189 protein-coding genes, 1 tRNA gene and 4 pseudogenes (1 of these 194 cut by a window edge) are annotated in these 199,084 nt (G+C 70.5%); 84 read left to right on the top strand and 110 right to left on the bottom strand.

Going from position 1 to position 199,084, the window contains the following annotated elements:
* Positions 1 to 1,209: DUF4139 domain-containing protein (locus BG452_RS01445; protein WP_188302236.1), on the bottom strand; the 1,209-nt coding region annotated here is incomplete at its 3' end.
* 431 nt (positions 1,210 to 1,640) lie between these two features.
* On the opposite strand from BG452_RS01445, the gene BG452_RS01440 reads away from it, so the two are divergent.
* The 5 genes from BG452_RS01440 (at position 1,641) to der (ending at position 7,854) form a co-directional block, all read left to right on the top strand.
* Positions 1,641 to 2,726, top strand: coding sequence for a prephenate dehydrogenase (locus BG452_RS01440; RefSeq protein WP_188302235.1), 1,086 nt, complete (start codon positions 1,641 to 1,643; stop codon positions 2,724 to 2,726).
* A 54-nt stretch (positions 2,727 to 2,780) separates the two neighbouring features.
* Entirely contained in the window at positions 2,781 to 3,899 is a 1,119-nt protein-coding gene (locus BG452_RS01435; protein ID WP_317620852.1) for a DUF4419 domain-containing protein, read from the top strand.
* Positions 3,896 to 5,278 carry a DUF4419 domain-containing protein gene (locus tag BG452_RS01430; RefSeq protein ID WP_188302234.1) on the top strand — a complete coding sequence of 461 codons (1,383 nt, stop codon included), beginning with the start codon at positions 3,896 to 3,898 and terminating at the stop codon, positions 5,276 to 5,278. Before BG452_RS01435 ends, BG452_RS01430 begins: the two co-directional genes overlap by 4 nt.
* Before the next feature lie 236 nt (positions 5,279 to 5,514).
* Entirely contained in the window at positions 5,515 to 6,252 is a 738-nt protein-coding gene (gene cmk / locus BG452_RS01425) for a (d)CMP kinase (RefSeq protein ID WP_188302233.1), read from the top strand.
* Between the two features lie 147 nt (positions 6,253 to 6,399).
* Positions 6,400 to 7,854: a ribosome biogenesis GTPase Der gene (gene der, locus BG452_RS01420; protein WP_188302232.1), complete on the top strand. Its 1,455-nt coding sequence runs from the start codon at positions 6,400 to 6,402 to the stop codon at positions 7,852 to 7,854.
* A gap of 122 nt (positions 7,855 to 7,976) precedes the next feature.
* On the opposite strand, the gene BG452_RS01415 is transcribed toward der, so the two are convergent.
* Both BG452_RS01415 and BG452_RS01410 read right to left on the bottom strand, forming a co-directional pair.
* Positions 7,977 to 8,669 (bottom strand): hypothetical protein, encoded by a 693-nt coding sequence (locus BG452_RS01415; RefSeq protein ID WP_188302231.1) that lies wholly within the window; start codon positions 8,667 to 8,669, stop codon positions 7,977 to 7,979.
* 205 nt (positions 8,670 to 8,874) lie between these two features.
* Positions 8,875 to 9,729 (bottom strand): hypothetical protein, encoded by an 855-nt coding sequence (locus BG452_RS01410; protein WP_188302230.1) that lies wholly within the window; start codon positions 9,727 to 9,729, stop codon positions 8,875 to 8,877.
* Positions 9,730 to 10,324: 595 nt separating this feature from the next.
* Here BG452_RS01410 and BG452_RS01405 point away from each other — a divergent pair.
* The 8 genes from BG452_RS01405 (at position 10,325) to BG452_RS01370 (ending at position 17,255) form a co-directional block, all read left to right on the top strand.
* Complete coding sequence (locus BG452_RS01405; RefSeq protein ID WP_188302229.1) at positions 10,325 to 11,092, top strand: transglycosylase family protein; 768 nt, start codon at positions 10,325 to 10,327, stop codon at positions 11,090 to 11,092.
* A gap of 230 nt (positions 11,093 to 11,322) precedes the next feature.
* Positions 11,323 to 11,694 (top strand): transglycosylase family protein, encoded by a 372-nt coding sequence (locus tag BG452_RS01400; RefSeq protein WP_317620850.1) that lies wholly within the window; start codon positions 11,323 to 11,325, stop codon positions 11,692 to 11,694.
* A gap of 58 nt (positions 11,695 to 11,752) precedes the next feature.
* The gene (locus BG452_RS01395; protein WP_411292868.1) at positions 11,753 to 12,520 is read left to right on the top strand and encodes an alpha-ketoglutarate-dependent dioxygenase AlkB family protein; all 768 of its coding nucleotides are present in this window, start codon (positions 11,753 to 11,755) and stop codon (positions 12,518 to 12,520) included.
* 172 nt (positions 12,521 to 12,692) lie between these two features.
* A complete protein-coding gene (locus BG452_RS01390; RefSeq protein ID WP_188302228.1) occupies positions 12,693 to 13,553 on the top strand; it encodes an acyl-CoA thioesterase in 861 nt (286 codons plus the stop codon).
* A 190-nt stretch (positions 13,554 to 13,743) separates the two neighbouring features.
* Entirely contained in the window at positions 13,744 to 14,532 is a 789-nt protein-coding gene (locus tag BG452_RS01385; protein ID WP_188302227.1) for a DUF1684 domain-containing protein, read from the top strand.
* Between the two features lie 119 nt (positions 14,533 to 14,651).
* Positions 14,652 to 15,995 carry an MFS transporter gene (locus BG452_RS01380; RefSeq protein ID WP_411292866.1) on the top strand — a complete coding sequence of 448 codons (1,344 nt, stop codon included), beginning with the start codon at positions 14,652 to 14,654 and terminating at the stop codon, positions 15,993 to 15,995.
* A 146-nt stretch (positions 15,996 to 16,141) separates the two neighbouring features.
* A tRNA-Pro gene (locus BG452_RS01375) sits at positions 16,142 to 16,215 on the top strand.
* Between the two features lie 479 nt (positions 16,216 to 16,694).
* Positions 16,695 to 17,255 carry a hypothetical protein gene (locus BG452_RS01370; protein ID WP_317620848.1) on the top strand — a complete coding sequence of 187 codons (561 nt, stop codon included), beginning with the start codon at positions 16,695 to 16,697 and terminating at the stop codon, positions 17,253 to 17,255.
* 122 nt (positions 17,256 to 17,377) lie between these two features.
* Here the strand turns inward: BG452_RS01370 and BG452_RS01365 are convergent, their stop codons facing one another.
* Both BG452_RS01365 and BG452_RS01360 read right to left on the bottom strand, forming a co-directional pair.
* Positions 17,378 to 18,397 carry a hypothetical protein gene (locus BG452_RS01365; RefSeq protein ID WP_188302226.1) on the bottom strand — a complete coding sequence of 340 codons (1,020 nt, stop codon included), beginning with the start codon at positions 18,395 to 18,397 and terminating at the stop codon, positions 17,378 to 17,380.
* A gap of 103 nt (positions 18,398 to 18,500) precedes the next feature.
* A complete protein-coding gene (locus BG452_RS01360) occupies positions 18,501 to 18,887 on the bottom strand; it encodes a hypothetical protein (RefSeq protein WP_188302225.1) in 387 nt (128 codons plus the stop codon).
* Positions 18,888 to 19,353: 466 nt separating this feature from the next.
* Between BG452_RS01360 and BG452_RS01355 the strand changes: the two genes are divergently transcribed.
* Positions 19,354 to 19,824 (top strand): hypothetical protein, encoded by a 471-nt coding sequence (locus tag BG452_RS01355; protein WP_188302224.1) that lies wholly within the window; start codon positions 19,354 to 19,356, stop codon positions 19,822 to 19,824.
* Positions 19,825 to 19,856: 32 nt separating this feature from the next.
* On the opposite strand, the gene BG452_RS01350 is transcribed toward BG452_RS01355, so the two are convergent.
* A complete protein-coding gene (locus BG452_RS01350) occupies positions 19,857 to 20,384 on the bottom strand; it encodes a transposase (protein WP_262985961.1) in 528 nt (175 codons plus the stop codon).
* Complete coding sequence (locus tag BG452_RS01345; RefSeq protein ID WP_188302222.1) at positions 20,381 to 20,920, bottom strand: winged helix-turn-helix domain-containing protein; 540 nt, start codon at positions 20,918 to 20,920, stop codon at positions 20,381 to 20,383. Before BG452_RS01345 ends, BG452_RS01350 begins: the two co-directional genes overlap by 4 nt.
* A 223-nt stretch (positions 20,921 to 21,143) precedes the next feature.
* Between BG452_RS01345 and BG452_RS01340 the strand changes: the two genes are divergently transcribed.
* Entirely contained in the window at positions 21,144 to 22,019 is an 876-nt protein-coding gene (locus tag BG452_RS01340; RefSeq protein WP_188302221.1) for a hypothetical protein, read from the top strand.
* Positions 22,020 to 22,116: 97 nt separating this feature from the next.
* On the opposite strand, the gene BG452_RS01335 is transcribed toward BG452_RS01340, so the two are convergent.
* Together BG452_RS01335 and BG452_RS01330 are read right to left on the bottom strand one after the other, a co-directional pair.
* Positions 22,117 to 22,560 carry a hypothetical protein gene (locus BG452_RS01335; RefSeq protein ID WP_188302220.1) on the bottom strand — a complete coding sequence of 148 codons (444 nt, stop codon included), beginning with the start codon at positions 22,558 to 22,560 and terminating at the stop codon, positions 22,117 to 22,119.
* A 736-nt stretch (positions 22,561 to 23,296) separates the two neighbouring features.
* Positions 23,297 to 24,106, bottom strand: coding sequence for an SGNH/GDSL hydrolase family protein (locus BG452_RS01330; RefSeq protein WP_188302219.1), 810 nt, complete (start codon positions 24,104 to 24,106; stop codon positions 23,297 to 23,299).
* Positions 24,107 to 24,478: 372 nt separating this feature from the next.
* Here BG452_RS01330 and BG452_RS01325 point away from each other — a divergent pair.
* A pseudogene (locus BG452_RS01325) lies at positions 24,479 to 24,832 on the top strand (methyltransferase domain-containing protein); the annotation flags it as partial.
* Between the two features lie 300 nt (positions 24,833 to 25,132).
* A pseudogene (locus tag BG452_RS45195) lies at positions 25,133 to 25,564 on the top strand (DALR anticodon-binding domain-containing protein); the annotation flags it as partial.
* Positions 25,565 to 25,678: 114 nt separating this feature from the next.
* On the opposite strand, the gene BG452_RS01315 reads toward BG452_RS45195, so the two are convergent.
* Positions 25,679 to 26,986 carry a PQQ-binding-like beta-propeller repeat protein gene (locus tag BG452_RS01315; RefSeq protein WP_188302218.1) on the bottom strand — a complete coding sequence of 436 codons (1,308 nt, stop codon included), beginning with the start codon at positions 26,984 to 26,986 and terminating at the stop codon, positions 25,679 to 25,681.
* Between the two features lie 237 nt (positions 26,987 to 27,223).
* Here BG452_RS01315 and pglW point away from each other — a divergent pair, with 237 nt between their 5' ends.
* From pglW to BG452_RS01280, 7 genes are all read left to right on the top strand, one after another.
* Positions 27,224 to 31,660: a BREX system serine/threonine kinase PglW gene (pglW, locus tag BG452_RS01310; protein ID WP_188302217.1), complete on the top strand. Its 4,437-nt coding sequence runs from the start codon at positions 27,224 to 27,226 to the stop codon at positions 31,658 to 31,660.
* 140 nt (positions 31,661 to 31,800) lie between these two features.
* On the top strand, positions 31,801 to 35,478 hold the full coding sequence (gene pglX / locus BG452_RS01305) for a BREX-2 system adenine-specific DNA-methyltransferase PglX (protein ID WP_317620847.1): 3,678 nt from the start codon (positions 31,801 to 31,803) through the stop codon (positions 35,476 to 35,478).
* 61 nt (positions 35,479 to 35,539) lie between these two features.
* A complete protein-coding gene (locus tag BG452_RS01300; RefSeq protein WP_188302216.1) occupies positions 35,540 to 39,478 on the top strand; it encodes a DUF6079 family protein in 3,939 nt (1,312 codons plus the stop codon).
* Positions 39,478 to 42,252: a BREX-2 system phosphatase PglZ gene (pglZ, locus tag BG452_RS01295; RefSeq protein WP_188302215.1), complete on the top strand. Its 2,775-nt coding sequence runs from the start codon at positions 39,478 to 39,480 to the stop codon at positions 42,250 to 42,252. Before BG452_RS01300 ends, pglZ begins: the two co-directional genes overlap by 1 nt.
* The gene (brxD, locus tag BG452_RS01290; protein ID WP_223241566.1) at positions 42,252 to 43,598 is read left to right on the top strand and encodes a BREX system ATP-binding protein BrxD; all 1,347 of its coding nucleotides are present in this window, start codon (positions 42,252 to 42,254) and stop codon (positions 43,596 to 43,598) included. Before pglZ ends, brxD begins: the two co-directional genes overlap by 1 nt.
* Positions 43,595 to 45,763, top strand: a complete 2,169-nt coding sequence (locus BG452_RS01285) for a DEAD/DEAH box helicase (protein WP_188302214.1) — start codon at positions 43,595 to 43,597, stop codon at positions 45,761 to 45,763. The genes brxD and BG452_RS01285 overlap by 4 nt, the downstream gene beginning before the upstream one ends.
* A gap of 599 nt (positions 45,764 to 46,362) precedes the next feature.
* Positions 46,363 to 47,529 carry a hypothetical protein gene (locus BG452_RS01280; protein ID WP_188302213.1) on the top strand — a complete coding sequence of 389 codons (1,167 nt, stop codon included), beginning with the start codon at positions 46,363 to 46,365 and terminating at the stop codon, positions 47,527 to 47,529.
* Between the two features lie 113 nt (positions 47,530 to 47,642).
* Here the strand turns inward: BG452_RS01280 and xerC are convergent, their stop codons facing one another.
* From xerC to BG452_RS01265, 3 genes are all read right to left on the bottom strand, one after another.
* The gene (gene xerC, locus BG452_RS01275; RefSeq protein WP_188302212.1) at positions 47,643 to 48,887 is read right to left on the bottom strand and encodes a tyrosine recombinase XerC; all 1,245 of its coding nucleotides are present in this window, start codon (positions 48,885 to 48,887) and stop codon (positions 47,643 to 47,645) included.
* Entirely contained in the window at positions 48,887 to 49,165 is a 279-nt protein-coding gene (locus BG452_RS48005) for a helix-turn-helix domain-containing protein (protein ID WP_188302211.1), read from the bottom strand. The genes xerC and BG452_RS48005 overlap by 1 nt, the downstream gene beginning before the upstream one ends.
* A gap of 167 nt (positions 49,166 to 49,332) precedes the next feature.
* The gene (locus BG452_RS01265; protein ID WP_188302210.1) at positions 49,333 to 49,983 is read right to left on the bottom strand and encodes a helix-turn-helix domain-containing protein; all 651 of its coding nucleotides are present in this window, start codon (positions 49,981 to 49,983) and stop codon (positions 49,333 to 49,335) included.
* Between the two features lie 49 nt (positions 49,984 to 50,032).
* Here BG452_RS01265 and BG452_RS01260 point away from each other — a divergent pair, with 49 nt between their 5' ends.
* Both BG452_RS01260 and BG452_RS01255 read left to right on the top strand, forming a co-directional pair.
* Positions 50,033 to 50,317, top strand: a complete 285-nt coding sequence (locus BG452_RS01260) for a hypothetical protein (RefSeq protein WP_188302209.1) — start codon at positions 50,033 to 50,035, stop codon at positions 50,315 to 50,317.
* Positions 50,318 to 50,416: 99 nt separating this feature from the next.
* Positions 50,417 to 51,214, top strand: a complete 798-nt coding sequence (locus BG452_RS01255) for a class I SAM-dependent methyltransferase (RefSeq protein WP_188302208.1) — start codon at positions 50,417 to 50,419, stop codon at positions 51,212 to 51,214.
* 7 nt (positions 51,215 to 51,221) lie between these two features.
* Here the strand turns inward: BG452_RS01255 and BG452_RS01250 are convergent, their stop codons facing one another.
* The gene (locus BG452_RS01250; protein WP_188302207.1) at positions 51,222 to 51,950 is read right to left on the bottom strand and encodes a phytanoyl-CoA dioxygenase family protein; all 729 of its coding nucleotides are present in this window, start codon (positions 51,948 to 51,950) and stop codon (positions 51,222 to 51,224) included.
* Positions 51,951 to 52,133: 183 nt separating this feature from the next.
* On the opposite strand from BG452_RS01250, the gene BG452_RS01245 reads away from it, so the two are divergent.
* Positions 52,134 to 53,357, top strand: a complete 1,224-nt coding sequence (locus BG452_RS01245; protein ID WP_188302206.1) for an IS4 family transposase — start codon at positions 52,134 to 52,136, stop codon at positions 53,355 to 53,357.
* 193 nt (positions 53,358 to 53,550) lie between these two features.
* On the opposite strand, the gene BG452_RS01240 is transcribed toward BG452_RS01245, so the two are convergent.
* The 7 genes from BG452_RS01240 to BG452_RS01210 all read right to left on the bottom strand — a co-directional run bounded on the left by BG452_RS01240 (position 53,551) and on the right by BG452_RS01210 (position 60,950).
* Complete coding sequence (locus BG452_RS01240; RefSeq protein ID WP_188302205.1) at positions 53,551 to 54,423, bottom strand: hypothetical protein; 873 nt, start codon at positions 54,421 to 54,423, stop codon at positions 53,551 to 53,553.
* Between the two features lie 119 nt (positions 54,424 to 54,542).
* Positions 54,543 to 57,176, bottom strand: coding sequence for a hypothetical protein (locus tag BG452_RS01235; RefSeq protein WP_188302204.1), 2,634 nt, complete (start codon positions 57,174 to 57,176; stop codon positions 54,543 to 54,545).
* 82 nt (positions 57,177 to 57,258) lie between these two features.
* The gene (locus tag BG452_RS01230) at positions 57,259 to 58,077 is read right to left on the bottom strand and encodes a hypothetical protein (RefSeq protein ID WP_188302203.1); all 819 of its coding nucleotides are present in this window, start codon (positions 58,075 to 58,077) and stop codon (positions 57,259 to 57,261) included.
* 146 nt (positions 58,078 to 58,223) lie between these two features.
* Positions 58,224 to 58,997 (bottom strand): hypothetical protein, encoded by a 774-nt coding sequence (locus BG452_RS01225; protein WP_188302202.1) that lies wholly within the window; start codon positions 58,995 to 58,997, stop codon positions 58,224 to 58,226.
* Entirely contained in the window at positions 58,994 to 59,968 is a 975-nt protein-coding gene (locus tag BG452_RS47560; RefSeq protein WP_188302201.1) for an NUDIX domain-containing protein, read from the bottom strand. The genes BG452_RS01225 and BG452_RS47560 overlap by 4 nt, the downstream gene beginning before the upstream one ends.
* 77 nt (positions 59,969 to 60,045) lie before the next feature.
* Entirely contained in the window at positions 60,046 to 60,696 is a 651-nt protein-coding gene (locus tag BG452_RS01215; protein WP_188302200.1) for a 2'-5' RNA ligase family protein, read from the bottom strand.
* 2 nt (positions 60,697 to 60,698) lie between these two features.
* Entirely contained in the window at positions 60,699 to 60,950 is a 252-nt protein-coding gene (locus BG452_RS01210; RefSeq protein WP_188302199.1) for a hypothetical protein, read from the bottom strand.
* Positions 60,951 to 61,699: 749 nt separating this feature from the next.
* On the opposite strand from BG452_RS01210, the gene BG452_RS01205 reads away from it, so the two are divergent.
* Positions 61,700 to 62,263 carry a kinase gene (locus BG452_RS01205; protein WP_188302198.1) on the top strand — a complete coding sequence of 188 codons (564 nt, stop codon included), beginning with the start codon at positions 61,700 to 61,702 and terminating at the stop codon, positions 62,261 to 62,263.
* A 142-nt stretch (positions 62,264 to 62,405) separates the two neighbouring features.
* Here the strand turns inward: BG452_RS01205 and BG452_RS01200 are convergent, their stop codons facing one another.
* Entirely contained in the window at positions 62,406 to 62,636 is a 231-nt protein-coding gene (locus BG452_RS01200) for a DUF397 domain-containing protein (RefSeq protein WP_188302197.1), read from the bottom strand.
* Positions 62,633 to 63,505, bottom strand: a complete 873-nt coding sequence (locus BG452_RS01195; RefSeq protein ID WP_188302196.1) for a helix-turn-helix domain-containing protein — start codon at positions 63,503 to 63,505, stop codon at positions 62,633 to 62,635. Before BG452_RS01195 ends, BG452_RS01200 begins: the two co-directional genes overlap by 4 nt.
* Before the next feature lie 194 nt (positions 63,506 to 63,699).
* Here BG452_RS01195 and BG452_RS01190 point away from each other — a divergent pair, with 194 nt between their 5' ends.
* The 16 genes from BG452_RS01190 to BG452_RS01115 all read left to right on the top strand — a co-directional run bounded on the left by BG452_RS01190 (position 63,700) and on the right by BG452_RS01115 (position 79,206).
* Entirely contained in the window at positions 63,700 to 64,134 is a 435-nt protein-coding gene (locus BG452_RS01190; protein WP_188302195.1) for an ATP-binding protein, read from the top strand.
* Between the two features lie 76 nt (positions 64,135 to 64,210).
* Positions 64,211 to 64,675 carry a GNAT family N-acetyltransferase gene (locus BG452_RS01185; protein WP_188302194.1) on the top strand — a complete coding sequence of 155 codons (465 nt, stop codon included), beginning with the start codon at positions 64,211 to 64,213 and terminating at the stop codon, positions 64,673 to 64,675.
* A 212-nt stretch (positions 64,676 to 64,887) separates the two neighbouring features.
* Positions 64,888 to 66,309 carry a protoporphyrinogen/coproporphyrinogen oxidase gene (locus BG452_RS01180; RefSeq protein WP_317620846.1) on the top strand — a complete coding sequence of 474 codons (1,422 nt, stop codon included), beginning with the start codon at positions 64,888 to 64,890 and terminating at the stop codon, positions 66,307 to 66,309.
* Complete coding sequence (locus tag BG452_RS01175) at positions 66,299 to 66,775, top strand: hypothetical protein (protein WP_188302193.1); 477 nt, start codon at positions 66,299 to 66,301, stop codon at positions 66,773 to 66,775. The genes BG452_RS01180 and BG452_RS01175 overlap by 11 nt, the downstream gene beginning before the upstream one ends.
* On the top strand, positions 66,772 to 68,154 hold the full coding sequence (locus tag BG452_RS01170; protein ID WP_188302192.1) for a glycosyltransferase: 1,383 nt from the start codon (positions 66,772 to 66,774) through the stop codon (positions 68,152 to 68,154). Before BG452_RS01175 ends, BG452_RS01170 begins: the two co-directional genes overlap by 4 nt.
* Positions 68,155 to 68,175: 21 nt before the next feature.
* Complete coding sequence (locus BG452_RS01165) at positions 68,176 to 70,530, top strand: pyridoxal phosphate-dependent decarboxylase family protein (protein WP_188302191.1); 2,355 nt, start codon at positions 68,176 to 68,178, stop codon at positions 70,528 to 70,530.
* A complete protein-coding gene (locus BG452_RS01160; protein WP_188302190.1) occupies positions 70,527 to 71,396 on the top strand; it encodes a phosphotransferase family protein in 870 nt (289 codons plus the stop codon). Before BG452_RS01165 ends, BG452_RS01160 begins: the two co-directional genes overlap by 4 nt.
* A gap of 3 nt (positions 71,397 to 71,399) precedes the next feature.
* Positions 71,400 to 71,906, top strand: coding sequence for an NUDIX domain-containing protein (locus BG452_RS01155; protein WP_188302189.1), 507 nt, complete (start codon positions 71,400 to 71,402; stop codon positions 71,904 to 71,906).
* A gap of 41 nt (positions 71,907 to 71,947) precedes the next feature.
* A complete protein-coding gene (locus BG452_RS01150; protein WP_188302188.1) occupies positions 71,948 to 72,967 on the top strand; it encodes a monodechloroaminopyrrolnitrin synthase PrnB family protein in 1,020 nt (339 codons plus the stop codon).
* The gene (locus BG452_RS01145; protein WP_188302187.1) at positions 72,964 to 74,073 is read left to right on the top strand and encodes a hypothetical protein; all 1,110 of its coding nucleotides are present in this window, start codon (positions 72,964 to 72,966) and stop codon (positions 74,071 to 74,073) included. The genes BG452_RS01150 and BG452_RS01145 overlap by 4 nt, the downstream gene beginning before the upstream one ends.
* Positions 74,073 to 74,717 (top strand): class I SAM-dependent methyltransferase, encoded by a 645-nt coding sequence (locus BG452_RS01140; RefSeq protein ID WP_188302186.1) that lies wholly within the window; start codon positions 74,073 to 74,075, stop codon positions 74,715 to 74,717. The genes BG452_RS01145 and BG452_RS01140 overlap by 1 nt, the downstream gene beginning before the upstream one ends.
* A 19-nt stretch (positions 74,718 to 74,736) precedes the next feature.
* Entirely contained in the window at positions 74,737 to 75,777 is a 1,041-nt protein-coding gene (locus tag BG452_RS01135; protein WP_188302185.1) for a hypothetical protein, read from the top strand.
* Positions 75,764 to 76,978 (top strand): hypothetical protein, encoded by a 1,215-nt coding sequence (locus tag BG452_RS01130; RefSeq protein WP_188302184.1) that lies wholly within the window; start codon positions 75,764 to 75,766, stop codon positions 76,976 to 76,978. The genes BG452_RS01135 and BG452_RS01130 overlap by 14 nt, the downstream gene beginning before the upstream one ends.
* Positions 76,975 to 77,733: a phosphotransferase gene (locus tag BG452_RS01125; RefSeq protein WP_188302183.1), complete on the top strand. Its 759-nt coding sequence runs from the start codon at positions 76,975 to 76,977 to the stop codon at positions 77,731 to 77,733. Before BG452_RS01130 ends, BG452_RS01125 begins: the two co-directional genes overlap by 4 nt.
* Positions 77,734 to 77,754: 21 nt before the next feature.
* Entirely contained in the window at positions 77,755 to 78,483 is a 729-nt protein-coding gene (locus tag BG452_RS01120) for an HAD family hydrolase (RefSeq protein ID WP_188302182.1), read from the top strand.
* Between the two features lie 99 nt (positions 78,484 to 78,582).
* Positions 78,583 to 79,206, top strand: a complete 624-nt coding sequence (locus tag BG452_RS01115) for a 2'-5' RNA ligase family protein (RefSeq protein WP_188302181.1) — start codon at positions 78,583 to 78,585, stop codon at positions 79,204 to 79,206.
* Here BG452_RS01115 and BG452_RS01110 read toward each other — a convergent pair.
* Complete coding sequence (locus BG452_RS01110) at positions 79,155 to 79,400, bottom strand: hypothetical protein (protein ID WP_188302180.1); 246 nt, start codon at positions 79,398 to 79,400, stop codon at positions 79,155 to 79,157. The genes BG452_RS01115 and BG452_RS01110 overlap by 52 nt on opposite strands.
* A 130-nt stretch (positions 79,401 to 79,530) precedes the next feature.
* Between BG452_RS01110 and BG452_RS01105 the strand changes: the two genes are divergently transcribed.
* Complete coding sequence (locus BG452_RS01105; RefSeq protein WP_188302179.1) at positions 79,531 to 80,004, top strand: hypothetical protein; 474 nt, start codon at positions 79,531 to 79,533, stop codon at positions 80,002 to 80,004.
* Here BG452_RS01105 and BG452_RS01100 read toward each other — a convergent pair.
* From BG452_RS01100 to BG452_RS01020, 17 genes are all read right to left on the bottom strand, one after another.
* Positions 79,980 to 80,981 carry an endonuclease/exonuclease/phosphatase family protein gene (locus tag BG452_RS01100; RefSeq protein WP_188302178.1) on the bottom strand — a complete coding sequence of 334 codons (1,002 nt, stop codon included), beginning with the start codon at positions 80,979 to 80,981 and terminating at the stop codon, positions 79,980 to 79,982. The two genes, BG452_RS01105 and BG452_RS01100, sit on opposite strands and share 25 nt — an antisense overlap.
* A gap of 159 nt (positions 80,982 to 81,140) precedes the next feature.
* Positions 81,141 to 82,082 (bottom strand): NUDIX domain-containing protein, encoded by a 942-nt coding sequence (locus tag BG452_RS01095; protein WP_188302177.1) that lies wholly within the window; start codon positions 82,080 to 82,082, stop codon positions 81,141 to 81,143.
* A 37-nt stretch (positions 82,083 to 82,119) separates the two neighbouring features.
* Positions 82,120 to 83,004 (bottom strand): protein phosphatase 2C domain-containing protein, encoded by an 885-nt coding sequence (locus BG452_RS01090; RefSeq protein ID WP_188302176.1) that lies wholly within the window; start codon positions 83,002 to 83,004, stop codon positions 82,120 to 82,122.
* Between the two features lie 110 nt (positions 83,005 to 83,114).
* Complete coding sequence (locus tag BG452_RS01085) at positions 83,115 to 83,747, bottom strand: DUF5753 domain-containing protein (protein WP_188302175.1); 633 nt, start codon at positions 83,745 to 83,747, stop codon at positions 83,115 to 83,117.
* Positions 83,748 to 83,802: 55 nt separating this feature from the next.
* The gene (locus BG452_RS47555; protein ID WP_188302174.1) at positions 83,803 to 85,797 is read right to left on the bottom strand and encodes an ABC transporter ATP-binding protein; all 1,995 of its coding nucleotides are present in this window, start codon (positions 85,795 to 85,797) and stop codon (positions 83,803 to 83,805) included.
* A gap of 161 nt (positions 85,798 to 85,958) precedes the next feature.
* A complete protein-coding gene (locus BG452_RS01075) occupies positions 85,959 to 86,447 on the bottom strand; it encodes an NUDIX domain-containing protein (RefSeq protein WP_188302173.1) in 489 nt (162 codons plus the stop codon).
* Positions 86,448 to 86,512: 65 nt separating this feature from the next.
* Positions 86,513 to 87,097 (bottom strand): kinase, encoded by a 585-nt coding sequence (locus BG452_RS01070; protein ID WP_188302172.1) that lies wholly within the window; start codon positions 87,095 to 87,097, stop codon positions 86,513 to 86,515.
* Entirely contained in the window at positions 87,094 to 87,534 is a 441-nt protein-coding gene (locus BG452_RS01065) for an NUDIX hydrolase (protein ID WP_188302171.1), read from the bottom strand. The genes BG452_RS01070 and BG452_RS01065 overlap by 4 nt, the downstream gene beginning before the upstream one ends.
* 425 nt (positions 87,535 to 87,959) lie before the next feature.
* Complete coding sequence (locus BG452_RS01060; RefSeq protein WP_188302170.1) at positions 87,960 to 89,855, bottom strand: glycoside hydrolase family 15 protein; 1,896 nt, start codon at positions 89,853 to 89,855, stop codon at positions 87,960 to 87,962.
* A 31-nt stretch (positions 89,856 to 89,886) separates the two neighbouring features.
* Positions 89,887 to 90,366 carry a hypothetical protein gene (locus BG452_RS01055; RefSeq protein WP_188302169.1) on the bottom strand — a complete coding sequence of 160 codons (480 nt, stop codon included), beginning with the start codon at positions 90,364 to 90,366 and terminating at the stop codon, positions 89,887 to 89,889.
* Positions 90,367 to 90,486: 120 nt separating this feature from the next.
* The gene (locus BG452_RS01050; protein ID WP_188302168.1) at positions 90,487 to 90,693 is read right to left on the bottom strand and encodes a hypothetical protein; all 207 of its coding nucleotides are present in this window, start codon (positions 90,691 to 90,693) and stop codon (positions 90,487 to 90,489) included.
* Between the two features lie 35 nt (positions 90,694 to 90,728).
* Positions 90,729 to 91,247 carry a hypothetical protein gene (locus BG452_RS01045; RefSeq protein ID WP_188302167.1) on the bottom strand — a complete coding sequence of 173 codons (519 nt, stop codon included), beginning with the start codon at positions 91,245 to 91,247 and terminating at the stop codon, positions 90,729 to 90,731.
* Positions 91,248 to 91,279: 32 nt separating this feature from the next.
* Positions 91,280 to 92,800 carry a Mur ligase domain-containing protein gene (locus BG452_RS01040; protein WP_188302166.1) on the bottom strand — a complete coding sequence of 507 codons (1,521 nt, stop codon included), beginning with the start codon at positions 92,798 to 92,800 and terminating at the stop codon, positions 91,280 to 91,282.
* A gap of 93 nt (positions 92,801 to 92,893) precedes the next feature.
* Positions 92,894 to 94,282: a glutamine synthetase family protein gene (locus tag BG452_RS01035; protein WP_188302165.1), complete on the bottom strand. Its 1,389-nt coding sequence runs from the start codon at positions 94,280 to 94,282 to the stop codon at positions 92,894 to 92,896.
* A gap of 83 nt (positions 94,283 to 94,365) precedes the next feature.
* Positions 94,366 to 95,865 carry an amino acid permease gene (locus BG452_RS01030; RefSeq protein WP_188302164.1) on the bottom strand — a complete coding sequence of 500 codons (1,500 nt, stop codon included), beginning with the start codon at positions 95,863 to 95,865 and terminating at the stop codon, positions 94,366 to 94,368.
* 55 nt (positions 95,866 to 95,920) lie between these two features.
* Positions 95,921 to 96,829, bottom strand: coding sequence for a hypothetical protein (locus BG452_RS01025; protein WP_188302163.1), 909 nt, complete (start codon positions 96,827 to 96,829; stop codon positions 95,921 to 95,923).
* A gap of 762 nt (positions 96,830 to 97,591) precedes the next feature.
* Positions 97,592 to 98,503 (bottom strand): SAM-dependent methyltransferase, encoded by a 912-nt coding sequence (locus BG452_RS01020; protein WP_223241564.1) that lies wholly within the window; start codon positions 98,501 to 98,503, stop codon positions 97,592 to 97,594.
* Between the two features lie 374 nt (positions 98,504 to 98,877).
* Between BG452_RS01020 and BG452_RS01015 the strand changes: the two genes are divergently transcribed.
* Positions 98,878 to 100,218: a helix-turn-helix domain-containing protein gene (locus BG452_RS01015; protein ID WP_188302162.1), complete on the top strand. Its 1,341-nt coding sequence runs from the start codon at positions 98,878 to 98,880 to the stop codon at positions 100,216 to 100,218.
* On the opposite strand, the gene BG452_RS01010 is transcribed toward BG452_RS01015, so the two are convergent.
* The 3 genes from BG452_RS01010 to BG452_RS01000 all read right to left on the bottom strand — a co-directional run bounded on the left by BG452_RS01010 (position 100,193) and on the right by BG452_RS01000 (position 104,400).
* On the bottom strand, positions 100,193 to 101,992 hold the full coding sequence (locus tag BG452_RS01010; RefSeq protein ID WP_188302161.1) for a prolyl oligopeptidase family serine peptidase: 1,800 nt from the start codon (positions 101,990 to 101,992) through the stop codon (positions 100,193 to 100,195). The two genes, BG452_RS01015 and BG452_RS01010, sit on opposite strands and share 26 nt — an antisense overlap.
* 141 nt (positions 101,993 to 102,133) lie before the next feature.
* Complete coding sequence (locus tag BG452_RS01005; protein WP_188302160.1) at positions 102,134 to 103,018, bottom strand: phosphotransferase enzyme family protein; 885 nt, start codon at positions 103,016 to 103,018, stop codon at positions 102,134 to 102,136.
* Positions 103,015 to 104,400 (bottom strand): helix-turn-helix domain-containing protein, encoded by a 1,386-nt coding sequence (locus tag BG452_RS01000; RefSeq protein ID WP_188302159.1) that lies wholly within the window; start codon positions 104,398 to 104,400, stop codon positions 103,015 to 103,017. Before BG452_RS01000 ends, BG452_RS01005 begins: the two co-directional genes overlap by 4 nt.
* Before the next feature lie 488 nt (positions 104,401 to 104,888).
* On the opposite strand from BG452_RS01000, the gene BG452_RS00995 reads away from it, so the two are divergent.
* Genes BG452_RS00995 through BG452_RS00970 form a run of 6 tightly spaced genes read left to right on the top strand, consistent with a single transcriptional unit; the run spans position 104,889 to position 111,639 of the window.
* On the top strand, positions 104,889 to 105,743 hold the full coding sequence (locus BG452_RS00995; protein ID WP_223241563.1) for a glycosyltransferase family A protein: 855 nt from the start codon (positions 104,889 to 104,891) through the stop codon (positions 105,741 to 105,743).
* A complete protein-coding gene (locus BG452_RS00990; protein ID WP_188302158.1) occupies positions 105,743 to 108,841 on the top strand; it encodes a pyridoxal-dependent decarboxylase in 3,099 nt (1,032 codons plus the stop codon). Before BG452_RS00995 ends, BG452_RS00990 begins: the two co-directional genes overlap by 1 nt.
* On the top strand, positions 108,838 to 109,407 hold the full coding sequence (locus tag BG452_RS00985) for a nucleotidyltransferase domain-containing protein (protein WP_188302157.1): 570 nt from the start codon (positions 108,838 to 108,840) through the stop codon (positions 109,405 to 109,407). Before BG452_RS00990 ends, BG452_RS00985 begins: the two co-directional genes overlap by 4 nt.
* Positions 109,383 to 110,246 carry a histidinol-phosphatase HisJ family protein gene (locus BG452_RS00980; protein ID WP_317620845.1) on the top strand — a complete coding sequence of 288 codons (864 nt, stop codon included), beginning with the start codon at positions 109,383 to 109,385 and terminating at the stop codon, positions 110,244 to 110,246. The genes BG452_RS00985 and BG452_RS00980 overlap by 25 nt, the downstream gene beginning before the upstream one ends.
* A 32-nt stretch (positions 110,247 to 110,278) precedes the next feature.
* Positions 110,279 to 111,031 carry a sulfotransferase family protein gene (locus BG452_RS00975; RefSeq protein ID WP_188302156.1) on the top strand — a complete coding sequence of 251 codons (753 nt, stop codon included), beginning with the start codon at positions 110,279 to 110,281 and terminating at the stop codon, positions 111,029 to 111,031.
* Complete coding sequence (locus BG452_RS00970; RefSeq protein WP_188302155.1) at positions 111,028 to 111,639, top strand: hypothetical protein; 612 nt, start codon at positions 111,028 to 111,030, stop codon at positions 111,637 to 111,639. Before BG452_RS00975 ends, BG452_RS00970 begins: the two co-directional genes overlap by 4 nt.
* 17 nt (positions 111,640 to 111,656) lie before the next feature.
* Here BG452_RS00970 and argS read toward each other — a convergent pair whose 3' ends face one another.
* Positions 111,657 to 113,381, bottom strand: coding sequence for an arginine--tRNA ligase (gene argS, locus BG452_RS00965; protein ID WP_188302154.1), 1,725 nt, complete (start codon positions 113,379 to 113,381; stop codon positions 111,657 to 111,659).
* A gap of 274 nt (positions 113,382 to 113,655) precedes the next feature.
* Between argS and BG452_RS00960 the strand changes: the two genes are divergently transcribed.
* Genes BG452_RS00960 through BG452_RS00945 form a run of 4 tightly spaced genes read left to right on the top strand, consistent with a single transcriptional unit; the run spans position 113,656 to position 117,375 of the window.
* Positions 113,656 to 114,765: a glycosyltransferase family 4 protein gene (locus tag BG452_RS00960; protein ID WP_317620844.1), complete on the top strand. Its 1,110-nt coding sequence runs from the start codon at positions 113,656 to 113,658 to the stop codon at positions 114,763 to 114,765.
* Positions 114,762 to 116,432 (top strand): hypothetical protein, encoded by a 1,671-nt coding sequence (locus BG452_RS00955; protein WP_188302152.1) that lies wholly within the window; start codon positions 114,762 to 114,764, stop codon positions 116,430 to 116,432. Before BG452_RS00960 ends, BG452_RS00955 begins: the two co-directional genes overlap by 4 nt.
* A complete protein-coding gene (locus BG452_RS00950; RefSeq protein ID WP_188302151.1) occupies positions 116,432 to 116,653 on the top strand; it encodes a hypothetical protein in 222 nt (73 codons plus the stop codon). Before BG452_RS00955 ends, BG452_RS00950 begins: the two co-directional genes overlap by 1 nt.
* The gene (locus tag BG452_RS00945; RefSeq protein WP_188302150.1) at positions 116,650 to 117,375 is read left to right on the top strand and encodes a phytanoyl-CoA dioxygenase family protein; all 726 of its coding nucleotides are present in this window, start codon (positions 116,650 to 116,652) and stop codon (positions 117,373 to 117,375) included. The genes BG452_RS00950 and BG452_RS00945 overlap by 4 nt, the downstream gene beginning before the upstream one ends.
* Here BG452_RS00945 and BG452_RS47550 read toward each other — a convergent pair.
* Positions 117,372 to 117,794, bottom strand: a complete 423-nt coding sequence (locus BG452_RS47550; RefSeq protein ID WP_317620843.1) for a serine O-acetyltransferase — start codon at positions 117,792 to 117,794, stop codon at positions 117,372 to 117,374. The two genes, BG452_RS00945 and BG452_RS47550, sit on opposite strands and share 4 nt — an antisense overlap.
* Positions 117,795 to 118,406: 612 nt before the next feature.
* Between BG452_RS47550 and BG452_RS00935 the strand changes: the two genes are divergently transcribed.
* Entirely contained in the window at positions 118,407 to 119,168 is a 762-nt protein-coding gene (locus BG452_RS00935) for a methyltransferase domain-containing protein (RefSeq protein ID WP_188302149.1), read from the top strand.
* Positions 119,169 to 119,583: 415 nt separating this feature from the next.
* Here BG452_RS00935 and BG452_RS47545 read toward each other — a convergent pair.
* The 3 genes and pseudogenes from BG452_RS47545 to lysS form a co-directional block, all read right to left on the bottom strand.
* A pseudogene (locus BG452_RS47545) lies at positions 119,584 to 119,664 on the bottom strand (NUDIX hydrolase); the annotation flags it as partial.
* Between the two features lie 167 nt (positions 119,665 to 119,831).
* Entirely contained in the window at positions 119,832 to 120,488 is a 657-nt protein-coding gene (locus tag BG452_RS00925) for a phosphotransferase family protein (RefSeq protein WP_188302148.1), read from the bottom strand.
* Between the two features lie 7 nt (positions 120,489 to 120,495).
* On the bottom strand, positions 120,496 to 122,178 hold the full coding sequence (gene lysS / locus BG452_RS00920; protein WP_188302147.1) for a lysine--tRNA ligase: 1,683 nt from the start codon (positions 122,176 to 122,178) through the stop codon (positions 120,496 to 120,498).
* A gap of 493 nt (positions 122,179 to 122,671) precedes the next feature.
* On the opposite strand from lysS, the gene BG452_RS00915 reads away from it, so the two are divergent.
* From BG452_RS00915 to BG452_RS00895, 6 genes are all read left to right on the top strand, one after another.
* Complete coding sequence (locus BG452_RS00915; RefSeq protein WP_223241560.1) at positions 122,672 to 123,259, top strand: hypothetical protein; 588 nt, start codon at positions 122,672 to 122,674, stop codon at positions 123,257 to 123,259.
* A 6-nt stretch (positions 123,260 to 123,265) separates the two neighbouring features.
* Positions 123,266 to 124,096: a hypothetical protein gene (locus tag BG452_RS00910; RefSeq protein WP_188302146.1), complete on the top strand. Its 831-nt coding sequence runs from the start codon at positions 123,266 to 123,268 to the stop codon at positions 124,094 to 124,096.
* Positions 124,097 to 124,414: 318 nt separating this feature from the next.
* Positions 124,415 to 125,188 carry a class I SAM-dependent methyltransferase gene (locus BG452_RS00905; RefSeq protein ID WP_188302145.1) on the top strand — a complete coding sequence of 258 codons (774 nt, stop codon included), beginning with the start codon at positions 124,415 to 124,417 and terminating at the stop codon, positions 125,186 to 125,188.
* A complete protein-coding gene (locus BG452_RS45170) occupies positions 125,116 to 125,541 on the top strand; it encodes an AAA family ATPase (RefSeq protein WP_223241559.1) in 426 nt (141 codons plus the stop codon). The genes BG452_RS00905 and BG452_RS45170 overlap by 73 nt, the downstream gene beginning before the upstream one ends.
* A 30-nt stretch (positions 125,542 to 125,571) precedes the next feature.
* A complete protein-coding gene (locus tag BG452_RS45165) occupies positions 125,572 to 125,856 on the top strand; it encodes a hypothetical protein (RefSeq protein WP_223241558.1) in 285 nt (94 codons plus the stop codon).
* 67 nt (positions 125,857 to 125,923) lie between these two features.
* Complete coding sequence (locus BG452_RS00895; protein ID WP_188302144.1) at positions 125,924 to 126,451, top strand: GNAT family N-acetyltransferase; 528 nt, start codon at positions 125,924 to 125,926, stop codon at positions 126,449 to 126,451.
* A gap of 201 nt (positions 126,452 to 126,652) precedes the next feature.
* Here the strand turns inward: BG452_RS00895 and gltX are convergent, their stop codons facing one another.
* Positions 126,653 to 128,014: a glutamate--tRNA ligase gene (gene gltX, locus BG452_RS00890; protein WP_262985960.1), complete on the bottom strand. Its 1,362-nt coding sequence runs from the start codon at positions 128,012 to 128,014 to the stop codon at positions 126,653 to 126,655.
* A 251-nt stretch (positions 128,015 to 128,265) separates the two neighbouring features.
* Between gltX and BG452_RS48000 the strand changes: the two genes are divergently transcribed.
* The 6 genes from BG452_RS48000 (at position 128,266) to BG452_RS00860 (ending at position 133,558) form a co-directional block, all read left to right on the top strand.
* Positions 128,266 to 128,649: a GNAT family N-acetyltransferase gene (locus BG452_RS48000; protein ID WP_188302142.1), complete on the top strand. Its 384-nt coding sequence runs from the start codon at positions 128,266 to 128,268 to the stop codon at positions 128,647 to 128,649.
* Between the two features lie 382 nt (positions 128,650 to 129,031).
* Complete coding sequence (gene serS / locus BG452_RS00880) at positions 129,032 to 130,318, top strand: serine--tRNA ligase (protein WP_188302141.1); 1,287 nt, start codon at positions 129,032 to 129,034, stop codon at positions 130,316 to 130,318.
* 201 nt (positions 130,319 to 130,519) lie between these two features.
* On the top strand, positions 130,520 to 131,038 hold the full coding sequence (locus tag BG452_RS00875) for a GNAT family N-acetyltransferase (protein ID WP_188302140.1): 519 nt from the start codon (positions 130,520 to 130,522) through the stop codon (positions 131,036 to 131,038).
* Positions 131,039 to 131,268: 230 nt separating this feature from the next.
* Positions 131,269 to 131,721: an NUDIX hydrolase gene (locus BG452_RS00870; RefSeq protein WP_188302139.1), complete on the top strand. Its 453-nt coding sequence runs from the start codon at positions 131,269 to 131,271 to the stop codon at positions 131,719 to 131,721.
* 277 nt (positions 131,722 to 131,998) lie between these two features.
* Complete coding sequence (locus tag BG452_RS00865) at positions 131,999 to 132,364, top strand: HIT family protein (protein ID WP_317620842.1); 366 nt, start codon at positions 131,999 to 132,001, stop codon at positions 132,362 to 132,364.
* 246 nt (positions 132,365 to 132,610) lie between these two features.
* Entirely contained in the window at positions 132,611 to 133,558 is a 948-nt protein-coding gene (locus tag BG452_RS00860) for a phosphotransferase family protein (RefSeq protein WP_188302138.1), read from the top strand.
* Positions 133,559 to 133,608: 50 nt separating this feature from the next.
* Here the strand turns inward: BG452_RS00860 and BG452_RS00855 are convergent, their stop codons facing one another.
* Positions 133,609 to 134,784, bottom strand: coding sequence for a UDP-N-acetylglucosamine--N-acetylmuramyl-(pentapeptide) pyrophosphoryl-undecaprenol N-acetylglucosamine transferase (locus BG452_RS00855; RefSeq protein WP_317620841.1), 1,176 nt, complete (start codon positions 134,782 to 134,784; stop codon positions 133,609 to 133,611).
* Between the two features lie 512 nt (positions 134,785 to 135,296).
* Between BG452_RS00855 and BG452_RS00850 the strand changes: the two genes are divergently transcribed.
* Complete coding sequence (locus tag BG452_RS00850; RefSeq protein ID WP_223241556.1) at positions 135,297 to 136,133, top strand: hypothetical protein; 837 nt, start codon at positions 135,297 to 135,299, stop codon at positions 136,131 to 136,133.
* A gap of 207 nt (positions 136,134 to 136,340) precedes the next feature.
* Here the strand turns inward: BG452_RS00850 and BG452_RS00845 are convergent, their stop codons facing one another.
* The 4 genes from BG452_RS00845 to fabG form a co-directional block, all read right to left on the bottom strand.
* The gene (locus BG452_RS00845) at positions 136,341 to 137,528 is read right to left on the bottom strand and encodes a cytochrome P450 family protein (RefSeq protein WP_188302137.1); all 1,188 of its coding nucleotides are present in this window, start codon (positions 137,526 to 137,528) and stop codon (positions 136,341 to 136,343) included.
* A gap of 9 nt (positions 137,529 to 137,537) precedes the next feature.
* Positions 137,538 to 138,779 (bottom strand): MAB_1171c family putative transporter, encoded by a 1,242-nt coding sequence (locus BG452_RS00840; protein ID WP_188302136.1) that lies wholly within the window; start codon positions 138,777 to 138,779, stop codon positions 137,538 to 137,540.
* A gap of 18 nt (positions 138,780 to 138,797) precedes the next feature.
* Entirely contained in the window at positions 138,798 to 139,295 is a 498-nt protein-coding gene (locus BG452_RS00835) for an ImmA/IrrE family metallo-endopeptidase (RefSeq protein WP_188302135.1), read from the bottom strand.
* A 91-nt stretch (positions 139,296 to 139,386) separates the two neighbouring features.
* Complete coding sequence (gene fabG / locus BG452_RS00830) at positions 139,387 to 140,094, bottom strand: 3-oxoacyl-ACP reductase FabG (protein ID WP_188302134.1); 708 nt, start codon at positions 140,092 to 140,094, stop codon at positions 139,387 to 139,389.
* Positions 140,095 to 140,496: 402 nt separating this feature from the next.
* Between fabG and BG452_RS00825 the strand changes: the two genes are divergently transcribed.
* Positions 140,497 to 141,315 carry a helix-turn-helix transcriptional regulator gene (locus tag BG452_RS00825; protein ID WP_188302133.1) on the top strand — a complete coding sequence of 273 codons (819 nt, stop codon included), beginning with the start codon at positions 140,497 to 140,499 and terminating at the stop codon, positions 141,313 to 141,315.
* Positions 141,316 to 141,605: 290 nt separating this feature from the next.
* Here the strand turns inward: BG452_RS00825 and BG452_RS00820 are convergent, their stop codons facing one another.
* Entirely contained in the window at positions 141,606 to 142,031 is a 426-nt protein-coding gene (locus BG452_RS00820) for a helix-turn-helix domain-containing protein (RefSeq protein WP_188302132.1), read from the bottom strand.
* Between the two features lie 353 nt (positions 142,032 to 142,384).
* Between BG452_RS00820 and BG452_RS00815 the strand changes: the two genes are divergently transcribed.
* From BG452_RS00815 to BG452_RS00770, 10 genes are all read left to right on the top strand, one after another.
* Positions 142,385 to 142,726, top strand: coding sequence for a hypothetical protein (locus BG452_RS00815; protein ID WP_188302131.1), 342 nt, complete (start codon positions 142,385 to 142,387; stop codon positions 142,724 to 142,726).
* A 178-nt stretch (positions 142,727 to 142,904) separates the two neighbouring features.
* On the top strand, positions 142,905 to 144,266 hold the full coding sequence (locus BG452_RS00810) for a helix-turn-helix domain-containing protein (protein WP_188302130.1): 1,362 nt from the start codon (positions 142,905 to 142,907) through the stop codon (positions 144,264 to 144,266).
* A complete protein-coding gene (locus BG452_RS00805) occupies positions 144,266 to 144,685 on the top strand; it encodes a hypothetical protein (protein ID WP_188302129.1) in 420 nt (139 codons plus the stop codon). The genes BG452_RS00810 and BG452_RS00805 overlap by 1 nt, the downstream gene beginning before the upstream one ends.
* Positions 144,686 to 144,796: 111 nt before the next feature.
* On the top strand, positions 144,797 to 145,330 hold the full coding sequence (locus BG452_RS00800; protein WP_188302128.1) for a WhiB family transcriptional regulator: 534 nt from the start codon (positions 144,797 to 144,799) through the stop codon (positions 145,328 to 145,330).
* Positions 145,331 to 145,356: 26 nt separating this feature from the next.
* Entirely contained in the window at positions 145,357 to 146,763 is a 1,407-nt protein-coding gene (locus tag BG452_RS00795) for a DUF2637 domain-containing protein (protein ID WP_188302127.1), read from the top strand.
* Positions 146,760 to 146,984: a hypothetical protein gene (locus BG452_RS00790; protein ID WP_188302126.1), complete on the top strand. Its 225-nt coding sequence runs from the start codon at positions 146,760 to 146,762 to the stop codon at positions 146,982 to 146,984. Before BG452_RS00795 ends, BG452_RS00790 begins: the two co-directional genes overlap by 4 nt.
* Before the next feature lie 34 nt (positions 146,985 to 147,018).
* Positions 147,019 to 147,669 carry a plasmid mobilization protein gene (locus tag BG452_RS47995; RefSeq protein ID WP_411292865.1) on the top strand — a complete coding sequence of 217 codons (651 nt, stop codon included), beginning with the start codon at positions 147,019 to 147,021 and terminating at the stop codon, positions 147,667 to 147,669.
* Positions 147,659 to 149,392: a relaxase/mobilization nuclease domain-containing protein gene (locus BG452_RS00780; RefSeq protein ID WP_223241585.1), complete on the top strand. Its 1,734-nt coding sequence runs from the start codon at positions 147,659 to 147,661 to the stop codon at positions 149,390 to 149,392. Before BG452_RS47995 ends, BG452_RS00780 begins: the two co-directional genes overlap by 11 nt.
* Before the next feature lie 256 nt (positions 149,393 to 149,648).
* Positions 149,649 to 150,452, top strand: a complete 804-nt coding sequence (locus BG452_RS00775) for a hypothetical protein (RefSeq protein ID WP_188302124.1) — start codon at positions 149,649 to 149,651, stop codon at positions 150,450 to 150,452.
* Between the two features lie 85 nt (positions 150,453 to 150,537).
* The gene (locus BG452_RS00770; protein WP_188302123.1) at positions 150,538 to 151,863 is read left to right on the top strand and encodes an MFS transporter; all 1,326 of its coding nucleotides are present in this window, start codon (positions 150,538 to 150,540) and stop codon (positions 151,861 to 151,863) included.
* Between the two features lie 8 nt (positions 151,864 to 151,871).
* Here BG452_RS00770 and BG452_RS00765 read toward each other — a convergent pair whose 3' ends face one another.
* On the bottom strand, positions 151,872 to 153,068 hold the full coding sequence (locus BG452_RS00765; protein WP_188302122.1) for an IS110 family transposase: 1,197 nt from the start codon (positions 153,066 to 153,068) through the stop codon (positions 151,872 to 151,874).
* Positions 153,069 to 153,350: 282 nt separating this feature from the next.
* Here BG452_RS00765 and BG452_RS00760 point away from each other — a divergent pair, with 282 nt between their 5' ends.
* The 3 genes from BG452_RS00760 (at position 153,351) to BG452_RS00750 (ending at position 156,215) form a co-directional block, all read left to right on the top strand.
* On the top strand, positions 153,351 to 154,619 hold the full coding sequence (locus tag BG452_RS00760) for an acetyl-CoA carboxylase biotin carboxylase subunit family protein (RefSeq protein WP_223241555.1): 1,269 nt from the start codon (positions 153,351 to 153,353) through the stop codon (positions 154,617 to 154,619).
* Positions 154,620 to 154,741: 122 nt separating this feature from the next.
* Positions 154,742 to 155,446: a hypothetical protein gene (locus BG452_RS00755; protein ID WP_188302121.1), complete on the top strand. Its 705-nt coding sequence runs from the start codon at positions 154,742 to 154,744 to the stop codon at positions 155,444 to 155,446.
* A gap of 370 nt (positions 155,447 to 155,816) precedes the next feature.
* Complete coding sequence (locus tag BG452_RS00750; protein WP_223241554.1) at positions 155,817 to 156,215, top strand: hypothetical protein; 399 nt, start codon at positions 155,817 to 155,819, stop codon at positions 156,213 to 156,215.
* A gap of 467 nt (positions 156,216 to 156,682) precedes the next feature.
* Here BG452_RS00750 and BG452_RS00745 read toward each other — a convergent pair whose 3' ends face one another.
* From BG452_RS00745 to BG452_RS45145, 53 genes and pseudogenes are all read right to left on the bottom strand, one after another.
* The gene (locus tag BG452_RS00745) at positions 156,683 to 157,051 is read right to left on the bottom strand and encodes a hypothetical protein (protein ID WP_188302120.1); all 369 of its coding nucleotides are present in this window, start codon (positions 157,049 to 157,051) and stop codon (positions 156,683 to 156,685) included.
* Entirely contained in the window at positions 157,048 to 157,464 is a 417-nt protein-coding gene (locus BG452_RS00740) for a hypothetical protein (RefSeq protein ID WP_188302119.1), read from the bottom strand. Before BG452_RS00740 ends, BG452_RS00745 begins: the two co-directional genes overlap by 4 nt.
* 90 nt (positions 157,465 to 157,554) lie before the next feature.
* On the bottom strand, positions 157,555 to 157,737 hold the full coding sequence (locus tag BG452_RS00735) for a hypothetical protein (RefSeq protein WP_188302118.1): 183 nt from the start codon (positions 157,735 to 157,737) through the stop codon (positions 157,555 to 157,557).
* Positions 157,738 to 157,986: 249 nt separating this feature from the next.
* The gene (locus BG452_RS00730) at positions 157,987 to 158,592 is read right to left on the bottom strand and encodes a DUF317 domain-containing protein (protein ID WP_188302117.1); all 606 of its coding nucleotides are present in this window, start codon (positions 158,590 to 158,592) and stop codon (positions 157,987 to 157,989) included.
* Positions 158,593 to 158,936: 344 nt separating this feature from the next.
* Positions 158,937 to 160,736: a hypothetical protein gene (locus tag BG452_RS00725; RefSeq protein ID WP_188302116.1), complete on the bottom strand. Its 1,800-nt coding sequence runs from the start codon at positions 160,734 to 160,736 to the stop codon at positions 158,937 to 158,939.
* Positions 160,733 to 161,890 (bottom strand): AAA family ATPase, encoded by a 1,158-nt coding sequence (locus BG452_RS00720; protein ID WP_223241583.1) that lies wholly within the window; start codon positions 161,888 to 161,890, stop codon positions 160,733 to 160,735. The genes BG452_RS00725 and BG452_RS00720 overlap by 4 nt, the downstream gene beginning before the upstream one ends.
* Positions 161,891 to 162,361: 471 nt before the next feature.
* Complete coding sequence (locus BG452_RS00715) at positions 162,362 to 163,222, bottom strand: hypothetical protein (protein WP_188302114.1); 861 nt, start codon at positions 163,220 to 163,222, stop codon at positions 162,362 to 162,364.
* A 21-nt stretch (positions 163,223 to 163,243) separates the two neighbouring features.
* Positions 163,244 to 164,875 carry a DUF317 domain-containing protein gene (locus BG452_RS00710; protein ID WP_188302113.1) on the bottom strand — a complete coding sequence of 544 codons (1,632 nt, stop codon included), beginning with the start codon at positions 164,873 to 164,875 and terminating at the stop codon, positions 163,244 to 163,246.
* 64 nt (positions 164,876 to 164,939) lie between these two features.
* Entirely contained in the window at positions 164,940 to 165,902 is a 963-nt protein-coding gene (locus BG452_RS00705; RefSeq protein WP_188302112.1) for a hypothetical protein, read from the bottom strand.
* 2 nt (positions 165,903 to 165,904) lie between these two features.
* Entirely contained in the window at positions 165,905 to 166,690 is a 786-nt protein-coding gene (locus BG452_RS00700; protein WP_188302111.1) for a hypothetical protein, read from the bottom strand.
* 13 nt (positions 166,691 to 166,703) lie between these two features.
* Positions 166,704 to 167,279, bottom strand: coding sequence for a hypothetical protein (locus tag BG452_RS00695; protein WP_188302110.1), 576 nt, complete (start codon positions 167,277 to 167,279; stop codon positions 166,704 to 166,706).
* A gap of 139 nt (positions 167,280 to 167,418) precedes the next feature.
* Positions 167,419 to 168,186: a hypothetical protein gene (locus BG452_RS00690; protein ID WP_188302109.1), complete on the bottom strand. Its 768-nt coding sequence runs from the start codon at positions 168,184 to 168,186 to the stop codon at positions 167,419 to 167,421.
* 21 nt (positions 168,187 to 168,207) lie between these two features.
* Positions 168,208 to 169,092 (bottom strand): hypothetical protein, encoded by an 885-nt coding sequence (locus BG452_RS00685; protein ID WP_188302108.1) that lies wholly within the window; start codon positions 169,090 to 169,092, stop codon positions 168,208 to 168,210.
* Positions 169,089 to 169,739, bottom strand: coding sequence for a hypothetical protein (locus tag BG452_RS00680; RefSeq protein ID WP_188302107.1), 651 nt, complete (start codon positions 169,737 to 169,739; stop codon positions 169,089 to 169,091). The genes BG452_RS00685 and BG452_RS00680 overlap by 4 nt, the downstream gene beginning before the upstream one ends.
* A 212-nt stretch (positions 169,740 to 169,951) precedes the next feature.
* On the bottom strand, positions 169,952 to 170,275 hold the full coding sequence (locus BG452_RS00675; protein WP_188302106.1) for a hypothetical protein: 324 nt from the start codon (positions 170,273 to 170,275) through the stop codon (positions 169,952 to 169,954).
* 109 nt (positions 170,276 to 170,384) lie between these two features.
* The gene (locus BG452_RS00670; RefSeq protein WP_188302105.1) at positions 170,385 to 171,047 is read right to left on the bottom strand and encodes a hypothetical protein; all 663 of its coding nucleotides are present in this window, start codon (positions 171,045 to 171,047) and stop codon (positions 170,385 to 170,387) included.
* A 166-nt stretch (positions 171,048 to 171,213) separates the two neighbouring features.
* Positions 171,214 to 171,963: a hypothetical protein gene (locus BG452_RS00665; protein WP_188302104.1), complete on the bottom strand. Its 750-nt coding sequence runs from the start codon at positions 171,961 to 171,963 to the stop codon at positions 171,214 to 171,216.
* Positions 171,964 to 171,971: 8 nt separating this feature from the next.
* Entirely contained in the window at positions 171,972 to 172,973 is a 1,002-nt protein-coding gene (locus tag BG452_RS45160) for a DUF4259 domain-containing protein (protein ID WP_317620854.1), read from the bottom strand.
* A 65-nt stretch (positions 172,974 to 173,038) separates the two neighbouring features.
* Positions 173,039 to 173,803 (bottom strand): hypothetical protein, encoded by a 765-nt coding sequence (locus BG452_RS00655; RefSeq protein ID WP_188302103.1) that lies wholly within the window; start codon positions 173,801 to 173,803, stop codon positions 173,039 to 173,041.
* A 41-nt stretch (positions 173,804 to 173,844) separates the two neighbouring features.
* Positions 173,845 to 174,546, bottom strand: a complete 702-nt coding sequence (locus tag BG452_RS00650) for an HAD family hydrolase (protein WP_223241553.1) — start codon at positions 174,544 to 174,546, stop codon at positions 173,845 to 173,847.
* A 24-nt stretch (positions 174,547 to 174,570) separates the two neighbouring features.
* Positions 174,571 to 175,764, bottom strand: a complete 1,194-nt coding sequence (locus BG452_RS00645) for an MFS transporter (protein ID WP_188302102.1) — start codon at positions 175,762 to 175,764, stop codon at positions 174,571 to 174,573.
* Positions 175,758 to 176,216 (bottom strand): hypothetical protein, encoded by a 459-nt coding sequence (locus BG452_RS00640; protein WP_188302101.1) that lies wholly within the window; start codon positions 176,214 to 176,216, stop codon positions 175,758 to 175,760. The genes BG452_RS00645 and BG452_RS00640 overlap by 7 nt, the downstream gene beginning before the upstream one ends.
* Positions 176,217 to 176,276: 60 nt before the next feature.
* Positions 176,277 to 177,155, bottom strand: coding sequence for a winged helix-turn-helix transcriptional regulator (locus tag BG452_RS00635; RefSeq protein WP_188302100.1), 879 nt, complete (start codon positions 177,153 to 177,155; stop codon positions 176,277 to 176,279).
* 45 nt (positions 177,156 to 177,200) lie between these two features.
* A complete protein-coding gene (locus BG452_RS00630) occupies positions 177,201 to 177,689 on the bottom strand; it encodes a hypothetical protein (protein ID WP_188302099.1) in 489 nt (162 codons plus the stop codon).
* Complete coding sequence (locus BG452_RS00625) at positions 177,686 to 178,429, bottom strand: hypothetical protein (protein ID WP_188302098.1); 744 nt, start codon at positions 178,427 to 178,429, stop codon at positions 177,686 to 177,688. Before BG452_RS00625 ends, BG452_RS00630 begins: the two co-directional genes overlap by 4 nt.
* A gap of 12 nt (positions 178,430 to 178,441) precedes the next feature.
* Positions 178,442 to 179,020, bottom strand: a complete 579-nt coding sequence (locus BG452_RS00620) for a DUF4913 domain-containing protein (protein ID WP_188302097.1) — start codon at positions 179,018 to 179,020, stop codon at positions 178,442 to 178,444.
* A gap of 96 nt (positions 179,021 to 179,116) precedes the next feature.
* The gene (locus BG452_RS45155) at positions 179,117 to 179,281 is read right to left on the bottom strand and encodes a hypothetical protein (protein WP_223241552.1); all 165 of its coding nucleotides are present in this window, start codon (positions 179,279 to 179,281) and stop codon (positions 179,117 to 179,119) included.
* 113 nt (positions 179,282 to 179,394) lie between these two features.
* Positions 179,395 to 179,958 (bottom strand): hypothetical protein, encoded by a 564-nt coding sequence (locus tag BG452_RS46865; protein WP_262985957.1) that lies wholly within the window; start codon positions 179,956 to 179,958, stop codon positions 179,395 to 179,397.
* Positions 179,840 to 180,139 (bottom strand): annotated as a pseudogene (locus BG452_RS45150) (DNA cytosine methyltransferase); the annotation flags it as partial. The pseudogene BG452_RS45150 and the gene BG452_RS46865, both read right to left, overlap by 119 nt.
* Before the next feature lie 216 nt (positions 180,140 to 180,355).
* Positions 180,356 to 180,997: a hypothetical protein gene (locus BG452_RS00610; protein WP_188302096.1), complete on the bottom strand. Its 642-nt coding sequence runs from the start codon at positions 180,995 to 180,997 to the stop codon at positions 180,356 to 180,358.
* A gap of 63 nt (positions 180,998 to 181,060) precedes the next feature.
* Positions 181,061 to 181,504: a hypothetical protein gene (locus BG452_RS00605; protein ID WP_188302095.1), complete on the bottom strand. Its 444-nt coding sequence runs from the start codon at positions 181,502 to 181,504 to the stop codon at positions 181,061 to 181,063.
* Positions 181,505 to 181,704: 200 nt separating this feature from the next.
* A complete protein-coding gene (locus BG452_RS00600; protein ID WP_188302094.1) occupies positions 181,705 to 182,346 on the bottom strand; it encodes a hypothetical protein in 642 nt (213 codons plus the stop codon).
* Positions 182,343 to 182,930: a hypothetical protein gene (locus tag BG452_RS00595; protein WP_188302093.1), complete on the bottom strand. Its 588-nt coding sequence runs from the start codon at positions 182,928 to 182,930 to the stop codon at positions 182,343 to 182,345. Before BG452_RS00595 ends, BG452_RS00600 begins: the two co-directional genes overlap by 4 nt.
* On the bottom strand, positions 182,927 to 183,502 hold the full coding sequence (locus BG452_RS00590) for a hypothetical protein (RefSeq protein WP_188302092.1): 576 nt from the start codon (positions 183,500 to 183,502) through the stop codon (positions 182,927 to 182,929). Before BG452_RS00590 ends, BG452_RS00595 begins: the two co-directional genes overlap by 4 nt.
* 46 nt (positions 183,503 to 183,548) lie before the next feature.
* Positions 183,549 to 184,715, bottom strand: coding sequence for a DnaB-like helicase N-terminal domain-containing protein (locus BG452_RS00585; RefSeq protein WP_188302091.1), 1,167 nt, complete (start codon positions 184,713 to 184,715; stop codon positions 183,549 to 183,551).
* A complete protein-coding gene (locus tag BG452_RS00580) occupies positions 184,712 to 184,885 on the bottom strand; it encodes a hypothetical protein (protein ID WP_188302090.1) in 174 nt (57 codons plus the stop codon). The genes BG452_RS00585 and BG452_RS00580 overlap by 4 nt, the downstream gene beginning before the upstream one ends.
* 36 nt (positions 184,886 to 184,921) lie before the next feature.
* Positions 184,922 to 185,626 carry a hypothetical protein gene (locus tag BG452_RS00575; RefSeq protein WP_188302089.1) on the bottom strand — a complete coding sequence of 235 codons (705 nt, stop codon included), beginning with the start codon at positions 185,624 to 185,626 and terminating at the stop codon, positions 184,922 to 184,924.
* Positions 185,627 to 185,700: 74 nt separating this feature from the next.
* Positions 185,701 to 186,534, bottom strand: coding sequence for a hypothetical protein (locus tag BG452_RS00570; protein WP_188302246.1), 834 nt, complete (start codon positions 186,532 to 186,534; stop codon positions 185,701 to 185,703).
* A gap of 62 nt (positions 186,535 to 186,596) precedes the next feature.
* Positions 186,597 to 188,360 carry a type IV secretory system conjugative DNA transfer family protein gene (locus BG452_RS00565; RefSeq protein WP_188302245.1) on the bottom strand — a complete coding sequence of 588 codons (1,764 nt, stop codon included), beginning with the start codon at positions 188,358 to 188,360 and terminating at the stop codon, positions 186,597 to 186,599.
* Positions 188,361 to 188,637: 277 nt separating this feature from the next.
* A complete protein-coding gene (locus BG452_RS00560; RefSeq protein ID WP_188302088.1) occupies positions 188,638 to 189,261 on the bottom strand; it encodes a hypothetical protein in 624 nt (207 codons plus the stop codon).
* Positions 189,262 to 189,370: 109 nt separating this feature from the next.
* Complete coding sequence (locus tag BG452_RS00555; RefSeq protein WP_188302087.1) at positions 189,371 to 190,234, bottom strand: DUF317 domain-containing protein; 864 nt, start codon at positions 190,232 to 190,234, stop codon at positions 189,371 to 189,373.
* 12 nt (positions 190,235 to 190,246) lie between these two features.
* Positions 190,247 to 190,702: a hypothetical protein gene (locus BG452_RS00550; RefSeq protein WP_188302086.1), complete on the bottom strand. Its 456-nt coding sequence runs from the start codon at positions 190,700 to 190,702 to the stop codon at positions 190,247 to 190,249.
* A gap of 17 nt (positions 190,703 to 190,719) precedes the next feature.
* Positions 190,720 to 191,316 (bottom strand): hypothetical protein, encoded by a 597-nt coding sequence (locus tag BG452_RS00545; RefSeq protein WP_188302085.1) that lies wholly within the window; start codon positions 191,314 to 191,316, stop codon positions 190,720 to 190,722.
* Positions 191,317 to 191,385: 69 nt separating this feature from the next.
* A complete protein-coding gene (locus BG452_RS00540; protein ID WP_188302084.1) occupies positions 191,386 to 191,676 on the bottom strand; it encodes a hypothetical protein in 291 nt (96 codons plus the stop codon).
* A 169-nt stretch (positions 191,677 to 191,845) separates the two neighbouring features.
* A complete protein-coding gene (locus tag BG452_RS47540; protein WP_317620839.1) occupies positions 191,846 to 192,103 on the bottom strand; it encodes a hypothetical protein in 258 nt (85 codons plus the stop codon).
* A gap of 253 nt (positions 192,104 to 192,356) precedes the next feature.
* Positions 192,357 to 193,190, bottom strand: a complete 834-nt coding sequence (locus tag BG452_RS00530) for a hypothetical protein (RefSeq protein WP_188302083.1) — start codon at positions 193,188 to 193,190, stop codon at positions 192,357 to 192,359.
* Positions 193,191 to 193,557: 367 nt separating this feature from the next.
* Complete coding sequence (locus tag BG452_RS00525; protein WP_188302082.1) at positions 193,558 to 193,980, bottom strand: hypothetical protein; 423 nt, start codon at positions 193,978 to 193,980, stop codon at positions 193,558 to 193,560.
* Positions 193,981 to 193,996: 16 nt separating this feature from the next.
* The gene (locus tag BG452_RS00520; RefSeq protein WP_188302081.1) at positions 193,997 to 194,746 is read right to left on the bottom strand and encodes a hypothetical protein; all 750 of its coding nucleotides are present in this window, start codon (positions 194,744 to 194,746) and stop codon (positions 193,997 to 193,999) included.
* Positions 194,747 to 194,772: 26 nt separating this feature from the next.
* Entirely contained in the window at positions 194,773 to 195,186 is a 414-nt protein-coding gene (locus BG452_RS00515; protein WP_188302080.1) for a hypothetical protein, read from the bottom strand.
* A gap of 49 nt (positions 195,187 to 195,235) precedes the next feature.
* The gene (locus BG452_RS00510) at positions 195,236 to 195,919 is read right to left on the bottom strand and encodes a hypothetical protein (RefSeq protein WP_188302079.1); all 684 of its coding nucleotides are present in this window, start codon (positions 195,917 to 195,919) and stop codon (positions 195,236 to 195,238) included.
* 216 nt (positions 195,920 to 196,135) lie between these two features.
* Positions 196,136 to 197,644, bottom strand: a complete 1,509-nt coding sequence (locus BG452_RS00505; RefSeq protein WP_188302243.1) for an ATP-binding protein — start codon at positions 197,642 to 197,644, stop codon at positions 196,136 to 196,138.
* 15 nt (positions 197,645 to 197,659) lie between these two features.
* Entirely contained in the window at positions 197,660 to 198,103 is a 444-nt protein-coding gene (locus BG452_RS00500; protein WP_188302078.1) for a DUF6238 family protein, read from the bottom strand.
* Positions 198,104 to 198,117: 14 nt separating this feature from the next.
* Positions 198,118 to 199,084 carry the 3' portion of an SCO6880 family protein gene (locus BG452_RS45145; protein ID WP_223241580.1) on the bottom strand. It continues 488 nt past the right edge of the window, so only the last 967 of its 1,455 coding nucleotides appear in the window; the start codon falls outside the window, past its right edge — the gene reads right to left on this strand; it ends in the stop codon at positions 198,118 to 198,120.

Genomic DNA, 199,084 nt, shown 5'->3' with positions numbered 1-199,084 from the left:
GGGTGGGCGTGGCTGATCAGGCCGAGCGCGGGCGCCAGGATCGCGGCGGAGGCGACGCCGAGCAGGACCCGGGCGGCCAGGTAGACGGTGGCGCCGGGGGCGAGGGCGGCCAGGGCCTCGGCGGTGGGGGGCGGGGGGGGGGGGGGGGGGGGGGGGGGGGGGGGGGCGGGGGGGGGGGGGGGGGGGGGGGGGGGGGGGGGGGGGGGCGGGGCGGTCGGCGGCGGCCGCGTCGTAGCCGGTGAAGAGGTCGGACAGGCCGGCCGGGGGCTCGCGCCAGCCGGAGGGCGGCGGGGCGGGCTGGCTGCGGCCGATCCGCAGTGAGGCGAGTCTGGGCAGGTCGGTGCGGCGTTCCAGGTCGGCGGTGGAGAGGGCGAGCCGGACGCCCGTCCAGTCCTCGCCGGTGTACTGGGCGACGGCGGCGCGCAGGACCAGGTGGGCGGTGTCGTCGCCGGTGCGGTGGCTGAGGCGGTAGGTGGGCACCCAGCGGGCGGTGGGGACGCCGTACTCCAGTTCCAGCTCGACCGGTTCGGTGCCGGTGCTGGTGCCGGGGGTGCCGGGCGTGGTGGTCAGGGTGAGCAGGACGGTGTCGGTGGCCTGAACCGGTTCGGTCCGCTCGGCGGTGGACGCGCAGTCCAGCCGGTCGGCGGCCAACTGGCGCTCGTGGTCGGCGAGTTCGATCTCCCGGGTGAGCCGCTCGGCGCGCTCCTGGAGGCCGGCCAGCCGCTCGTCGACGAAGTCGGCGAGCTCCAGCCAGGCCTCGGCCGGGGTGCGGCGCAGTGGTTCGTCGGGGCGGCGCTGCGGTGGGACGGCGCGCAGGGCGGTGGTCTCGGCGATCGCGGCCTGGACCAGCCGGTGGCGCTCGTTCAGCGCGCCCTGGCGTTCCATGGCCTCGTCCAACTCGCGTCGCAGTACTGGGAGTTCGCCGGGCTCGTGGAGTTCGGCGAGGGTTTCCAGTCGGGCCTCGACGACCGCCGTGCCGGCCGGGCCGGCGAGCACCCGGGCGCGCAGCGAATCGGCGTGCAGCGAGTCGGGCAGGCCGGTCAACCGCAGCCGTCCGTCGGGCGGGACCGGGACGGTGGCCCGGCGCCGGCACACCGCGCCCTCGGCGTACACCACGACGGAGTCCAGGACGGACGGGTGGGCCGGTACGGCCGGCGGTTTCGACGGCCCGGTGTGACTGCTGTGCTGATCGTCCCGCTGGTCGTCCATGCGCAACCCCTTTGTTCGCGTCCGGTGTGCCGCGGCTCGCCCCGCCGTCCCCCTCGGGCGGCCAGTCTGCCCCGCGCGGGGCCGGGCGTCGCCGGATTTCCCGGGGCACGGCGTGTGCACTGTGTGGGACGGGGGGCGGGGCACCGCGGTTGCCGGAGGTGGGGGCCGTCGGCGCGGTTGCCGGGGACGAGTTGTCCGCGGGGTTGCCGGCGGCGTTGCCGACGGGGTGACTGCCGGGGTTGCCGGGGGCGGGGTTACCGGAGTTGTCGGCGGGGTTCTCGGGGTCGGGGGTTTCGGGGGACCGTCGGGTGGGAGGATGGGCCCGGGTGTTCCCGGCCGACTCCGGTACCTGTCGCGACACCGGCACCTGTTGAGAACCGCCAGTGACAAACCGTCCAGTCGAGAACCGTGATCGAGGAGAGCCACCCGCCATGCGCACTGCCGTCGTCGTCGGCACCGGCCTGATCGGCACCTCCGCAGCCCTGGCCCTGGCCGCCCGCGGGCTGACCGTCCATCTGGAGGACGCGGACCCGGACGCGGCCCGCACCGCCGAGTCGCTCGGCGCCGGCACCACCGAACCGGCCGAGGGCCCGGTCGACCTGGCGATCATCGCCGTCCCGCCGGCGCTGGTCGGCAAGGTGCTGGCGGACTGCCAGCGCCGCAACCTGGCGCACTGGTACACCGACGTGGCCAGTGTGAAGTCCGGTCCGGGCAGCGAGATCGCCGCGCTCGGCCTGGACACCGTCCACTACATCGGCAGTCACCCGATGGCCGGCCGCGAGCGCTCCGGGCCGCTGGCCGCCCGTGCCGACCTGTTCGAGGGCCGCCCCTGGGTGCTCACCCCGACCGCCGACACCGACACCGACACGCTCAACGCCGCGCTGGAGCTGGTCGCACTGTGCGGCGCGGTGCCGATCGTGATGGACGCGGACGCGCACGACCGGGCCGTGGCCCTGGTCTCGCACGCCCCGCAGCTGGTCTCCTCGCTGGTCGCGGCCCGGCTGGAGCACGCCGACGAGACGGCCATAAGGCTGTCCGGCCAGGGCGTACGCGACGTGACCCGGATCGCCGCCTCCAACCCCGGGATGTGGGTCGACATCCTGTCCGCCAACGCGGGCGCCGTCGCCGACGTGCTGGAGGACGTCGCCGGCGACCTCGGTGAGACCGTCAGCGCGCTGCGCGCCCTGGCGGCGGAGGAGGAGGGCATCCGCCGCTCCGGTGCCGAGGGCATCGAAGCGGTGATGCGGCGCGGCAACACCGGGCAGGCCCGCATCCCCGGCAAGCACGGCGCCCCGCCCACCCGGTACGAGACCGTCTCGGTGGTGCTCGGCGACCAGCCGGGCGAGCTGGGCCGGCTGTTCGGGGAGGTCGGCGAGGCCGGGGTGAACATCGAGGACGTCCTGATCGAGCACTCGGACGGGCAGCAGGTCGGCTTCGTCCAGCTGTCGGTGGCGCCGACGGCCGTCAAGCGGCTCACGGTGGCGCTGCGCGCGAGTGGGTGGAGCGTTCGGGACTGACCCACCCGTCGGGTGCGGTGGTCGGGCGGCGGGCCGGGTGGTGAGGGGGCGGGCGTGATCATCGAGTTGCCGCTGGGGGAGACCCGGTACGGGTTCGCCGGGGAACCGGTGGACCTCGGGAACGAGCGGTTCCTGCGGGCGGTGGTGGGCGGGGAGTTCCTGGTCCGCCACCGCAGCGTGTCGGCGATGGTCGAGCGGCCCCGGCCGCAGCCCGCCCGGCCGGAGTTCGTCGAGGCGTTCGCGGAGCCGGCGTTCGCGGAGCCCGAGCCGACCTGCAGCCTGCTGCTGCGCGCCGCCCACGCGGCCTTCGCGGAGCACCTGCCGCTCAGCCTGTCGCCGGACGTGCTCTGGTACGCGGTGGTGCACGAGGTCGCGGTGCACGTACGGATGTACCCGCCGCGCTACCGGGCGCTGTTCGGCGCGGCGGACCGGTCGCGGACGCTCGTCGTGCGGGACGACTCGCTGGCGGGGCCGGACGCCACCGGCCGGGACGCCGACTGGGCGCGGTCGGTGCGGCTGGTCCGGGAGCCGCTGGCGGCGGTACTGGGGGAGGAACTGGTCGAGCTGTTCCAGCCGTCCTTCTCCACCACCACGCCGGACGACGTCTCCTCGGCGCTGGTGGCGCTGATGGACGTGGTCAGCCCGTACTACGCCTTCCGCTGGGAGACCCGCTGCGGCATCCCGCGGATCCGGCTGGAGGGCACCGCTGAGGACTGGGCGCTGCTGGCGGCCCGGGTGGGCGCGCTGGCGGAGCGCTTCGACTGGCTGGCGCCGTGGTTCGCCGGGCTGCGCCCGGTGGTGGCGGAGATCGCGGCCACGGCGGCCGGCGGGCCGGTGGACGAGGGCTTCTGGCGCTCGCTGTACAAGTGGGAGTCGGTGTCCGGCGGGCCGCTGGTGACGGGCTGGCTCACCGCCTTCTTCGCCCACACCCAGTCCCCGGACGGGCCCAGGCTGCGGCAGACCTTCGACTGGCGGGCGGCGGCACGCTCGCCGTACCACCGGGACGCCTTCGCGGTGAACGACTTCCCCTCGCACCTGTCCACGGTGCCGTTCCTGTGGGATCGTCTGGGCGTCGAGCAGTCGATGATCTTCGTCGGCGGGGTGCTCGGGATCGAGCGGGACGGGGAGTACCTGCGGCCCCGGCTTGGGCACGCGGTGCTGGAGGTGCGGTGATCATCGAGGTTGCGCTCGGGGACGGGCGGGAGCCTGGGGATGTCGCGGAGCTGGAGGTCGTCGGGAACGACGGCTTCCTGGCGGCCGTGGTCGGTGGGTCGTTCAGCGTCCACCACCGCAGTACGGGGACGTTGCTGGCGGCGCCGAAGGAGTACGAGCCGGAGCTCGCCGAGCCGGAGCCGACCTGGAGCCTGCTCCTGCGCGCCGCGCACATCGCCTTCGCGGAGCACCTGCCGCTCAGCCTGTCGCCGGACGTGCTCTGGTACGCGGTGGTGCACGAGGTCGCGGTGCACGTCCGGCTGAACGCGGAGAAGTACGAGGGGCTGTTCAGCGCCACCCCCGGCGAGAAGCGGACCATCCAGGTCAGGGACGACAGCCTGCTGGACGCCGACCCGGACTGGGCGCGGTCGATCCGGCTGGTCCGGGAGCCGCTGGCGAAGGAGATCGGGCCGGAGCTGGTGGAGCTGTTCCAGCCCTCCTTCTCGACCACCACGCCGGACGACGTCTCCTCGGTGCTGGTCGCGCTGATGGACGTGGTCAGCCCGTACTACGAGTTCCGCTGGATCTCGATGTGCGGCATCCCGCGGATCCGGCTGGAGGGCACGGCCGAGGACTGGGCGCTGCTGGCGCGGCGGGCCGGGGAGCTGGCGGAGTGGTTCGAGCCGCTCGGGCCGTGGTTCGCCGGGCTGCGCCCGGTGCTGGCGGAGATCGCGGCCACGGCGGCCGGCGGGCCGGTGGACGAGGGCTTCTGGCGCTCGCTGTACAAGTGGGAGTCGGAGTCCGGCGGGGACTTCGTCTCCGGCTGGATCACCGCCTTCTTCGCCCACACCCTGACCGAGGCGGGGCCGGAGCCGCGCACGAGCTTTCAGTGGCGGGACGGGCGGGTGCGGTTCACCGAGAACGCCTTCCCCTCGCACGTCTCCAAGGTGCCGTTCGTGTGGGAGCGCCTGGGCGTCGAACGGTCGATGGCCTTCGTCGGCGGGGTGCTCGGGATCGAACGGGACGGCGTGTACGTACGGCCCCGGCTCGGGAACGCGGTGCTGGAGGTGCGGCGGGAGCCGGTGGACCCGGCGGCCGCGCAGGCGGCGCTGGCGGCGGCCCAGCTGCCGGAGGGGTGGACCATCGAGCGGGTGCGGGAGGTCAGCGGGTCGCAGTGGGCCAGGCTGGTGAGGACGGACGGCATCTCCGTCAAGGACGTGCGGGGCGAGCCCCTGGGCGGGGCGGTCGCCTTCATCCGCTTCTCGTTCTTCTGCCTGGTCCGGTGCGCGGACGACGACGATTGGCACCTCGGGCTTCAGACGTCGGACGGTGTGGTGCACCTGGAGGGCTCGTGCGGGCCGGACCTGGCGGGCGCGCTGGCGTCGGCGTCCTCGTGGTGACCGGGTGCTTGTGGTGACCGGGTGCTTGTGGTGACCGGGCGGTTGTGGTGACCGGGCCGCTTGTGGTGATCGGGCCGCTTGTGGTGACGGGGCCGCTTGTGGTGACGGGGCCGCTTGTGGTGACGGGGCCGCTTGTGGTGACCCGCCCGGGACGGGGTTCGGCGGCGGTCCATTAACCTTGAGGGAGACAATCCCCGGCCGTCCGCCCGCGCAGGCGTCGGCTTCCATGCCTCAGCATGCTCAGAGAGAGGTTCGCCCCCGTGGACACTGCCGACCGAGCGCACGCCCCGGTCGTCGTCGCCATCGACGGACCCTCCGGCTCCGGCAAGTCGACCGTCTCTCGGGCGGTCGCCGCCCGGCTGGGCCTGAGCTTCCTGGACACCGGCGCCATGTACCGGGCGATGACCTGGTGGATGCTGGCCAACGACGTGGACGTCGACGACCCGGAGGCGGTGGCCGTCGCGTGCGGCAAGCCCGTCATCGTGTCCGGTACGGACGCGGACGGGCCGACGATCACCGTCGACGGCCAGGACGTCTCCGGTCCGATCCGGGGCCCCGAGGTGACGGCGCAGGTCAGTGCCGTCTCCGCGGTGCCGGCGGTGCGGGCCCGGCTGGTGGAGCTGCAGCGCGGCTGCGCCGAGGTCGCGGAGCGCGGCATCGTCGCCGAGGGCCGGGACATGGGGACCGTGGTGTTCCCGCAGGCCACCGTCAAGGTGTTCCTGACCGCCTCCGAGGCGGCCCGCGCCGGGCGCCGGGCGGCCGAGCTGCGGGCCAAGGGCGTCGATGAGGCGACCATCACCGCGATGGCCGCCGACCTCGCCCGCCGCGACGCCGCCGACTCCTCGCGGGAGACGGCGCCGCTGGCCCAGGCCGCGGACGCGGTGCTGGTGGACACCAGCGAGCTCACCCTGGAGCAGGTGATCGGCCGGATCACCGCGCTGGTGGAGGAGCGGGCCGGACTGTCACCGGTCTGATCGGCCGATCGGTCTGACCATCTGATCTATTGAACGAACCGCGGGCCGTCGAGGCGCCGCGGAAGAAACCATCGCGCTGCCCCGACGGGGCAGGTACGCACGGCACGCCCCTGGGAAGGGCCGGGCCGGGAAACGGAACAGACGAACATGACCGCAGAGCACGCCGCCACCGGACCCGGTGACCTGGACGCCGCCGACTACGCCGAGTACATGGCCCTCGCCGCCGAAGAGGGCTTCGACCTCGACGGCTTCGACGGCATGGACGGCGCCGAGCACGTCCGGCTGCCGGTGCTGGCCGTCGTCGGCCGCCCGAATGTCGGCAAGTCGACCCTGGTGAACCGCATCATCGGCCGCCGTGAGGCCGTCGTCGAGGACAAGCCGGGCGTCACGCGCGACCGGGTCACCTACGAGGCCACCTGGAACGGCCGCCGTTTCAAGGTGGTCGACACCGGCGGCTGGGAGATCGACGTCCTCGGCTTGGACGCCATGGTGGCCGCCCAGGCCGAGCTGGGCATCGAGCAGGCCGACGCGGTGCTGTTCGTGGTGGACGCCAAGGTCGGCGCCACCGACACCGACGAAGCGCTGATCAAGCTCATCCGCCGGGCGGGCAAGCCGACCGTCCTGTGCGCCAACAAGGTCGACGGCCCGTCCACCGAGGCCGAGGCCGCCTACCTGTGGTCGCTGGGCCTGGGCGAGCCGTTCCCCGTCTCCGCCCTGCACGGCCGCGGCTCCGGCGACCTGCTGGACGCCGTCATGGACGCGCTGCCCGAGGCCCCGCCGCAGACCTTCGGCGACGCCGGCCCCGGCGGCCCGCGCCGGATCGCGCTGATCGGCCGGCCCAACGTCGGCAAGTCCAGCCTGCTGAACAAGGTCGCCGGGGAGGAGCGGGTGGTCGTCAACGAGCTGGCCGGCACCACCCGCGACCCGGTCGACGAGATGATCGAACTCGGCGGCAAGACCTGGAAGTTCGTGGACACCGCCGGTATCCGCCGCCGGGTCCACCTGACCGCCGGCGCCGACTTCTACGCCTCGCTGCGTACCTCCGCCGCGCTGGAGAAGGCCGAGGTCGCGGTCGTCCTGGTCGACGCCAGCGAGACCCTCGCCGAGCAGGACACCCGGATCATCTCGATGGCCGTCGAGGCCGGGCGCGCCGTCGTCATCGCCTACAACAAGTGGGACCAGCTCGACGAGGAGCGCCGCTTCTACCTGGAGCGCGAGATCGAGCGCGACCTCGTCCAGGTGCAGTGGGCCCCGCGCGTCAACGTCTCGGCCAAGACCGGCCGGCACATGGAGAAGCTCGTCCCGGCGATCGAGACCGCGCTGGCGGGCTGGGAGACCCGCGTCACCACCGCGCGCCTGAACGCCTTCCTCGGCGAGCTGGTTGCCGCCCACCCGCACCCGATCCGCGGCGGCAAGCAGCCGCGCGTCCTGTTCGGCACCCAGGCGGGCATCCGCCCGCCGCGCTTCGTGCTGTTCGCCTCGGGCTTCCTGGAGGCGGGCTACCGGCGCTTCATCGAGCGCCGGCTGCGCGAGGAGTTCGGCTTCGTGGGGACGCCGATCTCGATCTCGGTGCGGGTTCGGGAGAAGCGCAAGAAGAAGTAGGCAGAACGCACTTGAGGGCTCCGTCACCGGTGGTGGCGGGGCCCTCGGGCGTTTCTCGCGGGGGCGGGGTGTGACGGCGGCGGTCGGTGGTGGTCGCCCCTCGCGGGGTGTGACGGCGGCGGTCAGTGGTGGTCGCCGACGCGGCCCGGGGGGAGCGAGAGCATCTGGCGGTGGCGGCCGCCGGTGGGGGACGGGGCGGTGGCCAGGCCGGTGGCCGTGCCCAGCACCGGGGACGGCGGCGGCGGGGCGGGCACCGTGTGCGGGACCGCGCCGAGGTAGCCGGCGGCGACCCAGCCCTGGCCGTTGGTGAACTGGGGGGAGGGGGGGACGGCCTGGCCGTGGCCGTCGCTGGTGGCGGCGGTGGCAGCGACGGGCTCGGGGTGGGCGTGGCCGTGGCCGTGGGGTGGGGCGTACGGGCGGGACTGGCCGTGATTCTGACCGTGACTCTGACCGTGACTCTGGGCGTGATTCTGGCCGTGGGAGTGCTGCGACTGCGTCGGCATGAACTGGGGGAGGCCGGACGGCTGGCCCGCGTGGGTGTGGAAGGTCTGGTGCTGCGGGGGCGGGTACGGGCGCTGCTCGCCGAGCAGTGGGTAGCCGTCGCGGATCGCGAAGCCGGTGAACCTCAGGTCCTCCTCGCCCGAGCGGTCGCCGGGCAGGGCGCGGAACAGCCGTCGGTACTCGGAGTACAGCTCGTCGTAGATCGGGGTCGTCGAGTGCGGGTGCTCCGCGTCGTACGACGGGCGCATGCTCGGGATCGAGCGGGGGGCGGTGGCCGACCGTCCGGCGGGTGCGGAGACGTCGTAGCTGTACACGTAGGGGCCAACGAGTGAGAGGCGGCGGGGATGCGGGGGCGTTCGGCGTACGGAACGGGGGTGGGGGCGCGGCGGGGGTGCGGTCGTCGGGGCGCGGTGGGTGCGGGTGGGCGGGGTGGCGCGGGGCCGGGGATGGCGGGCGTCGGACGGGTGGCCGCTGCCGGGTCGTGCAGCGGCCACCCGTCCGACGCGCCGGAGCGGAGGATCAGGTGCCGGCCAGCGGGAGGGAGGCGGCGACCACCTGGCCCAGCGCCACCGCCCGCTCCAGCGCCTGGCGCAGCAGGTCCTCGCGGGGCTGACGGCCGACCATGCCGGCCGGGACGGCGTACATGGTGACCTCGGAGAGCTGGCTGGCAGCCATCCGCCAGGCGTCGGTGACCTGGAGCGGCTGGTGCGCCTGCCACCAGCCGGTGCTGCCGCCGGCCGCGGCGGGCTGCAGGATCGCGTGCAGCTTGCCCATGGCGACCAGGACCGACCAGCCGGGCAGCTGATCCGGGGTCTCGTCGAGGTCGGTGACCGACTGGAAGCCCGCGTCCTGGAGCAGGTCGAGGAACTCGTCCTCACCGGAGGTGCTGCCCGGGCGGCCGACCGGGCCGGTGGGCTCGACCACGAGGGAGGCGTGGCCGACCTTGCCGTGCAGGACGAGGCCGCAGGTGATGCCGAGGATGGCGGCCTGGCCGGGGGCGGTCGGCTGGGCCGGGGACCCGACGGGGGTGGTGGGGGCGGTGGGTGCGGGGATGGTGAGGTTCGGGCCGGGGACGGCGAGGTCCGGGGCCGCGGGCTGGGACTGGTTGATGCTGCGGACGGCGCCGACCAGTTGTTCCTCGGCCACCGGTACCACCTGGGAGGGGATGCAGCGGGCGTGGGCGAAGGCCAGGACGGCGGTCTCGTCGCCGACGAACAGCACCGTGCTGGTGGGCTCCACGTGGGTGTCGCCGGGGGTGCGGCAGGAGGTGCATTCGTAGCCGTCGGGGGCGCGGTCGCCGCCGAGCAGGCGGTCGGCCTCGTCGTCGCCGATCTCGGACCGGACCTCGTCGCTGACGTCGAGCATGCGCGGCACAGGGTCTCCTCGGATGGGTGCGGATGGGGTCATGGGGGCGGACTCGGGGAGGTCGCCATGCCCAACGGGCCCCTGTGTCAGGCGTCACGGGTGCCCGGCGAGGGTGACGGGAATTGCCCCGGATCCGACCGCGCCGCGTGTTCTCGTGGTCGCAATCTGTCGATGTCGGTGACGGGACTGCCGGAATGAAGCGGTGAGGTGAGTCACGCTGCTTCGACGTTTGATCTAGGAATCAATGGCTAAAGCGGACAATTCGGGCATGAATGTGCGGCCCTTACCGCCGGTAACCCTTCGCTGAGCTGGGCAGACCGGTGGAGTTTTGGTTTCCCCGCCGACCGGCTCGTAGCTTCTTGGACGGCGCAACGAGCGCCACCCGGGCTCACCCCCGACGCACCGCCCCCCGGCCCCGGCCGGGCGCGGCAGGTGCCCGCCGACGCGATCGCTCGAACGGATCGTCCCGGCGAGCGGCTGGGTGGCCAGGGCGGCAGCGGCACGTCCGACACGTGCACGGCCGTCCGACGGACGCGGCAAGCGAACGCGGCCCTCCCCAGGGTCTGGTTCCGCATGCCCGCCCGGGGCTGTCGAGAGGAACCTCATGACCTTCCGTAACGAGAACGCCGCTGCCACCACCACCGCCGCCACCAAGCGCAACCGCGTTCGGATGGCCGTCGTGGCGGGCGCCGCTGTCGCGGCCCTGCCGGTGGCCGGCCTCGTCACGGCCACCTCGGCCTCCGCCGCCCCCGTCTCCACCTGGGACTCCGTCGCCCAGTGCGAGAGCGGCGGCAACTGGGCCATCAGCACTGGCAACGGCTTCTACGGCGGCCTGCAGTTCACCTCCAGCACCTGGGCTGCCTACGGCGGCACCGCCTACGCCGCGCAGGCCAACCAGGCCACCAAGGCGCAGCAGATCGCCGTCGCCGAGAAGGTCCTCGCCTCGCAGGGCCCCGGCGCCTGGCCGGTCTGCTCCGTCAAGGCGGGCCTGACCAAGGGCGGAGCCCCGGCCGCCGTCGACACCTCGGCCGGCTCCACCGCCGCCAAGCCGGCGCAGACCCCCGCGCCGAAGACCGCCACCCCGAAGGCCGCCGCTGCCCCGAAGGCTGACGCCGCGCCGAAGACCGCTGCGCCGAAGGCTGACGCCGCGCCGAAGACCGACGCCTCGTCGAAGAAGGACGCCGCCAAGTCCTGGAACGGCTCCAACGACGCCAAGCCGGCCAAGGGCGACTACACCGTCAAGTCCGGTGACACCCTGAGCTCCATCGCCGCTGCGCAGGGCCTGGACTGGCACGACCTGTACAAGAACAACGCCAAGGTCATCGGTGGCAACCCGGACCTGATCCTCCCGGGTCAGACCCTGAGCATCTGAGCATCTGGGTGTCTCGGCGTCTGGGCAACTGAGTATCTGGGCAACTGGGCGTCTGGGCTCTGCTGAGCTGACCGCCCGTCTGGTCACCGATGCTCGTTCGTCACGGCCGTTCCTCCGCCACGCGGGGGAGCGGCCGTCGACGTTTCCGGCGTGTCGGGGCGGGGTGGTGTCCGGGGTCTCTAGGGTCGGCTGCCGTGCCGCATTCATGTGATGAACGGACAAGCCGGACCGTGATCCGGCTGGGCGCCGTCGTGGCAGTGGTGATGGCTGTGGTCTCGGGCGGCGTACGGGCCGGCGCGGCGGTGCGGGTCGCGGACCTCGTCTGGGACGAGCTCGCCGACTGTGAGAGCGGCGGCGACTGGCGGGCCGACACCGGGAACGGCTACTACGGCGGCCTGCAGATCCGACCGACCACCTGGGCGGAGACCGGCGGGCTGCGCCTCGCCGACCGGCCCGACCACGCGAGCCGGCGGGAGCAGACCACGGTCGGGGAGGAGATCCTGCGGCAGCAGGGGTGGGAGGCCTGGCCGTCCTGCGCGCGGGAGCTGGGGATGATCGCGCCCGGGCCCGTGGCGGGGGCGCGGGTGCTTCCCGGGGCTTGAAGGCCTGCTGTTCGGGCTGGCGGTGGGCGTGGGCGCGGTGCGGGAGGATGGTGGGGTGATCCAGGGTGAGCTGTTCGACGACCTGCCCGGGGAGCGCCCGACCGGGCAGGCCGCCCGGCTGCGGTCCGAGCCCGCCCCGGGGGCCGTGCTGCTCCCCGACTGGCTGGACCGGGCCGCACAGCTGCGGCTGGTCGCCGCCTGCCGGGAGTGGGCCCGCCCGCCGGCCGGACTGCACAGCGTGCGGATGCCCACCGGCGGCGTGATGTCGGTGCGGATGGTGAGCCTGGGCTGGCACTGGTACCCCTACGGGTACGCGCGGACCGCCGAGGACGGCACGCCCGTCAAGCCGTTCCCGCCCCTGCTCGGGGAACTCGCCCGGCGGGCGGTGGCGGAGGCGTACGGGGAGCGGGTCGGGGAGATCGCGGGCGCGGCGGCGTACGAGCCGGACACCGCGATCGTCAACCACTACCCGCACGGCGCCAAGATGGGCCTGCACCAGGACCGGGACGAGCGGGTGGACGCGCCGGTGGTCTCGCTCTCCCTGGGCGACACCTGCGTCTTCCGGCTCGGGAACACCGAGACCAGGAACCGGCCGTGGACCGATCTGGAGCTGCGCAGCGGGGACCTGCTGGTGTTCGGCGGGCCGGCCCGGTTCGCGTACCACGGGGTGGTGCGGACACTGCCGGGGGACGTCGGGGTGGGGGACGACGGGGCGGGGGACGTGGAGGCGGGGGACGACGGGGCGGGGCAGGCGGATCCGGGGTCGGGGCTGGGGTTGGTCGGGCGGCTCAACATCACGGTGCGGCAGTCGGGGCTGGGGGCGTAGTGGCGGGGCGCCCCGTCCCGCGTTCCCGATTCGTTTACTCGTTCGAGTGAACCGGCCGCTCGGGGCCGGTGAGCGGGAATGTCCTGGGTCGCCGGAGAATTGTCGCCGGAGCAGTCGAGTGAGCTGAGGAGCTCGATCGGCATCGACCGGAACCACGAGAGGGAGCGCGCGCATGGGTACCCCCGTCGACGACCTCGTCGATCTGCTCGACCTGGAGCAGATCGAACTGAACATCTTCCGCGGGCGCAGCCCCGAGGAGGCACTGCAGCGCACCTTCGGCGGCCAGGTCGCCGGACAGGCGCTGGTCGCGGCAGGGCGCACGATCGATGACGCGCGCCCCGTCCATTCGCTGCACGCGTACTTCCTACGCCCCGGGGTGCCCGGCGTCCCGATCGTCTACCAGGTCGACCGGCTCCGCGACGGCCGCTCCTTCAGTACCCGCCGGGTGCTCGCCATCCAGGGCGGCCGGTCGATCTTCTCGCTCACCGCCGACTTCCACAGACCGGAGGAAGGCAGTATCGAGCACCAGTACCCGATGCCGGACGTCCCGGCACCCGAGGAACTGCCCAGCGCCCTGGACGAAGTCGGCTCCCGGCTCGGCGAGCTGCCCCCGTTCATCAGCCGCCGCCAGCCCTTCGACATCCGCTACGTCGAGCGGCTGCGCTGGAACAAGGAGGATCTGGTCGGCGTCGAGGCGCGCAGCGGCGTGTGGCTGCGCACCAACGGCCCGCTGCCGGACGACCCGCTGATACACGTCTGCGCCCTCACCTACGCCAGCGACATGACGCTGCTGGACGCCGTCCGCGCCCCCGTCGAGCCGCTCTGGGGCACCCGGCACTTCGACATGGCCTCGCTCGACCACGCGATGTGGTTCCACCGGCCGTTCCGGACCGACGACTGGCTGCTCTACCAGCAGGAGTCCCCGATCGCCCACGGCGCGCGCGGCCTGGCCCGCGGGCAGCTCTACGACCGAAACGGGCAACTGGTGGTGTCGGTGGTGCAGGAGGGCTTGTTCCGGCCGCTGAAGGGCTGATCGCGGATCTCTGCCCCCCCTGTTGCCGCCGCATTGCGGTCCTTTGCGCTCCCTTGCGGTCTCCTTACGGGTGCGACGGCTTGCCGGGGACGGGGAATGATCCGTACCGGCATGCGGTGTTGTGCAGGATGACCGATACGGACGGCCCGAACAGCGGGCCGTCCGCGGACCGGACCGGGAGGGTTGACCGATGACGGCGACGGCCGCGGAGGACTGGAAGCACTGGAGTGACGGGCGGGCGGCGTCGGTGAGCGCACCGCACGGCCAGCTCGCACTCACCGGCACGCACTGGCTGGAACCCGAGCCGGCCGAGGTGCCGGGCCTGCCCGGGCGCTGGTGGGCCGACGCCGAGGGCGTCCGGGTCCGGGCCACGGCCGCCGACGGCATCACCGTCGAGGGCGCTGACGGGCCGGTCGACGGGGAGGTGCTGCTGCGCCCGGACACCGACCCGGCCGCCGACACCGCCACCCTGGGCGACCTGCTGCTCGTCCCGATCGAGCGGGAGGGCGAACTCGCCCTGCGGGTCTTCGATCCGTCCTCGCCCCGCCGGACCGGCTTCGCCGGCATCTCCGCCTATCCCTACAAGCCCGAGTGGGCCGTGTCCGCCGTCTACACCCCCTTCGAGGACGAGGGGCAGTCGGTGGTCGTCCCGAACGCCGACGGCAAGGACCGGCCGCTGGCCGTCACCGGCCGGATCGAGTTCACGGTCGCCGGTGAGCACCGCACCCTGACCGTCAGCCGCTCCGGCCCGCGCCTCACCGGCGTCATCGCCGATGCCACCAGCGGTGTCGACACCTACCGCTTCCGCTTCATCACCCTGCCGGCGCCCGACGCGCAGGGCCGGACCGTCCTGGACCTCAACCGGGCCTACCTGCCGCCCTGCGCCTTCGCGGACCACTTCATCTGCCCGTTCCCGCCACCGGGCAACCGGCTGGACTTCGCGGTGGAGGCGGGCGAGAGGCAGGTGCTCAGCCGGTAGGGCCCGGGGCCGGGGCTTGGGACTTGGGGGCCGGGGATGGTCGGTCGGTCGGGCGGGGGTGTGGGCGGGACGGGCCCCGGTGTCGGGCGCGGCGGGGGTCGGGACAACCATGGACCGTTGTGACGACCAACCAACCCCCTGATACCCCGACCGACGCCCCCGCCGCCTCCGCTCCCCTCGCCCCGCTGCCCGCCCCGCTGTCCGCCCCGCCGCCCGTCCCACCGTCCGCCCCCTGGTACCGGCGGGCCTTCGCCGACCTCAGCCCCCTGCGCGACCACCCCGACTACCGGCGGGTCTGGACCGGGCAGGCGGTGTCCTCCATAGGCCAGCAGATGACCTCCGTGGCCGTCTCCGTCCAGGTCTACGACCTGACCGGCTCCGCCTTCGCGACCGGCCTGGTGGGCCTGTTCTCGCTCGTCCCGCTGGTCGCCTTCGGCCTGTACGGCGGTGCGATCGCCGACACCGTCGACCGGCGCAAGCTCGGCCTGACCGGCTCGGCGGGCCTGGCCGCCGTCTCCGCCCTGCTCGCCGCGCAGGCCCTCGCCGGGCTCGGCCTGGTGGCCGTCCTCTACGCCGCCGTCGCCGTCCAGGCCAGCTTCTTCGCGCTCAGCTCGCCCGCCCGATCCGCGATGGTCCCCCGGCTGGTCCCCGCCCACCAGCTCCCGGCGGCGAACGCCCTGAGCACCGTCAGCATGAACCTCGGCCTCACCATCGGCCCGATGCTCGGCGGCGTCCTGATCGGCGCCTTCGGCGCCCAGGCCGCCTACCTCGTCGACACCGTCGCCTTCACCGGCACCCTCTACGCCATGTGGCGCCTGCCCGCGATGCGGCCACAGGGCCCGCGCAAGGGCCGCGCCTCCGTCCTCGACGGCCTGCGCTTCCTGCGCGAGCAGCCCAACCTGCGCACCAGCTTCCTCGCCGACCTGGCCGCGATGATCTTCGGCATGCCGCGCGCCCTCTTCCCGGCGATCGCCGCCACCTTCTACGCCGGCGACGCCCGCACCGTCGGCCTCCTCGTCTCCGCCCCGGCCGTCGGCGCCCTGATCGGCGCGCTCTTCTCCGGCTGGGTCAGCCGGATCCACCGCCAGGGCGCCGCGATCCTCGCCGCCGTCTCCGCCTGGGGCCTCGCCATCGCCGCCTTCGGCGCCCTCCACAACCTCTGGCTCGGCCTCCTCCTGCTCGCCGTGGCCGGCTGCGCGGACACCGTCAGCATGATCTTCCGCAGCACGATGATGCAGGTCGCGGCTCCCGACGAGATGCGCGGCCGCCTCCAGGGCATCTTCATCGTCGTCGTCGCCGGCGGCCCCCGCCTCGGTGACTTCGAATCCGGCACCGTCGCCGCCCTCAGCAACCCCGCCACCTCCGTCATCACCGGCGGCCTCGCCTGCGTCGCCTGCGTCCTCCTCCTCGCCGCCCGCCGCCCGGCCTTCCTCACCTACGACGCCCGCCACCCGACCCCCTGACCCACCGCCCCACCCCACCCCCGAAACCTGGCAGCGAGCACCCCCCGACGTGCTGTATTGTTTTCCACGTCGCCGGGACACCGGCGACAAGGTCGAGAAGCCAACCGGCAAGGCCCCCCAGGCCCCACCGCAAGGCACCGAGACCACGGGACGTGGCGCAGCTTGGTAGCGCACTTGACTGGGGGTCAAGGGGTCGCAGGTTCAAATCCTGTCGTCCCGACGTGAGTCGGAAAGGCCGTTGGCCGGGAGAAATCCCAGGTCAGCGGCCTTTTGCGTGACGAACCGTCAGGGACCAGCAAAACTGGTTCGCATACTGTTTGGGACCGTTTTGGGACCAAGGGGTCCGGATGCCTCCTTGATTGGCAGCGAGGGGGCCCGAAATGCCCGTTTCTCTGGTTGCTGTAAGTGACCGTTACCAAGTCGTAATGGTCGATTTTCGGTCACATGTGTGGCGGAAATCGGGCTTGTGTGGCGAGAGTTGGCCACGGCTGACCACCCGCCAGGTGGCGTGATTGCGTCTGAATCGACATATCCCCGTCCGCCTGACTGCCGCGAGAGACCCCTATGGTGCGTCGCGGACAGGAAGCCGGTAGCTCTGTGCAACTAACACGCCCCGTGAAACGGGCGTGGTGTGGAGGGCAGGGCAGCGCAGGTGGCGCTGCCCGGAGGCGTCGCACGGTCGGGCATACGCTGTTGCGCGTGAGGAACACGAAGGCATTCAAAGAGGCCGCCGCCGAGACGTTGACCGAGCTGGCTCACCGCGGCATCACTCTCCGGCCCGGCGCCGTGGAGGACATCATCGAGGAGAGGGTGACGGCGGTCGCGCAGCAGTTGCGCATCCAGGTGCGCTCGGCCTGGACGTACTTCAACGCCGCCGCGCTCGCGGACTCGATCGCCAAGCAGTTGAGCGAGGCGCAAGAAGACGGAGAGGACGACGAAGCGGGCCAGGCGCCGATGCCCCCGGTCGGCAACCCCGAGCTGGCCGTCATCCTCGCGGGCGTGCCCGACGCGCTCGTCGAGTCGGGCGGCGACCTCTACAGCGTGATCGTCAACGTTGCGGTGAACGCCTGGATGGCCGGCCACATCCACGGAGAGGACGGCTGCGCGGGATGTGAGGGCTCCCGCGGTGACGCTGGCCACGATTGGGACGCCCGGATGGCAGCCATTACCTCGCTCAAGCCGGACATCACGAAGTGGTTCGACCGGACGGTGTGGACTGCTGCGCTCCACGACAGCGGGTTCAGCGTCGAACGCCGCTGATCGGCGGCCAGCCCAGTCACTGTCCCGGACGAGGGGCGACGGTGCACAGGACCCTGCTCTGGTCCGTGTCGGGCGGCGTTCGGTAAGTGCCCTCGGCGGGGCCCGGAAAGAGCATCCGGTCCTCAACCAGCGGGATCGGTGACGCGCCGCCCGAGCTGCCACCGGCCGCGCTCGACTTCACAAAAGGCCGGATACCGGGTCAGGACGTTGAGGACTTCGGCCATCCGGGCCTTGTGCCCGCTGTCGCCGGTGCCGATCTCCTCCACGATCCGGGTGCGGTTCATCGGCTCGGGCGCTTCGGCGAGCAGGCGGGCGACGCGGTGCAGCAGGCTCGCACCAGGGGTGCCGCGTTCCGCCTCCCGCCACAGTCGCTCGCCCTGACCGTGCCGGTCGAAGGCTTCGGCCAGCTTGGGTTCGAGGTCGCTCCAAAGCAGCCGCCAGAATCCCGGCCGACTTGCTTCTTGGGGCTTCTTCGGACGCCGCCTCAGGTAGAGCGTTGCGGCGATGGCCCCGGCCGTGACCGTGCCGGCCGCGAGTGCCGGGGCCTTCGCGGCGATGCGGGCGATGCCGGCGACTCCGTGTCCGGTCAAGGTCAGAAGCATGGCGGCCGTCTCGGTGTAGTCGCGCGACTTGCCCTCCACGATGCCGACCTTGCCCAATGCAGTACGGAGCTTGCGCCAGTCCTCGTGCGCGAGGTTGCTGCGCAGCAGGTCCTTGTCCTCGGCGATGATCACGACGGGGGCTATGACGCCGGCGAGCAGGAGCATGCCCGTGTCGGACGGGTCCTCCCGTTCGAGGACTGCGGCTTCGGGAGTCATAGGTAGACCGTCGGTCGCCACCACGTACAGGTGCGGAAGATAGCGCTCGCGCCAGATCCGCAAGGCCAGCTCAAGGTCGAACTTCCCGCCCTCGGCGCGCCGGTCCCCCAGGACCCGGGGGACTTCGACGAGGACGTGTTCGGGTATGTAGGCGCGGATGGTGCCCTTCGCGGCAGCTGCTTCGAGGGACGACGGCTGCCCGCGCTTGATGGCGGCGATCACGTCCGACGTCAGCGCCGAGGTGTCGAACAGCGCGCGCCGCAGAGGGTAGGGACTGATCGGTGTGCGCAGGGTCGGAACGCCGGAGAGCGGGGCTGGGTCCATGTCCGCTGATCGTAGGGGCAACCCGGTGCGGCTCGGGGTCTTCACGTCGAAGGGGCAGGCGGCGACGCGGTGGACTGGTAACGGGCGTGCGATCCGGTGCAGGTCACGGCGTGGCGGGATCCGCCGACGACTCTGCGGCTTCCCATGGCAGGACGACCCGCTGGGGCATCCTCGACAGTGTCTGCACCAGGTCGGGGCGGTGCAGGGAGTGGCCGGACGCCAGAAGCAGCCGGACGTAGGTGTCCAGCGCCCGCAGCAGCTCCTCCGGGACCTCTCGCTGGGCCGGAACCGCCCAGACGTCGGCGAGCAGTCTGTCCGCCTCCTCTCCGGTCACGCGGAAGTACGAGTGCCGGTCCCAAGGGGGCATGCGCTGCAGGGCGCCTCGGTCGCTTCGGCTGTGCCGGCTCATCAGGCGGTTGCCCACCAGCTCCAGGACCCGGACCACCGCCATCTCGGACACCGCCACAACCGCCGCCGTCGGCTGAACCATCGTTTCTCCCTCGACTGTGCACTCTTCGAGCCCGGCCGTGATTCCACGATCCGAGGCGGCGAGCTGCCAAAGCGCCCTGTGACCTCCCCGGAGAAGAAGGGGCGGATTTGTCTGACAGCATGTCAAATGGTCGGCAATCCAGGAAAATGCAAAGAACTCGTGCGATCTCGACCGCTACGCTGTGCCGGTTATCAGCTGGACCGCGACGCGGGCGCCCATGCTTCCGTCCGGGGGCCGGACAGCGTTCGGAAAGCCCTCGGAGAGGGAGTCATGACCATGATCGACAGCGCGACACTGGCCGCCCTCAATGCGGCGTCCCAGGGCTTCGTCTCCTACCCCGACATCTCCGACAGGCTGGGCGCCACACCGAAGGACGCCACCACCGAACTGGACGAAGAGCACATCGAGGCGCTCAGGGCCGGGTTCCTGTTCTCCCTGCGCCCAGACGGCGCCTTCGTCGGCTGGTATGCAGGCGCCGGCCCGCAGCCGTGGCCCCGGCGAGCTGTCCGGAATCAGCGGGCGGACGATCGAGATCTGGGCCGGGTACGCCGCAGTGGCCGACCACCCCGGTGCCCGCGCCCGCCTTCACGACCTCCTGCACGCCGTCAGCTCCGGCCGCCCCAAGATCGAACACCTTCGCGCGGCAGTGGATTCCTACGTCGAGTCGGCGGACTGGTTCGAGGCGGCCCCCCAGGTCTCGAGCGGCAGGCTACGCGCGGCGGACTCGCTGGTGCGCGCATTCGAACTCGCCCTCTCGGTGAGCCTGCCCGCCGTCGCGACCATCGCCGCGACGATGGTCGCCCGGGCCAACGCGGAGATGGACCGGGACGACGAGGGCCCCGGTGTCGTGGGAGCCCTGCTCGACCCGCTCGTGGAGCGGCCCAAGTGGCATGCCCACGCTCAGCCTGTCGCGCAACGGGCGGCCGAGCGCTACTGAAATTGAATGCGTGATGTCGGGTCGGGCGCCGGTCAGCCGTCCATGATCAGTCCGGCCTGGGTGAGACATCCGTCGATCAGGTGTGGTCGGTACTGGATCTTCTTCAGGCTCCGCTTGACGGTCTTGGTCAGGTGGTCGAGATTGGCCACGGCGAGGTTGCCGATCGTCCGCTTGACCAGCGACCAGATACCTTCCTGCGGGTTGAGGTCCGGGGCGTACGAGGGCAGTTGGAAGACCGTCAACCAGTTCTCGTTCGCCGCGATGAACTCCTTCATCGGCGGCACGAGGTGGACGGACAGGTTGTCCCAGACGAGCACGATCGGACCGCCGAGCTGGATGTGCGCCCGCACAATGAGGTCGCGGTAGTCCTGCCACGTGAAGCTCTTCCGTTCGCCCTTGCGTCCCCGGTGCAGACGGACTCGGTAGATCAGCCGGGAGCGTTCGCCCTTCTTGTAGCAGCTCATCCCGGCCATGGATATCCGCCCAGAGCCCCCGCCCCTCACCCGCACCACGGGCGTGCACCCGACACGGCCCCAGGTCCTGGCGCGCGGCGGTCTCAGCGACTGCCCGGCCTCGTCTTCGAAGACCAGCCAGGCTCCCCGAGCCGCCGCGGCGCTTTTACCTGGAGCCACACCTCCTCCCTCCACAACTCGACGGCGGCGTCGTCACGTTCGATCGCCCGCCGGGCCGGCTGCTGCCACGACCAGCCGTGGCGCCGCAGCAGGCGCCAGGTCCCCTCCACGGTGTAGCCGACGTGGAACATCCGGCCGATCAACGTCTTCACCCGGACCAACGTCCACCGCTGGTCCTCCCAGCCATGAGCCAGCGGACCGCGCTCCAACTCCCGCTCAAGTCGCGCGATCTGTTCACCGCTCAACCTCGGCCGCCCAGGCGACCCCTTCGACTGGACCCCGTCCTGTCCTCGCTCTCGCCACTGCCGGCGCCAGCGTTCAACGGACCGCTCGCTCACCCGCAACGCGGCGGCGATATCCCTGTTCTTCTCCCCGCCCTCGAAGCGGACGACGGCCTGCAGCCGGATCCGCTCGCGCGCGGCCCTCTCGGCGTCGGTCAAACCGCCGCCCTGCGCGTATCTCACGAGCCAGAACTACCGAAGCCGTCCGGCACCTGTCAGGCGAACGGCCCCGACATCACTCGATCAAGTTAAGTATCGGCGCGACCCGCATTCCCGGGTCTCCTTCCTCCGCGACCTCGCGACGGCCACCAAGGGCGACCCCGGCGGTGTCGAGCAGATCCACCGGGCCATCACCGCCACCTACACCGATGCGGCCGACCAGCTCACCGGCGTCGCGAGGCTGACGATGCTCACCGAGGCCGCCACGCATGCCCGGGACAAGGGCCTTACCGACCTGCACACGGACATTCGCATGCAGCAACAGGCGTTGACGCGCGAGGACCTGGAGCTCCAGAAGGTGCGCTTCGACGCCGGCATGCCGGAGGAACTCTTCAACGCCGCCCGTGCGTATATCGGCGCGGCGAAAGACCTGGAGGACGCGCTCCAGCGAATCGCCAGCCACCCGGCTCTGCAGGCCGAATCGACGGCTGAGGGCGACGAACAGGGGTTGCAGCCCTCCTTCCTCCGCCTCGACACGAACCGGATCAACACGGCCGGACCCGTGCTCGTCCACAGCACGGGACAGCAGGAGGACCTCGGGCAGGACCGGCGCATCATCCACCTTGAACTGACCGGCGTCCTGATCAGCTACCAGCTGGATGTGCTGTGGGAGCGCTTCGAGCCCAGCATTCGGGAGATGACGACGGCGCTCGCCGACCCTGTCGTTCTTCCCGCCGAGCGCGCCAGACTGCTGGCCCGCGCCTTCCGGCTGTACTGGGAGCACGACGAGATCGCCCCGTACGTCGCCATCTCCCTGGTCGAGGGCATCCTGCGGCGCTATCTCAAGCAGCACACGCCAGTGATCAACCTGGCCAAGGGTGAATCGGCCGGCGGTGTCGCCCAACTGGGGGGACTCCTACGCTCCCTGGCCGATACGCCGGACCTGGCCGGAAGCGAGTGGGCAACGAGCTTCCTGCTGCTGCTTGCCGACCCAGCCGCCGGACCTAACCTTCGAAACAACATCGCGCACGACCTGTGGGAAACGCTCCCTCCGTGCCACCAAACGGCGCTGGTGCTGCTGGCCGCGCTGGCTTTCCTTCGCGCGGCGGCAGGCGAGGCCTGAGCAACGCGGTGACCGGCCAGCACGGCTTCGACCATGAAGTTCAGCCCCAATGCGGCTGGAACTGCTGCTCATACGGTGCCGCGCGAGCCGGGCCCGGTCATGATTCGTCGGCAGCTGCGTATGCTGCTCGGAACTCCTGGGCGGTCACGAACACCGAGCCGCGGGATGCGTGGGGGGTTCCGGTGGCGATCCTCTTCGAGACCGCCTCGGCGGCATCCCGCATCTGGGCCATCTTGTAGCGCTCGACGGCCGCTGCGAACTCCTCGGGGACTTCTCGCTGGTCTAGGACGCCGGCCAGCGCCACGGTCGCGCTGACGGAGCCGTATGTCTGCAGCTTCGACCAGCCGAGTTCTCGCGCCGCCTTGCGCATCGCCGACCGGATGAGCGGGAGACCGCCCAGGTCCTCGGCCTCACTCGGCAGAAGACGCAGCTCGTAGGCCCCTCCATAGCCGCCCGCGTCGGGCGGGCAGGCACGGCGCAGCAGCGGGATCAGCACGCCGACCAGCTTCTGCTGGCGCGGGTCATTTGCGAGGGATGGCATGCGGCTGAGGATAGTTCGGACCTGCGGCCCGATCACCCCGAGCGGAGCCGGAAGGCAACAGCGGGGGTTGGGTTCCACCATTTCGTGGGAATCCAACCCCGCGCCGTTGCCGGTACTGATGACGTCAGGCCGAGAGGGCGAGCTGGCGGATCTGCTCGATCTCAACCTTCGGGCCGGGGAGGCCGCGTGAGGCGTTGATGTAGGCGGTGAGCTGGGCGCCGGCCAGGACGGTGAACGTGCCGGGGCGGCCGTCGTCCTTGGTGGGGGTGAGGCTGTCGATGTGCGGGGCACCGGGTGGCGCAGGTGTGGCGGCAGGGTGAGCGCCAGCTGCCCGACCTCCGGCGCCGGCATGGCGAGGTCCGGCCGCAGAAACGTGCGACCGGCATCGCCGATGCCGCTCTCCTCGTAGAGCGCGCGCAGATCGGCATCGTCGGCGAGGGCTGGCCACAGGAAGTACGGGTCGGTGTGGTCGGAGCTGGGCGGCGTGAGGGAAAGGTGATGAGCGAGCAGCGCGCACCATCGCCGGATCTGCTTTGTGGTGAGGATACCGGGCATGACGCAGTAGCCGCCAGGGCGAAATGCACTGACAACACGGGGAGTTGTCATCGCCAGGTCATGGAAGCGCCGGAGAGAGCGGCCCGGGCAACGGGATTTCAGCGCGGCCCAGCTTCCTGCCCCCGGAACCGCTCGTTTCTCAGGCGGTCTACTCGTGGCCGGTGTCTTGGCTGGCAAGTGGTCAGTCCAGGAGCTTCTCCACCGTCCGGTGCGCGGTAAGGAAGTACTCAGCCTGCCGCAGGAGCACCGTGTCACCGAGCTCACTCAGGTGGACGCCATCGCTCCACAGTCCGGCAATCTCGTGGTTGGCGGGCGCTGAGGCCAACTGCCGGGCGACCGCGATAAACGGCGCCCACACGTCGAGGAACAGCGCGCCGTGGTCAGCGGCGGCTTTGGCTGCGGCTTCGTTGTAGCGGGCCAGCTCGGCGTTCATCTTCCCGACGGTCTCCGGTTCCTCGATCGCACCGAACGGCGTCTCGGAGATCACGACGACCTGGCGGGAGTACCCACCGAGCTGCGCCAGCATCGCGTTGATGTGGCTGGTGTATTCCTCGATCCTGACCGCCTCGGCCGTGCGGCCCTGAAAGCGCCGCCAGACGTCATTGATGCCGCATCCCAGGAACACCAGGTCGTAGTCGACGCTATTCGTGGTGCGGTCGTCGGCGACGATCTTGGCGATATCCCGGCTGGTGGCTCCGCCTTCGCCGTGGTTGCGGATGTTGAAGGTCACGTGGGGGAAGCCGGCCCGGAGCCCGAGGGAGAGCCGGTGGACCCAGCCGCGCTGGTGCCAGCCCTCGACGGTCACCTTCGAGCCGACTTTGGGGAGGTTCGCCTGGTCGGTCAGCAGGGCGTTGTAGCCCTCCAAGTGCTCCATGATGCTCGTGCCGAAGAAGCCGACGGTCAGGGCACGCCTCTCCTCGCCGATTGTCATGGCGCGGCCGTGCTGGGTGCGCAGCTGGGCGGCGCTGGTGTCCTCGCTGATGCTGGTCATCTCGGTAAGTCCCCTTCGCTGGGTCCGGATGCTGGCCGGGGTCGGTGCCGAGGAACAACGTACTTGTCGTTAGCGAGTGATGTCGGACAGTCAGTTGGCCGTCCTTCTGACGAGGAACGGGCCGATCGCGAGCATGTCCAGCGGGCCGGGCCCTACGCTCGCACCCGGAAGATCGACCTCATCGCTGAGACCTTCGAACCCCATCGCCTCTGTGCCTACCTGCACAGTCTCGCGGCGGGGTCACCATGTTCTACGGGGCAGGTGCCGATGCCACCCGGAAGCGCGAAGGAGTGAGATGTCAGGGAGTGATGAACCGATCCGCATGCGGCTCGCCGACCTCGTTGCACCCTTTGGTCGTTCCGAGCCGTCGATCTCGGTTGCGGATCGGGCCCCACGCTTCGGGCTGTGAGCCGCGTTTCACCCGATGCGGTCCTCCTCGGCATCGACCGGTCGGACGAGGCTCTGCGGCAAGTGGCCGCCGCCCTCGAAGACCACCGGGGACCCGTCGCCGCGATTGCCGCAGACCTGCGGGATCCGCTGCCGATCGCTGATCGATGGGCAGACGTCATCCTGTCGTACAACACGCTGGAATGCGTGCCGACCCCAGAGACGTTGCTGGCGGAAGTCGCACGGGTACTGCGCCCTGGCGGGCGGGCAGTCATTGCGCACGTCGACTTCGACTCGCTCGTTATCGCAGGCGCGGACAGCGAGCTGGACCGAAGGATCTGCCACGCCTTCGCGGACGACGTTCAGAGCTGGATGGACCACGCCGACGGCCGGATTGGCCGAAAGCTCGGTCTACTGCTGGCCCGAAGCCCTCTGGAAGTTGTCCGCGTCGAGCCGTTCCTAGTGTGGTCGAGCGAGTTCACCGGGCACGCGCGGAGGCGCATCGAACTGATCCGAGATGTCCTGCTGTCGGCGGCTGACCATGGCCGCGGCGTAGTGGGCCCGGATGAGATCAAGGAGTGGTACGGGGCGGTTGTCAGGGTTGCTGGCCAGCATGGGTTCTTCTTCTCCGAACTGACACTCTCGACCTCCCGCACCCGCGACTACATCTTCGACGCCGACCGCATGGTCTCCCTCAACGGCGACACCGGCACCTACCTCCAGTACGCCTACGCCCGCATCCAGTCCATCCTGCGCAAGGCCCCCGACGGCGTCACCTCGACCGCCCACCAGGACCTCGCCCTGGAGCCGGCCGAACGCGCCCTCGGACTCCTCCTCGACGAATTCGGCACCACCATCGACCTCGTCGCCGAGACCTTCGAACCCCACCGCCTCTGCGCCTACCTGCACAGCCTCGCGGCGGCGTACACCACGTTCTACGAGCACTGCCCCGTCCTCAAGGCCCCCAGCCGCGAGCTCATGGAGACCCGGCTGCTGCTCTGCCAGCTCACCGGCCAGACCCTCCGCCAGGGCATGGACCTCCTCGGTATCGGAACGCCCGAGCGGCTGTAGCTGACGAAAGCCTCCGAGTGGGCCAGCCGTGATCGGCTCACTCGAAGGCTTTTCGTGTAGTGGCGGGCGCCGTCCGCTTGCATGGAGTCGGCGGCCTACTGGGACTGTGGACCGCTACCCCGTGGAGCGCATCAGGCTCATGCTGCGGCCTCGGTCCTCGATGCCGACGTAGGCGTTGACGAGGAAGGGAGCCAGCTTCGGGGTTGCCCGGTCGGCACCGGTGCGGGCGTCGAGGATGACATTGCCGTTGGGCGTCCGGCCGTACACCGCTCCGTGCCACACGGCGGTGACCACCGGCACCAGTCGTCCTCCCGGCGTCTCTGTGATCGACCAGAGCCATTTCATCGACGTCGCGTCCAAAGCCGCGATCGAGTGCGTCTGACCGAACAGCTGGTCGTTGCAGAGGATGACGGACGTTCCGTCGAAGTCACAGTGCCAGGGGTGCACATACGCCCCTGGCCCCGGGTGGGCGTGGACCGCTCCGGTACGGGCGTCAACGATGACGAACCCATCGGAGGCCGACATCGCGAGCAGGCCGGGGCCGGCGGAGGAGGCGACGGCGTGGCTTTCCGTATGGACGGCCGACCATCGGGGACTGCCGTCTGATGCGCCGTAGCCTGCGAGCTGACGCTCACCGTACGTCGGAGCCTCGGCACCAGCCACGATGCCATCGACAAGCTGCATCGCGTGGAAATCGGCCCGGGTCCATCGAAGCTGCCCGGATCCCGCGTCGACCACATAGGTCGTCTCGTCGTCGGACACGACCACGCTCTGGTCGTCCACGGCCACCACCTGCGCCGCCCTGATGCCGTCTGCGAGCAGCGAATCGTCGCGACTCAAAGCCTCCTTGTCCAGAGGCGTTATCACGAGGTCGACCTGAGCGGTCCAGACGGTCTTGCCCGTCGTGGAGTCGGCGGCCAGCACCTCGATCACGTTTCGGCCCCTGCCGGTCCCCGTGCCCGGGATGAAACGGGAGAACGCCACGAGCACGGCGTCAATGCCGTGGAAGTGGGCGGGCAGTGGCGCGGCCCTCTCGGACCCGAAGCCGCTCTTCGTAGCGGGGATGGTGCTGCTCGCACTCCAGAGCGTGTTCCTGGTGACGGCGTCGACGGCTTTCATGCCGTCCTCGGTGGTCACGAAGGCGGTTGTGTCCTTCAGCGAGATCGCCGGCCGTTGCCGGGTGGGGCTCGATGTCGAGGGCTGGACCCCCTCGTCGAGTGCATCCCCCGTGCCGTCGCCGTCGCCGAAGTCGAATGACGTCGGAGGGTCGAACGCCTGGAGATGCCGGGCTGCCGGAGGAACCCCGTCCGCAGACAGGGGAGTTGAACTGCTACAGCCCGACAGCGGGCCAACCAACGCCACCACCAGGGCGACAGCACCAGCCCAGCGCCGATGCCGATAGCGAGCCGCGAAGATCATCATTCCCCCTTTGCTTGATCACCGAAGCAGTGCAGACTGTACCTGACAGTGATCGGCTGGCTCCGGGATGCCGCCACCCTGGCAGGGTCCACGGCACGGCGCAGCGAAAACCTGGGTACCGATTGATCACGGGAAGGACTACACGCCTCCGCCTGTCGGCCCAGACCGATAGGGTCACGGCTGTAGAGAAGGCCATGGTTCGTCCGCGGCCGGGGAGTTAGGAACAGGGAGGGCGCAAGGGTGTCGGCAGCGGGCAAGGACGACAACTCGGGGGCGCGTCGGCCGAAGCCTGCACCGCCGCGCGTGCAGCGCTGGTTCCAGGAACGCCCCTCGCCGTTCCCGCACGAGCAGGAAGCGCTCGACCACGTCAAGGCGCTGATGCCGCAGGCGGAGCCGTTCCGGTCCTGGGCGACCTTCTCGTTCACGGCCTCCTCCGGGCGCGTCAACGAGTGCGACCTGTTCATCCTCGTGCCGCGCGGCCTCTTCCTCGTCGAGCTCAAAGCGCACCCCGGGCGCCTCGTCAACAACGGGAGCACCTGGAACTTCCACGGCCCCGACCGACTCCGCACGATTGACAACCCGCTGCACCTGACCGACCTCAAGTCCAAGGAATTGCGGAGCAAGCTCTCCTGGGCCGCCGGGAAGTTCCACACCGGCGTGCGCATCCCGTTTATCTCCCCGGCGGTGTTCCTGTCCGCCCCGAGCCTTCGATCCGAACTCGACGCCGGCCAGCAGACCAACGTCTACGGCCGTGACGACGGCGCCAGCGGCCTGCCCCGCATCTGGCAGGACTTCCTCGGCCTGCCGCCGCAGCGAGACTCAGAGGCCGCCCGGCGCGAGCGATTCGAGCTGGCGCGGGCCCTGCCCGATCTCATGAAGAGGATCGGCGTCAAGGCATCTACCGCCCACCTGAACTTCGGCGACGGCTGGAACCTTGCCGGGCGTCCCCTTGACGGAGGCCCCACCTGGGAGGACCGCCTTGCCATCCGCGAGCAGCCCATCCGTGAGGAAGGCCGCGTCCGCGTCTACCTGGTGAGCCTCCAGGCAACTGCGGAGACCCGAAACTCGGTCGAGCGAGCAGCCCGGCGCGAGTACCAGGTCCTCCAGGGCATCAGCCACCGCGGCATCGCCCAGGCCCGGGAGTTCCGCGACCACCAGGGCGGCCCGGCCATCCTCTTCAACCACCGCGCCGCCGACCTGCGCCTGGACGCCTACCTGGCCACCTACAGCGCCTCGTTGACCCACGAAACCCGGCTCGAGCTGGTACGACAGATCGCCGACGCGCTGCGCTACGCCCACCAGCGCTCGCTCTACCACCGCGCGCTCGCCGCCCGATCGGTGTACGTCTCCAGCAAGTCAGACGGGTCCAACCCGGTTGTGCGCATCATCGACTGGCAGGTCGCGGCCCGCGACTTCGACAGCACCTCGCACACCTCCCTCGGCACCCCCAGCGCCGGCGGCGATCACGTCGAGAACGCCGCACAGGTCTACCTGGCGCCGGAGTTCGAGATGGAGTTCGCCGACCCGGTCGACCTGGACATATTCGGCCTCGGCGCCCTCACCCACCTGATCCTGGCCGGTGAGCCGCCGGCCGAGCGGCGCAGCGCCATGATCGAGCGGCTGACCAACGACGGCGGACTGCGTCCGTCCGCCGTGTCGGACGCCGTGTCGGAAGAACTCGACGGCCTGGTGTTCCAGGCGACCCGGGCGGACGTGGCCGAACGGCTCGACTCGGTGGACCGGTTCCTGGACGAACTCGACCGGATCGAGCACGCAGCCGCCACGGAAGCGTCGGCACCGGTCGGCGTCGACCCGCTCGCGGCGATGGCAGGGCAGAGCGTCGATGCCGAGTGGACCGTCGAGAAGGTCCTCGGCACCGGCGCCACCGCCAGAGCCCTGCTCGTGCGGCGCGAGGCGGAAGATCTCGGGGGCGCGATCCGGGTCGATCGCCGTGTGCTCAAGGTTGCCCTGGACGAGACCCGCGACGACCGCCTGGAATCCGAGGCAGACGTCCTGGCCAAGGTCGGCGGTGGCGCCGTTGTGCGGCTGCTCGACGGTCCGCGCAAGATTCACAACCGGACTGTGCTGGACCTCGAGTACGCCGGCGAGCGCTCACTCGGTGCCCGACTGCGTGGGGACGGGCGCCTGACCTACCACGAGCTGGAGCGATTCAGCAGCGACCTCTTCACCGCCCTCGACCAGCTGGCCGGAAAGGGCGTGTTGCACCGCGACCTTAAGCCGGACAACTTCGGCGTGCTCCAGCGGGCCGACCGGTCCTGGCAGCTGGTGCTTTTCGACTTCTCCCTCGCCGAGGCATCGGAACGGGACGTGAAGGCCGGCACTCGCGGCTACCTCGACCCGTTCCTCGACACACCGCGTCGGCCGGTCTTCGACAACCACGCCGAGTACTACGCCGCCGCCGTCACCCTGCACGAGATGGCGTCCGGCGAGCGCCCCCGCTGGGGCGACGAGATGACCGATCCCCGCACCACCGACGACGAGTACCCGGTGATCGCGGAGGATGTCTTCGAGCCTGCACTGAAGGACGGGCTGAAGGCGTTCTTCCAGCGGGCACTCCACCGGGACGCCGATTGCCGCTTCGACACGCTGCGGCAGATGCACGAAGCCTGGCAGGCGGTGTTCGCCAAGGCCGATGCGGTGGCTCCGGACGACGAGGACGACGAGACGGAGGATCTGGAGGCCGCCCGCGACCGCGTCGCCGCGCAGGCCGAAGCGGACACCCTGCTCAAGGACGCTGGCCTCTCACCACGCGCACAGTCGGTGGCCAACTCCTTCGGTGCGACCACCGTCGGCGAGCTTCTCAACGTGCCGCTGCACCAGATCGCCCGTGCCCGAGGTGCCGGTGCGGTGATCCGCAAGGAACTCAACCGACGGCACAAGCAGTGGACGGCGAAGCTCCGAAAGGCCGTCGCCTCCGGCCCGAAGCCGACAGGAGGCTCAGGGACCGCGGCCGTGGAGCCGCAGGTGGACCTGGCAAATCTGCCGGCGGACATCGCCGCCCGCGCGAGCATCGACGAACTTGCCGCTCACCTCGACCCCGGGCCGGCCAACAAGGGGTCGCGCAGGCGCGACGTCATCCGGCTCACGCTCGGCCTGCCCGGCGCAGATGGCGAGCTCTCCACACTGCCGGTCTGGTGCTCGCAGACGGACATCGCCAAGGCACTGCCCACCTCGCAGGCGACCGTCTCGCGGAGCCATGTGGCTGCGATCCAGTCCTGGGCGGCAGATCCTGTGCTGGCGACGCTGCGGGAGGAAATCGTCGCCTTCGTCACCGGGGCAGGGCGCGTTGTCACCGCGCAGGAAGTGGCAACCGACCTGCGGATCCGCAAGGGCGTGCGGGAAGAGGACCCACAGCGTGCGGAGGTGCTCGCGCTCGCCGTGGTCCGCGCGGCTGTCGAGGCAGAAGCCTGGCCGCAGGACAAGGAGGATGACGGACAGCCGCGGCTCGCGGTGCTTCGGCGCAGCGGCCGGGTCTTCATCGCGTGCGAATCCCTGGCGGGGACCAACGACCCCAGCGCGCCTGAACTCGCCGACTACGCTCGGTCGCTCGGACAGCAGGCGGACCGGCTCGCGCTGACCGAGCCGCTGCCGGACCGTGCCGTCGTGATTCGCGACCTGCGATCTGTGCCGGTGCCGTCGGGCATGACCCCTCTGTCGGACGGTCGCATGGTGGCGCTCGCGTCGGCCGCCGCTCAGGACGCCCTGTACTCCCCGCGCCTGGAGCTCTACCCGAGGGGCCTCGGCCTCGCGCCGGCGATCCGAATCTCGCAGGCCGCCGCCGGCGTCCGGCGCGACCGGGGCGCGACCGCGGAGGAACTCCTCGCCAAGGTGCGGCTTCGCTTCCCCGATCTGGATCTGGGCGAGCCGACGGCGGTCGAGCTGGAAGAGGCCCTGAAGGAGGCACTCCAGAACGCCGGATTCGTCCTCGAATACGACAGGGAGACCAAGCGCTTCCGCGCCCCGGTCCCGGAGGGCGTTCGCTCAATGACCGCCTCGGCGACCGCGACCACACTGTTCCCGGGCGCGGCAGGCGTGGCTGCAGCATCGGCGGCGGCCGGACGAGACCCGAAGGTACTCCTCGGGGCCAAACTGGAGGACGCCCTGCGCCGCGGAGGCTTCCTCGCCCTGACCCTTCGAGGCAAACACCTGCCCGGGGCAGCAGACCTCATCGCCCAGGCATATGGCGTGGAGCCTGTCTCGCTGGGCGGGCTGTTCCTCCGGGAATTCCGTGCCCTCGCGGCCCAGCACGGCACCGAGTGGGAACGAGTCCTGACCATCGACACCAAGTTCACCGAGTCCGGTGAACTGCCGCGAGGGCTTGCGTCGTACGTCAAGGGCGCATGGTCCCGAGTGGGTGAGCACCTGCGTGAACGAGTCGAGACAGCTGGGTCGACGAACCTGCTCTTCCTCCACGACGCCGGTCTGGTTGCCCGGTACCAGGATGCCGGCGGGCGGGAATTGCTGGTCACCCTGCAGAACGCGGCCCGCCGGGAGACCGACGTCCCGCACGGGCTGTGGTTGCTCTGCCCGCAGGAGGCGCCGCACGAGACCCCGCAACTGGACGGGATGATCGTCGAGGTGCTCGGCGAGGCCGAGCGAGCAGTTCTGATCAAGGACTTCCTGGACGATCTCCGAGCGCGGAGTACCGCCGCCTGACGATATGCGCCTCCTCGGCGGGCTCGGTCTTGGAACGGCTGATCGTTCGGGTGCGCTGAAATGGCAAAATGGGGAACCGCACGGTCCGCCTGGACCGACGGATGGACGGACAAGGGACGGGCGCTGTGGCGGGTCGGGGAGTGGACCAGAACGAGCTGCTGAAAGACCTGCGTAAGCAGGTGGCGGCCCTGGAGGACGACCTGCGAGAGCGCAGCCAGGACGTGCCGGAGTTCGCAGAGAAGCTGGACGATGAGTACCAGCGCGCTCGGGCGGCTGAGCGCACGGCAGCCACGTACGAGAGCTGGCGCGAGGAGCGGATCACCCAGGCTGCCAGCGCCTGGGTGCTCGGCACGGTCTTCGTCCGCTTCTGTGAGGACAACGGGCTGATCGAATGGCCGTGGATCGCCGGCCCCGGGGAGCGGTTGGCGATCGCGGAGGAACGCCACGAGGCGTACTTCCGGGAAAACCCCGAGCAGAACGACCGCGACTGGCTCGTCGCCGCATTCGATCATCTCGCAGCGGCGAACGAGACGGCAGGCGGGCTCTTCGACCGCAACCACAACCCGCTGTGGGGGCTTACGCCGAGCTATGAGGCGGCGCGGGCGCTGCTGGCGTTCTGGCGGCGCAGGGACCAGGACGGTGAGGCTGTCCACCTATTCGGTAGCGAGGACTGGGACACCCGGTTCCTCGGCGACCTGTACCAGAACCTCAGCGAGCACGCGCGGAAGACGTACGCGCTGCTGCAGACGCCCGAGTTCGTGGAGGAGTTCATCCTCGACCTCACGCTGGAGCCAGCGGTGGAGGAATTCGGGCTCTGGCCCGAACTGATCATCCGCGAGAGTGAGTCGCGTCTCGTTGAGTGGCGGGGGCTGCGGACGATCGACCCGGCGTGCGGCAGCGGGCACTTCCTGCTGGGGATCTTCCAACGCCTGCTGGCGAAGCACCGGGAAGAAGCCGGGCCGGGCGTCGACGACTGGGCGAACGTGCGGGCCGCACTTGAGGCGGTGCACGGTTGCGACAAGAACCCGTTCGCGGTAAGCATCGCCCGCTTCCGATTGCTGGTTGCGGCCTTGAAGGAGGCCGGTGTCGGGCGTCTGGACCAGGCACCGAAGTTCCCGATCAACGTCGCGGTCGGCGACTCACTGCTGCACGGGCGAGGCGTCGGCAAGCGCAGGCAGAAGGGCAAGTCGGAGGACGACCTGTTCTCGGCCATGGGGCTGGCCGAGGGCGGGGACGAGGAGACGTCGGAAGGGGCGTTCGCGTACTCGACGGAGGACGTGAACGACTTCGTCCGTAGCTGTGACCTGCTGGGACAACACTCGTACCACGTCGTCGTCGGTAATCCGCCGTACATCACAGTCAAGGACAAGCAAGAGAACGAGAACTACCGGGGTATCTACGATGCTTGCGCGGGAACTTACGCATTGTCGGTGCCATTTGCTCAGCGAATCTTCGAGTTGGCCACGCGAGACGATCGAGGATTCACTGGTCAGATCACCGCAAATTCATTTATGAAGCGCGAGTTCGGGAAGAAGCTCATCGAGGACTTCTTTCGCACAGTGAAGCTGACCCATGTCATTGACACCTCGGGGGCATTTATTCCCGGACATGGAACCCCGACCGTGATCCTCATTGGCCGAAACACGGATCGGGGCTGGGCGGAACCGGTTCGATCGGTGATGGGCGTGCGTGGGGAGTCGGGGCAGCCGTTGGTAGCTGCGGAAGGCAAAGTTTGGCGTGCGATTGTGGAAAATACCCAAAATCTGCCGATTGAAACAGATTGGGTGATCACCGAGGACGTCTCGCGGATTCGTTTCACTGTCCACCCGTGGACGCTCGGCGGCGGCGTCGCGACTGATGTTATGCGGGCCATTGGGCGATCAAATAAGGCTCTCGCGAAGGTGATCGATCCACCTATCGGGCGCGCTGTTCGAATTGGGTCTGATGAGGCTTTTGGTCGGCCAAATCGATCAATGGTGGGTGCGCGGGCTTCACTTGAGGCGCTGCGGCCAATCGTGCGCGGCGAAAATGTTCGGGACTGGAATATCTCCGGTCTTGGGCTAATCTGGTATCCGTATGCCAAAGATGGCTCAGTTCGCGAGGATCTTCAGGATGAGCTCTGGTCACTTCGTACGCACCTAGCCGCGCGCAGAACCTTTCAGGGGGTGATGGAAGACGCAGGTCGGGCGTGGTGGGAGTATATGCAGCACACTCGATCGGCCTACGCAACCCCCCTTTCCATCGTGTTTTCGAATGTAGCCACTCACTTGCACTTTGCGCTTGATCGGGGAGGTAAGGTCTTCGATGCTCACGCACCAGTGATCAAGCTGCCCAAGGGGGCATCGGAGGAGGAGCACCTGGCGCTGCTTGGTCTACTGAACTCGTCGACGGCGTGTTTCTGGTTGAAGCAGGTCTGCCAAGGAAAGGGTAACCGGGGCGGGGAGCGCTCAACGGGCCGGTGGGAGTGGGAAGAGTATTATGAATTCACTGGAACAAAGCTCCAGGAACTCCCGCTCCCTGTGGCGCTCCCGGTTCAGCTGGGCGGCGCATTGGACTCGCTTGCCCAGCAGCTTGTAGACAATGAGGCCGCCGCCGTCGCCGCAGCCTCCGCAGTGCCGACTCGTGCCGATCTCGACAGCGCCCGCGCCGTGAACTCTGCGACTCGCCATCGCATGATCGCGCTTCAGGAGGAGCTGGACTGGCAGGTCTACAGGTCCTATGGGCTACTCACTGACGCCGAAGCCGAGTCTCTCACGGTCGCTGACATTGATGATGTCCCCGACGTTGCCCTGGGTGAGCGCGCCTTCGAGATCCTCCTCGCTCAGAGGGGGATCGACAGTGAAGCGGATTCTGCCTGGTTCGATCGGCACGGCTCCATGCCTATCTTGGAGATCCCTGCCCGGTGGCCGGAGTGGTACCGGGAGATCGTTCAGCGTCGGATTGACACCATCAAGAAGCGCCGCGATATTTCGCTCATCGAGCGGCCGGAGTGCAAGCGGCGCTGGTCGTCGCAGACCTGGGAGAAGAAGGAAGCCGACGCCCTTAAGACATGGCTGCTGGGCCGCTGTGAGCGCGAGGACCTGTGGTTCCATAACCGGGACGGCATGCGCCAGCCTAGAACGCTTACCCCAGCTCAGTTGGCGGACCTGCTCACCAGTGATGCCGACATTCACGCCGTTGCCGAGCTCTATGCAGCGGATCACCTCGGTAAGCCGGACCTTCGGCTTGCTGATGTGCTTCGCGAGATCGTCGCCGACGAGCACGTTCCTTACCTCTCCGCTTTGCGCTACAAGGACTCCGGCCTGCGTAAGCGTGAGCAGTGGGAGAAGGTGTGGGAGCGGCAGCGCGAGGAGGACCGGACGGGGAATCAGCTGGACATTGCCGTGCCGCCGAAGTACTCCGGTGCGGACTTCCTGAAGCAGTCGTACTGGTCGAACCGGGGCAAGCTCGACGTACCGAAGGAGCGGTTCATCTCCTACCCGGATGCCGGACCGGAGGCCGACCCCAAGCTGGTTCTCGGCTGGGCGGGTTGGGACAACCGGGACCAGGCGCAGGCCATCATTAACCTGGCGGCCGATCGCGTGGAGCGGGACAACTGGCAGGGTGACCAGCTGATCCCGCTTCTCGCGGGGATGCTGGAGCTGCTGCCGTGGCTGAAGCAGCGGCACGGCGAGTTCGATCCCGAGTGGGACGGCGTTCCCGCGACCGACTGCCTGGAGTGGCTGGAAGCCCAGCAGCGTGAGCACGGCGTCACGACGGATGCGTTGCTCTCCTGGCGTCCGTCCGCGCCCAAGCGCGGCAGGGCCGCGGCCAAGTAACGTGCAGCCATTGCACGATCGCACCGACATGAATTCCACGACGAAGGGACCGCGACCCGCGATGTCCAGCACTGAGCTCTTCCTCCGGGACGTCCTGGACATCCCCGACGCGGTCCTCGCCGGCAAGTTCAAGGTCGAGTTGTCCGGCGGGTTCGAGGAGACCCAGCGCCTGGTCGACGAGTACGTCGTCACCGATCAGCTGAAGGAAGCCTTCGGTAAGGCGCTCGCCCTCGTCCGCAGCTCGGTTCGCGACGGTTCGTCGAACGCCGCCTACCTGCACGGCTCGTTCGGTTCCGGTAAGAGCCACTTCATGTCGGTGCTCCATGCGGTGCTCAACAACGAGCCGGCCGCCCGTTCCAAGCCGCGTCTGCAGGAGGTCATCGCCGAGCACGACGACTGGCTGCGCGACCGCCGGTTCCTCATGGTGCCGTACCACCTCGTCGGCGCCGCCGACCTGGACTCCGCACTGCTCGGCGGCTACGTCCGTGCGATCCGCCGCATAGACCCGAACGCGCCGACGCCGCCGGTCTACCGCGCCGACGCGATGCTCGACGACGCCCGCGACAACCGCACCATCGAGGGCGACGAACTGTTCATCCGCAAGCTCGGGGACCGCGCTGTCAGCGGCGGCACAGGCCAGCCCAGTGCCGCGGACGAGGACGACCTGGTGCCGCTGGAGGAAGCCGCAGCACCCTCCACCGGCTGGACCAGCGCGGACCTGGACCGCGCGTTCGCGGCTCCGCACGGCGACCCGCTGCGCGAGGCGCTGGTCTCCGCGCTGCTCAGCGGACCGATGAAGTCCTACGCCCGCGGCGCCAGCGGTGACGCGAACGCCTTCATCCCTCTCGAGGACGGCCTGTCCGTCATCAGCCGACACGCCAAGTCGCTCGGCTACGACGGCATCGTGCTGTTCCTCGACGAGCTGGTCCTCTGGCTCCAGGCCAGGATGAGCGACCAGGACTTCGTGAAGACCGAGGTCGGCAAGCTCGTCAAGATCATCGAGTCGGGGGTGGCGGACCGGCCGGTGCCGATCGTCTCCTTCGTTTCGAGGCAGAGGAACCTCTCCCAGCTCGTCGGTGAGGACGTCACCGGCGCCGAGGTGAAGAACCTGGAGTCCCAGGTCGGGTACCTCGCCCAGCGCTTCGACGTGATCAACCTGGAGGACCGGAACCTCCCGGCGATCATCAAGGAGCGCGTGCTCAAGCCCCGCTCCCCGGAGGCACGGGCCGCCCTGGACACGGCCTTCGCCGACTTCGAGCAGGCGAACGCACGGGTCAAGGACGCGCTGCTCGACTCGCAGGGTGCGACACAGGCGGACTGGTCGGACTTCCGCGACGTGTACCCGCTGACACCGGCCCTGCTGAACGTCCTGGTCGCGCTGTCAGGTGCGCTCCAGCGCGAGCGGACCGGTCTGAAGCTGCTCCAGGACCTGCTGTGGCGGCGGCGCGAGGACATGAAGGTCGGCCAGATCATCCCGCTCGGCGACCTGTGGGACGTCCTCTCCGGCGGTATGGGCGATGCGTTCACCGAGAAGCTCCGCAAGGAGGGTGGGCAGGCCAACCGGTTCTACGAGAAGGTCCGCCCCTGGATGGTGGAGCGCTACCAGGGCGAGGAGAGCGCCGACTTCCGGGCCACCGACCGGCTCGTCAAGACGCTCCTGCTGGCCTACCTGACCCCCGAGGTCCCGGCTCTGGCCCGGCTGACCGCGCGCCGGCTCGCGGACCTCAACCACGGTTCCGTCAAGCGCACCCGGACGATCACCGACGACAAGGTGGCCCTGGCGCGCCTGGAGGAGCTGCAGGGCGAGTTCGGCGGGGAGCTGCGTTCGGACGGCGGCAACGACCCGGTGTTCGCCCTGCACCTGTCCGACCTCGACGTCGAGCCGCTGCTGGACGCCGTCGGCGAGGTCGACCGGGTGAGTGCACGGCGCGTCTGGATCAAGGAGGCCCTCTGGAACGCGCTGGACATCAAGGACACCGAGGGGTTCGTCTGCGAGCACGAGATTGTGTGGCGCGGCACCAAGCGCACCGCCGAGTTCGTGTTCGGCAACGTCCGTGACGCCCAGGAGATCCCGGACGACCACTTCATTCCCTCGGTGGACGGGCGGGTGCGCTTCGTCATCGACTACCCGTTCGACGTCGCCGGCCAGTACCCGAGCAACGACGCCGCGCGGGTCCGTCAACTGCTGCGGGACGAGCGGCACCACCGGCCCACCGTGGTGTGGCTTCCGGCTCACCTCTCGCGTCAGCGTGCCGGCCAGCTCGGGCGACTCCTGAAGATCAACTACGTGCTGGAGCGGGAGCGTCTCGACGACCTCGCGGTCAACTACTCCGCCGAGGACCGCATCCGCATGCGCCACCAGCTCCAGGCGCAGCGGGACAACCTCACCTCCCAGCTCACCATCACGCTGGGCCAGCTGTACGGCATCAGCCGCCTGGACGAGGCCAACGCCGGTGCACCGGTGGGGGAGGACGGCCACCTGCTGTCGATGCTGCCCGGCCACCAGCCCCGGTTGGAAGCCGCCGCCGGCTTCAAGGGCAACATGTTCCGGATCGCCGACGGTGTCTTCAAGGAGCTGTACCCCAAGCACCCCAACTTCGACCCCTCCGGCAACCGAAAGGCGATCACCCCGGCCGAGTTGAAGACCGTGCTCGGCTGGATCACCAAGGCCATGGAGGACGGCTCCGGGCGCGTGGAACTCGACCGCGGGCAGATGGCCGTCGTCAAGAAGATCGTGCATCCCCTGGAGCTCGGGGAGGTCCACGACGGTCCGCTGACCCTGAGCACCGAGTGGCGCCGCCGGATCGACCAGTACGCCGCCCAGCAGCAGATCACGGGCGAGTACAAGGTGGAGGACATCCGCCAGTGGATCGCCAAGCTCGGCTGGACCGGCCTGGACAAGCAGGTCAGCAGTCTGCTGATCGCCACCTACGCCCTGCTGGCCGACCGCTCCTGGGTCTACAACGGCAAGCCCGAGCCGGCGGCGCCGCCCCTGCAGTCGATCGGGGCCGGCCACGTCCTGAAGGCCCAGGAGAAGCCCAGCGAGGCCGAGTTCGCCGCCGCGCGGGAGCGTGCGGCAGCGCTGTTCGGCGTCTCCGGGGTGCCGCCCGTGCTGTTCGCCCGCAACGTCGCGAAGCTCGCGGCAGCGGTGCGCGCGAAGGCCGAGGCAGTGGAGCCGGCCGTCGAAGGGGTGCGCAGCTCCCTCGGAAAGCCGCAGCACGCTACCGCGCTGGGCCTTGCCGATTCGCGTGCGCCCCGTCTGCTGGCGGCTCGGCACGCCGCGGACCTTGTTCAGCGGCTGACGCGGCACCAGGAGGACACCCCGCTGGTCAAGGAACTCGCCGCAGTCGCGTACGACATCACCGATCAGGAGCTGGGTGCCGCTGTCGGCTCGGCGGAGACCGTTCTCAAGGCGCTCGACCGTACGCAGTGGGATCTGCTGGAGAGCGTGCGCGAGTACACGGGACGGACCGACGGGATCGGCGACCGCGCGCAGCGACTGATCGCCGAGGTGGAACGTGCCGCTCACGAGGACGAGTTCGCTCGCCAGCTCGCACCCGTCCTGGACAAGATCCAGCCGCAGTCTCTGGCGTTGATCAGGGACGCGGCCCGGCTGGCCGCTGTCGCCGCACCGGCGACACCCCCCGCAGCGCCGGTGTCGTCGCCGACGCAGGACGAGCCGCCGACCGAGGCCGGCCAGGTCAGCCTGACCTTCCACGGCCAGCCGCCCCTGCCCACCTCCCCCACCGAGCCGAGCACGCCTGCCGCTCCCGCCGGCACCACCGCTGCGGCTGGTCCTGCGGCAGCCGTGCCGCGCCGCTCCACCCGCAGGGTGGCAGCCCGCGCCGGGGAGACCGCGTTCGAACGAGCCCTGGCGGATCTGCTGGGCGAGATCCGGGAGTTCGCCGCCACCAACCCGGATACCGAGATCGAGATCGGGTGGAAGCCCGCGGACGAGCCCGGAACGGGCGGTAGCGTGAGCGAAGGGGCGGCGCAGTGATGTCGGCCCAGCCACCCCTGGTCAACCGCCGGGTCATCGAGGCCCTTCTGCGTCTGGAGCTTCCCAACGAGCCGGACCGCCGGCTCGTCCTGGTCCACGGCCGGTACGAGAGCGGCGCGGCTGCCGAGTTCACCGCCTCCCTGGCTGAGGACAAACGCCGGATCGAGGTCGTGGAGCAGCACTCCGTTCTCGGTATCTCCGACGCCTGGCACCGTCACCAGGAAGAAGCCACGGGCCCGGGTTCGGTGCTTGTGGTCACCACCACGGTCGAGGACGAGCAGCTCGGCTGGGACGTGCTCGGCCACGCCCTGCGCCGCCAGGTCCTCAGCGTCGACCGGGCGGAGATCGTCCGACTGCGATTCGGCGCCACCGGTCTCGACCCGCGCATCCGCGCGGAGTCCTGGCTGGTGAACGCCCTTCTCGAAGCAGAGCCCCACGGTGGTTGGCCGCGGCTCGGCTCCGTGCTCACGCTGGATGCGGCGATGCGCGCGCTCGTCGAGGCGAGGCTGTCGATCAGCCAGGCATCCCCCGACGCGGCCGGCACCCGCGGAGATGGTCGTCGCGACACCCCGCTGGACGCCGACACCCTGCTGGCCTGGTCCCGCAGCCCCTTCGGGCCCGCCGCCTACGCGGCACTGGCCAAGGACGAGCAGCAGGGTATCCGGGACTGGCTGACCAAGGTCGCCGGCAACGCGGCGTCGCTGCTGCTCGACCTGTGCGCCGCCGGTCGCGGCCAGGAAGCCATGGCCCTCGGCGTCGTTGGCTCCGTGGTGGCAGGCCCTGCTCCATCGACAGAGACCGGCCTCGCGCTCGGCGGGCTGTTCGGAACCATCCGGCCCAAGCCCGCCGACCTGCGTCCCTTCACCCTCGCGGTCGAGGGAACACTGATCCGCTGGCTGCTGCAGGCCGAGCAAGCGGGACCGGAGCAGCACGCGGCCCACAACCGGGCCCGGGAAGTTCTCGACCAGGCGGACCGGCAGGCCCAGGAAGCCGGCCTGACCGAAGCCCTCGCGGGCAACGCGTACCTGCCCTCCGGGTTCCAGGCTCGTCTCAACGCACTCGCGGCTGTCCTCGACACCTCCGGGCCCCGCACACGCGACCTCGCCGCGGCCGAGGCAGCCCTCGAGGAACTGCGGCGCCACCACCTTGCGGGCCTGCAGCGCCCGCGTGTCCGCACGGCCGAAGCCGCGGTGCGCCTGGCACGCTGGCTGGCCGGCCCGCAGCCGACCGTCACCTCCGTAGCGGACGCGGTCGAGCAGCACCTCGCCGACTGGGGCTGGGTGGATGCCGCCCTGACCGTCTTGTGGGCGGGCGACGCCGATGCCCAGGAACCGGTCAGTGCCGCCTACCACAGCGTCTACCACGCAGCTCGTGGGCGGCGCGCGGTGATCGACGAGATCTTCGCCCGGTACCTGCGTGAATGGACACGTACCGCGACCGGCCAAACGCCGGCCGGGGCGCTCCTGGTCGAGAACGTGCTCGACACCATCGCCGTCAAGCTCGCCGGCAAGTCGGGCCGGGCCCCGCTGATCCTGCTGGTCGACGGCATGAGCAGCGAAGTCGCGGTCGGCTTCGGCGAAGAACTCGCCCGCCGCGGCTGGCTGGAGACCGGCCCAGCCCGGGGCCGCCGCACGGCCGCAGTCGCCGCGATCCCCTCACTCACCCGCATCAGCCGGGCCTCCCTCCTCACCGGCAGCCTCACCCAGGGCGGCCAATCGGTGGAGAAGCCCGGCTTCGAGGAGTTCTGGTCCCGGCAGCGCCGATCGGCCGCCCTGTTCCACAAGGCGGACATAGGAGGTGCGGCCGGCCAGCGGCTCTCCGACACGCTGCAGCGCGAGCTGGCCGGCGAAGCGGTCGTCGGCGTCGTGCTGAACACGGTCGACGACTCACTCGATCACGCGGCCCAGGGCGACCGCACACGGTGGCGCATCGCCGACGTGACCTACCTGGACGAGCTCCTCGCCGCCGCACGGCTCTACAGCCGACCCGTCGTCATCGTCGCCGACCACGGCCACGTCCTCGAGCGGGGCGAAGGACTCGACGCCCCGGCAGCCGCCGGGAACGTGAGCGCCGCGCGCTGGCGCCTCGGCGAACCGGGATCCGGCGAAGTCCTGCTCACCGGACCGCGCGTCCTCGAAGGCGATGGCCGCATCGTCGCGCCGTGGCGCGAGGACATCCGCTACACGCCCCGCAAGGCGGGCTACCACGGCGGCGCCTCCCTCGCCGAGATGACCGTCCCGGTCCTGACGCTGCTGCCCGTCGACGCCGACCCGCCCAAGGACTGGCACCTCCTCGCACCGGAGGACGTCACCCCGTCCTGGTGGAACGCCGGCGGCCCCACCCGCGATGCGGCACGCGTCGCCGAGCAGACCGACGCGTCGTCGACCTCGGCCCAGCCCACGGACGGCCAGGAACCCATGGAGGAGACGCGCGAAGCCGCCGAGACGAGCACCCCGTCGGACGGCCCCTCCTTCGGGACAAAGCTGGTGGCGTCCGAAACCTTCCGTTTCCAGCGGAAGTTCGTCCGCAGGTCGCTCGAGCCCGCGGTCATGGCCGCCGTCGTCGACGCCCTTGTGGCAGCGGACGGCGTCCTGTCCCTGACCGCCGTGGCGGCGGCAGCGGGCAAGGCCGGCCGCAACGCAGACGGCTTCGCCGCCACACTGCAACGACTCATGAACGTAGAGGGCTACCCTGTGCTGGAATTCAGCGACAACGGAACCAGGCTGCGGCTCAACGTGCCGCTCGCCCGTGAACAGTTCCAGGTGGACAGCTGATGAGCACCGACCAGTCGGCATCCATGGGGCACGCGGGTTCCGTGAGCGCGGCCCGCCGCCGCGATGTGATCGATGCCCTGCGCCGCGGCACGGTGCCCCAGTTCGGGCTCGATCTCTTCGCAGTCGGCCTCGACCGCTTCGAGCGGGCCCTCGACGACGACCTGACCGTCGTCGCCCGAGGCGGCGCCGCGTTCCATGCTGTTCGCGGTGACTACGGCTCCGGCAAGACCTTCTTCGCCCGCTGGCTGGCCGAGCGGGCCAAGCGCATGGGCCTGGCCACGGCCGAGATCCAGATCTCCGAGACCGAGACCCCGCTGCACCGGCTGGAGACCGTCTACCGGCGCCTGACCGAACGCCTGTCCACCGCGAGCCACGCCCCGAGCGCCCTGCGCGCCATCGTCGACTCCTGGTTCTACACCCTGGAAGAGGAAGTCCTCGACGCCGGAGACGTACCGGAGGACGACACCGAAGCCCTCGGCAAAGCCGTCGATGCGCTCATGGAGTCCCGCCTCGCCGACGTCGCCCGCACCACCCCCGCCTTCGCCGCGGCCCTGCGCGGCTACCGCCACGCCAAGGCCGCAGGCGACGCCGCAACGGCCGAGGCGCTCATCGCCTGGCTCGGAGGCCAGAAGTCCGTCGCCGCCGGCGCCCGCCGGACCGCCGGCGTCCGCGGAGACCTCGACCACTTCGCAGCCCTCGGCTTCCTCCAGGGCCTGCTGACCGTCCTGCGCGACTGCGGACACCCCGGTCTGCTGCTCGTCCTCGACGAGATCGAGACCCTCCAGCGAGTGCGAGGCGACGTCCGGGAGAAGGGCCTCAACGCCCTGCGACAGCTCCTGGACGAGATCGACGCCGGCCGCTTCCCCGGCCTGTTCCTCGTGATCACCGGCACGCCCGCCTTCTACGACGGACAACAGGGCGTGCAGAGGCTTCCCCCGCTGGCACAACGCCTGGCCACCGACTTCACGACCGACCCGCGCTTCGACTCGCCCCGCGCGGTCCAACTGCGCCTCGCCGGCTTCGACCTGGAGCGGCTCGGCGAACTCGGCCGCAGCGTCCGGGACCTCTACGCCGGAGCGGCCCGCAACCCGGACCGGGTCGCCGAACTCGTCGACAACGCTTACATTGCCGAACTCGCCACCGCCGTCACCGGAGGACTCGGCGGCCAGGTCGGCATCGCCCCGCGCGTCTTCCTGCGCAAACTCGTCGCCGACGTCCTCGACCGGGTCGACGAGTTCGACGACTTCGACCCGCGCCGGCACTACGCCCTCACGCTCTCCTCGGCCGAGCTGAGCGAAGCCGAACGCAGCGCTGCTTCCGCAGGCGACATCGAGCTCGACCTATGAGCGACGCCCACACACCCTCCGGCTCAGGGGCCGGGACGGCCGCGCTGTCCCGGCTCCAGCCAGCGCTCGTCCACCACATCGTCAACTCCCTCGGCTGGCGCGAACTGCGTCCCCTCCAGCAGGAGGCCATCGCTCCGCTGCTCGACGGATCGGACGCGGTCCTGCTCGCCCCCACCGCCGGCGGCAAGACCGAAGCCGCGTCGTTCCCGCTGCTGTCTGCCATGGAACAGCACCGCTGGACCGGCCTGTCGGTGCTGTACGTGTGCCCGCTCAAGGCCCTGCTGAACAACCTCCTGCCCCGACTCGAAACGTACGCCGGATGGCTGGGACGCCGCGCGGCACTCTGGCACGGCGACATCCCCCAGACCGCACGCCGGCGCATCCTCACCGACCCGCCGGACATCCTGCTCACCACGCCCGAGTCGATCGAGGCCATGCTGGTGAGCACCAAGGTCGACCAGCACCGCCTCTTCGCCGACCTCCGCACCATCGTCGTCGACGAGGTCCACGCCTTCGCCGGCGACGACCGCGGCTGGCACCTGCTCGCCGTCCTCGAACGCCTCCAGCACCTGGCCGGACGGCCCATCCAACGCGTCGGCCTCTCCGCCACGGTCGGCAACCCGGCAGACCTCCTCCACTGGCTGCAAGGCTCAGGCCGAGACCAGCGCCCTGCCCAGGTCGTCGCCCCCGGTGTCGAACTCGCCCCGCGGGCCGTCGCCGACGCCACGACGGTCACGCCACCGGGAGACATCGAACTCGACTACGTCGGATCAACCGCCAACGCGGCCAAGGTCATCGCCGCCCTCCACCGAGGCGAGAAGCGGCTGGTCTTCTGCGACTCCCGGCAGCTCGTCGAAGAACTCGGCGCTGCACTCCGAGCCGCAGGCGTCACCACCTTCCTCTCCCACGCCTCGCTCTCCCTCGACGAACGACGCCGCGCCGAAGCCGCCTTCGCCGAGGCCCGCGACTGCGTCATCGTCTCCACCAGCACCCTCGAACTCGGCATCGACGTGGGCGACTTGGACCGTGTCATCCAGATCGACGCCCCCACCACCGTCGCCTCCTTCCTTCAACGCATCGGCCGCACCGGACGCCGCGCAGGCTCCAACCGCAACTGCCTCTTCCTCGCCCGCAGCCACGAGGCACTGCTGAGCGCCTCGGCACTGCTCGTTCTGTGGGGCCGCGGCTACATCGAACCGGTCACCGCCCCGCCCGAGCCCCGGCACATCGTCGCCCAGCAACTCCTGGCCCTCAGCCTGCAAGAGCACAAGATCGCCCAAGGACTCTGGAACCAGAGCTGGAACGGCCTCCCGCCGTTCGACCGCAGCGCCGAACCCATCCTGCGGCACCTGGTGAACGACGGCTTCCTCGACCAGGACGGCGAGCTGCTGTTCATCGGCCCGGCCGCCGAGGAGAAGTTCGGCCGCCGCCACTTCATGGGCATCACCGCTGTCTTCACCGCACCACCCGAATTCACCGTCCTCGCCGGCCGCCAGGAGATCGGCCGCACCGACCCCATGCTCCTCACCGAGAAGATCGACGGCCCCCGGGTCCTCCTGCTCGGCGGGCGAAGCTGGAAAGTCACCTGGATCGACTGGACCAGACGCCGCTGCTTCGTCGAACCCTCAGACCTTTCCGGCCGCGCACGCTGGTTCGGCACCGGCTACAGCGGCACCTCCTACGCCCTCAACCAGGCCGCCCGCGACGTCCTGCTCGGAACCGACCCGCCGGTCAAACTCACCCGCCGCGCCACCCAACAGCTCGCCCACGTCCGCGAGCAGAACGTCGACACCGTCCACCCCGGCGGCACCGTCATCACCCGAGCCGGCGACGACATCCGCTGGTGGACCTGGGCCGGCTACCGCGCCAACGCCACCCTCACCGCCACCCTCGCCGGCCTCACCGACGAGCGCCAGCGCTTCTCCGACGAATACGTGCGCCTACGCACCGACCTGACCTCGGAGATGTGGAAGGCCGGAACGGCGGACGCAGCGTCACGACTGTGCCTGCCTGATGTCGACGTGAAGGCTATGCGCGGGCTGAAGTTCCACGAGGCCCTCCCCGAACGCCTCGCCATGGCCACGCTCGCGAACAGACTCGCAGACCTCGAATCAGCGGAGGTCGTCCTGGCTAAACCGGTCCGGTTCTCAATCCAAGCGAGGTGAGCACGCCTGCTGGAGTACCCCGGCTTCGTCGCCGACAATCCCACCGCAGGCTGTCTCGCGTGAGCTTTCCGGCCCGGGCCGGGGGCTGCCGGAGATAGGCGCAGCCGAGCCTGTTCCCGTTCCGCTGCATGCCGCCAAGCAGCTCGACCTCGACCACGCGCAGTGCCAGTGCTTGGTGCCACCCCAAGAATTGCTGCAGCGGCGGGCGTTGGCCCGGCCGTGTCCTAGAGGATCGCGCGGATGCGGTCGACCAGAGCCTGGATGCGGCCTGGGCCTGGCCCAGGCAGGGGGGCGCGGTCGGATGGCGGGCGCGTTCCCCGCTCGCGCTCTGCGGCCGGTGGGCCTCAACCTGTAGGGCGGGCCCGGAGTTCTCCGCGGCGATGGTCAGAGCGCTTCACTCCGTGGACCGTATGTCCTTCATGCGGTTGCGCCAGCGGATCACACGCTTGCGTTCGGGCTCTGGCAGGGGGCCGGCCGGCAGCGCAGCCGGTCGGCCTCCCGAGTGCCGAGAGGCGGAGTGGCCCAGACCACAGTGCTGCTGGGACAGAGGTCGAGGCCCGACGGTGAGAGGTGTCGGCGGTGCAACGTACGCTCCGGGCATGAACTCCGTACGCGCCCGTCTCTGGCGGTTCATCGTCCAAACGAACCCGGATGGTACTTCGGACATCGTGGCCACCGAAGTCGGCCAGGGCCCGTTGCCCGTGGCACTCTCACGGCTGGTGCACATCAACGCCCTCGCCTGCGATGTACGGAAGATCATCGACCCGCGCGTGCGTGATCAGGAAGTCGCGCTCCTCACGAGCTACCTCGCCGGATCCACACCCGGAGGGCCACTGACCGTCGACTTCCCCGCGCTGCTGGCCAGTTCGGGCCATATAGGCCGGTTTGTCGCCGAGTGCGCGGGACTGGGAGTGATGACCGCAGCCAGCGAGGCCCTGTTCATGTGGAAGTCGGGCGATGGCCTGCACAGCTTCGACGTGCTGCCCGGTCATCTGGTCAAGCGCTACGGCGGTGGAGGCGTCCGTCCGGACTTGCTGTTCCAGATGTGCTGCGGGCCGCTCGCGGGTGAGGCCCGCGGCCGTCGTGTCAGAACCAAGGCGCTCTTCCCGGCGAAGGAAACGCCCCAGCAGCGACGCAGATTGCTCCAGCTCGCCGACTGGTCGGCCAAGCACACCGACCACGCCTACTTCATGAGCTGGGTGTGGATCGGCCCGAACGGCGTGAGCGTGGACATCTTCCTGCCCGCCGGGAACGACCAAGTAGAGAGCGATCTCATGCTCGGATGGATCGAGGAACCGGGCCATGCGGTCTGGGAGATCCGCGCGGAACGCCGCAGAGACGTCAGGCGGGAAGCACCAGCGGGTCCACTCATCGCCGACGACAGCGAGCCGCCCTTGAATAGCCTGACCATAGGCTACGACGACCCACCACTGAACGAGAGGGTTCAGAGCGCGGAGGAACACCTGGACGCCGCGCTATCCCGTCGCTTCGAGACAAGTTCCGACGTCGAGGGCAGCATTGCAGACGTCGCGGTGCGCGGGCGGTGGGTGCCAGCAGACGGGCTGGGCCCGGCAACCCATGAGGTCCTGCTCGGCGTCCTGGCCAGCCGCCTGCCCGAGCACATGACCCGTCGAGGTCGCGACGAGCGGGCAGAACAGAATCTGGACGCCTACTTGGACGGCAGACTGCTCACCGTGGTTCGCCGCATCGACGAGGACCGTCCGAGCTGGGAACAGATCACCGAGGGCCTGTTGGAAGTGCCGTAGCCTCCGCGGAGCTCGCGGGCACCTGGACGGTGTGGTGCCGTCGACCAGGTCGACGGCACCACACCGTGGCCTTCATGGTTGGTGGCAACGTCCAGGCGCGTGAGCCTGGACGGTCAGGAGGTCAGCGCGAGTTCCCGGATCTGCTCGACCTCGACCTTGGGGCCGGGGAGGCCGCGGGAGGCGTTGATGTAGGCGGTGAGCTGGGCGCCAGCGCGTTCGATGGAGCGCAGGTCGGGGTGGAGGTACCGCTGGGTCGTGGTCAGTTGGCCGTGTCCGGCGATTCGCATGAGGACATGGGGCGGGACGCCGGCGTCGGCGAACCAGGTGAGAGCGGTGTGGCGGAGGTCGTGGCGGCGCAGGTACTCGTAGCCAAGCCGGACGACGACGTCATCCCAATGGGTGGCGTCGCGCAACACCGCGGTGGTGATCCGGCCGCCGAGAGGGCCGGTGAACAGCCTGGCGTCGGAGCGGTTGCCCACCCGGGAGATCCGCCAGGCGATGTTGGGACGCAGCTCCGGGATGATCGGGACGAGGCGGGAACGCTTGCCCTTGGTGCCCTTGTCGATCAGTCCGCCAGGGGCGGTGGTGGTCTGTCGGCAGACCCGCCAAATCCACTTGTCGGTGTCGATGTCGCCCGCGCGAACGCCGGAGACCTCGCCGATGCGGGCGCCGGTGCCGCCGGCGAAGCGTACGACGTCGCCCCAGCCGTCGTACTGGTTGTACGAAGCGGCCACCAGGGCGTCGGCGAGGCGGTCGAGGGTGTCCCAGTCGCGCAGGGCGAGACCGCGGGGGTCGTGTTCCTCGTCTTCGGCGGTCTTGATCAGCTTCTGCCAGCCGTTCAGGCGGGCGGGGTTGATCTCGATGATGCCGTCGCGGATGGCCTGCTCCATGACCCTGACCCACACTGCGATGGTGTTCTTGAGGGTGGAGACGCCCGCGCCGTCGGCGATCCAGGAGTTGAGGGCGCGGTCGGCGATGCCGGCAGTGATGCCGACGACCTCAAGGTGGCCAACGGTGGGTTTGACGCGAAGGCGCCAGCCTGCCATGTAAGGGGCGTGGGTCTTGAGTTCGAGACCGCGCATTGCCAAGTCCATCACGGAGTCGCCGTACTCCCCGAGCGAGGTGGTGGCGAGATCGACGCTGACGCCTCGGCCAGCCGCCTTCATGATGCGGTCCAGCCAGTCCTGCGCGGAGTCCTCGGTCGGGAACATGGTGGACCGCGAAAGGCGCTTGCGACTGTCGGTCGGGTCGGTCCAACGAACCCTGGCACGGTACGGGTTGGGGTTGCCGGCCCGGTACTCGATGTCGGTGCGGAGCTTGACGCCGACCGGGGCGTCGATACGCTCGGGCGCCGTCATCAGGCCGCCACCTTCGGAAGTACGAGGCAGCTGGCCAGGTAGTCGGCGAGGTCCTGGTGCCGGTACCCGATCCGGCCTCCGACCCTGACGTAGGCCGGCCCCGTGCCCTCGCGTCGCCAGCGACGCAGAGTGGCGGGGCTGACCTTGAGTATCGCGGCGGCCTCGTCGGCGGTGTGCAGGAGTGCGGGAGCGTCCGAGGACGAGCAGACACAGCCCTGGGCGGATGGGAGGGATGGGGGAAGCGCACTGCGTGCGGCCCGTGTCCGGGCATACGGCATGATGGGGCAAGCCCTCTCTGGTCGATGGCCAAGGGGTGGCTGGGTCTCCGGGACGGGCGGAAGCTGGCAGGCGAAAGCCGTCTCGGAGACCGTCGGGTGTGACGTAGAGCAGGGAGTCCAGGGGGCGCGGTGGCGATCAGCATCGCGTCCCGAACGGGGAGTTGGATTCAGTCCAGCGACGGATTGCTGGGGGCGTCGACGAACTCAAGAGCGGCCGGCAGCGGTGGCGGCTGGAGCCCGTCGGCTCGCATCTGCTCTCGGACGGCCTTGAGCCGGGTGCAGTCCTCGTGGGCCATGCGCTCGAGTTCGTCCGCCTGCCGGGCCAGCTGCTCGTAGCGGGCCGATCCGAGGACCTGGCGTGCCTGGAGGCGGCGGCTGTGGGCTTCGCGGGTGGAGATCAGCGCGGTGCGGACATCGACGTCGTGTTCGCGGAAGACTGCGAGTACAGCTCGTGCCGAACCCGCCGGCGGTGCTTCACCGAGGTAGTCCTCGCCAGTGACCCATGCCGCTGCCTCCCAGACGGACAGGGGCACCTCGGGTAGGAGATCGACGTCGGTCTGGCCCTCCAGTGGGATGAGCAGCGCCACGAGTGGCAGATCGAGGGCGTGGGCGAGAACGAGGGCCTCCTCCACCTTGAGTGAGTCCCGCTGCCCCTTTTCGATCTTGGTGATGGTGTTCGCGGCGATCGGTACACCTCGTGCCGCGCACGCTGCCGAGAGGTCGCTGGTTGTCATGCCGCGCTGGACTCGATGCGTCTTGACTGTTTGGGCGATCCGCGCCGTCAGCGCAGCCGGCCACTGCTCCTTGGAATCTGTCACAAGGGAAGAATACATGAGCCATCTTCTTCGTCCAGGGCAGATGTGATAGATGTTTCTCGCACAGAGAACATCGCTTGGGAGGGAAGTTGCCGTGAACGCAGTCCGGACTGCCCGGTCGGGAAAGTACTCGCCGGAAGCTCTCGCTGCCCTCCCGCCGGCGATTCCGCTGTCGATGGCCAACGAGCTGCTCTCGCTCGGCCGGACGGTCGGATACCGCATGGTCAGGGAGGGTCGCTACCCAGTCACCGTCGTGGAGGTTGGCGGCAGCTACCGCGTGATTACCGCAGACCTCCTCCACTTCCTGCGCCCGCGTACATCGCGGAATGCGGCGTAGATGCCAGGAGGAGGACCCTTCGGCCGCCGCTCCGTTCCAAGGGGCGGAGCTCGACCGATGCGGCCTGGGCGGCGGTGGCAGGATGGCGGCGTGGCGGATATGAGTAATGAGCCAGCCGAGCTGTTCGACGGCACCGCGCCGTACTACGCGGCCTACCGGCCAGGCTACGACGAGCGGATGTTCACCCATGTCGCCGAGCGCCTCGGCCTCGACGGAACCGGGTGGGCACTGGACCTGGGCACCGGCACTGGAGCGGTGGCCCTCCCGCTGGCCCGCATGGTGAACTCGGTGATCGCCATCGATCCGCAACCGGGCATGCTCGCCGAGGCCCGAGTGCTCGCCGCCGCGGGCAGCGTCACCAACATCGAATGGCGCCTGGGCGAGGCGGCGCAACTGGCCAGCATGGACCTGCCGCCGCTCCGGCTGGTGACCGTAGGAGCCGCTTTCCACTGGATGGACCGCGCCGCCGTCGCCCAGGACCTGGATGCCCTCATCGACGACGAAGGGGCGATCGTGCTGGCCTCCGGTGGCGCTCCGGGCGACATCGCCCCGTCGCCCTGGTCGGACACGATTCGGGAAGTCCGGGTCCGGTACCTCGGCCCGGAGCGCCGGGCCGGGCGCGGCACCTACACCCACCCGGCCGAGCGCCACCAGGACGTGCTGGCCCGTTCCCCGTTCTCCCGAATCGAGACCGCGCACTGGGACCGGACGATCGCCCGAACCGCGGACGAGGTGGCTGGCCTGCAGCTCTCCTACAGCTACAGCAGCCCGCGCCAACTCGGCCCAGACGTGAAGGCGTTCGTGAACGACGTCCGCGACGCTCTGCTGGCCTTCGACCCGGCGGGTACCTTCGAGCAGAGGATCCGCACGGAGGTGATCATCGCCCGCCGTCCGTGACGGAGCCTCACGTCTGATCCGGCAGCGCGAACTCCAACAGCGGGTCCGTCACAACCTCGCGCCAGCGTTCGCGGTGGCCGACGGCGCGCAGCCGGAAGTACACGGTCTCGCGGCGCTCGTCGTCGGCGGTGCCGAAATGGCCGCCGATGTTGTGGGCGAGGAGGTAGTGGACGAGGACCAGGCTTCCGGCCGTGCCGGTCACCTGGAGCGGGGTGGGCAGGTCCACGGGCGGGTAGGGCGTGGCGTCGCGCAGTGCGTCCGCGCCGTGGTGGCGCAGCCACGCTGCCGTGCTCAGGTGTGTGCCTGGCCAGACCCAGAGGTTGCCGCGGTCGCGCTGGCGCTGGTCAGTGAGGAGGAGGCCGGCCAGGACGGTGAACGTGCCGGGGCGGCCGTCGTCCTCGGTGGGGGTGAGGCCGTCGATGTGAGGGGCACCGGGGTGGTGCAGGTGTGGAGGCAGGGTGAGCGCCAGCTGTGCGACCTCCGGGGCCGGCAAGGTGAGGTCGGAGCGCAGGAACGCGCGGACGGCGTCGCCGATGCCGCTTTCCTCGTAGAGGGCGCGCAGGTCGGCGTGGTCGGCGAGGGCCGGCCACAGGAAGTACGGGCCGGTTCGGCCGAGCTCGGGCGGCTGGGCCGTAACGTGCCGCGCGAGCGCCGAACGCCAGTGGCTCACCTGCTCGGCGGTGAGGACATCGGGCACAACGCAGTAGCCGTCACGGTGAAAGCTGCTGACAGCCAAGGGAGTTGTCGTCTCCATTTGGCCATGGAACCGTTAGCCGACCCGAGCAGGCAACGGAATTTCCACTGTCCGCCCGGGGGGCCAATGAGACGAGCCCCACCGGGTCGGGCAGAAGACCTGACGCCGGCATCCGGCTAACCCCAATGCCAGTGACTTTGTGGCCCGTGTCTCGTTGGGTGTGGTGTGGCGAGGGTGGGGCAGGTCAAGACACCTGCGAGTGAGCGGATATCGGACCGGATCGCGATCGGGGTGCTGACCCAGGCGTTTCCGCCGGGGCTGGTCGATGAGGTGATCGCCGAGACCGGGCGGGGTGAGAAACGCAGCCGTCTGCTGCCGGCACGGGTGGTCGTGTACTTCGTGCTGGCGATGTGCCTGTTCTTCGGACAGGGCTACGAGGAGGTCGCCCGGCTGCTGGGTGAGGGGCTCGGGGACGGACGACGGTCGTGGCGGGTGCCCACGACCGCCGCGATCGGCCGGGCCCGCCGACGACTGGGCCCGGAGCCCTTGCGGCTGCTGTTCGCGCGGGTGTGCCGCCCGCTGGCGGTGCCCGGGACAGTGGGTGCCTGGTACCGGCGCTGGCAACTGGTCGCGGTGGACGGCACCACGATGGACCTGGCCGACACCGAGGCCAACGACGAGTTCTTCGGCCGCCCGGGCTCAGGCCGTGGGAGCGGCGCGTTCCCGCAGGCCAGGCTGGTCGCTCTGGCGGAGTGCGGCACCCACACCGTGTTCGGCGCCGCGTTGGGGCCGCTGTCGGTCAGCGAGCAGACCCTGTCCCGGCAACTGTTCACCCACCTGCGGGCGGGGATGCTGCTGCTGGCCGACCGCGGCTTCTACGGGTTCGAGCTGTGGCAGCAGGCGCGGGCCACCGGCGCGGACCTGCTGTGGCGGGTCAAGAAGAACGCGGCGCTGCCGGTCATGCGGGTGCTCGACGACGGCTCCTACCTCAGCACGGTCCACGCCGAACCGGACCGCAAGACCCGCCGCAACCCCGTGACCGTCCGGGTCATCGAGTACACCCTGGCCCGCACCGGCGACGCGACCGTCTACCGCCTGATCACCACCCTCCTCGACCCGAAGGAGGCACCGGCCGCCGAACTCGCGGCACTCTACGCCCAGCGCTGGGAGATCGAGACCACCCTGGACGAGATCAAGACCCACCAGCGCGGCCCCAAACTCGTCCTGCGCTCCAAGTACCCCTGGGGAGTCGAGCAGGAGGTCTACGGCCTCCTGCTCGTCCACTACGCGATCCGACAGCTGATGCACCAGACAGCCCTGCACGAGGGCATCGACCCCGACCGGCTGTCCTTCACCCGCAGCCTGCGTGTCGTACGCCGCCAAGTACCCGCCCAGGCGGGACTTTCCCCCCGGCAGACTCGCCCGCGCACTCATCCGCACCCTGGCTGAGATCGCCGAACGCCTGCTGCCCGAACGCCGCCAACGGACCTGCCCCCGCGTCATCAAACGCAAGATGTCCAACTGGCCCCTCAAACGCGCCCGACACCGCAACTGGCCACCACCACAACCGGCAACAGTCACGATCACCCAGCCAGCAACAACCTAAAGTCACCGGCATTGCGGCTAACCCTGAGCTCGCCGACTACTTGCCGTTGCGCTTCTTCTTCGGCTGACGCTTGGGCTGGACCCGCTTGCCGACCGGGCGCACCATGGGCGCCTTCGGCTTTTCGACCGTGGCCACGGCGGCCTGCAGGATGGTCACGAGCTTGGCCTTGAGCGCCTGGGCCTGTTCGGGGGTGGTGGCGTCGGCGGGGGTCTCCAGCAGGTGGGTTTTGAGGACGGCCAGCATGTCCCACTCCCAGGGGCCGCGGTCACGGGGGCCAGGGATCAGCCGGACATAGTCCTCGTCGTACAAGGTGGCGAGCAGAGCAAGCGCGTCAGCGTCGCTGACGTCGTTGACCTGCTCGCGCTCCGGCGCGCCGGTGGCCACGCTCTCTGCGCGGCGGACCTCCTTCAACAGGGCCAGCCGCAGGTTCTGCTGCATCGCCACTCGCCCGCCCGCGCCGCCAGCAATCCACGCCGCCGCTGCCGCGGCGATGACGTAATCCACCGGCCCGACTTCATCGCCGCCGGAGAGGTCCAGCGGCTCCCTGCCGGAAGGGAAGGCCGCCAGCTTCTGCAGGGCGGCGTCGCGGAACTCCGCGGGCGCGAACGACTCGATCAGCGGCCGAGCGCCTTCCACCACCGCCTCGTTGAGGAGGGGGCCGTGCTCTTCGATAGCCGTGAAGCCGTTGTTGACGACGCGCAGCGCCTCGGTGACCGCGAACTTGTAGCGCGGCATTGGATACGGCGTGCGCCCCGGATCGTCGTCCCAGGTGCCGATCCGGTCCACCAGCGCGGCGAAGGTGTCCGGCTCCTCGTCGACCAGGGCGATGACGCCGCGCAGCGCCATGCCGCTCATCCGGCCCATCCGCTCAACCAGCGGACGGGGCAGCTGGCTCATTAGATCGTTCACCGAGTTTCCCTCCCGTAGCCTTCGGTGGCGCCGTGATGTCCGGCCGAGCTGCTGGGAGCTGACGACCTCGGAGAACGGCGTCCGGCGGGCCAGGTTGGGGCCAACGCCGAAGCCTGACCCTATCGCGCCGTCGGATCGGCGGCCGGGCCGTGAGGCGTGGCAGGCGGGGCGCCGGGCCGGCTGCGTCCGTCCGTGTGGCTAGCGAGCTGGCCGGTGTTGATCTCTGCCGCGTCGTCGAGGTCGTCGAGGTCGACGACGTATGCGGCGGGGGGCACCGCGATCTGCAAGGTCTCGCGGTCCAGCCTCCAGACGGGGCGCTGGATGAAGCCGGCGCGACCCTCGTACGGGCCGGCCGTGACGCGGATGCGCTGACGCTCGGTGAAACCGTCCTCCAGGACTGCGTGGACGGCGGCTGCGGCGCGAGGGACGCACGCCCTGATGATCGGGTCGGGTCGGCCGCTGCGGTGGCTGTCCCGTGCGTCGGGCACGGAATCGGGTCTGCGAGCGGGGCCGTCGTGAGGTCCGGCCGCAGGCGGGTCCTGGGGGCGGTTCAGCCGGTCCCACCGCCGGGCGATGGGGTCGGCTCTCCTCTGGTCGGGCGACCTGAAGCTGAGTCGTGGGATCACGTCGTGGCCGGTGTCCTGGAGCGTTTGCTCCACCAGGTCGATGACGTGCTGGTCGTCCTGGAGGTGGAACAGCACGGTCCACCACGACACTTCGGCAACCGGCTGTCGTGCGCGTAGGTGGAGGGCATAGAGGGTCATCGCGATGACGTCCCGGACCGCGGCAACGTCCGATCCCTCGTGGTGGGGAGCGGCGAGGGTGGTGGCCCGGCGAACGGCCTCGCGCCACTGCAGCATCCTCTGGCGGGCGGCCCACGGGTCAAGGGATGCGGTTGGCGGGTTGGGCTGCACGGCGGTGGTGATGGCGCCCAGGGTGGCCCAGTCGCAGACCGGGTTCGCCATGAGGTCAGCCAACCGGTGCACCTCCGGCGCGCCGACTGGGCTCAGCTCCAGTCGGTCCTGGAGGTCGTCGAGTTCTGCGTCGGTCAGCGCCACGCGGACGACGCTGCGGCGGGCCGAGATGAGCTGGCTGTCGTTGCGGAACGCGCTCCCGCGCAGGCGATCGGAGTCGAGGAAGAGGTTGAGCCCTTCCACGAGGAACGACCAGGCGCGGTCAGTGTTGCCTCCGCCGGCGCGCATGTTGTTGATGATGGTGGGAAGGCGCAGGAACTCGCGCGTTTTCCCCCGTGCGGCGGCGGGGCTGGGGAGGAGGACGACCTCGGTGTCCGTCCACGGCTCCCGTGGGTGGTAGACGACCACGCTCAGCAGGCCCGGGTGGGCAAGGACGGTCTCCTCGCTGCGAGAGCGGTCCTCGTGCCGGAGGCGGACGCGCAGGGCCCACCAAGAGATCGGCTCACTGGCGTCCTCCTCGCGGCACGCCCACTCCAACCGGGCTTCCTCCAGCACCGTGCCGGCCGTCAGCTGTTCCAGGTACCAGCCGCTGAACGCTGCGGAGCGCGCGATGAGAAGTGGCACCTTGCGATGCCCGGCGGCCCGTTGGTGTCCTCGGCCGATCCGTCTCAGCGCGGCCTCGATCGCCCCGGTGATCGTGGGCGCGACGGCGACGCGGTGGGTCCGGGCCCAGGAGGGTGCGTCTTCGGGGGCCGGCGTGCGTCCGGGGGCGGCTGCGAGGGTCAGGCGCGCAGGGTGATGGAGGGCGTCGGCCGGCTGGTCGGGCGCGAGCCGAGGCGGGGAGGAACGGTCGTCAGGTTCGACGGCGATGATCTCGTCAGCCCAGCCGGCCACCCAGGCAACCCACTGTTCTTCCTCGGCGCTGAGCGCCTGGCCGTGCCGCGGCCGGGCCAGCAGGACGACCATGCGTCCACCGCCCTGCCACCGTCGAAGGTGTTCCACGGCGTCGTCGTGCCAGTCTGCCGACGAACCGGCGGTGGCCAGAAGCACGGCGGCAGCCCACTCGGTAGGCAGCGGTTCGCCCGCGTGGACGACGACGAACCGGCGGTCCCACTCGGGCAGCCTTTCGATGTCGCCGGGGGCGACGTCGGCACTCTCGTGGCGGTCGTCGAAGTCGACCCGGAAGACCGCGGGGGCGTCGGTGCAGGTGCCCTGCTCGTCGTCGGCACCCCAAGCGATTGCGCGGAGGCGGCCGGTCCGTCCGGCATGCATGCCGCCGGTGACCTCGACGTGAGCCTGCAGGCTCAACGCTCCGCTGGCGGGCAGGAGAACCTGGTCGACTTGTGTGGTCAGCTCGCGCACGGCATGCTCGAAGACGGTCATCCCGCTCGACCGGTACCTGCCGTACACGTCCTCGGTGACCATGTCGGACGGCAGGGTGTCCTCCAGCGGCACGCCGTGCCGGGCGTTCAGCGCGTACCAGAGCCTCCAGACCGTCCCCTCCACGGGGGGCGGGCCGGTGAACGGGCCGTAGTCCTGGCCGTGCTCGACCAGCCGCGCCTGCGCCAGCTCAGCCAGGCCGGTCTCGACCGGCCTGGTCCAGTCCTCCTCACGTGCTGGGCCGGGCAGCAGTTCGGCGAGGTCTCGGTGCAGGCGCTGCGGATCGGCCAGGCGGTAACGGACGGACCGCAGGGACACCTGATCCATGGCGCCGCCGTCCTGAGCCACGATCAGGTAGTAGATCAGAGCGAGGACATCTCGGACGTCGCGATCTAGGCGCTGGAACTCGCGGGCCTTGGCCCGGGCGTCCTCCCACCTTCGCCCACTATTGCTGACCATGCGTCGATCCTAGGCGGTGCGCCGCCAAGGGCCGACCGACCACCTGTGGGGCAACGGACGGTGCGGCAGGTCACGGCCGGCGTCAGTAATCGACCTCGCCTGTGGCGCCCGCGGTCAGTACGACGTGGACGCTGCCGAGCGCCCCTCGAGCGTCATCGAGCACGGGCGGCATGCCGGACCAGGTCTTCCCGGGCTCCAGGTCGTCCATGATCAGTCGGGCGGCCGGTCGCAGCGCGGCGGCGCAGTCCGACAGGAACTGCCCGAGACGGCCATCGGTCGTCCTGCCCTGTTCCTCCAGCGCCTGGAGGTTTTCATGGACCCACTGGAGGTGGTCCTCGTCGGTCCGCTTCTGCTTCACCAGGGCCTCTAGTGCCTCGGGGCTCCAGTACGCCTGGCAGCCGGCCTGCGTCAGCAGGTCGGAGGCCACGGAGCACTCGTGGTCGCTGAACTGCCACTCCCGGCGGTTGAGGGCGCGGGAGGCGTCGGCGACGTACGGGTGGACGGCCTGCTGGAGCGGTGTAGGTGGTGTGGCGTCGTGGTCCGCCCGCATCCGCCGCAACGGCATGTCGGGACCGGGATTCGATGTGAGGGCCAGGCGCACGAGCTTCCGCAGTAGGTCCTCGGGTTCGAGGCAGGGCAGCCGGGGCGTCCAGGAGTGAGCGCACACACAGGTCAGCCGGGCGGGGCCGCCCCAGACCCCGGAGACGGTCAGGCCGCGGTCGGCCATACACACAGGGCAGCAGACGTCCAGCTCGGGCGTCCCGTCCGGCGGTGGCGGGGTGCGGAGCCAGAACACCCCGCCGAACCGGTTGCCGTAGTCCGCGCGACGGTGGCAGATCTCCAGCGTCAGCTGGCCAGCCCCGTCGTGGCCGATGTGGCTCGTGGTGAAATTCCAGGTCACGCCGTCCTACCTTTGGCTCGATCGGATAAGGCCACCGTGCTTCGGGGTTGTCCGCCGTGGTGCGAGGGTAGCTGACGGTGAATCGGACGCTGGGCCGTTGCGGCCTGCAAACTGGGGTGGTGGCGGGAGGACGGTTCCGGTGCCCATCACACCGGACCTTGGGGGCGGACCGGGGCGTGAGCGTCGACGGCATCCAGCAGGATGTGCAACGGCTGGTTGCCGCCCGCGAGGTGCGGTGCTTGTTCGGCGAGGAGGCGGTCCAGCTGCTCGTTATGGAAGCGGATGGCCGCGCTGATGCCCGCGCGGGTGTAGGGGATGGGGGCTGCGGCCAGGCGCTCCGCCCAGGTGTCCCAGACGGTGCCACCGTGGCGGTGGTGGGTCGTCCCGCTCTGGCGGTCACGCAAGATCATCGCTGCGACGAGTAGGTGACGTGCGAGCTGGAGGGCGAGGTGGGAGCCGATCAGAACGTCACCTCGGGCGGCCTTGACGGCGGCCAGGACCCCGTCGAAGCGGAACGCTTCGACCAGCTCTGCCAGCGGATCCGCCGCCGGTGCAGCCGCACCCGGATCACGGGAGTTGCTGTTGGCGAGGACGGTGACGTCGATGCGGCGCAGGTCGACGAGCACCAAGCGCAGCCCGTAGCCGTTGGCGGTGGCCTCTCGGCTGGCGGTGAACAGCGGCCCGAGCCGGGACAGCGCCGAGCCGGCGAACTCCTTGGCCACCTGGGCGGGGTGGTGGTCCGTGGTCAGGACCAGGTCGAGGTCGGACCACAGATCCACGTCGCTGCCGTCCGCGCTGGCCGAGCCGTGGACCCGCAGGTCGCGGATGCGCGGATCGCGCGCGGCGATCTCCCTGAGCGTCTTCGCGGCTGGCTGCTGCCAGCCCGGCTCGGGCAGTCCGTGGTGCGGTGTCCCGGTCACGGCAGCTGCACCGGCGGCAACTGGGGTTGGGCGAGCAGGATCGCCGCGAGACTACCCGCTTCCCGGATCCCGCCGGCGTGGGCCAGCCGAACCGCCTCCGCGGCGGGCACCCAGCGCATCGTCATCCCCGCCTCGGTGGGCTCCCGGTCGATCCGCCCTCGGACGAGGTCGGTGGCGAGCAGAAGGTGGGTGGTGGTGCGGGCCGTGCCCGGCAGCGGGTCGATGCGGCCGAGCACCTCAAGCCGTCCGGGCCGCCAGCCGGTCTCCTGCTCCAGCTCGCGCCCCGCTGCTACCTGCACGCCCTCGCCCTTCTCGACGCCACCGCCGGGGAGGTGGAGGACCGGGTGGACGGGTTGCAGATAGAAGTGGTCCTCCAACAGAGCGACTTCGCCGAGCGCGTTCAGCGCCACGATCCGCACTGTGTCGGCGACCTCGATGTACTCGTAGAAGTCCTCCTGCCCGTCGGGCCGGCGGACATCGTCGCGGCGTACGGTCAGGTACGGGCCCTGGTGGATCACCCGGCTGTCCAGGGTCGCCCAACCCCTGGGCACGGGCCCGGTCGAGCTGGAGCGGGCGAACGCGTCCAGGGCCAACCAGGCCATCTCCAAGGCCGGTTTCGCCTCGTCGAAGGCGGTGACGAGTTGGGCGTACAACGGCCACTGCCTCTCACCCTCGCCCACCGCGGCAGACCCCTGCTGCGCGCGCCAGCGCTCCAGCTCGCCGCCCAGGTCGAGCACGGGGCCAAGGCCGTCGCGGGCCCGGTCGACCACGGCGGCGACGCCGACGGGAAGCCCGTTGGCGGGGATGGCGGCCAGCGCTTGGCTGATGACGGTCGCGTCGTGCGCGACCTGCCCGGGGACGGCGGCCACCGGCGTCCGGGGCGCCAGCGGCGGGCGGGTGGTCAGCTCCACGCAGGCGTCCCAGGCGCGTTGCCGGGCCTCGTTGCTGCTGTCCGTGCTCACGGTCTCCACGGACTCCCTCCGTGTCGTCGGTCGGCTCCCGGTACGTTACCGGTGCCCCACCGCGGCGTGCGGGGCACCGGAGACGTTCACACCGCGTTGTCGAGCGGCAGCTCGGCCACCAACTCCCACGACAGCTCCCACGCGGTCTGCCCGTTCGGCCGGGAGTGCTGCCGGAACTGCACGTCAAGCAGCTGCACTCCGCTGACGTGGACAGGAGCGTGGCTGGGTGAGATCCGCCGCAGAGCGGTCTGCAACTCGTCCGAAGACGCCGTGGCCCAGGAGTAGCCGAGCGAGATGTGCGGCCGGCCGCCGTCGTGCAGTAGCGCGCCCGGCCCGCGGACCTCGCGGATGGCAGCGCGGACGCGCTCCCGCAGGTCGAGCAGGCCGTCGTCCGGCGACAGGTCCAGGAACGCCCCGACGCGGTTGGCCACCGGGGAGCCGGCCGTGATCTCCAACGGGCCGGCGTCCGCGAGGTGCTTGCGCAGGGCGCCAAGAAGAGCGCCGCGTTCCTCGGCCGTGATCTTGTCGGCGGTGGTGTCGGCCACCATCTCCAGCGTGCAGTGCAGCGTGCCGTCGCCGATCGGGGTGATCGGGAAGGGCAGCATCGCCTTGCGGCACTCGCCGACCAGCCGCGCCAGCTGGTGATCAACCTGCAGGTTCGGAACCGCGTACACGTGCAGTACGCGGGCGCCGTCCGGCCACGGCGAGCGCTGGAACTTGGGGACGAACTTCTCCACGATCACTTCTCCGTCTCGTAGGTGCCGCCGCCCGCACCGCGCGGTGCGGGGGCTTGCGGCTGGTGGGACCGGCCGAGGTACAGCTGGTGGACGCGCTCGAACGTGTAGGCGTTTTGGTCGGGGACCTGGCGCTCCCACGCCAGCCACACGCTGGAGACGGTGGCGCTGGTGCGGATGGCCGGTCGGATTCGGCGGCCGAGGTCGGAGGCGAGCCGGTCGGAACGGGCGGCCAACTCTGGCGTGTCGGTGTCCACCAGTAACGGTGGAGTCGGGAGTCGGGTATTGGAACTCTCGGAATGAGCCTCTGCCGGCCATGCTTGGCAGTCTGCCGTTGCTTCCGCCTTGGCGTTCGGCGTTCGCTCGACCTCGTCGATATTCGGCGGGTCTACGCGTCGGGAGCGGTGTCACTGATCACGGTGATGGCGCCGCCGGGCGGCTGTCCGCAGCAGCCCCCGTTCGGATCAGCGAGTCAGCGGGCCTTGCCTGGCCCGATTTAATGTCAGCGATCAAGGCTGAGCATGCGTATGGTCATGAACCTCCCAATAGGGAAAGGAGGTTCACCCGAGATGGGGTTGTTTAAGGACACGCCGCCTAGCGAGCACGCGGAGTTCACGCAACTGCGGTTCATGGCGGCCGGATCACCGTCATGGTGGAAGCAGAACCGGCACAAGGTCCTGGCGATCGCAGGTCTCCTCGCCGGCCTTTGGCTCGCCGGACACCACGACTCGACCCCCAAGACGTGCACCCCAGCCAGCACCTCCACCAGCGCGCGCTGATGCCAGTAGGAGGCCCGGCCCCACGATCCACACGGACACGGGGCCGGGTCTTCGGCCTGTCTCACCTCTTGGGCGTGGTGGGCCAGGTGTTCATCACGTCGCCTGTGCGGCGCTGCAGGACGTGCAGCTGCGGGTGCGGGACGACGACCGGTCAGAACCGGGGAGTGGTGTCGAGGATACCGACATGGTGCGCCACGATCGCCCGGTCCGGGCGTCCGCTCCACGGGATGGATCCGAGTGCCGGGTACCCTGACTCGGTGTTGGTGGGATCTGACAAGACGCGTCTGCTTGTTCTTCGTGGGAACTGCGGGTCGGGCAAGTCCACGGTGGCAAAGGAGCTCCGAGCCAGATACGGGCGGGGCATCGCAGTCGTGGGACAGGACAACATCCGGTGCACCATCCTCGATGACCACGACCTCCTCGACGCCCCCAACATCGGGCTCATTGACGCCGTCGCCCGCTATTCCCTCGACCACGGCTACCACGTGATCATCGAGGGCATCCTGTACGCCGACCACTACGGCCCCATGCTCCGAGATCTGGCCGCCGACCACCGTGGCAGCAGCTCATTCTTCTACCTCGACGTCCCTTTTCCCGAGACCGTGCGCCGGCACCAGAGCCGCAGCGAGCACACCGAGTTCGGCGAGAAGGAGATGCGCAAGTGGTTCCGGCCTGGAGACCTCCTCCCCGAAGTGGCTGAGGAGATCATCAACCACACGAGCACGCTGGATGCCACCGTGGGACGTCTTCTCATCGCCGCTGGCTTGGGCAGCTGTGCCCGTCGGCCCTGACTCCGAGTCCTCGGGCAGGCGTGTCCGCGGACGGGTACTCGGCCCGGCGGCAGCGGCAGCATCCCGCACGCGACGGAGCCTATCGGCCTGGCGCGGGACCATATCTGGTCGGCGTGCCAGGCCGATGGAACCTGGATGTGGATCAACGGCGTCGCAGTTCACCACGCATGATCCCGGCGATGAAGGCGTCATATTCCGCGTCGTCGAAGAGGTGCGGGGGTTTGTGGGGGTTCTTGGAATCGCGCAGGGCGACGAAGCCATGGTCGATGAAGGCCACCTCGACGCACGTGGTCCCGCCGCTGCTGGCGCTCTGCCACTGGGCGTTGGCGAGCTGGCTCTCGACCCAGACCGGGTCGAGGTCGTTCTTGTTCATGACATTTCCTTGGCGAGCGTGGTGAGGAAGGGCAGGGACGCCTTCGGCGAGAGGGCGTCAGACTTCAAGAGATCACTGGTCGTACGGTAGATCTCGACCGTCTCCGGCCGGTTGAGGTGCAAGGACGTGCGCATCGACTCGATGCACACGATGTCGCGCCCGGCGGGAAAGGACATGAGCATGAACGGGCCGTCCATGCCTGCGTGCGCGCCCGCCGTGTAGGGCAGGACCTGGATGGTGATGTTCGGGCTGGTGCGGGCCAGCTCGGCGAGGTGCTCTATCTGGGCGCGCATGACGCTGCGGTCGCCGACCTCCTGGCGGAGTAGGCCTTCGGTGAGGACGGCCCATATTTTCAGCGGGGGCGTGCGCTCGAGCATGTCCCTCTGGTGCTTCTCGCGCACGGTCATGAAACCGTCGATGTCGCTGGTGGTCTTCCAAGCCCGGCTCCCCTCGATGACGGCCCGCGCGTAGTCGGGGGTCTGAAGGAGGCCATGGACGGCCAGGGGGTTGAAGGTGAACAGGCTGTTGGCGGTCTCGATCTGGGAGAGGTAATCGCCGAGCGGGTCGTCGACGATGCCCTCGTACTGCTGCCACCAGTCGGGCTCGCCGGCCTTGCGTACCAGGTCCCGCAGTTCCTGACGCATGGCCTCGTCGTTGACGCCGAACACCTCGAAGAAGTGAGGCAGCTGCTGGATGGTCACCCCTTGGGTGCCCTTCTCGATCTTGCTGACTGTTGACAGTGCCCGGTATCCGAGGCGGGTGGCCGCCTCCTCCTGGGTCCATCCCAGCTCCTCGCGCAGACGCCTCAGCTCGGAACCCAGACGCCGGCGACGCGGTGTTGGCTCGACAGACATGACCACCTCCTTCATCGTCAGAAATCGTAGCGCTCAGGCCAGTTCTGGCATACGCCAGATGCCGGGCGGGAAAGATTTTCCTGTCCGATGGTATTGCCCAGCGACGCTGCGGAGGTCCATCATCGGAAGCTCCACACGCGGAGGGTGCTCCGGCACGTACGGAGCGCTACCTCGTTCGCTGTGCTTCACCCTGCCGATCGGAGGGGCCGATGCCTGCCATGGCGGTCCGCGCAATCCCGCAGTACCGGATGGTGCTGCCCGATGTTCGTCCTGAGGCGATGAGCCCTGTGCGTGAGATCGTCCGCGCGCATCTGCGGCTGTGGCGCAAGAGTGAGCTGAGCGATCTCGCGGTCTTGGGAGTGACCGAACTGCTGACCAACGTCCTGAAGCACGCCCCGGGAGACTGCGAGCTGATGATGCGCGAGACGCCGGACGGGGTCTTCGTCGGTGTCACCGACTACGCGGACAGCCTGCCGACGGTGCGGGAGCCGTCGGACGGCCAGACCGGTGGCTGGGGGCTGTTCCTGCTGGCTGACGTCGCCGCCGAATTGGACGTGAAGCCTCTGCCGCACGGAAAGCAGATCTGGTTCCGGCTCGGTGAGCCGGGTGCCGACGGCCGCAGAACGAGTGTCTCCGCGCGCTGATCGCTTCCCCCGCTCGGAGGCCCGGCTCGCAGCACGACCTCGATCACCGCCCCTTCGTCGACCAGGAGCCACGTAGATGCAGATCGTGACCGCCGTCCGTGCAGACATCCCGGCCTGGATGTCGCTCGCCGCCGAAGTCGAGGACCTGTTCGGTCCGCTGGTCGACGACCCGGGGTTCCAGGCCGCGCTGATGCGCAACATCGAACGCGGCACCGCTATGTGTGTGCGTGCGGCAGAAGGACGTCCCGGATCGGCGCTCGCCGGCGGCCTGCTGTTCTCCTCCCGTCACCCGCACTACGAGATCACCTGGCTGGCCGTCGAAGGAAAGTCCAGGGGGCAGGGCATGGGCCGGCTCCTGGTGGACTCCGCCCTGCGGGCCTTCACCTCACCCCCGTGCACGGTCGACGTGACGACCTTTGGGCCGGACCACCCCGGCTCCGGCGCCCGCCTCTTCTACGAGGAACTCGGCTTCCAGCCGACCGGGCAATTCTTCGAAGGCGGCTCGCGCCAGGTGTACCGGCTGCAGCTGCCGCGCACCTGAGTCCGATGCCGTAACGGTGCGGCAGTGCTCCCGGGGCCGGGTACACGCCAAGCCAGTACGGCCAAGGTCTGGCGCCCGGCTGGGTGGCCGAGACCCGGGGTCGGCATGCACCAAGACCATCACACCGTGTCATTGACGTATCGCGATCCGCTGATCCTGCGGGTGGACGGCACAGGCCGGCCCGGCAGAGTCCGCGGTTTGGGGAGGGTGTCGTGAGCAACACCAGATCTCGAGAACGTTCCGCATTACCCGTAGTGATCCTCGGCGGTGGTCCCTGCGGACTGGCGTGCGCGTACGAGTTCCAGCGGCTGGGCCACCGCGACTGGCTGCTGCTGGAGGCCGCCCCCGGAGTCGGCGGCCTGGGCTCCTCCGTGATCGACGAGGCCGGATTCACCTGGGACCTGGGCGGTCACGTCGTGTTCTCGAAGCTGCGGAGCTTCGACGAGCTGATGGCCGAGCTGTTCGCGCCGCAGGAGCTGCTGCACCACGACCGCTCCTCGTTCATCCGGCACGGCGAGCACTGGGTGCCGTACCCGTTCCAGCAGCACCTGCACCACCTGCCCGCAGCGCGGGCCCGAGAGTGCCTGGACGACCTCACCGCCGCCCAAGCCGACGGCCCCGCCGCGGCGGAGGCCGATTTCGCCTCCTGGCTGGAGGGGACCTACGGGCCCGGCCTGGTGGAGGAGTTCTTCTCCCCGTACAACCGCAAGATCTGGGCCACCGACCTGGCCGAGATGTCCGCCTCGTGGATCGCCGAGCGGATCGCCCCCTGCGACACGGACGCGCTTCGGCGCGCACTGGACGCCGGTCCCTCGCTCGTCCAACCGTGGGGCCCGAACGCCAAGTTCGCGTTCCCTGCCTCGGGTGGGACCGGCGCTATCTGGCGACGGCTCGCCGCCCGGCTGGACGGAGATGTCCGCACCGGCAAGGCCGTGGTCCACATCGACCCGGCCTCCCACACCCTGCTGACAGCCGACGGCACCCGAATCTCCTACGGACAGCTGGTCGCCACCGGGGGGCTCGACAGGCTGATCGCGATGACCGCCGGCGCACCCGAGGACGTGCGGCAGGCGGCGAGCGCCCTGCGCCACACCACCGTGGCCATGGTCGGCCTCGGCTACCGCTCCCCGACGACCGACCAGCGCTCGTGGCTCTACTTCCCGGGCAGCGAAGCGCCGTTCTACCGCGCGACGAACTTCTCCGCCTACGCGCCGGCCAACGTCCCGGGCGCCGATCCTGGTCGGTACTCGGCCTGGATGACGGAGACGTCCCTGCCCGCGGGCAGCCTGCTGGACCGGACGGGCCTGGTCGAGAAGTGCGACGCGGCCCTTCGCCGCTGCGGCCTGGTTCCCGAGGCGGCGGAGCGCGTCAGCGGGCACGTGGAACTCATCCCGTACGCGTACCCCGTGCCGACGGTCGGCAGGGACGCGGCGCTCGCGCTGATCCAGCCGTGGCTGGAGGAGCACCGGATCTACTCCCGCGGCCGGTTCGGCACCTGGCGCTACGAGATCGGCAACATGGACCACGCCGTCACCATGGGGCAGGACATCGCCCGACGGATCGTCAACGGCACGCCCGAGCGGATCTACACCGCACCCGCCCGCGCCACCGCAGGGGTTGGCCGTGCCCGGTGAACTCGTTCTGGACGCCCACACCGTGACCGGGCGCCTGCTGGTGGGCGCCGCGCCGGACAGCGCCGCCGCCGTCGGCGAGCTCCTCGCCCTGGGCGTCACTCACGTGCTGGACTGCCGGACTCCGCGCCCGGCGCCTCCGCCGGCCGCCACCTGCCGCGACCTGGTGTGGCACTCGGCGCCCACTGAGGACGACGGGGCCTCGCGCGGCGCCGCCTGGTATGCCGCCTGCCTGGCCTTCGCCGAGGTTGCCCTGCGCGAGGAGGGGGCCCGGCTGTACTGCCACTGCGCGGCCGGGGTCAACCGCTCCCCGGCCGCGGCCTACGCGATCCTGCGCGGGCAGGGCTGGGCACCAGCCACCGCACGGTCCCGCATTCTGACCCGCCGCCCGGAAGCACGCCCGCGCTATTTCGAGGACGCCGATCGGTGCCTGCGCGAACTGGGCATCGCAGAACAGGAGACATCGTGATCCGTGTCAGCCGACTGCTCGTCGCCGCCTACACCGCCCGATCCGCATACGTCACCGCGTCCATGGCCCTGTCCTGGCGCTCGATGCGGGCCGAGGCCGCCCGCGCCGAGCACACGCCAGCCGACCATGCACCCGCCCTGACCGTGGTCGTCCCCGCGCTGCGCGAGCAGACGGTGATGCCGCGCTCGCTCGCGCGCTTCGCCGATCTGGCCGCAGGGTGGCCCCAGTTGCGGGTCCTGGTCGTCACCGCCGCGCGGGAGGCCGCCGAGACCCCCGACGGGCAGCAGACCACCGAGGAACTGTGCCGGGACCTGGCGAAAACGCACAACGACCTGCTGGGACGCCAGGCGTTCCACGTCGTGTCCTACCCCGGCCAGGGACGGCGGGCTTCCCAGCTCAACCACGCCGTCGCCGCGCTGGACAAGCTGTTCCCGCCGACCGGGGACGACTACATCGCGGTCTTCGACGCCGACGCGGTCCCCGACGCGCGCCTGCGCGCCCACTTCGCCCAGGCCGCGACCGAGCGGCCCGCGATGATCCAGCAGCCGATGCTCCCCGCGTTCCCCGCCGGCTCCGGCGGTCGGCGCTCGGCCGTGATGTCCGGCCAGGACCTGGCGGCCTTCCGCCGCACCGTCGGCATCGAGTACCGCCGGATCAAGGTGGCTCGCTGGTGCGCGCCCGGCCGAGGCCCAGGCCTGGCCGCCGCCCTGGCGCGGCCGATGGTCTACGGGGTGGGCTCCGGACTGATCGTGCGCCGAGACAAGATCGAGGACATCGGGTTCTTCCAGGAACCGCACGACGACCTCGCTGTCGGCCACCGCCTGAGCATGGCCGGCGAGCCGATCGCCGTGCTGCCCTCGGTCAACATCGTCGAGCCGTACCAGAGCGTGGCGAGCATGGCCCGCGCGTTCAGCAGCGTGGCCTTCGCCAACGCCGCCACCCGCCACGACTACCGCTTCGCCGCCGCCCGGCCCACCCGCCTCTCGCGCACCGAACAGCGGCTGCTGGCCGCCCGCGCCCTGGCCGACGGCGCCGCCTGGGCGCTCGGGCCGGTCGTCATGACCGCCGCCGCCGCCCATCTGGCGGCCAGGCGCGAACACCGGCGGCTGGCCGCAGCCGCTCTACTCGCCGGGATCATCGAGCCGGTCGTCGCCTACCGACTGCGCGGCCGAGTCCTGGAGGACTTCCGATCACCAGGCAAGGCCGACAGCGCCTGGCAGCAGCCCGCACCCGCCCCGGCCGTCGCCACCAGCGTGCTGCAGCCCGCGGTCAGCGCGCTCGGCCCGTGGCTGCTGGCCCTTCGCGCGACTGTCGCCCGACTCACCGGCCGCGACCTGCGCTTCACCAAGACCGAGCACCTGGGCGAGATCGCCCACTGAGCTGTGAGGAGGACCCCTTCCATGGGCGATCTCGACACCGGCTGGGCCGTGCCCACCGGCTTCCCCGAAACCGGCTGGACCCCCGAGTCCATCGACGATCACCTCGCGCAGGCCCGCGCCGAGATACCGGCCTGGGACGACCCCCAGCAGACCCGGCTCGGCTTCGCCATGGCCGCCCCGCACCCGCAGGCGGTGCGCACGCTGGGCGACTGGTCGGCGCTCAACACCAACAACGTCGGCGTCCACACCCGCTTCGGCGAGGGCAAAGCCGGCACCCGCCGCCTGGAGAAGGAAGCCCTGGCCGCCCTCGCCGGCCTCTACCGAGCCGGAGCCCTGGACGGGCACCTGACCAGCGGCGCCAGCGAGGCCACCCTCGCCGCCCTGCGCATCGCCCGCAACCTGCTGCGAACCGCAGGCCACCGGGTGCGCGTGATCACCTCGGACCTGTGCCACGCCTCGGTCGCCAAGGCCGCCGAGATCCTCGACCTGGAACTCGTGCGCCTGCCCGCCGGACCCGCCTGGACCCTGACCCTCGACCAGGTCCGCCGGGCCGCCGACGACGCCATCACCGAAGGCGTCACCGGCATCATCGTGGTCGCGACCGCCGGGTACTACAACAGCGGCTTCGCCGACCCCATCGACGCCATCGCCGCCCACCTTCGCGACCTCGCCTTCCAGCACCCCGACCACGTCCGGTTCTTCCTACACGTGGACGCCGCCCACGGCGGCTTCGTCTTCCCGTTCACCGACCCCGACCTGCCTTTCGACTTCCGCAACCCCGGCGTGCACTCCATGGCCGTCGACCCGCACAAGGCCGGCCTGATGCCGTACGCCTGCGGCGCCCTCCTCCTGCGGAAGGGACTGCTCGAGCACGTCACCCGCATCGACCCGCACACCCGCATCCCGGACGAGACCGTCCTCGGCTCACGCCCCGGCGCCACCGCGGCAGCCCTGTGGGCCACCCTGCACGCCCTGGGCCGCACCGGCTACACCACCATTGCCGCCCGCTCCCTGGAGCGCCGCGACCAGCTCGCCGCCGCGATCCGCGCCGCCGACCCCGATGCCGTACTCGTGCCCGCCCCGAACGCGCCTGTCGTCTCGGCAGCCTTCAGCCACCCGGGTGGGCAACTGCCGGCCGAACTGTGCGAGCGCTACCGGCTCGTCCCCCTCACCCTGCCCGACCCCGACGAAGACGGTGAGCGGCGCCTCTTCTACCACTTCTACGCCTCCGCCTCTCTGACGGACCCGCAGATCACCGCCTTCGCCGCCCGCCTGGCCGAGGCCACCGCGGCGGCCCGCACGACGGGTCCCGCAGACGGGACGGGCCGGAGCATCACCTCCGATGTGGTCGCCGACACCCGCACCCACACCGACTGCTTCCGTCACTTCGTCGTCCACCCCGAAGGCCGGCGCGACCCTCAGGTTCCGGGGTACTCCTTCCACACCTTCACCCAACGCAGGGCCACGGACGAGCAGATCCAGGACGCGCCCGTCGGCCGGGCGCGGGCCGGCGGCCCCCTGTGGGTCTACGCCCCCGACCTGAAGGACCCGTTCGCCAACGAGCTCTTCGGGGTCCGCACCGACCACTACTTCCTCGAGGTCCTCGACCGTCACCAGCAGCAGCTGTCCCTGGTCGGCGCGATCCACGCCACGATCCTGCTGCCCGGCACCTTGCGCGTCCTGCTGAACTTCGAGCCCGACGGGACGTTCCGCTCCGCCGAGTACAAGGCCCTGGGCGAGCACGGCGCCGACGAACTGCAGGTCTTCCCCGACGCGATCACCGCCAAGATCGGCAAGCACGCGGCAGGGTTCCGCCGCCCCCGCAGCGACGACTACTCCTTCTCCATCGACACCTCCGCCGAGATCACCGTCCGCCTCACCGACGGCGACGGCCCGCCCACGGTGGTCACCGCCCGGCACAACGCCGATGTGCTGCTGCCGCGCCGCCCGCACCTGCGCCGCGAGCAGTTCCGCCGCTTCCCCAACCGGTTCTTCGACACCGAGGTGGACATCGAGGCCGGCCGGGCCTGGACCGGTGCCGCCTACCTTCCCGAACTCCTCGCCCCCACCCCCATCGGCACGGTGCTGGCGGCCCGCTCCGCCACCGCCGGACTGTGCACCGTCGACGGCCGCCTCACCGACACCGGCCTGCACCTGGCTCTCACCCCGCTGGCCGAGCCCCGCACCGACGCCCTCGAACTGGCCGCCCCCTGGAACCTCGGCCGGCGACTGCGCGAGAACCTGCCCCGGCTGGACGTCCAGGACCCGGCCCGGCTCGGCATCGAGCAGGTCGTCGACTTCGCCGAGAGCGTCCACGAGGTGTTCACTCGCGAGGGGCTGCCCGCCGACCTCGCCATCGCGGGAGCCCGCCAGTGACCACACCCGTCCTCGACCACGCCGCCGCCAGCCGTCTCATCCCCGGCACCGGCACCCTCAGCGCCCGGCCGCTGCCCCAGGGCCGCTTCAACACCTGCTGGCGCCTGGACGGCTCCGGCCGCTCCTACCTCCTCAAGCTCAACCACCGCGAGGGCGAACCGCACCTTCGGCGTATGGCCGACGCCATGACCGACGCCGCGGCGCGCGGCGTCGCCGTCCCGCGCGTCCTCGATGTCGGCCACGACCGGGACCTCGGCCCCTACCTGCTCCAGGAGTGGATCGAGGGCCGGACGTTCGCCGAAGCCCGCGGGGCCGGCGGCATCGACCCGAGCGTGTGGCCCGTCCTCGGCCGGCAGATCGCCCTCCTGCACACCGAGCCGATCCCCGGCGCGACGGCGACCCCGGCTTCGCGAACCCGCCAGCTGTCCGACCTCCTCGCCCGCCTCGGGCGGCACCAGCTGGTCCCAGACGACCTCCAAGAGGCGGCCCGCCGGCGCGGCACGCTGCTGGCCGAACAGCTATGCGACCACCCGGTGGTGAATACCCATCAGGATATTCACCCCGATAACATCCTCATCCGACCAGGCGGCCGGATCGCCCTGCTCGACTTCGACCACGCCACCGCGGCGGAGGACGCCAGCGACTTCGTCAAGATCGACCGCTGGTGCCTCACCTCATCCGAGGACCGCCGAACGCTGCTGGACGCCTACTGGCAGCAGCGCGCCCAGCCGGCCGACTCGAGGTTCGAGCAGCGCCTCGCCTTCCACCGCCTGGTCATCCACCTCTCGTACTTCCTGTACTGGCACGGCCGCGACCCCACTCAGATCCCCGGGTGTGTCAAAGCCCTGCGAGACGAACTGGAGTGAGCCATGACCGCAACCGAGTCCACCACCACCCCGGCCCCCGCACCGGTCGCCGGCCCCGGCGTCCAGGTCGTCGCAGCCCTGCTGCGGCGCGGCGACCAGATCGTCCTCGTCCAGGAACAGCGCGACGGCCAGGAGATGTGGTCCATCCCCGGCGGCGGGGTCGAGCGCGGCGAACTCCTCGGTGAGGCTCTCATCCGCGAGGTCCTCGAAGAGACCGGCCTGCGCCTGGCGACGGTCGGTCCGCTGGCCTACCTCGTCAACACCACGACCACCCGCTACCCCTCCACCGTGGTCTTCACCTTCGACTGCGCCGACTGGGACGGGGAGATCGCTGTCCACGACCCGGACGGCAAGGTCACCGGAGCCGTCCTGCTGCCGCTGGACGAAGCCAGGAAGGTCCTGGCCTCCTCCACCGCCTCCCGCCCCGAGATCGAACCGCTGCTGGACTACCTCGACGGCTCCGCTGCCGGCCGTGTGTGGTCCTACCGCGACGACCAGCCCGCCGACTGACCGCGCCCGGGGCAGCTCGCCCCGGGCCGCTGGGAGAACCCATGACGCTCACCCGCGACCTCGACTCGTCCATAGCCGCGCTCGACCCGCTCGGTGCCGACGCGGTGATGCGGGCCCTTCCCCAGGCCAACATCGCGGCCGACACCACGTGGCTCCGCACCCGAGCGATGCGGCTCTCCCAGCACGCCGCCCGGATCCGCGACGTCGCCCATGCCCGGGCGGCGTTGCGGGACCTGGGCATGCTCACCGCCTCCCTCGCCCGCCACACCGGCCGGCCCTGCCCGCCGCGCGACGTCGAGGCGGCCATGCTCCACCTCGGCGCCGTCGCCGACGAGGTGCCCCGTGAGAGCGTCTACTCCTACGCCACCCGCAACCCCCGCGGGCCCCGGCGGCGCTCCTTCACCGACACCTCCGGCGAGCACCTGTTCATCGACGAGGTCACCGCCGCCAGTCACGCCCTCGACACCGCGATCCTCCATGGCTCCCACCTGGCCGAGGCAGACGACCAGGACACGGCCGATACCCTCGCCGACCTCGTCCACCAGCGCCTCCAGGCTTTCGCCGCGCACCTTCTGACCGTCAAGCGCAGCCTGACGCCTCAGTACTTCACCGGTCAGCTGCGGCCGTACTACCCGCCACTGGAGATCGCCGGGCACACCTACTACGCGCCCGGCGGCGCCCAGATGCCGCTGCTCGTCCTCGACGTCATGCTGCTGAGCCAGGCGGCAACCGGCGAACTCGCCGCCTGGTACGAGCAGTACCTCGACGACAACACCCTCTACCTGCCCCCGCACCACCGCGCCCACATCGAAAAGGCGCGCCACGCGCCGGGACTCGCCCGCCTCGCCCAGCAGCACCCGCACCTGCGGCCCGCCGTCGCCCTGCTGATCGGCGACCTGCTGCGGTTCCGTCTCCCGCACCGACAACTCGCCCGCGCCAACATGGCCGTGCGCGACGACGGCGCGCTCGGCAGTGGCGGCTACACCGCCGACGCGCTCGACCAGCTGCTGGCCGTCACCGAAAGCGCCCGCGCCCTCCTCAACCCAGGGAGCCCCGTGTGAGCACCACCGCCTCCGGCATCGACACCGACTTCCCGCCGTTCCCCCTCGGCGCCCAACGCTCCGCGCTCGCCGACGCCCCGGCCGTGCCGCCCGAGCCCGTCACCACGCGGGTCCGGCTGGCCTACCCGAGCCGGATCAACGCCATGGCCCTGGACTCCAGCAAGATCGTCCCCAGCCAGGGTGCCTACCTCGCGGGCGAACTCCTCTTCGCCTGCGACCTCGTGCGCGACGTCGAGATCGACATCGTCGAGGACGGCCCCGCCGTGCAGACCGCCCCGGACTGCGACCACCCCGTCCTGGCCCGGCACGCAGCCCTGCTGATGCGCTCGGCGCTGGGCATCCGCGAACGCCTTCGCGTGCGGGTCACCGCCCCCGACCTGCCCGCTCACCTGGGCCTGGGATCCAGCAGCGGCCAGATCGCGGCCGTGGCCGCCGCCGTCAACGAGCTCTACGGGCGCCCCGTCACCGCCCGCCGGCTCGTCAAGTTCCTGGCCCTCAACCACGGCGAGGAGATCGACGGCGACGACCATCGCCTCCTGCCGGTCCAGTGCCTGGGCGGATCCGCCACCGCCGGCCTCATACCCGGCGCGGTCCAGGTCATCGCCGGAGCCCACGTGCCGCTCCTGCAAGCCGGCCTGCCCGAGGACATCGACATCGTGCTCGGCATGCCGAACGACCCGGTGATCTGGGACGCGCGGGCGAGCCTCGCCGCCGAAGCCGTCCACTTCGACGCCTTCACCGCTACCGGCCGCACCTTCGGCCCCGAGATCGCCTACCGGCTCCTGCACGACGCCTGGCCCGCCCTCACCGACGGCGACCTGCGACCGCTGGGCAGCCTGCTGTTCGACTACCGCTTCCGCATGGGAAGCCTCGCCAACTGTGCGTTCTCCCACCCGGACCTGCTGGCCACCGGAGAGAAGGTCGAGCACATCTTCACCGACCGCCTCGCCGACGTCCTCACCCTCTCCTCGGTCGGCCCCACCTTCGCCGCCCTCACCCGCACCCCAGAGGCGTGCGAGCAGGTGTTCGCCGACGCCGGCCTGAACACCCTGCGCTGCCGCCCCCACAACACCGGCTACACCCTCAGCGCCCGGGAGGAGCGGTGATGCGCGAACGCCCGGCCCGCACCGGCGCCTACTGGAACGACGAAGCCACCGTCGCCGCGTTCACCGCTCTCGCCCCGCCCGCCTACCTGACCGACCTTCTCGCAGAGCCGGCCCCCGAGGGCGCATGGGCGCTGGACGCGGGCTGCGGAGCCGGCCGCAACCTGCCCGCCCTCGCCGCCGCCGGATACCGGGTCCTGGCCGTCGACCTGCACCCCGGCATGCTGGAACAGGCCCGCCGCCGGCACAGCGGGCCCCGGATCACCTTCGCCGAAGCGAACGTCACCCGCATGCCGCTGGCCGACCGGCAGGCCCACCTCGTCCTGTGCCACGGCGTCCTGCACAACCTCCACCACCGCCAGGACCTCGCCGACGCTCTTGTCGAGCTGCACCGCGTCCTCGTGCCCGGCGGCACGCTCTCACTGAACACCTTCACCGCCGCCCACCTCGACCCGTGCCTGAGCGCGCTCGGCGACGACGTGTACGCCCTGCCCAACGGCCAGCACATGACGCTCCTGGACCCCGCCGACCTGCTCGTCCTGGTCCGCGCCGCGGGCCTGTCCATGCGCGGGCCGGCCGCGCAGTACCTCAGCCCGGGCGACCCCGGGCAGCGCTCCGTGTGGCGCGCCATCCTCAGCCGGCCATAGCCGCGCGGAAGGAATCACCATGCTCCTCGTCGCAGCCACCACCGACGCTCCCGCCGACCGGGACATCGCGTTCACCCAGCTCGCCGACCCCGCACCCGGCCCCGCTCTCGTCCTCGCCGAACACATGCTGCGCGGCCTCGTGTGGCACCAGGCCGACGGCAGCTCTCAGCCGAAGGCCGCAGAAGGATCGGTCCGCGTTCCGCTGTGGGCCTGCCACCTCGACCACGAGATGGGCGAGGCCACCTTCTTCGCCACGGTTCAGTGGCGCCCGGACGCCGCCGTCCTGGCACGCTTCGACCGCACCGCGCCGCCCGCCGTCGATCCCGCCGAACTCGCCTCGTGGGCCGCGGAGGTCGTCCAGCAGAACGCGCTGGTCAACTTCCCCGTCCCACGCCCCGGCCAGCGCTCTGCCGAAGGTCCGGAGGCGGAGGTGAAGATCACCCTCACCAGCCGGGTCAACCCGCTCGCCGTCGCCCGACTCCTGCGCGACCACCTGCCCGCCACCGGCGTGCCGGTCTTCGGCCCCACCGTCCACCGGCGGATCCTGCGCTCGGACATCTACCTGCCGCCCGGCGGCAGACGACGCGAGTACGCCGCCCTGACCCCTCGCCCCGACGGAACCTGGTGGGCCAAAGCCAAGGTCCTCAAGGACGGCCGGCTCCACAAGAGCATCCGCCCCGCCGCCACCCGTGACCAGGCCCTGACGCTGGTCACCGATGCCCTCGGTCCCCCGCGCCTGGTCCACGCGGGCCAGCTCCACCGCACCACCTGGGACATTTCCACACCGGCAGACCCGGACGGCCACTGGGCCACCGTCACCGTGGACACCACCACCCTCGCCCCCTGCCCCGGCACCCTCCAGCAGGTCGAGATCGAATACGGGGCCTGCTTCACCGCCGATAGCGCCACGGCCTCCGCCGCCCGGATCCAGCGGGCCGTGGCCGACGCAGCCGACACCGTCGCCGCCGTATTGACGGACCACCACATCCCGCACACCCTCAACGGCCAGAGCAAGATCGAACACTTCCTCGCAGCCGGAGACGCCGATGCCCGCCACTGACCAGGCCATACCCGCGCTCGACGCGCTCCTCGACGGCACTGTCGAGGCCGCTGCCCTCGACCCGTGGTGCGGCGAGAAGACCACAGTCCGACTCAGCGGCCTGACCGTCGACGTTCTCGCATCGACCAGCGCGGCAACCGCCTACGTACGACGCCTGTTCACTCCGGCCAGCCCGCTGTGGAACCCCAACCCCGCGACCACCGCCGACCCGGACGCGACGATGCGCTGCCTCGCCCTGCCACACGCCCAGGTCGCCGCACTCGCCGAGCGCGTCCGCCACCGCGCCACCGGCGCCCCGAGTCCCGTGCTGATGCACGTCCACGCCCCCGCGGCCTGGCACCAACTGCCCGCTGGCCCGACGCTGCTGACCGACCCGGACGCCGACATCGCACCGCAGATCGTCGTCCGCCACCCGGACGGCTACACCGTCATCACGTGTGACGACACCGACGCGACGATGAACGCCGCCCGGCACCTGAGGGAGATCGGATATCGCCGGGCCGAAGACGACGGCTGGGTGTGCCTGCACGCCTCGGCCGCCACCCTCGACGGCCGCGGCATCCTCATCGTCGGCGACTCCGGAGCCGGCAAGTCCAGCCTCGCCCTCGCCCTGTCCGCCGCCCAGGGCGGCGCATTCCTCTCCAACGACCGCACCATGGTCACCACAGAGGCGGACGCCGCGCCCCGGGCCGTCGCCATGCCCGGCCCCATCCGGCTCAACGGCGGCACCCTGCAAGCCCTCGGCTTCGAGAACGCCCGGCAGTGGAACCTCACCCGGCCCAAGCCTGCGACCGACACCGACTGGCAGACCTTCCACGGCGCCAGCAAACTGCACATCCTTCCCGTCGAATGGCACGAGCGCACCGGCACCCCGCTGACACCGGACGCGACCGTGGACCTCATCGTCTTCCCGCAGATCGTCCAGGACACCGAGGAACTCCAGCTCCAGCCGGCGCGATCCGGGCCGGCGCGGGAACTGCTGGCAGCCCAGTGCATGTCGCCGGGCGACGACGTCTACGTCCAGGACTGGCTCGGCATCCGCACCAGCACCACCGATCGCCTGGCCGGCCACGGAGCCCACGTCCTCGACACGCTGGCCGGCCGGCCCACCCTGCGCCTGCGCTTCGGCACCCGCACCCCGTACGCCGCCGTCACCGCGGCTGTGCGCGCGACCCTCGACGACCGGACGCCGCGGACGTGAGCGGCGCCGCGATCCCGCCGACCAACCGGCTTCTCCAACTGCCCGGCGCGGTGATCAAGATCTACCGCGAACCCTGGCGCGCACACACGGAGAAGGCCGCGCTGCAGCGGCTCGCCGAAGCACGGATACCCGCCCCGACCGTTCTCGGGGCCGGCCGCATCCGAGGCCGCCGCCTCCTGGTCCTGCGCCGTCTGCACGGCTCGCCGGCGGGAGTCGGCGAGGATGCGGCCCGGCACGTCATCACCTACCTGCAGGCCGTCCACCAGATCACCGGTCCCGGCTTCGGCCGACTCAACGACCCCTCCGCCGCGAGCTGGGGGGAGTACCTACGGGCGCGCCTGGTCTCCTACCATGACGCGCTCGCCCACCACGGTCTCCACGACGCCGCCGATGCCGCCGAGGCGCTTGCGCACTCGCCCTTGCCCGAACCTGCCGCACCTCACCTCCTGCACAACGATCCCGAGCCCGGCAACTTCCTGCTCAGGACCACCGGCACCGCCGGCCTCGACTGGGAGCTGGCGATCTACGGCGACCCCGGCCTCGACTACGCACGAACCGCCCACGCCCTCGGTATCCGCCCTGCCAACCTGAGTTGCATCCTCGCCGACCACGGCATCCCGCACTCCGAGGAGAACCTGGCCGCCTACCGGTCCGTTCATCTGCTCGGCCGCCTCATGTCCGCGGTCACCGCGACTCCACCCGATCCTGGCGCCGTCCAGCGCCACATGCGCGACCTGACCACCAACGCCACCTGACAAAGCGACAGTGAGGCCTACATGCAGGGACATCCCCGCCGCGAACGCACCAGCACACCAACCGACCGTCATCAGCCGACCGGAGACATCGCGCGCGAGGCACCTCCCATCACTGCGTCGCCGGACAGCGACTGTCCCTCACCGGGAACCTGCGACCACGGGAATCCGCCCGAAGACCTGCACCGCTACGAAGCCGTGTTCTTCGACTGGGACGGAACACTCGTCGACAGTCACCCGCTCAACTTCCGGGGCCTGTCAGCTGCCTGCGCCCACTGGGATCTCACCATGGACGAGTCGTTCTACAAGGCCCGCATAGGCACGTCCGGAGCGGAGCTGATCAACGAACTCGCCGCAGCGGCCGGTACCGCGGTGCCGGCCGACGAGGTCGTCGCCCTCTGCCTGGAGATCATCCTCGGCGAGATCGCGGGCTTGCGGACCTACGCGGCGGTGGTCCGGATCGCCGAGTCCCTGCACGGCCGTATTCCCCTGGCCATCGCCTCGGGCGGTGCCCGCCGAGCCGTCCACGCCGGCCTCGATGCCACAGGCCTTCGGCCCTTGTTCGAGGACATCGTTACCGGCGAGGACGCCCCGCGGGGAAAGCCCGACCCGGGCCTGTTTCTCCTGGCAGCGAACCGCCTCGGCGTCGAACCTGCCCGCTGCCTGGTCTACGAAGACTCTCCCGAAGGCATGCAAGCGGCGCACGCCGCTGGCATGCGCGCCGTGGACGTCCGCTGCTTCCGCAGCAGCTGAAGAACCATCGAGCCATCAAGAATCCGAGCAGTGCACTGCAGCACGGCACGGACGGCTACCGACAATGCCTCACCCACTCACAGAACCGGGAGCGAACCCGTGGACAACTTCTTCAACCCCAGCAGGATCTGGAAGAACGGAGGTCCCTACCCGCACTTCCTGGTCTTGTTCGACCAGCATCCCGAGTACCGCGAGTACGTCCGCGCCCACGCCGAACTCCTCTCCCAGTACCCGCACTTGGGCGTCATCCCGGAGCCGTGGCTCCACTCCACCGTGCAGGGCATCCACCATCACGTGACGCCTGAGCAGATGGAGCGGCTCGAGGACGCCGCGCGGCAGGAGCTGAGGACCATGCAGCCGTTCACGGTCCAGCTCGGCCCCACGTGGCCCGGGGTCACGGCGATCACCGTCGCCGTCTACCCCGAGGACGGCATGGCGGAGCTGAACAAGCGGGTCCGCGCTGCGGCCTCCTCGGTGGCGGGCATCAGCCTGCGTGCCCCGGAGTCCCGGTTCTGGGCGCATACCAGTCTCTGCTACGCGAGGGCGGACAGCGACCCCACGACCGACCGGAAACTCAACCGCGAACTGCGCGGGCTTCGCCCCGAGCGGGTCGAGATCACCATCGACCGGGTGCACCTCGTCTCCCAGCGTCAAGACCCGCAGCAGGGCATCTACACCTGGGACGACGACCCCGTCGAACTCGTCTTCGGGGTCTCCGCCTGACCATCTGTGGCCGCCCGGCCGGCTACGTCGGCGGCGTATGCCATCCAGTCGCCGGCGCTTGCTCGTTGCCACTGGATGGCCACCGCGATGTGCAGGCCGAGCATCTTGGCGAGGATCGCGGACGGGATCTCGGCGGCGAGGGTGAACAACGCGGTGTTGCGGCTCTGCCTCGGCTTGACACCGATGTCGCGCACTCGCCTGATCATCATGGATTCGCTCAGCGGCTGACCGGCGTGCCGGCCGGGGAAGAGCCACGTGCGGGTTCGCGCCCATCTGATGCAATACCCGAGGCTTGCCGTAGCCGCAGGACATGTGGGCCCAGAAGTGTTCCTCGGCAGGAGGGAGGTCGAGGCCGGCCGTGGTCAGCCCGGCGCGCACGCGCTGGTAGAGCTCCGCCGGTCCCTGCTCGGGCCAGATCTCGACGATCCCGGCGGAACCGGATGCCCGCGCCGGGCCGATCTCGATGGTGAACGGTTCCAGAGCGTCCAGTTCACGCTGGACCGCGACCGCGGCGGCCTTGAGCATCTCGCTGTCGACGCGCGAGCCATTGCCGGCCAGCGGGTTGATCTTCTGGACGGTCATGTGGAGATCTTCCTCGGTGATCGAGGAGATCACGTCCGGGTACAGGGAAGTGATCTCCCGCAACCTGGCGAAATACGCGCAGACCTGCGCCTGGTCCTGCGGCAGCCACAGGACGTGCGGCTTGATCCAGTCCTCGTCCGGCCCGTCCGGGTGACCCCATTGCCTGCTGAGCGACATGAACTTGCGCACGCCTATGCCTCCTTGGCCTCGTGGTGAATCTTGGACGGGTCTATGTTGACCACGATCAGCAGGTGATCGGAGGCCGCCTCGGCGGCCGGGCTTCGGTGGGTGTGGTAGCCGACCAGCGCCGGAGCCACGGGCCGGGTCGCGAGGGCGAGGTCGATCCGGCGCCGTCCCCACGGGTCCGGGTCGCCCTTGCCGTCCTCCCAGTGCCCCACGGTCGGCTGCCACGGCGCGCCGAGGTGCGCGGCGGCGTCGACCATGAAGCCCCGGCGCAGCAGCATCGCGGTGGCCCGGCGGTCGGCGAGGTTGGTGTCGCCGATCGTCTCGGGGACGCACTGGTACTCGAGGTCGTCGTGGTCCTGGTCGGTGTAGGGCTCTTCGTCGTAGGGCCGTTCCACTCCGGCGACGGTGATGGTGGCCGCGGAGATCGAGTTGAAGTCGCCCAGGGCGACGCCCGGCTTGGCGCCGCCGGTGCGGCGGAAGGCACCCTTGAGCCGCCGCGCCTCGTTGGCCCGGAAGTCGGGCCGGAACGGGTCGCCGTGGTAGCTGACGACGAGCAGCGGGTCCTGCGCGCCGACATCGAGCTGGATGGTGGTGCAGCCGTGCCAGTAGTCCGGCGACCCGTACGGACGGAACCCGCCAGGCACCGCGGGGACCTTGGCGGTGTTCCACAAGGTGGTTGTGTACCAGGGGCGGTGGGCGTTTCGGGCCATCGCGACCGGGCCGGTGCTGCCGCCGGTGCGGATCGTGGTGGCGGTGAGGCCGCAGTCCTGGGCCAGGCGCGTGATGACGCCGGCGGCCTGGGTGTCCCAGCGGCGAAGCCGCTTCGCTTCGTCGACGATGCCGTCCTCGTCGGCGTCCTCGGGCGCGTTTTCGTCGACGACGATTTCCTGCAGGCACAGGATGTCCGGGGCGACCTCGCGGATCGCGGTGACCCGGGCCTGCCATCCGGGCGTGTCGACGTCGTCCGGATGCAGCTTGTAGGCGTTGAGGTTCGCGAGGCGGATCACGGTGAGCCTCCTTGAGATGGGAAACGGGCAGCGGCGCCAGCGACGGCATGGGGCCGGGAGCGGCGGCAGCTGGGGCAGAGGGTGCGCGGTGGTGGCCGGGAGGGAAGCCGCCGTGGTTGGTGGGTTATGGGCGGGCTGCGCGGCTCAGGCGGTGCGCGGCTACGGGTTGTGGTCTCGGTCGAGGAGGCGGGCGGCGTGCAGGAGCGCGGCAACGCTGCCGGCTTCGCGGATCACGCCGTGCTCGACCATGGCGAGTGCTTGCTCCAGGGGCGCCCAGTGGGCGGTCATCCCGGCCTCGGTCGGATCGCGGCGCAGTTCACCGGGTTCGAGGCCGGTGGCGAGGACGAGGTGGGTGCGGGCGCGGGTGGAGCTGGGCAGCGGGTGGATCTGGGCGATCACCCGACAGGCGGTGGCGCGCCAGCCGGTCTCCTCCTCCAGCTCGCGCCCGGCTGCGGCTTCGACGGCCTCGCCGAGCTCGATGCCGCCGCCGGGCAGGTGGACGAGGCGGCCGTGGAGGTAGAAGGCGTCTTCGACGAGCGCGACCTGGCGGCGGTCGTCGAGCGCGACGACGCGCACGCCGTCGCGTACGTCGATGTGCTCGTAGATGTCGGGTTGGCCGTCCGGGCGCAGGATCTGGTCGCGGTGCAGCGTCAGGCGCGGCCCGTGGTGGAGGGCCTGGGTGCTGACCGTGGTCCACCCGGTCTCGGGTGCGGTGCGGGCCGCCGCGTCCAGCGCCTGGTAGGCCGCGAGCAGGGCGGGCGTGCAGGCATGGAAGGCGGCGGCGAGTTCGGCGTTCGCCGGCCACTGATCGGCGATCCGGCCGATGGCGTGCGTGGCGGGCAGCTGCCGGCGCCATTGCTCGAACTGCTCGGCCAGGGCGCGCACCGGGGCGAGCTGCTCCAGCGCCTGCGTCACCGTGCGGGCGAGCAGGGGCGCGGGGTGGGCGGCGAGCACGGCGTCCAGGCGCTCGGCGAGCACCGCCGCGTCGCGGCCGATCCGGTCGGCGCCGCCGTCGCGGGCGGTGGCGATCGGCGGGCGGGCTCGCATCTCCGTACAGGCGGCCCAGGCCGCCTCGCGCACGGGGTCGGTCGTCCAACTCATCTTTGCGCTCCGGTGGTTGATGTCTGGTGCTCGGACGCTACTGGCCGTCGCCGGGGGTTCGGTGCAGTGGCCACCAGACGAGTGCCTTGTCGTCGCCGGTCTTGTAGCGGGGCCAGAGCTGCCCGGCGGGGTCCTTGCGCTCGGCGAGGTCGATGGCGTCGGCGACCGCGTGCGGCCCGTCTCCCCGGCATGCGCGGGCGAGTTCCTCCCAGGAGTACAGCTCGTACTCCTCGACGGCGGCGGAGATGCCGTCGGTGGCGATCACGATCTCGGCCAGATCGTCGGCCGGCCACGACGCGGTGATCGCGTTGAGGCCCGCCTCGGGCACGGCCTCGGCGATCCAGTACCCGCCAGGGCGGTTGACCACGCTGCCCTGGAAGCCACGCAGCTCCTGGAGGATCTGACAGTGGCGCTCACCGAAGCCGTGGCCGGCGCGCAGAAGCTCACGGTACTCGCGGGCCTGCGGTTGAGCGTCCACGAGAACGGCGAGCCGGTCGTCGCGTAGCGGGTGCACTCCGCCGTCGCGGCCGATGGCGATGACGGGGCTGTCACCGAGGACCGCCGCTTCGATCTGCTCCGCCCGCTGCCGCACGATCGCCACGGTGGAGGCCGGGGCCGAGCCGGGGACGAGCGCGTGGTTGGTGGCCACGGCGGCGATTGCGGTGGCGAGCACCTGGCGCAGGTCCATGTCGGAATCCCGGGTGAGGAGTTCGGCGATGCCCGAGCCCAGGGTGTCGGCGTACCAGCCGCCGCGGGGGTGGTCGTCGGTGACGGTGGAGACGCCGTCCAGGACGATCACGGCTCGGTCGGTGGTGACCACCCGGTCTTCGCTGGGGCGAGCGGGCCCGGCGAGTTCGCCGATACGGACAGTGGAGCCGCCCACCAGGGCCGTACGAGAAGCAGCACTGGGATTGCTCTGCATGAAGAACTCCGGTCTGATCTGGACAGGTTCGGACGAATGTCAGTGCTGCGGCACGGTAGGGCCAGTGGGCCGGCAGCCCGAGGCACTCAACGGCCATGGCCAGGTGGGAATTACCAGCTGTGCAGAGCCTCGGTGATCAGTGCGCGGGCGCCGGGCCCATAGACGGCGGACTCCTGGAGGAGCCGGAACGCCCGGTGGAAGAGGGCGACGCGCTTGGGGTCGGTGATGGTCTCGCAGCCGCGGTAGCCCTCCACCTCCACGCGGGTGCTGTCGTGGATGCCGAAGCCGTCGCCGGGGTAGACGTGCAGGCGGGCTCGGGCCGGGATGATCCCCAGCTGCAGGCCCGGCGTGTCGAGGGCGGCCAGCAGGTGCTCGAGCTGGGCGCGCATCACCTCCGGTCCGCCGATGCCGGTCAGCAGGGCCTGCTCCCCGAGCAGCACGTGGTAGGTACGGCCGTCCTGCCCGAGGTAGCGGGCGCGGGCGGTGCGTTCGGCCGCGCCGGCGTGCGAGTCGTCGGGGAGCTGGTGCAGTTGGGCGACCATGCGCAGGACTTCCTGCGCGTACTCGGGGGTCTGCAGGTTTCCCCAGATGAGGTCGGGGCTGTGCCCGGCGTAGTCGCTGGTGGCGGCGACGAGTTCGTGGAAAGCTCGCTGGATGTGCTCGGTGCCGCGGGCCAGCAGGTCGTCCCACGAGGTGGCGGGGGCTGACGGCTGCGGTGTCTCGGACGGGGTCGGTGCACTCACTGGCTGCTCCCTGCTGGTCGGATCGGCTCGGATCGGGGACGACTGAGCGAACGGGTCAGGCGCTGGCGGTCGTCGGCGCGCTCTGGTGGGGCAGGCGGTCGCCGAGGTCGTACTGGGCGGCCTGGAGGAGATAGCTCTCGCGGTAGCGCGTGGCCGGTTCCTGGGCCATCAGCTCGGAGTGGCTCCCCTGTTCCACGAGGCGGCCGTGGTCGAGGACGAAGATGCGGTCGGCCTTGGCGGTGGCGCCGAGTCGGTGGGTGATGAGGATGACGGTGACACCGAGGGAGGTGAGCTGGCGGATCTGCTCGAACGCCTCGACCTCGGTTTCCGGGTCCATTGCGGACGTCGGCTCGTCGACCACCACGAGGGCGGGAAGCCGGCCGTGGGCGTCGGGCGTGGTCAGGCGCAGGTGGGTGCGGGCGAGGGCCACCTTCTGCCACTGGCCGCCCGAGAGACCCACTCCGCCTTCGAAGCCCTTGGCGATGAGGGTGTCCCAGCTGCGGGGAAGCTCTTCGATCACGGGGTGGAGGTCGGCGTAGTCGGCGGCAGTCTCCAGTTGCTGCTGGTGGCAGGCGACTTCGGGGCGGCCGAGGAGCAGGTTGGCGCGCAGGGTGAAGGACCAGCGCTGGAAGTTCTGCGCGAGCAGGGCGACGCTGCTGAAGAGCTGGTCGCGGTCGGCGGTCGCGGTGTCGATGCCGTCCCAGCGGACGCGGCCCTGGTGCGGCTGGTAGACCCCGCACAGGATGTTGGCCAGGGTGGACTTGCCCGAACCGTTGGCTCCCACCAGCGCGATGACCTTGCCCCGGGGGATCGTGAGGGTGACCTTGTCCAGCGCGGGGGTGTCGCGGCCGTCGTAGGTGAAGGAGACGTCCTCGACGGTGATCGTCTCGGGGCGCTCGGGCAGCGGTGCGCCGCCGGCGGGGATGGCCCGGCGGTGGCCCTCGCGGCGCAGCTGGTCGAGGTCGCGGACGAACAGGCTCTCCTCGTACAGGCCGTTGATCTGGGAGACGAGGCCGCCGATGCTCGCGGAGCCGGTGCGGATGGCGACCACGGCGGTGCCAGCGGCGGCGAGCGGGATCGTACCGTTCATGACGAGCGAGCCGAGGAGGGCGAACGCGCCGAGGGTGGCGGCGCCGGCCAGGGCGGCGGAGAGCAGGTCGGTGCGGGCCTTCGCTCCGGCGAGGCGAGCCTGTTCCTGTTCGGCGGCACGGGCCATCTGCTCGTAGTGGTGGAGGATGAACGGCCCGGCGGCGTGCACCCGCTGCTCGGCCGCGGAGTAGGGGCGGATCAGCATGTCCGCCAGCAGGGTGCTGGCCCGGTTGTGCTGGAGCCAGGCCCGGGTGGAGGCGTAGTGGCGCCGGGCGGTGCGTACCGCGCCCCATCCCCGCGGGGCGGCGATCAGCACCAGCATGGGCAGCAGGGCGGGGTGGAGGACGGACAGGACGCCGGCCGCCGAGACGAGGCCGAAGGTGGCGGTGAGGACGGAGGTGGCCTGGCCGATGATGCTCTGCAGGGACATCGCGCCCCAGCGGGCGCTGTCGACCTCGGCGAGGAAGGCCGGGTCTTCGATGGCCTCCAGCTCGGAGCGGCTGACGATGCCGAGGAACTCGATGGTGGCCCGGCGGAAGACCGCCGGCTTGAGGCGCTCGCCCGCCCAGCCCGATCCTGCGGACAGCACCGAGGACAGGCCCGCGATCACCCCGACCGCCACGATCGCCGGCGTCGCGGCCCGCAGCACGTCGGCGACCTCGCCGGGAGCGAGCAGCGCGGTCAGCGCGTGGTTGGTCGCGATCAGCGCGACGGCCGCCGCCAGACCGCGCAGCAGCTCGGCGCCGACCAGGGTCACCAGCGCCACGCGGTCGGCGTCCCAGGCCATCCGCCCGGCCAGGCGCAGGAAACCCGGCATCTGCCGCGCCACCGCCCAGAACGTCACCTTGCCGCTGGCCATCTCATGCTTGGCCCAGCCGTAGTCGTAGCGCATCGGCCCGCCGAACAACAGCTGCTCGCTGTCCGGTACTGGATCCGTCGAGGTCTCGGGTGCGCTGGTCACATACTCCCTTTCGCCGAGGGGGAATCGCGGTGGTCGGGCGCCGATGCCGTCAGGGACCGGCGTAGCCGCAGGGCTGCCGGTACGGACCGGGCAGGGTCGAACCGGCCGGCACCGTGCCGGGCGGGCGCCACTCGCCCGGCATGGTGTCGGCCGGGCGCCGGTCACGTCTCGACGAGCTGGCGCCCGCCGGAGGCGGGGTCGAATCCGTGGGTGGAGAACGCGGGCCCGCCGGCCAGGTATGCCTCCACCGCGGCCTTGGAGGTCGGGAACATCGGGCTGGGCAGGACGGCGGCGGCGGGGTGCCAGCGCACCTCCAGGTGCTTGTCCGGTTCGACGTTGGCCAGCTCGCCCGTGAACTCGCTGGTGGCGAAGACGAACAGCACGAACCCGCCGCGCCCGTCCCAGCCCTCCTTGGCCTGGATGGTGTGCACCAGACGCAGGTCGCACGGCCGGGCGATGAGTCCGGCTTCCTCACGCAGTTCCCGGGCGGCAGCATGGGCGATTTCCTCCCCGGGGTCGACCTTCCCGCCGGGGATCGTCCAAGCCGGGCCCGGGGTCCAACTGCGCTTCGCGTAGTGGACCGTGGCGATCCGATCAGTCGCCACGTCGTGGACGATGACGCCGACCGACAGCCTGCTCGTCTCGTGCATCAGAGGTGCTCCTGGGTGAAGGTTGAGGGGAAAATGGAGGGGACACGGCGGTCGAGCAACTGCTTCTAGGTGTCGCGCGGAGGCAACTCCGAGAGCGCGGTCTCGCGCATGATGCGCTCAACCGTGTCGCGGAGGGTGCTGTCGCAGCCGATGACGGTCTCGATCCCGCCGGGCAGAACGTCGTGCTCGCGGTACCAGTCGCGCAGTTCCCGCTCGGTGACGGCCGCCAGTAGCGCGGGATCGGCCTTCGAGGCGTGCCGGACCAGCGTCTCGTCGATCGGGATGTCGAGGTAGTAGCAGCGGGTGACACCGCGGTGGTCGCCCACCAGGCGCGTGAGCATCTCGCCGTAGTGATCGGCGTACAGGATGCCTTCGATGACGACGTGGTAGCCGGCGCCCAGCGCGTACCGGGCCACGGTGTCGATCAGGCCGATGTTCGCACCGCCGGGCCGGTCCCGCTCGCGCAGCACGATGCGGCGCAGGTTGTCCTGCGCGACCACGGCCAGGCCCCGACCGAACCGGTCCCGGACGCCCGCCGCCACCGACGACTTGCCCGACGCCGAGTTCCCCCGAACGACCACGAGCCGGGTCTCCGCGCTCCCCACAGGCGTCCCGGTGACCGGGAGCCCCGGGTGGCTCGTGGTGCTCATGCCGACCAGCCGACGACGGACAGCGGGCGGCCGGCGGTGATCTGCGCGAGCGCGTCGGCGGTGTAGCCGACGATCGGCTTCGGAAGCCCGTCCAGCGGCCAGAAGCGCAGGGCGGTGCACTTGTCCGGTTCGCGGTTGGTGATCTTGCCGGTGTACGTGCGGGGGGTGAAGAACAGCTGGAGGCGTCCGGCACCGTCGTCGGCGTCGAGGTGGTGGAGGGTGTGCACCAGGTCGAGGTCCTCCTCCCGGATGGTGATGCCGAGTTCCTCGTCGGCCTCGCGGACCATGCCGGCCAGGACGGACTCCTCCGCTTCGAGGTGGCCGGCTGGAGCGTGCCAGTGCTGATCGGCGAACGTGGTGTTGGTGCGCTGTCCGAGCAGTACCCGGCCGTTCTCGATCAGGACCAGGTGGACTCCCACAACCAGCGTGTGCGGCACGGGGCGTCTCCTTCCGGGGCGGGAGGGAACCGGAGCGCGGAGCGCCGCCGGTTCAGGGCATGGCGATGCTGCGATCAAACTGGTGATCGTTAGTCGTACGTGAGTGCGTTGGCAGGTGTCCCACCGTAGGCGGCCCGGCGGGGCCGCGTCGGCGTGTCGCGGCAGATGCCACACGATCCGGTGAACAGCCCCAACTCGTCATACCGGTACGGCCGTTGTGGTTCGAACAGGGCAGTGTGCCACGGGGTACTGACAGTCGCGTCATGCTCGTCGGGGGGCGGGCGTTCACGCTTCCCAGGGCGGTGATCCGCTTCTGGAGGCGCTCGGTGTCGCGGGTGCCCCCGAGGTTCCCGTACTGCTGGCGGCCTGGACGGCGATTCGCACCTTCGACCGGCTGACGGTGTTTCGCACCTCGCTGCCGCCCACTACGCCACCACGGCGGCGGGAAGCGCCCGGTCGACGGCGGCACGCGGCCCGGGCGGTGCCGTGAGCCGAGGCTGCGGGCAGTCGGCGAGGCGGACGGCCGCGTCCGCCATGCTCCAGTGGGAGAACCCCTGCGGGTAGTTGCCGAGCTGGCGGCGGGCGAGGGGGTCGTACTCCTCGGCGAGGAGCCCGAGATCGCTGCGCAGGGCGAGCAGCCGGTCGAACAGCGCGCGGGCTTCGGCGTGGCGGCCGATGACGGCGAGACTCTCGGCCAGCCAGAACGAGCAGGCCAGGAAGGCGCCCTCGTGGCCGGCGAGCCCGTCGACGTTGCCGCCGGCTTCCTCGCGGGTTGAGTAGCGCAGCACCAGCCCGTGCTCGGTGAGATCGCGCTGGACGGCTTCGACGGTGCGGATGACGCGCTTGTCGTCCGACGGCAGGAAGCCGATCAGGGACAGGAGCAGCAGGGAGGCATCGAGGGCCCGGCCACCGTAGGACTGGGTGAAGGTGCCCGTCTCGGGGTTGAAGCCGCGCGTGCAGACGTCGGTGTGGATCTCCTCGCGCAGGCGGGCGAGACGGACGAGGACGGCAGGGTCGGTGGCGCTCCGGCGTTCCAGCAGCCGCAGGGTCCGGTCCACGGCGACCCAGCACATCACCTTGGAATGGGTGAAATGCCGTGCTGGGCCTCGGATTTCCCAGATGCCCTCGTCAGGCTCCCGCCAGCGCTGCTCCAGCTGCTCGGCGAGCGCCAAGAGCAGGGCGTCGCACTGCGGGGACGGGGGGAGGCCGGCGTCCTCGGCGAGCAGCAGAGTGTCGGCGAGTTCGCCGTAGACGTCGAGCTGGAGCTGGTCGGCAGCGCCGTTGCCGATGCGCACCGGCCGGGAGCCGTCGTAGCCGGGAAGGTGGTCCAGGACCTCCTCGTCGAGCTCGGCGTCGCCGTTGACGCGGTAGATCGGCTGGAGGCGTTGGGGGTTGACGGTGTCGACCAGCCATCTGCGCCACTGCCGGGCCTCGTCGAGGAAGCCGAGCCGCAGCAGAGCGGCGATGGTCAGCGCGCTGTCGCGCAGCCAGACGTAGCGGTAGTCCCAATTCCGTTCGCCGCCGAGCTGCTCGGGCAGGGAGGTGGTGGGCGCGGCGACGACGCCGCCGCCCGGGTGGCAGAGTGCCTTGAGGGTGAGGGCGGAGCGTACCGCGGCCTCGCGGTCCGGGCCGGGATAGGTGCAGCCGGCCGCCCACTGCTCCCAGAACTCGGTGGTGGCGTCGAGCTCGGCGAAAGCGTCGGGTGGGATGGGGGCGGGGCGGTGGGAGGGCACCCAGGTGAGGGTGAGTACGACGCTCTGGCCGGCGCGGACGGTGAAGTCGGCCCGGCACACGCCCCGCCCGTTGGCGGTGTGCTGGGGGCCATCGAGCCAGTACGAGTCCGGGTGGGCGACCACCCAAAGCCGCTGGGCTCCGCGGGAGAGCCGCTCGATGTGCGGCCTGGTGGTGCCGTAGCGGGGACGGGGCCGGAAGACGCTGGCGACGCGGACCTCGCCGCTGATGCCTTCGACGATCCGGATGATCCGGGGCTCCGCGTGGTCGCTGACCGTGGGCGCCGGCATGAAGTCGGTGACCGCAACCGTGCCGGCCGGGGTGTCCCACTCCTGGCGCAGGACGAGGGAGTTGCCCACGTAGTGGCGGCGGTCGGCAGCCGGGGGCGGTGCGCCGTCGTAGACGGCCGGGCCGACGCGCCACAGGCCATGGTCGGCGGTGCCGAGCAGCGAGGCGAACACCGCCGGCGAGTCGAAGCCGGGCAGGCAGGCCCAGTTGATGGAACCGTCCGGGCGGACCAGGGCGGCGGACGCGGTGTTGCCGAGGAGCGCGTGGTCCTCGATCCGGGAAGGGGTGGTGGGGGTGCGCATGGGGTCCTGACGTGGGTGGGACGGTGGGTGGTCAGCGGCGAGCGGGGGCGGGGGTCGCGAGCGCAGCGAGGGCGGCGGCGACGGTGTGGGCGAGCGTGTTGGCTACCGGCAACCAGGGCATGAGGCTCGCGAGTAGCACGCGGTTGGCGCGCTGGACGGGGTCGGCCGGGTCGCAGCCGACGACCACCGTCCCGCCGTGCAGGGTGAACAGGCCGGCCTCGTAGCAGTCGTGCACGCGCACGTGGCCGAGCGGGTTCCAGAACATGACGACGTCGGTGCGCCGAATGTTGCGGTCCTGCCAGCCGAATGGGTGCCACGCGAGGTAGGGGTCGGTGGCCGAGTTGCGCGACGGTCGGGGGTTGAGCACCGTGCCGTCGAAGCCCGTGGTCGCGAACAGGTCGACCGCTTCGCTCTGCCAGTCCGGGCAGCCAACGGTTGCCCCGGCGAGGAACACCGCCGGGCGGCCGTCCGGCTCGTACGGCTCGGGTACCTCGACGTATCGAAGGTTCACCGGGCGCCGCCGGAGGGAGTAGGTCCGTGGAGGACGGTGAGGGTGATCATCTGCTCTCTGAGATCGAAAGGGGTGCGGCCCTGGCCCGAACGGCCGCCATGGGTTACTGCGGGTAGCTGTTCAGCCGGACCGGCGGCGGTCGCCAGGATGGTCCGGGTCTTTCGAAGGCGGCGCGCGGTGGCCCACTACGCGATCGGCCACGCCGAGAGTGCACAGGGCGACGACGGCGAAGGTGCCCAAGTAGAGCGGCTGACCGAGGGTGGCGCGGTGCTCCAGCAGGTAGATGGCGCAGCCGCCGACGAGAACGCCAATCAGGAAGCAGAACACGGCAAGCCCGATGCTCCTGATACTTCGTTGACCGCTCACGGTGCCACGGCCCGAGGCACGGCGGCCGGGGCGAGTGGTTCAGCCGGCCAAGCGCGGTCGATGCTGTTCAGCGGTACCAGCTGGGCGAGGACGCCGACGACGACGGCCTGCGGCTGGGAGTCGACGTTCAACTGGCTGAGCAGGCCCTTGGAGTAGCCGCGCATCGTGCTCGGCGCGATGCCGAAGTCTGCGGTCAGCTCGGGCGTGCTCCGCCCGCTCGCCCAGCCGCACAGGATCTGCGTCAGCCGCGGGGCCAGCTGGGGCTTGATGGTCAGTGCCCCGCTGGGGTGCACCGACTGGGTGACGATCCGGTGAGCGGTGGCCCAGGCGGCGAGGTGCAGCACGGTGCGGGTACCGGTCGTGACGAGGACCGCGTCGATCGCGCTGCGGACGTCGTCCCGTTGCAGCTTCGTGTCGGGGTCGGCGGCAATCTGGTCATGGCTGGCGCCAGCGGCGACCAGGACGATCATCCGGCGTTGCGAGGCAGTGAGGTTGGGCAGGGGGCCGATGGCCACGGCGTAGTCTCCAGCGGGGTGGTTCGGGCGGGTCACAGCTGCTGAGGGATCGGCATGCCGGGGGCGGCGAGATGGAACAGCAGCCTCGGCCCGAGCCGCTCGGCCTGGCCGGTGCCGACGACCAGGACGAGGTCGCCCTCGGCGGTCATCTCGAAGATCCGCTGCTCCGGGGCGGGTTCGCACGGTCCGAAGCGGACCCGGTGGACCGCGCCCACTCCGAGCTTCTGAACGGCAGCCCGCTCGACGGCATCCAGCGGGTCGGGCACGGCGCCCTCGGTCAGCGGGGTGCTGACCGGCAGCAGCACCGCGTGATCGGCATCGCCGAGGGCGGCGCCGAGTTCGGCGGCGTGAGCGCTGGTGCGGGCGATGCCGTCCGGTTCCAGAACGATGACAAGCGAGCCCTCGGTGAGCATCCGGGCAGCCATGACGTCCTGGGCGATCTCGCGCGGGTGCCGGGCGCGGGAGTCCACGACGGTGACGCCGGACTGGGTGCCGAGCACGGTCAGCGAACGATCCACCCCGCGGAAGCCGCCGGCGCGCCGGGAGACGGCCTGCGGGTCCTCGCCGATGACCAGGGCGGTGGCGATGGCGGCGCACACGGCCAGGGCGTGGTGGCGACCGGCGACCGGGAGAATGAAGGCGTGGTCCGTCTCCTCGTAGCGCAAGGTGACGCGGAAGTCCTCGCCGGTCCAACGGGGTGCCATGATCCACACGGTGTCGGCCGGGTCGAGGCCGACGGTGACCACGCGCGGTCCGGGCCGGCCAGCCAGGCGCTCGCACAGGATCTTCACGCTGCTGTCCCAGGTTGGCAGCACGACGGTGGCAGCGCGGCGGGCGAGGAGCTCGGCGGCATTGAGGCCCTCGATGTTGTCCTCGAAGTACGGGACGTTCGCGCCGGTGGTCAGGATCAGCGCGGCGGTGAACTTGGGCTCGTGGGCGAGGAAAAGAGGTGAGGGGCGGTGCTGCTGGGCACCCGGCGTGGCGGCCTCGTGGGTGGCGGTGTCCGGGCAGAAGTCGACCACGATTCGGCTGTTGCCGGCGTGCCCGGCGCCGCCCGCTCGTGCCGGGGCGTTCAGCACCCAGCCTGTCGCGCCGTCATCCAGCACGGCCGCCAGGGCGGCTGCCGCGGTAGTGGTGCTGTGGCTGCCCGCCACCGCCACCGATCCGCCTTCGGCCTGGGCGCACAGGGCCCTGAGCGCGACGGCCCGGCTGAGGATCGGCAGCTGCAGATCCTGGGCGCGGTCGAGTTCCGGATGCGCGTCGGCAAGGACACCCGGCCACACCACCGCCGTGCGGTCCGTGCGTACGTGCTCGGGCGCGAAGCCGACCTCCACTTCGATGCCGGCTGCCCTCAGCGCGGCCACGACCGGGCTGTCCCGGTCGGTCTCGGGAACGCTCCCGATGACGTCGGCTCCAGCTCCGGCCAGCCACAGGGCCAGCCCCTCCATGCCGGCGGTGGCGACATCGACCAGATGAGCGGCCCTCAGCACCTCGGGCAGGACCGGACGAGGATCGGTGACGGTGCGGCTGTCGGGGCAGGTGGTGGTGTCCATGAGGATCTCCAACAGGGAAGCGGACTGAGAGGGACTGGACCGGACCGGACCGGTCGCGGGCCCGGGGGTGTGGCGCCGCGACCGGCCCGGGGCTCAGGACTGGGCGAACCCGCGTGCCAGCTCCGCGTCGGTGACGCGGGCGGCGTGGTGGTCGACCTCCAGCCATGCCAGTGTGGCCAGATGGGCGACAACCCGCTCGCCCAGCAACTCCCTGGACACGCGACCGGCCTCGAACTTCTCGATGGCATCCCAGGGGTGACGGGAAACCACCCGCAGATCCTCGTCCCAGTTGGCGTCGCCGGTGATGGGCTCGTCGGGCTTGAGGCCGTTGGTGATGCCGTGGCGGACCGCGGCGACGGCGGCGGCCAGGGCGAGGTAGGGGTTGGCGTCCGCGCCGGGCAGGCGGACCTCCAGGTGAAGGCCGCGCCCGTGGCCGACCACCCGCACTGCGGCCGAGCGGTTGTCCCATCCCCACACGAGCTTCGACGGCGCAAATGGCCCCCGCAGGCGCTTGTAGCTGTTCACGTACGGCGCCCACATCGGACCGGTCTGGTGCAGCACATCCAGCAGCCCGGCAACCGCGTGCTCGCCCACCGCCGACAGAGCGCCCGCGTCCTGGTCGGAGACCAGCAGGGGCCGGTCGCCGTCCCACAGCGACAGGTGCAGATGCATCCCGGAACCCACCCCATCCGCCGGGGCCGCCATGAACGTCGCAGCTAGCTGCTGCTGCTCCGCAACCGCCTTGGCCGCGTGCTTGAACAGCACGTGCTGCTCGCAGGCATCCCGGGCCGGGCCGTAAGGGAATGTCACCTCGATCTGGCCGGGCGCGCCTTCCAGTTTGACCGCCTCGACGGGCAGTTCGGCTCCGGCCAGGGCCTGGCGCAGCAACCGGGAGTAGTTGGCCGCTGGCCTCGGCCGGTCGAGGGCGTAGTCGCGATTGTCCCAGGTCACCGGACGCAGCCCGCGCCAGCCAGCTGCCGCTGCGTCGGTGCCGGTGCTTGCGTAGAGGACGAACTCGGTCTCGATGCCGACCCGCACCTCGTAGCCCAGGCCCTGGAGCTGGTCGAGCTGCTCGTCGAGGATGGTGGCAGGGGAGAGCGGGTGCGGCCGACCGCCATCCAGAGGCCGGGCAAGCACGATGGCGCTGTTCGGTTCCCACGGGAGGACGCGGGCGTGGTCGAAGTCGGGCTGCACTGCGACATCCCCGAAACCGCCCTCCCAGGAGAACTCGCCACCCCGTAGGGGCGTCATGTCCAGATCCGTGCCGAGCACGTATCCGCACATCTCCGGAGTGACCGGCCCGGAGCCCAACCGCTGCAGCAATGTGCGGGCGTCGTACTCCTTGCCCTTGAATCGTCCCTGCGGATCGATGACGGCCAGCAGCACGGTGTCGATCCCGAGCCTGTCCACCAGCTGGTGCAGCGGCCCGACCGGCGAGGTCAGCGTCGAATTGCCGCTCGCGTCGGAGCGCGCCGCCCGCATCACTGACCTCGTACCATCCGCGCTCTGGCCTTGGCCGCGTGCGGCTCCTCGGCCACCGTCCGGTCGGGCTGTTCGGCGGCTGGTCACACGACCTCCTCAGTCAGCGCGACCAGCTCGGTCGACTGTTGGACCGGCGGTGAGTACGAGCGCCCGGCCTTGAGCCACCACCCCCAGGCCAGCAGCAGCACCACCGCCAAGGCCACGGGCGCGTAGTTGAAGGTGTCGACCGTCACCGGCGAGGACTGCGGCAAGCACACCAACACGCTCACCACGGCCACCCAGCCCACCGCGATCGAGCCGATCGCCGGGCCCCGGCGGCCCAGGCTCCACGGCCCCGCCTTGAACCGGCGGCCCTTGCGCAGCCGGAGGTAGATCGGCACCGCGTACGCTGGCGTCATCCCCACCACATTGACGGCGGTCACCGCGCCATACGCGGTCGCGCTGTACAGCGACGGCAGTGCGAGCACCAGCGCAGCCCCGAGCGACAGCCACACCCCGGCGACCGGCGTCCCAGTGCGCTCCGACACCCGGCACCAGAGTCCGGATCCGGGGAGCGCGCCGTCCCGGGAGAACGCGAAGACCATCCTTGACGCCGCCGCCGTCTCCGCGTTGCCGCAGAACAACTGCGCCACGATCACCACCACCAAGAGCACCTTCGCCCCGGTCGTCCCGAGCGCGTCGATGAAGATCTGCGCCGGCGGCACGCCAGTGGGCGAGTTGAGGACGCCGTCATAGTCCTGGATGGCGAACAGCATGCCGGCCAGCAGGACGGCGCCGGCGATCCAGCTCACCCAGATCGAGCGGACGATTCCGCGGGGCGCCGACACCGATGCCCTGGTGGTCTCCTCGCTCATGTGCGCGCTGGCGTCGTAGCCCGAGAAGGTGTACTGGGCCAGCAGCAAACCGACCGCGCTCACGTAGATCGGGTTGCTCCAGCCGCTGTTGTTGACGAAGTGTCCGACCACCCAGCTGAGGTCCCGGTGCTGGGTGGGCACGATCGCGAGCGCCCCGACGATCAGCACGACACCACCGATGTGCCACCACACCGAGACGCCGTTGAGCAACGACACCAGCCGCACGCCGCGCAGGTTCAGCACCGCGTGGAGCAGCAGGATCGCAACGAAGATCCCGAACAGGCCGCCCGGCGTTGGCGAGTATCCGAACTGCATGTTGAGGAACGCGCCGACGAACTGCGACGCGCCGTAGTCGATGCCGCAGATGCCGCCCACCAGTCCGAGGAGGTTGAGCCAGCCGGTCATCCAGCCCCACCGGGGGCCGCCCAGCTGGTGGGCCATGAAGTAGAGCGCACCGGACGTCGGATAGGCCGAGGTCACCTCGGCGAGCGCCAGGCCGACGAACATGACCAGGCCCCCGACGCCGATCCAGCCCCAAAAGATCACCGCCGGCCCGCCCGTGTTCAGACCGAACGCGAGCATCGTCATACAGCCGGACAGGATGCTGATGACGGAGAAGGAGCTGGCGAAGTTGCCGAACTCACCCATTCTCCGCCGTAGCTTGGGCTGGTAGCCGAGCTGGCGGAGCCGTTCCTCGTCGGTCGGTGGTGCTGCCTGGGCGGGGGACATCGGGACAACCTCCGTGCGGGAAGAAGACGGATGATGGAAAGGGGACGGCCGAGAATCAGGCCAAAGCGGTCGCGCGGCCAGCGAGGGCCTGTTCCCGGGCGATGAGCAGCAGAGCCTCCGCCTTCTCCGGCGAGTCGGCGACATGGGTCCACGGCGCCTTGGACGCGAACTGACCGAGTGCGCTGAACACTTCGACGGCGGCGGCCATCTGGGCCGATGCCCACAACGCGTGGGCGAGGTAGCTGAGATCGACGACCGGCCACGCTCCCGGCTCCGCCACGGACCAGCCCTCGTACGCGCGCTGAGCACGGGAGAAGTGAGGCTCCCGGAGCCACTGCCGGAGCACGACCGCGTTGCGCCTCGGCTCGTTGCGGTAGTAGTCGACCGACAAGTACAGCGGCAGGGCGGAGAGCGGTGATCCGGCCGGAGCCATCGACATGACGACGTTCACGAAGTCGGCCGCCGCCGGCCGGTAGACCTGGTGCCAGTAGCGGAGCATGCGGTGGTGGGCCTCTCGGTTGCCTGGATCGCGCCTGAGGGCCTCATCGAGCAGCCCCCATGGTCCGGGCGGAAGCATCGGGTCCGACGAGCGCTGCTGGTGTTCGGGCCGCTGCCTGGCGCGGTCCAGCGCGGCCAGGGCGATCAAGCACACCCACGGCACAGGGTCCGAGCGCACTGCCTGAGCGGCGGCCTGGCACGACTCGCGGGCTTCCTGCTCCAAGCGCTCGGCCTCCGGCGAGCCGGCCTCGGCTGCGGCCAGGGCATGCTCGACCATCACCCGTGTCCGCACGATGGCGAGCCCCGGATCGTCGGGGTCCTCGCGGGCCCAGTCGGTGAGCACAGTCGACCGGGCCGCGACCAGTGCCAGCACCTGCGTCCGAGAAGTCCGTAGGCCAGCGTTCTGCGCCGTGGCGGCCAGCAGCCGCTGCGTCGACAGCCAGCGCCCGGCCCGCAGGTCATCCACCGCAGTCCGGAGCGCACTGTCGAACCCAGCGGGGTGGTACAACGGCCGAGCCGGAGACACGGCGATCACGGATCACCCTTTCAGTCATAGACATGCCATACATGGAGGGCCAGGCCCCACGGTTGATCAAGCGGGACGTCCATCGGCTCCTGTCTGGGATGGATGAACACTCCACGACCGACCGCAGCACCTCGTCGAGACCAGCGGGATGGAACACCACCCGCGCGGTACCCGCTGCCTCACAGGCGCGCATCTCGCCCACCTCCAGCCGCCGGACGCCTCTGCGGGCCGGCTTGGACACAGCAGGGGGCACGACCGTCAGCGGTTTGCCCACTCCCGCACCCGGCACTCCACGCCGGCACCTCACCGCGGGCGGCTGCCATCACGGCCGACACAAGATCCGTGACCAACTCGTCCACCCGCCGGCGCTCCGCAGCCAAGGCCGTAGCCGACTGCAGCACCAGGTGCTGAAGCGAGCCCGGCTCCGCTCCGGCCGCCAACGCCACCAGGTACTGAGCCAGCTCGGCGCCCGCCGCGGGCGGCAGCGCGGTCGCCGCGACCAATGCCTTCTCCAACTCCAAGGCCCTGCGGCGTGCCACCGTCGCGATCCACTGCGAGTAGGCCGCCACGAGCAGCGCGACCAGCGAGCAGGCGACCATGCCGCCCACGGCTGCGCTTTCTGCATGAGATGCCATCAGATCCTCGCTGAGGTGGCAGGAATGGAGGATGAACTGCCGGTCGGCCAGCTGGGTAGCCCTCCGATCAGGACTTGCGGCAGAGGACGCCATAGCAGGAGACCGCGGCGTCGGTCAGCGCCGGGTCGACCGGGCCGTCTGGCCGCCACCGGGAGACCACCTGCAGTCCCGGCGGCATGATCTGCAGGCCGGCGGTGATGGCCTCGATCTCGGATCGGGACCGGGCCTGGGCTGGGATGTGGGCCTTGCGGTAGAGGGCCACGACGTTCTCCCAGGCGCCGGGGTCGAAGTCGCCGGTGACGTGGGACAGCATCACGCAGCTGCCGTGCGGAAGGGCCTCCACCAGCTCGGCGACCAGGCCGCGCGGATCGTCCGAATCCTCGATGAAGTGCAGGACCGCTATCAGCATCAGAGCGATGGGCCGTTGGAAGTCCAGCACTGCGCGGGCACCGGCGAGAATCTGCTGCGGGTCGCGAAGATCGGCCTTGAGAACCGCGGTCCGCCCCTCCGGCTGGCTGGTGAGCAGGGCGCGTGCGTGGGCCAGCACCATCGGGTCGTTGTCGACGTAGACGACACGGGAGGCCGGGTCCTCGGCCTGGGCAATCTCGTGGGTGTTGGGGCTGGTGGGGATCCCGGTGCCAATGTCCAGGAATTGGCTGATCCCCAGTCGTGCGAGATGCCGGACCGCGCGCTCCAGGAAGCGCCGGTTCTCGCGGGCCGTGGTCGGCAGCGTGGGTGCCACCTTCAGCAGCGCATCAGCCGCTGCCCGATCGGCCGCGAAATTGTCCTTGCCGTTGAGGTAGTAGTCGTACAGCCGGGCCGGGCGCGGCCGGTCGGCCAGCAGATCACCGGACGGCGCACCAGAGGAGTAGGACTCGGGATCGCCGCCGACGGCTGTAGAGATCATCTGGGTCGGAAACGTGCCGACGCCGAGCGGCGCGCTGTCCGACTCCGGGCGGTGGTCCTGGGTCGTGGTCATGTCTCCTCAGTCGGTCAAGGCTCAAGCGCGCATCGCGCATTGTTAGTTGGTGCCCGCTCGGTACGGAGGGGGATGCCGTATCGAGCGGGCGGTCGGGAGTCCGGGCGCGCGGGCCCGGTCGGGGGCACGTCTGGGGCGTCTCCGTGCGCCGGCGCCGGACGGGCAGCGATTCCAGATTGGCTGGCCGATTACCGGAGTACGAGTGGCTGGATGCGGACATGATGGGTGTCCGCATCCGAGCTGCGGGAACTCGTCGTCCGTCCACATGACCAGCTGACGCCGGATCGCCTACACAAATGGCAGTGAGTGGAACAGAATGTGACGACACGTCGTGGAGCCGGGTCGTGGGTGAGTAGGGAAGCAGCGGGGGTGTGATGGCCGCCAAGGCACGGGAGCTTGTCTCGGCTGGCTCGGCGCTGGCCAAACTCGGGGCAACGCTGCGCGAACTTCGGACCGCCAGAGGGTTAAGTCAAGCCAAGTTGGGCGCCGCAGTCCATAGCAGTGCCGATTTGGTCCGCCGGGTCGAGGCGAGCGAGCGGTTCCCATCGCGTCAGTTCATCGCGGCCTGCGATCAGGCCCTTGAGGCCGGTGGTGCGCTCGTTGACCTCTGGCCGGCAGCCGAGGAAGAGCGTCGTCGCACGCCATCACTCGGCTCTGCGCGCAAGAGCGAGCCGTCTGCCAGATTCGACCCGAAGGCATCTGAGCTGGTGGTCGCGGAGTGGGTCGCAGCGGACCCGGGACAGGCTGCGGCCAATGAAGGCAGCCGACTCTGGGTTACCGAGGACGATGTTGAAGTGGCGGGCGGGATGCTCGCGATGTTTCGGCAGTTGGATCACGCCCACGGCGCAGGGCAATTCGCAACCCAACTCCGCACCTACGTCGACACGGAGCTGAGCTCGCTGCTCTCCCGCTCCGCGGCAAGCGCTGACGTCGATCGCTCGCGGGCCCGGATCGCAGCGGGCTTCCTCGAACTGGCCGGCTACCAGGCGGTGGACGCTGGGCGGCCAGGGTGGGCGCAGACGTACTACAAGCAGGCGCTGGGCCTCACCCACGGAGTGGCTGACGACGCCTACGGCGCCTACCTTGTTGCGGTCAACCTCGGGCATCTGGCGCTGCACTGCGATCACCCTCAGGTCGCGCTCCGCTGGGCCCAGGCGGCAAGCGTGAGGGCAGGGACCTCCGCGAGCGCAGCCACCCGGGCCGCGATCGCCGCCGTCGGCGCGCGCGCTCACGCTCGGCTGGGTGACGAGCGCGAGGCGACAGCCATGCTCCTTCAGGCCGAGAAGCTGCTAGACACCTCGACGTCCGGCAACGAGCCACCGTGGATCGCGTACTTCACCCGGGCCTACCTTGCGGACGAGATGGCACACTGCTTCCACGACCTCGGCAGGGCCCCGCAGGCCCGCGCCCAGGTAGCTGACGCACTGCTCGGAGTTGGGCGTGATCGCGTACGCCGTCGTGCCATTGACGCGACCCTGATGGCCTCAACCTGGCTTCGGTCAGGCGACATCGAACAAGCCTGCACCGTAGGTTTCGAAGCCGTCGGGTACGCCGCGCGCACCTCCTCTGGACGCTGTGTCGACCGCGTTGCCCGTTTGCTTACCGACCTCGCGCCGTATGCAGAGCAGCGGGCGGTCGCGGACCTCGACGAGTTCGTTCGCCAGGTTCTGCCAGCCGCGGCCAAACGTGCTACGGCAACACCCCTACCGGCGTGATCCTCTGGAAGAAGCGCAGCTCTGCTTCCAGTACGGCTCGGCGGCTTTCCGGCACCGACAGGTAGTGGTCACCCCCCTCAAGGAAGAGCGTCTCGTGATCGGCACCACGTGCTTGCAGCTCGGCGGCAAGACGCCGGGCGTCGGCCACTGTGGCGATGTCGTCGCTGGTTCCGTGGACCAGCAGCACCGGGACACGGATGGCCTCGGCGCGCACCGCACCCACCGGCCCGGCGAGGACTGCGGCGTGCGGTCGCTGGAACCGGGGTGCTGTGATTGTCCAGCGCTTCGGGTCGATGATTGCGGATGCGGCTGTGGCACCGGTGAACGGGCCGGTCAGACAGGCGGCTTGGAGCGCGGTGTATCCGCCCGCACTGGCCCCGCTGATGAACACCGCGCCCCGGAGGGCTGTGCCGTCGGCCAGGAGCTGCTGTGCGACGGCCGCGCAGTCTTCGACATCGAACTCCCCCCAGTGACCGTGGAGGGCTTGCCGGAACTGGCGCCCCTGCCCCGTGCTACCTCGGTAGGCGACGTCGGCAACGGCGAAACCGCGAGCAACGAAGTACTGCACGGTCCAGTCGAGGCGCATCGGCACATCGTCGGTTGGTCCCGGGTGCGCGCGGACGAGCAGCGGCACAGGCCCGTTCATGGGTGGACGGTGCAGCAGGTAGCGGATGGTGGTACTGCTGGAGCGTACTTCGCGGATGATCGGAGCCGCGCAGGAGTACTGCGGCTGCTCGTGCATGGGGGTTGGAAAATTCCAGCGCCAGGCGGGAATCGGGCTGGCAAGGTCGAAGACCCGAATCGACGGGGTACTGGTCGGTGTGGAGGCAATCAGCGCTACCTGTTGGCCGAGCACCGCGACGTAGGGCTTCACCGAGGTCACATCAGCTTCCTGTTCGCGGCAGTGGCCGTCCCCGCCTACGGTGATCAGGCGTGTGCAGAACCCGTCGGAGACCGTGAGCACGATCTCGCCTCCCGGCAGGAAACCGAACGACTGGTATCCGCCTTCCCACGGCGCTGGCGCGCAGTCGGCATCCATGGGAGCTACCGCGTGGACACGCAGGCCGTCCCAGCGGTACAGATTCCACCATCCTGTGCGATCGGAGAGGAAGTACAGCATTCCGTCTGGCCCCCATGCTGGCTGGACCACGGATTCTTCTTCCCCGCCGGCAACAAGCTTGGGCGAGGGCGCCGGCCCGTGCTCCGGAAGGTCTGTCACCTGGAGCCGGGTGGAGTCCCACGGCATCCGGTCGCCGTCCCACTCGAGGTAGGCGAGTAGGCCGCTGCGGCAGCGCGCCGCTGCGAGGAACCCCGATGAACTCACCAGCACCCGCATGCTCTGGCCGTCGGTGCCGACCTTGACGATCTCGTCGCCGTGGTCGTTCCCCCGTACGGCCAGCAGGTTGCCGTCCGCGAGGTGCAGGTCGCCGTAGAGGAAGCGGTCATCCGCCGGGACGATCGGGCGGGGAGCGCCGACATCGGCCAGTTCGTAGATCTTGCTGTCCTCAGCGCTGATGATCCACTGGCGGTCAGTGGTGACGGCGTACGCCCCGCCGCCGTACGCGTGCAGCCAGCCTCCCAGGGACAGTTCCGGCGGAGTCTGCGGATGGGCCTTCTCCTGCGGCCTCGCGCGCATCAGGCGGCGAGTTCCCCCTAGGTCAGGGTCCGACTGGATCCACCACAGTTCGCCGTCCGCAGAGGTGAGTTCGTCGTATGTCGTGTGCTTGCGGGCCACCCATTCGGCGTCGAGTGGTTCGTTGTTCTTGCCGGTCATCCGATCCTCTCGACCCTGGAGGGGTGTTATCGATCACCGACGGTACCGGGCGTGCCGGCCTTCCTGCTCTGCACGGTCCACCGCTTGCCACAGCGCCTTCTCAACCGCACCCGGCACCTGCTCGGTCGGAAACTCGTGCCGCTACTCGACGGCTGCCCATCCCCACGGCCGCGAGCCGTGGTCGCCTTGGAGACAGGCCAGTCGGTAGTGGGCTTGGTCGCGGTAACGCTCGGGGTCGCGTGCCGCCGCTTGGAGAGCGAAGCAGGTCACTCGAAGTTCACGGATGTCGCGGAGGACGGGGTAGCCCGCCCAGGCGGTCACGTCTGTGCCGTAGGAATCGCAGAACGCCGCGTACTGGTCGTCCGACACGGTGCCGAATGTGCCGTGACCGACGGCCGTAGAGGTGAGGTCCCACTCGGGCGGGCCGAGAGAGGAACGCTCAAAGTCCAGGAGATACGAGGTGGTTGCTGTGACAGCAACATTGCCGCCCCAGGCATCGCCGTGGATGACGCTCTCGGGACTACCTATAGGCAGGTCGGCCCACGCGCTCCGGAGACTGACGAGGCGGGCCCAGAGCCATCGCCGCTGTTCATCATCAAGGGTCGTCGCCTCACCAATCCGGGCGGCGAGGCGGACGAACGGGTCCAGCCGTCCCAGGTGGAAGGCAGGGACAGGGAGCTGGTGGAGGCGCCGAAGGAGCGGGGCCATGTCAGCTGCGGTGCCGGCCCGGTGAACCGGCAGCTCATGCCAGAAGGTGACCGGGTGGCCGTAGACCTCGACAGGATCCGCCAAGTCCTCGAGCGGCCGCACTGCAGGGACCTCGCAGTCGTGCAGCCAGCGGGCGACCGCGAGCTCACGGACCGCGGCGGCCCACTGACCGGGGCGAGCGATGCGAGCTACGACCTGTTGCGGAAGCCTCCACAAGGCGTTCTCGCCGATGCGCAGAGGCTCGGCCCCGTCAGCAGCGAGTCCGGCTTCTGCGCACGCCTTGAGCAGCACAGCATGGGAAAGATCCACTGTGGTCATGCCGTCACCATCGAACTGATCTGCTCTCGCAGGTCCCGGGCGTCCGGAAGCTCGGGATGGCGTTGCGTGAGACCTCGGAGCTCATCCAGTTCGTGCTTGGCTCGCAGCGAGCGGAGCTGAGCTGCTTCGGCAAGCGCGATACGACCATCGGCAACAGCCTCGGCCGGGTCACCGGTGGCCATCCGGAGAGAGGCCAACTTCGTACGGGAGAAGGTCCGGGACCGCGCGTAGTCGGCAGTGTGGGTGTCGACGGCGGTCTGCAGGCGCATAAGCGCCGAGCGCGGGGGATGGCCTAGGAGGGCAAGGTCGAACAGGGCGTGTCCTGTGTCGCCGTGGTGCTGGGCGCTGTCGTAATAGGCCATCCAGGGCCCCTCGTTGGCCGGCACCATCCCGGCAAAGGAATCGTCAGACTCTCCGACCGCGGCGAGTGCCTGCTGCGTCTTGCCCATCTTGGCGAGTGCCCGGGCACGGGCGTTGTGGAGCATCGAGCGCTCAGCAGGGGAGAGACGGTCCGCGCGAATGAGCCCGAGCTCGGCGAGGGTGAGTCCGGTATCGGGGTCACCGCGCCACGTGGCGTGCCGCGAGCGCAGGTTGTAGGAGACGGCACGCGATGGCCAGTTGTCTGCTTCCTCGGCACACAGGGTGGCGAAGACGAAGTAGCGCTGCGCGTCCTCATGGGCGAACGCGTCAAATGCCGAGGAGCCGACAGCGGCGGCCAGGCCGCTAACGGCCGTGAACAGGCCGCCCCTGAGTGGAGACGGGCAGTCGGCGCTCAGGAGGTTTGCGGCCCACTGGACTTGGGCGCGTGCGGTGTCTCGGACGACACCAGCGCCACCGTAGAGGTTGTCCCAGCTGCGCAAGGTGGTGGCCGCGGTGTTGATCTGGTCGATATCAGCGGAGCGAACTGTCGCCGGTACCGCGGTGGCCGAGCTGGCGTTCGCAAGAGGGAGTAGTGCGCCGGTGGCAGCGCTTGCTGCGGCGAGGAAGTTGCGTCGGAGCATGGTGCTGAACTCGTTCCAGTCGGAGGTAGACCGGGGCTCCTCCAGAGTGCCCCCCAACCAGGCTCCGAGGGGAGTGCTCGCGTTCCAGATCGGAGAGTTGTCCACATCCCGGGCGCGGTTGTCCACATCAGCTTGAGCCGGCTCCAAGAGCCGAGCGATAGCGCCCCCGGTTTCCAGGGCCGTGTCCATGTCCGCGGCATATCGCGCCTTGCAGGTGCGTTGGCCCTTCTCTAACTTGCTGACCAGGTCACCGCTGATGTGCACCAGGGCGCCAAGTTGATCCTGGCTCAGTCCTCGCAAGACCCGCCAGTGCCTGATCTCGGCCCCCAGCCGTTCACGGGCAGAGCGTGATGGTTGAAGATCCTTCGGTCGCTGCGGCATCAGATCCCCCCTCAGCGAGCTGATGTGGACAACATGGCTCCCGCTTGTCGGCGCGACCCCGCGAGATCACCCAACGGGCAGATCGTTTCACACTGTTGCGCGCTCAGTACACAACGCGATCAGGCTCGTCGCGTGGCTGCTTCGGTGCGCGAACTCGACGTACATCGCTCAGAGTCTCGGGCCGTGACTTCGGCGACCGAGACCGTATTAGGTCGCATCCATACGGACAGACTCCGTGTCCGCATACGCGGTCTGGCATCTGACTCTCCGTAGATCCACCCTTGACGGACGGATTGCCGCGGGAGACGCACGACCGCCGATGGTTACGGAACGTCCGCAGGTGTCTGCGGAACGTCCCGGAACGCGGTCGCCATCCGTTCGGCGGCGGCCAGCATCGCTGGACCATGAGAGAGGAGAGCTCCACGGACGATCTCACCGCATTCTCAGCCATACGCAAGGAAAACCCTATAGCCAGTAGGAGAGACCTCGTGGCCCACATCTCCGCCCATCCAGCTTCGTCCGCCGGCGCTTTGGCACCCACGGATCCGACGTTCCGGATCGTGTTCCTCTTCCACAGCAACCTGGACCTGCTGGAGACGACGCTGCCGCGCTGCCTTGAAGCGCTCACCGACTCGACCAAGGAGTCGTTCGAGGTCATGCTGCACTGCGACGGTACTTCTCCCGAGGTTGCTTCCAAACTCCCGGCGCTTTTGGCTGGCTGGGGTGTTGACGAACTGAGGGTTCGCCGGCGCCATCGATTTGTCGCCTCGGGTGATGGCTCAAACAACGGGCACCGCCAACTCTTCGCCCTCCGCTCGCCCTACCTGATCGTGATCGAGGACGACGTGGTGATGTATCGCACCGATCCGTCCTTCGACGTGCTGGCAGCCTGCCGACGACTCTTCGAGAGCTGTCCCGACGTACCAGCTTTGAGCAAGGTTGACGACTACCACCAATGGTCCTGGGCGTTGAAGGACGAAGGCGCCGAGATTGAGCCGGGTGTGCGCTCAGTGAACCGGCTGTCGACCCACTTCATCGCCTACGACGTCCAACGCTTCACCGCGGTGGCGGCCCGGCTCGGTGGGTTCGACCTCGATGTGTTCATCGACAGGGATGACCTCAGCTACAACTGGGAAGATCTCGTGTCACACGTCGGGACCACCGGCGGACGCCGGATCGCCTTCCCTGAGGGCTGGCCGCTGAAGGTCTTCCACTGCGACCGCAAGGTGGTCGCCGGCTCGATGTACCACACCCAGGACCCGCGGCTGAAGGCCCAGATCCTCGCCGAGCTGGAGCAGCAGTTCCGGGCTCAGCCCTCATCGGATACGAGGGTGACCGCGTGATGCCCACGACCCCGCGCGCCCTCGAAACGGCCGACCACGAGCAGAGGGTGACGAGTTGGTTCGAGCTGGTTGCGCAGAGCGGCTCGCTGTCGGAGCGATTCCGACGCCGGTACGCCATCGTGCTCGCTCAGCTTGAGTCTCGGGCCGCAGCAGACGATGTTCTGGCGGCGCGAGCTGTTGCGGAGAGGAACCCTCACGGGGCGGCAGTGATCCTCGTCCACGGGCTCCAGCCACAGCTCCAGCCGAGCGCTTCGTCTGACAAGCCGACAGTCGAAGGTATCGGGCCGGCTGCACGGACGGTACGGGATCTACTCGCCACGGTCTCGGACTTCGGGTCATTCATGGCCTCTCAGCCGCCACTGGCGCAGACTGCCGTCCCGATCCATCCGTCGCGCCGAGCGCGCCTGGTCCAGTCGGCGGACAGGAGCTCCGGCGGGCTGGTGGCGTTGGTCTGGTCGGCCGAATCCGTTGAGGCTCGGCTGCGCAACGAGGAGCGCATTGGGGAGCTGTTGAGGCAGTTCACGTCGCCCTCTGGCCTCCGGTTCGAGGTCCAGGGCGACTACGCCTTGGTGCGAGTCGATCCCTCGTCCGACCCGTGGGCCTTCACGCCGAACCTCGGGCAGACCCTGGAGGACCTGCTGCGCTCGGACGCCCTCGGTTCTGCTGTACGAGGGCGTGTCGTGGTGTCGCTGCGGGCGATGCGCAAGGCGATGCTCACCGCGGGCGTGATCTGGCAGGGCTTCGCGCCGCGCAACATGTTCCTGCGCGGCGAGGTGATCGTGCTCATCGACTTCGAGGAGGTCGTGGATGCAGCGGTCGATCCGGTGCGGGCAGCCGAGTGCCTGCTGTGGCACCGGATCTTCTTCGCCGATTGCCTCGATCCTGTCGAGGCAGAAGAGCTGTTCGCTGGGGACGAGGGTGGCGCGCCGCTGATAGAGGACGGTCACCCGCTGGCCGCGGACTCCTTCGAGCGTGCACTGCTCAACGTCCAGACAATCTCCTGGCAGCAGAGGAGGGATCTGCTGTGGCAAAGTCTCCGGCTGGAGGGGCGCCACGCTCGCCCCGAAAAGGTTCGAGACCGCGGACTGCTCCATGGGCACGAACTGGGCCATTTCTGGGGCGACTTCCTTCCGGCTGCTCAAGAGGCGCGTCTGTTCTCGCACCTGGCGTCGGTCAGTGATCCGGCCATGCTCGTTGCGTGCCTGGAGGTGTTCGAAGCCGCGATGGAGGCGGACATCTGCCGGGCCATCACGGTCAACTGCCGCGGTGAGGCCGACGGAGCACCTCTGCGCACCGAGGCGGTGATCGACGCCCTGGACGCGGTCGAGGTTGGTGACCTTGCTGCCGAGCGGTCCCGCATCGTGCATTGGTACGACCGGCTCGTGACGGACCCCGCGCAGCTAGTGGACGAGCTGCTTCTTGCCGTTGGTACTGCGGTCGGCGGGGTGGATCGTTCGGTGCTGGACATGTACCTGGTGGGCGGAAGTGCTAGCCGTGCCAGCCATGAGGCAGACCTCACCTCCGCAGTCCGCGTCGGGTTGGACTTTCTGCACGGCTCCGGGTCGGAGACTCCCTTCTTACGCCATGCCGATCCGACTGCGTTGCAGAAGACCATCGCCGGCCCGCTCCCCGAGGCCGGATCCTGCTTCGACCACGTTCTAGCCGAGATCGAGGAGGTGATCGCCCGTCACTCCATCCGGCAAGGACACCCTCGCTACCTGGCATTCCCGGACTCGGGGAACGCGCTGGCAGCGCTGGCCGGCAGCATCCTCAGCCCGCTGCTCAACCAGAACCTGATCGCGGTCGACCGCAGCGCCCCGTCCGCCACGTTCGTGGAGGTTCAGGTCATCGAGTGGCTGCGGGCATTGGTCGGCTACGAGGACTCTCCGCTGACCGAGCTGCGCGGGGTGAAGGACGTGGGCGGGCTGTGGACGACAGGCGGCCACTTGTCCAATCACGTTGCCATGCTGGCGGCGCTAGGCCGGGCCTATCCCCAAGTTCGCAAGCTGGGACTGCGGGCGCTCGACACCCAACCTTCCGTGGTGATGGCCGGCCCTATCGCCCACTACTCGCACAGCGATGCTGCCTTCCACCTGGGGCTGGGTTGGGACTCCGTGCTGTCGGTGGGCACCGAGCGGGGTTTCACCACCGATCCGGCTGCGGTGGACCGCCTTCTGGCGGACCCACCGGCAGGTCGTACTCCTTTCATGGTCGTGGGGGTGGCCGGGAACTGCCGCACGACCGGCTTGGACGACCTCGAGGCGCTGGGGGAGGTCTGCCGTCGACACGGGGTCTGGTTTCACGTGGACGCCTGCCACGGCGGCAGCCTGATCTTCAGCGAACGGCTCCGCAGCCAGCACCTGGCCGGGATCGAACTCGCGGACTCCGTGTCCCTGGACCCGCACAAGGGCCTATTCACCCCTTACCCGTCCTCGTATGTCCTCTTCCGAGACCGGGCGGTGCTCACCCAGTTCAGCCGTCATGAGGCCGCCGTCATGGCTGACGACTGCTGGGACCTCGGGCTCATCACTCCGTTCCTCGGCTCCCGCGGCTTCCAGAGCCTGGCCACCTGGATGCTGCTACGCCACGTCGGCACCCGCACGCTCGGCGCGATGGTGGAGTCCCGGCAGGCGATCGTCCGCTATCTGGAACGCCGAGTCGACGACAGCGGGCTGTTCGTCCGGCTCAACGATGTGGACTTCTACCGGCTGGCCTTCGTGTTCTGCCCGCCAGCCTTCCGTAGGGCGATGGCGGAGCTTGACCCTGCTGGCCGGCTGCGGGCGGCCAAGGTGATCAGCTCGTATACCTCGCGGCTGAACACTGCGCTGTACCAGTCAGGTGAGGTCTGCTTCGACGAGCACACTCTCGGGGACCTCGACGACCGGATCGGAGCGGGGGCCGGCACCAGCTACACGATCATGGCGGCCTGCCCGGGCAACCCGCTGGTCACCCGCGAAGACTTGGACGCTGCCATGAAGAAGTTGGTCTCCGAAGCGCTCGCGCTGGTGGAACCGATGCTCGCTGAGCTTCGCGGCAACCTGCCGCAGCAGACGCGTCGGCGAGCTGGCGGGCCGGCGGGATGGAGCGACGTCGAGTGAGCAGCGAACTCGTCTCCCAGGTCTCCCGGTTCCTCGAGCAGTATGCCCCTGGTCTGGTGGCCGCGTTCGTGTATGGCTCGGTGGCCACCGGGCACGCTGGGCCTGGGAGCGACATCGACTGCTTTGTCATGCTGGACAACTTGCCGGACCCGGGTACCCGAGAGCAGCTGCGAGTCGGCTTCGGCAGGCTGCAGACGGCGCTGGGCTACACCCCCGATCTGACCTATCCGATCGAGGTGTTCAGCGTGGAGCAGTGCCTGGCAGCGCTGTCGAGCGCAACAACGCACCGTGCACTCGGCCAGGCATGCTCGCAGGCGGCGCTCTGCGAGGACCTGGCCGAGACGGACGCGGTGGAAGTGCTTCGGGCGCTGCTTGGCACCCGCCTGACCGTACGCTCAGCCCCGCAGCTGGACGATCTGACCCGGTTGGCGCAGGAGCTCTTGGCTGAGGCAAGCGGCCATACCGTACTGGCCCCCGACCACGATGTGCTGCGGGCCCTCGGCGTTCGCAGTGATTCACCCACCAGTGAGAGGACCACGAAGTGGACAGTAACGAGCAGCAGATAGTCCCGGACCGTCGGCTACTGCCGGCGGACAATCACGTGCATACCGAATGGTCCTGGGACGCCTCCACAGCCGTGATGGAGCAGGCGTGCGAGCGGGCGCTGGCGATCGGCTTACCTGCGATTGCCTTCACCGACCACGCCGACTTCACCGCGTGGGCCTTCCCAGGCCAGCAGGCCGAGACACCGGTGGTGCGAGTGATCGACACTCACGCCCGCAGCGGCCTGCTGGATGTCGACGGGTACTGGGAATGCCTGGAGCACTGCCGTGCCCGCTTCCCCGACCTGAAGATCCTGGCCGGAGTCGAACTGGGTGAGCCCCACTTGTTCGCGGCCGAGACCAGCTCGCTGGTCCAACGGCGGGACTTCCAAAGGGTTCTCGGCTCGTTGCACTCCCTGGAGGTGGACGGGCAACTGCACTACGCCCCGACCGTGTTCACTGCGGACACGGCGATGGAGACCATGCGCACGTATCTCGCTGAGACCCTGCGCATGGTGGAGAGCAGCAGCATCTTCGGAATCCTGGCCCACATCGACTACCCCATGCGGGCCTGGCCGAAGACAGCGAAGCCCTTCGACTCGGCGGACTACCAAGAGGAGTACCGGGCTGTCCTTCGTGCCTTGGCCAGCTCCGGCCGGGCGCTAGAGGTCAATACCGGGGGCCCGTGGCCGGCGGACAATGTGCTCCGCTGGTGGCGTGAGGAAGGCGGGGAGGCGGTGTCGTTCGGGAGCGACTCCCACGAGCCGTCCACGGTCGGGAAGAACTTCGCCCTCGCCGCGGCGATGGTGGAGAGCGTCGGGTTCCGTCCTGGCAAGCACCCCATCGACTTCTGGCGCCGGTGATCCCTGTGCATGAACCACGAGGAGATGACGCCATGTCTGTCGCACTCTCACGCAGCCGTCTTGTCGCGTCGCCGGTCTTCATCCTCAGCTCGATCCGCTCCGGTTCGACGCTGCTGCGGTGCATCCTGGACACGCATAGCCGGATCAGGGCTCCGCACGAGCTGCACTTGGCCGATCTGGAGGTCAAACTCACAAGCAAGTACGTCGAGTTGGCCATGGGGGTATCCGGCCTGCCCCAGGAGGAGATCGAGCATCTGCTGTGGGACAGGCTGCTGCACCGGGAGCTCGCTCTGAGCGGGAAGGAGATCGTCGTCGATAAGACACCGGGCAACTTGCTGCTGTGGCGCAGGCTGTCCGATTGCTGGCCCGATGCGCGCTTCATCTTCCTCCTCCGTCACCCGCTGCATATCCTCCAGTCCGCGATCGCGGGGCGTCCCGACAAGGACCTTGACGACTCGGTGTACCTGGTGACCACGTATCTGCGGGAGTTGGACAAGGCCCGGCAGGAGCTGCCTGGCCTGACGGTTCGCTACGAGGACCTCACCGCCGCGCCGGAACGGGTAACGCGAGAGGTGTGCGCGCATCTGGGGGTGGCCTGGGAGGCGGGCATGCTGGACTACGGGGCCGCGGATCACGGGCCGATGCTGTGGGGCATCGGGGATTTCACCGAGAACATCAAGACTGGATCGGTGCAACCGAGCCGCGATCTGCCAGCCGATTCCGAGGTCCCCGAGTACCTGCGTGAGGCGTGCGCGGCTTTGGGCTACGGCCCAGCCACCGCGTGAACCTCGCCGAGGACGGCGACGCCTGTCGGCTTCTTCAGCGGCAGGCGTCCCGGCAGGAGGCAGCTCGGCAGGTGCTCGATGTGCTCCAGCCCCTTAAGCGGTGGCAGCGATTCGGGGAGCCGAGATTGTGCGGGGCGGCTGCGTACGGGCTGCTGGTCGTCCCGGACATCGACATCGAAATCTACGGCGACCTTCGCGTCGAATCCGGCTTTGCTCTGCTCGCCGCTTGGGCCAAGGACCCTGCCGTGCGAAGAGCACTGTTCATCAACGCTGTTGGCGAGGCGGACGCGGGGCTCGGCTGGGAACTCCGATATCACCACCAGGGGGTGCCATGGACTGTACAGATGTGGTTGCTGGCCGGCGACTACGACGGCCCCAGATCCGCCGATCTTGTCGGGCCGATGCGTTCGGCCTTGGACGATGTGACGCGGGCCGCCATCCTGCGCCTCAAGGAGGCACTGGTGGAGCGGGGCGCGGCCTACCGGTCGATCGACGTCTACCGTGCGGTGCTCGACCACGGGGTGGAAAGCGTCGAGGAGTACGACCGGTGGTGCCGGTCGTACTCCTCGACGGGGTTGATCAACTGGCGGCCTGCCCCATCGCGCTAGTCGGTGGGGCAGCTGCGTCACATCTGGTTGGGGGCGTCGATCCCGAGCAGTTCGAGGCCGAGCGCCAGGGTCCGTGCGGTGAGGTCGCACAGAGCCAGTCGGCTCTGCCGGACATCTCCTTCGGCGCGGAGCACGTGGCACTTCTCGTAGAAGGACGTGAAGGCGCTGGCCAATCCGTAGAGGTAGTGCGCGAGCCGGTGGAACTCCAGGTTCTCAGCGACCTCGGAGATCAGAGTGCCGAAGCCAAGCAGCTCCAGTGCCAGGGCACGCTCGGCCGGCTCCGCGATGACCAGCGTGTCAATGGTACGGGTGGGCTCTACCCCGGCGCGCCGGAAGATCGAGCAGATCCGGGCCCGGGCGTACTGCAGGTAGGGAGCGGTGTTGCCCTCGAACGAGAGCATCCGGTCGTAGTCGAAGACGTAGTCCTTGAGACGGTCGGTCGACAGATCGGAGTACTTGACCGCGCCGATCCCCACAGCCCGCGCAACGGCGGCACGGGTCTCCTCGTCCAGCTCTGGGTTCTTCTCCGCGATGACGGCAGAGGCCCGGATGATCGCCTCCTCCAGGAGGTCGACGAGCTTGACGGAGACGCCGGCACGGGTGCGCAGCATCTTGCCGTCACTGCCGAGGATCGAGCCGTGGCCGATGTGCTCGGCACGGGCCGGCGGGGCGAGCCAGCCGGCATCGCGGGCGGTCTCGTAGACCATCTCGAGGTGCTGGTGCTGGGGCAGGCCAACGACGTAGAGCAGCCGGGTGGCGTGCAGATTCCTCAGACGGTGCCGGATGGTAGCGAGGTCTGTGGCCCCGTAGCCGAACCCGCCGTCGCCCTTCTGGACGATGATCGGCAGCGGGTCACCGTTGCGGTTGAGGTAGTCGCCGGGGAAGACGCACTTGGCGCCTTCACTGTCACGGAGCAGCCCCAGCTCGTCCAGCTCGTCCAGAACCGACTGGAGCTGGTCGTTGTAATAGCTCTCCCCGAAGAAGTCATCCTCGTTCAGGCGCACACCCAAGGTGCTGTAGACGGTGAGGAAGTACTTCTTCGACTCGTCGACCAGGGTGCGCCACAGGCGCAGCGTGGTCTCGTCCCCACCCTGCAGAAGAACCACGCGCTTGCGGGCCCGGTCCTTGAAAGCCTCGTCGGCGTCGAACTTCGCGCGAGCGGCCCGGTAGAAGCCGTTGAGGTCACCTACGGACAGCTCGTGGGCGGCCTCGGACTCGCCGATGTCCAGGAGGTGTTCGACGAGCATGCCGAACGGCGTGCCCCATTCTCCGATGTGGTTCTGACGGATCACCGTGTGACCCTGCCATTCGAGCAGGCGCACGGCGGCGTCACCGATGATCGTCGAGCGGAGGTGCCCGACGTGCATCTCCTTGGCGGCGTTCGGGGCCGAGTAGTCGATGGTGATCGTCTCGGGGCCCTCGACCTGCGGAACGCCCAGCCGGTCGTCATTGAGCGTGTCGGCCAGCATCTGGCCGAGGACGTCGTCGGAGATGGTCAGGTTGATGAAACCCGGCCCGGAGATCTCCACGGACGAGCACAGGTCGTCGAGCTTGGCCTTTGCGACCACCTGAGCGGCGATCTCGCGCGGGTTACCGCCGATCTGGCGGACGAGGGGCAGAGCGGCGTCGGACTGGAAGTGCGCGTGCTGGGATCGTCGGACGAGGGGGTCCACGGAAGTTCCCGCCACTGCCTCGAACGCCGATTTGAGCCGCTGACGCAGCAGCTCTTCCAGGTTAGCCATTTCAAAAATCTAGCCGAGCCGAAAGAGACGTGTCCAATCCCGGCCGCAGCTCTGACGAGGAGTCAGGCCATGCCTCTTCAAACGATCATGAAGCCCCGGCGTCGGAGGTGCCAGCTGCGCTCGAGATCAAGATCGGATAATCGCGCCGCTGATCGGAGAGGAGCACGGCTGGCTCCGCTGGCCAGAGCTGTCGCGTTACGAGTCCAAGGCAGTAGCCGCAACCATAGGGAGCGATGTGTCGAGGCGACTGTGCATTCTTCTGCCGGAGATCGGCGTGACCAGCGAGACCTTCCTCCAGTGGGACGTTCAGAGACTGTCGCCCAGCGACACAGTCGTCGTCAGCGACCCGCCCCCGCGTGGCGAGACCGTCGTCGGCCGCGCGGCTTGGGACACAGCGGGCGCGCCGAGCCTCACCTTCGACCCGTTGCCGGGCGATCCCGCCCCGTCCCTGGAGCGGCAGCAGGCTGTTCGCGAATTCCTGGCGAAGCACGGCGTGGAGGTGGTGCTGGTCGAGTACTTCGACTTCGCTGACCGGTGGTTCGACTTGTTGCGCTCGGTCGGCGTGCGGGTGTGGGTTCGCGGACACGGGGTCGATCTCTCCGCTAGGCTCCGCGACTCCTACTGGCGGGAGGTCTATCTGCGCTACGCGGCCGCAGACGGGCTGATCGTGCCCAGCGCGAGGGCGGCCGAGCGCCTGATCGACCTTGGGTTACCAAGGGAACGGCTAAGGGTGGTCCGCTGTTGTGTCGAGATCCCCCCGACTCGGCCGGCGACACCAGTCCACCCGCGCAGCCGGCAAGTTCGGTGCGTAGCGGTCGGGAGGCTGGTTCCCAAGAAGGCTCCGCTTCTCCTATTGGAGTCGTTCGCTGATGCCTGCCGTGCGGACTCGCGACTCAGACTCGATCTTGTTGGGGACGGGCCCCTGATGCCCGACGTCCAACGTTTCATCGACGCGCACGGGCTCACCAATCACGTCTCCGTCCATGGACGGCTACCGCACGAACAGGCCCTGGCTCTCATCCGCGGAGCCGACATCATGCTGCACCACGCGGTCACCTCATCGGTCGACGGCGACGCGGAGGGACTGCCGGTGTCCATCCTCGAAGCCATGGGCGCGGAGGCCGCCGTCATTGGCACCCGGCATGAGGGCATCCCCGAAGTGATCAACGACGGCGTCAACGGCCTGCTAGTCGGCGAAGGGGACGTGCACGGCATGGGCCGCGCGATCGTCGACTTGGCCGACGACGCCCGCAGGCGCCGGCGACTCGGGACCGCAGCCAGGCAGTCCATCATCCACGGCTACACCGAGGCGCGGGCCCGAGGCACTTTGTTGTCGCTGCTGAGGCTCCCCGCGCCAGCCCGTACACCAGGAGGAGATTGGTGAAGACGATAGTCCTGCTCGTAAAGAACGGCATCGGGTTCGGCCACATCCGACGCGCCATCTTGATCGCCGAGGCGATCCGCAAGGAGGGCCGACTTCGACCGGTCATCGTCAGCCAAGCGAGCTCGCTGAGCCTGTTCCGCGACACGGCCGTCGAGGTCGTCAACTTCCCTCTGCTGCATCGGGTGTCCTCGGCCGTTGCCGAGGACAGCTACACCGCGGTCCTGGACCGGCTCCTTCACCGGCTGGACCCTGCGGTGGTGATCGAGGACACCTACCCTGATCCTCGCTACCTCTCACTTCCAGCCCTCGCCCACCGGCCGCGGCTGCTCGTCATGCGTCGCCTCGACGGGACCTCCTTCGACCTACTCCGCAGCCAAGGCCGGTTCGGCGCCTACGACGCGATCCTCATTGCCCAGAGCCCCGAGGACTTTGGACGGGAAGGGCACAGCGGGCAATCCGTGGCGGCTGTTCAAGGAAGTGGCCGCTTCACCTTCGTCGGCAACCTCTGCTACTGCCCCAGCCCTGCGGAGATCGGGCAGATGCGGCAGCGATACGCCCCCGCAGGCGAGCGTCTCGTGGTGGTCAACGGCGGTGCCGGCGGCGACCAGATGCCGGATGGCTACGGCGACCGGCTGTTCCACGCCTGTGCGCACGTCGCGGCCCAGCTGCGGGAGGAGAGTAGCTCGGTCCGCTTCGTCTTCGTCACCGGCCCCTACTACGCCGGCAGAGCACTGCAAGTGACTCCCAACGTCACGGTTCGACGATTCGAGCCCCAGCTCGCGGCTCTACTCGCGGCTGCACACGTTGCGGTCATTAAGCCAGGAAACAATGCGTTGTCCGAAGCCCTGCTCGGGCAGGCCCAGCTCGTCCTGGTGCCGGACGTCTCCTTCATGGAGGGGCTGGACGAGCACGCAGCGAGGATCGCCGAACAGTACGGCGGAGCAACTGCGTCGACTGATCCGGTAGTTCTCGCCAGTCAGATCCGAGCATCCCTGGCCCGTCCCCTCCGCACGACGCGCCCGGCGCCCAACCACGGCGGGCTGGCCACGGTCATCCGTGCGATCGATGCGTTGGCCCAGCCGAGTCGGATCGGGATTCCGCTGCGCCGCCTGATGCTCATCTTGATACCCGGCGCCGGCCAGAGCCCAGTTGCTCTGCGCGGTTCCCTCCCCCGCGCCCTTCGAGGAGCGCTGATAATCGACGAGACTTCGGAAGCTGACATGACCGCCGTGGCCCAGATCGATACTGAAGCCAGTAAGCCTCCGCGGTCTCGGGCAGTACTGCTCGGCAGTGACGCCCCCAGGCATCCTCCCCAGATGATCGCGGACCAAGGAGTGCAACTACTCATCTCGCGGAGCCGGACCGCGCCTGGGTGGATTGAGCGCTGGCAGCGGCTCGCCCCATCTGTGCCTACACCCGTAGTCATCGGGAGTTGGTCGATCAAGGCCGTCGCTGACGGCGAGCAGCTGTTCTACAGGGCCTTGGCACGGCTGTTCGACACGGCCGATCCGGCCTGCGCGGTGCTTGACCTCGCCTCTCTGCCCAGCACAAGCGCGATCGAGGATTACCTCACTCGGATCAGCGGATGGCTGGAGTCCCAGCCCGTGGAGCTCGTTCCGCCCGAGTCGTTGACCGAGCGCTACACCCGCCACTCACTGGAGCTGTGATGACCCGAGATGCCAACCGCGACCAGGACGACGTCGAGCCCAGCTTGGAGCTCATCTCCACCTTCGACGTCCGTCACGCCAACAGCGACGTCGACAACTTGGTCGACCAGATCACCGAACTGCTCTCCGCCGGCACCAGGCTCGTCGACCTGTCGCACCACGACAGGTTCGGCACCATCATCGAGCTCCGAGCCCAAACGACAGGACACGTTGACCGATGACAACTCCCGCCCCTTCACGTCGACTTGCTGCCGACGTCCGTGCCCACGGGCATGCGGCCTGGCCGGCCTTCCTCGGTCCGGCAGCCTGCGCCGAACTGCGAGTCCTGAGCGAGGCGCTCGCAGTTGGTCAGCATGCCCACCACTACCCGAAGTCGACCCGAGTCTGGGACCTCTTCAAGCACGGGGACCCGTTCATCGAACTGCTCAACAACGCGCTGCTCACCACGACGTTGAAAGACCTGCTCGGCGAGAACTTCCTGCTCTCCGACTACAGCCTCAACATGGTGCAGCCGGGCCAGCCTGTCGACGACTGGCACATCGACTACCCGTACAACGAGATGCCCACCATGGTGAGCGGCTCACTTCTCGGGCTCCAATGTGTCTTACCCTTGGACCCCTTCCACGAAGCGAACGGTGCCACGCAGCTGCTGAGCGGGTCCCACGCAGCACCGCACCGCGCGGGTCCAGTTGGCGACCACGAACCGACCATCTTCGAGGCCGAGCCGGGGACACTTCTTGTGATGGCCGCCGCGACGTGGCACCGCTCCGGGTTCAACGCCTCTGGCTCCCCGCGGTCAGCCATCCTCCTCAGCTTCGTCGAACGGTGGGTGCGGCCGATGAGTGACCCGCCGGGCCCCGGGCCCTGGGGACGCACCGAAACGCTGCGGATCCTGCTGGGCATGCAACGGCAGCCTGAGACGATCAACGGCGTGGCAATCTAGCTGGCACCCTCGCGGATGACTCGGGCGGGGACTCCGACGACAGTCGCGCCAGCGGGGACATCACCGGTCACTACGGCGCCGGCACCGACCTTTGCGCCCCGCCCGATCCGCACGCTCTGGAGATGAGGGGTGATGACCACGGCGTTCGCGCCGATCACCACGTTGTCCTCGATGATGATCCGGTGCGGCGACCCTGCGGGAGCGCGAACGGCGAGCGTGACGTTCTGCCAGATCCGGACGTGACTGCCGACGGTCACGTTGTCGTGGACCACGGTTCCCATCCCGTGGTGCCCGAGGTAGACGTCAGGGCTGACATCGCAGCCGGCGGCCAGCGAGTTGTGATAGATCAACGAGTTCAACTGCTTGACGCGCTTGGCAAGTCGACGATATCCGCGCTTGCGTAATGCGATCGCCGTCATCCACAGTCGCTCCGGAGTCACGATTGAAGCCCCTCCCACCTGCACCAGCTGTCACTTCGCCAGCAATACCTACCCAGCGCAGGGCGGTTGGTTACCCAAGATGGGCAAGACTTTGCGCATCGTGACAGCGGCAAGCGCCTCGCGAACCCGGGAATGGCGCCTTCGTGGCCCTTGCCCGACTAGATCTCTGCATCTCGCGCGACCAGCTCAGCCGAGCCCCTGGACCGGTTCATCCCGATCGTCAATCATGCCGGTTTTGCGGGCAATGATTTCACGTCGACCGCAAAGTCTCAGCCCTGGCCATCGTCATCTACTGCCACACAGCCCGACTGCCAACCGACTGTCGGGCTCGCTGCTGCGAAATCACCCGAATAGGCCACAGCAAGCGTCATTGATTAATCGGCAGGGACATGTAGCTTTCCTTATGAATCACCGCAGGTCAGAGTAGCCAGAGTTGTCATGGCCGGTAACACCATCCGCTCATCCAGAACATCGGTGGTGTCACTGGCAGGCGAGCAGCCCCTACTTCCGGCTTCACGCAGCCGGTCACCGTTCTCTCGTGCGCAGGGTGGTCAGTTGTCCGCAGGTCGCAGCATTGATGGAGAAGTCGGGATGTCCGAAGAGGATGGGCTAATTCACCATCACCTGGTTGACTCAGTGGAACCACCACTCCACGGGCGAGTAGTCGATCTCGGCTGTGGAAGGGGACCGACGCTGGCGGCCTTCGCCCGTCGCTTCCCGATAGTGCATCTGACTGGGGTCGACCGCTCTACAGCAAGTGTCGAAGCAGCCCGGGAACTGCTTGCTGATCACGCTGGCGGAAGCGACGTCCTGGTGACAGACCTCCGAGAGCCAGTCCCTCTGCCAGATAGCTGTGCTGATGCGGTCGTCTCGTACAACGTGCTCGAGTGCCTTCCGGACGCGCCCGCGTTCCTGGCGGAGATCTGGCGGCTACTCAAACCTGGTGGCCGCGCCGTCGTAGCGCACGTTGACTTCGACTCGATCATGGTAGCGGGGGTGGACCGCGACCTGGACAGACGGATCTGCCATGCCTTCACTGATGATCAACAGCAGTGGATGGACCATGCGGATGGACGAATCGGCCGGAAGCTGCCCGGGCTGGTTCAGGCATCGCCGCTGATCTCGGAGCGGGTCGCCACGTGGGTCACGTCCTCAACTGAGCTGGTCGGCCAAGCAGCCCGGCGCATTGAGAACATAAGGCAAGCGCTGACCCTCACAGCCTCTCGGAGGAAGGGCCTTGTAGATGTCGACGAGGTCGAGGCATGGCACGCAGCGGTGCAGGAGGCGGCTGCTGGCGCGCGGTTCTTCTTCGCTGAGACGGCAGTAGTCGTAACTGCCAAGCGGCTGGCGTAGCGTGAGGCACGCCCAAAGGCGACAAGCATCCGCTGCCCGTACGGCTGATCGGGGTGCAACCGCTCCGACGATCGAGCAGGCGGGTCTACGAGACTCCACGATCGGGCAGGCCAAGCGGTATAGGTGAGAGGTGTCCGCCTGGGCGCGCATGATCACAGAAAGGGGACTCGCTGATTGCCTGCCCCCAATGATGGGTGCACTCGCACGAGGACCAGGCGCTAGTGGAGGCCTTGATCTACTCCGACATGAGCCGCGACCCCGGATGGCGAGAGGATGAGCTTGGAGGAACGGGTCGGGGAACCACCGGCCGGTGCGGAGCCAACAGATTAGTGGGGCGCTTCACCCAGCGTGCCGAGGTTGAGATCGACGCCGCCGTGGCCCATACGGAGGAGCGCGTGGACGCCACAGCGCGGGTTCAGCCCAGGTAGGGGTCTTGACCGCTGAGGTAGTCGCCGATCTGCTGGCGCATGCTCGGGTGGATGTCGTAGTCGTCCAGGCGGCCGTCAAGCCCCACACCGCGTCCGTGATCAGTGCACAGGGTGGACCCCGGTGAGTCTGTGCGCGGCCTCAGCGAGGTGGAGGGGCAGTTCCGTTCCGGGCAGTACCCCCGGTCAACGGCCTGGAGTATCTCCATGAGGGCGGCTAGTTGGCCGACACGTCCCGTCAGACCTGCCAGTGGCGCCGCTCCGTCAGCCAGCGCAGCATGACTTCTCCGCACCATGCCTGGTGCTGCCGCAGTGCTGGGCTGCCAGGCGGCGGGGGCTGCGCGCCCGAGCGCAAGAAGTGCCCAGTGAGCGCCGCGAGTACGGCATCCAACTGCTCGGGGTCGACGTCTTGGGCGGTTGGGTGCTCGGCGAACAGTTGAGACGCATCGTGGCCGTCGGCGTGGGCGGTGGCCAATAGCAGCGTGAGGTCGAACCAGCTCGGTCCGAGGCATGGCCAGTTCCAGTCACAGATCCATGCTCGGCCGCCGGGGCCGAGGACCACGTTGTCCCGCCGCAGGTCGAGATGGAGCACGGAATTGCCGGCTGCGGCCGCGGCGCAGTTGCTCTCGAGGTCGGCGAGCGGGTCGATCAGCTCCCGGGGAAACCACTCCGGCAGCTCGTCCATCCTGGTCATACCGGCGGTGAGTAGGCGCCAGTTCTCGAACGTCGAGTCGTCGGCAACGGGTTTCAGGCCCAGCTCGAGGAGGGATCGCGTCGGGCGCACCAGCGCTTGCGCGCTCGCCGCACAAGCGTCGAGGACCGCGACCAGCTCTGCCGGACGCCAGGGATCTGCGGGCATCCGCGCGCCTTCAACGGCGTCGAGCCCCAGGACCACCCAGCCTTCAGCCTCCTCGATCCAGCGAACGCGGGGCGCTGGCACAGCTGCTGGTAGCGCCTGGTTGATCAGAGCTTCCCGCCGGTAGCAGTCTGCGACGTACGGGGCGGTGGAGCTGTTGGCGGCTTTCACGAATTGCGGCCCATCGGGCCCGAGTACTTCGGCGGCGAAACCGGAGGTGAACCCGCTCCCCGCGCTCGGCCGCGGAACGACCGCGCCGCCAAGCCGACCCTCGACCAGCTCCTTGATACGGGCAGGCAGTTCGGCCCAACTGGGGCGGACCGCTGTGGCGCTGTAGTTCGGCTTCGGCGAGATGGTGGTCGGCATGGCACCATGCTGCCGGTCTAACAGGCCATCTCGCCAACGAGATTTCACTTCCGTGTAAGCGATTTGAGTTGCCATCAGGCCGAGGCTGAGCCTCGTCCAGGCTCGCGAGCGGCTCCTCGACGGTGAAGTCCTGCAGGATGCGCAGCGTCTGCTCAGGGTCGCCGGCCGCCACGTCCGCCACCGAGGCCAGCGTGCGGAACGGCAGCGGCTTGGGCGTGGCTGGCAGCGGCCCAGCCGCCGGACCGATTGAGCGGGCCCGGACGGCCACCTCAAGGTCCGTCGCCGTCCCAACGGCCGCCTTTCGTCCGAGCGCGTCCCACTCGTCGTAGAGCCGCAGGATCTCCTGGTCCAGCGTGATCTGGAACGACTGCCTCGGCTGGCGCCGGTTATAGAGCCATCGCAGCACCGCGGGCTCCAGAACCTCCAAGATGTCGATCGGGGTGGGGACACCACCCTTCGACGAAGACATCTTCGCCATGCCGCTGATCCCCACGAAGCTGTACCCGAGGTACGACGGCGGGAACCCGTCGAAGACCTCGCGCACCAGCTGCGACCCGACGGTGAACGACGAGCCCGGAGAGGAGTGGTCGACGCCGCCGGCCTCGAAGGTCACACCCTCGAAAGCCCAGCGCATCGGCCAGTCCACCTTCCAGACCAGCTTCCCGCTATCCGTCTCGGACAACGCGAAACCGCCCTCGTGGCTGCAGTCGCACCGGTACCGCATCTGCGTACTGGCTTCGTCGAAGCTGATGACCACGGTGGAGTCCCGCTCGCAGACCTCGCAGTACGGCCGATATGGGTAGTAACCCCCCGCGCTGGCGGAGGCCAGGTCCTCCTCGTCCTGCTCCACCTCCACCTCGACCTTCTTCGTCCGGTACCGGCCGAGGACACCGTCGATTTGCTGCCGATGACGCATCGCGTGCACGATCTGCTCACGGTAGGCCCCCGACGTATACATCTGCGTCTGGCTGATCTCGTCAACCTCGACACCCAGTTGAGCCAAGGCCGAACGGAGCGGCACCTTGAAATGCTCCGCCCAGTTCTCGTGCTCACCGCAGGGATCGGGCACCGCAGTCAGCGGTCGGCCGATGTGCTCGGAGAAGCTGGCCGGGACGCCGGCCGGCACCTTCCGGAGCCGGTCATAGTCGTCCCAGGACAGTAGGTGGCGGCACTCCAGACCTCGGCGGCGAATCTCGTCCGCGACGAAGTGCGGCACCATGATCTCGCGCAGGTTCCCAAGATGGATCGGGCCGGACGGGCTGACCCCGGATGCGCACACCAGCGGAGCCCCGCCACGGCGCTTTCCCTCGGCGATCACCTGGTCCGCAGCTGCGGCCACCCAATCGCTCTGCTTCACGACCACGTCAAGACCCTCCAGCGGATGGTTATTCAGATACTTTTAGGGTAGAGGTGGTTGGACCTGGCTGGGACCGCGCCGCGGCAGGCAGTGAAAGCCTCGGGCATGCATCGGCTGCAAGGCGACAGCAGGGGGACGAGTTCGCGCAACACCTCGACCAGTAGCCACGCGCACTGGGACGATGCCGCGACAGCTCTCGGCCGCTCGATTTCAGAAGACCGACTCAAGAAGGTGCTCGATGTCCTCTCGGCCGGATGGCGAAACCCGGCGCCGCTTGGAGTACGCGCACGCCAAGGCCGCTGGCTTCCTCGGTCTCGTCTGTTCCGGGTCGTCCGTCTTCGGTACCTCCGGTTCGACCGTCGGCCGCCGGGCTGAGGGCCTCTGGCTCCGCGTCTCCTGTCACAGCCGCCGTCGCGCTCCCCGGCCGTCCAGTCAAGGACCGCTTGGAGCGCAGCAGCTCATCCCGGAGCCCGTTCCGCGTCCACGGCTGCACGACACCGTGGACTGGACCACGGATGACTGGTTCTACCAGGCAGACGTCTTCGACTTCACTGGCCCCGCGGTGTCCTCGACACCCGGCCTCCACGCAGACCCGGGCCTGAAGGACAACTGGTGGAGCGATCTGAAGAATGCACTGGCTGGCATCGCCACGGCCTCGGGCACAAAGATCACCCTGCGCCCAACTTGGATCGATCAGGTCTTCCCGACGTACCTCGGCATCCCGGCCCCTGGGAACATCGAACGGGTCACCGGCCACGGAGATCTGCAGTGGGCAAACCTGACCGCTGAGCCGCTCATGATCTTGGACTGGGAACGCTGGGGACTTGTCCCGGTCGGCTACGACCCCGCAGTCCTGTGGGTCAGCAGCCTCCTCGTACCGGCGGTCGCGGACCGCATCCGTGCGGAGTTCTCCGACATCCTCGACACCCCGGCCGGACGCATCGGTCAACTGGTCGCCCTTGCGGAGATGCTCCAGGCCGTGGACCGCGGGTACTACCCGCAACTGGCGCCCCACCTCGCCGACCAGGCACGTGAGCTGACCGGAGTCACCCCGCCGCAGGGCCCCGCCCCCGGACTCGTCCGGTAGAAGACCATGGACCTTCGGCAGGAACCCGTCGATCACGTGCTGGACGAGGTGGAGCAGCGCCTCGGCACAGGGCTGGACCGGACCAGCGTGGTGTGCAAGCGCCGGACGGTAGGAGCCCGTACTGACCGCGGCAGCTGGGTCCGGGTTGAACGACGGCCGTGGGCGCGGGCTCGGGAACAGGGCTGGGGCGGAGTCGAAGCCGCAGTGGTGCTGACCGGCGTGGCGATGCCACGCTGGTCTGGGTCGGCAACATGGCAAGACCCGGGCGACCAGGCGATCTGGCAGGCGGACGAGACCTCGCTGCTGCCGGGCCGCCCCGTCGGTACGGCGGTGCTGGCCGTCGGCCTGGAGCTGCCGGGTACGTGGTGGCGCTCACTGAACGCCTCGCTGACAGCTCTCGCCGATCAGCGCACGGTCCGGGTGGCGACCCCGGACACCGATCAGATCACGCAAAAGCTGGTCGGCGACACGATCGGGGCCGCCTTTCCGGAGGCTCAGGACATCAGGGTGGAACGGTGGTGTCCTGCGCACGCAGACTTGAACTGGGCGAATGTCACCGGCCCTGGCGAGTTCTGCATGTTCGATTGGGAGGACTGGGGGATGGCGCCGCGCGGACTGGATTCGGCGTCGCTGTACGCCGCCTCCCTCGCGGTATTGGCGCTCGCTGACCGGGTGCGGAGGGAGCGCCAGGCGGACCTTGAGAGCCGGGACGGGATGGTGATGCGGTTGTTCGTGCTGGCGAAGATCGTCGGACCGCACGCCAACCCGAAGGATCCGCGGGCGGAGCCGGCACGGGGGGAGGCTGCACAGCTGATCCATGCGCTTCAATCGGGCTGAGGGTCAGCCTGGTTGCGAAGGAACGACGCTAGCGGGGGAGAGCGGAGCGCCCTGCTGGCGGCGATCGTCTCGACCGCCGCCACTCTGTCCGGATACTGGGTGCACAGCTCCGGCTTCACGACCTCTCCCGGCGCCCCTACGTATGTGGCTACTTGACCGAGATGGAGGTGGGCCGGCCAGCGGTGGATTGCGTACCGAACCGGCTAGGTCTGACCACGTCCGACGCTGCGAACACCCAGGATGGCGGCCGCGGCCCCAGCTCGGGGTCGCGGCCAGCCCCGCCACCAAAGTCGTACAGCGAACAGAGACGGAGTACGCATGGACCCCACCGCACGGCCTCATGGCGCCCACGACGCGGAGGACATCGCGAGCGCGAAGGAAAGAGGCTGGCGCGATCTGGCCCCCATCGACGACGCCTACCAAACAGGAGAGATCACGGCCGACGAGTGGCACGCTGCTGTCCTGAACGTCATCGAACCGGCCTACCTCAGCGGCGACAACCCCCGGGCCCAGTCGGGCCATAGCGGCGACGAGACACGCTGGCGAGAGGCCCGCAGCCTGCTGGTCGACGTTCTCCCGCCCCACGGCGGCACGTTCCTCGACGTCGGATGCGCCAACGGACACCTGATGGAGAGCCTGACCGACTGGGCCGCCGAAGCAGGGATCACCATCGAACCCTACGGAGTGGAGATCTCCATCGCCCTCGCCGACCTCGCCCGAACCCGCTGCCCACAATGGGCCGATCGGATCTGGACCGCCAACGCGATGGGCTGGAAGCCCCCGTACCGCTTCGACGCCGTCCGCACCGGCCTGGACTACGTACCCGCGGACCTATGCGGCACATACGTGGCCCATCTGCTGAACCACGTCGTCGCCCCGGGCGGCCGACTGATCATCGGTGTCTACAACGAGGAACGTGACCAGAGCACAATGCAGGACCTGCTGCGATCCTGCGGCTACACCCCAGCTGGCACCACCAGCGCAAACCACCGACACCCCGCGATCCACTACAAGGGGCTATGGCTGACCAAGGGTCTGACCGAAGACCGTACAGACCCGGAACCCGAGCACCGCCTCGCCGATCTGCGCTGAGCATCACCGGCGAGGTCGGCGCCGGCAAGACCGTCGCCGTCCGCGCGGCCCTCTCGGGCCTGGACCACCCCCGCCACACCGTGATCTACCTACCCAACCCGGCCGTCGGCGTCGCCGGCATCCATCACGCCATCGTCACCTCCCTCGGCGGCGTCCCCAGACCGCACAAGTCCACCCTGATTCCGCAGGCCGCCGACGCCCTCGCCACCGAACACGCCGAACGCGGCCGCATCCCCGTCCTGATCATCGACGAGGCCCACCTCCTCGACCACGAACAGCTCGAAGCGGTGCGGATGCTGACCAACCACGACATGGACGCCACCAGCCCGCTCGCCTGCCTGCTGATCGGCTAGCCCACCCTCCGCCGCAAGATCAAGCTCGGCATGCTCGCCGCCCTCGACCAGCGCATCGCCATCCGCTACAACATGCCGCCCATGACCAGCGAGGAAACCCCCTCCTACCTCGCCCACCACCTCGCCCTCGCCGGCCGCAGCGACACCCTCTTCTCCGACGACGCGATCACCCTCATCCACGACACCTCCCGCGGCTACCCCCGCGCCGTCAACAACCTCGCCGTCCAAGCCCTCCTCTCGGCCTACGCCGACGGCAAGTCCATCGTCGACGAGTCCAGCGCCAGAGCAGCCGTCGCCGAAGTCACCGCCGAATGACCGCCTGCAGGTCTGCACGGCAAAATCACGCGAGACACATCAGACGCACCCGTCAAGAATGACCCCCATGGCCCATCAGATCGAAGTACCCCACCCCGACGATGCTGCCCTCGTAGGCCACGTGCAGTTGAGGGCCTGGCTCCAGACCTACCCCAACGAAGGAGCGGGGATCGACGAAACGTGGATCCGCGAGCACCGAGGGTCCGCTGTCACCGCGGAGGGCATTGCCCAGTGGCGAGAGTTCATTGAGGAGGCCATGCGGCACCCGGACCTGTTGTTCTGTCGTGTCGTCCGCTCCGGAGCGGAGATCGTCGGCTTCCTCTGCGGACGCCGAGACGATGTGGTCACCCTCGGGCCGATGTATCTGCTGCACGAAGCCCAAGGCCAAGGTGCCGGCGGCCGACTGATGGACGAGTTCCTGGCGTGGGCGCAGGACGATCCCATGCTCTTGTGGGTGACCGAATACAACGAGAGGGCCATCCGCTTCTACGAGCGGTACGGATTCAGGACCACCGGTGAGCGCGAACTCTGGCGAGGCAAGCTGCCCAATGTGCGCATGGCTCGTGAGTCCATGCTGAGCGACAAGATCACCTGACACCCACGTGCGCGGCACCATGCACATCCCAGTAGCACCGTGAACACCAAATGCCCTGCCGGAACCCCTCCGGCAGGGCATCCTCATCGCTCCACGTACTCAACGTGAGTGGCACACGGATGCTCATCTTGAGTGGCACTCAACAAGCCGGAAGAGGCACAGGGCCCGCACACCCAAGCAGGGCGTGCGGGCCCTCGGGCATCACGCCAGTTCGGCCAGAGCCTTGTCCAGGCGCACCAGGGTCCGCTCGCGGCCCAGGACCTCCAACGACTCGAACAGCGGCAGTCCCACCGTCCGGCCGGTCAATGCCACCCGGACCGGAGCCTGGGCTTTGCCCAGCTTCAACCCGAAGACGGCCGCCGTCTCCTCCAGAACCGCCTTGAGCGGGGCCGTCTCCCACACGGTCTCGGCCAGCCGCCGGCGCGCTTCCCGAAGCAGGTCCGCCGACCCCTCCTTCATCGCCTTCGCCCACGAGACCTCGTCGCGCACCGGCTCGTCCAGGAACAGGAAGTCGACGTACGCGGTGATCTCCGACAGCACCGAGATCCGCGTCTGCGCCAGGCCGGCCACGGCGGCGAACTGCGCCGGATCGAACGCCTCCGCCGACCACGGAGCCCGCGGCGAGGAAATCCACGGCGCGCACGCCGCCACGAACTCGTCTACCGGAAGAGCCCGAATGTATTCACCGTTGAACGAGGCCAGCTTCTTGATGTCGAAGAACGCCGAGGAGCCGTTCACGTCCTCCACGCGGAACAGCTGTTCCAGCTCGGCGTACGGACGGATCTCGACGTCGTCCTTCGGGCCCCAGCCCAGCAGCATCAGGTAGTTGACCACCGCCTCCGGCAGGTAGCCCTCGGCCAGGTAGTCCTCCAGAGCCACCTTGTCACGCCGCTTGGACAGCTTCTGCCGCTTCTCGTTCACGATGACCGGCAGGTGCGCCCACACAGGGGGCTCGGCGCCCAGGGCGCGCCACAGCAGCTGCTGCTTGGGGGTGTTCGAGAGGTGCTCCTCGCCGCGGATCACCTGGGTGATCCCCTCGTCGAGGTCGTCGACCACGTTGGCCAGCAGGAAGACCGGGCTGCCGTTGCCCCTGGCGATCGCGAAGTCCTCGATGGCGGCGTTGGGGAACTGGGGGTTACCGCGGATCAGGTCGACCACCACGGTGACCCCCTCGTCCGGGGTGCGGAAGCGCAGGGCCCGGCCCGCTTCGAAGCCCAGGCCCCGTTCGCGGCAGAACCCGTCGTAGCCGAGCTGCTGGGAACCGGTGTGCTCGGTCACCTGCTCGCGCGTGCAGTCGCAGTAGTACGCGAGGCCGGCCGCGTACAGTCCGGCGGCGGCCTCGCGGTGCCGGGTCTCGTTCTGGGACTGGAAGGAGGGGCCTTCGAACGCCGGGTCCGCCTTCGAGATGCCGATGGACGCGAGTGCGCTGATGATCCCCTCGGTCCACTCCTCACGGTTACGAGCCGCGTCAGTGTCCTCGATCCGCAGGACGAACGTGCCGCCGCGCTGTCGTGCGGTCGCCCAGTTGTAGAGCGCCGAGCGGGCGCCACCGACGTGGAACATGCCCGTGGGGCTCGGGGCGAAGCGGACGCGGACAGGCGACGGGGCAACGGTCATGCGAACACGGTAGCGGCGCCGGTGGGTTCGAGTTGCCGTTCACCGTGATCGATGTTGACCTGTTGGTGGACAGGGGGCCGCGCCCCCGGGCGTCCAGAGGCGTATCGCGAGGTCGCCCGATCGAAGGACGAGCCGATGTGGATGTACGGAGAGCGACGGGCACAGATGCGCTGTCGATAGCCCGCCTCCGCGCGGAGATGATCAAGGCGCCGCCCGTAGGCCGGTGGTTCGAGGACCTCACCGCCTACCTGGCGGCTGGACTCGCTCGCGCCGTGGACATGGCGGGTTTCGTCGTCGACGATTCCGCTGGTGACCTCGTCTCCGCCGCACTCGGGAGCATCTACCAGGCGCCACCCGGGCCCACCTACTCCGGGCGAACTGGGTACGTGCACATGGTCCTGACGAAACCGGGCCACCGCCACCAAGGACACGGTAGAGCCGTCACGGCCTGCCTGCTCGCTTGGTTCTGGGGCCAGGGCTGTGGATTGGTCAACCTCACTGCCAGCGCGGACGGGGAGCGGTTGTACCGATCGCTCGGCTTCAAGGAGAACGCCCGCTCCATGAGGCTCTTCCGGGAGTGAGCAGCTTCGACGACCGTCCCTCGTCGTGGCATCGCTTAGGGTGATCGGCTGAATCGGGACAGCGATTCTGCGTTGCTCGTGGCACCCGGGCGTTCTATCCTCTCGGCAACGCGCTGACGGAGACAAGTAGCCGCAGGGCACGCGAGCCGAGAGAGCTGTCGGCAGCTGGGAAGGCAGCCTCGCGTCCTGGGGTGAATCCCCTCCCGAGTGCGGGGAGGAACGGCCCGCTGTGGCCCAATGCCCCGCCGGTTCGCTCCCGTTATCGAGCCGTCGAGGCCGTCATCTCCGGGTGACGGCGAAGGCGTGGTGGCACCGCGAGTTCCCTTCTCGCCCACGCCCCCAAGGGATCACGTCGCACGCCGACTGATCGATGGGACCCGAAATGCTGGACATCACCGTGATCCGCGAGCACCCCCGGCGCGTCGAGCGCGCGCTGGCGAAGCGAGCCGTTCACGTCGACCTCACCGCCTTCCTCGCTCTGGACGAGAAGTACCGGCATGGCACTGCCGAGGTCGAGACGCTACGCGCCGAGCGCAAGCAGATCTCCCGCGAGATCGCGCGGCTCGAGCCGGCGGACCCAGCCGCCGTCGCCAAGCGAACCGAGGCAACCGAACTCGGTACCCGCCTCGCCGCGCTCGAAGAGCAGCTCACCGCCCTGGCCGGCGAGCGCCAGGCGTTCCTCGACCAGCTGCCCAACCTGCCCGACGACGACGTGCCGACCGGCGGCAAGGAACAGAACCAGGTCGTCCGCGAGCACGGCACTCGTCCGGACTTCGACTTCGAGCCGCACAACCACGTCGAGCTGGCCCGTCGGCTCGGGTTGATCGACTACGAGCGCGGCGTCAAGCTCGGCGGCACCGGCAACTGGGTCTACCGCGGCAACGGCGCCCTCCTCGAATGGGCACTGCTCAACTTCTTCGTCGAGACCCACGTGCAGGACGGCTACGAGCTGATCCTGCCGCCCCACGTGCTGACCTATCAGGCCGGCTACACAGCAGGCCAGTTCCCGAAGTTCACCGAGGACGTCTTCGCGCTCGAACAGGGCCCGGCCGGGCCGCAGCGGTTCCTGCTGCCGACCTCGGAGACCGCCCTGGTCAACCTCCATCGCGACGAGGTCCTTCCGGAGGACGAACTGCCGCGCAAGTACGTCGCCTATTCGCCCTGCTACCGGCGCGAGGCCGGCAGCTACCGCGCTGCCGACCGTGGGACCCTTCGTGGCCACCAGTTCAACAAGGTCGAGATGTTCCAGTTCGCGCACCCCGACGCCTCCGACACCGCTCACGAGGAACTCCTGACCAAAGCAGCCAACTTGGTCGAGGCGCTCGGCCTGCACCACCGAATCACCCGGCTGGCCGCCGAGGACACCAGCGCCTCGATGGCCAAGACCTTCGACGTCGAGGTCTGGCTGCCCAGCATCGACGGCTACGTCGAGGTGAGCTCGGTATCGAACGCCCGGGACTACCAGGCCCGGCGCGGCAACATCCGCTACCGCCCCGCAACAGGAAAGCCCGGCTTCGTGCACACCCTGAACGGCTCCGGGCTGGCCACCAGCCGCCTGGTGCCGGCCCTGCTGGAACAGCACCAGCAGCCGGACGGCACCGTCGCGGTGCCGGCGGTGCTGCAGCGCTGGCTCGGCCGCAAGTCCTTGACCCCAGCAGAACCCTGGTAGCCATACCGGCGGCAGGCACGGAGCCACGGGCGTGCCCAGCGTTGACCAGCTATGAGACGCTGGGTACCCACGTAGTCCTGACTGATCTGACGGACACGGACCCGGTGACTGATCACCACTTCCAACTGATGGCAGCAAGGCCCTGCCGAGGGGCGTCGTCCGCCTGCCGAGGCTCTGGATCCAGGTGGGAAGGACTTCAACATGCTGATCCGAGAAGCAGTCGCCGACGACGGTCCAGCGCTGGCCCGGGTGCACCTTGATGCTTGGCTTGTCGGGTACGCCGGCCTCATGCCGCAGGGTCTGCTCGATGCGACGACGCTGGAGCGTCGCAGGGCAATGTGGCAACTGACCCTGAGTAGGAAACGCGACCCGAGGGAGAGCGTCTTGGTCGCTGAGGTGCGCGGAACTCCACTGGGCTTCGCGCACGTCGGCCCTGGACGCGACGCGGATGCGGACGGGGCGGGGGAGCTTTGGGCGCTGAACGTGGCACCGCAACAGTGGGGAAGCGGCCTGGCATCCAAGCTTGTCCGAGCAGCTCACGACGTCTTACACCGCGGAGGGTTCGACAAGGCGACTCTGTGGGTGCTTACTGGCAATGCCCGCGCCCGTAGGTTCTACGAACGGCACGGCTGGTGTACCGACGGCGCCGCCCGCGAAGAAACCATCAGGGGCTTCACCGTTCCCGAGTTGCGGTACACACTCGACCTTCGTCCCAAGTGACTTGTCACATTGCAGGTAGTGGATGCCGAGTGCTGCCGGCACCGAAGTACGCGCCCCCGGCGCCCTGATGCGAGGGGTTCGTTCCAGCCAGCTGAGGCCATAGGCGAGGCCCCAACCAGTGCAGCGCTACGGCGGGGCAGCGATCGTAACGTCACGTCGTACGTCAGCCGTCCTGCTGATCTCTCGGCGGAGTTCGCCGTCCGGGTCGCAACCATGAGGAGTCCACAGGCATGACCCAGATCGTGAGGCGCAGCGCCCGGGCGATCCTTCTCGATGGGGAGGAGCTGGTGCTGATCGTGCGGACGAAGCCCGGCCGCGAACCGTACTGGGTGACGGTCGGTGGGGGCGTCGAACCCAACGACGCCAGCGTGGAGGCGGCGCTGCACCGGGAGGTGTTCGAGGAACTGGGCGGGGCGCTCCATGTGCCGCGGCTCGTCCACCTGATCACCGACGAGCTGGAGCAGGGCCTGGGGGTTCAGCACATCTTCGTCGCCAGGCTGAAGGAGATGGATATCCAGGCGCGCACCGGCACCGAGTTCGCCAAGCCCGAGCGCGGCGGCTACGAGGTCGTCCGGGTGCCGTTCACAGCGGAGGACCTCCGTGGGATCCAGCTCATGCCGCCGCAACTGGCGGACTTCATCACCGCCAACATCGATGCGATCCGAGCGGTGAGCGAGTGGTGAGCCCCACGACGGTGCCGTCTGGCCTGAGCCCGAACAGGCCGGACAACGTCGGCAAGACTACTCAGATGCCAGTAGCCTGGCCGGTCCGCCACGTGATGGTAGTTGTTCGCAGGCTCACCTGTCGGATTGGTCCGATTGTCGTGGCATTCGAAAGCAGTGAGTGTACGTCAGAATGCGCAGTAGCCTGGACCGCTGGTGGTCAACTTCGACGACTGCGGTGACTTCCGGCACTTCCCCGACCGGGCCGCCGCCGCAGAGCCATAGGGGCAGATGCACTGTGACGACTCCGACCGCGCCGACAATGGTTCCGGACTTCTACTGCAACGAGGCGCTGAACGGCCGCGCGCCGGTGAAGGTGGTGGAGGAAACCGACACGGTGCTCGCGTTCAAGCACACCAAGCCGAGCTATCCGGTGCACATCGTGGTCGTCCCGAAGCAGCACATCCCGTCGCTGGTCGACCTCGGCGACGGCACCGAAGAGTTGCTCGCGGACGTTCTCCGGGTGGTACGGAAGGTCGCGACGAAGGTGCGGGAGGAGTACGGCGCGGCGTGCGTCGTGACGAACGAGGGCGCATACCAGGAGTCGAAGCACATGCATTGGCACGTGCTGTATCGCGGTGACCTTCCGGAGGGCCTGGCCTGAGGCGTCCCGCCGGCGGCTCAGCGCGCGTGATGCCGGCGCGGGCGAGCGAGGGCGACCGTCCTGGCAACGATGACCCTCGCGGTACGGCGAACGGTCCCGAGGAAAGGTTGGCGTTCGCGTGCTGCACCCGAATGTACTCTCGACCCGAACTCGAAGACGCCCTACACCAGGCCGGAATCGCAGTCTCTTCTTCACCGGCGGACCCGTCCGACCCGAGAGCCGCACCGTCGTCACCTGGAGCACGTCGTGATCACCCGACGAGACGTCAGCAGCATCACCGCCGACGCCGAGTACGCCCTCCTCGATGCCCGTGGCCTCACCCCCGCCGACCTGATCGCCGCCGGCACCGAGGCCCACGTCTACGCTCTTGGCCACGACCAGGTCCTTAAGGTCTACGCCGACCCCGACCAGCACCAGGCGCTGGAGACCATCGCCGACCTCTACCGGCGCTTCGACCGCACCACCGTCCCCTTCGCCCTGCCCGAGATCCAGGCCATCGAGCAGCACGGCACCTTGCTGGCCGTCACCGAGACCCGGCTGCCCGGCTCCCCGTTGGGAGACGCGCTCACCCTCACCTCCCCGGCCACCGAACACGCCTACCTGGCCGCCGTCCGCGACCTCACCGGCCTGCGCCTGACCACGCCGCTCGACCGGCGGATGCTCCTCGATCCCGACCCGGCCCACCAGGGCGAGGACTGGACCGCCTTCCTGCGCCGCCTCCTCGGGCAGAAGCTCCCGAAGGTGCTGGCGGACCTGCGCCGCGACGTCCCCGCCGTCGACAGCATCACCGTCCGACTCGCTGCGCGGCTCTCCCGCTCCTACACCGGGCCCGAGGGCGTCATCCACGGCGACCTCTACCCCGGCAACATCCTCGTCGCAGACGGTAAGGTCAGCGCCGTCATCGACTTCGGCACCTTCACTCTGCTCGGCGACCCGCTCTTCGACCTCGCCGGTGCCTGCGCCTACTACCGGATGTACGACGAAGACCGCGCCGCGGTCCGCAACCGCCTGCTGGCCACCGCCGCCGAGAACCTCCCCGCAGGGCGGCGCGACGACCTCGCTGACTACCTGCACCTGGTCGCCCTGCTCTCGTGCGACCTCTACCCCGAGCAGGGCAAGCACATCCGCGACACCGGCCACTACCAGTGGGCCGCCGACGTCCTCAACTCCCCGACCGACTGGAAGAACCGATGACCAGCTTCCTGCCCGAACCCGACCCGGAGCCAGGGGCCGCAGCGGTTGTCTCAGCGACCGGCAGCCGCTTCGAGCACTACGTCGACGAGGCGCTCCGCCGCGTCCGGACGGCCGTGCTCCCGGGAACGCGCCGCCATCGCCTCGCGCCGCACCCGGTCCGCTAGCAGCGGGAACAGGGCCTCCTGCAGGTCGTCCGCCGTGACATCGCCGAGGAGGGCAACCGCCGCGCCGGCCTTCTCCAAGTAGGAGGCGTTCTGGGCCTGCTCGTTGCCGGCCGACGACGCGAGCGGGATGAACACGGCAGCCTTCCCGAGGGCGGTCAGCTCCGCGAGCGTGCCCGCTCCACTGCGGCTGACTACCGCGTCCGCCAGAGCCAGCACGTCCGGGAGTTCCGCACCCATGTAGCCAGTCAGTAGGTAGCGGCCCGCCAGGTGCGGCGGCAGCGTCTGGGCCTGCCCGCGCAGGCCCGATTCGTTCGCCGGACCGCACTGGTGCACCACGTTGGCACGCTCCAGTAGCCACGGCAGAACGCCGGTCACCAGGGTGTTGATCTGCACCGAGCCCTGCGCGCCGCCGGTGACGTACACCGTTGGCAGCGACCGGTCGAACCCGTGCAGGCCCAGGGCGGCCACGGCCTTGTCGGCCTGCCCGGCCAGCACCGCCGGACGGATCGGGTTGCCCGTCACCGCAGCGGCGCGCCGGGCGGACTCCGGCAGCAGCGGCAGCGTCGACGCCGACGACACCGCCACCCGGGTCGCCGCCCGTGCCAGAACCTTGTTCGCCAGCCCGAGGCTCACCGTCTGCTCGTGCACCACCAGCGGCACCCCGCACGAGCGCGCCGCCAGCCCCACCGGCACCGCCACGTACCCGCCGGTCGCCAGAACCACGTTCGGCCTGAACTCTGCGATCAACAACCGGGCCTGAGCCGCACCCAGCGGCACCCGGCCCATGTCTCGCACATTTGCTGGCGAGATCATCTTCAAGGGGTTCGACGAGCGTCGGACCTTTCCCGTGGCGACCGCCGCGAACAGGATTCCCTCCGCGGGCGCGACCCGGGACTCCAAGCCCTCCGCGGTGCCCACCCACAGCACCTCCACCGTCCGCCCCTGCGCGGCGAGCCGTGCCTGCAACGCTCGTACCGCGGTCAGCGCAGGGTAGGTGTGCCCGCCCGTGCCACCGCCCGTGACCACCAGCCGCAGTGGTCCGTCCTGACCCTTGAGCCCCACGCTCGCCTCCTGTCGACCCTCGGGTTGTTCAACCTCACTGGCGATCCATCAGCCTACGACGGACTGGACACTGTGCGTCGCTGCCCGATTCCTGGGCGTACCCACCCTCCGGGTTCGGCGCGCTCTCCCTGGGTACCTGTCGCTCATGCGCCCGGCCGGCCACTTTCTGCTTCAGTAAGTCGACGGGGTCAAGAACTCAGGGATGACCGCGTACGTGAATGTCTGACGGTGCCCAGCCCCCGCTGCTCCCGGAGAAGTGGGTGACAACGAGCGAATCGCAGCTGTCCACGCGCCAGGCACCAACGATTGGTCGGTGCGTGGGTACAGCCATGATGTGATCAAGGTCGCTCGGTGTCGGCTTCACTTGCAGCGGGTTCGTGGCTATGGTCCGTCGTCCCCCCGGTTGGGATCGGATCGGCTCGGCGTCCAGGAGGACCTCCCTGCGTATCCACCGCAGCTCGCACTCGTCGTCCTATGTGATCATTCCGAACTCGTTGGCGCAGAACCGCGCGATGACCTACACCGCCCGCGGTTTGTTGGTGGATCTCCTGTCCCGGCCGGACGACTGGCGCGAGACGTGCCGGCAGATGGCGGACTCGAGTCCCCAGGGCCGCAAGGCGTTGGCGGCGGCGCTGGACGAGTTGCGGGCGTGGGGGTACTACCGGGTGGAGGTGGTTCGGCTGCCCAATGGGCGGCTGCGCTCGGAGGCGCATATCTACGACCGGCCGCAGCCTGGAGGGCTGCCGGGTGCCACTAAACCGGACTCCGGCGAGTCGGACACCGCTGATCGTGACGTCCTTCCAAAAGACCTGGTCAAAGTACCTACCCTCCCCGTCGCGGTGGCTCCGCCGACCGCCGAGGGTGGGAGGGAGGAAGCCGCTCCCGCTCCTCGAACCGTCGAGCCTGCTGCGCCGGTGGACGAGGCGACAAACGCGGCGATGGGCGCGCTGCTGCGCGTGGTCAGACCGGAGCGGCGCCTGCCGCTAGGTGGGGCAGAGGCGGCGGCACTGGCTCCGCTGGTTCGGGAGTGGATGGAGCGCGGCGGTTCGGAGGAGCAGCTGCGGCAGGCGCTGCTGGCCGGGTTGCCGGAGGTGGTCTACTCGCCATCCGGGGTGCTGCGCTCGCGGCTGGAGCGGAAGATGCCGGCTGAGCGCCCTGCGGCGCCAGCGGCGAGGCGGCAGTTCACGGAGTGCGCGGAGTGCCGTGGTCCCCTGCCGGAGCCGGGGCTGTGTCCGGCGTGCGCCGGGGCTGGTCGCCAGACCGCCTCGGACGAGGGCCGGGGCGATGTGACGGCCAGGGGCATGGCCAAGGTCCGGGCCGCGCTGGCCGAGAAGCGCGACGCGGCGTAGGCCGCGCTGACGGGCGAGTGCACGGTCCGGCAACCCCGTCCCTATGCTGCGCGGCCGTTCGGCCCGCTGTGGCGGCGTGTCGGGCACGTGCGAGGGATGCGGGTGCGGGGCGACACGGGACGAACCCGGCAAGGCGCCTGCTGGAGCCCCTAGTTGAGCCTAACCCCTGCCGGGACCGGGTGCGTCCGTGTCCCCGCACCGCCGCGCCTACAGCTGCACCGGTAGGGCGCCGAGGCCGCGGACCAGCCGGGACTGTCGCCAGACGAGCTGGTCGGCGGGGACGGCTAGCTGCAGGTTCGGGAAGCGCTCCAGGAGGACGGCGAGCACGATCTCGATCTCGGCCAGGGCCAGCGGGGCACCGAGGCAGCGGTGGATCCCATGGCCGAAGGCGAGGTGGGCGGCGGCGTCCGCACGGCCGAGGTCGAGCCGGTCGGGGTCAGGGAACCGCAAGGGGTCGCGGTTGGCCGCACCCGGGCACACGAAGACCGGGCTGCCAGCGGGCACTTGGGTGCCGCTGAGGTCCACATCGTCGGGTGCCCACCGCCACGTGGCGATGCTGACCGGGGAGTCGTAGCGGAGCAGCTCGTCGACGGCGGTGCGGATACAGTGCGGGCTGGTGCGCAGGTGCTCCAGCTCGGCGGGGTGCTGGAGCAGCGCGAGCACCGAGTTGCCGATCGCCGCAGTGGTGGTCTCGTGGCCAGCGACCAGCAGCAGCACGGTGAGGGAGAGCAGCTCGTCCTCGCCGAGCCGGTCAGAGTTGTCGTCGTGCACCGCGATCAGGTCGGCGAGCAGCGAGCGGTCCGGCTTGGCGCGCTTGCCCGCGATCAGCTCAGCCATGTAGCCGGCCAGGGCGTGGGAGGCCGCGTCGATCCGCTGGTGGTCGCCGGTGGCGAACAGGTCGGTCGACCAGGCTCGGATCGAGGGCCGGTCGATCGGGGGAACGCCAAGGAGCTGGCAGATGACGGTGACCGGCAGCGGGCCGGCTAGCTCCTCGACGAGGTCGACCTCCCTGCCGGGCTCCCACACCCCGACGAGCTGCTCGGCGAGGGAACGGATGTAGGGGCGCAGGCCGTCGACCCGGGCCGGGGTGAACGCCTTGGTCACCAGGCGGCGTAGCCGGGTGTGCTCGGGCGGGTCGGTGTGCAGCATGGTGTGGGCGACCGCAGGGTGGAGTGAACGGCCGGACGGGCGGCCGGCGAAGTAGGCCCCGGTGTCCTTGGAGAGGGCGGCGGCGAATGCCTGGCGCGCCTGCTCGTAGCCGGTTACGGCAATCGCCGTCGCGCCGCCATCGCCCATGGGGACCTGGAGAACGGGAGATCGACCGCGCAGTGCTGCGTAGATCGGGTAGCGGTCCCGGTAGAACTCCGGGTCCGCAAAGGGGGATTCGGAGGCCATGTTGTCTCCCTAGACCGCAGTGAGCGCCGGGAACTGGTGGTCAGCGGCGCGGTGGACGATGTCGTTGCTCGCGTACTGCCGAGAAACCGAGCGTAGCCACAACGCCTCGGCGCGCAGGTCTCCCTCGCGGGCATCGGCACCGGACGCCTGCGGGGCAGGATCGTCCTGGGCAGGGGCGTTTGCACGGGCGGCGCGAATCGCTCCGGCGACCACGGCCGCCTCGACGATCGCGGCGCCGCGATCGGTCCCGGCGTGCCGGGTGGCGGCGACCGCTGCCGCCGCCGCGTGTTGGACGGCCCGCGAGCGGTGCTCGTCCAGGGTGAGGATCCCGTCGCAGACTTCCACGACCCGTCGGTGAAGGACGAGGTCGGACTCGGTCGCCCCGCCGATCGTCCGGAAGACCACGCTGGGGCACACCTCCGTCAGGTCCTGCCAGAGCGGGGTGAGGTCCGAAATGGACTGGCGCTCCCAGCGGCGGCGGAGGAACTGCGTTACCGGCCAGAGAATGGCGGGCAGGGTCAGCCCCGTCGTGATGAGGAGCACGCTGACGGCCGGCGCAGTCACGCTGAAAGCGCAGTTGACCGGCGTGACCGGACTCGTGCAGCGAGGGCCACCGGGGATGGCGTTCCAATCGAACAGTGCCGCCACGGCGTTGACGGTCTTGTAGGTGGTGTAGAGGAGCGCGACGACGCAGCCGGCGGCTGTCGTGCGGAGCCCGAGCCGCTGGGTGGTCCGGGTTGCCTTGCGGGCTCTGGTCCAGGTCTGGGTGAGGCAGTCGCAGACGGCGTACGAGAGGAAGGCGATGTACGCCGCCGAGTAGATGTGAAGGGACGTGGGTGCCTCGTCGAGGCCGCCCTGCGTCTCGGCCGTGCTCCACATCAGCTCGCGGGGTGTGACGGCGAAGGCGACGGCCATCGTGGCAACGGCCACGGCCAGGAGACGAAGTCGCCAGCGGACCCGCCGGCGGGCGTCGGCGATGTCGTAGTTGAGGTAGAGGAGCACGGAGGAGACGGCGGCTCCTGCGGACAGGGTCGCGCTGTTGCTCACCAGCCGGGAGAGGTCCACAGAGACGGCGTCCTCCAACGCCCGGATCGTCGGCTGGTAGGCGCTGAAGGCGACCGCGAAGCAAGCGAGGAGAGCGGACAAGCTCAGAGTGCCCGCAGGCCGCTGGCCCGGACGCCGCCGGAGGGCCCAGTAGAGCGAGGCAGCGAGCAGGATCAGGGGCATGCCGCCGAAAATGGCGTTGATCACGACTTATTCCTTGAGGGATCAGGCGAATATTGCATCCCAGCGCTCATCGGCAGCGCTGGGGCGCGCGGCGGGCATTACGGCTCCGCGGTACATGCGCTGAAGTATGAGAGTGGCCATCATTTCCGCCTCGACCTCCGCGTCGGTTTCGTACGACGTGCGGGCGGAAATACCGAGGACACTCCAGTCCATCAGGCTGGCGAGTTCCTCGTCAGACATCAGGTCGGCGAGATCGATCTCACCCTTGTGCTCCCAGAGGATGTGGGAGAGTTCATGGGCAATAATCTGTCGCTGATGCAGCGCCGAGGCGTTTTTCTCGTAGTAGATGACCTCACGGTCGGCATATCTCTTGCGCAGTCCGCATGAGAATGCGCCCCTCATATCGACGGGCTCGCAGGCGATTGTCCGTCCGACCAGTGAGGCGACCGCTCCAATCAGGTCGTTCTCGTTGAACTGGTGCGGCAGATTCAGGCGCCCGAGTCGATCTTCGCAGGCGGTCCGGAGTGAACCCGCATGCACGGCACCTCCCAGAGATGATCAAGAATTCCGCTGGAGTCTTGGGTGGGCCCTGGGCGTCCCCTCATGCGCCCAGGGCCCGGATTCAACCGGGTCAGTGCCCCATGCCGACGCCACCATCGACTGGGATGACCGCACCGGTCACGTAGGAGGCGGCGTCGGAGGTCACGAAGGCGACAGCAGCCGCGACCTCGTCCGGTCGGGCCATGCGGCCCATGGGCACGCGCTGCAGCAGGGACTCGCGCTGGGAGTCCGTCAGCACAGCGGTCATGTCGGTCTCGGTCAGGCCGGGCGCGACCACGTTGCTGGTGATCCCGCGCGAGGCCAGCTCTCGGGCCAGGGACCGGGCGAAGCCGATCAGGCCCGCCTTGGAGGCGGCGTAGTTGGCCTGACCGGCCTCCCCCGTCATCGCACCCGCGGAGGAGATGAACACCAGGCGGCCGAACCGGCCACGCATCATGCCCTTGACGGCCCGCTTGGCGACCCGGTACGCCCCGGCCAGGTTGGTCTGGAGCGTGGCGTCGAAGTCCTCCTCGCTCATGCGGAGCAGCAGGGTGTCGCGGGTGATGCCCGCGTTGATCACGACGATCTCGATCGGGCCGTGCGCCGCCTCGACCGCGGTCAGGGCCGCGTCGACCGACTCGGGGCTGGTGACGTCGCACGGCACCGCGAGGAGCCCCTCCTCCGGGGAGTCTCCGCGGCGAGAGGTGACGGCGACCCTATGGCCCTGCTCACGGAGCTGTCGCGCTACGGCAAGGCCGATGCCACGGCTGCCGCCGACGACGAGTGCGGATCGAGACATGGGTACGTACTCCAAACGGGGTGAGGGAGGCCCGGCGCTACCTGGCGGCCGCCGGTAGCCCCACCCTGCCAAACCGTCGCCGGAACTTTCAGTTCCGGAACAAACACTTCCGGAAGCGCCAGTTCCGGAACCGGTAGTTCGTGCTACACGCATCGACTCCGCTGCGTTATCGCCTGATCGGGCTAACGGAAAGTAATCGTTTGGCCCCAGGGGCCGTCGATACTGGGATCTGACGCCCCATGGGAATCGGCCCGCATGATCATTCCCAGCTGACTGTTCATCATCCGAAAACAAGCATCGAAATCGTTTCGTTACGTTGATTCGATTTTGCTGTCGGTGTGGTGTTCCCCACAGGCTCCTCCGGCATGCCTGCCTCTCGGTCGCTGCCTAGAATCGACGTTCATGAAGACCGACCACGAACGCCTGATAGCCCGTGATGAGACTCTGGCGGGCATGGTGGAACGCTGGCGCCGGCGCCTGGACCCCAATGCCCTTCCGGGTCTGGTGAAGACGACCGGCTCTGCTCGTCGAACTGCCGAAGTCTCGAAAAGCGAGATGGCTCGCTATATCGGCGTCAGCACCCGCTGGTACAGCAAACTCGAAAACGGCGAGGAAGCCAGCTTCTCCGAGGATTTCCTGGATCGACTCGCCTATACGCTGCGTTTGAACGACGCCGAAAAGCTCGCGCTTTTCCACCGGGCGATCGGGCGCGGACCCACCGAGCGCGGTGCGGAGCCGGACGCCATGGCGGCGATGGACGGCGACATGCAGCGCCTGCTCGCGAAAATGCTGCCGAGCCCGGCCTATATCTCAGACCTTGCCTGGAACGTCGTCGCGCACAACTCACCGGACAGGGTGATGTATCCGTGGGTCTACTCCGGCAACATCATGAGGTGGAGCTTCCTCTATCCGGAGGCGCGCGAGCAGCTGGTCAACTGGGAGGAGGATTGGGCCGTCCCGTTCTTGGCGCAGATTAGGACCGCGGCGGCGCAGCATCCTGACCACGTCCAGCTGAAGCAGCTCGTGCAGGACATCATGGAAGGCTGCCCCGAGGCGCAGGAAATCTGGGACCGCCACGACTACTACGTCCACCCGGACGGCGACGTGAGGTACATGCGCATGCCCCACGGCGGTGACGACAAGGTGCCTTGCCGGATCATGGCCCTGGCCCCGCTGCGCAACACCACGCTGCGGTTCATTGTCAGCTTCCACGGCGTCTGAACCCCTTGCGGCGGACTCGGCCCAGGTTCCCCGGGTGGTCTTAGGCCGAGTCCGCCGGTGCTGCCTTCGGCGGGTGATCACCGCGCCGCTCGGAATCGGGCCCCGCAGGCCGGGCCGTGGCCGTCCGGGCGGTGGGCTCACGTCGGCCTGCGCTTGACCTTACGTGCCCGCGCCTCTCGCCTCCGCCTCGGTCGATGCCGGGCCAGCGGAGGGTGAGGGAGCTCGCTAGATATCTATGCGCGTAGACAAGGTCGAAAAAAGAGCGCCACCCGTTCCTCTCGCCCCGAGTGTCAGGCGGGGGGGATCGGGGGTAGCCCCTGGGACTCTCTCGCCATGTCGATCATCTCCGTGATGCGGGAGAGGTTCTTCGCGTTGAGGCCCTGGCTACGCAGCGCGATCGACTGGATGCCGGAGTCCCGCATGGCGGTCGTCAGGTCGCGTTTGGCGAGTACCGTCTCCACCTCGTCGTCGGGGACGACCCAGATCGTCGGCGGCGCGTCGAAGAAGCTCGAGATCGCGGTGAGGGTGTTGATCGTCGGGTTCGCCTTGGCCCCGCGTCTCAGCTGCTTGATGGAGGACTCGCTAATGCCGGTGCCGGCCGCGACCTCGGCGATCGTGTACGGGCCGCGCCCCTCTGGGTACCGGTGCTCGAAGAGATAGCCCAGCCGCGCTGCGATGCGCGCCGCCCCCGCGTCGGCGTCGATGTGCTCGGCCATCGCCACTCCTCCCGTGTCAGATCGTCCCACGAGGACACTTTAGTGCCTGATCGTGCTCGCAAGCACTTCTTGGGGGCAATCTATTGCCCACGAGCGGGGCATTTTGGTGTACGTTGATCACGTCGAAGGGGCAATATAGTGTCTGATCCTCGGCGGCGCGCTGTTCGGCGCGCTCTTCCGGGGACTGACCGGCCCACTGGCCCGCTGGGCGGGCCGCCTCGACCGTCCTCGTCGAGGGCCCGGGAGTTGGCGCTCCCGGGCTCCTCGTACCACGAGGACGTCGATCACGTCCGAAGATGACCGGCCTTCGTATCTGACCACGCAGCCGGGCGTCTCCAGCTCAGGAGTCTCCCATGTCCTCCTTCTCGGGTACAACCGCGGTGCCGACCCGGTCCGCCGACATCGAGATCGCCACCGCCCCGGCCTCCTTCGTCGAGGCCCTCGCCGGCCTCCTCGCGCCGGACTCCGCGATCGTCCGGCTGGACCGCGGATCGCTCGGATTCCCCCGCACGGCCAGCGCCTTCGACGTCCACCGGTGGCCCGTGCCCCAGCAGCTCGCCGAGCGGCAGATGGCAGCCCGCTGGATCGTCCAGCACTTCCCCAGCCTTGACGCGCGCCTCGCCCACGAGCTGGACCTCACGACCGGGCGGCTGACCGCCGTGACTGCGGCCGAGCCCTCCGCCATGGCGGCCTGACCCAGGGCACAACCCAGCAGCCTGACCCCCGGCCCCGACGAGCGCCGGTGATCCGTCCTGCCTCGATCCGCACGAGGCCGCTGCTCCCCTGCGCGTACAACCGCCCGAATCTGCCGGCGCTGTGCCCCGAACTGCGACAGCTCGTGGCGCCGCCGTGCCCAGCGAAACCAGGACTTCCGTGCCCAGCCCTACCTTGCCCGTCCGCGCCGCCGAAGCGCAGGAGGAGCAGAAGGCGACGGGCGGCTCCGGCCTGCTCGTGCCCGACCCCGCTCAGTGGATATCGACGACCTCCGGACGCATCGCACCGGACCCGTACACCTGGCTGCAAGCCGTCCACTGGGTGCGCGACGCCCAGGCCCATACCCCGGCCCGCACCCACGGCCCCCGCTTCGGCACCACCACGGTCCGCATCGCCGAACTGCTCGCCCAGCTCACCCCGTGCAGACCGGGCGTCGACTACCTCGTCCGGATGCTCAAGGTGTCCGAGCGCACCGTGCAGTACCACCTGTCGATCCTGCGGGAGTCCGGACTGCTCACCTACACCCTCAAGGGCAGCCGCATACGCCAGGCCGCCGCCAGGGCAAGCGTTTTCGTCCGCACCATCCCGAAGGCGTTCGACGAGGCCATCGGGCTGAGGACCGTCTCCTCCCAGACGTTCATCCGCACCGTCGTCGGCGTCGTCTCCGACGAGAGCCGCCTCGCCCTCGCCCAGCTCGGCAAGAAGGCCGCGCGAACCATGCGCCGCACCAAGCGACGAGGCGCCAGGAAGGCCCGCATCAACTCCTCTGCGAAATCCTCCCGTTGCACCCCAATGGGGGCAGGTGCTGTTACTTCTTCTCCTGCAGCACCTACCAACAATCCCTCTGAGGGCGACCTCGGGAACGGGAAAGACCAGCAGGCTCGACCGGAGAAGCGGATCCGCCGGAAGCTGAACGCGGTCGGACGGCGCCACCAGCTGGCCCTCGAACTCGTCCGGCAGGTCCCGTGGCTCAGCGGCAGCCAGGTTGCCCGGATCGCCTGGGCTGTTCGCCACCTCGCGGACGCCGGCTGGACCGCCCACGAGGTCATCGCGGTTCTGGCCCAGCGGGCGCCCGCCCGCCGCGTCCACCGCCCGGTCGGCTTCCTGACCGCCCGCCTCGCCGGAGCCGAGCTGCTCTACGACACCGCGGCCAAGCGCGCGGCGATCGTCGCCTGGTGGCGAGACAGCCCCCAGGCGGCCAAGGAGCGCCACGCCGAGTGGCAGAGCACCTGGCAGGCCCCGCGCAGCTTCGCGGTCCGGCGCCTGGTCCAGGACGCCTGGACGAGAGCAACCCGCCGCGAGCCGCTGGCGGCCCTCGACGAGGAGCCGACCAGCGACGAGCAGCGCGAAGTCCGCACCACTGCATGGCGCCAGTACCTCACCGGAAGACCCGAACTCGTCACCTCCGCCCTGGCCCTGGCAGGCCGGGACCAGGCCGAGCAGATCTACGGGCGCGACCTCGTCGAGCGCGTCCTGCGCCTTCGCACCACCAGCAGCCACCTGAGAGCAGGAACCGCCTGATGAGCCACAACGAGAACGCCGGCATCGACCTCGCTCGCCTCGCCCTGCGCCGAGCCCGCGCCGGGGCGAGCAAGCGCCCCGCCGGCGCAGCCAAGGCCCCGGCCGCCAGCTACTCGGCCGGGCCCCTCAACCAGGCCCACGGAGAAACGATCCTGCGCGGCATCCGCGTCGCGCGTGCGTACGGCGCCCGGTCCGCCGAGGAACCCCATTGGGCTTCCAGGTACAGCGGAGTCGCCCAGGTCGCCAAGACCAAGGCCCGCGCGGACGCCTCGCCGGGATACCTGCGCGCTCTCGCCCAGCAGCAGGCCAGCCGCCCCAGCTCGCCGGCCGATTCGAGGACGAGCCCGGCCGTCGACCAGCGGATCAGAACCCTGGCCAGAGAGACGGTCCTTCGTCTCTCCGGCCAGCGACCCGGCTAATCACCGAACGGCCGGCACCAGCGCGACCAACCCACCCGACCCGGCCGCGCCGCCGCCCGCCCCGCACTTCCGCGCCCCTGCGGCAGCGGACCCACCCGGAGAACCAACCCCGTGTCCAGCACCATCACCTCGATCACCAGCCGCCGCGACCACACATGGGTGAGGCGGGCCGCCTGCGCCGGCAGCCAGCAGCCCGATCGCTTCTACCCCTCGCCCGACGAGACCGCGAAGAACCAAGCGGCGAAGGCTCTCTGCGCCAGCTGCCCCGTCAGCGACGAATGCCTCACCGAGGCCCTGGAGACCAACGACCGCTACGGCATCCGCGCCGGCCTCGACGAGAAGGAGCGACTCGTCCTGCACGAGCTCAACACCAATGGCCGCTGGGAGGAGGAGCGGGTCGTCGCCGCACTGAACGGCCGTCCGGTCCACCTCTCCCGCCACGAACGCACCAGCGTCTCCGTCGTGGCCGCCATCCTCGGCCTCGACCCGCGGATCTGGGCACCCATACTCGGCATCGGCCGCACCAGGGCGCTCACCCGACTGCGCGAGGCTCGCGTGCAGCTGGAGAAGCAGCCCTTCCTGCTGCGTCGAGAGCAGCGCATCGCCGCCGCGTTCAACCCCCAGCCGACGGCGGCAGCGGCGTGAACGAGTCTGGCAGCACGCCGAGTCGCATGTCCGGATGGGACAAAGCGGCGATCGGCGTGATGGGCGCGGTCGGCGGCACCCTGAGCTACGACGCCTTGCAGCAGATGGCCGTCGCCATGCACGTCCGCTCGGAGCTGAGTTACCTGTTCCCAGTGGCGATCGACGGATTCATCGCCTACGGCGTGCGGGCATTGGTCGTGCTGAAGGAGGCGCCGCTTCGGGCCCGCGCCTACACCTGGTCGGTGTTCGGCGGCGCCACGGCCACCAGCGTCTGGGCCAACTGGACCCACGCCGTGCGCCTCAACGAGTCGACCCCGCCCGGGCAGGGACTCCACCTGACCAACACGGCCGTCGGGGCGCTCAGCACCATCGCCCCGCTGGTGCTCGGCGGCGCCACCCACCTCTACATCGTCATGTCGCGCCACGCCGCTCCCACCGCGGTGTACGGCGAGCCGGACGACGCCCAGGCCGTCGAGGAGGAGACGCTCACGGTTCGAAGCGAGCGGACCGACTCCACCGCACCGAACGCTGTCCGCTCCTGGTGGCGAACCCGATTCCGCCGAAGCCGCTCGGCCACCCCGGAACTCGACCACGACCAGAGTCTCCTCGAGCAGCCGCGCCTTCGGCTGGTCAGCGGAGACCAAGCGGGTCCGTCCGGTCCGGTCTCCTCGGCGGGTCCGTCCGGTCCGGTGCCCTCGGCGGGTCCGTCCGGTCCGGTCTCCTCGGCGGGTCCGTCCGGTCCGGTGCCCTCGGCGGGTCCGTCCGGTCCGGTCTCCTCGGCGGGTCCGTCCGGTCCGGTGCCCTCGGCGGGTCCGTCCGGTCCGGTCTCCTCGGCGGGTCCGTCCGGTCCGGTGCCCTCGGCGGGTCCGTCCGCTCCGGTCTCCTCGGCTGGCTCGTCCGGTCCGGTCTCCTCGGCGGGTCCGTCCGCTCCGGTGCCCTCGGCGGGTCCGTCCGCTCCGGTGCCCTCGGCTGGCTCGTCCCGTCCGGTCTCCTCGGCTGGCTCGTCCGGTCCGGTCTCCTCGGCGGGTCCGTCCGGTCCGGTCTCCTCGGCGGGTCCGTCCGGTCCGGTCTCCTCGGCGGGTCCGTCCGGTCCGGTGCCCTCGGCGGGTCCGTCCGGTCCGGTCTCCTCGGCTGGCTCGTCCGGTCCGGTGCCGGCCACCGGACGAAAGCGAGTTCCGCTGGAGACGCTGGTACCCGTCGCCAGGGAGGCCGCCGCGAGGGCCGGCCGTGTGAACCGGGAAGTGGTCGCGGACGGCCTGCGCGACCAGGGCTACTCCATCAGCAATGAGCGGATGGGGAAGCTGCTGCAGATGATCGACGACACCAACACCAAACCCCCGCCGAAACCCGCGGCCAGCGTCCCACACCCCCTACGCCGCGCCCCACAACGACCCGTTCCCACGCCCAACTCCCTTCCAAGGAAGCGCTCATGACCAGCACCAAGTCGAAGAACACCACCCCGGCCGCCCTGATGCGGCTCCTCCTGGACCAGCGGCTGGTCCGCTCCGCCAAGGCCGCCAGCGACGGCAGCTGGCTGGTCCGCCGAACCGTCGGCGGGCCGAAGGTTGTGCTGGAGAGCCCGGTCGAAGCCATGGATTACGGGCTCGGGGTGCTCCTGGACGCGAAGCTCGAGCTGGAGGCCACCGCCGCCTGAGCGCGCCAAGTGCCTGGCCCGTGACCGCAGTTCTGTGGCTGGCGGCTTGGCCCCTACGGCGCAGCAAGCTATCGCCAAAGCCGGGCTTACGCCCGACTTTGGCACTTGCCCTCGCCCCGGTGGGGGCGAGGGAGGGCCGAGGACGAGTCGAGCGGGGGCGCTCGACTCGTCCTCGGCCACCGGCACCAGGGGGTGCCGGCAGGAGGAGGAGGAGAAGATCGAGACGCCGAGCGCTGCCGCCGAGCCGTCCGCCGCCGAACCGACCAGCGACGCACCCCTCGTACGTCGACCGCGCCGCCGCCACCGCGATCCCCAGAGCCGCACTCGCAAGCTGACTGTGCGTCTCAACGAAGACGAAGAAGCCGAGATCGCCGCCGCTGCCGCCAGCCGCGCTGTGACCGTTGGTCGCTTCATCGCGACCAGTGCCATCAGCGCCGCCCGCGGTCACAGCGCCGCCGCCGATCCGCAAGACCGCCTCGATCGCGCGGTCGACGAACTCGTCGCCAGCCGAGCGCAGCTCGCCCGCGTCGGCAACAACCTGAACCAGTTGACGTTTGGGTTCCATGCCGCCGGTTACGTTCAGCCGGCAGAGCTGGCGCTCACCCTCGGTGCCGTCCGCAGGGCCGTGGTGGTCGTCGACGACACCGCCGCGAAACTGGTCAACGGTGGACCGCTTGGTCCCTGATGTCAGCCGCGGCAATAAGACCTACGGGTTGTTGGCCTACCTCTACGGCCCCGGTCGGCGCGACGAGCACTTCGACCCCCACCTGGTGGCGAGTTGGGATGACTTCGCGCCGGACCCGGGCCGCGACCCGAACGCCACCCTCAAGCAGTTGGAGCAGGCCCTCGACTTGCGGGTCAACCAGCGCGGCCGGCGGCGTCTGAAGAACCACGTCTGGCACTGCCCGGTGAGCCTGGACCCGGACGAGCGGCTCCTGACCGACGAGGAGTGGGGCGAAGTGGCCCGCCGCGTCGTCGCAGCCGCCGGCATCGCCGAACCCGGCGACCCGGACGGCTGCCGGTGGATCGCGGTACGCCACGACCCCCGCCACATCCACATCATGGCCACCATCGTGCGTGGCGACCTGCGCGGCGCTCGCCTCCACAACGACGCCCAGCGCGCTCAGGACGAATGCCGAAAGATCGAGAAGGAACTCGGCCTCCGCCAGCTCAACCCGGGAGACAAGACGGCAGCCAAGCGGCCCACCAGTGCGGAAGGGCATAAGGCGGAGCGCCTCGGCCGCCCGGAGCCCATGCGTCTGCAGCTCATGGACCGGGTGCGCCAGGCCGTCGCCGGCGCCGCCGACGTCGCCGAGTTCCTCGGCCGCCTCGAAGCGTCTGGCCTGTTGGTGCGGCGCAAGGTCGGCCCGTCCGGCGACGTTCTCGGCTACTCCGTTGCCCACCCGGACGACCGCAACGCCCAAGACGAGCCGATCTTTTTCAGCGGCTCGAAGCTTGCGCCGGACCTCTCCCTTCCGCGCATCCGAAAGCGCCTCAGCGGCGCCGTCGGGGCCGACCTGCCGGGCGAGGCCCAGGTGGGCGACCCGGGCGCCGGTAAGGCGCGGGTGCCCGGCTCCAAGGCCGCCCGTGCCCGCCGAGAGGCCGCCGACGCGGTCGACGACGCCACCCGCACGATCGAGGAAGGGCCCGACGAAGACGCGGCGGCGCAGCTGGTCGGCGCCATCGAGATCATCGACGTCCTGGCCGTGCGCGCTCCGGCTGACACCAGGGTCCAACTCCTCGCGGCAGCACGGTCATTCGAACGGGCATCTCGCTCCCACGTCCGCGCCGAGCGGGCCGACAACCGGGCCGTCCGCAGGGCGGCCCGCCAGCTGCTCAGCGACGGCTACGCAGGGAACCGTGGCGAGGACGGCGGTACGGTCGCCATGCTGCTGTCGGCGCTGATCCTGCTGGCCATCGCCTCCGCTCGGTGGCACTCCGCTCGCTCGCATGCCCAGCAGGCTGCAGCAGCGAGCGCCGCAGCCGAACAGCTCCGTGCGGCGTACGCCACGGTGGCCGCCCGCCCGATGGCAGCCATGGCCACACGAGGCCGCTCCCTGCCGTCGCCCGTCCGCGAACGCCAGGACGCGGTCATCCGTGCCAAGCTGCCCGAGGCCCAGGCCACCGAGCACGGCGGGAACGACTGGGACGCGCTCGCAGCCACCCTCGCCGAAGCGGAGGCCGCCGGCCACGACCCGGCCGCGCTCCTCGAGCAAGCCCGGGACCGCCGCGAACTGGGTACCGCGGAGTCCGTCACCGCCGTCATGGTCTGGCGCGTTCGCCGGATCGCGAAGCTGTCTGCCGCGCCCTCGGCCGAGCCCGGAAAGGCCGGCACCCGTCCCAAGTCCGCAGGGCCTGCTGCCCCCGCGCCCGCGCTGCAGCACCGGCGCCGGACGAGCCGGAGCTGACGACCGGCAGGTCGGCACCATCAATGCGAGAAGGGGGCCAGCACTTCGGTGCTGGCCCCCTTCTCGTGCGGTTGGGTTCAGGGTCGGTCCCCGGCGGCAAGCGGCCAGCGCTGACGGCGGGGTCGGGCCATAGCACAAGTTCGGCTCGCTGCAGCGAGCCCGCCAGCCGGGACTCTGGTGATCCGCCCGCCGACGGATGCGATCGACGCTTCGTCGGCGGGCGTGCCAGCGCCCGAGAGCAGCAGGAGGACCCGCCGTGCGCACCGACCAGGTCACCGTTGTGATCACCGAGACCGGTGATGACGTGAACGCTCACGTCAAGGGGCCGCTCACGCCCCGGACGTACGAGACCGGCGACCCCTCGCAGCGCTACCGCGGCATCATCGAACCGCTGGAGAGCCGCGGCCTGGAGTGCGTTGTTGACTACGGCGCGAGCGACTACATCGTCAACGTCCTGCTGGCGGACGGCAGCCACCTGACGATCTCCCCACCGGAGGACTGCGGCGACTACCGGCCCGGATCGCCCCCCAGCTGGCTCGTCACCCGCGACCACCCGGACACCCCGGACCTGTTCGAAGTCGCCTACGACAGCGAGCCGCACGGTCCGCACGCCGCGAACGGCGGCAGCGTGGTGGGACTGCTGGCCGGGGTGTACGGGTACCTGGACCGCATCGACCCGGGCTGGCGCAGGGCAGAGGCCACGCTGCTGCGAGCGGAGGCGCTGCTCCGGCAGGCCGGCTTCGTCAAAGACCTTTCAGCGGAGCACACTTCGTACCGGCTGCCCGCCACCCTCGCCGAGTCGGCGCAGCGCCAGGCCGCCGTGGCCCGTGCCGTGGACGCACTGCGTGCCGCGGGGTACGGCGTCGCCTGCCCGACTCGCGCTCCCGGCCTTCTGCCCGCTGCCGGACAACCGGTCGTCCTCGGCGCCCCGACCGCCGCTGTGCGGCGCGAGGCCGCCCTCGCGAGCACGCCGTCCGCCGGGCCCGCCGGCGAACAGCGCGTAGCCCCGGGCGTACCGGCACCCGCCGTCGTAGCCCCGCCCGGTGTCCACCGCCGCTGACCGCCTCCACCGCGACCGCCCAATCCGCACGGGCAGGCAGCAGCAGCTGCACCGTCCCGTACAACGCCCAAGCCGGAGAGCCCTCTTGCCCCTCTCGATCATGCAGTCCGCGGACCTGGAGCCGTCCCACCGCGTCCGGCGCCGCCCCCGGCAGAGCGACCGGGACTGGCTGCTGCGCTGCTACGTGCTGCGCGGCGCCGACGCCCTGGCGGGATCGGTGATCACCTACGCCGTACCGCTGCTGGTCCTCACCCTCACCCACTCGGTGATGTGGACCGGGCTGGCCTTCCTGCTGGAGTGGATGCCCAGGTTGTCGGCCGTCGTGCTCGGCGGGGCGATGGTCGAACGCCACAGCCCGCAGACCGCCGTCCTGGCGACCAGCCTGGCGCGGGCCGCCGCCGCCCTGCTCACCCTGGTGGGGATGAGCCTCGGGCTGGGCGTGGCGGCCGTGCTCGCCTTCGGCATCGTCGCCGGCATGCTGGCCGAAGGAAGCTTCCTGGCGGTCGAATCCCTCGGCACCGAGGCGAGCCGACGCGCCGGCACCCAGATCCACCGGGTGCAGTCCAGGTGCACCGCCATCGACCGCAGCGCCGCACTGCTCGGTCCGCTGCTCGGCGGCGCGCTCCTGCTCGCCGGGCCGGCCCTCCTGCTGACCACCGTCGCGGTCCTGTCCACCGTCACCATCACCATGGCCCTGGTCATGCACACCCAGCGTGCCCGCCTGCGCCTGGTCGCCGAGGCCCGCCGTGAACGCGCCCGCGACGCACTCGCGAGCGGAGTCGACACCCTTGTGCGCACCCCCGCGCTCGCCTGGCTGATCGGCACGCTCGCCGCAGCGAACTTCGTCCTCGGTGTCCTGCAGGTGTCCACCCCGATCGCCGTCGCCCAGGACCTGCACCGCAGCACCGCCGCCACCGGCCTGGTGTGGAGCGTCGCGGCCGGCGCCTCTCTGCTGGCCGCCCTGGCCGCGAAGCCCGCCATCGACCGCTTCGGCCTGTTCCCGGTAATCGTGACCTCCACCGTCGTCGCCTGCACCGCCGCCGGCGCCGCCGCGATTGCCCCGACCCTGACCACCTACACCGCCGCGGTGGCCACCGTGATGGCCGCCGAAGGCGCGGCCACCGTCGCCCTGCGCACCGCCCGCGCCCGGCTGATCCCCGCCCGACGCTTCTCCGCGACACTGGCCACCTGCGTCTTGCTCGTCCTGGTCCCGCTGCCATTGGCCGGCCTGCTGGTCTTCGCCGTTCCGGCGGCCAACGTGAGGGCGCTGCTGTTTGCCACCGCCGTGGCGACCACCGTCGCCACGGCCCTCTGCCTGGTCGGTCTCCACAGCCACCGGCACTCCTACGAGCACCCGGGCGCCGAATCCTCCGCGAAGGCGGACGAGGAACTCCTGGCCCAGGCTTCCTAATGTCGTTGTCAAGCCGTCTCGGTCACTGGGGGTGTGACGTGGTAGCACCGACGGTCACGGATCAGCGCCCACAGGACGTTGACGCGGCGGCGGGCCAGGGCCATGACGGCCTGGACGTGCTTCTTCCCCTCGGCGCGCTTGCGGTCGTAGAACGTTCGCGAGTTCGGATCGCAGCGGATGCTCACCAACGCCGAGGTGTAGAAGACGCGTTGGAGTCGTCGGTGGTAGACGGTCGGCCGGTGGAGGTTGCCGCTGACCTTGCCCGAGTCGCGTGGCGCGGGGGCGACGCCGGCGAAGGCCGCCAGGGCGTCCGGGGAGGCGAATCCGTCCAGGTTGCCGCCCACGCCGGCTAGGAACTCGGCACCGAGGATCGCGCCGATTCCGGGAACGCTCTGGACTATCTCGGCGAGTTCGTGCTCGCGAAACCGGCCCTCGATGAGCTTGTCCATCTCGGCGATCTGCTCGTTTAGGGCCATCACCCCCTCGGCCAGGGTGTGGACCAGCCTGGCGATGGTCTTCTCCCCGGGGACGGAGGTGTACTGCCGCCCGGCAGCTTCAACTGCCGTCTCGGCCAAGGCTCTTGCATTGCGGACCTTGCGGTTGGCCAGCCACTTCGCCAGCCGCGCGACGCCGACGCGGCGGAGCGCGGCCGGGGTCTGGTACTCGGTCAGCAGCTTCAGCGGGCCGGTGTTGGTCACGTCCAGAGCCCGCTCCAGGGCCGGGAACATGCCCAGCAGGGTGCCGCGCAGGCGGTTGACGGCGCGGGTGCGGTCCTCGACCAGGTCGGCCCGGCGCCCGGTCAGCAGCTTCAGCTCGATCGCGGCCTCGTCGCCGGGGCGGATCGGCTGCAGATCACGGCGCATCCGGGCCTGGTCGGCGATCACGTAGGCGTCGCGGGCGTCGGTCTTGCCCTCGCCGCGGTAGCCGTCGGACGCCCGGTTCACCAGACGGCCGGGGATGTACAGGACCTCCTGGCCGTGGGCGATCAGCAGGCTCAGCAGCAGGGCCGGCTCCCCGCCGGTCATGTCGATCGCCCAGGTCACCTGGCCGCAGTCGGCCAGGGCCAGAACGTCGCTGATCAGGTTCAGCAGCTCGGGCTCGTCGTTGGCCACCCGCCGCGACAGCAGGGTCTTGCCCTCGGCGTCCAGGGCCAGGCCGTGGTGGTGGCCCTTGCCGCTGTCGATCCCCGCCCATATCCGGCTCATCGCGCTCCTGACGTGCGTGTTCGTGCTGTTCGTACCACGGACGACCTCGCCGGCATTGCTCTACACAGCGACTTGTTCGCACTTCCTAATCGGCGGCCGAGTCGTCGTGGGGTGCCGGGCGGCGAAGCCTGGACAGCCACGAGACGGCAGCCGCCTGATAGCCACACCCAGCACCCCTGGGCGACCCAACCTTACGAGTGGCTCGATCAACCCAACTCAGAAGGTAGAGCCGCCTGACCCCCTAACCCCAACTCCCTTCCACCATTTGGAGAACAGCACCACATGACGACGACCGCCGCCCTTCCGGACGACACCCGCGACGACGGGGTGCTCCTGGTCCTCGGCACGGGCGACCAGACGTTCAGCTCGTACTGCCTGGCCGCCGCCTCCATGCGAAGCCCGCTGGTCCTGGTGAGCGACGCCGAGCCGACCTGGCAGCAGCCCTACCTTCGCGACCACGAGGTCGCCGAGGTCGGCGACCTCGAGGATCTGCGGTGGGCGGTCGCCCGCCTCGCCGGGCGTCACGAGATCAAGGGAGTGGTGACCTGGGACGAGCACGCCCTCGTTGCGGCCTCGCACATCGCCACCGACCTCGCGGTGCCCGGCCAGTCCTCGGCGACCGCGACAGCCTGTCGTAACAAGGCCGCGAGCAGGGCGGTCTGGTCGTCCGAATGTGTGCCGTCCGCCCGGTCGATCCGGGTCACCTCCCTGGTGACCGCCACCACCGCGGCCCGCCGCATCGGCCTGCCCGTGGTCCTCAAGCCGGCCTCCCACACCGGCGGCATCGGCGTCGTCAAGGTCGACCACTTCGACGAGCTGCCGGCCGCGTTCACCTACGCCAGCGCCCGCGCGAAGGGCCAGGGCCAGGAGGGCAGCGGCATCCTCGTCGAGGAGTACCTGGACGGCCCCGAGATCGCGGTGGAGTGCGTGACCTCGCACGGCATCACCACCGCCGTCGCCGTCACCCGCACCGAACTCGGCGCAGGGCCGCACTTCCAGGCGGTCGGCCACGTCGTCACTGCCGGCGACCCGCTCCTCGCCGAAGTCGCGCCGATCGCCGAGGCGGCGCTGGACGCCCTCGGCGTCAACTGTGGTATCTCCCACGTCGAGATGCGCCTGACCACCACCGGCCCCAAGCTGATCGAGGTCAACGCCCGCCTGGGCGGAGACCTGGTGGGCCACCTGGTCCGCCTCGCCACCGGCATCGACCTCGCCGCCGCCGCGGTCGACATCGCCCTGGGCCGCGAACCCGACCTCACCCCCACCCGGGCAGCCGCCGCTGGCATCCGCCTGCTCTACCCGGCCACCTCCGGAACCGTCCGCACCGCGCAGCCGCGCCCCGAACTCGGCACCCCCGACTGGCTGGAACGCCTCGTGTGGGAAATACGGCCCGGCCAGCAGACCCTGCTGTCCCCGCAGGGCGATCCCGGTACCGCCCGCTTGGGGCACCTGGTGGTCACCGGCGACGACGTCGCCCAGGTGCAGGAGCACCTCGCCCACGCCGAGGGCCTGCTCGACATCGCCGTCGACCCTCAGCTGGCCACCGGCTGACCCCGCCCGCCAGTGGGCCCGGTGCGCTGCTCACACCGGGCCCGTCGAGACCATAGCCGCCCACCCCGGCCCGACAACCCCTTCGCACCGGGCCACGCAGAGAGAACCCTGGACCAGGACCCGTGAACCTCAACTCGTACTCCACTGCCCTCGCCGCGAAGCTGCCGGGGACCTGGCGGGTCGAGCACCACCAGAACCCCGACCCGGACATGGCCGACCTCATTTCGCTGCTCGTCCTCCGGCCCACCCCCCAGTTCGCCGACTTCCAGAACGCCGCCGTCCTCCACAACCTCGCCCGGCCGATCGGCCTGCTCGTCACCGAAGAGCAGCACCCCACCGGGCCCGGCTACACGATCCGCTCGATCGCGCTGACCGAGGGCAACTCCTACATGGAGCACGTCAACGAAGGCGAGGCGCTCGAACTCCACGTCCCCGGTGACCGTGAGCCGGCCAGCGCAGCAGCCGACATCGCCCGCGACCTGCTGCCCCGCCACGACCAGATCCGCGCCCGCCAGCGCCTGACCGTCCTGGAGCGAGCGCTCGGACAGGCTCAAGCGGCCGTCGACCACTGGGACTCGATCTCCGACAGCCTGAGCGATGAGCAGGGCTGGCCGCTGGACGAGAAGCTCTACGGAGACGGCGTCGTCCGCCGCGACGCCGCCGCTCTCCGTCACCTCCAGGACGTCCTGCCCTACGCCGAGGCCCTCCTGCGAGACGGCCGAGCCGCCCAGGCCAACCTGTCACCCGGGCCAGCTGGATGCTGGGCGAGCTGGAGAACGCCTTCACGAGCGCCCGCGGGATCCTCCACCAATGGAACGACACCTTGACGAGGACCACCATGGTCGACGGCTACAACGAGGCGATCGAGGAACGCAACGCCGAAACGTGGCACGACGCGTACACCTGGCTCAGCCACGGGCCGGCCCTCACCGCGCTACTCCGAAGCGCTGCCGAACCTGGCGGCGCGATCCGAAGCGCTGCTGCGCAGGCTCGCTCTCCTCGGCGGGTCGCCGGTGGCCCGCCGGGCCAAGCCGAGCCCGGTCCAGGCCCGACGTCCGTCAAGCAGGCGCCGGAACAGCGACGACGATGAATCGTCCGACATCCCGGATGGTCACACCTGGATAACGGAATGCGGCTTCGGGAATAAAATCGGGCATTTGATCGTTATACCGGCCACTTCTGATGAAAGGGCTGTACTTGTCGGATCTGCCGAGACGTCGTGACGACCACGAGCCGACGTTCCTCCCGCCGCTCGCCGATGCTGACCTCCACATCCCCGACTTCCCGATGGTTGTTCCGGAGCCCGAGCCCGGCACGCCCGTCATCCGGGCGGTGCCGCACGCCGACGAGCTGAACCCGCGCGGAATCGTGATCACTTGCGAGCTCTGCAAGGCCCGCCGCGACTGGATGCTCCTCAACGTTCGCGAGCAGGTGTTCGTCCGCTGCCGCTGCTCGCACGAGTGGCTGGAGCGGGACCTGACGGTCGACTACTTCGACCAGCACTTCTCCCACCCGGAGAAGGTGTGGGACAACTTCGAGGTCGCCATGACCTCGACCGGCTACGACGGCGCCTTCGCGGGGATCTATCTCAACTGAGCCGCCGCTCGAGCCGCAGCAACCGCGCCGGCCTCGGCCGGGCGAGTCCCGGACCGGGCGGGGTGCCTGGTGCGGCCGAGCCTCGCAGGGCCGCGCTGGCAGTGCACAACTGCGTTGCTGTGCTTGCTGGATGTGAAATGACGGGAGGGCCCCGATGACGTCGATGCTGGGGCGCGAAGTGCCCGGGTACCGGCGTAAGTGCCGGTATGCCGGGCGCGGGTGCACCTGCTACTACTACACCGGACAGTTCGGTCGGCAGGCCGCACGACTGCGCCGGCGCCGGGCGCGCCGGGTGGAAGCCCGCACGTGGCCGGACACCGACGGCGCGTAGCCGACTCCAACACTGATTCGGCCCTGACCGGGTGTTCCGCACCCGGTGTTGAGTTCCGACCCTGCACCACGAACGAGGCGGTGCCGCGAGGATTCGCGGCACCGCCTCGTTCGCATTCCCCGGAGGACACTGCGGTTCAGCGACCGAGAAGACCGAAAGTGCCCGGGGCGCTCTCACACGCCTGGCCGGAGCCGAGCAGCCGGGCGAGGCTCAGCCGTACGACGGCCTGCCGCAGGCTGAGGTGGGCTGCCAGCTCCTCGCAGGTCGCAGCTCCCTCCTCCAGCTGCCCCAGCACCGCACGGTCGGCGTTGTCGTCGAGCAGCCGGGACACCAGGTACAGCGCGAATACGGACACCGCGCACCCGATGAGCATGATCGCGGTCACCGCCGGTCTGTGCCATACGGCGCCCGCCACGGCCTCGGCGCCCGTGAAGACGGTGAGCGAGAACAAGGAGATCGCCGCGCGGCGCAGTCCGCGGCGGGAGATCGTCGAGGTGAAGGTCACAAAGCCTCCTGGGGCAGCGGAGCGTAGCGTGAGCGGTCGAAGAAGAGGCAGTCGGTGCGCGGCGGGCGGATCAGGCATACCCGGCAAGGGAGTTCGGGTGCCGCCGGGAGGACGTGGTGGTGGCAGAAGGTCCGGCCTGCGCGCGGGTCGCGCACCGGGTGCGCGACGACGAGTTCGGTGAGAAGTTCTGGGGCGGTCCAGCCGCAGCGTCCTTCGCACGGGTGGAGGCGTGCGGAGCGGTGGCCGGCGTCGATGCCGCCGACGGCCACCAGGTAGAGGTCGCTGGGGGCGAGGTAGGCCAGGACGTGGTAGCGGGTGCGCTCACCAGTGCTGTTCCTTGGGCCGTAGGCGGTGCCGAAGGCGCGGGCGATGCCGACCCGGCTGCCGTGCAGATCGAGGGTTTCAGGGTCCAACGGGCCTCCGTGTTCGCGCTGTCCGACGCGGGAACGGCGTCGGTGACTGGCCGCCGGGCCGAGGCGCGGCGGAGTGCGAACACGGGCAGATCAGTCCTGCGGGCCGCGCGGACGAGGCACGCGGTCGAGACGGCAGGGCACGGCCGGGGCCGGGACGCGCGACATCAGCGTCCACGCGACGGCCAGCTGGGCAACCGTCAGAACCGTGCCGCCGAGGGTGGTGCGGTGTGCCCAGGCGGCGCCGTAGACGAGATCGAAAGCCGAGGCGGCCACCAGGATCCTGGCGAAGGCGAGGGAATCAAGACGGAGCGTGATGACGAGTCCTCTCGGAGGAATGGCGGGGGGCAGTGACCGGGCCGGGAGGAGTGTTGACCGGAAGCCGGAGTACGGCGACGGGCCGCGATGGCATATCGGCGGCTGTAGGAGTCGGCGGTTCCCGGCCGACGCGCCGGGCGAGGAGGGCGCCTGCTCGGTAGTCGGTCAGCCGCGCAGCAGGGCGACTCGCCTCATCGACGTGCGCTCTCAGGCAGCAAGGGAAGTGGCGGTAACCGGACGGGGTGTGGAGCGGCTGACCAGGGCGGTCAGCAGGTCGAGGACGAGTTCGGCGGGGGTGTGCCGGTCGAAGCGGGCTCTCCAGCCGGACTGGCGGGCGGTACCGTCCACGGCGATGGTCCAGGTGTCCGCGTTCGGGTTGTCGGGCTGGTAGCCCACGTAGACCCGGGTACACGGCGACGCGGTATGCAGGCCGCCGTCGGCGTCAACCACCCAGGCCCAGCCATGCTCGTAGAGAAACGCGTTCACGATGTTGGCGTTGCCCTCGCCGGTGAGCCAGTTGTGCCGGGGAACGGTGTCGCCGGGACGCCCACCGCAGACATCCGGGCGGGGTGTGGAGCGGCTGACCAGGGCGGTCAGCAGGTCGAGGACGAGTTCGGCGGGGGTGTGCCGATTGAAGCGGGCTCTCCAGCCGGACTGGCGGGCGGTACCGTCCACGGCGATGGTCCAGATGTCCGCGTTCGGGTTGTCGGGCTGGTGGCCCAAGTGGACCCGGGTGCACGGCGATGCGGCGTGCAGGCCGCCGTCGGCTTCGATGCCCCAGGTCCAGCCATGCTCGTGGAGGAACGCGTTCACGATGTCGGTGTTGCCCTCGCCGATAGGCCAGTCTCGGTGCGGAATGTCCTCGCCAGGACGCGGACCGCGAACAACCGGGGCGGAGATCACGATGGGCAGGGGAACGTCCTCCTCGCTGAGGGGCTGCGGTGGTCGTCCATGTTGACTTGGACTGCCCGGTTTCGCATAGTCCGTACAGGGGTTGGCTGTCTGCTGCAGGCGAACACGGCGGGGGCCGGCTGCTGAAGGTTGGACCCTACCGACGACCGGCGTCCTGCCTCGATGAAGCTGGCGGAGTCGGTGATCCTGGCCGGTGGTGGACCACTCGTCTCGGCGAGGTTGGCGAAGTTGGCGGGCAGGGCGGCTCAGCGTGTCTTGCGGATGGCGGCGGTGGCGGCCTGGGCGATGGCGGCGGGGGCACTGTCGGGCCGGGGCAGGTGGAGCAGGGTAGTTCCCGGCAGGTGTAGGGAGTTCGTGGTGAGGGTGAGCTGGAGTACGGCGCAGCCGGCGGTGGTGAGGCGGTTGATGCGGGTGACCGCCTCGGCGGTCTCGTCCGGGTCGTAGTGGGCGTCAGTCACGACGACGAGAAGGCGGCCGGTGCCGGGGCGGCTGAGGTCGAGGCCGTGGTCGAGCGCGTCCAGGGCATCGCCCAAGTTGTGGCTGGCGCCGCGGGCGGCGAAGGTCGTCACCTTGTCCGGAGCCCGGTGGGTGGGTCGGGTCAGCGCCGTCAGGTCATAGTCGTACGCGACGGTGGCGGTGCGGGAGTCGGGGCCGGTCAGGGCAGCGGCACGGGCCACGATCCAGGCAGCGGACGCGACGGGCCCGCAGGCGGCCGACATGGAGCCGGAGACGTCCACCGCGATGCCCACCCGCAGCGGCGGGGTGGTGCTGCTGCGGCGGCGGGTGGCAGTGAACGGCTCTGCTGTGGGAATTGACCCGCTCGCGCGCTGGGCGTCGCGGGCGAGGGCCTGGCGGACGTTGAGTCGGCCGGGCGGAGTGGGACTGGTGGTCCGCTCCTCGGTCCGCTCACGAAAGGCCGCGGCGCGAAGGGCGCGGCTCAGGGACGCGGCGGCGGTCTGCTCGGCGGCGGTCGGCTTGCGGGTACCGGTCACCGGGCTCCGGGAGGGCCTCGATGTGCCGCCGGGGCTGACGGTGGTTCCGCTCGCGTTGAAAACAGACCTCGCGGTGGCGGCGGCCTTGCGCCGCTGGCCGGCCTGCTGGGCGCGGCCCTGGACCTTTGCCTCCGCCCGCGCGGCCAGGGCGTTGTCCGCGGCGGCCTGGGCTGCGGCGTCGGCGGCGTCGTTGGCGTCCATGCCGTCCATGACGACCCCCACGGCGTCGGACAGCAGATCGGTGAGGCCCTGCGGCAGGGGCAGGGAAGGGGAGGCGGTGTCCAGGGCGTCGCACCACGCTTTGCCGTGCGCGAGCATGGTGGCGCCGTCGTGGTCGGCGGTCCGTTGGGCCGCGGTCCAGATGCCGGTGAGGGTGGCCAGCAGCTCGTCGCCCAGGACCTGCTCGCACAGGTCGGCGACGGCCCGGGTCTCGCCAGCGTCGAGGATGCCGGCGTCCCGGCGGCCGAGGATCAGGGCCGCCACGCTGGCCGCGTGCCTGATGCCCTGGACGCGGGGGTTGGCGATGTCGGGCATGACCAGGGTCCGGGCGCTGGTGCGCAGGTACGCGCGGTCAGTGGGCCGCCTGATCAGGTGGGCGCCCTCGACCCGGCTCTCCTCCAGCAGTAGCGCGGCCTCGACGACGCGGGGGTCCGCGCCGTTCGGCTCCACCCACACGGAGTGGGCGGTGTGGGCGGCCTCGTGGACGAACACGCCCCAGGCGGCGGGATAGCGCTCCTCGTCGCCCACGATCCGCGGACGGATCTCGTGCGGCTGGAGGGCGCCGAACAGTCCGGAGTCGAACTCGATCTCGCCGCCACGCGGGTAGTAGGCGGCCGGGGCGCCGCTGCGGGTACCGGGCCGGCAGGTGACCAGCAGGTCCTGGCGGCCGGACAGCGCGACCAGCCGGTCACCCAGCTCGGCGCCCACGCGCAGCCACGCGGCCGGGGAGGAGGAGGGCTGCGCGGGCGGGGCACCGTCGTCGTCCCAGCGCGCGAGGTCGGCGTCGTCATCGGGCGTGGTGACGGGGGGCAGGACGTGGTGGTGGGCGCTCATCGCTGGCCCCGGCGAGCGGAGTTGGTGCCGCCCGGGGGCTGCTGGGCGGCCGTGGCGGTGGTGGCGGGGAGCTGCCGGCCGAGGGTGAGGGGTTTGATGTTCTTGATGCCGGCGATCTTGCTGACGGCGGCGGCGACGACATCGCGGTCCTCCGGCGGGGCGATCCCGATCAGGTTCGCCCACGCGGCCGTGGCGCCGAGGACGGCCTCGGTCCGCTTGAAGGCGAGCAGCTCCCGCAGCTGTGGGGCCCAGCCCAGCTCACCCAGCTCGACCTGACCAGCGAGGTGCCGGGCGACGCGCACAGCCCGGGCATCGACCCGCAGCGCCTGGGCGAGGTCATAATCCGTCCCGACCTGGATCTGCACCGAGAACCGGCTTGCGAGCGCCTCCGTCAGGACCGCCCCGTGGACGCCGGGATTGTGGCCCGCGACCACGAAAAAGCCGGGCTGGGCCGTGACGGTCTCGCCCCGGTGGGCCTTGACCTGGATCTGGCGGCGCCCGTCCATCGCCGGGTACATCGCCGACAGGACCTTGGGCGAGATCAGGGTGGCGTCATCGATCAGCAGGGCGCGGCCCTCGGTCATCGCGGTGACCAGCGGACCGTCCTTCCAGACGTAGCCCCCGCTGTCGTCCAGCGTGTAATCGCCGATCAGGTCGCCGACCGTGGTGTCGCCATCGCCCGCGACGGTGATCAAGTCGGGGAACGCGGCCTCCACCAACGAGGTCTTGCCGGTGCCCGGGGGACCGTAGAGCAGCACCGGCACGTCGGCGGCACGCAGCCGCGCCAGCGCCTCGACGTCGGGCAGGGAGGCCAGCTCGCGGGGGTGGTAGAGCTGGCCTCCCGCGCGGCGGATCGGACCGACCTGCCCGGGTGCCTTCGGTGCGGGCGGGGTCGTGCGGGCCGTGGCCGCCTGGGCCCGGGGAGAGTGGGTGCCCGGCGGACTGATCACCACGACCGCCGCGGCGAAGACCGTCTTCCCGTTCGCGCGGAACTGCCTCCCGGAGCCGAGCTGGTCGGCCTCGCCGCGCTGAACCAGCGTGTTGACCGCCTGCTGGACAGCACCGTGGGAGTGCCCCAACGTCTTGGATATCTCCCCGATGGTGAACGGGTCCGCCGGCTTGTCGGCCAGCAGCTTGGCGACCTTGGCCCTCAGCTCGCCGGGCTTGGCGTGTGCCGGCTTGACGGACGGTGCGGGTGTGGTCAAAGCGAGGAACCTCCAACGGGTTCGCGGGCAGGCGAGGTTGGCAATGTGCCGGGATGGCGGGAGCGGATCAAGGGCGGGACGATCACGGGGACCGTGGGGGCGCGGCCGGCCCGTTCACGGGCTCTGTCCGGACCAGTTCGCCCGGGGCCTCGGCCGGGTCAGGAGCCTCCTCAAAGCCGGCCCGGAGCAGGATCCGCAACGCGGCGGCGTTGTAGCTCGTGGTGGTGGTCTCGCCGGTGGCGGTGCGCCGGATCGGCACGAACTGCTGGGCTGTGCGCTCTGCGGGCGCCCCCGCCTCGTGGACGGGCGAGGGCCCCTGGGCGGAGTCGAGACGGTGCGAGGTCAGGGTTTCTCCGTGGTGTTCGGGTTGGGGCTTGGGCGGCGGGTGCCGGCCGTGTTCCGGGGTGCGGGACTCGACGGTCAGTGGGCGCGGCGCTGCTGCGGCAGCGTCCGCGGTGCAGCCGAGGCTGGCTGTGGGGCTGTCCGCGGGCGCCTGGCCGTGGTGCGTGTACGGGCCGCGTCCGCGCGGCGGCTCTCCGCCGGGGTGGTGAACAGCTCGTCGCTCGCGTAGCGGAACGCGTCGGCGGCGTCCTCCAGGAGCTCGGCCTGGATCCGCTGGGGTGCCCGGGCGGCGTCGGCCAGGATCTCGGGGATGCGTGCGTCCAGCAGCCCGGCCTCGCGGGGCAGCCCGTACACGGAGGCGACGGCATGGCGGGCGGTCGCCTCGATCGTGGCGGACCACGCCGTCGGCAGGTTCGGGCCTTCGGGCACGATGCCGCAGACCGTCGGTCCCAGGTTGGCGAGGGCTCGCGGCAGGGGGGCCTCGTCGTCGATGGCGGCCATGAGGGCCACCTCAAGGGCCGTGTACGACGCGGCCCCCAGGCGGGAGAAGAGGTGTCCGTTGTGCAGCCAGGCGACTGCCTGCTGCTGCGGGCCGGGGGTAGGGCTGGGCAACTCCGGTAGCTCGATGACCAGTTCGTCGGGGCCTGCGGTCGTGGCGAGGGCCCGCCAGAAGCATGCCAGCCGCGCTGTGCCCTTGAGGGTGTCGGCGTTGGCCAAGGCGGTCAGCACGGCAGGGTCGAGCGGGTTCTGCGGACGCGGGTACACCTGCTGGGCGAGGCGGAAGCTGGCGTCGGCGAGGGCCAGGCAGCCCCTGGACGGCTCCAGCGTCCGGCTCGCGGCGACCAGCAGATCGGCGACCGGGGCGCTGCCCAGGCCCTCGTAGGCGGCGTTCAGCAGGCGGCGGCTGTCCAGGAGCGCGGGGTGTGGGGAGTCGGTCATAGTCGTCTCTACGTGATGGGTTCAGCGCCGCTGGCTGGAGGCGGGGGCGCTGACCGGGGCGCTGGTGGTGGCGGTGCCGGGTTCCGCACTCGGCCGGGGCAGCTGGCTGCCGTGGGCCAGGGCCGCAGCGCGCCGCTGGGCCGCGGCAGTGAGGGCCTCGGCACTCACCGGGGTGACGACGGCGACCTTCCGGTCGGTCGCGTCAAGGTTGAGGCCGGTGGTGCTGCGCAGCAGGGGCTCCGGGGAGGCGAGGTCGCGGCAGAGTACGGCGGCGAGGCGGGAGGGGGTGTTCGCGCTGATCTCTGCCATCCAGTACCCGCGGGCCCGGTAGCAGCTGATCCGGGCGGCGGGCTTTCCGCGCAGGTCGTGGAGAGCCGTCGGGACGTCGCAGTGGGCGTTGACGTAGCCGTCGGGCGAGCGGAAGGAGACGTTACCGCGGGGCTCGACGGTGCTCTGCCACCCTGCCTCGGCCAGGGGCAGGAAACCGAGGGCCAGGACTCCGGCCTGGAAGGGCTGGCGGGAGTCCGGTCCGGCTTCGTCCAGCATGGCGAGCGCCTCGTCGACGACGCCGGCGATCAGTTCGGGCGGGATGAGGTCACCGCTGGTGATGCGCCAGGCGACGCTCGCTCCCCGGTGCTGGGCGCCCCAGACCCGCCAGGCGGCGCTCTGCCAGGTCCGGGTGTTGGTGCCGTCGGGCCAGGCGAGGCCGAGCCTGCCGCACGGGCTGGTTATCGAGTCGGTGCCCAACGTCCAGCCCTGGGCAGCGAGATGGCTCTTGACCTGTTCGGCGCCACCGCGGCCGGGTCCGGCGTAGTGGCGGGGGGTCACGGTGACCAGGCCCGCTTCCGGGTCGGCTGGGCGGAGCTGCTCGGCAGTGGTCGGTGCGGTGGTGGCCGGCAGAGGGCTCTCCAGATCGGTCGGTCGGGTCGGGGTGTCGAGCAGGGGGCGCCACCGGGGCAGGGCGGCGCAGGCGGCGGGTTCGATCGTGACTCGGGCCAGGTGGTGGGAGGGGATCTCGCTGCGGCGGCGCAGTACCGCGTCCGAGGCCAGCGTCACCGCCGCCGTGCGCAGGAACGCCTCGGGCACCCACGGCGAGGCGATGACGCTCCACGCCAGCTCGGAGTCGGTGTCGCCCAGGCTGAAGGAGAGTGTGCGCTCCGGGTGGGAGGGCACCAGGAGGGTGGCGGCGCCGGGCGCGTGGATGAACGTCCGCCAGGGGCCTTGCTTGATCGTCCATCCGGCGTCGGAGAGGATCCGCGCGATGTCGTCACCGGCCCTGCGGTCGGCCAGGACGGAGGACGGGTCGCTGTCGAGTCGGCCAGCGGCGTCCAGGACGAGGCCGTGGGTGAGTTCGTAGGGCGTCCTGGGGCTGAACCAGGCACACCAGAGTCCCTTGGCGTCCGGCTCTCCGCTGGCGTAGGCGGAGAGTCGCCAGTGGTTCCGGAGGTTGCTGCGGCCGAGGGGGAAGTCGCCGTGCTCCAGGACCATGCGGCGGCAGGGGCTGGCGAGCAGGGGTTCCTCGGCGGTGCTGTCCGGATCGTGCTCCCACCCGTACGCGGAGACGAGGTGGTCGCCCAGGTCGCTGGGCGCAGTGCCGGTGCCGGCCAGCTCCAAGGGGCGGACGGCGACCAGTTCGTCGGTGTCGGTGGGCAACTCGGGCTCCAAGCAGAGGGGGTGGGCGGAACAGCGCCCCGCCGGGCCGGGGCTCCGTCGGCGGTCACCGCCGTGAGGCGCTCGCGGTCGCAGGGTGAGCGGTGGCCGGGTTGCCGGCGGGCGCGGTGGTGGTCGCGGTGGACAGGCTGGGCAGGAAGCGGGTGATGGCGGCGGCCCGGCGGCTGGTCGAGGTGGTGAGGGATTGTGCGGTGACCGGGGTGACGACGGCGACCTCCCGGTCGGTGGCGTCCAGGCGCAGGTGATCGGGATTGCGGATCAGGGGCCCGGGGTCGGCGGCGTCGCGGCACAGGGCGGCGGCCAGCCGGGAGGGTGTGTTCGCGCTGATCTCGACCTCCCAGAATCCGAGCGCCCGCCGGCAGGAGATGCGAGCGGCCGGTCGGCCGCGGAGTTCGTACAGGGCGTCGGGGGGCCCGCAGCGGGCGCTGAGGAGTCCGTCGGGCGACTCGAACGTGGCGGCGCCCTTGGGGGTGACCTCGCTGGTCCAGCCCGCGGCTGCCAACGGCAGGAACCCCAGCGCCAGGACGCCCGACTCGAACGGTGTCCGGCCGGCCTTGTCGGCCTCGTCCAGCATCGTGGTCGCCTCGCCGATCAGACCTTCGACGATTTCCTCGGGGACCAGACGCCAGCCGGTGACCCGCCAGGCGACGCCCGCGCCGGCACGCTGGGTGCCCCAGATCCGCCACGGCGCGTACGTCCGCTCGCGTCCCCAGCCGCGCGGCTTGTCCGACTCGGTGGGCCAGGCGACGCCCAGCCGGCCGCACGCACTGGTGAGGACGCCCTGCGCATCAACCCATCCCTCGGCCTGGAGACGTTGGCGAAGCCGGTCGACGGCGTCGACGCTGGGCCCGGCGTAGTGGCGAGGGGTGACCGCGACCAACGCCGTTGGCGGACTGGGCTGTTCAGCACCGGTCTCGGTCGGGCCGGTGAGTTCCAGCGGGCGGACGGCGACCAGGTCGTCGGTGTCGGGATCGGCGGGCAGCGAGGTCTCCAGGAACGAGAGGGGCAAGGTCAGGACGGGCGGTGCCGTGGCGCCGGCACGGACGCGCTGCTGCCGGTGCGCGGCCTGTCGGAGAGCGGAAGTGCGGTGGGCACCGGCGGGGCTGCGGTGTTCCGGGCGCGAGCCGCGTCGAACCGTCCGGTGCGCGGCGGGCGTTCGGCGAGCGTCTGGGTGGTCAGCAGGTTCCGGTGCCGGGCCGGGAGCTGCCCGGCCCGGCGGACGGCCGGGGCCAGAAGGGCGGCGGTCGCGGCGGTCAGCAGCGGCTCGGGGGCGGTCGCGCCGAACCGCACCGTCCAGGTGCCCTTCTTGGCGGCGCCGGTCAGCATCACCTCGCTGCCGGGGGCTTCCAGCGGGAAGGAGAGGGCGGCGCGGCGGTCGGGGGCGGAGACCAGCTCGTAGCCGTCGCGGTGGTGGCCGGACCAGCCGGCCGCGAGCAGGGCCGCGCGGGCGTGGTGGCCGGCTAGGAGTCCGGTGCCGGTGAAGAGGTCCGGGCGGTGGAGGAGGCCGGTGGCGGCCTCGTCGAGGAGGGACTGGGTGATCTCGGCCGGTACCTGGTGGCAGAAGCCGACCGACCAGCCGATTCCGGTCAGGGACAGCGGGGCCGTACCCGATCCAGTGGAGAGCGCGATGCCGGTGGTGCCGCTTACGAGGACTACGTGGGTGGGCGAGTTGTAGGGGCGGAACCAGCCGTGCCGCTCGGCGAGGAGTGACGGCAGGTCGGCGTCGCCGGGCCCGGCGAGGTGGGTGGGGCGGACGGAGAGGAGCGGCTCGGTGGAGATGGGGGAAGCAGTGGGCACTAATCTCGTTCGGTCAGGGGGCCGGGACTCGGCCTCGGCCCGCAAGCGGGGTGGCTGGACGCAGGGGGCCAGCGGAGTAGACGACGGCCGGTGGGGTGCCTGCCGGCACGCTCGTGCGGGCGGTGGCCGCGTGGACCCGGCGGCGTCCGTCGTCGGATGGCGCTCCGGGACAGGCCCCACGTTCCTCGGCCATCAGCAGGGCGTAGTCGAGCCGGGGCAGGAGTCGACGGCGGACCGTCTCGGCCGCCCGCGCTGGTGACGTGCTGACGGACAGGCCGAACGGCGTCAGGTCCTTCACCGCGCCGGGCTCCGTTCCGGCCGGGACCAGCGGTGCGATCAGGTGGCAGCCCGCACGGAACGGGCGTGGGAGAACGACCAGCTCCCGGCCTTGGGCGTCAGGCAGCATCCCGAGACGGTCGTTGGCGAACTCCAGCATGGCCCACTGGGTGATCCCGAGGTCCCAGAGCCGCTCGTACATCTCGGTCAGCGCCGCCGACGTGCTCACATCCTCCAGCGCCGACTCCCAGGTGCCGCGCAGCCGGCAGGCCACTGCGCCGGTGAACGCCTCAAGGGCGCGGTTGTTCCTCACCGCTGCCGTCCCCGGTCGACGGACGCCCGGTCGCCGGGGCCGGCGAGGTAGCGGGGGCGGACCAGGGTCTCGACGTCGGGGTCGCGGTGCGGCAGGCAGGTGTCGGGCAAGGGCTAGAGATCCAACGGGTTCGGTGCTGTCAACGGCCTTGAGAGCGATGGGTGTTGGGGGAGGTCGGCGGCGGTGTGGGTGTTTGCGCGGGTGAGGGCTGGATCGGTGCTGCGCGCAGCCGGGCCGCCTGGGCGCGGGCGACGGCCGGAAGGGGCGCGGAGGTGTCCCGGGTCCATTCGTACGCGGCGTCGAGGCTGTCGAACTGCCCGCTCCGGACTGTGTAGGCGGGACTCTTGTCGTCGGGCAGCTGCCAGAAGAAGACCTGCGCCGGGCCGGGCGACTGCTGGGTGTCGGTGGTGATCACCCAGGTCTCGTACGGTGGTTCGTGGCGGGTGAATGTGTCGTGGACCTCGAATCGCTCACCGCTGCCGCGCAGGAACTCCTCCAGCCGTTCGGTCTCGGCGTCCAGCGGATCGCTCCAGCCTTCCGGCTCCAAGACCCTGCCGGGCTCCGCCCCGCGGCCCACGAGCCAGTTCTGCGCCAGCGGGATCAGCGCGTGCGATGTCATGGTGGCCCGGACCGTGAGGGTGTCCGGGTCACGGTCGAAGTGGGCGGCGATGATCTGCGGTGCTCCGGGGTGCTCGTTGTAGGAGGCGTACGAGTCCAGTAGGAGGAAGTAGTCGTGCAACCGCGCCCCTGGGCGGTGAGGTGGGGCCGCCGCGCACTGGGCGATGATCCACAGCGAACTCTCGGGGTCGAAAAGCCGGTTGATGGTTCGGGCGGACTCGGGGTCGACCGCGTCGAGCTCGTCGAGATCGAGGTCGTCGCGGGCGTCGTGGAAGGAGGCGATGTACAACGGGCGGTCCTTCTGGTCAGGTCAGCCGGCGTCGGTTCGCCGGGTGTAGGCCGCGGCGGCGGCCCGTACCAGGGCACGCTGCTGCTCGATCGGGAGGGCGTCGATCGTGGCGATCTTCTCCTTGATCGCGGGATCGAAGATGCCGCTGCTGGTGTCGGCCAGACCGGCGGCGGTGAGGATCCGGCCGATCACCTCGGCCTCGATCAGCGCCTCGCAGTTGTCGTGCACTTCGCTGTAGATCCGGACGTGGGTGGTGACGCCGACCAGGGCATCGGACAGCGGTCCGCGGTGGCCCAGCAGAAGGCCCAGAGCGGCGAGGACGTCTTCGGCGGCGCAGCGCAGCAGGTCGGTGTCCTCCGGGTGGGACAGCCAGCGCACCCCCCTCATCTCGTACAGCGACTGGGCCAGTTCGGGGTCGTCGGAGTGCTCGGCCTCGGTGGCCAGGCACGCGGCGATGGTCGCCTCGGTGGCGTCCAGGATGCCGACGACGTGGTCGAGCATTTCCCGCAGCTCGCTCTCGTAGAGGGGCAGCAGCGAGCCGGCGAGTTCGTCGGCGGCCGTGGCCGGGTCGGCGGGAACGGCGACGGAGCTGAGCGGGGAGGTGCTGCTGTACACGGGTACGTCGAAGGCGACGAGGGGGCAGACCAGGAAGGGCCGGCTCGCTTCGGCGGTGGGCAGTACCAGGAGCCGGCGGCCGTCCGGGCCGTCGAGCACGGCGATCCCCGCCATGGTGTCGCGGTCCAGCCCGAGGTCCTGGGCACGGCGCCGGTCCCACACGCGGTAGTAGAAGTGGTGGCGAAGGTCGGCGTCGTCGCGCAGGTCCAGCTCGGTGGCTTCCCACCGGTCCGGAAGTCGTTCGGCCAGAGCGTGCGCGAAGTCCGCCAGGGGGCTCTGAGGGCTGGTCATGATCGGATTCCTTCGTTGGACTTTTTGGTGGACAGGTGGCGCAGGACGCGGGGCAGGGTCAACGCGGAGTCCAGCCGTCCGGCGGCGAAGAAGAGCGGGGCGCCGCCGGTGCCGGTGTCCCCGGGGCGGGCGAGGCTGTAGCCCACGGCACCGCCGTCGGCAGCGGTGCGCCAACGCACCAACACCCCGCGCTCGGTCAGCGCTTTGGCGTAGCCGTCCACGGTGGTGGCCTCCAGCAGGGCCTGGCGCATCTGCCGTTGGAGCCAGACACGGGAGGGCTCGGCCCAGCCGTGCTGCTCGGCCTTGATGATCTCGGCGGTGGTCGGGTAACTGGTGCTGAGGCCCGTGTCCTGGCCGACCGGACGCAGTCCCCACTCGGCTTCGATCGCCCGGCACTCGGCCTGGGCGCGCACCGCGGCGCGGTGCATCCCGGGCCGGGAGCCGTCCGGCAGCACGGTGACGCCGGCGAGGTGGATGTGGTGCTCGGCATGGCGCACCGCGACCCACCGGCACCCGGGTCGGTCGAACGGGGCCAGGCCGGTGGCGTGGGCGATGCGCCGGGCCACCGTCGCCCACTGCTGGTCGGACAGCCAGGGGTCCTCCGGGGCGGTGCGCACCGAGCAGTGCCACACCCTGCTGGGCGGCACCGCGCCGAGTTCGGCGGCGCGCAGGCGAGCATGCTGGTCGAGCCGGGCCGCGAGGTGGCTCAGGTCGGCAGCGGGGTCGCGGCCGGGGTCGGGGGCGCCGTGAAGGTCCCAGGCGGCGACGAGGTGCGGGTCGCGGTGCTCCTCGCGTCGGCCGGGGCCGTAGAGGTAGGCGAGCAGCGGGCGGACGCTGTTGCCCGTCGAGACGTCGGGGATCAGGACGCCTCCAGGACGGCGTCGAGGGCGAGGTACGTGCGCGCGGCGACGGCGGGCAGCACCGCGAGAGCGGCCTGCCGGGCCGGGCCGTCGTCGGCCGCCCGAGTTGCGGCGACCGCCGTGTTCAGCTCGTCGGCCACGCGGTCGAGAGCTTCGACGAGGGGGCGTCGCGGATCGCTGTCGGGCCGGCCCAGCGGATCGCCGGACTGTGCGGCGGCCAGGGCGGCGTTGCCGACGAACCCGGCCACGGTGAGGCGCTCGGCGATGGCGCGGTCGCGGATCACGGCGATGGCGGCAGGCGTGAACCGCACCGTGGTCTGCACGCTGCGGCGGTCCGCGGTACGCGGACGGTGCCGCTGGTCCGGGCCGGGTTGACGCGAAGCGCTGTCGTTCGGGGGGGTGGGGATCCGGATCCTTTCAGGGAGGTTGGCGTCAACGGCTCTTCGGTCGTGGGGTACGGCCGTCGGCGGCGTTCGGCACGGGCACGGAGGTGGATCGCGGGGGCGAGAGCGAGATCGCGGGCGTTCCTGCGGCCAGCGCCCCGGCGGCGCGGGCGCTGGGAGGAGCGACCAGCAGCGGCGGAAGGGGGTTGTCCGGCGCGCTGGCGCGCCGGGTCCACTCGTAGGCGGCATCGAGGTCCGGGAAGCCGCCCTCCCGCAGCGTGTAGGAGCGGCCGAGATAGTCCACGTCCTCGTAGAACACCCGGACGGGGTGCTGGCCGGGCTCGGGCCGCTGGTCCTCGGCGATGATCCAGGTGTTGAAGTCGTAGACCAGCTGATCGTCGGCGCTGGGCGACCCGCCCGAGGAGCGGGCGGGGTCCAGGACGAGGTCGGAGGTGTACGAGGCCGCGATCCAGTACCGGTCCCCGGCCTGGGCGAGCCGCTGCTCCAGCTCGCGGCTGGGATGGTCGCAGGTCGGAAGCCATTCGCCGCGCGGTGTCACCTCGTCGAGGTCGGCGCCGCGGGAGACGAGCCAGTTCTGCGCGAGCGCCACGATCGGCGCCCGCTGGTACTCAAGCCGGAACGTTCCGGCGCCGAGGTCGCGCTGGACGTGGATTCCGGCGAGCTGTTTCGAGCCGGGGATGTCCCAGGTCATCGTGCCGTCGTGGACGACGAGGTAGGACTCGGTCAGCAGCGGCGTGTGCGGGTTGGCGGTGTGCTGTACCGCCAGGACGCTGATGTTCCGCTCGTACGCGAACTCCCACCACCTCTGCTTGTCCTCCTCGGTTCGGGCGTCGAGGTCCTCGAGCTGGAGGGCCTCGTCAATGGCGAGGAGCGGCTCGGTGACGTCGGTGATGGGTTTCTCCGGTGTTCTCGGGGGGCGTGGAGGGGCTGCTGGAACCGTGCGGGGCGCGGCGGGCGGTAGCTGCGGCAGCGCGTTCGGTTGCGGGCGCCGTGGCGGCGTCCAGGTACTGGCCGTACCAGGAGGCGAGGTCGTCGTGGACGCCCGCGAGCGCCCTGCCGGCCGGGGTGGTCCGCAGGGCTCCGTCCGGCAGTCGGTCGACGAGCTGCTGCTGCACGAGGACATCCAGATGGTCGGGCAGCTGGGCGCGGGCCGCCGCGGTCATCGGGCGGGCGAGGTCTTCCCGTGTGGCTGCCCCGTCGCGCAGCCGGTCGAGGACGGTGGCCGTGAGCGGGTGCGCGCCCAAGCGAAGGACCTCCTCGACCGCGACAACGGTGTGCTGCTCGGTGGCAAGGGCTCGGCGGTACCTCACCGCCCAGCTGTACGCGGCGAGGAAGACGGACCACAGCTCCTTCGCGGCCGGCGTGGCCTCCGGGCCGGCCGCACCCGTGTGCAGCAGACCGCCCTGGTCCAAGCGGTCGCGGTGCCAGGCGACTTCGCCGGGGTCCATGCCGTCGGCCGGATCGCCGAGCGTGTTCCGCAGGTACTGCTGGTCCTCGGCGTCGCGCTCGGTCAGCCGGACGGACAGCAGGGTGCGGACGGCCCCGGGCGGTGCGAGCAGGTCGAGGGCGTGGGTAACGCGTGCGTCACGGCTGGCGGTTGGGGGCACGAGGGTCCTTACAGGTGGAGCGGACGGTGAGGGGCCGGTAGGACGCCCTTGGCCGGTAGGGCAGTTGGCGCGCCGGTGAGCTGGGCCGTGCTGCGTGCGCGGGCCGCCGTCTCGCGAGAGGACGCGGCGGGGGTCTCGGCGGCGGCGTGTTCGTAGCGCGCGACCAGGTTCTGGAGCGCCTGGTGGGCGAGGTCGAAGCGGGCGCCCAGGGTCTCCAACTCGACGCCGGTGAACCGCAGGACGCCGTTGCCCTGGACGCTGTTGTGGTTGCCCTGGACGATCGGCGCGAGGGCCTCGGCGGCGCGGGAGGTCGCCGCCCGCAGTTCGCGGTCGAGGGTGTCCACCTCGCCGACCTGGTGCTCGACCAGCCCGGCGAGCGCGTGCGCTGCGGTCGTTTCGGAGTGCCGGTCGCGCAGTTCCCAGACCTCGTCGACACCGAGCCGCCCCTGGACGAACTGCTGGCCGGCGAACACTCGGCGCTGTCGGCGGGAGGCTTCGGTCGGGGCGGCCTCGGGTTGCGTCGGGGCCTGCTGAGGAATCGGAGCCACCACGCTTGGGGTGGTCGCCATCGGGCCTGCGGACGTGTAGTTGATGACGGGTGGTGGGTCGTCCTGGATGGCGAGGCGGATCTGCACCACGTTGGCCAGCCACCGCTCGCCCTTCGCGCGGTTGAACCAGTGGCCGACCTCCGCATCGGCGTGTACGAGGATGCGGTCGAGCGCGACCACCGCCTTGGGCCTGAGCTCGGACGGCAGGGTCGGGACCGACTCCCGCGGGCCGCTGGTCAGGTCGATCGTGGCGCCGCCAGGGAGCTGGGAGGCGATCACGGCCGCGGCGGCGATGACCTCCCGTGAAAGGGCGATGTCGAGCTCACCTTGCGGTGCGCAGGCGGCGGTGTCGAAGAGGTGGTGGAGGAGCGGGGGCAGTTCTTCGGGGAAGAGGCTGTCGAAACGCTCGGCGATTCCGATCGCGTCGTCGTTGTGGAACGGGCCGGTGTCCCAGCTGCCGATGAGAAGACCTTCCTGGTAGCGGATCGGGGATCACGGCCGCTGCCCGGGCAGTGGCGCGGAGCAGGTCAGCCGCGAGAGCGGCTGCGGGGCGGGGACACCGCGACACCGGTGCCGGCGAGCGAAGGCGTTGCCTCGCCCACGGTGCCGGCCGGCCGGGTCCGGGCGGCGGCAGCGCGCCCGCCCGCCGCCAGCAGCGCCCGGGCCTGTCCCTCGCGGGTGAGGGTCAGGTCATGGCCCCGGTGCAGGTCCTCGCGGGCGTAGTGGTCCACCAGGCCCTTGCCGATCAGGGCATCGACGGTGGCGACCTTGATGTCGGCCCCGCCGGGCAGAACCCTGAGCGACCCGTGGCGCACGCTCTTGTAGATGGTGATGGTGGTCGAGCCGATCTGCCGCAGCGCCGCCTCCTGCCGCGGCGGAAGCCGGGTGACCGCTGCCGCCGTCTTCGCCGTTGGCGCCGGAGCTGGGGGCGGAGGCGGGACGATGGCGGGCAGCTCCTTGTAGATGCCGATCAGCGCGGTGAGGGACTGGCGTAGTTCGGTGCGGCGGGTGACGAGGAGGTCGATGTCGAGGCCGCTGGTGCGCAGGATGCCGTTGGTGACCGGGAGGTCGGCGTCGTGGCCGGCGGCGACGCGCTGGAGGTCGCGACTCAGGGCGGTGGCGAGTTCGACGATGCGGTTCTGCACGTGGTCGAGCGTGCTCGCGGTGGTGGCGATCTGGTCGGCGACGGCCCCGTGAGGGGTGTCGGAGCCATGGCCGGGCACGTCGCGGACGCGTTCGACCTGCAGCTCGGTCCACACCAGGCGGGTGCCAAGGTCGGTGTTGCCGGGCACCCGTGGCTTCCAGTTCGCGATGGGACGTCCGCTGAGCGTGCTCACGCGGCAGCCAGCTGCTGCTCGGTGATGAGCGCGATGCCCAGGGCGACGGCTTCCTGGAGCGTGTCCACCAGGGGGACGCCGGCGGTGGCGAGGCGGGCGGCGCCGTGCAGGCCGCCGATATGCAGGACGGGGACTGCTCCGACCGTCCGGGCGGCGACCGCGTCGTCGACGCTGTCGCCGATCACCAGGGTGCGGGCCGGGTCGACCCACGCTCCCAGGGACTGCAGGTGCGCGGCCATCGCCGGGGCCTTGCTCGGCACGGACGGTCCGGGGCGGCCGTCGACCCGTTCCAGCAGTCCGGTGATGCCGGCCTGGCTGACCTCGGTGACGAGCCGCTCGTGCGGGGCGAGCGACAGCAGACTCTGGCGAACTCCCCGGGCTCGCAGGCCCATCATCAGCTGCCGGGCGCCGGGCTGGAGCCGCACCGGCCGGCGGTTGAGCTCGGCGAGGAACGCGGTGTCCGCGGCGTGCCACTCCTCGTCGCCGAGCGCGCGGCCGAGGACGTCGGTGTAGAAGTCGCGGATCGGCATCCGGTGAAGGGCCTGGTAGGTCTCCACGGTGATCGGCTCGGCGCCGAGGGCGGGCAGGGTCGCGTTGAGGGCCGCGACGTGATCGTCGAGGTCGGCTCGCAGGGTGCCGTTCCAGTCCCAGACGATGGTGATCGGCGCCGGCGTGGAGGAAGCGGTGCGGTGGTGCAAGAAGTCCAGCTCCAGAGGAAGAGATCAGGTGAGGGAGAGACGCCGTCGGCCGGCGCCGAGCGTGGCGGCGGCCAGGGCGGCGCCGAGCAGCGGAACGGCCGCTGTGGTGGTGTGGCCGAAGGCCGAGAGCTGTCCGGCTGCGGCAGCGCCCGCAGCCTGGCCGAGGCCGATCACCGAGATCAGCCACGCGGCGGCCTCGGTGGCTGTTCCGCTCGGCGCCAGGGCGTCGCAGGTGAGGAAGGCGCAGGCCAGCCACGGGGCGAGGAACAGTCCGGGCAGGATGCTCGCCGTGACCGCGAGCCACGGCGGCTCGGGCATGAGGAGGGCGACGAACGCGCAGGCGTACCCGACGCCAACCGCGAGCAGCGCCTTGCCGGTTGGCCACGGTTGCCGGAGCCTGGCCCAGGCGGTGCCGCCGATCAGGCTGCCGAGCGACAGCGCGGCCGGCAGCAGGCCGGCGAGCCACCCCTCGTGGTGCCGGTCGGCGACGCCGAGGGCCAGCACGGGGAACGAGCCGAGCGTGACCCCGAAGAACAGTGCCGCGGTCAGCAGGACGAGCAGACCCCGCGAGCGCAGCGGCCCGAGCCAGTGCACCGGCCTCGCCGCAGACCGTACCCGGGCCGGGCGGCGTACGGCGACTGCGGCGGTTCCCGCGACGGTGGTCACCGCGCAGGCGGCCAACGCCCCATGGGCGGAGGCGAGCTGACACATCGCGGTGGCGAGCAGGGGGCCTGCGACGAACACCAGCTCCTGGGAGGCGGAGTCGAGCGCGAACACCCGGTGGTGGTCGCGCGGGTCGACCAGGCGCGTCCACATCGCCCGAAGTCCGGCCTCCAGCGGTGGGGTTGCCAGACCCGCGACAGCTGCCAGCACGGCGACGACGAGCGGCTGGGCGGCGAAGTCCACGACGGTCAGCGCGGTGAACGCGGCTCCGGAGACCGCGGCTGCGGCGGGCGCGACAACGGCCAGGCTGGTGCGGTCGACGGCCCGCCCGAGCAGTGGCTGGCCCACCGCGCCGGCCAGCGCGTATAGGGCGGCCAGGATGGCGCCGAGCGCGGTGGAGGCGTGGTCGGCGCGGGCAGCGAGGAGAAGGCCGAGGGGGGCCATCGAGGACGGAAGCCGCCCGACGAGGGTGCCCGCGAGCAGCGGGGCGACGTTCGGGGTCCGCAGGATCGACCGGCCGGTGGCCGGTGGCCTAGTGGACGCCGAGGTCAGCAAGGGCAGGGCCCGCCGGCCAGGAGCGAGCGCAGCTCGACCGTGCGCTGCACCGCGACGCTGACCAGGGCGGCAGCGCGCATGCGGGCGGCCCGTGCCAGGTTGAAGCGGGTGTCCGCGTCGCAGTCCGGCTTCGCCATCTCCTCCCGCGCGGTGGCCAGCGCCCCCAGCGCGGACGTGAGGTGCTGGGCGGAGGCGCCGACGGCCTCGATGCAGTGGCGCACCGTGCAGAGCGGCAGATCGTCGGCCGCGGTCACCTGCGGCAAGAACATCGCCAGCGTGACGTGGGAGCACTCGATCGCCAGCTCATGGGCGAAAAGCACGGTGTCGAGATCGCTGGCCCGAAGCGGCAGTTCGAGGGTGGTGGCGGTGTCCGCCAGCAGGGCGACGTCCTCGTCGAGGAGGTCGACCAGCTGCTCACGCAGCTTCGGGGCGGCACCGGACGGCATGGGCACGGAGGGCAAGATGATGAACCTCGGAGTAGGCGGGGAGGACTGATCGGCGTCGGACCCGGGTCAGCGCGAGCGTGCCGCGGCGGTGACGAGGAGGGACGCGGGCTGGGGACCAGGAGCGTGGGAGAAGGTGAGCTCCAGAGTGACGCCGCGCAGCACGGCGGCCGACGCGCGGGCAGCCAGCGGCCGTTCCGGGACCTGGGGCGCGGAGAAGGAAGCGGCGGTGCGAGCCGGGCTCGCCACCACGACAGCGCTGGTGCCGGCGGCGGCCAGCGCGGTGCCGGCCCGCACCGGGGCCGCCGCGGACACCTGGTGCTCGGCGGTCCAGTCCGACAGTGCGCCGTACACCCGGCCGAGCGCGATACCGGCTTCGCCGAGGTCCCACCGGTAGGAGCGGCGCGTGCCGCTGCGGACGACCAGGCCGCGCTCCTCCAGGGTGAGGAGGCGCTGGTAGGCGGCGGCCTTGTCCCTAGCGCTGAGGGAGGCGACCACCTGCGGGTAGGCCAGCCCGTCGTTCTGGCCCAGCGTGGTGAGCAGCGGGAGCGCGTGCGAGCCGGCCAGCAGCCCCAGCGTCTCCTCGATCATCTCCGGAGCCTGCGCGATCGGTGCGCCAGGCTTGGGGTAGCGCTGGGCCCAGGCGAGGGCCGTGGTGTAGAGCGGCGCCAGGGCCTGGCCGGTCGTAGAGAGCGAGAGGTCGTAGCGGCCGGACCCGGCGGGGGTGCGGGTGATCACCCCGGCGCCGGCCAGGGAGCGGGTCGCCGAGTAGAGGCTGCTCACCGGCACGATCGGGTCGGCCGCCAGGAGATCTCCGGCGGTCATCGGTCCCCGCCGCAGCGCGTGAACGACGCGGGTGGCCCACCGGGTGGAGAGGACCTCGGCGGTGTGGTGCACGTCGTTGTCGAGGTTCTGCGGCGCGGCGGTCGTGGTGACGGTCGAGGACATGCGGAGATCTCCGATCGGGCTTTCGGCTGGGTGGGTCGGGCGAGTTCAGCGCTGGCGTGCGGCGGGCGAGAGGGCGACGGCGGGCGTGGCCGTGCTCGTGGTGGCGGCGGCCTGGGCCGGGGAAGGGCGGGAGGAGGAGGCGAGGGCGGCCTGGAAGCGGGCCGGCATTCCGCGCCCCGCCTCCTGGACGGCGGCCTGCCGCAGGCGGCGGGCCGCGGTCTCGTAGACCGCGACCCCCCGGCGCTCGCCTACGGCGACCAGGTGGATGCCCAGCAGATGGCGGGGGTTGTGCGGTGCCCGGCGCTCGGTGTAGACGAGCCGGTAGGCCATCGCGTCGTCCAGGTAGATCTTCCTGGCGCCCCGCAGGTCGCGCTCGCCCTGCTCTTCCAGGAGGGGGCCGCGTACCTCGGCCTTCACCAACCGGTCGAGGTAGCTGAGCGCGAGTGTCCGCACCTGGCCCGGTACCGTCAGCAGATCGGCCAGCGCCTCCGGGTGGGCGCTGAAGCCGGGCAGCGGCCGGGCGGGTGCGATCACCGCACGGCCCTGCGCGAGACCGCCGACGTCCCGGCGAGGACCGCCGCAGGTTCCTGGGCGATGGTGCGCTGGCCGGCGCCGGTGGTGCGGGCGCGGGCGGCGCTGGCCTGGGGGCTGACGACGACGCTCACCTCGTCACCGACCACGGGTGGAAGCGGGGTGCGCCGGCTCTCCAGCCACTGCTGGACCTCCTGCGGACTGCTGAAGCTGCCCTCGCGCAGGGTGTATCCGCGCTGGTGGTGGGCGGACTCCAGTTGAAGGAGGAAGGGGCGTTCGGCGCTGACGGCGGCGTTGTCGCGCAGCAGCGCCCAGGTCTCGCCGTACTCGATGCCGTGTTCGACGAGCTGGTAGCGGGAGCCGGACTCCATGATCCGGGCGGCGGCTGCCGCGCTGCGGGCATCGGCCGGCGCGCCGGCGCCGCGGGCATGCTGGAGGAACTGCTGCGGGTCGGCGCCGCGCTGGACGAGCCAGGCCGCGCCGGCGGCGAAGGTGGGTGCGGGCTCGGCGGCGAGGGCGAAGGTCTGGCCGTCCTCGTTTTGGTGAAGGTGCGCCGCGACAGCGGGCATCCCCCACTCGTTGTAGCCCTCGAACAGGAAGAAGTTGTCGCTGCCGCCGAGACCGTCGGGCACGGTGCTCTCGCTGAGCAGCTCGTACGAGCCGTCGGCGGCCAGGAGGTGGACCTGGGCCTCGGCGGAGGCGGCGTCCTCGGGGCGGCGGCCGGGAAGGTTGAAGTCGGGCAAGGTCGGGTCCGATCAGGCAGCAAGAGGGAGAGCGGGCGGGGTGGGGTCGGTCAGGGCGGGGTGCGGCAGCAGACGGTGGCTGATGTGGCCGCCGCTGGAGGTGCACGCCGCGAACGGACCGTCTGCCGATCGCAGCTTCATCAGCGCGGGCTCGAGATGGTCGCGCTGCCACGAACTGGGGCCGGCGGCCCCCGACTCGGGGTCGATCGCGGCCTGCCAGGCCAGCCACAAGGCGTGCAGCCTCGCCACCGCCTCGGGATGCTCCTTCCAGCGGGGGCACCAGGGCTTCGAGGCCGTGGTCTCGGGCCCGTAGATCTTGGTGAAGATCTCGTCTACCCATGGGGTCATCAACTCCAGTTCCTTGAGGTACTGCGGGTCGTCGAAGGCGAGGATGAACAGCGGCTCGCCGCCGGCGGGGGCGGCCAGATCGTCGACGTCCTCCGGGGGGAGGGCGGTGGTCATGCTGGCCAGTTGCTCGGCCTGGAGGTCGAAGCCCGCCGCGAGCTCGGCGAGCCGCGCCGTCAGGACGTCGATCTGGGCGTTGGTGTAGCCGGCCGGTGCGGAGTCCGGGTCGGGCTCGGGGGTGGTCAAAAGGGCGGGTGCCTCTCGTCGGCGGGTGATGACACGAGGATCTGCGCTCGACGGCTCGCTCCAGCGAGCCGGACTTGGTGTATAAGCACGCCCTTCTCACCGCCGCCCGCAGCAGCGGGCAGCGGCGAGCAGGGCCGGGGCATCGAGCAACTCCAAGGCTGTGCATGCCTGCTGGGGGACGACCCCGTTGCCCAGGGCGGTCAACTGGGCGGAGCGGGACAGGCCCGGAACGCCGGTGACGTGGCCGGAGTCGAGGCCCATGATCCACTCGACGAACCGCGGGTCGAGTCGACCGCGCTCGTTGGTCGGCTCCGGTGCGGGGCGGGTGGCGCGCTCCCAGCGGGCGATGGCCGGCCCGTACGGGCCCCAGCGGTTCAGCCCGTGGCGCTCGGCTCCCAGATCGGCAGGATCACTTGGGACAGCGGCGGGAGGGAGGTCGGCTCGGTGCGGCGGCCCGGCTTCTGCGGGGCCGGGTGCAGCTTCGCGGTCGCGGAGGGAAGAGTGAGATCCCCCTTCGAGCCACGGCTGTTGGGCCCGCCGTGGGTGCCGTCGCTCGCCTTCGGAGTCGGGAGAAGGTGTTCCACCTCGTCGCTCAGATTCGGGCCGTGCCCGCCCTCGCGCCTGCGGTCCGGGTGCTGGCTGCCCCCGATCGCGCCGAGATTGCTGGTCGGGGTCTTGAGCAGCGTGACCGCGTGCCCCAGGTCCTCCCGCTTCGGGTCCGGGCCCTTCGCATCGCGCGCCTTGGGCGTGGGAAGGCCACGCGGCGAGGAAAAGTCGCTCCCGCTTGTGGGGCGCACCGACGTCGGCGGCGCGAAGCACCGTCCATCGCGCATCCATCCCGAGGTCGGCCAGGGTTCCGAGAACCGCGCCGAGTGCCCGCAGAGCAGGCTCACCTCCGCTGTCTCCCAGATCGCACCAGCCGCATTCCAGGTCGCCATCGGCTGGCGTCCCAGCGGGTGCGGAGAGGATTCCGCGGACGTTTTCAATGATCACCAACTTTGGCTTGAGGACGTCGACCGCGCGGGCGATGGTGTGCCACAGTCCGGAGCGGGTGCCCTCGACGAGCCCGGCCCTCTTGCCGGCCACGCTCAGGTCCTGACAGGGGAAGCCCGCCGTCAGGACGTCGATCGGCTCAACGCTGCTCCAGTCAACTGCGGTTATATCGCCGTGATTTGGCGTCTCTAGGCCAGTGGTGGGCGAGGATGGACGCGGCGTTGGGGTTCATCTCGGCGTGCCACACGACGTGGCCGCCAAGGGCGGCCTGGACGCCCATGTCCAGCCCCCCGTAGCCGGAACACATGCTGCCGATCCGCGGGGGCCGGTGGACGTGCCGGGTCATCGGCGTGCCCCGGAGGTGGCGCGGGCGGCGGTGGCCGGAGAGGAGACGGCCGCCGCTGAGACGGCGACCTGGGCCTTCGGTCCGGCGGCCTCGGCGGCGGTCTTCGCCGTGGCGGGCGCGGCCTCGGGCGGGTAGGGGGTGGCGGCCGAGCGGACGGCCTTGTGGGCGTACTCGCCCATCGGCGCGGAGGTGATCGCCCGCAGCGCCTCGGGCTCGGGGCCGGTGAGACCGTGCGCGATCTGGGCCAGCTTCCAGGCGCCCTCCTGGAGGACATCGCGGGTCGCGCCCAGCGAACGGAAGTACTGGATGCGCCCGGCGCTGCTGGCTGGGCGCTCGGGGGCCAGCTCGATCTGGATCGCGGCGATCAATGCCGGGTGGGCGCGAAGCAGGGCCTTGCTGAGGAGCAAGCTGCCGTAGCCGTAGGCGATCGTGCTGCGGTGCCAGGCGACGTCCTCGAGCGGGGCCTCGGGGCCCGTCGGCGGCATCTCGTCCGCGGCGTTCGTAAGCAGGGTCTGCTGCAGCTCGGAGAGCTGCTCCAGCACCTCGGCGAGGCGTTCGCGCTGCGGATCTCGGTAGCAGTAGATGTGGAAGAGCTGCTCGCTGGCGGTGTGGAAGCCGGTGGCGACCTGCAGCAGCATGCCGGACTGGTGCTCGACGGACAGGGACAGGGCGGGGCTCCTAATGGGGCGGAGGCGGGAGGGTCAGCGCCGTGGCTTGGCGGCGGTGCGGGGAAGGGCGGCGACCGGCAGCGGTTCCGCAGCGGGGCGGCGCTGGAACGCCGAGCGGAGCCGGCCGGTGAAGGAACGGGCAGCGTTCGCGCGGGAAGCTGTCTGCGAGTGCTGGGACTGGCCGGAGGTGGGGAGCTGTTCGGCCGTTGCGCGCAGTTCCCTTGCCGAGCTAGCCAGTTGGGCGAAAATCTCGTGATAGTGGTCGGCCGGCCGGGCATCTTCGGAGGAGGGGATGGCCCAGACGTTCGCGCTCATGGCGACGGTGAAGACGGCCAGAAGGTGGCGTTCGGCCGTTGCGATCCGGTTGGTCGCACCCGCCAGGGCGATGGCGGTGCGACGGGCTGCGGTTGTCGCCGTCGGGTCCGTCGAGATGCTCGGCGCGTACTCGGTGGCGGCGTTGATTGTGCTGGTCTGCACCTCTTGGAGCGCGAGGAGTTGGCGGCGGACGTCGAGGACATCCGGTACCTCGTTGAGGTACGGGTCGTACGGACCCGGCAGCGAAACTGCGACGGCTTCGATTCGTTTGGCGGCCAGTTGGAGACGCTGTTGGTGGTCGTGGATGGTGACGGTGGGCGTGGTGGCCTCCCTTCGTCGGGCCGGACGGGCCGGCGTGGTGGTCAGGTGCGGCGCAGCGGAACGACCGTTGCGGGCGGGGAGCTCGGGGGCGCGGGAGCGAAGGGCTCGGCAGGCGGGGAGACCAGAATGAGGGCGGGCGAGCGGCGAAGGGCGGCGTCCACGCGGCGCTCGCTCTCCCCAGCGGCGGGTGGCCGGCCTGCAGGCGGTGCTGCCGTGGGCCGACGGGCGGCGAGGCTGGTGACCTGGGAGGGGACGGCGGCGACCGTGGCGGCGTCGGCCAGCGCCTGCGACGTCTCGCGCACCGTGCGCCGGACCGTGGCGAGCGCGTGCCAGGCGCTGGTCTGCGCCTCGGGGCTCGGCACCGGGTCGGCGAGCAGGGAGGCTGCCCTCGCCAGTCCGGCCTGTGCGAGGGCGAGGGCTGAGGTGGTGGCGGTGAAGACGCCGAGGCCGGCGTCGCGCGCGCTCGTCGACCGGAAGAACACCTCGTCGAGCGGGGCCGCGACCAGCTCGTGCAGGCGCACCATCGGCCAGGACAGGTCCCGCACTTCGGGCAGCGGCTCGTGCGGCGCCGGTACGGGGATCGCCTGCTCGAAGGCGCTCAGCTGCTCGGAGAGCGAGAGCAGTGCGTCCAGGTCGGCCTGGCCGAGCCCGGCCACGGCGGGAGGCAGGGGGTTGCCGGTCACCCGCGCCTCCTGAGCGGAGAGGAGACGACGGGTGAACCGATCACCGGCGCCGCCGCAGCAGGGCTCGGCCGGCTCTGGCCGGGCGGGAGCCGCGTGGCGAAGGCGAGCACCGCCTCGGCTCCCTGCGCCGCGCACCGGTCGGCGCTGTCCAGCGCGGCGGTGGCGTGCTCGGCACGGCGAAGGCGCAGCGCCTCGGCTGGGCTGCCCGGCTGCTCCGGCGGAGACTGCGCGTACTTGATCGAGAGGTCGAGGGCCGCGCCCAGGTGACGGTGGACGGTGGCCGCGTGGCTCATCGCGACCTCGTACGCCCCGGCCAGTAGGGCCGCGGACGGGTTGTCGGCCGGCTGCCGCCCGTAGTGCTCGGCGTTGTCGCCGCAGTGCCGGATGAACGCCTGCGCCTGGCGAGCCTGGTCCAGCAGGGCGCTGCGGTCGGGGACGCCGGGAGCCGAACCGGACGGGGTGACGGCAGCGTTGTGCCCCAGGGCGCGCAGCATTCCCGCGACCACCTCCAGGTCGTTGCGGTAGGCCGAGTTGGACAGGGCGCCGCCGAAGGTGGCAGGGCCGGCGGTGGCGAGCGGCCTCATCGACGCCGTCCCGGGAGGGTGGCGAGCTGCTGCCCGACCGGCAGCGGGGGCGAGGTGACTGTGCGGGCACTCCGGCCAGCGCTGGTCCGGGCGGTGGCGGCCAGGGCCCGCGGAGCTGGACCGTGCGCGAGAGCGGCGGCGGGGCCGCTGAGCACCCGGGCGTCGCGGCGCAGGTTCTCGGCCGCGCTGTTCAGCGCCAAGCGAGTCCGGGACAGCGCCACGTTCAGCTGCTGGGCGCCGCGTTCGCGGACCTCGTCGGCGCGCGGGCCGCCGAGGCCGTCGACCTCGTAGAGCCGGCCGGCCATCGCGGTGGCCCGGCCGATCGCGCCGAGCGCCTCGCCCAGCTGCGCGCCAGCCGTCGCCAGGGAGCGCACCGCGATCCGGTCGGCGGTCGGGGCATGCGGGTGGTGCAGTGCGGTGGCGACGTGCAGCAGGTCGTCCTGGCAGTCGCGCAGGGCGCCGGTGTGCTCGGCCAGTTCCTCCAGTCCCGGCAGCCCCTCCTCGCGGTAGGCACGCGGGAGTTCGGCCTCGAGCTGGTTGATGGAATCGGCCGCCGAGTGGAGTCGGTCCACGGACTGGGCACGGGGGGTGGTGGGGGGCAGTGTGGGTCTCCGGTGGTCAGCGTCGGGATCGTACGGTGGTCTCGCCCGTGCGGTCGGCAGGCCGGGCGGCTGGGGAGGGCGGCGGAGCGGGGCTTCGACTCAGAGCTGCTCCCTTGCGCCGGGCGGTGCCGAGGACCACCGGTCCGGTGCGCTCGGTGGGGGGCGCCGTCGCGGAGCGGAGCCGTTCCTGCACGCGGTCGGCGGGGGCGAGGGCCCGTACGGCCGAGCCGAGCAGCGGCCCGGCGGCGATGGAGGCGTCCAGCGCCATCACCCGCACGATGCCGGCCGAGGTGGCCGCCGCTCGCAGCAGCGCGGCGCGAAGGACGCGCTCTGCCCAGTAGCCGGGATCGCCCGGAAAGCCTTCCGCGCACAGGTCGCGGACCTCGGCCACCGTGATCACCCCGGCGGCCAGGGCGCCGCGCCGCTGCACCTCCCACAGCACCGTCAGCTCGTCTACCGGCTCGCGCCGGTGCGCGAGCGCGGCCATGGCGTTGAAGACCGCGCGGTGGCCGGTGTCGACGAGGTCCTCGGCCGTGAGCCAGGACGCGGTCTGCGGGATCTGCTCCGGGGAGCTGATCAGGCTGGACAGCAGCATCTGCTCGTTGTGCCGGGCGGCCTCGGCCGCCTTGGCGGCGGCCGGCCGCGTGGGTGGGGTGGGCAGCGGCCGGGGAGAGCGCTGGTCGATCGTCCCCCAGGCATCGGCCAGCCGCGCGATCACGGTGTGCAGCGCGCCGGTCAGCTCGACGGCGGCTTCGACCGCCTCGGTCTCGGCGGCGTGCAGCAGGCGGTGGGCGTGTTCCTCCAGCGCCCGCCGCACCGCTGTCTCCAGGACCATCCGGCCGTAGGCGGCGGCGTGCGCGGGCCTGGGGCAGGCGGCGACCAGCGTGTGGCCGTAGCTCGCGCTGAACCCGGGGACCTCCCGGGTGGCCGTGGTGATCGCCGTGATGGCCCAATCCGCCTTCGCCTCGGCATCGGCGTCCGGGGCGAGGGCGAGGGCCGGGTGGCCGGCGGTGTGCTGGGCGAGCAGGATCGCGAAGAAGCTCTCGTGTGCGGGGCGGTAGAAGTGCCGGGGCTCCAGCCACTCCTTCAACAGGGTGAGCTGGGCCGGGTCGAGCAGGCACGCTCCGAGTACCGCCTGCTCGGCCTCCAGCTGCGGGCTCATGTCCCGGTTGACCGGCGTCACTCGGGCACCGCTTCCTCGCGCGGTTGGTCCGGGGCCAGCAGGGCGCGCAGCTGGTCCAGGTCCTCGACGAGCGCCTCGTCGCGAATCCGGACCCGGCCGGCGCCCACCGACAGGTGCCAGCCCCCGTCGGCCCGGGTGACCGGCAGAAAGCCGATGGCGTTCTCAGTCATGTCAACTCCGTTGCTCAGAAGGCGGAATGATGGGATTCACAGGGTTCGGCCCGCAGTGCGCGGCGGCGCGTAGTAGCCAGGAGCGACCTCGTGGAGCCGACCGGCCGTACTGGTCCTGGCACTGGCCGCAGCCGAGCGGCGTGCTCCCGCGGTGCCCGGCGGGGCGAACTGCTGGAGGTCCGCGGTGATCTCCTGGCCGATCTCCCGGAGCACCTCGGCGTGGCTGTGGAACCGGGCCCCGGCATCTGGGTGGCCGAACTCGGAGAAGCGGGCCGACAGGTGGTCGAGCGCCTCCTGGAGCTGCCCGAGAGCGCCGAGCCGGTCGGCGACGGCGTCCCGCGCGGCCACCGACGGCTCCGGCAACGGCGCGAAGACCGCGGTGTACGAGGCCACCGCCGCGCGCAGCGCCTGCGCGCGGATGCGCCCCGGTTTCAGGAGATCGGCCTGGTTGGACCGCAGGAGGTTGCCTCGCGCGCCCATGCCGTGCAGGAAGCGAGGGTTGAGCACGTTGTACTCGTCGAAGCCGAACCAGGAGGAGCCCAGTTCCCCGGTGTGCGGCGAGACGATCTGGACCCGAACGCCGTTCCACGTGTCGTAGCGCATGGTCTCGGTGAGCTCGGCGGTGACGATCAGGCCACCGCGACGGGCCACCTGCTTGGTGCCGGCCACCTTGCCGTCCGGCAGCGGCGAGATCAGCGTGAGAGCCTTGGCCCGGTCGACCGGGATGTGCCATGGGTCCAACAGCTCGAAGCTCCTTGTCTGTTGAGGACGGTCCTATCGGTGCAGCCGAGCAGGCCGGCTGGGCGGGTGGGACGTCAGGCGGCATCACCTCGGCAGGAGAAGGGCGAGCAGCCGGCATCCGAGCCGTTCTCCAGCTCCTCCTCGTCCAGTTCCAGCCGCAGCTGCTGGGCACGGGCCTCCGCCCGGGTGAGCTTGTCGATCGGCGCCAGGTCGAGCGGAAGCCGGGAGCGATGCAGATACGCCTGCCCCAGCAACGGCCTTCCATCGGCATTCGCCCTGGCATTGCCAGCCCGGATCGCGGCATCGAACTCCACGACGTCCGCCCACTCCTCTGGCGAGTTGTCACGGATCTCCCGCCACTGGGCATTTCCGTGGAATGGGCAGCCGAGACAGCTGCTCTTGGGAGTGGACCCCCAGCCGTGCTCGGAAAGCAGCTTGAGGCAGTCATCCCGTGACATTCCGAGATCCAGCAGAGGAAAGGTGTGGCGAGTGTACTTGACATCGGAATCCTTGGCCCGATGAAACTCGTCCGTGCTGATGCCTATCCACTGCTCGGCGTACAAGCCGCGGGGAACCCTCGCCGGATGCGGGTACCCGAGTATCTGGCGAACCTGGCGCTTTATCGGCTTGATCTTATATTCGCCCGTACATTGGCGCCGCGTCATTCCCGGACTGCCGTCCTGGTTGAGAATGTACAGTGGCATAGACGCGAACCGGTGCGCCGGGTCTAGCGCGTCCTCGCGGATATTTCCGGAGGATACCCGAAGGATCGGTATGTTCGCTGGCCGGGCAATCCTGCGCTCGACCTCATCCAGGTGCAGATAGACCTTGGATGGCTCCCATCCAGTGTCCGAGAAGATGGCGTAATCGAGCTTCGGGAGTTCGCCAAGCGCTGACAGCAAAAGCAATGTCGTGGATTGCACGCCGGCGCCTAGAGAAAGGATTCGAGTGGCCGCTTCGGTGGTGTAGTTCATGCGGCACCACCGGCCTTGGCCATCGCGCGCTCGGTGATCAGGGCGGTCTGCCGCGAGGAGGCCGCACCCACCTCGGCGGCGCCGGGCTCCTTATACCAGGGGCGCAGATTCACCAGCGCTGGCCTAAGGCCGGTAGCAAAGAGGAGAGCTGTTCCCTTTTTCAGGGCACGGATCTGGTCGGGCGGGAGAATGCGTTCCTGGCGCATGCTGACCGAGGTGGACCGGCCGGATTCCGACGTGGAATGCGATACCGTTTCGACGTCGTGGTCGCCGACCAGGCGCGACAACTTGTCGGCGAAATCGGCGTCGTCGATGCCCGAGCCCACCAGTTTGATGGTGGCGGCACTCCACATCGCGTCCATGCCCGCCTCGCCCCACACTTTCTGGCCCTGGCGGTAACTCTGGAGAATGGTGATCGGGATGACGCCGCGCGATCCTAGGTGGGAATAGAGGTCGGGCAAATCTCCGATTTTGCAAACATTTGCGGCCTCGTCCAGAATGGCCAGCAGCGGCGGGTCGAGTCGGCCTCCCGCGCGTTCGGCCTCGATGACGGCCGTGCGCATCACGGAGTCGGCCGCAGCCGCGATCAGCGCGCTCGCGGAGCCGCCGCCATCCTTCGAGAGAAGGAACAGTGAGTCCTTGCGGGTGACGAATTCCCCCGGCTTGAACTCCGGCAGGTCGGGATTCGGCGTGACCCACTTCGAGATCTGAGGGTCCAGGAGGCAAGCGGCATACTGGCGCGCGGTTTCGTAAATGCCATCACGGGTTTCCACGGCGCCGCTCACCGTGCCCTGGAGCTGGTCCGCGATGGCGATCATCCGGTGGTCGCGGAGAATGTCGACCGGAGTGCGGTCGCTGGGCACCGCAAGCCACTTGAGGACGTCCGTGATCGGCCGGCGGTCGCAGCCCGCCGCCAGGAACAAGGCGCAGAGCGTGTTCTGCGCGGCGGTGCTCCAGAAATCGCCCTGCGAGGACTCGTCGACCGCAGCGGCGACGAAATGACCTGCCAACCGCCGTGCGCCCGGCAGGTCCCCCGCGTCGGCGAGGATGTCCCACCACATCCCCTGCGGGGTGTGGGCGATCTGCTGCGGATCCATGGTCCAGACCCGCCCGACCTCGGAGCGCGCTTCCAGGCACGCCGTGTAGGCATCCCGGGCCGCCTTGTTCGAGGTGAGCAGCACGGGGCCGGGGGCGCGCAGGATCGCGGGGACGGCGATGCTGGTGGTCTTGCCGGAGCGCGGCGCCATGATCGCGACCGCGACGTCCTCCCAATTCGACCTGACTTCCGGGCCGTTGGGAGCGAGGTCGCCGAGCAGGATGCCGGTGTCGTCCGGACTGATCTCGCGCGGCTTGGCCTTGGAGAGGCTGGGGCGCAAATCGCGCGCCTTGGCGGTGATCTCCGCAGGCAGCAGCGGGGCGAGGTCGCTGCGGCCGGCGAGGCCGGTGGGCTGGCTGCGTTGCTTGGACCACAGCAGCAGGCCGGTCGCAGTGAGGGCGAGGGAGATCAGCGCCGGGGCGATTCGGGTGCTGATCAGCAGGAGGAGCGAGCTGAGCTGGGGGAAGAGCCGGTCGGGGTGCAGAGCGGCGTCGACCGGCCGGTACGGGGCCCACGGGGCGGCGGTGGTCGCGGCGGTGGCGGCGTTGCCGCCGACCCAGGCGAGGGAGCCGAAGACGGCAACGGCGATGCCCGCGCCGATGAGCGCGTAGAGAAGTGCATCCGAACCGGGGCTTGCAGAGGGGGATTTGGGGGAGGCGGGCAGGAGTGCGGTCCTTGCAGGGGGTGGTGGTCTGCCGGGCAGGAGGCGCGCAGCGGCAGGGGCCCGGAGCGGGCGGGGGCGGGCGGCGATCACTGCGGGACGGAAGCCCGAGACGTGGGCGATCAGCCCGGTGGCCGGCGGGTGGTCAGCCGGCGGGTACGGCGTGCTCAGCGACGGGCAGCGGGTGCCTTGGCCGGGCAGGTCGTTGGAGCGGTGCCGGGTTCGGTGTCGAGCCGGCGGACGAGTTGGACCAGCTCGGCCCCGCCCGAGCCGGGGCGGGTCACCGTGCCGCTCCGCGGGCGGAGGCGGCGACCGGCGTCGGCGCGGTGCTCGTGGTGGAGGTGGTCGGGCTGCCGGGCGAAGTGCGGGTGCGCGCGGCGATGGCGCGGGGTGCGGCCGGCTGGTCGTCGGGCTCGTCGGGCTGGGCCAGCTCCGCCTGGGCGATGAGGTAGCCCGCCGTGGTGAGCTGGGCACTAGCGTCGTGCAGCGCGGTGGCCATGGGTGGTCGGGCGGGTAGGAGGTCCGCCTCGGCGATGGCGTCGAGGCGCTGAGAGGCGGTGTCCAGAAACGCGGTGAGCCGCTCGAGCAGTCCGGTCTCGGGGTCCATCACCGCGACGACGGCGGAGGAGAGGTCCTCGACGGTGTCCGCCCTGTGCACCTGAGCGGTGGCCGCCACCAGCCGGGACTGCATATAGGCCAAGTCCCGTCCAGCAAAGGCGATTTCTGTTTGTCGGCGCGGGAGCGGAGGGACGACCCGGGTGGTGTATCCGGCGTCGGCGAGGAGCTGAACGGCGAGGCGGATGCGCTGGTTGACGTCGCCGTAGCCGGCGTCCTCCGCGGTGAAGATTGGACCGAGGCCCTCGTTGTAGAACCCCGCACGGGCGAGGAGGACACGGCTGGCCATGTCGGGGGCTTCGGCCCAGGCGCTGCCGGTGGTGGAGGAGCCCTCGCGCAGGGGGAAGCGGGCGAAGAGGATCTGGTGGGGCGGCTCAGGCAGGGGGCTTCCTTCCTTGTCAGCGGCGTGGGTGGCCTTGGTTCGGGTGGCGGGGGTCGAGCGTGGCCATCTCGGCCTCGAAAGCACGGAACTGGTTGGAGCTCCTCGATGGCGGCAGGCTGCGGATGGTGGCCGCGGTACGGGTGGCGGAGCTGATCTGGGCGTGCGCGCGGACGACGGGCGCGGGGTCGGCGATGGAGGACATGAGCATGTTCAGGTAGCGCACCGGGGTGGCAGAGGACAGGATCGCCGTCCACTGGTCCTGCCAGGCTGGGCCGAAGGTGCAGTCGATCTGCCAGGGGCCGACGCCTTCGCCGAAGAGGTGGTCCGGCTTGGGGGTGTGGACGAGCGATGCCTTGCCGTCCGGTGAGGTGAGGCGGATGCCGTCGACGACGGTGGCGACGGCTCCTTCGGTGCCGGGCCACGCCACGGAGACGGTGCCGGTGGCCGGGTCCGCGATCCGAAGCTCGGTCAGGTCGGACGGAGTCCAGCCGGCCTTGAGGAGGGGGCGCCACGCGGTGCTCGGGTGACCGGGCCACTCAGCGACGATCTCCTCGGGCGCCCGGTACCGGTCGGCGGCCAAGGCCTGGACGAGCGCCCCGACGATCTCGGCAGGGGTCTCCTTGGTGAAGGTGGCCTGCCACCTCGGCCGCTCGTCGCCGGGCCTGTCGCGGACGCTGATCTTCCACAGGTGGAAGACGGCCATCTGGCAGAGGACTTCGATCCTGCCGCACGGGCTGGTGGCCGCGATCCGGTTCCCGTAGGGGTTGTTCTCGAACGGCCAGCCGTGCGCGTGGACGACGGGCTGGAGTACGCGGCCGATCTCCCCGGCGCCCGCCAGGTAGCGCGGATGGACGAGGAACTCGTCCGGGGTGCTGGGCATGGATCTCCGGGGTCAGCGGTGGGGAGGTTCGACGATGCGGGGGTGCGGCGGAGGCGCCGAAGCCGGGGCGAGGTGCACCGAGGCGCCGGTGCCGGCCGCCCGCAGCGCCGGGGACTGCGCGGTAGCGGCCCGGCTGCGGGTGGTCTCCTCCGCGGCTTCGGCGATGGCGTCGGAGGCAGCGGCGGTGCGGAAGGCGGCGGTGCTGATGGCGGTGGCCTGGGTGAGCAGCGGCTCCCACAGCGGCGGGCGGTCACCGTACTCCTGGGCGACCTGCCGGCCGATCTCGCTGATCGTGCCCGCGAGTTGGTGGGCGGTTCCGGGCATCAGCGTCAGTCCCTGGAGGACCTCGGCCGCCTCGTGAGCCGTCAGGAAGGGGGCAAGGTCGGTGATCTCGGCGAGGGCCCGGCCGGCGCGGGCGATCGCGTCGTTGGCGACGTCGATGGTCCTGGTGGTGCGGGTCTCGGGCAACGAGCGGGAGCCTCTTTCTACGGGCGCCGGCCGGTGCGGGCCGTGGCGATGGTGGCGGGCGGGAGGGCGGGGAGGAGGCCGGGGCGCTGGCCGGTGCTGCCGGCCAGGGCCGCGCGGGAGCGTCCGTGGAGGCCGGCGCTGCGGGTCTCCGCGAGGTGGCACACCGCCAGGGCCAGGGATCGGTCGCGGCCGGTGTCCGCCACCGTGCCGTCGGGCCGGGCGAGCGGGGCGACGAGCCGGACCTCGTGCTCGCCGACCCGCAGCAGCGCCCACCGGCAGGCGGCCGGGTCGTCCTCGGCGGCGATCCCGGTGGCGGCCAGGATGCGCCGCGCCGTCAGACGGAAGTGGTGCTCGGCCGGGGCGGCGGTGTCGGGATCGGTGCGCAGAGTGCACTGCCACACCAACCGGATGCGCAGGGCCGAGGCCGGGTGATCGGCAGCCGGCAGGTGCGCGGCCAGCTCCGCCCCGAACGCCTCCAGCTCCGGGGCGGGCAGGTCCTCGACCGGGCGCCAGGCGTCGATCAGGCGGGGGCGGGCGCGCTGGAGGGCAGCGGCTGCGGCGATGGCGGAGAGCAGGTCGGCGGTGGAGGCGTACCGCGAGATCGTCGGTTGCACGTCAGCGTCCGCGACTGGGAGCAGCTGATGGGGCAGCTGGCGATTCGATGCCGGGGCGGCAGCTGGCTGTCACGCGCCGTCCGGATCCTCGAAGGCGAGCGCGGTCTCCTCGACCGTGCGGGACAGTTCCCACAGCTGGTCGAGCGCCTTCTGGCCCAGCTTGTATGCGGGGCTGCAGTGGCAGGGGGTTACAGCGATAGCTCCCAGCAGGCTCTTGAGCGCTCCGAAGACGCTGATGTCGTCCACGGAGTTCAGCTCGCGCAGAATGCGCAGGGCTTCCTTCTCGGAGTAGGTCGACTGGAGCTGCTCCGTCACATTCTGCAGGTGGCCGGCGGCGAGGGTGACGTCGGAGTTGGTCAAATGGTGCTCCAGTTCGGGGTGTTCGGGATACGCCGGGGCCTGATGTGCTGGCCCGGCCCGGTCGGGTCGGGTCGGGTCGGGTCGGGTCGGGTCGGGTCGGGCCTTGTGCCGGTGGTGACGGGGTCGACTGCGGTGGGCTCGCAGGTCGGGTCGCTCACGGCTCCCGCATTCAGTTCGGGTTCTCGTTGGCGCGGTCGGCGCTGGTAGCGGCGGCGGCCAGTTCGGGCAGGTCGGCCGGCGCGCTCTCGCGCTGATCGATCCACCAGGACGCCTTGTCCAGCGTGCGCAGCTGCTGCTCGACGGCCAGCCAGTCGCCCTCGGCGAGCACGCCCTCGACCACCAGGGCCTCGTAGGCGGCGGTCACCAGCTGGTGCCGGCAGCGCTCACCCCACGCGATGGCACGCTCGGGGCCTTCCAGCGGGGGCATCTCGAAACGGCCGGCCCACTCGGCGGCGGCCTGCGCCTCCTCTGCGCGGCGGGCGGCGATCCACGCTTCGCGCTCGGCGGTGTCCTCCTTGCGCTCCGCCAGCCAGCAGTCGCGGCAGGAGCGGGTGGCCAGCCAGCGGGCGTAGCCGGCGCGCTTGTCGGCGGGACGAGCGGACAGGTCGTGGTCGACTTCGTGCCCGCAGTCGTGCTCGACGGACCAGTTCTTCTTGACGGACAGGGTAATGCTCCTTCAATCAGCGGGAGTTGGTGTGCCCGGCGGCCCAGGCGATCCGCGGGTCGACGACCTGGGCGGACGCGGCAGTGGAGGCTGCACCGGTGGCGTGCAGAGCGGCGGTGGAGCGAACCCGGCCACTGGTGGCGAGGGCGGCGCGGGCGCGGGCGCTGCCCGGTCCACTCGTGCGGGCGGCCGGCGCGGCGGGAGCGGCGGCGACGGCGGCGAGGTCCTTGCCGGCCCCGGCGAGAATGGTGGTGGCCTCGCCGATCACCGCCTCGACGCGGGCCAGGTCGACGCCGCCGGGGTTGGCGCGCACCTGCTCCTCGATGACGCGCAGGCGGGAGGCGATCTCGGCGGTCAGCAGCGCGCGGTTGTGCAGCAGGGCGTCGGCGCCCTGCTCGTCGCGGCTCGGCCCGGCCGGCGGGTGGACGACGGTGCCAAACGGGTCCGTCTGCGGGACCGGTGGGATGGGGCCGAGGTCGGGGGCCTTGAACAGGCGGGTGACGAACGGGTCCTCGGCGTTCGCGAGGTGGTCCGGCGCGGGGACGGGCGAGGGCGGGGTGCGGTCCATCGCCTCGATCAGCCGGGTGGCGAACGGGTCGGTGCTCTCGTACGGCCCGCCCAGCGGTTCGAACGCGAGGTCGGAGGCGACCCGCAGGCCCTGGCCGCGCAGCGTGGAGATGGCGGTGGCGGTCCGCTTGGTGCCTTCGAACTCGGGCTCGTCCAGGACGTAGAGGCTGGGGTGCTCGCGGGTGCGCGTGAAACCGGCCTCGGCGAGGGCGAACGCGACCTGCTGGTTGCCGTGCGGGTTGGTGGCGACGATGCCCAGGCGCGGGTGGCGGCCGATGTGCACGTCGTGCGTGCGCGGGGCGCTGGCCTGGACGACGGCACCGGGGCCGGCGGCGCGGGCGGCCGGGCTGTCGGGGACGGGCCGGGTCGCCTCGTTGTAGTCGAACGCCGGGTCCGCGCTGACCTTGACTCCGCCGCGACGCAGCGCGGCGACGGTCTGCCGTGCGTGCAGGAAGACGTTCTGCTCGGTCGCCGGGTCGAGGGCGTGGCGCCCGTCGTCCAGCTGGCGGAACCCGGCGCGGGCGAGCAGCGTGTGGGCGGTCGGCGAGACATCGGGGCCGACATCGGCGACGACGCCGTACTGCGGGTCACGGGTGATGGAGACGTGCTCGGGGGTGATGCGCTGCTCCTCGGGGCAGAGGTGGACGTGGTCAGCGGCGGGCGGCCGGTGCCGGCGAAATGGGGACCAGCACCGCGGGGCGGGCCTGATCGGAAGTGGTGGGGGCGCCGTGCGCGGTAGTGGTGCGGGCGGCGGCGACGCGTGTCGCCGAGGGCGAGAGGGCGACGCTGGCCGTCTCGACGCCGGGGATCGACGGCCTGATGCTGACCGGGACGCCCAGCTCTCCCAGCACGGCCACCAGTTGGGTGGCGGTCCGGGTCTGCCGTGCGGGGTCCGGATCCGCTAGCGAGTAGCGCTCCGGGGCGTCCTCCAGACCGAGCCGGAATCCGGCCTCGGCCAGCGCCGCCAGCACAGCCGGATCGCGGCTGGCGGTGGCTGCGGTGATCCCGGCGCCGGCAAGGCGCCGCAAGACGACCCCGGGCTGCGGCGCCGTGGCCGGGTTCTGGCGGGGCACGCAGTTCTCCAGGGGGTCAGCGGGAGGCCACTCGGCCGGGTGCGGGCCCGGGTGGCAGGGGCGGTGCGGAGCCGGCGGTGGTCATCCTCAGGCGGCGCGAGGGCCGGGCGGCCTCGGCCCGGGCGGCAGCAGGCCGGGTGGTGTCCCGCAGCATCGTCACCCGGAACTCGCGGCGGGCCTCGGCCGCTGCGAAGGTGGCGATGTAGTCGGTGACGTAGAGCTCGCCGCGGCCGGGTTCGTAGTTCAGCCACACGTACGAGTGCTCGTCGTCCTTCGGGGTGGCGGTCAGCCACCAGTGCCGGTCCTCGAAGATGTACATCGCCTCCACGACCAGGGCGCCAGAGACGACCTCCTCGGCGACGGCCCGGTCGCGCGGGCTTCCCAGACAGCCCGCGGTCAGCGCATCGGACATGAGCGTGCGGGCCTTGGCGGCAGCAGCGTCGGCGTCCGGGAACGGACCGCCGTACTGGAGCCACCGGTAGTGCTCGACCAGGTCGGCGTTGCGCTGGGAGGGCTGATGCCAGTTCGCGACCGGGACGCGCGCCTTGACCAGTTGGTCGATCGCGCCGGCGGCGTTGCGGATCTGGTCGTCCCGGTCGACGCTCGGGCGCTGACACCAGCCGTCCAACTCATCGGCTCGGTACCAGAATCCGGACTGATAGAGGATTTCTCCGGCTACCCGGGGCAGCGGACCGGTGCGCACGGCGAACTCGCCGCGGTCGAAGTCCCAGCCGAAACTCACCGAGCCGGCAGCGCCAGCTGCCATCGGCATTGACATCGCAGGACTCCCGATCAGCGGCGGCGGGCCGCGCCCTGCACGACCACGACGGGCACCGGAGCGGTAGCGGGTACCGAGGCGGCCTGGTCCGCCTGCTGCTTCGCCTCTTCCTCGCGTTCCTGGAGCAGCCGCACGAGGTCGGCCTCCAGCACGTCGCGCTCCTCGGCCGCCACCTCCAGCCGCTCCAGCTGCGCGTCCAGCGCGTCGAGGACGCCGTCGTCGACGATGCGCTGGGCGGCGGCGATGTTGATCAGCCGGACCCGCTGGAAGGACACCGCGGTCTCGGCCGCGACCAGTGCGCGGTGCGTCTCGATCACGCGGCAGGTCGACGCGTCGGCCCGCGCCTCGTTGGCGACCAGAGAGGTGATGCTCTGGCCGAGGGCGGCCTCCAGGCGGGCGTCCTGGCGGGTGAGGGTCATGGTCGGCATGAGTCTCCAAGAAGTAGGCAGAGCAGTTGAGTTGGAAGCGCCGGTGCGGTCAGAACGGGGGCGGGCCGATGCTCGAGGCAGGGGAAGGAGAGGAGGCGACAACGCGCGGTGGCGCGGGCGGGAGCGGGCCGGGGCGACCGAGCAACACCGGGGACGTCCGGCGGGCAGCGGCACGCCGGACGCCGGGCTCGGGCGGGTCGACCGCGTACCCCAAGGAGGACCACGCCTCGCGGGCGGATTCCAGGTTGGGGTGACGATCGGCTCCGTAGTGCCTGCTGCCCGGCTCGGTGTAGAACACCGCCGCCTCCCCAGCGCCCGGGTACTCGACGAGCAGCTCAAGCTCACCCTCGACGCCCCGATGCTGGGCGTGGAGCACCAGGTGGCCGTTGTCGATGTCGTCGCTGACCAGGTGCACCCAGACGGTGCGGCCTACAGTCCGCGGCTCCGCGGTGACCGCCGCCCGCAAGCGCGGTGGCACTTCCTCGACCCGTCGGCGCTGCTCGTCCGCGCTGTACACCCGGGTGAAGCCGTAGCCGGCGACCGTGACCAGCCTCTCGGCCTCCAGGATCTGCCGCCGCGCGGTGCTGCGGTCGGTGTCGCGGCGGATGCGGTGCAGCAGCAGGGCGTCGTCGCGCACGAGTCCGGCCTGCTCGAGCCAGTACGCGCTGCGCCGGTCGGGCGGGTCGGCGACGACGGTGTCCCGCTCGGGCAGGTGGGCGATGGTGACGTGCATGATGACGGCTCCCGAACGGTCAACTGCGCTGGGGGAAGGGTGAGAAGAGGCGGATCGAGTGGCCCTCTCTCACCGGTCGGTGGCGGCGGACCTCGGCCTGTTTTCCGGAGTTCCGGCCCCGGAGCGGCCGGCTCGTGCGACGATGGCCTCGTGGCCGCCCCCGTTCGGGCCTGAGCCGTCACCCGAGCGCGGTGTTCGCGGTCACCCCGGTGGCGATCAGGCCGCCGTCCGGCTCTCGTGCATCCGGGCGTCGGTGTCGAAGAGGCTCAACTCGGCCCGGTGGAGCAGGTGCTGAACAACGAAGCTCCGCCCTGCCACCCGCCACAGCCCGCGGCCCTTGCCCAGCTGGGCGATGGCGGCGGTCTCCACGCCGCTGAGGCCAAGCAGGCCGGCGGTAGCGGCCAGCTGGTCGGCTTCCTGCCGGTAGATCACGCGGGTCGCGCAGTCGGTCAGCAGGCCCTCCGCCAGAGCACGGGTACGCGAACCGGCGTCACCGGCGCTGAGCAGGTCGCTCAAGCGGTGGATGATCAGCATGTTGGCGATGCCCAACCCGCGGCTCAGCTTCCACTGCGCCTGCATGCGCTGGAGCAGGGCCTCGTGCCGCATGACGCGCCACGCCTCGTCGTAAACGACCCACCTGCGACCGCCAGCGGGATCGCTGAGTGCGGCCTCCATCCATGCCGACGCACACGTCATCGCCAGCACCAGCGCCGTGTCGTCGCCGGTGGATCCGAGGCGGGACAGGTCGATCGTCAGCATCGGGCTGCGCGGATCGAAGATCGCGGTCGACGGAGCGTCGAACATGCCGGCCAAGTCGCCGTTGATCAGCCGGCGCAGCGCGTGGGCGAGGTCCTGGGCGGCGGCGCCGACCCGGCGGGTGGGGTCGCCGAGCGCCGCGTCCAGGACGGCGGGCTGCCCGAGGACGGCGGCGACGTCGCCCAGCAGCGGCACCTGGCCGGTCACCTCGGTGCGGGTGACGACCGCGTCCAGGGCGACGTCGAGCGCGGTGTACTCCATCGGCGCGAGATCGCGCTTGAGCACGGTGCGCGCCAGCGAGCCGAGCAGCAGCAGCCTTCGCTTGCGGACCTCGCCCGCCCAGTCGGCCGGATCCACTCCCGCCGGCGGGGGCGGGGCGTCCAAGGGGTTGAGCTTCCCCGGCAACCCCGGACCCAACGCGATGGTGGTGCCGCCGACCGCCTCCGAGACCGGCGTCCACTCACCCTTCGGGTCGCACGGCACATACACGCGGTAGCCAAATGCCGTGCTGCGCAGGGCAATTGACTTGGCCAGTGCCGACTTCCCCTGCCCGATGACGCCGGCGATCAGCGTGTTCGGGTTGGTAAAATTTTCAACTTTTCCGTACAGGGCGAAAGGATCGAAGACGAACGAGGCTTCGGCGTGGACATCCCTGCCGATCAGGACGCCCGAGGAGCCGAGGCCGCCTTCGGCGAGGAACGGATACGCGGCACTGGCGGTGGCCGTGGTCATGCGGTGCGCGGGCAGCTTGAGCTTGCTACCGCGCAGGGAGGCCGGGCCGGGACGGCCGGATGCGGGGTAGGTGGGGAGGAGTTCGGCGTTCTCCTCGCGGCGGTTCTTCGGGCGCTGGGGTTGGCCGGCCTTGCGGGCGGTGCGGCGAGCGGTGGCGAGGTCGCGCTTGGCCTGGCGGCGGGCGGCGCGGTCTGAGCGGGTCGGGGTGAACAGGGGGGTGGCACTGGCGGAGCGCAGGAACGTTTCTCCTGATCAGATACGGGAGGAGGCGGTGGGGGTGCCACGCAGCTCGGAGGGGGTGGCGATGCGGCGCACGCGCCCGGCGGTGGAGGTGTGACGCTGGCAGATCGCCATGTCCGGTGCCCCTTCCGGCAGCCGAAGCGCGCACGCCTCGCGGGTGGGCCGGCGTCCGTCGGCGCGCGGGGCGCGGTGGTAGGCACCGTGGAGTGCTTCGCAGGTCTGCCAGACGCGGACGCGAGCGGCGTGGAGATGGTCGGCCTCGGCCGGGGCACTGGGCCGGGTGGTGCTGGTGTGCGTGTCGAGCAGCGCGAACAGCGCGACGCAGTGGGCGTGCAGGGCGTCCAACTCGGCGCGGGAGACGGGCTCCTGCTCCGGCAGGGCGGTGTGGTGGTGGACGTCGATGCCGGCGGTGGCGAACCGCAGCAGGCGGTGCTCACCGGTGGGCGGGTGGTGCACGGCGGGGCCTCCCGTCAGGTGCGCGCGAGCGGCAGAGCGGCCTGGGTGAAACCCTCGGCCTGCTGCCAGCGCAGGAGCCGCGGGTCCAGGCCGGTGCCGGCGGCGGCGGTCTCGATCGAGGCGCAGGCCCGGCGCAGCTCGTCGGGGGTGTCGGCGGACACGACCACCAGACCGGTCAGGTCGACATCGGCGTGGCCGGCGATCAGCTCGCGTTCGTGCTGCTTGGCGTCCGCGTACTCCATCGAGTCGGCCTCGGAGTCGACCTGGCCCTTGCGCACGCGCTCGGCGGCGTCCGCGATGATGCTGGCCTTCGTGCGCTGTACCGCCTTGAGCGCGGCCTCCAGGGCCTGGGGGCCGTAGGTCAGGGAGAGCGTGCGGCGCGCGCCACCTGCGAAAATGAGCGGGTGGAGGAAGCCGTGGGCGACCTCGGAGCGGGGCCACTGCTCGATCCAGTAGACCGCGTGGCAGGCCGTGTCGGTGCTCAGCCGAGCGGGTTCCTCGACGACCACGACCGGGCCGGCGGCGGCCGGGTCGGCGGTGGGCTGGCCGGTCTCGGACCACTGCTCGAGGTGGGCGAGAGCCTTCGGGTCGTACGCGCTGCGGATCACGGCGGCGAACTCCCCGGTGGTCAGCCAGCCGCCGGGGTTCAGACCGGCGTTGCGCAGCGACTGCTCGAAGCCGGGGACCAGCTGGGCGAGCACAGCGAAGGCGCCGACCAGGCCGCCGCCGGCCTCCCCGATCAGGCGGCGGGCCGCCTTGAGGTCCAGGCTCACCGCGATGTAGCACTCGTGAGGCGCTGCGGTCGGGCCGGAGGCGGCGAGCAGTTCCTCGTAGACGGGGCCGGCGACCTTCGCGTCGGGCCGGCCGTGTTCGGCCCAGTAGCGCTGCAGGGCATCACCGCTGTCGGGGACGGTGCGCTCGATGACCTGCACGGTGGTGATGTAGCCGGTGCGAGCGAGCGAGGCCAGGCACCGGCCCCAC

This window comes from Streptomyces sp. CBMA123 (genome assembly GCF_014596465.1).
In the GTDB taxonomy this organism is placed as follows: Bacteria; Actinomycetota; Actinomycetes; order Streptomycetales; family Streptomycetaceae; genus Kitasatospora.
The sequence above is the reverse complement of the archived record's forward strand: the minus strand, read 5'-3'. Positions and strand labels throughout refer to the sequence as shown.

Coding starts and splice junctions, on each gene's coding strand:
- BG452_RS01440 (WP_188302235.1), top strand. CDS start 1,641: ATGCGCACTGCCGTCGTCGTCGGCACCGGCCTGATCGGCACCTCCGCA.
- cmk (WP_188302233.1), top strand. CDS start 5,515: ATGCTCAGAGAGAGGTTCGCCCCCGTGGACACTGCCGACCGAGCGCAC.
- der (WP_188302232.1), top strand. CDS start 6,400: ATGACCGCAGAGCACGCCGCCACCGGACCCGGTGACCTGGACGCCGCC.
- BG452_RS01405 (WP_188302229.1), top strand. CDS start 10,325: ATGACCTTCCGTAACGAGAACGCCGCTGCCACCACCACCGCCGCCACC.
- BG452_RS01390 (WP_188302228.1), top strand. CDS start 12,693: ATGGGTACCCCCGTCGACGACCTCGTCGATCTGCTCGACCTGGAGCAG.
- BG452_RS01385 (WP_188302227.1), top strand. CDS start 13,744: ATGACGGCGACGGCCGCGGAGGACTGGAAGCACTGGAGTGACGGGCGG.
- BG452_RS01365 (WP_188302226.1), bottom strand. CDS start 18,397: ATGGACCCAGCCCCGCTCTCCGGCGTTCCGACCCTGCGCACACCGATC.
- BG452_RS01360 (WP_188302225.1), bottom strand. CDS start 18,887: ATGGTTCAGCCGACGGCGGCGGTTGTGGCGGTGTCCGAGATGGCGGTG.
- BG452_RS01355 (WP_188302224.1), top strand. CDS start 19,354: ATGCAGGCGCCGGCCCGCAGCCGTGGCCCCGGCGAGCTGTCCGGAATC.
- BG452_RS01340 (WP_188302221.1), top strand. CDS start 21,144: ATGCTCACCGAGGCCGCCACGCATGCCCGGGACAAGGGCCTTACCGAC.
- BG452_RS01335 (WP_188302220.1), bottom strand. CDS start 22,560: ATGCCATCCCTCGCAAATGACCCGCGCCAGCAGAAGCTGGTCGGCGTG.
- BG452_RS01330 (WP_188302219.1), bottom strand. CDS start 24,106: ATGACCAGCATCAGCGAGGACACCAGCGCCGCCCAGCTGCGCACCCAG.
- BG452_RS01315 (WP_188302218.1), bottom strand. CDS start 26,986: ATGATGATCTTCGCGGCTCGCTATCGGCATCGGCGCTGGGCTGGTGCT.
- BG452_RS01300 (WP_188302216.1), top strand. CDS start 35,540: ATGTCCAGCACTGAGCTCTTCCTCCGGGACGTCCTGGACATCCCCGAC.
- pglZ (WP_188302215.1), top strand. CDS start 39,478: ATGTCGGCCCAGCCACCCCTGGTCAACCGCCGGGTCATCGAGGCCCTT.
- brxD (WP_223241566.1), top strand. CDS start 42,252: ATGAGCACCGACCAGTCGGCATCCATGGGGCACGCGGGTTCCGTGAGC.
- BG452_RS01285 (WP_188302214.1), top strand. CDS start 43,595: ATGAGCGACGCCCACACACCCTCCGGCTCAGGGGCCGGGACGGCCGCG.
- BG452_RS01280 (WP_188302213.1), top strand. CDS start 46,363: ATGAACTCCGTACGCGCCCGTCTCTGGCGGTTCATCGTCCAAACGAAC.
- xerC (WP_188302212.1), bottom strand. CDS start 48,887: ATGACGGCGCCCGAGCGTATCGACGCCCCGGTCGGCGTCAAGCTCCGC.
- BG452_RS48005 (WP_188302211.1), bottom strand. CDS start 49,165: ATGCCGTATGCCCGGACACGGGCCGCACGCAGTGCGCTTCCCCCATCC.
- BG452_RS01260 (WP_188302209.1), top strand. CDS start 50,033: ATGTTTCTCGCACAGAGAACATCGCTTGGGAGGGAAGTTGCCGTGAAC.
- BG452_RS01255 (WP_188302208.1), top strand. CDS start 50,417: ATGAGTAATGAGCCAGCCGAGCTGTTCGACGGCACCGCGCCGTACTAC.
- BG452_RS01235 (WP_188302204.1), bottom strand. CDS start 57,176: ATGGTCAGCAATAGTGGGCGAAGGTGGGAGGACGCCCGGGCCAAGGCC.
- BG452_RS01205 (WP_188302198.1), top strand. CDS start 61,700: ATGGATCCGAGTGCCGGGTACCCTGACTCGGTGTTGGTGGGATCTGAC.
- BG452_RS01200 (WP_188302197.1), bottom strand. CDS start 62,636: ATGAACAAGAACGACCTCGACCCGGTCTGGGTCGAGAGCCAGCTCGCC.
- BG452_RS01195 (WP_188302196.1), bottom strand. CDS start 63,505: ATGAAGGAGGTGGTCATGTCTGTCGAGCCAACACCGCGTCGCCGGCGT.
- BG452_RS01190 (WP_188302195.1), top strand. CDS start 63,700: ATGCCTGCCATGGCGGTCCGCGCAATCCCGCAGTACCGGATGGTGCTG.
- BG452_RS01185 (WP_188302194.1), top strand. CDS start 64,211: ATGCAGATCGTGACCGCCGTCCGTGCAGACATCCCGGCCTGGATGTCG.
- BG452_RS01165 (WP_188302191.1), top strand. CDS start 68,176: ATGGGCGATCTCGACACCGGCTGGGCCGTGCCCACCGGCTTCCCCGAA.
- BG452_RS01155 (WP_188302189.1), top strand. CDS start 71,400: ATGACCGCAACCGAGTCCACCACCACCCCGGCCCCCGCACCGGTCGCC.
- BG452_RS01150 (WP_188302188.1), top strand. CDS start 71,948: ATGACGCTCACCCGCGACCTCGACTCGTCCATAGCCGCGCTCGACCCG.
- BG452_RS01140 (WP_188302186.1), top strand. CDS start 74,073: ATGCGCGAACGCCCGGCCCGCACCGGCGCCTACTGGAACGACGAAGCC.
- BG452_RS01135 (WP_188302185.1), top strand. CDS start 74,737: ATGCTCCTCGTCGCAGCCACCACCGACGCTCCCGCCGACCGGGACATC.
- BG452_RS01130 (WP_188302184.1), top strand. CDS start 75,764: ATGCCCGCCACTGACCAGGCCATACCCGCGCTCGACGCGCTCCTCGAC.
- BG452_RS01120 (WP_188302182.1), top strand. CDS start 77,755: ATGCAGGGACATCCCCGCCGCGAACGCACCAGCACACCAACCGACCGT.
- BG452_RS01095 (WP_188302177.1), bottom strand. CDS start 82,082: ATGAGTTGGACGACCGACCCCGTGCGCGAGGCGGCCTGGGCCGCCTGT.
- BG452_RS01090 (WP_188302176.1), bottom strand. CDS start 83,004: ATGCAGAGCAATCCCAGTGCTGCTTCTCGTACGGCCCTGGTGGGCGGC.
- BG452_RS01075 (WP_188302173.1), bottom strand. CDS start 86,447: ATGCACGAGACGAGCAGGCTGTCGGTCGGCGTCATCGTCCACGACGTG.
- BG452_RS01070 (WP_188302172.1), bottom strand. CDS start 87,097: ATGAGCACCACGAGCCACCCGGGGCTCCCGGTCACCGGGACGCCTGTG.
- BG452_RS01060 (WP_188302170.1), bottom strand. CDS start 89,855: ATGCGCACCCCCACCACCCCTTCCCGGATCGAGGACCACGCGCTCCTC.
- BG452_RS01040 (WP_188302166.1), bottom strand. CDS start 92,800: ATGGACACCACCACCTGCCCCGACAGCCGCACCGTCACCGATCCTCGT.
- BG452_RS01035 (WP_188302165.1), bottom strand. CDS start 94,282: ATGCGGGCGGCGCGCTCCGACGCGAGCGGCAATTCGACGCTGACCTCG.
- BG452_RS01030 (WP_188302164.1), bottom strand. CDS start 95,865: ATGTCCCCCGCCCAGGCAGCACCACCGACCGACGAGGAACGGCTCCGC.
- BG452_RS01020 (WP_223241564.1), bottom strand. CDS start 98,503: ATGACCACGACCCAGGACCACCGCCCGGAGTCGGACAGCGCGCCGCTC.
- BG452_RS01015 (WP_188302162.1), top strand. CDS start 98,878: ATGGCCGCCAAGGCACGGGAGCTTGTCTCGGCTGGCTCGGCGCTGGCC.
- BG452_RS01010 (WP_188302161.1), bottom strand. CDS start 101,992: ATGACCGGCAAGAACAACGAACCACTCGACGCCGAATGGGTGGCCCGC.
- BG452_RS01005 (WP_188302160.1), bottom strand. CDS start 103,018: ATGACCACAGTGGATCTTTCCCATGCTGTGCTGCTCAAGGCGTGCGCA.
- BG452_RS01000 (WP_188302159.1), bottom strand. CDS start 104,400: ATGCCGCAGCGACCGAAGGATCTTCAACCATCACGCTCTGCCCGTGAA.
- BG452_RS00990 (WP_188302158.1), top strand. CDS start 105,743: ATGCCCACGACCCCGCGCGCCCTCGAAACGGCCGACCACGAGCAGAGG.
- BG452_RS00975 (WP_188302156.1), top strand. CDS start 110,279: ATGTCTGTCGCACTCTCACGCAGCCGTCTTGTCGCGTCGCCGGTCTTC.
- argS (WP_188302154.1), bottom strand. CDS start 113,381: ATGGCTAACCTGGAAGAGCTGCTGCGTCAGCGGCTCAAATCGGCGTTC.
- BG452_RS00950 (WP_188302151.1), top strand. CDS start 116,432: ATGACCCGAGATGCCAACCGCGACCAGGACGACGTCGAGCCCAGCTTG.
- BG452_RS00945 (WP_188302150.1), top strand. CDS start 116,650: ATGACAACTCCCGCCCCTTCACGTCGACTTGCTGCCGACGTCCGTGCC.
- BG452_RS47550 (WP_317620843.1), bottom strand. CDS start 117,794: ATGACGGCGATCGCATTACGCAAGCGCGGATATCGTCGACTTGCCAAG.
- BG452_RS00935 (WP_188302149.1), top strand. CDS start 118,407: ATGTCCGAAGAGGATGGGCTAATTCACCATCACCTGGTTGACTCAGTG.
- BG452_RS00910 (WP_188302146.1), top strand. CDS start 123,266: ATGGACCTTCGGCAGGAACCCGTCGATCACGTGCTGGACGAGGTGGAG.
- BG452_RS00905 (WP_188302145.1), top strand. CDS start 124,415: ATGGACCCCACCGCACGGCCTCATGGCGCCCACGACGCGGAGGACATC.
- BG452_RS45170 (WP_223241559.1), top strand. CDS start 125,116: ATGGCTGACCAAGGGTCTGACCGAAGACCGTACAGACCCGGAACCCGA.
- BG452_RS45165 (WP_223241558.1), top strand. CDS start 125,572: ATGCTCGCCGCCCTCGACCAGCGCATCGCCATCCGCTACAACATGCCG.
- BG452_RS00895 (WP_188302144.1), top strand. CDS start 125,924: ATGGCCCATCAGATCGAAGTACCCCACCCCGACGATGCTGCCCTCGTA.
- gltX (WP_262985960.1), bottom strand. CDS start 128,014: ATGTTCCACGTCGGTGGCGCCCGCTCGGCGCTCTACAACTGGGCGACC.
- BG452_RS48000 (WP_188302142.1), top strand. CDS start 128,266: ATGATCAAGGCGCCGCCCGTAGGCCGGTGGTTCGAGGACCTCACCGCC.
- serS (WP_188302141.1), top strand. CDS start 129,032: ATGCTGGACATCACCGTGATCCGCGAGCACCCCCGGCGCGTCGAGCGC.
- BG452_RS00875 (WP_188302140.1), top strand. CDS start 130,520: ATGCTGATCCGAGAAGCAGTCGCCGACGACGGTCCAGCGCTGGCCCGG.
- BG452_RS00870 (WP_188302139.1), top strand. CDS start 131,269: ATGACCCAGATCGTGAGGCGCAGCGCCCGGGCGATCCTTCTCGATGGG.
- BG452_RS00850 (WP_223241556.1), top strand. CDS start 135,297: ATGACCTACACCGCCCGCGGTTTGTTGGTGGATCTCCTGTCCCGGCCG.
- BG452_RS00845 (WP_188302137.1), bottom strand. CDS start 137,528: ATGGCCTCCGAATCCCCCTTTGCGGACCCGGAGTTCTACCGGGACCGC.
- fabG (WP_188302134.1), bottom strand. CDS start 140,094: ATGTCTCGATCCGCACTCGTCGTCGGCGGCAGCCGTGGCATCGGCCTT.
- BG452_RS00825 (WP_188302133.1), top strand. CDS start 140,497: ATGAAGACCGACCACGAACGCCTGATAGCCCGTGATGAGACTCTGGCG.
- BG452_RS00820 (WP_188302132.1), bottom strand. CDS start 142,031: ATGGCCGAGCACATCGACGCCGACGCGGGGGCGGCGCGCATCGCAGCG.
- BG452_RS00815 (WP_188302131.1), top strand. CDS start 142,385: ATGTCCTCCTTCTCGGGTACAACCGCGGTGCCGACCCGGTCCGCCGAC.
- BG452_RS00805 (WP_188302129.1), top strand. CDS start 144,266: ATGAGCCACAACGAGAACGCCGGCATCGACCTCGCTCGCCTCGCCCTG.
- BG452_RS00795 (WP_188302127.1), top strand. CDS start 145,357: ATGTCCGGATGGGACAAAGCGGCGATCGGCGTGATGGGCGCGGTCGGC.
- BG452_RS00790 (WP_188302126.1), top strand. CDS start 146,760: ATGACCAGCACCAAGTCGAAGAACACCACCCCGGCCGCCCTGATGCGG.
- BG452_RS00765 (WP_188302122.1), bottom strand. CDS start 153,068: ATGAGCCGGATATGGGCGGGGATCGACAGCGGCAAGGGCCACCACCAC.
- BG452_RS00760 (WP_223241555.1), top strand. CDS start 153,351: ATGACGACGACCGCCGCCCTTCCGGACGACACCCGCGACGACGGGGTG.
- BG452_RS00725 (WP_188302116.1), bottom strand. CDS start 160,736: ATGAGCGCCCACCACCACGTCCTGCCCCCCGTCACCACGCCCGATGAC.
- BG452_RS00715 (WP_188302114.1), bottom strand. CDS start 163,222: ATGACCGACTCCCCACACCCCGCGCTCCTGGACAGCCGCCGCCTGCTG.
- BG452_RS00685 (WP_188302108.1), bottom strand. CDS start 169,092: ATGACCAGCCCTCAGAGCCCCCTGGCGGACTTCGCGCACGCTCTGGCC.
- BG452_RS00670 (WP_188302105.1), bottom strand. CDS start 171,047: ATGACCTGGGACATCCCCGGCTCGAAACAGCTCGCCGGAATCCACGTC.
- BG452_RS00635 (WP_188302100.1), bottom strand. CDS start 177,155: ATGTCCTCGACCGTCACCACGACCGCCGCGCCGCAGAACCTCGACAAC.
- BG452_RS45155 (WP_223241552.1), bottom strand. CDS start 179,281: ATGGGCCTCGACTCCGGCCACGTCACCGGCGTTCCGGGCCTGTCCCGC.
- BG452_RS46865 (WP_262985957.1), bottom strand. CDS start 179,958: ATGGCGACCTGGAATGCGGCTGGTGCGATCTGGGAGACAGCGGAGGTG.
- BG452_RS00610 (WP_188302096.1), bottom strand. CDS start 180,997: ATGCTGCTGCAGGTCGCCACCGGCTTCCACACCGCCAGCGAGCAGCTC.
- BG452_RS00595 (WP_188302093.1), bottom strand. CDS start 182,930: ATGAGGCCGCTCGCCACCGCCGGCCCTGCCACCTTCGGCGGCGCCCTG.
- BG452_RS00580 (WP_188302090.1), bottom strand. CDS start 184,885: ATGACTGAGAACGCCATCGGCTTTCTGCCGGTCACCCGGGCCGACGGG.
- BG452_RS00560 (WP_188302088.1), bottom strand. CDS start 189,261: ATGGCCAGCCGTGTCCTCCTCGCCCGTGCGGGGTTCTACAACGAGGGC.
- BG452_RS00555 (WP_188302087.1), bottom strand. CDS start 190,234: ATGCCCAGCACCCCGGACGAGTTCCTCGTCCATCCGCGCTACCTGGCG.
- BG452_RS47540 (WP_317620839.1), bottom strand. CDS start 192,103: ATGCCCCCGCTGGAAGGCCCCGAGCGTGCCATCGCGTGGGGTGAGCGC.
- BG452_RS00520 (WP_188302081.1), bottom strand. CDS start 194,746: ATGGCAGCTGGCGCTGCCGGCTCGGTGAGTTTCGGCTGGGACTTCGAC.
- BG452_RS00515 (WP_188302080.1), bottom strand. CDS start 195,186: ATGCCGACCATGACCCTCACCCGCCAGGACGCCCGCCTGGAGGCCGCC.
- BG452_RS00510 (WP_188302079.1), bottom strand. CDS start 195,919: ATGCACGTCACCATCGCCCACCTGCCCGAGCGGGACACCGTCGTCGCC.